Here is a 198,456-nt window from a genome sequence, read left to right on the forward strand (position 1 = left end):
CCTAACGATCCATTACTACCGCAACGGCAGGGATGTCCGGGCCGATTTCGATATCGCCCCCGAAGCTTTATCGTTTCCGGTCATGAAACTGAGTATTCAGCCTTATGTTGAAAATGCCATCAAATACGGTTGGAGCCCCGCCATGGGCGCGGAGGAGTTCCTGCTTAGGATCAGCGTGGAGCCGTTCGAGGAATATTTGCGGGTTAGGGTTTACAATACGGGGATGGGCATCCCGGAGGAAGTGCTAGAGAAGCTGCACCGGATGATCGAAAGCGGCGGCGAGACGGAGGACCCTTTCTTCAAAAAGCATACCGGCATCTACAACGCCTACCGCCGGTTCGTTATCGTCTATGGCGAACAGGCGTACTTTCGGATCGACAGCTCGCCAGAAGAAGGCACGTGCGTGGAATTCCACTTGCCCGCGCGGCGGGAAGCGGAATGAATCTAGGAATTTTTACCGGTTGAAAAATACCGTTGCCGCATCGCCTCATACAGCAGCACGGACGCGGCCATCGCCACGTTCAGCGATTCGGCCTTGCCGCGCATCGGGATCAGCAGCCCGTCGTCCATGAACTCGCGGACCGCCGGGCTAAGGCCGCCGCCCTCGCTGCCGAAGAGCAGCCACACGGGCTGCGTGAAATCGTAGGCGAAGCAGTTCGCCGCCGCCTGCAGGCTGGTGCCGGCCAGCCGGATGCCCAGCTGCTTCGCCTGCGGCAGCACCTCTGCCAGGTCGGCATGCACGACCGGCAGGTGGAACAGCGAGCCCATGGTGGCGCGCAGCACCTTGGGCCCGTAGATGTCGGCGCAGCCAGCGCCGACGATGACCCCGTCCGCCGCGACCGCATCGGCGCTGCGGATGATCGTGCCGACGTTGCCGGGGTCCTGCACACCGTCGAGCACGACCACCAAGCTCCGCTCCTTCGCAAGGAGCGGAGCGACCGTCCCGCGGTCCTTGCGCACGACCGCGAACACCGGCTGCGGCGACTTCGTATCGCTGCACTTGGCGATCACGGCGCTGGACACGCCGATCCAGTCGACGTCCAGCCCGGCGGACGCCGCCGCCTGCAGTTCGACCGGAATGCCGTGCTCGAGGTCATAGCAGACGCATTCCACGTCCGCCCGCGACTGCAACGCCTCCTGCACGAGGTGAATGCCCTCAATCAGATATTTCCCTTGCTTGTCCCGATTTTTCTTCTCAAGCAGCCCCGCCCATTCCTTGACGCGGGGGTTCTGTGCAGACAAAATTTCCATATCTTTTCCATCCTTAACATGGTTTAAAAAATGATCCGTCGCTCACGAAGCGAGGCTCGTCTTACTCCTCCGCGTAAGCCAACTCGAGCTTCGTCAAGTCGCCCTTCTCGCCGACGATGACGAGTACGTCCTCCTCCGTCAGCGAGACCGTGGCCGCCGGGGAGATGTTCATTTTGCTGCCCCGTTTGATCGCCATCACGTTACAGCCAAACCGGGCGCGAATATCCAGTTCCTTCAGATTCTTGCCGATCATCTGTGAGCTGACGCGCATCTCCACGATGCTGTACTCGTCGGACAATTCGATGTAATCCAAGACGTTCGGTGAAGTCAGATGATGTGCCACCCGAAGCCCCATATCCCGTTCCGGGAAAATGACCTTATCGGCCCCTATTTTCTGCAATACTTTGCCATGCAATTCGTTTTGCGCCTTCACCACAATGAGCGGCCCGCCCATGTCTTTGAGGATCAGCGTGGTTAAAATGCTGGCCTGGATGTCTTCACCGATCGCCACGACAACGACGTCAAAATTCCGAATCCCCAGTGCGCGCAGCGCATCTTCATCGGTGGAATCTGCGGTTACCGCGTGCGTGACCAGATTCGCCACGGCTTGCGTATGATGTTCATCCGCATCGATCGCCAGTACGTCAAAGCCCATGCTGCTGAGTGCCGTTGCCACACTTAAACCGAATCGGCCCATACCGATCACGGCAAACTGTTTTTTGGCTGCATTTGCCATGCTCTCACCACCCATCCATTTTCCATCCGATTTAGTATACCACAATCCCCCGAAGAGATTTGGTTAAACCCTGCAAAACGGGTCGTTTTTCAACACCCCTGCGCATTATCCCAGTTCCAATCGGGCAAATTAACACCGGGCAAGTCACATATTTCAAGGAGGGAAACTACGTGCCATCCATTACACTCGACCTGCGTCAAGCGATTATGCACAAAATTCACGGCAAAGACGAGCAAGGGCTGCGGGAGATGATCGAAGGTTCGATCGACGCTCAGGAAGCCGCACTGCCGGGTCTTGGCGTCGTCTTCGAAACGATCTGGAAGCATATCGATACGTCCAAACAAAATGAACTGGTATCCGTGCTCAAGCAGCAAGTGGATCAGGCTAGCCTCAAACCATTGAAATAGAACTGCCCGCTACAACAAAGACCGCCCTGTCCAAGGGCGGTCTTTCCTTTGTCCGGGAGGCTGCGGACCTTCACTTCTTAAGGTGCGGTCTCCAGGAACTTGGCGTCTGGATTTTTCTCCATCGCCGTCCGCATCGCGTATTCATTTTCGAACAACGCGACATAATTGCCTTTCTTATCCTTCACCAGCGTGGAATTGATCCGGAACTTGGACGGGTCGATTTTGTCGCCTACGATCCAGCGCGCGAACTGGTACGGCATCCGTTGAAGCTGGACATCCACGCCATATTCGCTCTTCATCCGGTATTCAAACACCTCGAACTGCAGTTGCCCAACCACGCCCAGCAGCGTATCTTCAAATCCGACCGTCGTGAACACCTGAATCGTGCCTTCCTCGGTCAGTTGGTCGATCCCCTTCTGGTATTGCTTATGCTTCAGCGCGTTCTTCACCGTCACCTTGGCGAAAATCTCCGGCGAGAACGTCGGCAGCTCGTCAAATACGATTTCACTGCCTTGGCTTAGCGAGTCGCCGATCCGGAAAATCCCCGGGTCAAATAACCCGACGATGTCCCCGGGATACGCTTCGCTGACGATATCCCGATCCTGGGCCAGGAATTGCTGCGGCTGGGACAGCTTGATCTCCTTGCCCGCCCGCACATGCTTCACCGTCATGCCGCGTTCGAACTTGCCCGAGACAATGCGCAGGAAGGCGATCCGGTCGCGGTGGGCCGGGTTCATGTTCGCCTGGATTTTGAACACGTACCCCGAGAACTTCTCGTTCGTAGGTTCAATCAAGCCTTGGGTACTGCGGCGCGGCGTCGGCTTTGGAGCCAACTGCAGGAAGTTCTCCAGGAACGTCTGCACGCCAAAATTGTTCACCGCGCTGCCGAAAAACACCGGCGTTAATTCGCCGCGGCGAACCTTCTCAAAATCAAACGGGTCCCCCGCCACATCCAACAGTTCCAGATCCTGACACAGCTGATCATGGAGATATTCGCCAGCCATTTCGCGAATCACCGGATCGGTATACCCATCCACCTTCTTCACCTGGATCGTGGAGTGGTCGTCTCCCTGGAACAGCTCAACCTGGTTTTTCATCCGGTCATACACACCCGACAGCTCGCGGCCCATCCCAATCGGCCAGTTCATCGGCACGGAGCGGATGCCCAGCACCTGCTCGATTTCCTCCATCAGTTCAAACGGGTTCCGGCCTTCCCGGTCCAGCTTGTTTATGAAGGTGAAAATCGGAATGCCCCGCTTCGCGCAGACCTGGAACAGCTTGATCGTCTGGGCCTCAACGCCCTTCGCCACGTCGATCAACATGACGGCGCTGTCTGCTGCGGTCAGCGTCCGGTACGTATCCTCCGAGAAGTCTTGGTGGCCCGGCGTATCCAAGATGTTCACCCGATGGCCGTTATAATCAAACTGCATGACGGAAGAAGTAACGGAAATCCCCCGCTGCTTCTCGATTTCCATCCAGTCACTTGTCGCGTGTTTGCTCGCTTTGCGCGCCTTGACCGATCCGGCGAGGCGAATCGCGCCGCCGAACAGCAGCAGTTTTTCGGTCAGCGTCGTTTTCCCGGCGTCCGGGTGGGAAATGATTGCAAACGTACGCCGTTTGTCCACTTCCTGCTGCAGCACTTGGTCCAATGCTTTGCTCATGCTCACTTTCCTCTCGTTCCACAAATTCACGTTCTCTATTGTAACATATTTTGTCCTTCCGTTAAGCAAAAACACCTTACGCCCAGACGGGACATGAAGGTGTTTCCAGCTAAACCTATTCTATTCGCCCATAGGCCGGATCGTTCACGGTCAACGCAGCATTAATTCGGGTTGATCCAAACGACGTTGTCTTCCTCCTGGCCGTTCACCGGCCACCAGTGGAAGCCGTCCTTCGCCAGCAGCTCGTCCGCTTCCTTCGGCCCCCAAGAACCGGCAGGATACGTACTGATGTCGGACGGATTTTGCGCCCAAGCGGCGGCGATTCGATCAACGAAGGCCCAAGCCGCCGCCACTTCGTCCCAACGAGTGAAATACGTCGAATCCCCTTGAGCCGCATCGTAGATCAAGCGTTCATAAGCCTCCGGCGAGTTGATCCCCACCAGGCAGCTTTGGCAAAAGTCCATCGCCAGCGGCTGGATTTGCGATTCCGAACCCGGCTTCTTGGCATTAATCTTGATGTAAATGCCCTCCATCGGATTCACGCGGATCACGAGGAGGTTCGGCTCCAGCTTGTGCTTCTGACCGAGATAGACATTCGTTGGCATCGCCTTGAATTCCACAACGACCTCCGTCGTTTTGACGGGGAGCCGCTTCCCGGTGCGAATATAGAACGGCACGCCGGCCCAGCGGAAATTGTCAACGAACACTTTGGCCGCAAAATACGTTTCGGTATTGGAGTTCGGGTCAACCTTGTCCTCCTCACGATAACCCGGAAGCTTCTTGCCTTTCACTTCCCCTGCGATATATTGCCCGCGAACCACGTTCTCCTTCACTTCTTGCACCGATTCATACGGACGCAGTGAGCGCAGCACCTTCACCTTCTCGTCGCGGATGTCCTCCGCGTACAAGCGGCTTGGCGGCTCCATGGCGATCATTGTGAGCATTTGCAGCATATGGTTCTGCCCCATGTCACGCAACGCACCGGCATGATCGTAATATCCGCCGCGTTCTTCCACGCCAACCGTCTCGCTGAGCGTAATTTGCACATTGGCGATATGCTTGTTGTTCCAGAGCGGCTCGAAGAAAGCATTCGCAAAGCGAATCACTTCAATGTTCTGCACCATCTCCTTGCCGAGATAGTGGTCGATCCGGTAAATTTCCTCTTCTTTAAATACCTGACTCAGCTCTTCGTTCAGCTTCTGAGCAGACTGCAGATCATACCCAAACGGCTTCTCAATCACCAACCGGTGCCAGCCGCTCGTATTCAACATGCCGCCCTTCTGCAGGTTAAAGGATACGCTGCCGAACAGCTCCGGCGCCAAAGCCAAGTAGAACAGACGGTTTCCGGGAATCCCAAACCGCGCTTCCATGGACTCGGTCAGTTCTCTGAGTTCGTGATAACCGTCAACGTTATTGATGTCCAGCGATTTGTAGGAAAAATGCTCCGCAAAGCGCCCCCATTGCTCCTGGTCGTCGATCTTATATCGGCAAAATTCCTCAATCGAACGATACAGGTCATCCTTGAATTCCTCGTCCGAACGCGGACGCCGGGCTACACCGATGACGGCGAAATCCTCGGCCAATTTCCCTTCGCGATACAAGGAATAGATGGCCGGGAAGAGCTTGCGGCGCGCTAAGTCTCCGGTAGCCCCGAAAATAAAAAATACCGCCCCTGGGGGCTGAACTGTTGGTTGTGAGAAATTGTCAGCCATGGCTCCTCATTCTTTCTATGTAAGATTGGTGAATTTAAAACTTCATTCCCGATCAATGACATCTCTTTACAAGGCATCACGGGATGTGATGCCATTTTAGCACATTCGCCTGACGGATTCCATCATCTATCTATAGATATGGGGTCATAAATGATATACCCCGCTGGAGGCTCGACCTCAACAAACCCGGCCATGCCGTGGGCTTGATACTGAATCGGTTTGCGGCTGCCCGCGATCAGCATATTCCGCGGTTCATGAGGCTGACCTGCCGGCGGCGAAAACACCCGGACATACTCCATCACTTCCCGCAACGTGGCAGTGAGCGCGGCAATCCATGCGTCTTCTGCCCCTCGGCCAAATAGATTCAGAAGCAGGATCCCTTCCCGATCCAGTCTTTCTGCCGCCAACTGAAAAAAACCAAGCGACGTTAAATGGCCCGGCGTACCCTGTTCGGAGAACGCATCCACGATAATTCCGTCGAAGGAATTCGGCTTCTCTTCTTCAAGCAAAGAACGCCCGTCACCGATGCGCACCGAATCACCCGTATAGCCGAAAAAGTTGCGGCTAATTTCCGCCACCACCGGATCAATCTCCGCCACAATAACGTCGCTCCCGCTCAAATGGCTGGCGATCGTTCCCGTTCCCTGGCCGATGATGAACACCCGTCCGGGATCGGGAACATGGCGCTGAAGCAAATACAACATCGCCCGTGGATATTCCAGTATGATCCGTTCGGGCCGGTTCATATCCATTGCGCCTTGCACCGCCTTGCTGGCGAATTGCAGGACGCGAAACGCCCCGCGCTCGCCGTATAATTCGTCCGTTTCATAGACGAAGATTTCCGAGCAGCTTTGCTGATGCAGCAGCAGATGTTGCACGAGTCCCCGTTGCCTCCTTCACGATCTCTAATATTCTACGGTTAGCAGCGGCGTACCGATCGTAATCTCATCCATCCCGGTGCCGCTGTTGCGATGGACAGCCATCTGCAATGCCACGTGATGATCGCCGCTGAGCACGGTGATCGGCAAGGGATCCACCCGATACGTGCGGCTGGCCGTCCCTTCGTCCCCAAACGCTTCGACTTGCTTCAACTTCAGTTTGGCGGATCGCTCAATTTGCGATTCCAAGCGGTCAAGCGTCGCGGCGAGCACGGGTTCGCCGGAGTCCGTCCCCTCATCTGTAGCGGATGCGGGCCAGGCCATCCCCTGTATTGCTGCATTCCATCGCGTATCGACGCCTTCATCTGCCAGCGATTCCCCAGCCATCCGTTGGGCTTCCTGAAGTTGCTCCCATATCGCCGGATCCCCGCCGGCGGCCTCCAAGCGAAGCATCGCATAATGCTTGCCCTCTTCCAGTGTGATCAGCTCCAGCTCGGCGCGAATCCCCTCGATCTGACCTTGGGACTCATAAACCGTCCGCCCTTGAACAGTCCCCGCCTCCGGATTCGACAGCCCCAACCGGCTGGCTAACACCCCGGCCGCTTCCTCTGCGGAAAGCAGCGAGTTCCATTCACCTTGCCATTTCAGTGTCATCCGAAACGGATCCGACGTTACAGCCCTGCCTATCGCAACCAGCGCGTCCAACTGCTGCTCCGCGTCTTTCAGTGAATCTGGAACGGCCGCTTCTTGCTCAGTCGCTTGGATCCGTTGCAGGCCGACCAGCAGCATCGCGCAAACGAGGATCAACAACCCAATACTCCATAACTTGCGGTTTTGCATGTCACGCGCCTCCTCTGCGAATAATAACTCAATGTATAGAGCCAAAACCTATCAGGATGGGGAAGCTTATGATCCGCTCGCCGAAAGCTACGAATTTTCAGGCTATCATGACGTTGATGTTGGCCCTCGGACTCACAAACCATGTCTTCATCATCCCGGCCTTGCTGCAAATCGCCAAACGGGATGCCTGGTTTTCCGTGCTACTGTCCGCCGTGCCATTTGCACTTGTGGTCTGCCTCATTCGTTACACTTCGTCCCGGATTGGAACCCAACCTCTTCCCGAATGGATTCGCCATCGGCTGGGCCGAATTCCTGCTTTTGGGTTTCAATGGGCGATGACAGCGTTCTTCTTCGCTACGGCGTGGTTCAGTTTATATGATACCGTAATGTGGATGAAGGTGACGTTTCTGCCTTACACTCCGGTTTTGGCCAGCTCGTTGATCTTGATGCTGCTTTGTTTCGTTGGGGCGCTGAAGGGCATGAAAACAATCGCCGTCACCTCCGGTATCTTGCTGCCGCTTGTTGTACTGCTTGGCTTCTATGTCGCCATCATCAACGTCGAATTCAAAGATTACAGTCTGCTGTTCCCTCTCTTGGAACAGGGATGGATTCCGGTTTTCAAAGGAGTATTGTACGCCTGTGCCGGGTTGTTCGAGATCTTTTTTGTCTTCTTCCTTCACCCATACCTGAAGGCCCCATTAACCAGAATCCAATTCATCGTGTTCAGTCTGATTCTGCTTGGTCTAATGCTGGGTCCACTGACCGGCGCCATCACCGAGTTCAACCCGTTTGAGGCGGCCGTTCAGCGTTACCCGGCTTATGAGGAATGGAGAATCGCCGGTTTTGGCAAATACGTATCGCAAACCGATTTTTTCTCGATCTGTCAATGGTTGTCGGGCAGCTTTATCCGTATTTCCTTTGCGATGATCGTCATCGCGGATATGTGGAAGAAGCAAAATCCCCGTTGGAGACCCACATTGCTCGCGGTCCTCGCGTTCATCCTGATTTTACTTAGCTGTTATACCTTTACCGACATCGTGTTTCAGCATTTAATGATTCTTTACATATATCCGATAAACGCCTGCTTCCTGCTGTTCATGACGCTCATCATTGCCGCTGCCGCTTTATTAAGAAAACGCAAGAAAGGAGGATCCGCATGAGTTCCAGCGACCGGCCGTCCGGCCAACAAGTAGACCGGATCGACATTCCGTTCCTGACCCAATATTTCCAGACTTCCTCCGACGTCAAGCTTCGCCCGTTTGCTGCCGGGATGGAGCCGGGGCGTTCGATCACCTTAATCTATTGTGAGCCGATGACGGATTTGAAACAGTTGAGCGAGGTGGTCTATCCGCGGCTTGCTGAACTGTGTCGGGAACAGGCCAATATCGGAATCGAGGCGTTCGGAGCCAATCCCTATTTGCCGTTAAACCGGATCGAAGGGCCGGACTTGCTGCATCGTCTTACTCTTCAAGTCTACTCCGGCAAGCTGGTCCTTTATTTTGAATACAACCAGACCTTCTTCAGCTGCGATATTTCGAACCCGCCAGGCCGTTCCCCCGAAGAAGCCAGTACGGAATCGGCCGTCAAGGGAGCCCGTGACGGCTTTACTGAAAACCTGACGACCAACATCGGGTTGATTCGAAAACGGCTGCGGACCGCTTCCCTGGGGGTGGAAGAGATCATCAAAGGGACGCGGGGGGAAACGCGCATTGCGCTTTTTTATATTCAAGATGTTATTAACCCGGACATTCTCGCAGAGGCTCGAAAGCGATTGTACGAGATTGACACCGATGCAATTATCGGCACCTCGTATATCGAATCCGTCGTGAAGGGAGCGCATAAACGAGCCTTATTCCCGCTGACCGATTACTCGGGGAGACCGGACTACGTTGTCGATGCCCTGCTGGCGGGCCGATTTGCCGTGTTGGCCGATGGGAATCCGATCGCCATCGTTGCTCCTGTGACCTTGATGAATCTGCTGATTTCTCCAGAGGATGCCAACACCCCTTATTACATCGTGTCCGTGCAAAAAGTGCTCAGACTCATCGGACTGACCGTCGGGCTGTTTCTCCCGGGCTTCTATGTCGCGTTAACCAGTTTTAATCTGGAGCAAATCCCCGTCCCGCTGCTGGCAACCATCAGCAAATCGAGGCATGGCTTGCCGTTTCCGGTCCCGTTTGAAACCTTCGTCATGCTGTTTCTGTTCGAGATCTTTAACGAGGCAGGCAAAAGATTACCCCATGCCATGGGACAAACGATAACGGTCGTAGGCGGCCTGATTATCGGAGATGCCGCCATCCGCGCCGGGATCACCTCGCCGACCATCATCGTCGCCGTGGCGATCGCCATCGTCGCCAGTTCGACCTTAGAGAATCAGACGTTAAGCGGTACGACAGCCCAACTTCGCATCGTGATTTTGCTGTTGTCCTCCATCTTTGGGATGTTCGGGTTCCTGATCGGTTTTATCGGTCTAATCCTTTACCTTGCCTCATTAGAGTCCTATGGCGTGCCTTATCTATCGCCATTTTCCCCGTTCGTCAAAAGCGACTTTGCCGAAGCGGTCCTGAAGAAGCCGTCGAAATCCGTGAAGAGGCGGCCCCGCATTCTGCATCCGCTGGATCAAACGGCAAGGAGGGACAAGCCTTGAGAGCGATCCGGGCTTTCCTTGCGCTGATCCTGCTGCTGACGGGCTGTTGGGATATGAAAGAGGCGCAAAATATCAATTTTATCACCGCATTGGGTGTCGATTATGCGGATGGCCGTTTCATCATTTATGCCCAGTTGCTGGATTTTGCAGAGATTGCTAAACAAGAGGGGGCGGTTGAAACCGGAAACGGGAAGGTTTGGATCGGAAAAGGCGAGGGGAAGACGATCGACGAGGCTTTGATTTCGCTCTACCCCGCCTCGCAGCAACGGACGTCCTGGACGCATGTCCGAACGATCATCTTCTCCAAAGCGCTGCTGGACAAGCATTTGCCGGAAGCCGTCAACGGCTTGATCCAAACCCGTGATCTTCGGTACACGCCTTGGGTGTTTGGCACCGACAAGCAAATTCCCGATGTGTTTGCGAGCATCTCCCTTCTGAATGAGTCGGTGCTGAATTCGGGGCTGCTTGAACCCGAAGAATTATTTAAACTCTATTCTTTCGTCGAGCCCATTCGGCTCATCAAGCTGATGGACGGGGTGAAGGAGCCTGCGGTGACGAGGCTGTTACCTCTGATCAGCTGGACTGACGAGGTTTGGAAGGGGGAGGGCAAACCTATTCCTCAAATCAAGCTCGTCGGCGCATATGCCATCGCACAAGGCCGCAACCGTGGACAAGTTGACCCGGCAATGCTTCAGGGGGCGAGATACGTGGCATTCCACAGAATGATCAGCTTTCCGTTGCCTTTATCCTTAGAGGATGGATCCCCGGTGACGATCAATATCGCGCATCGCGATCCGGACGTACAAATCGGCGCGGGTAGTGACCCCATTCGGATCAATTTGAACGTGCGCGCCAAAGCCTATATCACGGAGGTAGGGGCGGGAGGCGGGATTGCCGCCGCCCGGCTCCGTGCCTTGGCCGAAGAGACCATCGAACGCGAAATCAGGCGTTCCTTCGACATTGCGAAGGCTCGCCATATCGACCTATACAATCTGGAAGAGAAGCTCTACCGCTATGACCAGGCGCGGTGGAAGCAGCTCCGTTCCCAAGGAAAGTCCCTGATTTCCATCATGGAATTGGATCAGGTCCAGGCCGAGGTGACCCTCGTTCACTCCTCAGCCTATAACTTGTTGAACTAATAAGAAAAACGTCTATCGACGTACATTCAAAGTAGACAGACCGCGTTTAGCGGAAGTTTTTTCTTGCGATATCAGGATGCCAATGCCCCGAAGTTTATACTTTCTGATATCTTAAGAAAACGGTTTGGCAGAAATTCACTCCGCCAACCCGTTTTTGTATGCGTAAATAGCCGCCTGCGTGCGGTCCTCTACGCCAAGCTTCGCTAAAATATTGGTGACATGGAATTTCACCGTTTTGATCCCGATGATCAGCTCGTCGGCGATATCCTGATTCGATTTCCCTTGAGCCAGCAAACGCAGAACGTCCATTTCGCGCTCGGTCAGCTCTTCGTGAGCCGGAGCCTCCACCTTTGGTTGGCGGAACCGGTTCATCATCTTGGAAGCGACCTGCGACTCCAATACCGATTGGCCGCGGGCTGCTGCGCGAATCGCCTCAGCGATCTCGGAAGCGCGCGACGTTTTCAGCAAATAGCTGAACGCCCCGGCTTCGATCACGGGATACATCTTCTCGTCATCAAGATAGCTGGTGAGCACGATGACTTTACAGTCCGGATGCAAGGCAAGCAGCTGCCGAGTCGCTTCGATGCCGTCCATGCCTTCCATCACCAGGTCCATCAGCACGACGTCAGGCCGGTACTCCTGCGCCAGGCGAATTCCTTCCTCCCCGCTGCTGGCCTCTCCGACAACCTCAATCCCTTCTTCGGTGCCCAGCACCGCCGCCAGACCGATTCTGACCATCTCATGATCATCCACAAGCAGTACTTTAATCTCCTTGTCTTCCATCTCCATGACTGCCCTCATCCCCGCTTTCTTCATGAATTAGTGGAACGGATATTTCAATGCGCATCCCTTTGCCGGGCGCAGTGATAAACTGAATCGATCCGCCGATCTCGTGAATGCGTTCCTGCATCGTTGACAAGCCGTAGGATGCTTGCTTCTTGTCGTCCAGCTCGAAGCCGATCCCGTTGTCGCGCAGCGTCACCTTGACGGCCTCGCCGCGGCGGTGAATCCGAATTTCCATCTTGTCCGCCTTGGCGTGGCGCAGCGTATTGGACATCGCTTCCTGGATGATGCGGAACAGATGGTTTTCAATCCCTTTACCTAAATTCAAATCCTCGTCGATCTCCAGAGTTAAATCCATCGGCACCTTCGTCTTCAGCTCTTTCACCAAATCGCTTAAGCCTTGAGACAACTCCTTGCCTTCGAGATAGACCGGACGCAGATGCAGCAGCAGCGCGCGCATCTCCGACTGCGCCACCGACGCCATCTCCTCAATGAGTTCGACCTGGCGCTGCGCTTTGTCGAAATCCTTCTCCAGCGTACGCCCCACGGCCGTAGCTGTCATCGAGATGGCGAACAGCTGCTGGGATACGGCGTCATGCAATTCGCGAGCCAGCCGCTGCCGCTCCTCCACGATCGCCGATACCCGGGCTTGCTCAGCCAACTGGGCGTTGTGCGTGGACAACCGCTGGAGCGAGGACACCTGCTCTTCCCAGCGCTTGCCGATCCGCTCCAGCTGTTCTGCCAGCCGGCCCAGTTCATCTTCGCCCAGCTTGGGCACGCTCCCGGTTTGATTGCCCTTCTCCCATTGCAGCAACGCTTCGCGTAAACCGTCGATCTGCCGTTTGGGACGATACCCTAGAAAGAACCCGTGAGCTGCGCCGATGATGAGAAGCAGTGAGAGCAGCATCGTGCCGGCTTGGATGGCCGTCTTCCAGGACGGTTGGGGTTGAAAATACCCGTATGTATACATCACATAAATGGTGGCTGCCATCGTAATAACAGACAGGAGAATCCCTCCGCGCATGCTGCGGGAGACCATGTTGCTCGGCTTTTTCGATTTCATGCGGGACGTTCCTCCTGTCTAAAGTAATCGTATATCGACATCTCCTACAAGATAGGAAATGATGATTTTCACTTTTTGGTCACGGACCTCGTAGTTCGGCGACTTCCAATATAACCGATTGAGCATGCCCGTCTCTTTGTCGTGGCTGAAATCGATTTGTCCGAACAGGACAAACGCTTCGATCTCCACGCCGTAATCCTCCGGAATCACTAAATCCACGTCCCCGACAATCCCTTGAAACATGAGGACGTTATGCCCACCTTCCATCATCGCCAGCGATAAATCGATGTCAAGCTCGCCAAGCACATGCCACATGCTTGTGTTCCGCAAGTTCCACGGATCGCGGTCCCAGCGGATGCTGGAGGTGATGTTTTGCTTCTGCACGTAATTGCCTTGCGGTTGGGTTTTGCGAACTTTCGCGTAGTAGTACCCCAGCGAGATCATCAGAATCGCCAAGATCAGCATAAAATGGTCCAGCAGGATGAGTCCGCCGCCGACCGCCATCAAGATATAGCCGGTCTTGACCTGTTCCCCTTGCCGGATTTTATATATGCCGAACCCAAGCAAAAAGAGGGCGACAATGGTAAAGAAACTCAGCCACTTCCCGAAAATCAACAGTAAGCCAAATGCGATTAAGCCGATGGCTAAGAACCTTTTCCGTGTATCCATGTGCCGCACCTCCCTGCAGGTTCATAGAGTCGTAAAAAGCCATAACGGCATGGCCTCCCATACCGTATGGCTTCACCAGTATTTAGAATATCACAATGTCCAGCGGACGTGTAGTTATTCCTTGTCTTCTTCGCGGGCTGCGGACGGGTTCAATTTTGCTTTCAGCGCTTCAAGCTGCGCATCCACTTTCAGCTGCTTCTCGGCATCTGCCGGGCTGATGTAAGTGGAAGGCGATGTTCCGCGATAAACCATGCCGGCGACTTCGGCTTCCGCTTCCAGTTGCATAATCTTCTCTTCCATCCGGTGGAATCCGAGCGAAGCGTTGCCGCTTTCGATCGTATGCAGCGTGCTGATTTGCGACATTTGCTTTCTAGCTTTCGCCATTTGCGCGCGGCTCACCAGCTCGTTCCGTTTGTTGCGCAGTTTATAGAACTCGTCTTTCATATCGTGCAGCTGCTGTTTGAGTTCGGCAGCATGAGCTTCAGCTTGCGCGTGCAGCTCGGCGAATTCCGTTTGCTTTTGGTCGTAATGGATTTTCTCCTCCAGCATTTTGCGGGCAACTTCCTCCTGCCCATTGCGGAGTGCAAGCTCAGCTTGAGCCTCCCGCTGTGCAGAGATGCGGATCGCTTCGTCCAGACGTTGCTTCATCCGGCGCTCGTTGGCCATTTGCTTCGCCACCGTTACTTCGGCGTCGCGAATTTCAGCCTCCATATCGCGCAGGTATTGGTTCAGCATCACAATCGGGTCTTCCACCTTATCCAACAAATCGTTTACAGACGCTTTCGTAATATCTTTAATTCTTTTGAATACTCCCATCGTCTACACTTCTCCCTTCTCGTATTCGGAGAGCTTCTTGCGCAGCTCTTCCAATTCTTTTTTTAATGCTTTCTTCTCAATATCTTCCATCATGGAATCCAGACTGGAAGCACCCGGGGCGGACTGAAAGCCGGCTCCCGAAGCACCTGGGCCGTATTGCGGCGGCTGGGTTCCGTAAGTATTGCCGGTTGGATTACCGTACGGTGGACGGGGACCAAAGCGTTGATCCTCGTAGAAGTCCCGGCGTTTACCGCCGTAACCCGGATGCGGGCCGCTGCCCGGCCATCCGCCATGATAGTACGGATCGTGGGGCTGATATGGCTCCTTGGAGATCACCAAGGTAGCGATGAAGTAGATAAAGATCGTTGTCCCGCCGGTAAAAAATATGCTAAGAAAAGCGATCAACCGGAGCACGCCGACGTGAATTCCGAAATATTCTCCGAGCCCTCCGATCAAACCGCTGATCCAGCGATCCCGTCTGGATCGGTACAAGGGTCTTCCCATCGATTCTTACTCCTCTCGCTGGTTATTTAGCTTCTGCTTCAAGCGGGAGAGCTCCTGTTCCAGAGTCGATTGGATGGCGGAGCCGGCTTGGTTCAAGAAATCCGAACCCGCTCTCCGCAATTCGCGCAGGCTGCGGGCTTCCCATTCCATATCGGACACCCGGTCCTCCAAGCGATGGAACATCTTCGGCACATCCTGCACGCCGTAACCGTTCATCCGCTGGTTCATCCGCTGCTGTAAACGAAGCGTCTCCATTCTTGCATAGTAGTACTGCCGTTTGTTGTATACGACCTGATATTCGGTCTTCAATTCGTTTAGCTGGGCTTCTAATTCCTGCAGCGATTCTATGCTTTGCGTGTACAACTCGGTGTATTGTTCCACCTTTTCCTCGTACAGCATCTTCTCCTGCAGGGCCAGCTTCGCCAAGTGCTCCTCGCCCGCTTTCAATGCGAGCAGCGCTTGTTCCTCACGTTTGTCGCGCATGACCTTGGCTTGATCCACCTGCTGCTTCAATTGCTTCGCGTGTCCACTGTATTGATAATGAAGCTTCTCGGCTTCGGCAATTTCCTGCCGCGTTTCAATCAGAAATTGGTCGATCAAGCGAACCGGATCCTGCGATTGCTCCAACTTCTCATTTAGAGTAGCTACCGTAATATCTCGTACTCGACGAAATACACTCATGACATCCTTCCCTCCTAACCTTTCGGTTCACAATTCAAGTTCATCTGCATGTATTTAATCAATCAGTAACTCCGTTTGCCTCTTAAGGAAGAGATACCGTAAACGATTAATCCAATACCTAAGAGCGGAACGATCAGCCAGGCCAGCTTGGAGATCAAGGAAATCACCCCGAAAATCAACACCAGCCATCCGAAGAAGGCGTTCCCCCGTCGAATCCCGTAATAGCCGAGACCGATCATTACAATCGCAATCACCAGTCCGAACAGGCTGCCTAGGAAAGGAGTTAACTTGCCCAGCAGAATCAGTGCGCCAAGGGCAATCAGTACAATAGCGAATACATTCAGTCGATTTGTTCTCATTGAAAATTTCACCGCCTCTCATTTGATCAACCTTATGTCTCTATTCTAGGGTGATTACAGGTTATCCAAAACGGACTGGGGACGGTTTTTCAACCTAGACCTAAGTCGAGGATGCGCTCAGCCTGGGGGTTTATGGGTGGAGGGAGGGTTTCTCCGCAAGTGCTTTACATTCCGGACAAGTCAGTCTATAATGAAGTCAGAATGACTAAACAATAGAAAACGAGAGTTATCGGAGGAGCCTGTCAAATTGCGGGCTCTTTTTGCCTTTTTTTGACCGATAATGGCATAATTCTGCCCCTGCGCGCCAAGCTATCATGCCCTCAGGGACATCTAACTTGGAGAGGAGAATTCATATGGAGCAACAAGCAATCTGGGCCATCATCATCTTTCTATTAACGTACGCATTCATCATTTCGGAGAAAATCCACCGGACACTGCTGGCCATGGTCGGTGCCGTTCTGATGATCGTCCTTGGCATCGTCGATCAGGAGTCTGCGATTCATCACATCGATTTTAATACGCTAGGTCTCTTGATCGGCATGATGATCATCGTGAACACCACGGCGGAAACGGGGTTATTCAAATATATCGGGATTTGGACGGCCCGGATCGGCAAAGGGAACCCCGTGACCATCCTGTGGCTCCTGGCGCTAATTACGGCAGTTGCCTCCGCATTTTTGGACAATGTGACGACAATCATTCTGATGGTACCGGTCGCCTTTAGCATTACCCGGCAGTTGAAGGTCAAGGCATTCCCTTACATCTTCTCGATGGTCGTGGCCTCAAATATCGGCGGAACGGCAACGTTAATCGGGGATCCGCCAAATATTATGATCGGCAGCGCTGTCAAGGAATTGACTTTTAACGCTTTCCTGCAGCACTTGGCGCCGATCGTGATTGTGATCCTGGCAGCCACCCTACCGCTTCTCGTGTTGGTATTTCGGAAGCAAATTCAGTCAACGCCGGAGAACCAGAAGAATATCATGAACATCAGCCTAGATGGCTTGATTACGGATCAGAAGCTCCTTATAAAATGCTTGGTCGTCCTCGGCTTAACGCTGCTTGGCTTCTTCCTGCACCAGACATTCCATCTGGAATCGGCTACCGTGGCGTTGGCCGGAGCTTTTCTATTGTTGCTGCTCACAGGTGAGCATGTAATGGAAAGAGCGTTCCGTTCCGTCGAATGGCCAACCATCTTCTTCTTTATTGGATTGTTTGTCCTGGTCGGCGGTTTGATTGACACCGGTACGATCAAGCGGTTAGCGGAGTGGTCCATCGACTTAACCGGAGGAGACCCGTTGACGACTTCTATGCTGATTCTCTGGCTAAGCGCGATCGCCTCTTCCTTCCTGGATAATATTCCGTTCGTCGCTACGATGATTCCAATGATTCAGGACATGGGCGCGATGGGAATCAGCAACTTGCAGCCGCTGTGGTGGAGTCTGGCCCTGGGTGCATGTCTTGGCGGCAACGGAACCCTGATCGGGGCCAGCGCCAATTTGATTGCTGCAGGCATGTCTGCCAAGGAAGGGGAGCCAATTACATTTGTCCGCTACATGAAATATGGCTTCCTGCTGATGATTCTGTCGATCATCTTCGCAAGCGCGTATATTCTGATTCGGTATTTCCTAATCTAATAGAGGTCCATCCAAGTCCACTCTTTCTTTGGAAAGAATGACGTCGATATGCTATCCTTAATAGTAAGTAAATAGATGTCGAGGGGAGGGATGACGCATGACAACGCAACAACTAAGGCTTCGTTGGTTAGCTGTGGTGGTATTGACGTTGGTCCTGGCGTTGTCCCTCCCTTCCTTTATTTCATCCCCCGTTCATGCAGAGTCTCGTGGGGAAGAGACGCTTGAGACCGATTATGGCCATGTGCAGCACAAGGTATCACTTCGCCTCAATAGTACACCGTCTTACGGCAAGCTGTTTATCGACAGAACCCCGCATCAACTGGATACCGTCCCGGCCCTGATCAGTTTTATGCTGCTGGCGCCATGGGCGCGTTTCCGACCGTTATTCTGCCTGCTGTTAAAGCGGCGTCTGCTTATGCCCATCAAATTTACGAGCATGTTCGTGGCTTAACCGAAGTTGTATCGTTTTTTGATCCAGTCTCCTGCATGACCTACACGTTTTTTTTAAAACGAAATCGCATGAGGCTTATTTTGTAATACCCAAAATGGAAAATGACTCTAAAAACTGGAGGCTTGACTCAAATGAATCTCAAAGAAACAGATCTGCCAGGAATCGGAAAACAATTCGTGATCCAGGCCCGCAGCGGCGACAAACTCTCAATCGTTATTCACAATGACGGCCGGCGCGAGTTATCTCATTTCCAAGAGGACGATCCGGACAACAGCGTTTCCATGGTCACTTTGGATGACGATGAGGCGAGATATATCTCTGCCATTATTAGCGGTGCGACATATAAGCCAACAGCAATGGAGAACATTGAAGTGGCTTTAGGCGATCTGATCATTGAGTGGTATAAATTAGATTCGAACTATAAAGCGATTGGCAAAACCATCGGCGAGTTGAAAATTCGTCAGCGTTCTGGAACGACGATCATCGCCGTAATCGAGAAGAACCACAAGAAACACATCAATCCCGGACCTGATCTGATGCTGACCTCCGAGGCGACGGTCGTCGTGCTTGGCGAACGGCTCCATCAACAGCAAATCAGACAGATCCTATTAAGCGGAAAATAATTCATTGGATCATCTCGTGCTGAAGGCGGTTTGTCCTTCGCCCTGATCGCGGCGATCCGATGATCTACCGTCCGCGATCTATCCGTAACTCGGTATAAGAACCGCCTACCCTTGATGATGGGTTTATCCAGTAAGGAGGGGTCGGTTTGAAACACCAGTTGAGAGTTCATTCCTCCAGGAAGGCCCGCGGCGGCTTCAAGCCTCTTATTCCGACGTTTGGTCGTGCTGCCGGCGTCATAGCTGGCGCATCGCTTGCTTCCGTCGGCTTAGAGCTGTTCCTGATGCCCCACAGCATCGTCGTTGGAGGAATGACCGGTTTATCCGCATTGCTGGCGTTAACGACGGAAATGCGGCTTGGATTGTTCTTGTTCTTGTTGAATCTGCCCTTACTCTTTCTCTATCGTAAAAATATCCATGGGTCCTACGGGATCTTCACTGTGATTGGCGTATTGGTATTTTCACTGGGGACGCTTGTGCTCCATCCTTATCCTTCCCTGATTGACGAGCCGCTGCTGGCAGCGCTGATCGGGGGATTATCACTGGGACTTGGGCTTGGTTTAGCTCTGCGTTTTGGAGGGGCGCTGGACGTTGCGGAGAAAGCCGTGAAGCAGCTCCAATATGGCAGATTGTCCCCGGAGCGGATCTTGCTGATGCTGAACTGTCTGATCCTGATCGGTGCGGGCTTTCATTTTGGCTTTCTGCAGGCCCTCTATTCGGTTATCGCCTACCTGTCCGCCTTCGAAGCCGTCAAACTTCCGGTCCAAGGTGGGATCTTCACCCTAACGGTGCGGATTAAGAGCCGGCATTGCGCCGCCATCCAGGGGGAGCTGCTTCGATATCTGAACCGTTCGGCCGTTTATCGGCTGGATCCCGAAGCACCCGGGGACGAGGAAGGGATGGGCATTTTGGAATTCCAATGCCATCGGCTGGAGCGGTCCCGCTTGATTTCCATCGTCCATCAATGCGACCGCGAGAGTGAAATTACGTTTCTTCCAAGGAAATAACGAAATGAGCCGCAGGAATTTACTCCTGCGGCTCGTTCGTTTTCGGGGGTACGCGTAATATTAAAATTCTTCGTAAACGGCAGGATCCTGGTTTCTAATCCGCCCGTCCGGACGGGATAAGCCATTGATCTGCTTCATCTCTTCCTCGTCCAATGTAAAGTCAAAGATCGTGAGGTTCTCGATCTGCCGAGCTGCAGAGGCCGATTTCGGGATGGATACAGCGCCCAGCTGATAATGCCAACGCAAAATAATTTGGGACACCGACTTGCCATGCCGTTCGGCGATTTGCCGGAGCGTCTCATGCTGCAACACCTCATTGCCATGGGCCAGCGGGCTCCAGGATTCCGTGACGATTCCGTGCGCTTCATGATATTTGCGCTGCTCGGCCTGATTAAAGAACGGATGCAGCTCAATCTGGTTTACGCTTGGCGTCACGCTCGTTTGCTCGATCAGGCGGTCCAGGTGGTCCGGCAAGAAATTGCTGACGCCGATGGAGCGGATCAGCCCCCATTTTTGGGCGTCGATTAGAGCTTGCCACGCTTCCACGTAATGCCCTTGAATCGGATTGGGCCAATGAATCAAATACAGATCGTAGTAATCCAGCTGCGCCCGGTACAACGATTCCTGGATCGCCTTGACCGCTTTATCGTACGTGTGGTAACGCCCGGGCAGCTTGGACGTGATGATCAGCTCTTCCCTCGGTACCGCAGAACGCCTTACCGCCTCACCAACCGTTCCCTCGTTCTCGTAGTTATACGCGGAATCCAGCAAACGATAGCCGGAGCGGATCGCGTGAACGATTGACTGCACACCTTCGCTGCCACGGAGCGTGTAGGTTCCCAGCCCGACCACCGGCAGCTTCAAACCGTCATTTAACGTCATTTCCGGAATGATATGACCCAAGATGAACACTCCTTTCGGATAAGTACTCTCTCAGACTATCATAATCGAATCTATATGAAAAAACGAACAGAAATCGCCGAAAGCGGCGATTTCTGCGGAATGTATATAAAATTTCGAATAGATTTGCGTCGAAGTCGGCCCAAAACCAAGATTCTATCTGAAATATCGAATAGAATCGCTTTTTTCGGTGTGAACTGGCAAATTTTATTCGAAATATCGAATAGATTCAGATCCTACGCCCGATCCCATCCGCGATCCTTCAGCAGCTTGATGAATAAGCCGCCAACCACGGTCCGATGCTGGAAGCCGATCTGCCGTGCCGTCTTCGTGTCGTACCAATCCGTAAACGGTACGCGGTCCCGCGTCTCGTTCAGGAAAACCCAGAGCGGATCAACGATGCGCTGGAAGTCCTCGCGCGTCTCCGCGAGCGCCCCCGCCCAGACGAGCCAATCGGCCTTCGTATAGGCGGCCCGATTATCCAGCGGCGTACCATACCGTTCCTGTTTCTTCTGATACCATGCCACTTCACGGCGGATGATTTCCTGATTGAACAAGCCGGTTCCAAAGATGCCGTCCCAGACAAGGTTATATTTGAGACTCCAGGTCCCCGGCTGACCAAAGGCCAGCAGTGTATGGTTCTCGTCACTCGGATCGGCGGCGAGGATTTCCCATTGGCGAGCCATTTCCGAAGAGGCTTGACGGTAGCGCTCGGCTTGTTCCTTGTCACCCAGCATTTTGCATAGCAATCCGTAGCTGGCAACGCCCATCACGGCTTTCGCCGACAGGTTCGCGTTGCGCGCCAGATGTCCGGCGAAATCATCGGTACATAATTGATGCTCCGGATCAAGCCCATGCTTCACCAGATAGTTGGCCCATTGGGCGAGCAACTCACGATGCTCCTGAACGAAGCTTGTATTCCCGTCAGCCAGCGTAACTGCGGCCGCCATGACCAGCATATTGCCGCACTCCTCCACCGGCATTTGCCCCTCCAGCTTGTTCTCGCCGTAAACCTGACCGTTGGCCAGCGGATATTGACCCACGTCATGCGGAGCAAATTCAAACGTCCAGGCGTCGCTGGCGGCGTATTTGAAGATCGGACGCATCATGCCTCGGACCAGCTCCGGCTGGTACAGCAAGAACAGCGGAATTGAAGGGTAGCTCACGTCCACCGTGGCAATACAGCCGTTACTGAAGCATTCCTTCGACATGAACAGCACCTGTCCCTCAGGATCAAGGACCAGTTTATGCGCTGCAATCGCCTGCCGGTAGGATAAGGACAGGATATCGGCATATTTCTCCCCGCCGGCGCGGATTGCGTCCTCGCGCAGCTTGGCATCAAAGGAATCGCAGCGTGCAAGAACGTCCGGATAATCCCGAAACGCTTCGCTGAGCAGGGTCGAGAAGGTTTTCCCGTCTTTTCTCCAATACGCCTCCAAAGGCTGACCAAAATACTCAATCGCATATACGTCGTCATAGGCAAGAACGATTAAGTGCGTCTTCTCGTCCGTTCCGGTCACTTCACCGACATTCCACACCGAAGCCATAACGAGCTCGGCCTCGCGAACGGGCTGTGGTTGAGAAAGCGGAGTCGAACCTTCCTTCAGCCGAATTTCACCTTCCCGAACGAATTGCTTGCGAATCTGTGCCTGATCCAGATAGGTCTCTACATCCGGCGTCTGCTTGACGGCCAGCATGAAAGTGCCCCAATCAATCCGCTGGTCATCGCCGGAGCTATGGAGCGGGTTCTGCTCGACATGTCGGACCTGCAGTACGGTGAGGTCTCCCTGCACCTCTTGTTGCCAAGTAATCGCCTGATCGGTTTCATTAACGCACCATTCCCCGGTTACGTCGACATAGACCCGCACTTGGTGGGGCTTCCCGTCGAGGGAACGCACGCGGAAAGCGACATAGGAAGCCGGCCGCGACAGCAGCTCCAGATCGTCCGGCAGCAGCGGACTTGTAAAGGTCACGTCCAGCGCAACTCCTCCCGCCTCGAACTGATAGCGGGTGGAGAGCGGCGTGACTTCAAGTCCGGTTTGGTTCATCGCCTCCGGCTCTGTATAATACCGTTCCGGGTTAGACTCGACGCGTCCGGCAAACCGCCAGGCTACGCCGTCGATATACACCAGGCCGGTGAACGCCTGCCGACGCCCGGTCCAATGGCGAGTGAAATCGTCGGTCAGACGATCAGCCATCGACCAGACGCTGAAAAAGGGATCAACGGTGACCAAAGGTACTGCCGGTGGACGCAATTTTGTGTTCATTTGTAATCTGCCTCCTATCTGGATCTCGCGATTTGTTAAATCACTTTTTATCTGTTAAACTTCGTTTCCTATTTCGTCACGGTGATGCGGGTTCCTCCATCTCCATGCTCGTAATGAAGGAGCAACGTGTGTGACTTCGCGTCCCATTCGAACTGCAGGGAGATGATTGGCGCCGAAGCAGAGCCGTCTTCCTGCTGCGGTCCCAACACTTCTGCCGTCACCGCCGTTGGTCTCGCTTCACAGCGAATCCGCGCCACGGCCTGCAGCGGTCGAGGCCCCTTGGCCGTAAACGTAATGGCGGTTTCATCCTCGCGATAATCCTCAATCCGGGAGGATGCAGCAATCACTTTGGAGCCGGGTTCGGAGTCGGTGCTGTGGCTGCCCGGTCCGGTGTATGCTAAATCATAAAGTAAGGCCTGGCGTCCGGGTTGCACCGCAACTTGCTCTTTGACCGGCAAACCGGGATCAAGCAAGTCAACGAAAAGTCCTTCGAGCTCCAGCGGCGCATCGCTGACTGACTCGGTCATGACGGAAGCGATCACATACGGACCGCGGCGGAGATGAAAATAGTTGACTGGTTCCCAACGGAGCGCGTCTGCTGGAGCCGGCTTTCCTTCTGCGGAGCCTTCAGCAGCTGTCTGCGCTGCGGGTGAATCCCCCGCCGCCGCAGGTGCTTCCCCGCTACCCAGCAACTCCATCGCTTCCCGTACTGCGGCGCGATAGCGTTCCGCCGCCTCTGCACTCTCCGCGATCCGATTCGGCCGCAACGGCAAGTAGCTGACTAACCCAGCGCCAACTCGGGTGATGCCTTCTGCTGCTGCCCCGGCCGCGCTTGGCAAGCCGAGACATTCGAATAGATGAGCCCGAGGAGAATCGTAGCGTCGCCGTCCCTGATTCCACCATTCCCGTACCCGGTGATACGGATCGCTGTCGTCTCCAACGTAAATCAGCGCTCCGCCTTCCCGCACCCATTGGGCCAAAGCGTTATGCAAATCCGGGAATTCCGGCTTCATAAATTCATAGCTTAAAACCAGCACGCGGTAGTCATCCAAATATCCCGGGAACCGCCGAACGTTATCAAGCTGGACCGGCCGTACCGGCAGCCCATGCTTGACAAGCGGCAGCGTCAGCCCATAAAAAGGCGAGAAGTTCAGCAACTCCACCGCCGAATCATCGGTCAACTCCACCTCGTTCGTCCCGTCGTATTTTTGCATAAAACCGGACGTTTGCGTCCCAATCCGTTTCCGCTGGAACATGGCTGAATCGGCCAGAAGCACGCCGGTGACGGCGGTATTGCCGTACACCTGGACCTCCTCCTGGTCCATATTCCCGAGCGTATGCATTACGTTCAGCAGCACGGTCGCGTAATCGGACGGAATCCCCTCTTTGCCGTTGCCGTCCGCGGAAGGATATTGGCCCTGAAAGATCCGCCGCGGCCAAGGGGCAACCTCATAGCGCGAAACCGCCGGATGCAGCAGCGAAGCGATCAGCGTCTTCGTGTAGTTCTCGCGGTAATCGATCCACGTCCGTGTCGGATCGTCCTCGATCGGATCGTGCAGGAACCACATGCGGCGGTGCGTCCCGCGCACCAGTTCCTGCATGATGCCATATTCCAGGAACGCCGTCTCGAATGTCCGCTCCGCACGTTTCCCTTCGTATACGTTCGCGGTGCGCGATGTCCCCGTCCAAATTTGGGCGATATAACCGTCAATCGCCGGCAAGTCGAGCAGCCGGGATTCCGGACTGACGATCCGCCATTGGGTGTAGTTAATCAAGCTGTGGGTGGGTACAAAAAAACGCAGCGGTCGATTATACCGGACCAGCGAATATTCCTTCAACGCCGAGCAGATACGGTCCAAACAACGCGTGTACAGATAAGCCTTCAGCTTGGAGGCGCGGAATTGCGCGTCCTCCGAAGTATGGGGCGGTTGCCAAGGCTCGTTATAGTAATTGCGCCATTCACGCTGGAATGCCTCAGAGTATCCGCCTTCCACCCAGAATTCCGGTTCCTCCAGGTGAATGGCCTCCACACCGGCATCCACAGCCGGCCGAATCCGCTCGATGAGAAAATTCGCATAGCTGATGGTTGGCACCATGTAGGGAATATCCACCGAGGTTCCGTGAATGATCGTCTCGCCGTCTTGATATTTCTGGGCTTCGTCCCAATGGGAGCGGCCGTCAACACGGCCGTTCAGATAGTCCTGGTAACCGCCCCAGGACACCCCGGTCATGAGATGCACATGGTAGCCCCGCTCCGCCCATTCGCGAATGCGCTGAGGCATCGACTCCCCAATGCCGTACACCATCACAAAATCCGTCTGCAGATCATAGGCCGCATGATAAGCGCCGCTTTCCTGAAATCCGGTCCGTTCTTCCGCCCGTGCTCTTCCCGTCACGCCTAAGCCCTCCCTTGTAACTTAGAGTTCGTTCACAGCCAACCTCATTCACAGCTAACTTATAACCTCTACACTCTATCCATCATTCAGCCAACTGAACGCGAATCGATTTGATCTCAAACGGTGTAAATTGCAAGCGAATCCGATCCGTATTTTCTGCTAGCAGCCCGATCGGCTCCTCCAGCAGATTCACCTCTTCAATGGTTCGGCAAGCCGGCCCAAAGCTCAGCTCTCCATCCGCCCCAGCTCCTGCCGTTTCGTACAGACGAACGATCAGATGATCGCTGTCCTCGGCTTTCTTCACCGCTTCCACCATCACGTTAGGATGCTCAATCGTAAGGAAAGCTTTCCCGTGCAAGGAACTGCTGTCAGACTTCCCGCCGCCTTGAGGCGTCACCGGGATGGCCGCTGCGGATGCAATCGGAATGTTCAGCTCATAGCCTTTGCGGTATACGCCGGCTTGGATAAAGTCGCCCGCATGCGGGTACAAAGCATAAGTGAAGCGATGCTCCGCCCGATCGGCCTGCGGATCCGGATATCCCGGGCTGCGCAGCAGGTTCAAATCCAGCACGTTGCCTTCCACGCTGTGCCCGTATTTGCTGTCGTTGAGCAGCGCCACGCCATAATCCGGCTGCGACAGATCGAGATAATGGTGAGCGCAGATTTCGTCGCGGGCAAATTCGATCGCATTATTCCGCGTCGTCGGCCGCTTTAACACCCCAAACTGAATTTCGCAGTTCACCTGATCGCTCACAACGGCCACCGGGAAAGCAACCCGGAGCATTTTACCCGTTTCTCGCCAATCAGCTTCCGTATCAAAGCGCAGCAGACCATCGCCTTGCAGCAAGCGGATCGTTTGCTTTAACGTCGATTCCCCAAAGCGGTAAACCTGCTCAACAACCGCCTGCGGCCCCGAAACGTAAGCGCGTCGGCTTTCCAGCGTCATCGTTCCAGCAATCGTATCGCGATAGTCGCGCGGGAAATCCCAGGCATCGCCGTCATCATGGTAGACGGTAAATACGTTGGCCTCAGCGCCCGGCTGAATCGCTTCCCGTCCGGCGGCCTTATCGTACAGCGACACGATGCTGCCGTTCTCGGCAAACCGAACCGCAAGCCGTTCATTCTCCAACCGGAAGTCCTCGGCAATCAATGCTTGTTCCGAAGCCGATGGTTCTGCCGCAGCCTCCGTGAGCTTGCGCCAGCTCATCGCCGGCACTTGCACATACTTCCAGCTTCCGCCGATCTCTACCCATTCCTGCCGGTCCCAAGGCAAGGAATTGAACAGAACAATTTCACCGGCGGCAGCTCCGGACCGCCCAGCGATTCGTCCATAAGCTTCCGCAATCATCGTTTGGACTTCCTCCAGCAGCTGAGCGTAGCGCTCCAGCGACTCGTCGTACACCCGGGTGATCGAAGATCCTGGCAAAATATCATGGAATTGGTATAAGAGCACTTCCTTCCAGATCTTCTCCAACCGGGCGGCAGGGTACTCTGCAGGGCTTTCGCCCAGGGCAATCTGCAGCGAAGCCGCGAATTCGAGCTCACGCAGTGCTTTTTCCAGCTTGCGGTTATACCACTTGTTGCGCGCCTGCGTGGTTAATGTCCCTTGGTGCTTCTCCAGATACAACTCACCGCGGTACGTTTGGAACCGCGAAGCCTCTTGTTCCAGCCGCTTGAAGAAGGTGATCGCAGGCTCCTGAACGACCGGCGGGAGTCCCAGCAGGTTCACCTCCCGCTCAAGCCGCTCCAGGTGCTCTTCTCCTGGTCCACCGCCGCCGTCGCCGATCCCAAACAGCATCAGCGCATGCTCCGAGACGTTCCGATCGAGATAGTCCCGCTCGATCTTGGTCAGCGACCGCGGGGCCGCTGGGCTGTTATAGGTATCCTCCGGCGGCAGGTGCGTCAGCACCTTCGTCCCGTCAATGCCTTCCCACAGGAAGCTGTGGTGCGGATGCGTATTGTAGGTGCTCCAGGAGAGTTTCTGCGTCATCATATAGTCGACGCCGGACTTCTTCAGCAGCTGCGGCAGACTGCCCGTATACCCAAAGACGTCAGGCAGCCACAGCACCTTCATGTCCTTGCCGAACTCCTCACGGAAGAATCGCTTGCCATACAGGATTTGCCGCACTAATGCTTCGCCGCCGGAGATGTTCGTATCCGGTTCGACCCACATCGCGCCTTGCGCTTCCCAGCGTCCTTCGCGGACCCGCTCCTTCACTTCGGCGTACAGCTGCGGATAGTGCTCCTTCATCCACTGGTACAGCTGCGGCTGGCTTGCGCCAAAGACGTAACTCGGATACTTCTCCATGTTCCGCAGCGCCGTAGAGAAAGTCCGGGCTCCTTTGCGGATCGTTTCGCGGATCGGCCACAGCCAGGCCAGGTCGATATGCGCATGGCCGATGGCGCTGATCGTCAGGACAGAATCCCCGCCTTTCTTCGCCAATTCGCGGGCCACATACGCTTTCGCCAAGCGTACCGATTCCTCATTGATCTCCGACAGCTGAAGAGCTGCCTCGTAGACGGATTGCAGGACCTGGGCTTTTCTGGCGCTGGAATCCGGCAGCTGCTCAACCAGCTCGATTAACACTTCCAGATCGTAGGCCAGTTGCCGGGCTTCCTCATGGCAAATGGCGATGTCCGCTTCCTTCAGCGTTCCGCTGCGATAATGTCCAAATAGGTCATTGCAGCCGCCGTCTCCCCACAGATTGATCGTTTCCCCGCCTCGGGCGGCAGCGCTGACGTCCACCACCCGCTTACCAGGCCGACCTAGGCTGTAGTCGAATTCGGAGCTAACGTTCGTTAAGCCTTGTCGCGGGGTTCCCGCTTCATCCACGAGACATAATTCTCCATTAATATCGATCAACAGAACGACTTTTTGGCCAGCGGCCGTTTCCGGTACGGTCCCTTGAAAATGAAACCAGGCGCAATCCCACAGCTCTCCCCATTTATCCCCGGGCTGAAGCCGTATGTGCCGGCCGCTCATTCGCTCGGCGTAAGGGACCGGCTCTTTCGTTACCCAAGCTTCAACCTCAAGCCCGGCAATCGGGCGGTAAATGTAATCCTGCAGTTTGGCAAGCCTTTGCTTTGCCTTTTGGATCATAATGTGGTTCGTTTCATACGGCATGCTGCATCACTCTTTCAATATAATTTACTTGGTATAGGCCTCCGCTTTCTTCTGAGCGTCATCCAGAATAGACTTGATATCCTCCTTGGTCATTAACGCTTTCGTCACGGCTTCACCAAAGATTTGCCATACCTTGGAGTCTGAATTCTTAAACGTTGGCAACCCTTGCACATTGCCGGCCATCGCCAGATAGTGCTGATACATTTCCGGATGCGCCTCTTTATATGCATCGGTCTCAGCCACCGATTTCAGTACAGGAGACCGGACGCCTGTATCGGCGATCAGTTGTTGGATCTCCTCGCTGTACATCGCGCGGATGTACTCAAATGCAGCTTCCTTGTTCTTTGCATCCTTCGGTACGGCATGGAACGCGGCGCCGATGGTGATATTGCCGGCTTTGCCATTCGGGGACAGCGGAATTTGCGACATTCCGTAATCGATTCCGATTTGCGAGCTCTCGATCGCACGCCACGGTCCATCGATCAGATATGCGATTTGTCCTTTTTTAAACGCGTCAAAATACGTTCCTTCAGTAGTGTTCACCATCAATCCAGCCGGATGGTTGGCGTTAAGCTCTTTCAAGAACTGTACCGTTTCTACGTTGGCATCGGAGTTAAAGACAGGTTGGCCTTGATCATCCGCAAATCCTCCGCCATTGATAACAAGCAAGGTACCATACCGCAAATACCCGCCGGCATTCGGCCCGGCATAGACCCCGCCGCCGTAGAACTTCCCTTTGCCTGCTTCCGTTACCTTCTTCACGTTAGCCAACAGCTCATCCCAGGTTGCTGGCGCTTTGTCCGGATCCAGGCCTGCCTCCTGCACCAGCTTCTTGTTCCAGAACAAGCTGCTAACGCCAGGTTGCGAGGCAAAACCGTAAATTTTGCCGTCATACTCCATCGGCTTCCAGGCTGCCGGGGCTACTTTTTCGCGAATTTCTTGGGCCATGTCGTCCGGGAACGGCTCAAGCAATCCCTGTTGGGCAAACCCAGGCATTTGTGTTTCCCCAACGATGATGTCGGGCATGTTTTTCGCCAGGAATCCCGCTGTTTGCTTCTGGATCAGCGGTTCGCCCCAACCCCAGTCCTCGGTTTTGACCGTAATGTTTTTGCTTTTCATTTTCTCGTTGATAATCGATTGATAATAGTACGGGAAGACGCCGGCTTTTTTCAGCGGCTGACCAGGCGTATAGTTGTAATCCTCCTCTGTAATCCGGGGATTCAGCGTCTCGTCGGCGATCGTTTTTTCCTTGCTTTTCTCCAGCAGCTCGCTCAGCACCCCGACGCCAATCGCTACGGCTCCTTCATTTAATACGGTAATGGTAGCGCCTTCAGTTGACGACGAACCTTCATTTCCCGAAGCCCCATTCTGGCTGGTTCCCGGGGTGTTCGCGGCTTGATTGCCACCTGTGTTGCCGCCCCCAGATCCGCAACCTGCTAACAAGGCGATGAGCAACAGCGATAGAAACATGACATGCATCTTTTTCAACAACATGCTTGAACCCCTCCAAAATTCATTTTATTCAGCGTGAGTGTCCATTAAGTCAAGTTTTCAACACTGGTGTTTGATCTGTTTCATCGGTTCGATCCATAACGGACCGCAGTGCACCTTCTACATTGAAATGAGTTCCCGGCCCTCCTAACCTTTGATACCTGTATTCGCCAGGCCCTGCACAATATACTTCTGGAAGAAGGCAAAGATCAGCAGCGCAGGAATCGTGATGCCAAGGCTCAGGGTAATAATCATCGGATAGTTGATCACGGCACCCGGGCTTGCCCCAACGGAGGAAATCCGCGTGATCGCCGCAGGAAGCGTTTGCAAACTGTCGTCCGTTGTATAGAAGAACGGTGTAATAAAATCGTTCCACGTTCCCAGCGCTGTCGTGATCGCGATAAACGCCATAATCGGCAGCTGCAGCGGGAATAGAATCTGGAAGATCAACCGGATCGTCCCGGCCCCATCCACAATAGCGGCTTCGTCGATTTCCAGCGGCACCTTTTCCAGCGACTGCTTCACCAGAAACGTCCCCATAATATTGATGCTAGGCCCACCGATCAAGTAAACCCACCAGGAGTTCAGAATACCGGTTCCGCCGGTAAAGATATCGTTTCCCCCGGCAAACGGGAAGCGGGCAAATTCAAGGTAAGTCGGAATGATCGCCAGCGTCCCGGGAATCATCTGGGTGGCAAGCATGATCAGGAAGATCGTATCCCGCCCTTTAAACCGCAGCCGCGCGAACACGTATCCAGCCAAAAATGAAGTCAAAATTGCCCAAAACGTGTTGTAAGCTGTACGAATCAGCGAGTTCTTCATATAAGTGGCTACTGCAGCATCCGTGGACCCAACGATCAGCGCCTTGAAGTTCTCCAGCGTTGGCGCTTTAGGAAGCGGGAAGATGCCTAACACCGTTGAGGAGAATTCCGTCTTGGTGAAAAAACCGGCAAGCACCATAAAGATCAACGGATACAGCAAAATGAGCCCAACGCCAAGAAGAATGAGATGTCCCAGTAAATGAACGGGCTTAAACTGTTTGCTAACTTTAGCGTTCAGTGGACTGGGCATGCGGGAGCGCCTCCTTTTTCGCGGGTTTGACGGGCTTGATCGGAATGCTTGTCCGACGATCGGATTTCGTTGACCAGTTGTAGTACAGCACAGTCACAACAATAACGATCAAGGCCATGATCAGTGAGGAAGCGCCAGCCATCCCCAAATTGAAGTCCCAGAAGCCGTCCCGGTAAATACGGAACACCAGTACTTCGGTTTGCCCGTAAGGCCCGCCGTTCGTGATGAATAATACCTGCTCGTAAATCTGGATCGCTGCGATCAAGTTCGTAATGACGATATACGTCGCGATGGGTTTTAACCCTGGCAACGTGACATACCGCAGCTTATGCCACCGTCCCGCACCATCGATTTCCGCCGCCTCGTACAAGGACAAATCCACGGATTGCAGACCGGCCAACCAGATTAAGGCTGCACCGCCTACCCCTTTCCAGACTGAATAGACCACAATCCAGAAAATGCCCCATCCGACGGAGTACTGCCATACAATCGGTTCCTTGCCCATCGCTTTCAGCAGGTTGTTGATGACCCCATTGTTCGAATCCAGAAAAATGTTGAATACTTGCGTGGTCGCAACCGTTGCCGTGATGGCGGGGATGTACCAAATGGAACGATAAAACCCTTTGCCGAACAGCGGCAGGTTCATCAGCAGTGCAGCAAAAAAGCCTGCTCCCAGCGTAATGACCGTGACCAGTCCGCCCAGCCAGATCGACCTCCACAATGCATCCGTGTACACCGGGTTTTGAAAGAAGCTGATGAAGTTATCGAACCAGATGAAATTAGGTGTATCTGCCAACCCCACCCATTCGAAGAACCCTAACACGAACCCGAACAAAGTGGGAAAACCCGAAACCACCAACCATGCCAAAAACATCGGCACGAGGATAACGGCGGCGATCAAAGCATCTTTGTGCTTCCCTAACCTGCGCTGCGTTGCTTTTCGCTTCTGTAATCCCGCGGTTTCCATCGTCCAAGCAACCCTCCTTACTGTGAAGTGCACTGATAAAGCTTTTGTTCTAAGTTGTATTATCTATTTGTAATATTAACTATATTTCACTATGTCATTTATGTCAAGAATTAGATATATCATTTATTGCTAATTAAACATAAAAAAAGACACCTAGCTTGCAAGGGCAAGCAGGTGCCCTGTCAATCTACTTACTTTACTCGTTTTGCAAGGGGTCCCGTAGATTGACTTTCAATTAATTTTGGCTCCAGGATGACTTTAGTATACCCCGCATCCTTAAGCTCAGGCTTCTCGAGAATGTCCCGCAAAATCCGGGCTGCGGCTTCTCCCATCTCGATTTCCGATTGCGAAATATGCGAGAAGAATCCCCATTCATGCAGCCCCGGCGAAGGATCATCAAACGTCAGGATCGAGATGTCCTCCGGCACCCGAAGCCCTAATTCTTTACATATTGAGTAGATGTGCAGGCCAAGCCGTCCGTTCAGTGTGATATAAGCGGTAGCAATCTGGTTCTTGATAAACCGGTACAAGGGGTGCTTCTTGTCGATCTCGCTGTAATCCACATTGAAATCGGTGAGGATCAGTGCCGGATTAATCATCGCTCCCTTCTGTTTGAGCGCCTCCATATATCCGTTAATCCGTTCCTCCACTGTAATTGTAGGCAACGGCGAATCGGAGCAAATGGCGATGTCGCGATGCCCCAGGCCCCACAAATAGTCAACGGCAAGCTGTCCGCCGATTAAGCCGTCGCTGCGCGACAAGTTCGTAGCTACTCCCGGCAAATACCGATCGAGGAGCACAAACGGGTAACCTCGCATCTTCAGGGCTAAAATTTCCTCATTGTACGTTTCCGCATCACTTGGGAAAATAATCAGCCCGGCGGCCCCTTTGCGAATCAGATCGTTGATCGCTTCCTTCTCCCGGTCAATGGAATTGTACGTCAAGACGATCTGCAGGCTGTATGGACTGTCTTCAAGGATGTTATTAATTCCTTGAAGCAGCCGAATGGCAAAATAGTCTACCAGCATCGGCATAATTAGCCCGATCGTGGTGCGCCCCGGAATATGGGATGCGGCTTCGATCCCTCCCAGCGAAGGGTCAGCTCCCCCTCCGTTTAACGCTCCGAGATGATGGACCGGCGCCCCCGCATTTCCGTCCAGCACGGGCCATGATCCCCCCTCCGCCAGAGAGCCTTGATGGCGTTGCAGCAGCTCACCGATGCCTTCGCTGACGAAGCTTCCCCGCCCGGGGATCCGGTAGATCCAGCCGTCCTTCGCCAGCTGCATCAAGGCATTGGCTACCGTAATTCGGCTGACGTCGAACTGTTCCATTAACTCTTTTTCCGAGGGGATCTTATCGTTCTCCCGCAGTTTGCCCTGCAGGATCATTTCTTTGAAGTGCTGTTGAATCTGCATATATAACGGTTTACGTTCGTTTTGCATAAGGCTTCTCCTATCTTATTTCTCCCCATATATTCACATTATATCATTTATAGCATTTCGTCAATCTATTTCAAATCATTCACTCGCTTGACATTGACTATTGGATATATTAAACATATTATACACGTTCTATCGTTTTCTTTACACTTTCGTAAAAAAAGGAGGGGATTTGTGATTCAGCGCTTCAAGGAACCTGTCTACGAGCGATAACCCTAATATGAGGATACGAGGTGAACGCATTTGTTTTGCAAAATAACGATGACTTGTCTCATTTTATTCTGCACCATGTCCTTATCCTTTGGTACCACCTCTGCATCGGCACAATCCTCAGTGGAAACCGCGTCCAAGAATACGATCAGCTGGCCTAAATTGCAAGCGCTTCCAAACTTCGGGAAAGTAAAACGGCTGGATGTGGCCGACGTTACAAAGTCTCCACCGGGAACGCTTATCTCGGATGGTTCAGCAGCGACGTTGCGGGTGAATTCAGCTCCGTAGAAGTGACCTACACCTTCAGCGAAGGCGACAATTTCCGATACAATCAACATCGCAGGGCCAAAGAATCGGTTGGGGATTCAATCGATCCTTTGGCCCTGCTTTGGGCTGTCGAGGATGCCGTTCATTTCTTGGATGCACCGTAATCCGTAATCGTAAAGTCGATGTCAAAGGTCACCGGCGTAAGGCTAAAAACGTCGTCCCAATGGCTTTCGACTTCCTTCCAGTATTTAGGGTGCGTGATCCTCAACCGGTTGCCGAACCCAGCCACATCGGTTTTATATTCTGACTGCATTTTATGCATCGTCGTCTCGAGCATTTGGTTTAGCCTTTTTTCGAAGATCTTCTTTGCTTTCTCCAAAAATTCGGTTTTGGAGGGGTCTTCCTCAAGATCCCAGTTTTCGATTAACCGCCCTTCCGATTCAATCTTGACATGAAACGAAAGCCGCCCTTCCTCGATCCGGGGGGTGATTTGCGTCTTCTCGTCTTCAACCTCGTAAGTGATCGTTTCATTTCGCCAATCATAGCTTTTGATCACCCCACCTTCAACATCGCCTTGAATCCAAGCAATGCTCTCCACGTCCGTTTGATCCAATGTGCCGATCCATTTGCCGGTCGACCCTTTGATTATCCCCGCTCCCGTAAATTTCGTTTCCCCACCGTACTTAGACACCTCCTGCAGGAGAAAGCTCTGCTTGGTGCCCAACCTCTCATTCAACTCGGTCAGATTCACCTCATTCATAATTTTGCCGGTCCTAAAACGTTCTTGCAGCATGTCCCTCAGCTTGAAAGCGGGGGGATCTCCGGAATGCGCCATTTCCAGCGTTTTTCTCGCCTTCCCTTTGCTCAATAATACGATGCAGCTAGGGCGTGTATCGTTATCGCGAAGCACGAAATCCATCAGTTTGTCGATGCTCTGCTGACGAACCAGCTCAGTAGATACGACGATCACCTTCAAATGCTGGCCGATGACCGCCCGCTTCAGGCGAAGCGAATACTGCCGCATGATTTCAAACAGAGAATCCCCGGTTTCCGAAATATTCAAAAATTCGTTTTTTCTCCCTTGACCCCCTGATTGTTTATCGCTGCTGAAGTTTCCCATCGGAACGATCTGGATCGTAGCCGTAATCAGATTTCGCTTAGGATAATTTCCTCCTTGTTTCTCCAGCTCCCGTTCAACGGTCGTCGGTTCTCCCGCATCCAAGGCCAATCCGATATACAAGCTTAAATCTTCAATTTCTCTACTGCTCCAACAACCTGTTTGCAACGCAAGCAGGCCAGCGGCAAGAAACAGCGACAAAATACGGCGCTTACGCATTCGGTTTGAGTCCCTTCTTCCGAATTAGGTATATGGTGGATAACGGAACCGTAACTAAAGCGAAAATTATCATGCCGGTGTTTCCGACGGCGCTGCCAAGCGTAAATAAGTCATTCATGTTTTTGGGGACAAGAGCGACGATAAAAACCACCGGCATCAGTGTAAAGAGCGCGGTTGGGAATTTTATGCGCATTATTTTCGATACGCCCAAGACCGTCGTAAAGAAAAAGATAGTGAAATTGCAAAACATCTGCATTAACCAGATGACCAAAAACGGAAATTCAAGTCGTTCAAAAAACAAACCGGTGACTTCAAAGCTTCGCAAAAGATCAAGCGTCGGCCAGGTGCTTCTTAGAACGGCGTCAACCGACATGCTTCCCACGACGATCACGGTGGAGCAAAAATAAAGAACGAACGGAATACTCAAGCCAGCCAATATCGCCTTAACCGCTTTCTCGGGGTGCTCCATATGGCCAACTAAATACAAAACGACTTCACCGCCCGCAAAAATAAGCATTGTCGATTTCAAGCCATTGAACACCGGAGGCAATCCTTCACCGAGAAAAGGCCGCAAGTGATTGATATCAAACATCCTCATGCTGAAAAATAAGCTAAGCAGCAAAATCAGGATACTCACAGGAAAAATAATTTGACACAACCGGGCAATGCTGTTGATTCCTCCAGAAATCAAATAGGCCGCCGTCCAGATGAACGGAATAATGACAGCCCATATGGGGGTACCTTCCAGCAATAAAAAGATATCCACCTCTGCCAGAGCGCGAATCTCAAATCCGGCCAACACCAGAAAATAAACGGTTAACAGGAGGGACATTATACTGCCCATCACTTTCCCGACAATTTTTTGAGAAAACTCGAAAATCGTGCTTCCCGGAAACTGCTGGCTTAATTTGACCATGAGCAGCACCGCGAGCATCACAACGACGCCTCCCAGCAATACAGACAGCCAGGAATCCGGGGTACGCATTTTTTCGGTCACATCCCGGGGCAACGTTAGAATGCCAGCTCCCAGAACACTGTTGGTCATAAAGATGACCGCTTGCGATGAGGTGATTTTGTCGTTGGTGCGAATAAACAAGTGATCCCCTCCTGGCTTTTCGGTTTAAGATCTGCGTTGTTTGCGGACCGTCTTCAACAACTCGGGTCTGCGTTTCATTAATGTCAAGGGCGCACGGACGAACAAGTCCTTCCAGTCGCCGATACGGATCGGCGAAAAGGGCGTGACATATGGCACACCGAAGCTTTCCAGCTTGGTCAGATGGCTGCAAATCAGCAAAAAAAACAATATCGTACCGAATATCCCCAGTGCTGCTGCAAAAAACATGCCTACGAATCGCAACATACGCAATGTGATTCCTGCACTGTACATCGGAATCGAAAAGGAAGCGATGGCGGTTACCGAAACGACGATGACCAGAAACGGACTAACGATCCCCGCCTGAACGGCGGCCTCTCCGATAATCAGACCGCCGACGATGCCCATCGCGGAGCCGATGGGCCTGGGCAGCCGAACCCCAGCTTCCCGCAAAATTTCGATCGAAACTTCCATGATTAATACTTCGATCAACGACGGAAATGGAACCCGTTGGCGTGCCTCGATAATCGTAATGGCTAATTCTGTCGGAATCAGTCCGGGATGAAAAGAAATAAATGAAATATACATCGATGGAATTATGAGAGACATAAATGCCGCAACAAAACGCAGCATCCGTAAAAGTGACCCTGCCATCCATCGTTCGTAATAATCTTCCGGGGACTGCAGCAGCATGCTGAAGGTCACCGGAACAATGAGCGCAAAGGGGGTTCCATCCAGGAGTAAGGCGATTCTCCCCTCCACCAAGGCGCTCATGACCCGGTCCGGACGTTCCGTATTTTGCGCCTGTTGAAAAGGACTTAGGATGTCGTCTTCGATCAGTTGCTCGACATAGCCGGATTCGGCAATGTAATCCAGATCGATCTTGGCGATGCGTTGCTCCACTTCCTGCAGCAACTCCGGATTCACAATGTTTTTCATGTAGACGATCGCAAGATCTCGCTTGATTACGTTGCCGACAACGTATTTCTTGATTTCCATTTGTTCCGTCCGTCCTTGGAGCCGGAGCATCGCTGTATTATCGCTCAGGATTTCGGTAAAGCCCAATCTTGGCCCCCGCAGCAGCGCTTCCGAAGTTGGCTCCGTTATCGCCCTGGATTTCCCGCGGGGGGTGCCCACAAGCAGCGCGCACGCCATTCCTTCAACCATTAAAGCCGTATACCCTGCGAGAATCGATTCTCTGAGTTCCCGTTTGCCAACGACTTCCGTTAGTTCGGTAACCGGCAGTAGGTTTTGTTTGAAGTAGGAAACTAACCCCTCCTCCGGGGGAAACTTCATCCCTTGCTGCGCACTGTTATCCGACTTCAGCATAAGCACTTGCATAATGTGGCTATTAATCAACTGTTCATCTTGCATACCGTCAACAAAGATCAGTACCGCTCGCGCACCAAACCCGGCGAGTTCGTATTCTCGAAAATGAACGTCGTCATTTTGGCCGATCGTCTCTTTAAGATGCATAAGATCGGTTTCATATTCGCCGGACAGCTGCGAATCCGTACTATTATGAGTTTCCAGAAAAACACGGTCTGTCGTTAATCCTTCCCTTGAGCGCCCGTGCTTATCCGTGACAATCGAGCGAAACCAGCGATGCAACGCAAAAATGAGGAGAGGAATGAGCAGAGTAACCCCGGCCAGCATGAAAGTCGGCCAGTCGGGGATATATTCTGTGATTGTCGACCACACGATAGATCACCTTAATCATTTATTTGGATTAATTTCCCCAAAAACGGTTTATATATTCATTTCCTTTCCGCGCTGTGCAACGTGAGTCTGGTTTGCCGGGGAGCCTTACATCAACTATTCCTTCCCTAAGCTTTCCTCGGCTCCAAAGGATAATTTACACACGAACGCTTATTCATATATGATCATATGGGGATATATAGATCACGCCCTATGGTGTATGTCAATGATATTTAATTCGCATCTTCATTATTCGCGAAAGAATCTGAACTTATAACACATGATCGGAGCGATATTTTTATGAGAAAAGTATTTTCTTTATTACGATGTTTACCTTTGTCTCTCCAACGATTACCTCGGCGCATACCAAGCTGACCTCTTCTTCCCCAATGCAGGATGAAGTGGTAAACACTGCAATCGGCCAAATTCGGCTGGAATTCAACACCACCTTACCGCCTGGTACGGCAATATAGGGCTCATTACGTACACGCTTCATTTTCTTGCGGTTGCAATCTGGTCCGGCACATTGCTGGTGGCAGGTTGGTTTAAACCTGTACACTCCTGGCGCCGCTTCCTGTCATGGTTCCACCCCGTAGCAACGCTCGCGATGCTGGTCATTGTACTGTCCGGACTTTACTTGACAAATGCGGTTGCGCCCGAATACCTAAATGCTTTGGCCCTTCCTTATGGACAAGCAATCCCTATGATTCATCAGGGTTATGAAAATGCGGAGCTTCAGCTCCGCCTAAATGCGATGATCTTTATTTATATTGTTATTGCATTGGGATATATCGCCGCCATATTTTACTTGTTCCAAAAAAACAAAAATGCGTATCTCGCCGTTTCGCTCAGCGTTTTGCTCGTTATAGCCTTATATGTTATTGTGATGACAACAGTCGCTTAATTGTAATAATTTCGTTTAACCAATCTTTTTTTGATAAAATGATGCAAACGCCTTACAGAAGGGGATAGTCCATGACACAGTCCATAAATACAGCGAAAGAATGTGATACGAACTGCTCGGGCACACTCGTTGATTTAAAAGCTATCAAGGCGGAGCTTATCGATAACCAGGCAGCGGTTCAATTTGCCGACTGGTTTAAGGCTTTCAGCGATCCGACGCGCGTCAAAATCATCAGCGCCTTGCTAAAAAGGGAGCTTTGCGTGCACGACCTGACAGTGCTCCTCGAAATGGGTCAATCGGCCGTTTCTCATCAACTGCGATATTTGCGCAACCTCAGAATTGTTAAGCGGCGCAAGGTTGGAAAAACGGTCTATTATTCACTTGACGACACGCATATCGAGCAAATTTTTTTGCAGACCCTTCAGCATACCAACCATGGATGATGCGGCCGGTGCCGCAAATGACAAGGACTCCCCCTCGCCATCTTCAATGGCTTGCGGGACAATCCTTGTTTGGGCTGCAGTCGCCTCTTCATAAAGTACAACCATGGCTAAAAAACGCTACTTTCTGCTGCTAGACTGAATAGTAGACACAGATTACACCACCGAGCATAATTTCCTAAACAATAAAAAAGCCCTTAGGATTCCTGATCCCAAGAGCTTAATTTCACAGTTGGTACCGGTGAGAGGACTCGAACCTCCACGGGTCTCCCCACTCGATTTTGAGTCGAGCGCGTCTGCCATTCCGCCACACCGGCACATATAAAGTTTTAATCAAAAGTGCGGAAGACCAGACTTGAACTGGTACGGTAGTCACCTACCGCAGGATTTTAAGTCCTGTGCGTCTGCCGATTCCGCCACTCCCGCGAAGTATCAATGGAGGCGCCACCCAGATTCGAACTGGGGATAAAGCTTTTGCAGAGCTGTGCCTTACCACTTGGCTATGGCGCCATAATATAGAATGGAGCGGACGACGGGAATCGAACCCGCGACCCTCGCCTTGGCAAGGCGATGCTCTACCGCTGAGCCACGTCCGCTTAAACTGGGGATATAGGATTCGAACCTATGCATGACGGAGTCAAAGTCCGTTGCCTTACCGCTTGGCTAATCCCCACTATATTTGATTGAGAAAGAAATGGGGCGATCGATGGGACTTGAACCCACGAATGCCGGAGCCACAATCCGGTGCGTTAACCCCTTCGCCACGACCGCCATAATATAAAGTTATCAAGTGAAAAAATGTGGCAGGGGCAGCAGGAATTGAACCCACACCAAAGGTTTTGGAGACCTTTGTTCTACCTTTAAACTATGCCCCTAGGAAACTGGTGGAGGCTGATGGATTCGAACCACCGAACTCGTAAGAGAACAGATTTACAGTCTGCTGCGTTTGGCCACTTCGCTAAGCCTCCTCGTGGTGCCGGCGAGAGGACTTGAACCCCCAACCTACTGATTACAAGTCAGTTGCTCTACCAATTGAGCTACACCGGCTCTTCAACAACATTGTTGAATGGTGGCTCGGGACGGAATCGAACCGCCGACACGAGGATTTTCAGTCCTCTGCTCTACCAACTGAGCTACCGAGCCTTATATGAAGTTAAATGGCGGAGCCGACGGGATTCGAACCCGCGGTCTCCTGCGTGACAGGCAGGCATGTTAGGCCTCTACACCACGGCTCCACACTAGAATGATTGCATCCTCTTAAAGAGGATAATTGCGGGGGCAGGATTTGAACCTGCGGCCTTCGGGTTATGAGCCCGACGAGCTACCGGGCTGCTCCACCCCGCGTCAGTATTAAAGATGTTATGGTGGAGGCTGAGGGGATCGAACCCCCGACCCTCTGCTTGTAAGGCAGATGCTCTCCCAGCTGAGCTAAGCCTCCATGGGAAAAGACAAGTTATATTGTAACAGATCCCCCATTCAGAAATCAAGTCAGTCAGCAAAATCAACTTGAAATCATGAAGGGAAGAAATGACCCGTAGGGGATTCGAACCCCTGTTACCTCCGTGAAAGGGAGGTGTCTTAACCCCTTGACCAACGGGCCATGTAGAAAGAATAATAATGGCGGAGAGAGAGGGATTCGAACCCTCGAGACGCTTGTGACGCCTACACGATTTCCAATCGTGCTCCTTCGGCCAACTCGGACACCTCTCCAGATATAGGATCCCAGGAAGTTATGAAGTGTATCTCAGAAGTATAACCTACTTCCTGGGACTTTGACTCCCCGAACAGGACTCGAACCTGTGACAACTCGATTAACAGTCGAGTGCTCTACCGACTGAGCTATCAGGGAACATTATGAAGTTTTCAAGGTTGAATCCTTGAAAACTGGATACGAAACTAGATTTGCATTTTATTTTTTGGATAAGCCCTCGACCGATTAGTACCTGTCAGCTCCATGCCTTACGGCACTTCCACCTCAGGCCTATCAACCTTGTCGTCTTCAAGGGGTCTTACATACGGGGAAATCTCATCTTGAGGGGGGCTTCACGCTTAGATGCTTTCAGCGCTTATCCCGTCCGCACTTAGCTACCCAGCTGTGCTCCTGGCGGAACAACTGGTACACCAGCGGTGCGTCCATCCCGGTCCTCTCGTACTAAGGACAGCTCCTCTCAAATTTCCTACGCCCACGACAGATAGGGACCGAACTGTCTCACGACGTTCTGAACCCAGCTCGCGTACCGCTTTAATGGGCGAACAGCCCAACCCTTGGGACCTACTTCAGCCCCAGGATGCGATGAGCCGACATCGAGGTGCCAAACCTCCCCGTCGATGTGGACTCTTGGGGGAGATAAGCCTGTTATCCCCAGGGTAGCTTTTATCCGTTGAGCGATGGCCCTTCCATGCGGTACCACCGGATCACTAAGCCCGACTTTCGTCCCTGCTCGACTTGTCAGTCTCGCAGTCAAGCTCCCTTCTGCCTTTGCACTCTTCGAATGATTTCCAACCATTCTGAGGGAACCTTGGGGCGCCTCCGTTACTCTTTAGGAGGCGACCGCCCCAGTCAAACTGCCCACCTGACACTGTCCCCGTACCGGATCACGGCACCAGGTTAGAACCTAGATACGATCAGGGTGGTATCCCAACGGCGCCTCCACCGAAGCTGGCGCTCCGGCTTCCTAGGCTCCCACCTATCCTGTACAAATCGTATCCAAGTCCAATATCAAGCTGCAGTAAAGCTCCATGGGGTCTTTCCGTCTTGTCGCGGGTAACCTGCATCTTCACAGGTATTAAAATTTCACCGGATCTCTCGTTGAGACAGCGCCCAAGTCGTTACGCCATTCGTGCGGGTCAGAATTTACCTGACAAGGAATTTCGCTACCTTAGGACCGTTATAGTTACGGCCGCCGTTTACTGGGGCTTCGGTTCACAGCTTCGGGCTAAACCCTAACCGCTCCCCTTAACCTTCCAGCACCGGGCAGGCGTCAGCCCGTATACTTCGCCTTGCGGCTTCGCACAGACCTGTGTTTTTGCTAAACAGTCGCTTGGGCCTTTTCACTGCGGCCCCCTCGGGCTATTCACCCTACCGAGGCACCCCTTCTCCCGAAGTTACGGGGTCATTTTGCCGAGTTCCTTAACGAGAGTTCTTCCGCGCGCCTTAGAATTCTCTTCTCGCCTACCTGTGTCGGTTTGCGGTACGGGCACCTTCTCCTGGCTAGAGGCTTTTCTTGGCAGTGTGAGATCATGACCTTCGGTACTGTCAATTTTCCCTCCCCATCACAGCCTAGCCTTATCGGTGTGCGGATTTGCCTACACACCAGCCTCACTGCTTGGACGAGCATCCATCAGCTCGCGTCACTACCCTACTGCGTCACCCCATCGCTCATAGCGGATTACGGTGGTACAGGAATTTCTACCTGTTGTCCTTCGACTACGCCTTTCGGCCTCGCCTTAGGTCCCGACTTACCCTGAGCGGACGAACCTTCCTCAGGAACCCTTAGGCTTTCGGCGGATCAGATTCTCACTGATCTTTTCGTTACTCATACCGGCATTCTCACTTGTATGAAGTCCAGCTGTCCTTCCGGTCAACCTTCAACCCGCATACAACGCTCCCCTACCCCTGAATCGACTTCACTCCAGCTTCGAAGTCTGGTGTTTCGCCCCGAGAACCATTTGGCCGAAACCTTTGAATTTCTTCATCGGTAGCTTTCGGCAAAAATGTCTCCGGTCTCACACCGCCTCAAAGAAGCAGTGAAGTCGATTCAAGCCATAGCTTCGGTGGTGTGTTTAGCCCCGTTACATTTTCGGCGCAGAGTCACTCGACCAGTGAGCTATTACGCACTCTTTAAATGGTGGCTGCTTCTAAGCCAACATCCTGGTTGTCTGTGCAACTCCACATCCTTTCCCACTTAACACACACTTGGGGACCTTAGCTGATGGTCTGGGCTGTTTCCCTTTTGACAATGGATCTTAGCACTCACTGTCTGACTCCCGGTTATTCAGTCTATGGCATTCGGAGTTTGACTGAGCTTGGTAACCCTTGGCGGGCCCCGCACCCAATCAGTGCTCTACCTCCACGACTGTCCCACCGAGGCTAGCCCTAAAGCTATTTCGGGGAGAACCAGCTATCTCCGAGTTCGATTGGAATTTCTCCGCTACCCCCACCTCATCCCCGCACTTTTCAACGTACGTGGGTTCGGGCCTCCAGTGCGTGTTACCGCACCTTCACCCTGGACAGGGGTAGATCACACGGTTTCGGGTCTACGCCTACAAACTCATTCGCCCTATTCAGACTCGCTTTCGCTGCGGCTCCGGCTTTTCACCTTAACCTCGCTTGCAAACGTAACTCGCCGGTTCATTCTACAAAAGGCACGCCATCACCCATATAGAGGGCTCTGACTTCTTGTAAGCACACGGTTTCAGGTTCTCTTTCACTCCCCTTCCGGGGTGCTTTTCACCTTTCCCTCACGGTACTGCTTCACTATCGGTCGCTAGGGAGTATTTAGCCTTACCAGATGGTCCTGGCAGATTCATACGGGGTTTCACGTGCCCCGCACTACTCGGGATCCGTCTCGGAGGGAACACATTTTCGATTACAGGGCTTTTACCTTCTTTGGCCGGCCTTTCCAGACCTGTTCGTCTAATATGTTCCTTTGTAACTCCATGTGAGACGTCCCACAACCCCAAGGAGCAAGCTCCTTGGTTTAGGCTAATCCGCGTTCGCTCGCCGCTACTGACGGAATCACTTTTGTTTTCTCTTCCTCAGGGTACTTAGATGTTTCAGTTCCCCTGGTATGCCTCTTCACTGCCTATGGATTCAGCAGTGAGTGACTGGATATTACTCCAGCCGGGTTTCCCCATTCGGACATCCCCGGATCGATGCTTGCTTACAGCTCCCCGAGGCAGTATCGTTGTTCGCCACGTCCTTCGTCGGCTCCTAGCGCCTAGGCATCCTCCGTGTGCTCTTAGTAGCTTAACCATTATGCTCAGTATTGTGTTGTCCGTCGCTTGCTGACTTGCTCTCGCAAGCAGCCGCGCACTCCCAAAGGATCGGCCATCACAAAACTTCGCACCAGCAATCACTACAATCTTCACTTGTTGACACAAGTTCAGCTATGATGAATTTCAATTTGGCTTTGCAGCAAATTTAAATTCATCAGAAAAGGATTGTTCTAAAACGCAAATTTCGTTTCGTATATCCAGTTTTCAAGGATCAAGATAAAACATATGGTGGAGCCAAGGAGGATCGAACTCCTGACCTCCTGCTTGCAAGGCAGGCGCTCTCCCAGCTGAGCTATGGCCCCAAATTTTACCCAAAAGTGAAGTGATGCTCCGAAGCCAATTCCGAATACTTTTCAGGGACCCCGGTAAAAAACATCTTCATGTTATGGGATATATGGTGGGCCCTAGTGGACTCGAACCACCGACCTCACCCTTATCAGGGGTGCGCTCTAACCAGCTGAGCTAAGGGCCCATAACAGATATTCACTTGTGCACCCGAAAGTGGGTTGCGCTTGGCAGCGTCCTACTCTCCCAGGACCCTTCGGTCCAAGTACCATCGGCGCTGGAGGGCTTAACGGTCGTGTTCGGGATGGGAACGAGTGGAACCCCTCCGCCATCGCCACCAAACGCTTGAGAGCTTGAACTCTCAAAACTGACCAACGAGTGAGTTAAAAGCTTTGCGAAGCAAAGCTGCTTCGAAAGCATATGCTCGCTAACCTGAGTTAGCTGTATTTGTACCGTTCCCTACAGGAACGAGGTACTCCATAGAAAGGAGGTGATCCAGCCGCACCTTCCGATACGGCTACCTTGTTACGACTTCACCCCAATCATCTACCCCACCTTCGGCGGCTGGCTCCTTGCGGTTACCTCACCGACTTCGGGTGTTGTAAACTCTCGTGGTGTGACGGGCGGTGTGTACAAGACCCGGGAACGTATTCACCGCGGCATGCTGATCCGCGATTACTAGCAATTCCGACTTCATGCAGGCGAGTTGCAGCCTGCAATCCGAACTGAGACCGGCTTTCAAGGATTCGCTCCAGATCGCTCCTTCGCTTCCCGTTGTACCGGCCATTGTAGTACGTGTGTAGCCCAGGTCATAAGGGGCATGATGATTTGACGTCATCCCCACCTTCCTCCGGTTTGTCACCGGCAGTCACTCTAGAGTGCCCAGCCTGACCTGCTGGCAACTAAAGTCAAGGGTTGCGCTCGTTGCGGGACTTAACCCAACATCTCACGACACGAGCTGACGACAACCATGCACCACCTGTCTCCCCTGTCCCGAAGGAAAGGATCATCTCTGATCCGGTCAGGGGGATGTCAAGACCTGGTAAGGTTCTTCGCGTTGCTTCGAATTAAACCACATACTCCACTGCTTGTGCGGGTCCCCGTCAATTCCTTTGAGTTTCAGCCTTGCGGCCGTACTCCCCAGGCGGAATGCTTAATGTGTTAACTTCGGCACCAAGGGTATCGAAACCCCTAACACCTAGCATTCATCGTTTACGGCGTGGACTACCAGGGTATCTAATCCTGTTTGCTCCCCACGCTTTCGCGCCTCAGCGTCAGTTACAGCCCAGAGAGTCGCCTTCGCCACTGGTGTTCCTCCACATCTCTACGCATTTCACCGCTACACGTGGAATTCCACTCTCCTCTTCTGCACTCAAGCCGTCCAGTTTCCAGTGCGACCCGGGGTTGAGCCCCAGGATTAAACACCAGACTTAAACAGCCGCCTGCGCGCGCTTTACGCCCAATAATTCCGGACAACGCTCGCCCCCTACGTATTACCGCGGCTGCTGGCACGTAGTTAGCCGGGGCTTTCTTCTCAGGTACCGTCACTCTTAGAGCAGTTACTCTCTAAGACGTTCTTCCCTGGCAACAGAGCTTTACGATCCGAAAACCTTCATCACTCACGCGGCGTTGCTCCGTCAGACTTTCGTCCATTGCGGAAGATTCCCTACTGCTGCCTCCCGTAGGAGTCTGGGCCGTGTCTCAGTCCCAGTGTGGCCGTTCACCCTCTCAGGTCGGCTACGCATCGTCGCCTAGGTAGGCCGTTACCCTACCTACTAGCTAATGCGCCGCAGGCCCATCCGTAAGTGACAGATTGCTCCGCCTTTCCCAAGCCCCTCATGCGAGAAACTTGCGTATCCGGTATTAGCTACCGTTTCCGGTAGTTATCCCAGTCTTACGGGCAGGTTGCCTACGTGTTACTCACCCGTCCGCCGCTAAGTTCATCCGAAGCAAGCTCCCGATGAACTCCGCTCGACTTGCATGTATTAGGCACGCCGCCAGCGTTCGTCCTGAGCCAGGATCAAACTCTCCAATAAAATAAAGTGTTTGACTTGCTCATTTAGATAAACTGACGAGAATTAAATCTCGGTTTAATACTCACTCGTTGTTCAGTTTTCAAAGATCAAACTTTCATTTCGTCGCCATGCTTTATTTCAGCGGCGACCTTTATAATATATCATGTTCGCCTCGTTCAAGTCAAGAAGTTTTTTTAAAAAAATCTTTCGGCCAGCGCCGATATCAGCTTCAAAACTTCATTGCCTTTTTTAGGGGCGAGATATAATTTATCATATCACCGCTGGGTGCGTCAATACGTTTGTCCAAGGTATATTTTGGAAGTCTCCAGAGCGCCGCAATTAGACCCTGTATCGCAATTCCCGGCGCTCGCCTACGCCTTCCTTATGGGCTTTGGTGATCTCCTGTGCCAAGGAGCGGGCCACCAACTTGCGCAGTAATAACGGAAGCTCGTCTCTCACATGCTCGAGCTCAGGGGCCTGAACCAATTCCTGAATGCTCCACGCTTCCTTGCGGCTGCCCAGAATCCTTAAGAGCAGTTCACAGCAATCCGCCATCTTGCTGGCGAGTGTAAATTCACATGCCAATAGTACGAGCTGGATGCGCTGCTCCAATGTTTCTGAATTTTCCGTCAACTCATCAAACAGTTTATAGACGACCGAATTCAAAGGGCGGACCTGTTCCCACACACTGCTTTCCGGCAAAATCCCTTGCTCGATCAATTCAAGGCGGGCATAATGCTTTAACGCCTGCAGCACGCAATAATAAGCATCCAGCAGATCCTGCTCCGCTGTATACCGTTTGGCTTCCCCATAGACTTTGAGGAACTTGGCAAATTCCTTCAGCTTCCTCCGTTCCTTCATGGATTCACCAAATTCGTTAATATAGGAGCGGAAATTTGTCAACTTCCCCTCGATGTCCCAAATGATCTCGCCGTGCAAAAAGTATTTCACCGAATCCCGCTGATCACCGGTCAATATTCCCCGTTCGATTTCGCGGGTGCCCACATGCAGTAGCTGATAAGACGAGTCTCCGCTCATGCCGTGCTCGATACGCTGTTCCTTCTCCTCCAAGCCATGGTGCACAACCATAATGAGATATTCGAAATCATGCAACAGCGAGTCGTGGAAGCCGGCTTGGTCCAGGTGATACCCAACCGCTCCAATGGCTCCATGCCCGGCTTTCTCCTCGTCTAAGATCGAAAAAATGGTTGTTTCCACGGATACCCTCCCAGCTTGGCGTATTCCTGCCAATTCGTTATAATATAGTTCTACGCCTAATCTAAGTTTCCTTCTTTGATTTTGGAGCACTTGGAAAAGTGGGGAGATGCTCCCCTTGAAGAGTTATAGAATCGAGGTGGCCCAATGTTCTTTAAATCAAGCAAAATCAATGAATTTCGTTTATGGGGCTTGTTGCTGACCATGCTTGGGATGGGCTTGATGGTACTGGGAACCGCCGGGATCGTATTCTGGGGACCCGCGGGCAGAGCGATCGCTGCCATCGGACTAGCCATCGGCTTGATCTCAATGCTCGCGAGCTTGGCCATCTATTTTTGGGCGGGCATGTTGTCCACATCTGCGGTGCAGCTGGAATGCCCGGAATGCCACAAGCTGACCAAAATGCTGGGCAAAACGGATCGCTGCATGTTCTGCAAAACCATCCTCACTCTCGACCCGTCGCAGGCGACAATCACGGCCGAGGAATTGGAGCAACAGCAATCAACCGGCGCTTCAACCTCAAGTTAATTGTCATTCTGTCCTCCTCGGATAAGAAAAACGTCTATCGACGTACATTCAAAGTAGACAGACCGCGTTTAGCGGAAGTTTTTCTTGCGATATCAGGATGCCAATGCCCCGAAGTTTATACTTTCTGATATCTTAAAATGAAACCAAGCGGACCGCTGCATATAAAGCAGCGGTCCGCTTGGTTTTTGTAGCCTATTTTTCAATTTCCCGAAGGGTCTCCCAGGCTTCATCGGAAGCAAATGCACGCGTCCAGGTGGCGATGCCGGCCAGTTTCATCGATTTGGCCACTTCCACACGGCGCTTTAACGATTCCGCGTCCTCCAGCCAAATGCGTTGCAATCCTTCTTTGTCTTTATATTCCACGTAATTCTGTTCCGTTTCTTCAGAGAAGCGCGGCTTTAATTTCTTCTCGGCGATGATTTGCTGAGCCTTGTCCATTCCAATTGCTTTGGACTTGATCTCCGTTATGCCGTCCTTCACCGTCTCCGTCCACACCCGGGTATACAACGGGATACCCAAGATCAGCTTACTCGGCGGCACATCATCCTCTTCCAAAATCCGCGTCACCGACGAGCGTACCCAAGGCAATGAGGCGACGGAACCGGCCACCGGACTGGCCGCCCAATGCTCATCGTAAGCCATCAATACGAGGTAATCGACCGCTTGGGCCAAGGCCCGACGATCCAAAAAGGCCGACCACATCTCACTGTTTGATTTGGGGGTCACGTCGATCGAAACGATCAAGCCCTGCTCCTCGGCCAATGGGCGCAGCTCGCGCATGAATTGGGTGAGATTCTCCCCGTCTTTGGTGTAGACATTTTCGTAATCGATGTTAATGCCGTCTAAATCGTACAACTTCGCGTAATGAAGCATTTGCAGGATGGTCGTCAGCCGGTTCTCGAAGCTGGACAACGCCTTGGAGGTTAAATCCGGATCAAAGCTGTTGTTGAACAAGCCCCAAACCTGCATTCCCTGACCATGAGCCCATTTGACATAGGCACTGTCCGCTTTGCTCTGCACGTTGCCTTTCCCGTCCACCAGGGAAAACCAGGTGGGGCTTACAACGTTAACACCCGGCAGCTTGCCGATGGATGAAGGCTTTGGCGCCACCTGGTATACTGCCTCCCAGGTCATATTCACCGTTTTGGACTGCCATTTCTGCTTGGCGGCGGATAACTCCAACTTGAGTTCAGGGATGGAACGTTCCTCACCTAGCACCACGTCCTTTTTCTGAACATAGCCGGTATACCCGTTATTAAGCTGTACATAATACCATTGATCATCGGGAGTCTCCAGGATCCGCAGCGCAGTCTCCTCCGGCATATCGGCCAGAATCGGCTGATGAATGCTAGGGCCCGTTCGCAGGGGAACGGTGCTGTCCTTTTTACTGGAACCGGAGTCTACCGCAGCCGGCAGAATCTTCTCTCCCGCCCGATACAGCAGCACAGCGCCGGAGTCCGTATCTTCCTGCACCTCAGCTCCGTACAATTCCTGGAGCAGATGTGCCGGGAGATAGAGAACGCCGTCTTTCTCCTCAGGGGCAAATCGCAGCTCCGTCGGCTTATTATTGATTTTGGCGATCTTCTCGTCGGCCTTGAGCAAAACCAATTTCTGCGGCGTCGTTAAGATCACCGACTTGGTGTCTTCCTCATACCGAATCGTCGGGTCGATGATCTGTTGGATCACCGGAAGCGGGAGCTTCAAGCTATCCCCCGATCCGATCCCGGTGCCATTTAGCAATTGCCCATCTGCAAAAATAGGCTTATCCACCCGGCCGAGCCATTCGGGATCAACGTGCTCGCGGTTTGGCAGCCATTCCGATTGAGCCCAATAAAGTCCTGCTATAATAAGAATCAGGCCGAAAAACCATTTGGTTCTTCTCCTGCCGCGCTTTTTCCTTTGAACCATGTCTCTTCTGCTCTTCAATGAAAACCCTCCGTATCGATATCTCCGCCTATTAAATAATAAACTTATGAGGTGCGCCGAAAGTTACCTAAAAAAACAAAAACGTGAAGAATCCGCGAAGGTATTCCACACGTTTGATCTACTTCTCACAGGATAATACTGCCTTAGTGCTTCATACGGCACTCCTTACATACCCCATGCAGTTCCAGCCGATGGCCGTGAATCTCAAAACCGGTGGCTTCTTCCGCTTGGCGCTCGACTTCTTCCAAAGTGGGGTACATGAAATCCTCAATTTTTCCGCATTTCTCGCATATCACATGATAATGATTGGACACGTCCGCATCAAAACGGCTCGAATTGTCCCCATATGTTAACTCCCGAACCATGCCGGCTTCAATCAACATTTTCAGATTATTGTATACCGTAGCTACGCTCATGTTCGGGAAGCGGGGCTCCAAGGACCGGTAAATCTCGTCCGCGGTCGGATGGCTCATCGATTCCATCAGATACGTAAGTATGGCGTGACGCTGCGGCGTAATGCGGACTCCATTGTTCTTCAGTTGGTCCAGGGCATGCTGTACGCGCGTTGTCATCTCGTCCACCGCCTTCTAAATGCTCATTCCTTATAGTTCATTATGCAAAAAAGCCCGTAAGATTATTGTACGGTTAGGTCAAAACTTTTGTCAACGCAGGATCAACGCCTGCAACTAGGCGTATCGCTGGGATTCAGCTTTTATTCACATATAGATCACTGTTGCCATCGATCTTGAGCTTGAACTCGCCGGTTCCAAGCGTACCATGAATTTCCTTGTGATCCACCACAAAGGGCAGCTCGGTAAAAATATCTCCGTATCCGCTCGAACCCGTAAGCTCGTAGTTCCCTTCCTCCGGAAGCTCGACCCGCAGCTCGCCAACCGCGCTGTATACGTCCCAATCGCCGCCAACCAGCCGGGAGGTAATCTCGATTTTGCCGTTAAGCGATTCGGCCTTCAGGTCTAGCGGAACGCCGTCTACCCGGATATTGCCGTTCTTCGTATGCACTTGAATTCCATCCTGTGCCTCGGTTAACGTAATATCGCCTACCAGAGTGGACAAGGAAGCCTTGCCCGTAATCCCCCGGCCTTTGATATTCCCGCCTTGCGTATCAATCTGGGCATCGCCAAAGATCCGATACAGCTCGACGTCCCCGTTTAACGTTTTGGCCGAAACATCTCCTATCACATCCCATAACCGTAAGTTCCCATTCCCCGTTTGCAGCTTCACCTGCTTCATGGCCTGAACACCGGTTAATGTGATTTTCCCGTTCGAGGTGGAAATGTCCAAATCTAAAAACCGGTTTTGCGGGACAATCAGGGTCACGTTCACCTTCGGGTGACGGCGGCCAGTCTCCCCGTATGCCTTATCCTTAACGGATAAATTCAGCGTCTTCCCTATATCGGCCTCGATGGACGTGACTGCCGCAATTCTACGGGCTGGTTCATTCTCCAGTTGATCGATCCAAACCGTATAGCGGACAATAATATGGTCGATCTCCGCCTTACGCACCTCGATATCCCCATTCATTCCATCAAAAACGATCCGTTCGGTATCCAGGTCGATGGGGAGATCCAATTGGGGTTTCTCCACGCGGTAGCCTTCCTGTGCGCTATACTCTGCCCCCGCGGCCGTCAAATCCAGACTGACCCGGTTCCATAAATGCAGGTATTGGTCCTGCTGCGTTATCGCGAACACCGAGAAGGCCATAAACATGGACAGGAGCAACCCCTTCACGTCGACACGCGGCCGGAATCTGGCTTGCATGGCTCTCATTCGTTTCCAGACCAATATTATAATATGCTCAATTCCCCACAAAACGAACACCAACGGCCACCATCGGATCAACAGCCGCAACGCGTCCCCATCCTTCATCGCATCATGCAGCAAAAATCCCGCTGTCGTCAGCAGAACCACAGCTGTAGTAAAACGTCCCGAGCGCAGGAAGAGACGTTTCGATTCGCGCAGGATCAGCAGCAACGCAGCCATCGCCAGCGCCGCAGAGACCAGATAAGCTCCGGCGTATTGCACCAGCAGCTGAAGCCAATACGGCTTCAGCTGAAGCACAATCAAAACGGCGCCGCCCCCGATCAGCAGCACTCCCGCTCCGAGGCCCTGCTTGAAGCTTCGGCCGGACGGGGTATCCGCGAAAGGGGGTTGGCTCGTTTCGAGTTCTTTTTTCAGACGGGCATTGTGGGCATCCGTGGATTGAAGGACATCATAAATGCTAAAGAAATAAGCCGCGGGAATTAACAAGCCAAGCCATATGAGCAGCGGCACATTAATCGCCATGCGGACAGAAGAGAAATAAATCAATGCCGAAGCATCGATCAAGACAAAATACATGAAGCAAAGGCCGCGTAAATAACTGCGCAAATACAAATGCCCCAACCCTGGAAACAGGGCGGACAGCAGACCGGCAATCAGCTTGCGCTTGCGTCGCCGGGGCTGGTATCCTTTCGAGCGCCCTTGCATCGGCGGCTGTCCGATCGGCAGCATATCCGGCGTCATTTCCCCCACCTCTTTCTATCTCTGTTGGGCTTCATCCAACGCGAATCTCTCTTTTCCTTAATCATAACCGATACGAACTTATTCTGTAACGTGGAAGGAACTGGTCCCTCCATAACCTGCGGTATCCGTGCTTGATTAATCAAAAAGCACGCCCTCAAACCTTAGCCATCCGGTTTGAAAGCGTGCTTGAATCTCTTTACTGATTCAGTCGGTATATCATCAATTCTACGCCAGATGCAGATTGGACGGACCGCACCGGACGAAAGCCAAACTTGCGGTACAGCGCAACGGCAGGGGCGTTCTGCGGACTGGCCGTTACGGTAAACTCCTGCTTGTCCAGATGGTTGGTCAGGACATACTGCAACAGCTTGGCTCCAATTCCTTGACGCAAATGGTTTGGGTGAACCATTAATCGGGTGATCTCCATACTTCCGGGCATTTCATCGCGGACCGCGATTGCCCCTAGCAGCTCCCCGTCCTCCGACAGCTCACCGATAAACACATCCCTGCTCGTGCGGATGGAGTCAAACGTATCCGGCAGCGGCGGCATCTCCGTCAGACCAATAGCCTGAGCCTCCAGCCGGTAAGCCGAATGCTGCAAGCTCCAGAGCTGTTCCACAATATCGGTGTCACTTAGCGTGAGTCGCTTGATCACCAGCTGCCCCTAGCCCTTCAGTACTTCCACCAGAAGCTTGTTGACCAGCCCCGGGTTTGCTTTCCCTTTACTTTGCTTCATGACTTGGCCGACAAGGAAGCCAATGGCCTTCTCCTTGCCTGCTTTGTAGTCCTCCACGGAGGCCGGGTTGTTCGCAACGACCTCTTGAACGATCGCCATGATCGCTCCTTCGTCGCTGATTTGCACAAGCCCTTGCTCCTCAACGATCTGCTGCGGCAGCTTGCCGCTTTGCAGCATTTCCTTAAATACCGTTTTGGCGATCTTGGAGCTGATGGTGCCTTTCTCCAGCAGGCCGATCATCTCGCCGAGACCTTGTCCGGTCAGCTTCACGTCGGACAATTCCAGCGAGTTGCTGTTCAGGTAGCCGAGCAGATCGCCCATGATCCAGTTCGACACCGCTTTGGCGTCCTTCGTATACTCAAGGCTGCTTTCGAATAAGTCGGCCAGCGCTTTGGAGGACGTAATGACGCCGGCATCGTACTCCGGCAAGCCGTATTCCGAAGTGTAACGAGCCTTCCGGGCATCCGGCAATTCCGGAATCGACGCGCGGATCCGGTCCTTCCACTCCTGATCAATGTGAAGAGTAACCAGGTCAGGATCCGGGAAATAGCGATAGTCGTGGGCTTCTTCCTTGCCGCGCATCGAGAACGTTTTGCCTTGGGCCTCGTCCCAGCGGCGTGTCTCCTGCACAACCTCTCCGCCTTCGTCCAGAATCTCAGCCTGGCGAAGCTGTTCATACTCCAAACCGCGAACCACGCCGCGGAACGAGTTCATGTTCTTGAGCTCGGCGCGTGTGCCAAACTCCTTCTGACCCCACGGCCGCAAGCTGATGTTGGCGTCGCAGCGCATCGAGCCTTCCTCCATTTTCACGTCGGAAACCTCGCAGTACAGCATGATCGCCCGCAGCTTCTCCAGATACGCCCGCGCTTCCTCCGGCGAGGAAATGTCCGGCTCGGACACGATTTCCACGAGCGGCGTGCCCACGCGGTTGAAGTCCACCAGCGAAGCGTACCCGCCGTCCACGTGCGTCAGCTTGCCGGCGTCCTCCTCCAGATGCAGACGGGTAATGCCAATCCGTTTCGTCTTCCCGTCCACTTCGATATCGATGTATCCGTTCTTGCCAATTGGTTGATCGTATTGGGAAATCTGATACGCTTTAGGCGAATCAGGGTAGAAATAGTTTTTCCGGTCAAACTTGCAGACATCGCCGATTTCGCAATTCAGCGCCATCGCGGCTTTCATCGCGTAGTCGACGGCCTGGCGGTTCAGCACCGGCAATACGCCGGGATGCCCCAGGCACACCGGGCAGGTATGCGTATTAGGCGGGGCGCCGAACTCCGTGGAGCAGCCGCAGAAAATTTTCGATTTCGTATGCAGCTCCACGTGCACCTCCAACCCAATCACCGTTTCATATTTGGATGTTGACATGGCCTATCCTCCTGCAAAACTTTGTTATGGAACCTACAAGGCGGGACGTTGTTGGTGATGATCCGTATTCGCTTCAAAGGCGTGAGCCACGCGCAATACCGTACTTTCGTCGAACGGCTTGCCGATAATTTGCAGTCCAACCGGCAGACCTTCGGCAAATCCACACGGCACGCTGATGGCGGGAACCCCGGCCAAGCTCACCGGAATCGTCAAAATATCGTTTAAATACATCGTGAGCGGATCGTCAACCTGCGAGCCCAGCGGGAACGCAGTAGTTGGAGCCGTTGGTCCAAGGATCACGTCATATTTGTCAAAGGTCTGATCGAAATCTTGTTTGATCAGCGTTCTGACCTTTTGAGCCTTCAAATAGTAGGCGTCATAATACCCCGAGCTCAGCGCATAAGTCCCCAGCATAATCCGGCGCTTCACTTCCGGTCCGAAGCCTTGGCTGCGCGAATCGTAGTACAAGTCCAGCAGGTTACCGGCATTGTCGGCACGGACGCCGTAACGAACGCCGTCGAAACGCGACAGGTTAGACGAGGCCTCCGAGGACGCCAGCAAATAGTAAGCGGCCACCGCGTATTCCGTATGCGGCAGCGATACTTCTTCCCATACAGCGCCAAGGCCTTCAAGCACGCGCAACGCATCCATAATCGCAGTCTTAACCTGCGGGTCAACGCCATCCAAATATTCCTTTGGCACGGCGATGCGCAGCCCGGTAATGTCACCGGTGAGGGCGCTCAAATAATCCGGTACCTCCACATCCGCCGAGGTGGAATCCTTCGGATCGTGACCGGCGATCGCCTGCAGAACGTAGGCGGCGTCTTCGACGTTTTTGGTAATCGGCCCGATCTGGTCGAGCGAAGAGGCAAACGCCACGAGGCCGTAGCGCGATACCCGGCCGTAGGTCGGCTTCAGTCCAACGACACCGCAATACGATGCGGGTTGGCGAATGGAACCGCCGGTATCGGAACCCAGCGTAAAGAAAGCCTCACCTGCAGCGACCGCTGCAGCCGAACCCCCACTGGAACCGCCCGGTACACGGCTTAAATCCCACGGGTTGCGCACGGGATGGAAGCTGGAATTCTCGTTGGAGCCGCCCATCGCGAACTCGTCCATATTCAGCTTGCCGATCGTGACCGCTTCCGCTTCCTTCAGCTTCGTGACCACGGTAGCGTCGTAAATCGGATCGTAATTTTTCAAAAATTGGCTGCCGCACGTCGTCAGCAACCCCTCGGTCACCATGTTATCCTTGATGCCCACAGGGAGTCCAAACAGCAAACCGCAGGCTTCCCCCTGTGCCAACTTGGCATCCAGACGGGCTGCCTCCGCACGGGCTCCCTCCTCGTTCAACGTCAAGTAGGCGCCGATCTTCCCGTCGTATTCGCGGATTCTGGCGAAGGCTTCGCTAACCAATTCGGCAACAGACAACTCCTTGTTGTGAAGCCGATTATGTATCTCCTGTAAACGCAAATCAAAAAGCGCCAATCTAAGCTTCCTCCTTTTATTTACTCAAGTTCGTTCTAGTCGATTGGTTCATTTAGGCGGATAACCTATTCCAGTACGGCCGGAACCTTAAACTGACCGTCTTCCTCCTCCGGTGCGTTGCGGAATACCTTCTCCGGCGGCAGGCTTTCCTTCACTTCGTCCTCCCGCATGACGTTGCTGAGATGCAGCACATGCGTGGTCGGCGCGATATCGTCTGTATTCAGTTCGTTTAACTTCTCCGCGTATTGTAAAATCGCATTTAATTGTTCCGTAAACATGTCCCGCTCTTCGTCGGTCAAGTGCAAACGGGCCAGTCTCGCCACGTGTTCAACGTCCTTCGTCTGGATACTCATGCTTAGATGCCTCCCTTTAGTCATGCGTTCCCGCACTATTCGTACATTCTACCATGCTTGTACAATTGAATAAAATTATATTGTAGATTCCGGTTCAATTCAATCCGTTAAAGCGGAAAGGAGCTATAAGGAGGCGGATCCCTCCCCGGCAAAAAGAAAAAGAGCCGGCCTGTAGCCGACTCCCTTCTTATATCCATGCCCGCAGGTTCACTTGTTTAATGAACTCTGCTTGGGACATTACTTCCTTTGTTGGTTCCTGCTGCCCGTCTGCATCGCTGTCTTCGCCGTTCATGATTTGCCGAAACAGCTTCTCATTATGCGTAGCCAGCGCGTAATCGATCAAAGCTTCCTGTGTCGCGCGTTCCGCTGCTTGCTCGATCAGCCGACTTTCGGATTCTATATCGCTCTTAGGAACGAAATAATTCCGCCCCGTCTTCGGAGACCGGATGACGTAGTCAAAAGCATTGTCCGGATTGCGGTCGTAAGCAATAACGTAGCCATATTCCCCAACAGGAAGATTCTGCTCAAAAGCATCACCGACGATAACAATTTTCTCTCCCAAATGAAGCATCGTCTACCTCCCTGATTTATTTGGATGCTAATCATCAACTTGTATTGCTTTATATAATCCTACTAAAAGAGACGGAGATTGGTCAAGTTCTACCCCGGAATCCCGGATATGAATAGCTTATGCAGATTCGCTTCATGAAGTACATCTCGTTCCCGCCGACATTGGTTCAAGCCCAAAAAAGCATAAAAAAGAACGCAAACCGGGATCATTTCCGCAGCTTGCGTGCTTCGCAAAAGTTACAATGTTTTAATAAGTATATCCTATCAAAGGGTTGCACTTTTGTCCACTATTTTTGTACTATTTCGTCGATTTTTTTTGCACAAACGCCATGATTAGGGTTTCATCGACTCTCTAAGAGACGTACGGATTGTTCTGCCGTTCGTAGCCGATGGTCGTTTGGGGACCATGCCCGGGATAAACTCTAACCTCATCCTTCAGCTGGAACAGCTTCCCGCGAATCGAGTTAAACAGGTCCGCTTCACGGCCTCCCGGTAAATCCGTGCGCCCTACGCCAAGACGGAACAGCACATCCCCTGAAAAAAGATCATCCCCGCACAGGAAGCTCACGCTGCCTGGGGAATGCCCCGGCGTATGAAATACGGTGAACTCATGCCCGATCAGGTGAAGCTTCTGCCCTTCAGCCAGATCGAATTCCGCCGGATCTGTGGAGATGGGCGGTCCGACCTCCGGCCACATCAGGGAACCGTTCAGCTTTGGCGTCGTCAGCCAATCGCTTTCCAGCGGGTGCACATAGACCGGACAATTCTTAGCCTTCCGAATCTGGTCCAAACCGCCGATATGGTCAAAATGAGCATGAGTGAGCAAAATCGCCTCAATCTCCAACCCTTCGATTCTGCGCAACAGCGGCCCCGGGTTCGAGCCAGGATCGATAATGATCGCCCGGTTCTCGTCTTCTCCCCGTAACAAATACGCGTTCGTTTGCAGGGGGCCTAAAGTAAAACTTTCGATTTTCAGCATGGTGTATCTCTCGGAATAAGCGTTGCCGCCAAGCTCGCGGGCCGCTTCGCTTACTCCGCCTCCTCTCTTTATGTTCATCGCCAGGTCACTAAGCCCGTCCGTTTGGTTTAATGGCTACTTACAGCTCCTATCGGCTTAGGCACCGCCTTTTCTCCGGTTGCTGAACGATTTGACAACCAAGTACACGATTAACAGCGCCAAAGCAGCCAGCAAAATCGGCATGACGTATGGACCCGCTTTCTCGTCTACATGCTGCCACTGTTCACCCAGCAGCATACCCAAATAAACGAACAGCACCGACCACGGTATTACCGCCAACGTCGTCAGCAGCAGGAACTTGCCCACCGGCATTTTCGCGATCCCTGCAGGAACGGAAATGGCATGCCGGGCCACCGGGATAAACCGCGCCGTAAAGATGACCCCGGGACCGTATTTCTGAAACCAGGCTTCGGAGGCGTCGATATGCTTCTTCTGAATCAGAATATACTTCCCATACTTCTCCAAAATCGGCCTGCCGCCGTATCGCCCAATCCAGTAAATAAACAACTGGGCAATGACACCGCCTACTGTACCAAAGAAGACGGCACCGATGAAATTAATATGTCCGAGATACACGAGATAACCGCCGTAGGCCAGCACGATTTCGCTGGGGATAATCTCGATCATGAGTCCCAGCATAATCCCCATATACCCCAATTGTTGCACCCAATCCAATAATACGCCCACTAAATTCGATATCCAATCCACAGCTTCGTCCTCTTTCCCGTTAGCTTCTGTCCTGAAGACAGCAAAAATCTGCCTCTAATCTCAGTCTATTCTATCATAGCCATGGACATGCGTTCTACTTCAGTTAGCAGCACCGGTGACTTCGGGAAATCCGCCCGCATATGCTGGAGCAAAAGGAGGCGACTTCAGCCATGGCAAACTTCCCGGCGAAACATCAAACTTCCCTCCCGAATCCCCGCAAAATCCGCCGCAGCTGCAGCAAAGAACTGTACCGGACGATTAAGCGGCTTGGCGTTTATATTCCGGAGGACCGAGTCAAGGAAGGCGAAGCATTATATTACAAAAAGGTGATTGGCAATCTGCTGTGGATCGGCGAAAACATCAACAACCGCAAGCTGCTGGCGGATTGGTGGGATGAAGCCGTCAGCGCCGAGCTGGCTGAGCTGTGGGAGGTTGATCGCGAAGCGTTGTCCTCTGCTTTTCGCGCGGCGTTTGGGGGATAGAGGTGGCATCGCCTGTATAAAGGTGAGCCTGCTGCTGCAGCTCCCGCCCCAGCGTTATGGCTTCTTCCGTCAACCGAAAGTCCCGGTCGTTACGCAACGCCGGGTTGGCGGCGACGCTCCCTGCCAAACGCAGGAAGCGCGCGTATAAGTCGGCCCCGGCCGACGCCACCGCTTCGGCCTGTTGCAGTTGGCCGCTCGCCCGCAAGCGCTGCGCCAGCTCCCATAGCTCGCGCAGCGCCGCCGTCTGCTTAACCCGGTCGTACCGGTTCAGCTCGATGCCCTGCCGCAGCGCCTGGGCAGCGGCGGGATGTTCGGCTTGGGCCAGCGCCCGACCCAATGCCAGCCATAGCTCGGCGCGCTCCGGCTCGTAACGGAGGCCCGCCCGCAGGAGCGAGGCGGCCTCCTGCGGCGCGGAGCGTTCCGCGAGCGCTAACCGTACCGCCGTGCGGTACGGGGCAAGGGCCAGCGAGCGCCGAAGCAGCTCCGCCGCCTCCCGGTTCGCCTCAGGCGGCCGGGCTAGGGCTTGGCGGTGCAGCCGCTGGCTCTCCGCTTCGCGGAGCCCGGACACGCTAAGCAAGAGCAGTGCAGCGGCGATGAGGCCGCTGCACACCATGCGCAGCGGGCGTGGCGAGAGCAAGCGGCGGGCGCGGCGGTACGCGCCGCGGACAAGCCCGGGGTGGAGCAACGCTGGGAGACGAAGGCGGCGGGCTGGGCCCGCTTCAGCGATTCCAATGGCCGCCGCCCACAGCAGCAACATCCAGACGAGACCGTAGCTGAAGTCAAAGTCGATGGCGCTATGCAGCAGCAGCGCCAGGTAAGGCGGCAACAGCGCGCTGCGCGCCCGCAGCAGGGGGATGGCCATCACCCCAAGCCACAGCAAAGCGCAGGCGAGGCCAAGCAAGCCCAGGTCCAGCGCCAGGTCCAGGTAGCCGCTGTGCACCTCGCTGCCGACGTACGGCAGGTTCTGCACACGGCGGAACGCATGGCGCCAGACATCTCCGCCTTGGCCGAGCCATGGCGACCGCCGAAGCAGCTCGGCGGCGTCGGCGTACATCGCCGCGCGGGCGGACGCCGTTTCCGGACGGAGTCCCCGTCCGAGGAAGCCGGCGGACGCCGGCAGCGCGGCCAGCGGCGCCGCGAGCAGCAGCGCCAACGCCGCTGCGCCGCAGGCGCAGGCGCGGCGCGGGGGGCGCAGCGCGGCGCGGGGGCGCGGGGCGCCGGCAGCGCCCAGGCGCGGCAATGCGCCGGCGACGCGCCCGGACGCGAGCAGCGCCGCGGCCAGCCCCGCGGCGAGCGCGAGCGCGCCGGGCCCCCGCGCCGGCGCAAGCTGCGCGGACGCGAGCCCGCGCGCCAGCACGGCGGCCGCGCCCGCGAAGACGGCGCTGTGCCAGGCGTAGCGCCGGCGCCGGGTCCCGCGCAGCAGCGCGAGGCCCGCGGCCCAGCCGGCCAGCGCGGCGGCAAGCGCGCCGCGCGACTCGCTCAGCAGCAGGCCGAGGGCAAACAGCAGGGCGAGTGCCCCCGCCCGCTGCCCGCGCCAGCTGCTTGCGCGCGTGAAAGCGGCCCGCTCCATCCTCGCGAGCCGCATCAGCCGCTCCAGGAGGAACGCCGCCATCACCGCACCGAAGGCGTTGGGGTACTGGAGCAGCCCGCCCAGCCGGGCACCGGTCGCCGAAACGGCCGGATCCGCGGTGCGCAGGATCGCGCCTGGCAGCGGCAGCAGGCCGTATACCACGGCCAGCGCCGTCACGGCAAGTAGCCCGCCGAGCAGCATCCATCCGGCCTCCAGCGAGCGGCGGGCGCTCAGGGGCTTAGCCGTGGCTAACACTGCCAGCGCCGCAGCAAATACGCCCAAGAACGCCCACAGCCGCAGGGCCTCCACCGTCGATTGAACCGACAACGGCCCCGCGGCCAGCCGCCAACCGTATCCCGCTGCTATGACAAAGGGACCTGCGGCCAGCAGCAAGGCACACCGAACGCTTGGCTCTGCCCATAACCCCGCCCGAGGCGCAGCGCCTCCAAGCTCATACGGTCCAAGCTCATGTGACCCAAAACCTGTCTTCACGCTCCGCCCGAAACCAGACAAGATGGCCCATCCTCCTGCAGCCACCGCACCAGCAATGAGCCAGACGGACACCAGCAGCAGCGCACCCGGCCGCCCCGTCCAATACAGACCTTGATTCAAACAAACCCATACGCCGCTCAGCCAAACCGCCGCAGTAACTCCCCAAACATGCCAATGCCGCACACCCTCCACCTCCTCATCCTTATCCTTGTTCGTTCAGCCTAACTTCTACCTCTCGTTGCATTCTCCACGTTCTACCTCTTTTTAAGTAATCTTCTACTTCTTCGCCTCTTCGCTTCTTTATTTCTTCACTTCTCCACTTCCTCAATTACTCAATTTCTCATTTCCTCAATATCTAACTCTCTCAATTTCTAACTTTCTCAATTTCTAACTTTCTCTACTTCTTCTACCTCTCCAATCTCCCAACCTCTCCCGCCTCTCCCCCCTTCTGCCGTCCCTTTACCTCATCCGTTGCCATTTCAGCCCTGCTAAGTCGACCTCGAACTTTCGACCAATTCGCTTTACTCCATTCATTGGCAAGTTCATTGCAGGGTATTCTCCTGGGGGCGGAGTCGCCTGTATAAATAAATGTAAAAGTGCAGTTATTTTCCGGCTTTAGCGGGGATTTTTTTAAAATAACTGCAAAAGAAGTCAATTTCATAATTCAATTTATTAGCTACTGCAGGTAACCAATTTCGAGGTGTACATTTTCAAAAAAAGTTACGCGGCTTGTTTGGTCAAACGGATGTTCATGTTCAAATAATCCAGCGCATATTTAGACACATTGTACGCTAGGTAACTTAGTTCGAGATCGACGAACGCACGTTTTTTGAGCCTTCGTGTAGTGCCCATGCCAAAGTATAACTTCAGATATGCAAAGACGCGTTCAATAGCGGTCCGCTGCTTAAACAATTCGGCAAACTTCTCGCTTCCCCGGCCAGGTGCTGTGTATTTGCGGACGTCGGTTTCTATCCGGATTTTATACACCTTCTGGCAACCTGTAGCTTGCAGCGGACATTCCTTGCATTCTTTCGGACGGGTAAATTTCACGTTGCCCCCCTTGGGGTCGTAGCTGTCATAACGGTACGGATGGCCTTGTTCACACAGCGGACGATAATATTTGTCTTCCTTCAAAGGCAGTTTGGTGCGGTGAATTAACGGGATAATCGGAAAAGCACCTAACTTGCGGATTTGTCGGTATACCGCTTCGCCGTCATAGCCCTTATCAGCCAAAACGTGCTTAACCTGCAGATCCGGAAATCGCTCCTGAAGTCGCTTCAGCAGCATAATGGCCGGTCTCTGGTCACTGACATGAGCGGAGCAGGTCTCGCCGGCAACAATATATTGGCTTGCCGTGTCGACGAGCAGATTCGCCTTGTACCCGTACCAGAATTTCACGCGGTGGGTGCCTCGCGGATCGCCTTTTGCGCCAGTGCTTGGGTATTGCGGCATATCGCGGGCGAGTTCTTCGTAACTGGCTGGCAACATGTCGGCTACTCCCCGTTCGAAGAAACCAAGCGACGCTTCGTAAGCATCCATTTGCTTCCGCCACTCGTCCCATTCCGCTTTCGGGATTCTCCCGCGTTTGGAACGTTTGGGCTTCTCCGGCTTGGCTTCCTGGGACGGCGTGCATGTGTCCGCGGAGAACAAGGCAGGGTCTTCGTCAACGAGAGGGCTGGAAGAAGTCGTCGTCTTCCCTTCATCCAGCTTCGAATTTCGGTCGAAGGCCTCAATGTGGGACGAATCTATTGCCAGAACCTCACCCGAAAGAAACCCTGCGGCAATTGCCTGGTCTACCACTGTATCCAGAACGTGTCTCAGTACGCCGCTTTGAGCCAGCCTGGCTACAAGGCGGGAATAGGCGGCTTCACTCGGTACCCGGTCCGAATCGGTAAAGCGGCATAACCTTCTGAATTCGGAGCTGGTTCGCAGACGCTTGATCAGATCTTTCGTATAGCGGATATGTTCCAGTTTTCCAATAATGAGGGAATACATCATCGCTCTGGTATTTAAACTTTCGGAGCGGCCGCGGGTACTTTTTTTGCTAACGGCATGCAGGATGATCCCCATGGGGACGTGTTCCAGAATGGCACTGTATTTTGCCTCATCCGCCATTCCCATTAATTCCTCGAAGGAAAATAGCTCTGCTTGTTGAATACCATACATGGGAGTACTCCTTTCTCGTGGTTGGTGTGGTAACCTTTACTTCGAGATTTTGGGGAGGTACTCCTTTTTTACATGCTGAAAAACCTTATCCCACAAGGGGTTACAAATTATGAAATTGACTTAAAGTACAGTTCAATTCCGGCAAAAACGGCGATTTCCCCAAAATCGCAGAAAAACAACTGTACTTTTGCAGTTATCGGGCATCTCACTCCCCTCCCCCGAGCATACCAGCGGCGCTCCGCAACCCCAGCTTAAACCACAAAAAAACCGGTCGGGACACCTCCCAACCGGTTCAATTTCAGTTGCTCTTTGCCGCCTCCGGCAGCAAATCGCGGCAAGCGCGCTCCAGGTACGGATCGGCGCTTAAGAAATCGCGGAACGCCGTATACTCCCGCCAGAGCTGCGAAACGTTCCCTCCGCCCGATTTCACGGCGCGGATCAAAATGTTTTTCGGCGTATGCTCCATATCGATGAACTCCAGCAGCTGCGTTTTGTAGCCCATCACGTCCAGCAGCTTGGCCCGAATCGCATCGGTCGCCAATGCGGAGAAGCGCTCCTTTAGGATGCCATGTCCCAGCAGCGGCTGCAGCACCTCGCTTTGCACCTGGTTAAACAGCTCATGCTGACAGCAAGGCACGGACAGGATGACCGACGCACCCCAGCGCACCGCTTTCTCTAGCGCCGCATCCGTCGCCGTGTCGCAGGCGTGGAGCGTTACAACCATATCCACCGCGCTCAGCTCGTCATAGTCGGCGATGTCGCCAACAAGAAACCGCAGGTCGTCATACTGCAGTTTGCGCGCTAACCCGCTGCAGTGCTCGATGACGTCGGCTTTGAGATCCAGCCCGATCACGTTCAGCTTTCTTTGCTGCTGTACGGCCAAATAGTGATACAGCGCAAACGTCAAATAGGATTTGCCGCAACCGAAATCGACGATCGTCAGCGGCCGGCCCGTCGGCAAATGAGGAAGGACGTCCTCAACCATTTCGAGGAAACGGTTGATTTGCTTGAACTTATCGTACTTTTTGGCAAGCACCTTGCCTTCCCCGTTCATGATCCCCAGCTCCACCAAAAACGGAACCGGCGTTCCTTCCTCCAGCACATATTGCTTCTTCCGATTATGGGTCAGCGTCCCCAGCGGTTTGCGTGACGGTGCTTTTTTCAGAATCGTGACCTTGAACTTCTTGCTGATCAAGACCTGATAATCGGCCTCCGCCGTGCATAGCAATCCTTGCCGGAACGTCTCCTCAAACAGCTTTGTCAGCTCGTCCGCAAATGCCGCGGCCGGGATATTTTGATGCAACACCTTGTTTGGGTAGTGGTAGGCAAATTGATAGTGTAAGCTCTTTTTGATTTCGACCGGCTTGATTTGGACTTTGGTGTATTCCGTCTCCCCCGGTCTGCGGCGGCCGCTGATCGTTGCCGTGATCAGACTGCCCTTCTCCGCCAGTTCGTTTGCGAGTTTGCGCAGTGATTCCATGTTTGATTAACAGCTGCCTTTCTGCATATTAGTCATTCCGTTTGTTCAAAACCGGGCCTCCACGTCGGCAAGCCCCTCCTCAACTTCCTCAGCCGGCAAGCCCCCAGCTGCAAGCGTATCCCGCGGAAGCGCGAGCAATCGCTGGTAAAACTCCACCGCGTCTTCTTTGGTGGCATGGCCTTCCTCCAGCAAGCGGTAGAGTGCATTTTCCGCCTGGTCGTAGCGGCCTTCACCTTCTTCCCATTGCAACACCAGCCATTCGGTGTCCGGCGGAAGACGGTAGGGCTTTAACAGCGATTGCAGCTCAGCAATAGCCGCGGGCAGATCCCAAAGGGAGCGGTCCGCACCATGCAGCGCAGCGGTCAAGTAAAGATGAAGCGACTTGATCCAACGCTTTGCCGCTTCGTCCGGCTCTCCAGAGCTCTCGTACACGTCGCCCTCTTCTTTGAGCAGACGGGACAGACTTTGGAGCTTGTCCGCCTCGATTTCCCCGCCGCTTTGAAACAGGCGTACGATGTCTTTAGCGGGCAAGTTCTCCAGCAGCTGGGAGCTCAAGCGAAACTGCCCTTTAAACAGCTCGTCGAGCGTCCATAACGCTTCGATCTTCTTTTTCTGCTGTTTAAGCATAAACACTTTTCCCAGTACCTCGGTCATTTCCTCGATCATCTTCATAAGGTAATCTCTTCGCAGCACGGTTCCTCCCCCTCTCGTCCCTGATTCAAGCTGGCTTCCCGCCAATTCAAAAAAAGCCGGAAACCGGAGTTCCCCATGAAATCTCCGGTTCCTAGGCCTCGGTTCGACTAGCTGATCATTGCGAAACATTGTTCAAAAGTGCTAGGTTTTACACTTCCACGGTCTTTTCCGTTACGCTGCGCATAAAATCGGCGATGACCGCTGTCAGCTGCTCCGGCGCTTCATACATGCTCATGTGACCCGCGCCTTTGATGACCGCCTTTGTGACGTTGGGTCCTTCGGTCGTAAACAGCCGCGCCATCGGTACGACGGTATCGCTTTCACCTGCGACCAGCAGCAACGGAAGCGATGTCGCCTCCATCACGTCACGGCGGTCGGGCCGCTCACGCATAGCCAGCGCGGCTCCCGTCGCCCCTTGAGGCGGCGTCTTGTAGCCAATCTCCTTTACGCGATCCACTTCGGCTCCAAGTTTGCTGACATTGTCCGGTGCAAATAACCCCGGCACGAGTCCGTCCACAAAGTGGGTGATGCCTTCGGACCGAATGCGGGAAACCGCCTGAAGCCGTTTCTCCTTGGCTTCCTCACTGTCCGGATAGCCGGTTGAATGGATCAGACCAAAGGCATTTAACCGATCTGCATACCGCTGAGCCAACGATAGGGCAGTGTAGCCTCCCATCGAATGACCAAGCAGCGTGTACTTGGTGATGCCCAATGCCTCCATCAGACCTGCGACATCGTCCGCCATTTGATCGATCGTATACGCGCCGACTGGCGCAGTTGTGGCCCCGTGGCCCCGAAGATCGGGGGCGATGACCTGATATTGTTCGGCAAGCAGCGGCTGAACCTTCTCCCAGTAAGCGGAGCTGCCGCAAAAACCGTGCAGCAAAACTACTGTTTCGCCCTGTCCTTGTTGTTCATAGGCGATCGTTGTTCCGTTAACTGTTACTTTGTCCATTACGCTACCCACTTTCATCTCAATTTTTAGAGGTTGTTCAAAAAGTTATCTTTGGATCACGATGTAAACCATGAAGCGCATTCGACATCGAATCTTGAATTCAGCCGGTCGCTCCGTTGCTCACTTAGATCCTATCTACGCTCCGCTACTCACTCCCTAGCTTCATCCAACCTTCTCGGTACTCCAAACCTAACTTTTTGAACTCTTATTTGAACTGGTTGTTCAAAAAGTCATCTTCGGATCCAACCCTTCACCGAAATGCCGATGCCGCAGCGCCCGCGATTTCATCGGCCATTTGCATGACCTTGTATAGCGAGGTCATCTGCAGCGTCCAATAGGGCTTGGGGCCGTTGACGTTAACGACTGCGGCAATGCTGTAATGCCCGACCTCCGGCAAGCTGGCCCCGACGGATTGGGCCGGTTGCAACGGCTGGCTGGACACGAGGTACGTCCCCACCGAATCGGCCATCCCCAGGCAGGCATCGATGGCGATGATCACGCGCCCTTCGGGGATTTCGGCCATGCGCCTCTCCAGATTGGTTGCGTCACACGGCTCGCGGAGCGTTCCAATGACGTGCTCAAATCCCTGCTCTGTCAGCTTCGTCCCCACCAACGGCCCCAGCGCGTCTCCCGTCGACCGATCCGTACCGATGCATAGAAAGGTAACGTCCTCACGAAGATGCCGGGCACGAATGTCTGCAAAAAAAGCCGCCAGCTCCCCGCCGCTCAGCTTCCTCCGGTTTACTCCCGCCGCCGGCCATTCCTTCTGTTCCTGCATGACCTAGACACGCTCCCTCCCGGTATTTCGTAACCTGATTGTAACGCATTCGGACGCCGGACCGCAAAATTTCATGAACCGCTTCCCTCGTGGTACAATAGCTAATAACCCATAAATCGGAAGGATGAAAACTTATGGATCTATCCATCAAGAGCAAGGAAAATATCGAGTTCATGATCGAAGCGATCAAAAGCAAGTTGAAAATGGCCTCCGCAGCGGCGATGTCGGCGTCCGCATTCCACGTTAACCAATATGATGATATCCGCGATGTTTATGACATCGTCATGAGCAAAGAGCGGCTTAGCATCTCCGAAGTTGAAGCGCTCGCCCAAGAGCTGGGGAGACTGCGGAATAAAGCCTAACCGGCAAGCTGCTCTAAGTCAGAGTTAGCGTTCCAGCTGAAACGCGATTTCGGCTTGCCCTACTTCCCAGCCCTCATCGTTCTTGATCGAAGACGGGAATGCTTCGCGGAGCTTCTGCAGCGTTCCCTCGTTTTCGTATCCGAGCTGCTCCAGCACGGATAAAGCGATCATTCCCCACTCCTCCTCGGAGCCGTCCTGAATTTTAAACGTGATCCCTAGGCGCTCGCGGCGCAGAGCAAACGCATAAACCCCTTTAAAACCGCCTTTGGCCACGATATTCGGATCGCCCAGCAGGATCGAATCGATCCGCCCGGTGCCGGCAACCAGCAAGGGTTGGCGGTTCATAGCGCCGGTAATGACTCTGACCGCCTCAGCGGTAGCCGAATCCTCGATCAAATCCGGACATGCCAGCTTCAAATAGGCGGAAGCCAAAGCGGATAACGGGAGGGCGAAAACAGGAAAACCGCAGCCATCCGTCCCCAGCGAAATCTGCGCTTCCGGAATCCCCGCCAAGCCGGCCAGCGTCACCAAGATTTCCTTCTGAACCGGATGCTCCGGATGATTATAGCTTTCCAGCGGGTATCCTTTCATTTTGCAATAGGCGAGAACGCCTAAATGTTTGCCCGAGCAATTATGGTAGATTCGACGGTACGTTCCGCCTTGTCGAAGCAGCTGTTCCTTGGCGACCCGATCCAGTGGCAGGCTGGGGGCGCATACGAGCCGTTCTTCCGTAAGCCCCGTCTTCTCCAGCAGTCGATTGAGCGTCTCGACGTGGATCTCCTCGGCCCGATGCGAAGCGGCCATGATGGCAATCTCCTCGTCCGTTAGACCATAAGCCTCCTTCATCCCGGCGCGAATCCCCGGAATCGCCTGAATCGGCTTGGCCGCAGAGCGGGTAAATACGGTGGCTCGGGGATTCCCTGCCTGCCCCACAATGTTCCCTTGTTCATCAACGACGCAAATATGACCATAGTGGGCGCATTCCAGCAGCCCCCCGCGATATTCATTAACCAGCAAAGCTTCGTTATAGTTCATCTCATGTTCTCTCCTTAACCTGATCCATTCCCTGCTCATTTTGCTCCATTCCTACACAGTATAGTACTTTGGAAGCCCGCTGGCTATAGAACGTCCTGCAAGAATCGAGAGAGCGCCAGGTATATGATATATGGCCGTTTGTGCAAACTATTTACGGTTTCATACGAGAACAAAGGAGGAATCGTCCATGACCCAACCCGAGGACCTGCAGGAGCAGTATGTCGCGGGGCAAATCCGTGCTGCCCAAGCCGGCGCATATCCCGAGCATAAAGATATCGAAGAAGCGGAGAACGGATCCATGGTGAATGACATGGAGGATTTGATTCAGTTGGGAGAAGACATGGAGGCGATGCAACCGAACCGGGAAGACAAGAAGGACGGCTTGCTGCCCGATCCCGGGCAATAGACATAACCAAAAAAAGCGCTGCCCCCAATCCCCAGGCAACGCATTTAAGTGGTGTTCATATGATTCATGATTTGCTTCAGCCGTTCGGTCGCTCGCTTCTGAATGCGGGATACACTCATCTGAGAGATGCCCAGCTTCCGGGCAATGGCCCTTTGGGATTGCCCCTCCTGATAGGCCATCAGCAAAACCTGCTGCTCTTGCGCCTTCAATTGTCCCAGCGCTTGTTGCAAATCCATCCGGTTCTCAAGCGCATCGTAATCATCTGCATCCGCGCTGATCACTTCGCCCAGCGTTACGGCGCTTTCATCCGGTGATAAGGGCGAATCCAGGGACACGTAATGATAACAATCCCGGCCGGCCAGCACCTCAACCGTTTCTTCAACCGAGAGCTCCAGATACTCCGCGATCTCCTGCACATTGGGAGATCGCTCCAGCTTCAGCGTCAGCTCATCGATCGCCTGCTGAACCAGCGCTCCCTTTTCCTTAATTCGCCGCGGCACTTGAATATACCAAGACTTGTCACGCAAATAATTTTTCATATGCCCGATCATACTCTTCATCGCATACGGTTCAAACGGAATACCCAGCTCGCTGTCATACTGCTGCAGCAAACGAACCAATGCCATTTCGCCCACCTGGTACAGGTCTTCGTACAAATCCGGTCGATTTCGAGCAATTTTCGCGGCGGCCATTTTGACCATCGAATCGTATTTCCGGATTAACTGCGTGGCGATCTCATTGTCTCTGGTTTGCTGGTACAGCTGAATGAGGCGGGTAGATTCGTGCAAAGAAGCTTGGGGAGCCGCACGATCGGTCATACCTTCTCTTCACTCCTCTGGAGTCGGCGGACCATCGTCACCCTTGTGCCTTTTCCGGATTGCGTTTCTACGCGGACGTCGTCCATGAGCGCCTGCATCAGATAGAAACCTAATCCGCCAATCGGGGCCTCGCTCAACTCTTTTTCATGTAGAGTCACGCCTCCAGCCTGTCGCCACGGCTCAAAGCTCTCCCCTTCATCTTTGACCGTAATAGACAAAGCATCCGTTAAGATCTCAAACGTGATTTCCATTTTGCCGGCATCCTGCTTGTACGCATACAACACGGTATTGTTGCATGCTTCGGATACCGCCACCTTCATGTCTTCGATTTCCTCATACGAAAATCCCATTTTCGATGCGATACCGTAAAGATTCAGCCTTACAATATCCACATATTCGGCTGTCGCCGGAAGGCTGATGACAATTCTCTCTGTTTCCTCTACCATTAAGACTCGATCCTTTCCTTATTGGGAGTTCTTCTGCTCCGCGAAAAACTTAGCGATCCCAGTCATTTCAAACAGCTTCCGGATATGGTCCGGTACTTCCTGCACGTAAAAACTCGAGTTCATCCCTTGCCTAGCCTTTAAGATGGACAGAAAAATTCCGATTCCGGTGCTGTCGATGTATTTCAATTCCTTCAGATTCAGGACTAAATCCGCGTCATCGATGCCAACCAGCGGGTCCATCACCTTACGGAAGTCTGGCGCTGCAGACAAGTCCAACTCACCGCGCAGCGATACGGTACAAACTCCGTTTTCCCGTTGTGTTGTGGTGGAAAATTTCAAACTTTTTCTTGTATTCATGAAATACTCTCCCTGGAATAGGTTTTCTTAATACAACATAACCCAGCTTGTCCACTGCTGAATCAAGGGGATCATTTGAACGAGATCCATACCAGACATTTATCGTCTTCTCTGTTCAGCGGGACGGCATCTTCGAAGAACAACCGGCTCATCATCTCGCGGTCGAAGTGATGGCTGCAGGTATTTAACTGCTCCTCCAGCCACGCCTGACGTGCCTCTAAGGAATCCTCCTGTCCATCCATCAACCCGTCGGTGTAGAGGACGAGATGGCCTGGTCCTTCGTAATGTAGAATCTGCGGATGCGTTTCGATTCCATCAAACAAGCCTACGGGCGGCCCCACTTGATCCAAACGAACGGGTTGCTTATTGTTCGTGTACAGGAGGGCAGGCGGATGTCCGGCATTCACGTATTCGATCACTTTGCGCCGGGTATCCACCACAAGATAGATGGCGGTGAAATAATATTGAATCAATTTGCTTTCGATATGCAGCTGGATAAAGCGACGGTTTAACTCTTCAATAACCAGCTTCGGTTCCACATAGGTAAACACGGTATCTTTGAGAACAGAGGAGATGAACATACAGAAGAGGGAAGAAGAAATGCCGTGACCCATCATATCCAGCAGGATCACCGCATACTTCCCCTCACCAAGCGAGTACCAGGAGTACAAATCTCCTGCCAATTCATAGGAAGGCTTGTACAGGGCATCGATTTCGACCTCCGAATCATGGATCGGGGGGCTAAGGACAGCGTTTTGAACAAGCGACGCCAGCTTCAATTCCTCCTGGATGCGCTGATCCCGGTTACGGTGCCAGTCCTTCTCCAGCTTCAGCCGCAGAGCCAGGCGAATCCGCGCCATCAGCTCCACCTTGTTGATCGGTTTCGTCACATAATCCACAGCTCCGGCATCCAACGCTTCCGCCAGCTTGTGGGAATCCCCAACGGCCGTGACTACGATAATGGGAATCTCCTTCAGATGCTCGGAGCGCTGCAAAATCCGACAAGCCTGAATCCCGTCCATCTCCGGCATCATCATATCCAGCAGGATCAAATCCACATCGGATGGCCCGCTTTCTTCAACCGCATCCAAATTTTTGACGCCGAGCCGCTCGAACATGTCCCGGGCCGAAGTTACGGTGACTGTGTTGCGGTAGTTTTCCTTCTTTAAAATCTCACGAATGATCATGGTATTTGTCGGATTGTCGTCAACGATCAAGATTCGCATGATAATCTCCTTAAAATGAGCTTGAGTAAGCATAGAAGTGATATACAGATCACGGTGATAAAAAAAGGAACGGGGCGCTTTCCCGTTCCTTCTCGACTCACAATGCGGGCAAGGCTTGAGTAACATAGTACATTACCCAGTCTAACTCCAGTTGAAACGGCAGATTGAATTGCCGTTAACGTCCGCTTAACTCCGATATTTCTGCCAGACATCGGCGGCGACATCCACCCATTTGACCCAATTCGCCGATTTGCGGTTCGCTTCCTGCACCGGCTGCTCTCCTTCAGCTTGCAGCGGCTGGGCCGAAGGTACAGAGGTTGCCGGAGCCGGAGATGCCGGAGCCTTTCGCTTGACCGACAGAGGACGGCTGGCGATACGGCTGGCAAGGGCTGCCGAAACCTGCTTTGTCGCCAGCGTAACTTCACTTAACACTTCACCCGCATGTTTAACCGATTCCATCAGCGGGTCGATCTGCTTCATTTTGTGCTGGATGTCGCTGGTCAGTTCATTCGCTTGCCGGACGACCTGCCGGACGTCGCTGCCCAACTCATCGATCGTTTTTTGTACGTCCTTCAATGTTTCGGTGGTTGTCTTCAGCGAATGTTCCGCCGCTTTCAGCGTTTTGACCAAATAAACGACAAGCACCACAAAAGCCGCCGCAGCCACCGCCACGCTGATCTCCCAAATCATACCTTGTTCCTCGCTTTCCGTCCTTGGGCGTTCACCCGTCTTTCCTTAACTATACACGAAAATGGGCGGAAGTGTGCGAAGAACCGTAATTCTATCGACCTTAAATCGAAAAAGCCGCTTGGCCTCCTCCATCCCAAGAACGGGGCCAAACGGCATGATTAGATTTATTTCAGGACGCTGCCGCCAAACATAAAGCGGTAAACCCAGGAGCCGTCGAGCTTGTCGACGATAACCCCGCCGGATTCATTGGAATACGTGTGCAGGAGCTGGCCGTTGCCAAGATAGATCGCGACGTGGGTAATCCGCTGGCTTTGCTTGTCGATTCCCTGGTAGGACTTGGCCGAAGAGCCTTTATAGCTCATGAAGAAGACCAGATCGCCGCGCTTCAATTGATCGATGCGATATACGGCCGTTCCATTGCTCTTTATGTAATCCCCTTGCTTGCGGGAATCCGCAGGAAGCGTAATGCCCAAGGCATCCTTATAGGCTTGTCTTACGAAATCAGAGCAATCAAACGTATTCGTATTGCTGCGGCTGGAGCCGTACTCGTACGGAGTGCCGAGGTATTTCATACCGGCCTGAATCACCTGCTCGATTTGCTGGCTAATCCCACTGGAAGGAGCGGGAGTTGGTGTTGGCTGCGGCGTGCTGGATTGTCCGCCAATTTCCAAATATTTATCTATCGTACTAACGTAACCAATCGTCCCGTCGTTCGTCTGTACTTTATAGAAATGCTCATTGCTTTGCTCGAGAATCGTTAATGTGGTACCTTTGCGAAGCATCGTGATGACGTTGCCCGAGGTGGACGGTTGATCGCGCAGGTTGACGCCGTACGTCACCGTTGCCGGCAAATTAAGCAAAGGTTGGGAAGGAGCGGTGTTCACGGTTTCCAGTTGAATGTACTTTTCGTTCGAACTGACGTAACCGATGCTCCCATCTTCGGTTTTCACTAGATAGAAATATTTATTGCTTTGATCCAATACGGTGACTTCGGAGCCCTTTTTGAGAAAACCAATCACTTTACCCGAAAGGGAAGGTTGGTCACGGAAATTGACTCCGCCGACAATATGGCCTTTGGTGATCGATTGTGAGGTTGCGGTTGTGGTTGCGGCTGATGCCTGATGAGGAACAGCTGTATAAGTAGAGAGAAGAATGGCACTCAATAATGTGATCGCTACGCTTCGTTTCATGGGTGTTATCCTGCCTCCTAATGTAATAAATCTAGTTGTTAGCCTGCGTTCCAATCCTCCTTTCTTTGGTCTTGCACCCATTATAGCGATTGTCGAAATTAGTCTAAATCGGTCGAAGATCACTTTATAGGAAAGCGCATTCAAAGACAATGGCCCTAGTTTTTACATGTTGAAATTAGAGACACGCGACCTATAAAATCCGGTCGAATGTAACCTATGTAAACACCTCCCGGGCAATAGCACTGGATTTCTGCAACAAAAGTACCCGATTTCGCATGCAACCGCATCAATTTCATAATAATTCCAATTTATCCAATTTACCTATTTTTTTAGGGACAATCGCCTATTTTTTAGCCAAAAAAACCCGAACAGCAGGCTTGGTAAATGTTGCCTTAGGCCTGTCCATTCGGGCATGATTTGCCTTGATCCTGATTCTTCGATCATCCTTATGACTTCCCGTCCAAATCGAGTCCTATCTTTCTTTCGGCTCAACATGGACGTGAACATGCATGACGTTTTGCTTCCTTCTCATCCGTTCCTCAACCCGGTCGCTGATCTCATGGCTTTCGATAACCGTCAACTGCGGATCCACTTCAATCACGACATCGACCAGCACATGGTTGCCGTGAACCCGGGCCTTTAAGTCCTTGATCCCTTCCACGCCTTGGGTCCGGGCAATGGTGCTGCGCAGGTCGCCCAGCTCCCTTTCATCAAATCCATCGGTCAGATTATGCGTCGACTGGCGGAAAATATCCCAGGCGGTTTTGCAAATAAGCAAGCCTACCGCAATCGCGGCAACCACGTCCAGCCACGGCAGCCCGAATTGAGCCCCGATAATCCCAACCGCTGCGCCTGCACTCACCAGCGCATCCGACAAATTATCCTTGGCCGCCGCCATAAGCGCCTGATTGTTAATTTGTTTGGCCAGTCTCCGATTATAGACATAAACCCCGCCCATCGCCAGAGCACAAACGATAGCAACCGCAGCCGACAGGATGTCAGGCTCGTTATGCACACCTTCAATCAACGACCAAACCGCGCCAAAGATGACTTGAATACCGACCATCGCCATAATAAATGAAGCTACTAATGCAGCAATCGTTTCCGCACGGAAATGGCCGTAAGCATGGTCGGAGTCCGGCGGCTTCTGTGAGATTTTAAGTCCAATCAGCACCGCCACCGAGGCCACGATATCCGTAAGGTTGTTAAACCCGTCGGCAAGCAGCGCGCTTGAATCAAACACAAACCCGCTGATCAATTTAAAAGCGGACAGCAGTAAATAAGCGGCAATGCTTACCCAAGCCCCGCGTTCCCCTTTGCGTATATCGTCGTAAATATCCAAGCCCCGCACCTCCAGACTTCTCCCCGAAGCCAATAACCTACTTCTTCAAACTCTCATTTCTAAAACATCAGAAGCGTTTAATCATCGTAGCAAATCAACCCCGTGTAAGTCTAGAGAAACAGTGTTGCCCCCGGGAAAAGCAGCCTTCATCATTATTCCCGTTGTCCCCGCTTTTAAAAACGTATAAAATAAGGACAGCCTTTTCACTGATGAGGAGATGATAATGGTGTCGGAAGCGAATGAACCGCGCAAAATCGATTTAGCCGAAGCGATCCGCCAGAAGCTGCAGCAAAAAAAACAACAGCAGCACGCCGCAAACAAGCCGGGGTTAAAGGACAATCTGCAAACCAAAGCACTCAAGAGCCAAAATAATAAAAAGCCAAACAATCAACGTCGCCGGACGGGCGGTTCGTAGAGACCGCAAACGGTTCAGCAAGAGGCCCATGCAGCAATCGCATGGGCCTCTTCTAATTTCCGATTGAGTCCGATAAAGTTAGTTCCTCCGTCCGACTTCCCATTGAATCCAAGCCTCGTCGCTTTCCCTGCGCTCACCGTTTAGCTCCAACGCTACGGTCCATCTTTGTTCGTTCCGCACAGTAACGAGACAGCCCTCACCGCCATTCGCTGGGCTGATGCACACATCAAAGCTTGCGTCCGCAATGCGCAGGCCGTCCAGTTTGCATTCCTTATCACGCCATGCGCCAGGAAGCTGCGGTTTTAATTGCAGCAAGCGCCGGTGCGCCTGCGGACGGACGCCAAAGAAGTGGCGGATCAGCGGAACCGCCAGCGCGTAAAGTGTCCAGGCCTGCACAACACAGCCGTAGTCTGGGGACATTTCCGAGAAAGAGCCGGGCAAAGCCACGGAGAAGGTACGCAGCAGACGGCGCAGCAGCTCCAGCGCTTCGTCCGGATGGCCGTTTGCTGCTTCAGCCACAGCATGGACACCGGTTGAAATCGTCATCGTCCCTTGCTTGTAAATCCCTGATAGATACGTTCCGTACGGACCGACAAACTCCTCCGACCGCATCGTCGCAAGCGCTCTGGCCGCCTTGTCCGGATCGGCGATTCCCGCCTCCATGGGGGTGACGATGACCCAGTTCTTGTTTAGCAGCCATGCCTGGTCACCTTCGCGCCCGGTCGTCCGCTGCAGCAAACGTCCGATATATTCCTCATACCCGGCGATCCCCTGCTTGCGGGCGAGGGAGATCATCACGTCTGCCTTGACCTCAACCGCTTCACGGGGGGCGATCGCATCCCCGTACAGCCCTTCTTCTTCGCACCAGAACGCCTGATTGACGGCCGCAGCCGCCCGTTTTGCCAACTCCCCGTATTTGGCGGCGTTCGCAGCTTCGCCAAGCTGCTCGCTCATCGCGGTCATGGCCTGTAGTGCTTTCGCCGTATAGACAGCGCTGTCGATCAGTTCCATGTTGAGCCCGGCGATCTCAATGATGCCGTAACCGGAAGGGAACAAGTCTCCGTCGCCGTCCATTTCTTCCAGCAGCCAATCGATGCCTTTCACACAGTATTCGTAATGGCGACGCAACAGTTCTTCATCACCGGTCCATTCAAACAAATCCCATACAAAAACGATGTAATGCGCCGTCTCCTGGGTGTTTCCCGGATTCGCGACCGCCCCCATCGTCGTGATCTCGTGTACGATTCTGCCGTTGCCGTTTGTTTCTTCCGATTTGCTCCGCAGTAGCTCCAGCGTGTCAATCGCCAGCTGGGTATCGCCGATCGCAAGCACGCCTTGCAGCGCATACGTGCTGTCGCAGCCGAACCACCACGGGTAAGTTGGCCCCCCGGCCGTCAGACCACGGCCTAGTCCATCGACGGTCTGCACCAGCCATTGGTTATTCCATTTGGCCCAAGCAAACGCTTCGTTCAGCAGCGTCTCTCCGGCAATTTCCAAGCGCGCCCGCGCCTCGATCTCTCGATAAGCGGCCTGCTTTTCCGCCAGCAGTGCTTCATGCTGCAAGGTCAACCGCTCATAAGTTTGGAGGCATTCCTCCTTAGAGACAGACGATCCAGCAGCAAACAGCCGAAATTCAAACGACTCCTGACCAGCCAGCTCGATCTGCGTCCGAAACGCGACGCCGCAGCCAGCCCCGGCAGTGAACTCAGGCCCATATAACAACGCGCCCGTTTCCACGCGGGGCTCCGGCAGGTCCGTACCGACCTGTACGAACCACGGATGCGCCGAATCCTTCACCAGCACCTTGCGGTCCAACACTTCCAGCGGCTCGTCCCGTTCGCCATCGACGATCCCAATATGTTCCGAGAACCAAACGGGGCGAAGGTCCGTACGGGCGAGCAGTTCTATACCAAGCCGCACCGTTTCCCCGGCATAGGCTTGCACCCGATACTTGGCGATAAAGCCTTTTTCCCGCTCCGGCGCAAGTTGAATCCGCTCGATCGACACCGGAATATGGCTGAGTCCATGGTCATACTCAAATCGGCTGCCCCAAGGCTCGTTCGTAAACGTATCCGCCCGAGTCCAAACGGAAATGCCCCGGTCCAAATCGGTCACCTTCAGCCAGAAGCCGTCGAGCAGCTTGATTGGATGCAGCCACACGCCTCCCATTTCATTGGCGACATGATGCCCGAAGTCTGGAAAGGTTCCGTCCTGCGCCCCGCAAATTTTGATATATTCCCCGGCATTGTAATATAAGTTAAACGGATGTTTGCTGCTTAGTCCGGTCATGAACATTCTCCTCATTGTTAGTAGATTCGCTTAGCCCTTAACAGCCGAAGAGATGGATATCCCCTCGATGAAATACTTCTGGACGGCAAAGAACACGACCAGAGCCGGCAGCATCACAAGAATCGTGGCCGCCATCAGCATATTCCATTCCACGTTGTACAAGCCTTTGAACATGGAAAGCCCCAGCGCCAGGGTGTACTTCTCATTGGAATTCAAATAAATCAGCGGACCTTGGAAATCGTTCCAAACCCCCATAAAGGTAAAAATGGACACCGCAATCAACGGAGGCATCGATAACGGAAGAATGATTCGAACAAAGATCTGCAGCCGGTTCGCTCCGTCCACAAACGCCGACTCGTCCAGATCGCGCGGGATGCCCCGAATAAACTGACGAATCAGGAAGATGTTAAATGCGCCCCCGCCGAAAAAGGCTGGCACAATCAAGGGCAGAAACGTATCCACCCAGCCCGCTTCCTTAAACATGATGAACATCGGAATCATCGTGACCTGGGAAGGCAGCATCATCGTCGCGAGCAGCACCAGGAACAGCGTCTTTTTTCCCTTAAAGCGGAATCTGGCAAAGCCATAGGCGCACAGCGCGGAGGAAAAAACAGTTCCGATCAGAACCGGCACCAGAATCGTCAGCGTATTTCGCAAAAAAGTGAAGAACGGGATCGCCTGAACGGCATCGGAGTAGTTGCTCCACAGCCACTTCTCCGGGAAGAAGTTATCTTTAAACACTTCCGCCGGCGTCTTTAGGGATGTAAAAAAAGTCCACAACAGCGGCACGAGTACGACCGCAGCTCCGGCTATAAGGATCAGCAGGCTCAGGATCTGGGCCGGGCTGAATCTCTTGGTCGCAAGGTTCATCGTTGACGCCTCCTCGTATAGTATCTTTAAAAAGCTCTTTTAGGTTCATTTCCATCCCCCCGGGGGATGGAAAACAGCCTCCAAATTTCCAGCTTGTTCTTTGAAAATTCCATCAGGGACTGGACTTTCCGGTATGCCTCTGGACAATGGAACGTAGGGTCCATTCGGGGAAATCCTTCTGCCTCCAGTAGCATCGTCTACTCCTTAAGTCTGTTTCTCCGGTACGCGTCTGAGCTTCTTACCCGCTGGCTGTTCCCTTCGGCATCCCATGCCCGGTTTTAGCAGATCCGGGGCAGCTCATGGCCCGAAGTGTGTCCTCATACGCGAGGGTGATAGATCTGCGCGTGCGCCGGAGGCATCCCGGAGCGTCCATTCCCTGAATCCCTAGCGAAAGGAGGAATTTCACTTGAAGCTTTTTGTCGGTATTGACGTGAGCTCGCAAGAGCTCGAAGCGTGTTTCATGAACGCTGACGGTGACAAGCTTGAGACACTCACCGTCAAAAACAATTTGAATGGCGCCTCGCACTTGCGTGACCAAATCGTCGCTGCAGCGGACAAGTTGGCCGTCACCGAGATTCACATCGGCTTGGAAGCCACTTCCGTCTACAGCTGGCACCCTGCCATGTACCTGCATCAGGATCCAGCGCTTCGAGAGCGCAAGGCCAAGGTGTTCACCTTGAACCCCAAGCTCATCAGCAAGTTCAGAGAAGCCTATGCGGATATGGACAAGACCGACCGGCTCGACGCCTGGGTCATTGCGGATCGCCTGCGCTTCGGCCGCCTGACGACCACCATCGTCATGCAGGAGCAGTATGTCGCCCTTCAACGCCTCACGCGCATGCGTTTCCACTTGGTCCATAACTTGGCTCGCGAGAAGCAGTACTTCTTGCAGAACCTGTTCTACAAGTGCAATGCGTTTACAACCGAGGTCGACAGCTCCGTGTTTGGCCATGCGCTCATGGAGATGCTCTCCGAGAAGTTCAGCCTCGATGACATCGCCGAGATGGACGTGGCCGATCTGGCCGACTATCTGCGGGACAAGGGACGCAATCGTTTCCCCGATCCCGAGCGGGTCGCCCGCTGCATTCAGCAAGCTGCCCGCGCCTCCTATCGGCTGTCCAAGGTCGTGGAGGATTCGATTGACCTGGTGCTCGGCACCTCCATCGAATCCATCCGCAGCATCCAGAAGCAGCTCAAGGATCTCGACAAAGCGATCGAGCGGGTCCTCGACGGCATTCAAGGCGCTCAGTGCTTGCTGTCAGTGCCCGGCATCGGCAAAGTCTATGCAGCCGGTCTGCTCGGCGAACTCGGCGATATTGAACGGTTCAAGGATCAAGCCGCCGTCGCCAAGTACGCGGGTCTGACGTGGCGCAGGCACCAGTCCGGCGTCTTCGAGGCGGAGGACACCGCCCGCATCAAATCCGGCAACCGATTCCTGCGCTACTACCTCGTTGAAGCTGCCAACTCGGTTAGGATGCGCGATGAAGAATTCGGTGAATATTACCGGAAGAAGTATCACGAAGTGCCCAAGAATCAACACAAACGCGCCCTCGTCTTAACGGCAAGAAAACTCGTGCGTCTGGTCGATGTGCTGCTACGCAGCGGCCAACTCTACACGCCTCGAAGGAAGGTGAATAGCGCCAAGGATTAACGCCTCCTTTGCCTTAGTCCTTCACGAATTCCCAGTAAAAATCTGGTATCTGACATGGTTTTTGGCTGGGTTTGGTTTGATGCGCCCTTTTTTCGTGACTCCGCGCTCAACAGGCACGGGAAATTTCCAATTCGATTAAATCAACAGCTTGACATCATACCGCTGGACTTATAAGTTCTACATCAAGATCGGTTCAATAGTCGGCTTCATTTACTTTTTTGAATGGTCTTTATTAATCCTTGTCGTCGTCGCCTTGGTAGTAGACCCACATAGAAGAGCTGCGGATCACGAGGAGCGTAAAGACGAGGATGATGACAAACAGAATCCAGGACAGAGCCGAAGCGTATCCCATTTCGTAATCCTGAAATGCTTTGTTATACAAATACAGGTTGTAGAACAAGGTCGAGTTAAGCGGCCCGCCGTTGGTCATCACAAAAGCTTGGGTAAAATATTGAAATCCGCCGATAATCCCCATAATCAAATTGAAAAAGATCGTCGGAGAAATCATAGGCAGCGTAATGCTAAAGAAACGACGAAAACGGCCCGCTCCGTCCAACTCGGCCGCTTCATACAGCTCTTCCGGAACTCCCTGCAGTCCGGACAAATAAATAATGATGGTGTTGCCGATGCCCCAGATGCCCATGACGATCAGCGCTCCCAGCGCGTAGGAAGGATCCTGCAGCCAAGCGGGCCCCTGGATCCCTACCAAAGCGAGCGCCCGATTCAAAACGCCGTATTCCGGATTAAAAATCATCACCCACATCATCGAAACCGCCACCGCCGGGATCACCGAGGGCATAAAATAGATGAGCCGGAACAGCTTCATGCCCCGGGTGCGCATGTTGAGCAGCATAGCGGCAAACAGCGAGAAGATTTGATACAGCGGAACAGAAATCAACGCAAAAATAAAAGTGACTTTCAAAGACTGGTAGAACAATTCGTCCTGAAAGATCGCCTTAAAATTATCGAGACCCACCCATTCAATCGATTTGACCCCGGTGATGATGTCCCATTTGCTGAAAGCCAGCAGCAAGGAGAACAGCATAGGGCCAACGGTAAACAGCACAAGTCCAAGCAGCCAGGGAAGAATAAACAAATACCCGGACCATTCAGAATTTGATTTTCGCATGGCGACCTCCTTGATGAGGCGGGTGAAGCGTTTGTCCTGCTTACGCTCCACCCGCCGGGTGCTTATTTCTTATTTGATTTTGCTGTCTACGTTTTTGGCGGCCTCATCCAGCGCGCCTTTCACGTCCTGTTTATCCAGCAGCATTTTCTCCATCGCCTTCGAAAATTCCTCAACAAAGATAGGGCCGTTCGCCGAACGCATCGTCACCGGCTTCTTCGCGTAATTCATCATTTCAATCACCGGTTTGTCAGCAACCTCCGTCGCTTTTACCTGCTCCAATTCCGCCACGGTTGCAGGAAGCACTTTGCTGTTCTCGGCGCGGAGCTTTTGAGCGTTCGTTCCCGACAGCCACTTCACCAACTCATAAGCTTCTTGCTTATGCTTGCTGGCCGCGTTGATCGCCCAGCCGGCGCTGGCGATAATGCTGGTTCTCGTTCCGTCTGCCCCTTTTGGAATCAGGGCCGAACCGTACTGAACGTCCGATTTATCCAAATCCGATTTAATCCAACGCCCAGTGACCATCATTGCCAGCTTGTCGGTCATGAACATGGAGGCATCTCCGCCCATCGTTTCCGTATCCTGCGGCGTTGGCGACACGCGGTTCTCCCCTTTGGACAAGGCCACGTATTTCTCCAGCGCGGCCACAGTTTTCTCGTTGTTCATGAAGCCTTCGGCTTTCGTTCCGTCTTCATTAGCAATATCCGTTCCGTGATCCCAAAGGTAGGTATAGATCGGATATTCCCATTTCCCGGCGTTAAAGCCGAACTGCGTATATTTGCCGCCTTCTTTCTTCGTCAGCTTCTGGGCGGTAGCGATCAGATCGTCCCAAGTCCAATCGTCCGTAGGATACGGAATTTGCGCTTCGTCGAACATCCGCTTGTTGTACCATAGGGCCAGCGGATTGAAGTCCTTCGGCAAATAATACTGCTTGCCGTTGATATTCATATTTTCGATTAAGTCCTTCTGGAAAATATCCAATGAAAAAGAGCTGTCGTTCTTCAAATACTCGTCGAGTGGTTCAACGACCCCTTTATCCACGTATTTGAAGTAGTCGCCTTCGCCAATCAGGAACACATCAGGAGCCTGACCGGCGGCCAGGGAAGTGGTCAGCTTCGTCCCGTAGCCGTCGCTGGGAATCGGTTCGAACTTCACTTGAATATCCGAATGAGTTGCGTTAAATTCATCTGCCAATTGCTGCTCGTTAGCACCTGAGTTGACATCCCCCCAGACGGTGAAGGTCAGATTGACTTTCCCCCCGGATGCGCCTGCATCCCCGCCTGCGGCATTGTCCTTCCTGCCTCCGCAAGCCGACAGCACCAGCGCGGCGATCATGACTAAAACCAGTGTCGTATACCCTTTCTTTCTCATCGTTTAGACCTCCCTTAATAGGTTTAATAGGTTTGATATCTATATTGTAATTCTTGGTTGAAGCGAATCCGTTGTCCATGCACGAGCAACTCCATCTCACCCGGCTCCTCTGTCCGGATATGCAAATTGCTGTGGTCAAGGACAATTTCGAGGCGCCGCCCCTGCCAATAGAGCGGGAAGGACAACTCCTCCCATTGCTGCGGCAGGCGGGGATTCAAATGAAGCTCACCGCCCAGCATGCGTACGCCGGCGAATCCCATCACCACGCATTCCCAAACGCCCCCAAGCGAAGCGGAATGAATGCCGGCATCGGAGGAATGCATATAAGGGCCGAGATCAATTTCGGCGGCGCGTCGGAACAGCTCATACGCCAGCGTGCGGTCGCCGAGATCGTTGGCCAGAATGCAGTGCGTTGACATCGACAACGAGGAATCATGCAGCGTTTTTTCTTCGTAATAGTCGTAATTGGCTTTTTTCACATCCGGCCGAAAACGGTCTTCGAGCAGGAAAAACAACATCAAAACATCCGCCTGCTTCGATATCTGCATTTCCCCTACTTGATCGAGATTGTAATCGTCGAAAATACTGCCCACTCGGGCCTGACGTTTATACGGGGTAAGATCTATCTGCTTCTTGAGCAAATAGGTGTCGTCCTGCGGGATGATCCCTTCGCGGTTCGGCTGAGGCAAGTAAATAAGTCCGCCTTTGGTCTCCCACTCGGAAATGGCCTGCTCTAGGTTCAGCTTCGCGTTCAAGCGCTGGAAGAGTTCCATGTCCTCTTCCTGCAACGCGTAATAATACTGCTTCGCCAATTCGATGTTGAAATGAGCCATATAATTGGTAAATGCGTTGTTGTCGATATGCTCCTTGTATTCATCCGGGCCAACAACATCGTTGATCTCATAGCGTTGTTCAGCCTCATCCCACTCCAATCGGCTCGCCCAGAACGTTGCGGTATCAAAAATCATCTCAAACCCGCACCGGTTCATAAAATCACGGTCACCGGTAGCCTGGTAATAATGCCATACCGCGTAAGCGATGTCGGAAGTAATATGCTGTTCGATAAAACCGGACCAGATCTTCGTCTGCTCGCCGGTAACAACATCTACTGCACCCCATACGGGGGTCACTTCGCCGTCGCTTGGCCAGGCCGCCTCCCACGGGTACATCGCTCCGGCGTATCCGTTGTCACGCGCTTTTGCTCTTGCCCCTTCAAGCCCCAAATAGCGGTACTCCAGCAGGGAGCGGGCGATCGCCGGGTTGGAATAAATATAGAACGGCAGGATAAAAATCTCGGTATCCCAGAAGGAATGGCCTTTATATCCTTCTCCGCTTAAGCCTTTGGCTCCGATGCCCATCCGATGATCATGCGCCGGTGTCATGGCGACCAGATGATAGATGGCAAAGCGCAGAGCCAGCAGATCGAAGCTGCTCGCCGATTTAATCGAAAAATTGTAGCGTTCCCATACCGCGCTCCAAGCAGCCCGATGCCGGCGGAACAGCTCGTCGTAACCGGCAAGGCGCATCTCCTTCAACGTCTTCAGGGCCGTCTGCCGGATCGTTTCCAGCGTGGTTCCTTCTGGAAACTCCTTGTCACGGCTCGTATATACAGTGGCCAGCTTCTCAAAAACAAGCGTATCCCCCTCCGCGAGGTCGAGCGTATAAGTGACGCCCACCCGGCGGCGGTCAATGTCCATTTTCGGCGCGATTTCGGCTTTGTGACCGTTCACCTTTAACTCATGAACTGCCCCGAGCACAAAATCAATCTTCGACTCTGTCGTCGTCTGAATCAGTTCAAGATACGTTTTGTCATAAATACGCTTCTCGCCTTCATGGAAATGTTGGCTGCCGCTGTTTGTCACCTGCCCGTCAATTCCCGAGCTGATGGAAAGATTCGCGCCTCCCGCCAGCAAGCGGATCTCAACTCGGAATCCGATTTGATGCAGATGATCGAGCGAGACGAATCGCCGGAACACAAAGCCGATTTTCTTGCCGGAGTGTTCCCACACAAAACAGCGAACCAGCTCGGCATCGCGAAGATTAAGTCTCCGCTCGTATACGGTCACGGTGCCAACCTCAAGGGACAACCGCCTGCCATCAATCCGGATGTCCAGCTTGGTCAGATCGGCTGCATTGGGCAATTCGCTGACCTCGAACTCGTCGAATTTATTAAACGTACCGTTCACAAACAAATTTCTTTTCTCTCCGATATAAGGCTCTTCCGTCGCCGAGCGAAGCCCCATATAACCGTTGCCAAGCGACATGATGGCTTCGCATTTTCCAAGGGCCAACGGATCAAAGCGAACCTCGGAGAACACCCAATTTTCCAGCTCCTCCGTCGTTTTGGGATTGTAGCTTAACATAAGTCAATTCCTCTCCAGCAATCAGAATTTGTCTTTCCCTCGCGCCATTTGAAAGCGCGATCGAAAACGTTTTCGAACAAAGGACAAAAAATTCGAAAACGATTTCGAACCGGATAAAATAAAAAAGCAATTGCTAACCGAAAACGTTTTCGAACCCATTATTGCACCTTCACGGACTCTCTGTCAATAATCTCGAACGAAAGAATTTTATGAAATCCTTCGGTTCGATTTTCGAGCATTTTCACAACTTCTTCAAAAGCCGAATATCCGATCTTCTCAAAATCCTGGCGGACTGTCGACAATTTAGGGGTCGTATAGCTGGACAGCACGATGTCGTCAAACCCCATAATCGATAGTCGCTCTGGAATCGAAACGCCCAATTCCCGGCAACGGGTCATAAAGCCGATCGCCATCAGATCGCTGGCAGCAAACACAGCCGTCACCTGAGGATGGTTCTGCAGATACGATTCAGCAGCGTGATAGGCTTCTTCCTCCTTAAAATCGGCGTCGATCACTCGGTCAGGATCATATGGCAAACCAGCCGCCTCCAAGGCTTCGCGATATCCTTGCAGCCGCTGTATACTAACCGCGGCAAAGCTGTGCCCGTTAACCATCCCGATATGCCGATGACCCTTGCTGATCAAAAATTCCACCGCTTGCTTGGCGGCATTGACGTTGTCCGTGGAAACGGAGCCCGTCTTCGGCCCAACGATATCCGCATCAACCACCATGCAGGGCAGTTCGCTGTTCACCAACTCGTCGAAATAGGGATCTGTTGTACGAAGGCCTGCAATGACAACCCCGGCGATTTTATTTTCCTGACAAAATTGCCAGTAGGACTTGTCCTGCTGCTCGGACAGACTGCGCGTATAGATGACCACTTCATAGCGATAGTGCTGGGCGGCAGCGTACACCCCGCTCATGATCTGAAACAGCACACCGTCTTTACCGTTGGCCTGCTCGAAGTTGGAAATGATTAGCGCGATTGTCTTCGTCACCTTATGCTTTAGGTTTTTCGCCAACCGATTGGGAAAATAGTTTAATTCCTGCGCGGCCTGCATCACCTTTTGTCGCGTCGTCTCGCTGACGTCGGGATAACCGTTTAACGTCTTCGACACAGCGGCAATAGATACGTTGGCCAGCTTGGCTACATCTTTTATCGATACCATCTGACTCACCACGACTTCATGTATTATTTCAGCCGCACGAAAGACCTGCAAAGGTCCTCGTGCGGCTTCATGATCTACCTATTTGAAACGTCCAGCAAATCCAACTTATCCTTCTTCCGGATACATCGATTTCCGCAGATTTTGAATCTCTTCGCTCTCCAGATATTCGTCGTATGTCATAACGCGATCAATGATGCCGTTTGGCGTAATTTCAATGATGCGGTTGGCGATCGTTTGGATGAACTGATGGTCATGCGACGTGAAGAGGATCGTGCCATCAAAGTCGATCAACCCGTTGTTGAGCGCCGTAATCGATTCAAGATCGAGGTGGTTGGTCGGCTCGTCAAACAACAGCACGTTTGCGCCGTTCAGCATCATTTTGGCCAGCATGCAGCGAACCTTCTCGCCCCCGGACAATACGCTCGCTTTCTTCAGCGCTTCTTCGCCGGAGAATAGCATCCGTCCAAGGAAGCCGCGCAGGAACGTTTCGTCCTGATCCTTCGGCGAATATTGGCGCAGCCATTCCACCAGATTCAGGTCCACCCCATCGAAATAACGGGAGTTGTCCTTCGGAAAATACGCCTGCGAAGTTGTAATCCCCCAGCTGTATTCCCCGCTGTCGGCTTCCAACTCGCCCATGACGATTTGGAACAACGTTGTTTTCGGCACGCTGTTGGGTCCGACGAAGGCGATTTTGTCGCCTTTGTTTACGACGAAGCTGACGTTATCCAAGACCTTTTCGCCTTCGATCGTTTTGGTCAGCCCGTCCACGGTCAGCAGCTGCTTGCCCGCTTCACGCTCTGCCTTGAAGTGCAGGAACGGATATTTCCGGTTGGACGGACGGATGTCCTCCAGCGTAATTTTCTCGAGCTGCTTCTTCCGCGAGGTCGCTTGCTTCGATTTCGAAGCGTTCGCCGAGAAACGTTGAATAAAGGCTTGCAGCTCCTTGATCTTCTCTTCCTTCTTCTTGTTGGCGTCCCGCTGCATTTGCAGCGCCAACTGGCTGGATTCGTACCAGAAGTCGTAGTTGCCGACGTACAACTGGATTTTACCGAAGTCGATATCCGCGATATGCGTACATACCTTATTCAGGAAGTGACGGTCATGGGATACGACGATAACGGTGCCTTCGTAGTCCATCAGGAAGTTCTCCAGCCACTGGATCGATTCGAGGTCCAAGTGGTTCGTTGGTTCGTCCAGGAGCAGGTTATTCGGGCGACCAAACAACGCTTGCGCCAACAGCACGCGCACCTTCTCGTTGCCGCTCAGCTCGGCCATCTTCTTATCGTGCAGCTCGCGTGGAATGCCAAGGCCAATCAGCAGCGCCGCTGCATCCGACTCGGCTTCCCAGCCGTTCAACTCAGCGAATTCGCCCTCCAGTTCGCCTGCACGCAGGCCGTCCTCTTCGGAGAAATCGGGTTTGGCGTACAGCGCATCCTTCTCTTTCATAATCGAATACAACCGGCCGTGACCCATGATCACCGTTTCCAGCACGGGGTACTCGTCGTATTCATAGTGGTTCTGCTTGAGGACCGCTAAACGTTCGCCCGGCGTCATAAACACTTCGCCTTGGTTGGGCTCGATCTCGCCGGAGAGAATTTTCAGGAACGTCGACTTGCCCGCCCCGTTGGCCCCGATCAAACCGTAGCAGTTGCCGGGGGTGAATTTTATATTTACATCTTCGAAAAGTGTCCGTTTTCCATACCGGAGCGTCACACCGTTAGTACTGATCATGTTAGGCATTACCATCCTTTTTTTCATTATCGAACTACTGGCTCAATATTATAGCATACATTAGCCCTTAAGTTGAGCATTGTCAGGATATTGCAGGCTTTGGGCAAAAAAATACCTCCAACCTTCCCAAAGGAAGGTCAGAGGTAGGAGAGCTTATTCAACCACGGTATAACCTGTGGTGTTCTCCAGAATCTCGACGGAGAAGGTGCTGCCGTCCGCGTTCCGCGTAACGCGAACCGACAAGTGCCCGCCGCCGATCGCGATATGCGTTGCCTCCAGCTGGTTCATGCCTTGCACAAGGAACGGCGACAATACGATTTCCCGGCGGAGCGCATCGGGGTACAGCCCCAGCATCGCCTGCAGGAAGACGATCGATGTGCCGGCCGCCCAAGCTTGCGGCGAGCAGGTCGTCGGATACGGAACCGGATGGCCCAGACCCGCGTCATGACCGCAGAACAGCTCCGGCAAGCGCTGGTACTCGAAATGCACCGAAGCGTTCAGCAATCCCGAGATAACTTGCTCCGCCTCCTGCTTGAAGCCGAGCTTGCCAAGGCCAAGCAAGATCATGGCGTTGTCATGCGGCCATACGCTGCCGTTATGATAACTCATCGGGTAATAGCCGGTAGATTCTGTACTCATGGTCCGAATGCCGTACCCGTTAAACATATCCGGCTTCATCATCCGCCCGGCCTGCGCCTTGGCGCGAGAAGCCTCGGGCATTCCGCTCATCAGCAGATGCCCCGGATTCGAACTGACGCTGCGGACTTGGCGCAAATCTTTGTCCAAGGCGATCGCGTAGCATTGCTCGTCCTCCATCCAGAAAGCCGACTCGAACCGCGCTTTCAGTTCTTCCGCTTCCGCCTCCAGCCGGCGGGCCGTCTCCGGCTCACCCATCAGCTCGAACAGCGGCGCCAGCGAATGCTTCGCCTGGTAGACGTACCCTTGCACCTCAGCCAGCGCAATTGGCGAATCCGCGTAAGCTCCGTGTTCGTGCATAATCGAATTGGCGGAATCCTTCCAGCCCTGGTTCGGGAAGCCTTTGTCCGCTTCCTGCTTATAAGCCATAAACCCTGAGCCCGACTGCATGGACGCATCGATATAAGCCAATGCGCGCATTATGTTCGGCCGCAACTCCTCCACCAAAGCGAGGTCGCCGGTCCAACGGTAGTATTCGCCGATCAAAACAAGGAACAACGGTGTTGAATCGATCGTGCCGTAGTACGGGGAGAACGGCGATTGTTTCGTGGTCACCAGCTCGCCGAAGCGGATCTCGTGCATGATTTTGCCCGGCTGTTCGTCTCGCCACGGGTCGACCTGCTCCCCCTGATAGGCCGCTAACGTTCTTAACGTTCCCACGGCGTGCCGAGGGTTAATCGGGAGCATGAAGAGCGAGGTGATCAAGCTGTCCCGGCCAAACGGAACAGCAAACCAAGGCAGTCCCGCAACCGTCGTCTCACCGTAGCCGATATCCGTCGTCAACATACGCAAGTCCTGTACCCCGCGCCGGTACAATTCGTTAAATACCGGGGAATCGGAAGCGATACGGGTGTTGTCCGCATACCAAGCTTCGTACGACTGCTCCAGCCGCTGCAGCCCTTCATCAAAACTAAGCGGCGTGTCCGCTGGAAGCAGCTTGTCCGCCATCGGGACAACTTGAAACGTAACTTGCCATGTCTCTTGGATCTTCAAGGACAATGGGAACGTAACCGTCCCGCCGTCATCCGCCCGTCCGCCTTTAGCGTCCCAGGCGATCCGCGTTTGTCTTGTTTCCTGATCTGCTCCAAGATACCGGAACGTCATATTCTGATCCCCGACGACAACTCCTTCCACCTTGCCAACTTCCCCCGTGCGGTATTTGCGAACCAGGAACATGTCTTGAAAGTCCGCATCGAACGAAACGGATACATCAAAGGCGATCTCCCGTGGAAAATAATTCGTCAAGGCAATGCGTTCATAAAGTCTGCCATTATAGATGAAGCGGTCGCGTGTAACTTCAATCGCTCCGTCATCCTTGGCTTCCTTGATAAGCCGGAAGCTGGCTACATAACTTTTGTCGCCTGCGGAAGACAGAAGCACGGGCTTCCCGCCGTCCACCTCCAGCTCAAAGCGGCTTAAGAAGCGCGTATCCTGCGCGTATAATCCAAATCCCTGCTCATTGTGCCGGCCAATGTCGCCGTTCAGCCCAGAGAGCATAAACAGCTCCCCTTCTTTGATTACGCGGTAATCCATCGTTAGCCTCCTTAAGTTGTGATATCAACCTTTAATGCCGGCGTTTGAGATGCCCTCGATGTACTGCCGCTGGAACAGGAAGAAGAAGAGGATAATCGGCAGCGTCGACAATACGACGCCGGCCATAATCAGCGACGTATTTTCGAAGAATTGGTCCTTCACACTGTTCAGACCTACGACAAGCACGTACATATCCGGCTTATTCGTCAAAGTACTCGGAATCAGATAACTGTTCCAGGTTCCGGCAAATGCCAAAATCGCCATCGTAATCAGCGACGAACGGGCCAGCGGATAAACAATCTTCCAGAAGGCGCCCATCTTCGTCAGACCGTCAATCCGGGCCGCCTCCAAAAATTCGTTCGGCACCGAAATAAAGAACTGACGGAGCATAAAAATATACAGTCCCTGATACAGGAACGGGATGGTCAAAGCCCAAAACGTGTTGAGCCAGCCCAACTGAGCCATGTTGACATAGACCGGGATCAAGATCATATGGTAAGGCACCATCATCGTCGCGACCACGATCCAATAAATGACCGATTTCCCCCGGAAATTCAGCTTAGCCAGTGCAAACCCTGCCATCGGATTAATCACCATATTCCCAAGCACCACCACACCGGTCATGATGATCGTGTTCAGAAACCAGCGCGGTACATTGTAAGCTTCATTCGTAAAAAACAGTTTGAAGTTATCCAGCGTCCAGTTTGCCGGCGAAGTGAGTGTATTCACGAAACGCATCGGCAATACGGAGGAATACAACGTATAAATAAAAGGGATGGCAAACAGAAGCCCCAGAACGATCATGCCGAGGTAAAGGAACGGCCGACCTATGCGCGTACGGCTTTTCATGTTCTCACTCCTTCACGTCCAGGAATTTTTTTTGCAGGTACGTAATCAGCATAATGATGATAAAGAACAGGACAACGGCCGCACTTCCGTACCCGATGTTCATGTAACGGATCCCGTGTTGGTAGAAGTAGGTGACGACTGTACTAGTTGCTCCAGCCGGAGTTCCCAGCGCCCCGTACCTAGAAATGGCGGCGATTTGGTCATAGATTTGAAATCCGGCGATCGTAGACACGGAGACGATAAAGAACGTGACCGCCTTCAATGAAGGCACCGTAATATAGCGGAATTTATTCCACTTCGAGGCGCCGTCGATCTCGCTTGCTTCGTACAAGTCTTTGGGAATTTCCTGCAGGCCGGACAAATAGACGATCATCGTAAACCCGGCTTGCTGGAAGATAAACAGAATGCATACAAACAGCAGCGCGTACTTCGTATCGGCGTACCAGGTAACATTGCCGAATCCCAGCGTGCCGAAGAAATTCGTCAGGAACGTCCCTTGCTTAAACAGCATCATAAAGACGGTGGTAATCGCAATTTGCGAAGTGATGTAGGGTAAGAAAAAGACCGTCCGGAAGATGCCCTTGCCCTTGAGCTTCTGGTTAACGAGCAATGCGAGAAACAAGCCCAGTATCGTTTGCAACGGGATCGAAACCACCACGATCTCCAGGGAATGGAGCAGGGCACGGAAGAACTCCCGGTCATGAAGAATTTCAATATAATTGCTTAACCCGATAAACTTGGCTTGATCCAGCGAGGCAAAGTTGGCATCCTGAAAGCTTCTGACAAAAGACTGAATGAAAGGATATAAAAACCACCAGGCCCATAAAAGCAAAAAAGGCAGGGTAAACAACCAGCCTAATGTCAGATCCGAATCGGCGATGGAACGAAACACGGATTGCCGATTTTTATTGTTTTTCACGGGTAACACCTCGTTTCTGCTTTCTTGCGGATAAAGTAAAAAAGGTACCGCTCTCTCTGAAACTTGCCTGATCAGGAGAGAGCGGCTGCTTATCAAGGAGCAAATGGAACTTAGTTAAACTGACTTTGGATATCGTCAAGAATTTGCTGCGCCGTCTTGCCGGATCCGCCGAGAATCAGGCCTTCCAGCTCTTGCACAAGCGCATCGGTAAAGCGTTTCGTATCCGTTGGATATTCGAAGTCCGTGCTGTATTCCAGCGCTGGCTTCAATGCGCTGAACTCCGGATTTTTCTCGAAGTATTGGCCGGACAGCGAAGTTAATGCCGGGTTAAAGCCCAGATCCATAAAGGCTTTTTGCGTTTCGTCGTTCGTCATGTAGTAAGCCGCTTTCAACGCTGCTTCTTTGTTTTTGGCGTCCTTCAGCACAATATAAGCGTCGGAGCTCATCGTGCTGCCGTTGGTCGTCCCTTTAGGAATCGGCAAAGCCACATATTTCAGATCCGGATTTGCGTCCTTCAGGTAACCTTTGTACCAGTAACCGCCGGTACTCATCGCACCTTTCTCGTTGCTGAATACTTCGCCGTCCCAACCAAAGCCTAACGATTTCGGTGTTACCGCAATGCCTTCTTTGTACATATCGACGATCAGTTCCAGCGCTTTGACGTTCTCTGGAGAATTGATCGTTTTGCCGTAGCCCCAGCCGCCGCCGAAGCTTTTCACATAGTTGGTGATATGGAAGGCGTCCAGGTTCACAATGATGCCTTTCACGTCGCCTTTATTCAGCACTTTGGCTGCTTGAATCACTTCATCCCAGGTCGTAGGATAGTCCCCAAGCCCGGCGCCTTTCCACATCTTCTCATTGATCAGGAACATCGCAGGCATGTCCGTATTCGGGATGCCGTACATTTTGCCGTCAACCTTCCAGATGTTCTTCGAAGATTCCGGGAAGCGGCTCATATCGATGCCCGTACTTTGGATCAGATCATCGATGGGCGTAAACAGATTTTTATTGATGTATTCATACGCGCCTTCGTTGGACATCTTGATAAAGTCCGGTGCGACGCCCGCGGCGATTTCCCCCGGCAACGTATTCCAAAACTGCTCACTGCTTGGGTACTGCTTGATCTTCAACTCAATATCCGGGTAAACCGTGTTGATCTTATCAGCTGCGGCTTGATAGATCGCCAAGTCTTGGGCGGTTCCCCAGAACCCGAAGTTGACGGTGACTTTTTGTCCCGGTTTCGTCTCGCTTCCCCCTGTATTGTCAGCGGTTTTGCTGCTTCCGCAAGCGGTCAAGCCTACGACAGCGGCAAGGCACAAAATCAGCAGAGCTGAAAGTGTTCTTTTTCTGGCTTTCATTGTTGTTGCCTCCCTTTTGATCACTTCTGTCTTTCTTGCTCCTTAAGCATAAACACCCCTAAACACAAAAAAAATTAATCAAATATTGATTAATTTTAGATTTTCGCCTCGATTTTTAGTTGATCGTTGCAGGCGGCGGTATAAGTTTTTAATACAATCACACTTTTTTATCTGATTTATGCTTCTTTTTTATCCTTCTTCATTGCGATATTGCTTCGGAGAGACTCCCGTATACTTGTTGAATACGATTGCAAAATGCGCCTGATTGCTAAACCCGACTTTCTCGGCGACCTCGTAAATTTTATAGCGGTAATCTTTTAACAGCTCTTTGGCTTTATTGATGCGCAGCTCATTAATATAATCAAACAAGCCTTGCCCTACTTCCTCTTTAAACAGGCGGCTGACATAATTTGGGCTGACTTGGAACAGGTCGGCAAACAGCTTCAGGGAGAGGCTGTCTTGATAATGATGCTCGATGTACTCCAAAATATTGCGGATCAACTGGCTGTACCCTTTGAAAGAAGCGTTGGTCCCTCCGCCAAGCCGCTGTTCAAAAACAGTCCGGTATGCGCTGGACATTTGCTCGAAATCTTCAAAAGCCCCGCGGGCGGTGAGTTCTTCCTCCGCCTCTGTTTTGGCCTTGCTCCCGTTTCGGTCCATCATAAATAACAAGCCTTCGTACACTTTTTGCACCTCTGCCTCGTCCAGACACTCCTCCGTCCGGATCAGATTCTCCCAGCGCGACAGCCCATCCATGAACTTCTCGTGCGCATGCTCGGCCAAGGCTGACTTCATTTGCTTCACATAAACCTCCGCTTGCTCCAAGGCCACCTCGCTTCGCTCCTTCTGGTGGCTGTAATAGAAAATCGAGGATTCCGGATGGTAAAAATGGTGCGACAACGCCTGCAGCGCTTGTTTGTACGCCGTGGGCACTTGCTCGAATCGGTCCACCCAATCGCTGATGCCCAGCACAATATCAATATTCACGAAACGCTTGAGCGTGGAACTGATCCGTTGCACGATGTCGTTGACGCGCGTCAGCGAAGCGAGCAGACTCTTCAGTTCGCTGTTGCTGATCAGGAGGGCGGACAGCCGCTCGTTTAATGGCACGAACTCGATCTCCCGCTCCGCCGAAACCATTTCGTTCACCATATTTTGCACGGTATTCCCGAGTACGGACTGCGACGATTCGCTGTATCTTTGCAGCACCTTGTCATAGTTTTTAATTTTGAACAACACAACGTAGATGTTGCCTTCTTTTAACCGTGATTCCGAGAGCTCATGCTGGATACCGGTGCCGTACAGCAGGCCGCTGAGCAGCTGCTCCTTGTGATTTGTCGCCCTTGGGGGTTGTGAAGGAATAGGGGCGGTCCCGAGTTGCTCGCGGATGTTCTGCAGCATGCCAATCAGCTCCCGGTCATTGATGTCCGGCTTATGAAAATAATCGAGCGCCCCCAGCTTCATCGCCTCCTTCACAAACCCGAAGTCGTCAAAGCTGCTCAGGACCACCACCTTGACGGGCAGCTCCTGCTCTTTGATCCGGCGCAGCACTTCAAGCCCGTCCATTTTCGGCATTTTGATGTCCAGCAGCACGACATCCGGCTGCTCGCTGGCGATCAACCGCAACGCCTCAGCTCCGTCTCCAGCCTCGCCGATGATCTCCACGCCTTCGGCTTGCCAATCGATCGCCGATTTAATGCCGATTCGCACCAGCGGCTCGTCGTCTACAATCAATATTTTCATTTGCTGTCCCCTCCCCCTGCCGTTTCATTCGAAATGACTGGAACCCGAATCAGCGCCACAGTTCCCCCCTGCCTTCCGGGGGCAAGCCATAAGCCGTATCCCGGTCCAAAATGCAGACGTATCCGGCTTCGAATATTCTGAATGCCAATCGAGTTGAATCCATCTCTGGAGATTTCCTTATACCCTGGCTTGGCATGTAACCCGCCATCTTCCGGGAACCCGCGGCCGTTGTCCGCCACTTCCACGTACAGGTCGCCTTGCCGTTCATAAATGGAAATGTCCAGCTTCCCTTTATAATCAATTCCCTCAAATCCATGGAAAATCGCATTTTCCACCAGCGGCTGGATCAGGAATTTCAACGTTTTGTATTCGGTGACGCCCGGGTCAATCGAATACGTCACCTCAAACTTGTTGAAGTACCGGAAATCCAGAATTTTGGCATAGCTCTGGACAAATACGACTTCCTCAGCGATGGGAACAAAGTTCTCATCCGTCTTCATGCTGAACTTCATTACAGAAGCGAAAGCTTGCAGCGCCTCTTCAATTCCGGAAGCGCCTTGCACTTTGGCCATCCACTTGATCACATTTAAGGTATTGTATATAAAATGCGGGCGGATTTGCGATTGCAGCGCGTCCATCTCCAGCTTGCGTTTCTCTTCCTCTTTCTCGTAAATCCGCGCAATCAGACTGCGAATTTCCTGCAGCATCTGATCGATCGTACTGCTGATCACCCCAACCTCATCGCTTTGCCGCGTATCGAACCTGACATCGAGCTGGCCCTGGGCGACCAGCTTCATTTTGCGGTTCAATACGGCCAAAGGCTTCATAATTCGCGTGGCAATGCGCAGGGAGATCAGGATCGACAAGACCAGCAGCAGGAGGAGCGTACCGGCCATGATGGCCACCAACTGGTACACAATGGAGTACAGGTCGTCCTTCGCAATCAGGGTCACCGCATGCCACTCGGCCACCTGAGACGGAGAAGAGATCATATACAGCTTTTGGTTGATCCACATTCGGGTCGTACCGGTCCGGCCGGACGGCTCCTCCTGAAAGCCGCTCCCAAACACGGCGGAGGCCGCCTTGCCGATCTCTCCGCTGTTTGAGCTTCGAATAATCATCCGATCTTCATCCAGCAAATAGAAGTTGGATTTTTCCGCGAACGCTGTATTACTCCACAACGTCTTCAGCTTGTCCGCCGAGATGTTGAAGACAATAAATCCGAGCCGTTCCTTGGTATACGGATCCATAATGGCCCGGCCCGCGGATACGACCGGAAGGCGGTGCGGCGATAACAGCTCGTCGTAATGAATACCCGTCGTGACAAACTGCCCGTTCCCTTCTCGTATTTTGCGGATAAACGCCTCCTGTAAATAAGTGGTTTTGAAATATTGATAGTTGATATACTCGCGGTTGCTGCGGCCGATAATCGACTGATCATGCTCATGAAAAATAACGACCGAATCCACCAAATCAGAATATAGCATGATCCCGCTTTGAATCAATCCGTTAACCTTATCGAAGTCCCGACCGCGTTCCAGCAGCGGATAAGGGACCTGGGTATAGTCCTTCTTCATGATTTGGTACACGCTTTGCTCCTGGATGGGAAACATGGACAACCTTTGTAACGGCTGCAGAGACGTATCAATATTGGTCACGATTTGCTTGTTGTTCTCCACCGCCGCATCCAGCATCACGTTTCGGTTCTTGTCGACATAAATCCATGACACGATCCCGCCGATCAAGATGAGCGGAATGAGAATAAAGACGGAAAAGGCAGCGATCAGCTTCTTCTCCAAGCTCAGTTGTGACAGTTTCTGCCGGGTGAATATCATCATCATTACCTCTCCAGAATAGATCGCCCCGCTCCGCTTGTCCGAAATTGCTTTGGCGTCATGCCGACAAATTCCTTAAACAACCGGGTGTAGTAACTCTGACTGCAAAATTTAAAATGAAATGCGATTTCGGAAATGGAACGGTTCGTATAGATAAGCATGTGTTTCGACTCTTCAATCTTGCGGCTGTTAATGTATTTCATCAGCGGCAATCCGGTTTCCCGGCGAAAACGATCGGACAAATAACTCGGATGAACGCCAAGGTGACCCGCAATGAGCGGCAAGGTCAAATCGTCAAAAATATGCTGCCGGATATAATGGATGGCCAGCTTCACCAGATGGGAGTACGGCAGCTCCTCCCTTTCCCGCTGAATCGTCATCACGAACTGCACCAGCATCTCGTATTCGAATTGGGCCAGCGCTTCGAGATCGTTAAGCCTTTCGATCTCCAATATTAGAGTATCACTTAAGTGAAAAGCAATCTCCGGATCGACCCCGCCCTGGATAATCGCCCTTGTAAACAAAGTGCAGGAGGCGATGAGGGCGTTTTTTTTGGAGCGCAGCGGATAGGTTGCCAACACCGCAGCTTCAAGCTCGTTGATTTTTCGCATCACCTGAAGTGCTGTTGCTTCGTCCCCCATCCGGACCGCTTCCAGCAGCTCCTGTTCGTAGTCTACCGGAGGATGGACAAAACGATCCTGGAGTGCCTGCATTTTCGATGACCGATAATACGTATGACCCTGTTGAAGATTCATCATATCCCACCTAAAAATTTTGACAATTATCTAAAGAATTTAGTATTACATTACCGCTTTAGGTTCTAAAATTCAATCATAACGACCAGGAGGGATCTAACAACCATGACTTGGAAATTAACGAATTCGGACGTTTCACAGCCAGAGCTGTTGAATATGGAAAGTATCTTTGCGCTCGGCAACGGGTATTTGGGCGTGCGGGGCAACTTTGAAGAAGGCTACGGTAAGCAAATGACCAGCATCCGCGGCACTTACTTGAACGCATTTCACGATGTGATCGAAATTCCTTATGGCGAGAAGCTGTTTGCTTTTCCCGAAACGCAACAGAAGCTGGTGAACAACATCGATGCTCAAACGGTGCTGATCTATTTCGGCGAGGAGGATGAGCCTTTCCGTCTGGATCAAGGCAAGATTACGGAATTTCAGCGGACGTTGCATATGGATCAGGGATTTTCGGAGCGAAGAGTGCATTGGACGTCTCCAACCGGCAAAGAAGTGCGTCTGACCTTCCGCCGTCTCGTCTCCTTTACGCACCGTGAATTGTTTGCCATTCATATCAAGCTGGAGCCGATCAACTTTAGCGGCCCGGTCAAAATCGTCTCTACGCTAAACGGTAATGTCAAAAACTACACCAATCCCAATGATCCGCGGGTTGGAGCAGGCCATGCGGAACGGATGACCGTGGTGGAAACTGGAACGCGAGGCGAATACGGCTACGTCGTGGACGAAACGATGGTTTCCAAAATGAAAGCCGCTTGCGTCACCCGCCATCAGTTAACTGCCGATGCAGAGATCGCGCTGGATACAAAGGACGGAGAAATAGTTTATACGGCAACCTTCGCTCTGAACGGCCCTGTTGAATTTACAAAATTCAACGTATATACGGACACTCTCCGCCATGGCGAAGGATTCCAGGAGCGGGCGTTTGATCTGCACGAGCGCTTGTCCGGCTTGTCCTTTGGCGATTTGCTCGCAGAGCAGACGGGGTATCTGAACGATTATTGGAAATCGGCCGACGTCATCATTCAGAACGATGAGAAGCTGCAGGAAGGCATCCGCTTCAACCTGTTCCAGCTGCTGCAATCCGCCGGCCGGGACAAGTACAGCAACATCGCCGCCAAAGGCTTAAGCGGAGAAGGTTATGAAGGCCATTATTTCTGGGACACGGAAATTTATATGTTCCCGGTCTTTTTGATGACCCAGCCGGAGCTGGCCCGTCAGCTGCTCTTATACCGTTACTCCATCCTGGACGATGCCAGAGCAAGAGCGCGGGAAATGGGACATAGCAAAGGCGCGTTGTTCCCTTGGCGCACCATTTCAGGGACCGAATGCTCCTCGTTCTTCCCGTCGGGCACAGCACAATATCATATCAGCGCGGACATCGCCTACAGCTATGTCCAATACTACCTTGCCGCGCAGGATCGGGATTTCCTGCTGAACTACGGCGCGGAAGTGCTGATCGAAACGGCGCGGTTATGGGCTGAAATCGGGCATTATTACAACGGTGCATTCCACATTGATGAAGTCACCGGGCCGGACGAATATACCTGCTGCGTGAACAACAACTACTATACCAACGCTATGGCCAAGCATAATTTGAAATGGGCGGCCAAAAGCTGCGCGATCCTGAAAGACTACGATGGAGCAGGCTACCAGGCGCTATGCGCGAAGCTTGGCGTTACGGACGACGAAATCGCCGCTTGGGAAGCGGCAGCTGCAGCGATGTTCCTGCCATATGATGAAGCTCTGGGCATCAACCCGCAGGATGATACGTTCCTGCGCAAGGCCGTTTGGGATTTTGCCAATACGCCAAAAGAAAACTATCCGCTGTTGCTGCACTACCATCCGCTGACCCTTTACCGGTACCAGGTGTGCAAACAGGCGGACACCGTGCTGGCCCATTTCCTGCTGGAGGACGAGCAGTCCCTGGAGACGATCCGCCGTTCCTACGATTATTACGAACGGATCACGACCCATGACTCCTCCTTGTCCTCTTGTATCTTCAGCATTATGGCGGCCAAGATCGGCAATCTGGACAAAGCGTACGAGTATTTCATCGAAACGGCGCGGCTGGATCTGGACAACACGCATGGCAATACGAAAGATGGTCTGCATTTGGCAAACATGGGCGGCACTTGGATGTCGATCGTGTACGGCTTCGCCGGCATGCGGCTGAAAGAAAGCGGCCTGTCTCTTGCCCCAGCGATCCCGCGGGATTGGGAGCAATACGCCTTCCGCCTGACGTTCCGCGGCCGTCTGATTTCCGTGCGTATCGAGAAAGGAGACGTCACCCTGGAGCTGACCGAAGGCGACGCCATCGACATTCAATTGTACGGAGAAACCGTGACATTGCAGCCGGATCGCGCTGTTTCGCGTCCTCTGGCAAACCTTGAACTACATTGAGAAGGAGCGGTTAGGATGGATAACAACCAAACGAAATCTTTACAAGCAGTGATCTTTGATTTGGACGGGGTCATTACGGACACCGCCGAATATCATTACCAAGCGTGGAAAGCCATTGCCGAAGAATTGAACATTCCCTTTACACGCGAGTTTAATGAAAATCTGAAGGGCGTATCCCGCCTCGATTCTTTAAAGCTGCTGCTCAGCCAAACGACCACCCCCGTTCATTACAGCGAAGCGGAGATGAATGAGCTGGCAGCGCGCAAGAACAACCTTTACGTCAAGTTGATCGAGAAAATTACGCCAGCCGACCTGTTGCCGGGAATCTCCGGGTTTCTAACGGAGCTGCGGGAAGCCGGGATCAAGACCGGGATCGCTTCCGCCAGCAAAAACGCCCAAACCGTCCTTGACGGTCTGGGCGTGACAAGCTGGTTTGATGTGATTGTGGACGTGACCCGCTTAAAGAACAATAAGCCGGATCCGGAGATTTTCCTGACCGCGGCGGCCCAACTCGGAGTAGAGCCGGCGGCCTGCATCGGCGTGGAAGACGCCGTTTCCGGAGTCGACGCGATCAAAGCCGCGGGCATGTTCGCCGTCGCCATCGGCGCAGCGGAGCAGTTCCCGAAAGCCGACATCGTGCTGCCCAGCACCGCCAAGCTCAGTTTGCGGGATCTGATGGAGCATTTTGCGGTAAAAGCGTAGAGCAGCTTCTACTCCCCCGGCCATCGCAAGGTTTCCCCGTGATGCAGCAGCCGGATCGTATCCTCAGAGAAGCCAAGGCGGATCCGTTCCTTCTCCAGACGGTCAAGCGCCTCCCGCGCGGTATCATCGGCCAGCCGGAAGGTGCCGTAATGCATCGGAATCATGAGCTTCGCCTTGACATCAACGAACGCTTGCAGCGCCTCCTCCGGCGTGGTATGCTGGCTCGTCATGAACCATTCCGGCTCATAAGCGCCGATCGGCAGGAGCGCCACATCGATCTGAAAGCGCCTGCCGATTTCGGCAAACCCGCGGAAATATCCGCTGTCTCCGGCAAAATAGATGACCGGCGGTTTCTTCTCCACCTTGCTTGGCACCGGCTCCAGGACGTAGCCGCCCCAATGCGACGTATTCGTATCAAATGGCGTGCGGCGCGTCCAGTGCTGGGTGGGGACAAAGGAGATGTCGACCTCCCCAATGCGTACGCGCTCCCACCAGCTCATCTCATGGACGTTATAGAACCCTTTCCGCCACATCTTCCGCCCAAGGCCGACAGGGACAATGATCGTGGTGTCCTTGCTATAAATCCGGCGGATCGAAGCAAAATGCATATGATCATAATGGGAATGAGAGATCAGGATCACGTCGATGGGCGGCAGTTGATGAATGGGGATCCCCGGCTCGGTAAGCCGACGTTGAAATCCCATCCGCATGGCCCAGACGGGATCGGTAACGATATTAAGACCTTGATATTGGATCAGGAACGTAGAATGGCCGATCCACGTAATCGTGCTCTCTTCACGGTTCGCCTGCAAATAATCGAGTTCCGGCGGCTTATTGGGAATCACGAAGGAATAATCCTTCTTTTTGCTGCGCCGTTCTTCCCGCAGCTGCTTAAATTGCTTTAACGTTTTGTCGGTGCTCACGTTATCGAGGTTATTGTAGCGCATTCTTCTTGGCATCGCTCCAGTGACTCCTCTCCGCATTTCTTTCGCTCTCTCTGGTATAAACCCAAATTTCCCGGGTCAATCGGCCCGATCCTTATACTTCCAGGCATAGAGAAATAAGAACAGGACCGCCCCGGCTACCACCAACTCCGGAGCTACCATCATCATAAACCACTCCATCCCCTTCACCCTTTCCCCGGCGAATTGCCTCTTACATATTTGGCGTCAAACAAAAACAACCGCATCAGCAAGAACAAGGAAGGAATGAGAATACACAATCCTGCAACGAAAGCGGTGATTAAGGCGACGGCCATCGTCTCGTTGGTGAAGCTCTCGTAGATACTCACCTGCTTATAGAGAATATAGGGAAGGTGGCTGCGGCCATATCCGTACCAAGCAAACGCGAACTGCAGCATGACCAGCAGGAACGACCAGCCTAGCCGCCGCTTTTTCCACATCAAGATGACGGCCCCCAGGTAACAAATCAAAGAGGCGATAAACATCCACGCTACCTCCAACATATGTGCGAAATGCTCCGGATTTTGCCGATGGATCTGAAAAAAGGCGAACACACAGGCGAGAATCGTCGGCCCGCTCCACAGCAGCGCATACCCGCGCAGGACTCCGAAAGCCCGCTGATCCCCCGCTTTATCCGCGTAATACGCCAGAAACATCGCCGAAATGTACAGCACAGACACCAGTGCCAGCAGGATCACCGACCAGGTATACGGATTGCCAAAGAAGGCTGCCCAATCCAAGACAACCTTCCCGTCGCGCTCGCCAATGATACCGCCCTCCGAAATAGCTAAGATCGTCGAAAGGGCCGCCGGAATCAGCAGACCCGTTGCCCCGTAGACCGCCATATACGTTTTATTGTTCGCTTTACTTGCGCCATAGGTATTGTAAGCGTAATAAGCGCCCCGCAAGGCGAGCAGCACGGTAACCAGACTGCCGGGAATCAGCAGCGCCGTGCCGTAATAATAAGCGGAATCCGGGAAGAACCCGACCAAACCAACGACGAAAAAGATTAAAAACACGTTGGTCACTTCCCACACCGGGGATAAGTACCGCTGAATAATGTCGTGGACTTTGTTTTCATGGCCGGTTATCACGCTGTAATAGCTGAAAAATCCGGCACCAAAGTCAACGGAAGCGACGATTAAATAGCCAAACAGGAACGTCCACAACACCGTAATGCCGACCAGCTCATAGCTCATTGTGCGTCTCCTCCCTCAAGCCCGGCTTGCCGCAGCTCGGTGAGCACATCCTTGTTGCGGAACATCCGGGATAATACGTAAACGCAGGAAAGGCACAGGACCAGATACAGCACGGCGAACATCAGCAGCATCGGGCCAACGCTTTCCGAGGTGGTAGCGGCTTCCCCCACCTTCATATAGCCCCGGATGATCCACGGTTGACGGCCAAACTCAGCGAACATCCAGCCCAGCTCGATGGCGACCATCGCCAGTGGCCCCAGCGCCAAAATGCCGATCAGCAGCCAGACCGGAACCTTCGTCTTGCCGCCGGGCAAGTAGCGCCGCAGCAAATACAGGAACGGAATCAGGACGAGCAGCGCCCCGATCGTCACCTTGAGATCAAACATATAATGAATCAGCAACGGCGGACGCTCATCTACAGGGAACTCCTCTAACCCGATGACCCGGGTATTGGGCGAATTACCGGCAAGGATGCTAAGCGCATACGGGATTTTCAGCGCGTATTTGACGTTCCCGGCCTCATCCAGTACGCCGCCGTATATCAACGGTGCCCGTTCCATCGTTTCAAAATGCCATTCCGCCGCCGCCAGCTTCTCCGGTTGATACTTGGCCAGAAACTTGCCGGAGAAATCCCCAATCACCGCCGTCGCCAGGGCAAACACGAAGGAGGAGATGACCGTCAGTTTCAGCGCCTTTTTGAAATAGACGTGATCCCGGCCGCGCAGCAGGCTGAAAGCCGCGATGCCCGCCAAAATTCCCGCACTGGCCGTATACGAGGAAGCCAGGACATGGGACACCTTGGTTGGCGTTGCCGGATTAAACATCGCCACCAGCGGACGGAAGTCTGCGATCACCCCGTTTTTGAGCGTGAATCCCTGCGGTGTGTTCATGAAGGCGTTCAGCGTGGTAATGAAGAAGGCGGAAGCGGAAGAGCCGATGGCGACCGGAATCAGCAGGAGCAGGTGCAGCCCCTTATTTTTGAATCGATCCCACGTATAAAGGTAAATCCCCAGAAAAATCGCCTCCACAAAAAAGGCGAAGGTCTCCATAAACAGCGGCAACGCAATCGCCTGTCCGGCGACGCGCATAAAGGTGGGCCAGAGCAGGCTGAGCTGCAAGCCGATGGACGTCCCGGTCACGACCCCAATTGCCACAGAAATGACGAAGCCGCGAGCCCAGCGGCGAGCCAGCATCGTATAATGCGGATCGTTCGCGCGAATGCCCCGCCACTCCGCCAGCGCGATCATCAGCGGCACGCCAACGCCAATCGACGCAAAGATGATATGTACGAACAAGGTCAGCCCGGTAAGCATCCGGCTTAAAGTGACCGAGTCAAGATTTGCCATAACTCAAGCTCCTTCAGGAGAAGTAATGGAGGAAACGAATCAAGCTTTTGATGAAGGCATACAGCATGATCACGGCTACGATGAGACATACGATCGCCAGGGTTCGCTCTTGTTTTCGGAACATGCCTTCGCCTCCTTGCCCATTTAGTGTGTCGCGGATGTTCCTTTTTATTCCTATGAGGGTTGGGCAATAGGCCGCATTGAGGTACAATAGACAAGAAAAGTTTAAAATTAAACCAATCTGGGATTAAAGGCCTCATCTATAGAAAGGAGCCGTGATGATCAATGAAGATCGTCTTTATCGAACCGACCCCCAGTCCAAATACGATGAAGCTGCATTTGGATGAAAGCTTGGAGCCGGGGATTCGGAAAACATATACGCTGAACAACGAACGCTCTGCCCCCGCTTGGATTCGCGGATTGCTGCAGATCCCCGGGGTCAAAAGCGTGTTCCACACCGCTGATTTTGTTGCCTTGGATCGGAAAGGGAACGCTGATTGGGCGGCAATTTTGTCCGAAGTGCAGAAGCAATTTGGACAGGAAGGCGTGGAGTCGGCCTGGACCCCGGAGAGCGGGGAAGCCTCAGGATACGGGGAGGCGCAGGTCTTTGTGCAGTTCTTCCGCGGCATCCCGATGCAAATTCGGGTGAAGGCGGGGAACCAAGAGGAACGGATTTCGTTGTCCGAGCGATTCGTGAACGCCGTCACCGAGGTGGCCAGCGCCACGCTGATCAAGGAGCGCAAGCTCGTCGATTACGGCGTGCGCTACGGCGAGCTGCCTGACATCGCCCGCGAGATCGAGCAGGAGCTGGAGGCGGCGTATCCGCCGGAGCGGCTGAAAGGCATCGTCGAGCAAGCGATCGCCCACGGCCGCAGCGAGACGGAGTTCGTCGAGCAGCGGCGCGCGCTTAGCCTGGACGAAATCCGCGAGCGGATGAAGGACCCGGATTGGCGCGTGCGCTACGCCGCGCTGGAGTCGCTGCAGCAGCCAAGCGCAGAGGCGCTGCCGCTGCTGGCGGAGGCGCTGCGCGACCCGCAAATGCAGCTCCGCCGGCTCGCCGTCGTTTACCTCGGCGACCTGCGGACGCCGGAGGCGATGGAGCTGCTGTACGAGGCGCTGCGCGATGCTTCCGCCGCCGTGCGGCGCACCGCCGGCGATACGCTGTCCGACATCGGCGATCCGGCGGCCACGGGGCCGATGATCGCGGCGCTATCGGACAGCAGCAAGCTGGTCCGTTGGCGCGCGGCCCGCTTCCTCTACGAGGTCGGCACGGATGATGCCTTAGAGGCGCTGCGCGCAGCGGTAGACGACCCTGAGTTTGAGGTGGGTCTGCAAGCGCGCATGGCCGTCGAGCGGATCGAGTCCGGCGAGCAAGCCGCCGGAACGGTCTGGCAGCAAATGGCCGGCCGCGAGCGTGGGGGCAACAAGTAAACAAAAACGAGCAAGGGTCACCTGACATGAGGTGTCGGTGATCCTTGCTCGTTTATTTTTTTCATCCTTATTCCCAATGAATCTCAACCCGCAAATCATCCGTTCCCTCCAAAGGCTGCATCAGGTAACGGATATTTCGGATGCCCAGGTTGTACAGCCCGGTCAAGTCCTCCAGCAACTGCTCATCCGAACCGGCGTAACGCACGGTCACCGTGGCTTTTCCGGCCTTCATGCCGGACTTGACCCGTTCTGCCAGTCCTTTGGCGGTGGACACTGCCGCGTCGGCGTCGTATAAGTCGTACCCCAGCGCAGTCTTCAGCGCAAGATAGGTTTGCTTCTTCTCCCCGCCTGCCTCAATTAGCGCCTGCAGGGTTTTGATATAAGGTACGGACGCCCGAGGATAATCGGCCGCTTTCCAGATATGATCCTGCCTCATCTGCTCATCGGTTCGCAAGTAATACGTATAATTGACCCGCTTGGGCACATCAGGGACCGGGTCGTCCCAGGTCGTGTCCAGATGGTACCAGCGGTTGTCGAGACGCACGAGGTTCCACGCATGCAGCTGGCCTCCCGCCGTCCCTTCCACTAAACGGTTCTCAATCCCGGCTTCCTTCAGCAACTCGTAAGTCAGCAAGGCGTAGCCTTGACATACCGCTTCGCCAGTTTTGAGCCCTTCATAAGCGGTATATTTTTGCAGATCGGTATCGTACTTCAGGTTCAACACGACATAATCGTGAATCGCTTTGATTTTCTGATGGTTGTTCATGCCCGGTTGGATCAGCTGCTTGAGGATGTTCTTCACGCTTTGGCGGACGTAAGCGGTCTGCTCAGCCGTTTCGCGGTAATGAACCTGCAGCGTGATCTTGGCCGATCCCGTTGTGCCTCGCCAGGAGTAGACGTAACGATCCACGATATATTTCGTATACGGATCGGCTTCCAGCGCATCGTGCACCGCTTGCTTCAGCTGATTCTCCAAATTTTTGGTCGACCCCTTATATTTCAAGGTAATCGTCGTGTTCCGCGCCTCCATCCCTTGCGCCAGCTTAGCCTGCAGTTGCTTGGCGGTCGTGACCGTCGCCGGCTCCGCCGCCGCTTGAACCGGGACGGCAATCCCTCCAAGTGGTTCGGTACTCAGCAGTAAACCGCCGATCACCCCGGTTATGAGCCAACCTGTTGAAAGTCTCCCGATTTTCTTTCCCATCTGGCTTCCCTCACCTTCCGGTCAAGCTGCATAAACGATTTCTTCTGCCAATCTTTCGATCAAGCCCATTGTAACACAGCCTCTCCTGCAAAAGCTTACTAGTTTTGTCGAACGCAAAACAGGATTTGGACAGCCCCCGTAAGGCGGTTCCTTCGAGATCTCACGAAAATCTGTTTCCTAAAATTCACAATCAGCTTCTACAAATGAAAGCAGGGCTTATGTATAATAAAAAATATAAAAAAATGTGATAAATGTCATTGCGTGAATTTTCAGACTTCCATAGGAATGGAGAATCGATTGGATGACTATCGTAAATATTTCGGATATTTCGGTGGAATTATTTTTAGCCGTCATGTTTTTTCTGCTGATTGTGGCTCCCATGGTGAGCCTCGGTGTACTGCGATTGTTCCAGGGCCGCAAGCGGGCGGGCTTTGCCTTAATCGGCGGCGGAGTGTTGGGATATTTCGTGTTCCAACTGATTGCCGGACTGTTTATCTAGGAAGCATAACGATAAATTGATAGCTCCATGCAAAAGAAAACGGCGATACAGGCCCTTCCTGTATCGCCGTTTTGCTGTTCCTTATTTTACAGCTGCTGCAGCTTGCTCATGCTCCATGCTTTCGATGAATTTCTCGCAATCGATCGCAGCCATGCAGCCGCTTCCTGCCGCCGTAATCGCTTGGCGGTAGCGGGTGTCCTGTACGTCGCCGCAAGCGAAGACGCCCGGAACATTGGTCTCGGAAGTGCCTGGCTTCACCACGATATACCCGTTGGCATCCAGATCGATTTGGCCGCCCAGGAACGAGGTGTTCGGTTGATGGCCAATCGCCACGAATACGCCGCTGGCCGGAATGATTTCTTCCTCGCCCGTCGCGTTGTTGCGCACTTTCAGGCCGGTAACCCCATACTCTCCGGCGATGACTTCAAGCGGCGTGCGGTTGAGGGCCAGCTCGATTTTCTCGTTGCTGCGCACGCGATCCTGCATGATCTTCGAGGCGCGCAGCTCTTCGCGGCGATGCACCACGGTGACTTTCGAAGCAAAGCGGGTTAAGAATCCGGCTTCCTCCATTGCGGAATCGCCGCCGCCGACCACAATAATCTCTTTGTTGCGGAAGAAGAAGCCGTCGCAGGTCGCGCAAGTGCTTACGCCGCGTCCAACGTTCACCTCTTCGCCCGGGATGCCCAGGTATTTAGCCGTAGCACCTGTCGACAAGATCAATGTCTCAGTCACGAGCTCACCAATTCCTTCTACCTGAAGTTTAAACGGACGTTGGCTCAGATCCACGCTGTTCACCCAGCCCGTGCGGAATTCAGCTCCGAAACGTTCGGCTTGCTTGCGCATGTTATCCATCAATTCCGGGCCCATGATCCCTTCCGGGAACCCCGGGAAATTTTCTACTTCCGTGGTTGTTGTTAATTGGCCGCCTGGCTGCGGACCTTCGATCACCAGCGGATTCATGTTCGCGCGGGCCAGATATATTGCAGCGGTTAACCCTGCCGGGCCGGTTCCGATAATAATTGATTTGTACATATCCTCAAATCCTTTCAAATGGATTCATCACAAATTATAGATATAAGATGGCTTGATTCTAATTATGTGAACGTTGCAGGAATCTGTCAATCTTTGTAATGGATAGGTTTGGTGAAGGTTAAATGAAGGAATGGTGAAGACCGCTATGCCAGGACCACAGCGCGAGCCACTACGCGCGACGCTACCGAAACCACTATCGAAACCACTACCGAAGCAGCCGCAGCCCGTTCAGAATCACCAATAGCGTGCTGCCCTCATGACCCACGACACCAAACGGCAGCGGAATACCTGCCGCAAAATTGCTTACGATCAGCATCAGAATAACGGCACCGGCAAAAACCAGGTTCTGCTTCACGATCCGCCGAGCCCGCCGGGCGAGCGAGATCGTCTCCGCAATCCGCTCGATGCTGTCGTTCATCAGCACGACATCGGCCACTTCCAGCGCGGCCCCGCTGCCGCCGCCGCCCATGGCGATGCCCACGCTTGCGGCTGCGAGCGCCGGCGCGTCGTTGACGCCGTCGCCGACCATCGCGACGCTGCCATAGCGCTCCCGCAGCGCCTTGACATGCGCGACCTTCTCTTGCGGGAGCAGATCGGCGTACACGAGGTCGACGCCGATCTCCTTGGCCAGCGCGTGTGCGGTCACGCTGCGGTCGCCGGTCAACATCGCGACGGCGACACCCAGCTCGTGCAGCCGGGCGATGGCTGCCTTGGCCTGCGGGCGAACCTCGTCGCGGAGCGCGATGAGGCCGACGTAGGCATCGTCCCGCTGAACGACGGAGACGGTGTGCCCCTCGGCGATCCATCGGCGAAGCTGCTCAGCCAGCGGCCCCGGTAGCATCCAGTCGCCATCGTCCGCCTTGCCGATGCGCCACGCCGCGCCGCTGACCTTCGCTTCGATGCCCCAGCCCGGTAGCGCCCGCAGCTCCTCGGCCCCGTCGATCGGCAGCCCTTCGGCTTGCGCCTTGCGTACGATCGCTTGAGCCAGCGGATGCTCCGACAGGCTCTCCGCCGCAGCGCAGGCAGCCAGCACCTCCCGCGGGTCAACGCCTTCGATGGTGTACAGCCCGGTCACCACCGGCGAGCCTTCCGTCAGCGTCCCGGTTTTATCAAACGCGACGACCCGAATGCTGCCCAGATGGTCCATATGGGCTCCGCCCTTGAACAGCACGCCTTTGCGGGCGCTCTTCGACATCGCCGAGAGCATGGCCGGCATCACCGACGATACAATCGCGCACGGTGAAGCTACTACAAGAAACACCATCGCCTTGTAAAAGGCGAACGACCAGCTCCAGCCAAGCAGCCACGGCGTGAGCAGGATGAGGGCTAGCGTTGCGGCTACAATTGTCTTGGCGTAAATGCCTTCAAGCCGCTTAATAAACCGCTGCGTCCCCGGCACCTCCTGCTGAGCCTGCTCCACAAGGGTGATGATCTTGGCGAACAAGGTGCCTTCCGCCGGGCTGGACACCTCCACATAAATCGCCCCTTCTCCATTGATCGTTCCGGCATACACCCCATCCCCCGGCTGTTTATCCACCGGGATCGATTCTCCGGTGATTGCCGATTGATTTACCGCAGAGCTTCCGGTGCGGATGATCCCGTCGGCCGGGATCACCTCCCCTGGCTTCACCAGCAGCAGGTCGCCCACGGCCAGCGCCTCCACCGGCACCAGCTCCATCCCATCTTCGCCAACGCGAAGCGCGGTTTCCGGCTTCATCGCGATCAGCGCCGAGATGTCCTTCCGGCTCCGTTCGCTGGCGAACGATTCCAAGGCGCCACTTAATGCAAAGATAAAGATCAGCATCGCCCCTTCGTTCCAATAGCCGATGGAGGCTGCCCCAAGCGCCGCCGCGATCATCAGCAAATTAACATCCAAATCCCGCTCTTTGATTAAAGTGATCAAGCCTTCCCGGGCTTTCACATATCCCCCGACCGTATAGGCCGCAATATACAGCACCATTGAGATCCAAGGCATCGTCCCTTGCATCCCCCAGGCCCATGCGGTAAGCATTAACCCGCCGCTGACCAAAGCGAGCAGCAACTCCCGGTGGCTGAAGAGCCGCTTCCAATCCAACCGCCGCTTCCCGCCCGGGTTAGGTTGATGGGCTGCTTGATTCACTTCTGGCAATGTTCTTCTATGGACGACTTCCATAATAAGCTCCTCCTTGTAAGGGGGGTAAGCTGAGAATGAATATTATTGTTAACCCCCTAAAAATGGCGCAAGCTGCCCCGGGATCTTCCCGGAGCAGCTCACAAATGAGAACGATAATCATTGTTGAATTAGGACAATAATTTTGGTTTAGTGAAACTTTTGGCTTTATTGTATGCTTATTTTTCCATTTTGTAAATACCTGCTGACCGCAGCTTCAGACCCACATCGGCATCAGCCCCTGTCCGCACACGAAAAAAACCGCTGACCGGACGGACAAACATGGTCCTCCGATTCAGCGGCTTCAGTATAAATTCGGTATAAATGCTATTAGGCCTGGCTGGCAGCGATCGCCTGCTCCAAATCATACAGGATGTCGTCGATCGACTCCGTCCCTACGGACAAGCGGATTAACCCCGGCGTGACGCCGGCGGCCAATTGTTCCGCTTCCGTTAACTGTTGGTGCGTGGTGCTGGCCGGATGAATGATCAACGACTTGGAATCGCCGACATTGGCCAAATGCGAGAACAGCTTCACGCTATTGATTAGCTTGCGACCGGCTTCCACGCCGCCGCGAATTTCAAACGTGAGGATGGCGCCTTGGCCTTTTGGCAAGTATTTTTGCGCCAGTTCATAGGATGGGTGGCTTGGCAATCCCGCGTAGCTGACCCATTCTACCAGCTCATGCGCTTCCAGATATTGCGCCACTTTCAGGGCGTTCTGGCTGTGGCGTTCCACGCGCAGATGCAACGTCTCCAGCCCTTGCAGCAGCAGCCACGCGTTAAACGGCGACAACGAAGCGCCAAGATCGCGCTGCAGCTGAACGCGGGCCTTGATGATGTAAGCGAGCGGACCGACTGCTTGCGTATATACAACGCCGTGGTAGCTTGGATCCGGCTCGGTCAGGCCCGGGAATTTCCCGCTGGCAGCCCAGTCGAATTTACCGCTGTCAACGATGATACCGCCGATCGAGGTACCGTGCCCGCCGATAAACTTCGTTGCCGAATGCACGACGATGTCCGCGCCAAAATCGATCGGACGCAGCAAATACGGGCTTGGGAACGTATTGTCGACGATCAACGGAATCCCATGCTCATGGGCAATCGCCGCGACCGCTTCGATGTCCAGCACGTCACCCTTCGGGTTGCCGATCGTCTCAGCGTAAAGCGCCTTCGTCTTGTCCGTGATCGCTGCGCGGAAGTTTTCCGGATTCGAGGAATCCACGAACTTCACGTGCACACCAAGCTTAGGCAACGTTGTGGAAAACAGATTATAGGTACCGCCGTACAACGAGGTGGAGGAGACGATTTCGTCACCCGCCCCGGCAATATTTAAGATGGAGAAAGTGACCGCCGCCTGACCCGATGCCGTCGCCAATGCCCCGACGCCGCCTTCCAACGCAGCTACACGCTTCTCGAACACGTCATTGGTTGGGTTCATGATCCGGGAATAAATATTGCCGAATTCCTTCAAGCCAAACAGATTCGCCGCATGCTCGGTGTCGCGAAAACCATACGACGTCGTTTGGTACAGCGGGACCGCCCGGGAGTATGTAGTGGGATCGATCTCCTGGCCGGCGTGAATCGCCAGCGTTTCTGGGGCATATTGACGCTCTTCAGACATGGATAATTCCTCCTTCAAATCATCGAAATAATGATAAACCAAGAATGTTTTTTCATATTCTCTCACATCTCGTGTGATTTGAAAATAGGAAATCCGATAATTTTTATATGAATTATTTAGATTGAGATAAACCCGTTGATATTTCCGGATAAAATAAGCATCCTCGAACGTTGGCTCACCTTCGCGGAGCCCCGGAAAGAGGGGGCTTCGCCAACCAGCTTGGCATAGATTCCTTCCGGCGTTTCCCGAAACTCGATCAACCCGGCCTCCGGACACTGATCAAATTGCTCGCGCGTCAGCGTCCCCTGCCACACCCGGTAGGGGTCTGCCATCCAGGATGTTTTCCCTCCGTAAAAGCGAACCTTCCCCCGATCCAGCCACAGCACATGATCGGCCGCTTCCTCCCATTCGCTCAGCTCATGGACCGCCGTGATGACCGTTCGCCCTTCGGCATACCGGTTCAAATAAGCGCAAAGTGATCCCCGGCTTCAACCGCAATTGGTCGATCGCCCGAAGTGGGCGGCATCAGCGTGGCCAAAATGCGCATCAGCGAAGATTTCCCTGCACCGTTGGGACCCAGGAGGCCCACCATCCCTTCGTTTAGCGTTAAGGTGACATCGTTCAGCGCGAAGCCGCCGCGCGTGTATTTTGGGGATAAATGATCAATTGGTATCATACGGTTCCTCTTTTCCGAACATTTTATCAAGTTATGCCTTCCGCGGGAGACATCTGTAGCTGTAACGGAAAGGGGACATAAAAAGTCTGGATGAAATGAAAAAAAGGGTACTATTTCCACAACCGCTCTGGAATAGCACCCTGTTTCTCCCTCATGTCACTTGATTTTAGTAGTCGTTTTGGCCGCTTTGACCTTGGGCGATGGCCACGCCGGCACTGGTGCCAAGGCGCGTTGCCCCTGCCTTGATCATCGCTTCGGCATCAGCCAGCGTGCGCACGCCGCCGGACGCCTTCACGCCAACGTTTGGACCTACCGTTTTGCGCATCAGCTCCACCGCTTCGACGGTAGCCCCGCCGGTGGAGAACCCGGTCGACGTTTTGACGAAATCCGCTCCGGCTTCCACGGACAGCTTGCAGGCCCGCACGATTTCCTCGTCGGTGAGCAGGCAGGTCTCGATAATGACCTTCACCAGCGCTTTGCCTGCCGCGGCCTGAACAACCCCGGCGATATCGCGGAGGACCAGCCCGTCGTCGCCGTCCTTGAGCGCGCCGATGTTGATGACCATATCGACTTCGCCCGCGCCTTCGGCAATCGCATGAGACGCTTCAAACGCCTTCACTTCCGGCGCCGAGGCACCCAGCGGGAAGCCGATGACGGTGCACACCTTCACCGGGGAGTCTTTCAGAACCTCCGCTGCGGTCTTGACCCAGGTCGGGTTAACGCATACGGAAGCGAAGCCGTATTGCTTGGCTTCCTCCGCTAATTTAATAATGGCGGCGCGTCCGGCGTCCGCCTTGAGCAGCGTATGATCGATCATAGCAGTAATGGATTGGGATTGAGTTGACAAAGGAATTCCTCCGTTCGTGATTTTAAGATAATGAACTGCATGCGTGAATGCCTGCAAAAGTGCAGGTATTTTTTCTAAAAACTTGGCTTAATCAGGGAAAGCCTGCAAAAATACAGGTTTAATTTGAGAAACTGCTCGATTTCCAGATATCGCAGAAAAATACCTGTATTTTTGCATCTTTTTTCGGCGAAATGCGGGAATCCGGTGATAATTCCTGCACTTTTGCAGGCTTTCTTCAAGCTGGGATGAGGCATTAATATAAACTGGAAATCGGCACACCGCTCGGCAGCTTAAACGGATGCTCCGGATTGATATGATCATAAAACATGATACCGTTTAGATGATCGATCTCATGTTGCATCACGATTGCGTCAAAGCCTTTGAACCGAAGCTTGATCTCGTTGCCCTCATCATCGTATGCCTTCACTTGGACCTTCTCGTAGCGTGGAACGAAGCCCTGCACCGTCCGGTCGACCGACAGGCAGCCCTCGCTCTCCGGCAAATACGTCATCGCCTGAGAATGGCTGATGATCTTCGGATTGTACAAAGCGAGCGGCCGATCCTTGCCGTTCTCGTCCATCAGCAGAGCTGCGAACATCCGCTTGTTCAGTCCGATCTGATTCGCCGACAACCCCACGCCCGCCCGCAGCTTGTATTTCTTCGACATCTCGGGATCCTGGCTGTTCTTCAGAAATTGCAGCATCGCCGCCATTTCCTCGCGGTCTTCCTCGGTTGGGGGGATGCTGACCGGCTCCGTCACCACTCTGAGAATAGGATCCCCTTCTCTTACAATATCATCCATCGTAATGATGTAATTGCGGTTGAATTTACTCATAAATAAACAGTTCATCCACCTTCGTCTGCAAAATTTTCGCAAGCTTGAAAGCCAGCTCCAGCGTCGGGTCGTACCGGTTGTTCTCCACGCAATTGATCGTTTGGCGCGTGACGCCGCATTCCGCGGCCAGCTCATTCTGGGTTAAGCCCAGCCGCTTCCGGAATTGCTTGATCTTATTGTTCATCGGCACCACCAAAATGTCAAAAGTTTTGGACTCCCCCATGGTATCACGCCCCGATGGACCTGTCAAAATCAAGATTTGATTTTAATCCCCCAGACGGAATCCTTCTGGAACCCAGCCGCTTCACGCAGTTCCGGAAGCCGCTCGTCTTCCGGATAATGCTGCTCCAAATAGTGGACATACGCCTTGCGCAAGCCAATCTCCTGATCGAGCTTATTGTATTCGCTTGGGTACTTCTCCAGCCGCGCCAAAGCGGCATCCCACCGCGCCAGATCCGCCTTGGTCGTCCGTCCTTTGCGGGTCCGCTCCGCCAGCGAGGTCAGCTCTTCATAGGATTCCCGAACCTTGGCCGAATATTTGAACCTCCGGTTAAACAACCCCAGCGCCACGATCACCAAGAAAAAGACGACCCACGCCCCGATACTCTCCATCATCCGTCACCTCCTTAACTCTATGCACAAAAATAAAAGCTCCCGCTTTCAGGAGCCGCATTGCCGTTGCTGTCTTATGGCCAATCTTATGCCGAACTTATGGCTATCTCTTTGCTGGCATATGGCTGTCATCTGGCCGTTAATTATCGTCTATCCATCGCCACTTCATCCGTGACGCTTTATTTAAACTTGTGCCAATCCAGATTACTTGTATTCAGCAGATGCTCGAAATCGTTGTCGAGCCGTTTCTGCTCCGCCCGGCGCGCTTCCTCCTTGCGGATGCGGGCCTCCTCCTGGCGACGTTCCTCTTCCTTCTTCAGTTCTTCAGCTTGCGCCTTCAGCTTCGCCAGCGTATCCTGGCCAAGAAGATCCTTCAGCGTGGCCGGTTTGTCTGCCGCCGCATTAGCTGGCGCGCTTGGTACGGAACGTCCTTTCTTCTTCCCCACGGATGCTTCACCTCGGTTTCCTGCGTTCCTCTTCGTTCAAGCCTAAAGTATCATAGTCGAAAAATCATTGTCAATCGGAATCGCCGGCCCCGCTTCACAGCGCCTCTTACGCTGGGCAGAAGAACCATCTCACCGCCAGGTGACTACGTAACCTGCTACAATCCGCGAAGGAACAAGCCGAGATTAAACGCCAGGCTGTCCTTTAGCTCCAGCGGAAGACCAAATGCTCCGCGCAATTCCAGCGAGGCAAAGCCGTGAATCAAACTCCGCAACCCGCGAACCGCATGCAAAGCTTGCTCCTCCGTGAGCGGGTAACTGCCGAGGTATCGCAGGATCAAATCCACCAAGCGCCCGCCGGCTTCCTGCAGCGCAGGATGTTCAGGCCCCGGCGCCGCTTGCGCCGCATCGTACAATCCGGGATAGGCATGAGCAAATTCGAGATAAGCGTTAGCGAACTCGCGGATCGCAGCCTCTCCTGCCCGATCACCGACAGCGGCGGAAATATGCTCATATAACTGGTCCAGCGCGTATTTGGCCAATTCCACCCGAATTTGCTCCAGACCGCTGACATGGTTATAGAGGGAAGGCGGCCGGATGCCCAGCTTCTTGGCAATGGAAGTAATCGTCACCGCCTCCAGCCCCTCCGCATTAGCAACGTCCACAGCGGCCATCAGCACCGCTGTGCTGTCAATTCCCATTCTCGGCGACATGGGAATCCTCCTTCCGGTGAGTCACGGCCGCCGCGTTTGCAGCCGGCGCCTTGCCTAATGCCAGCTCGGCCGCCGCAATCGCTTTGGCGATGGCTGCCGCCGGCTGCTTCAGCACCGGCCCGTGCCCTACCGCCAGCAGCGAAGGGTTCAGGCCGGCCAGCTTGCGTGCGCTGGCGAGCGCGGTTTCCTTATGCCAGGTGGCAAGGGCCGGGAACGGAAACAGCGGGCGCACGGTGCCGCTCACGGCAATGCCTGCGCGGGTTTGGAAGGCATCGCCGGCGATCAGTGCGCCGCTGCGCGTATCAAGCAGCGCAAAGGAACCCGGCGTATGGCCCGGCGCCGCCACGGCCAGCAGCGAACCGATGCGCTCCCCATCGGTAAACGTAACGTCGGCGCGGGTCACCAGCTTCTTCGGCACCCCGCCGCGGATGGGCGAAGTCGGCTCCCCCGGGTCAAGCGACACGTCGCCCTCCATCAAGCGCGCATCGCGGGCGGATACGTAGACCGGAACTTCAGGAAGCTGCGCTTTTAAGGCATCCAGCGCGCCAACGTGGTCGTCATGGACATGAGTCAGCACGATCCGCGTCAGCGGCTTACCGATCTCTTCCACAGCTTTCAAGATTCCTTTGGCGCTATACGGCAAAGCTGCATCGATTAATGTGACGCCATCCTCTTCCTCGACCAGATAACAATTGACCGGAAAAAACCGGGGTAAAAAAGACAGTTGGATTAACTTCCCGTATTCCGTAATTCTCATCGCTAAATCGCCTCTCTCTCCCAAAAAACTAAAACCTTTAGTTTTAATTTAAGCTAAACCCTTTAGTTTTGCAAGAGGTTTCTTCCTATTTTTTGAAGTCGTACAAGCGTGCCTCCCTGAATATGCTGTACAAGCAAAGTTATCATTTCTGACTTTTGGAGGTTTAAGCAATGAACAGCTTTTTTAGCTATGTGCTACTTGGCTTATCTTTATCCGCCCCCATCGGCCCGGTGAACGCCGCCCAATTGGATAAAGGCATCCGCGGCGGCTTCCTGCACGCCTGGTTTGTTGGCCTTGGCGCCCTATCCGCCGACCTGCTGTACATGCTGCTCGTTTATTTTGGGGTGGTGCACTTCTTGAACACTCCGTTTATGAAAAGCTTCCTCTGGTTATTTGGGTTCTTCGTACTCACCTATATCGGCATCGACAGTCTAAAGCAAGCCGGCAAAATCCCCGACGGGGGGATGAGAGGCAGCGAGCCGCTTCGGAAGTCGCTCCTGTCCGGATTTCTCATGTCCATCAGCAACCCGCTGTCCATCTTATTCTGGCTGGGGATATACGGTTCGGTATTAGCTCAAGCCGCAGCTCATATGCGGACTCAGGACTTGATCATCAACAGCAGCGCTATTATTGTCGGACTGTTGGTATGGGATTTCACGATGGCCGGATTTGCCAGCGTGTTCCGCAAGCTGCTAACGAACCGGGTCCTGATGCTGATATCGATATTGTCCGGCCTGTCCCTCATTGGGTTTGGGCTTTATTTTGGATATCAAGCCTTTTTACTGCTCGCGCAACGATGGTAAGTCAAGCTCCCTTCGATCACGTCGTCCGTTTTGGACGCAGTACCATCGATTTGGCTGGGCGGCCCCGCCGCTTGGCCTGTTTCTTCGGCTTCCAGACGACCAGCTGCATAATGAAGGTCACGATCCCGATGACGCCAACAAACGCCAGGCTTCCCCAGAATCCCGGCCGGCTCGTGTCATGGAACAAAGTCCCCGACACCGCGATCGCGATTAGCACCATGCCGCCCCACCGTTTGACTTGCCCAAACCCGCTAAGCTTGAGCAGCTTACCCGATGTCACCAGAATAAAAAACCAGTTATAAAGCAGCAGCAATCCGGCCGATGTCGTAATGTACTCGTATATGCGCCCCGGCATGACAAAGGACATCACCACGGAAGCTGCAAGTCCGGCGGTAGTGAGGCCAATGGCAAACAACGGCCGCTCCCGCCAGCCTTTCCGTGCGAATAACGGCGGCGCATCCTTGTCCTTCGCGAGCGTAACCAGCATCGTCGTCACCGCATACAAGGAAGCGACCATCGTAGAGAAGCCGGCTACGATCAGCACGCCGTTAAACACATGGGAGATAAACGGCAGCGGATATTGGGCGAGGGCCGTTACGAATGGACTGCGTTTCGGGTCGAAGGTGTTCCAGGCCACCAAAGTGACGGCAAGCCCAATCGACAGCAAGTACACCACCGAGAGCAACAGCAGCATGATCGTACCGGATTTCGGAGCTTCCTTCGGATCACGCAGCCGAATCGCCATTATGCCCATTACCTCGATCCCGCCAAAGGCGTAAAACGCAAAAATAAATCCCGACCACAAGCCCATCCCTCCCGTTGGAAAGAAGGACTTGACCGTTTGCGGAAATTCCGGCGCTCTCCCGCCGCCTCCCTGAATCCAGCCCATCAGCGCGGCAGCGGCCACCCCCAGGAACATAAGGATGGCAGCGATTTTGATCACCGACAGCACATTTTCCATCGAATCAAACACCTTATTGCCAAGCAAAATCACGCCCAGCCCTAATACGGCATATCCAATCGCAAACATCCACATCGGCACGCCGGGGAACCAAAAACGCGAGAATAGCGATAATGCCGTCAGTTGGCTGCCCATGATCAGCAGCTCCGAGCTCCAATACACCCAGCCGCTGCCGAAGCCCGCCCAGCGCCCAAAGGCCCGCTTCGCATAGGAACGGAAGGAGCCCTGCTCCGGCTGGTCCGCGGTCATGCGGGCTAAGACCTCAAATACCGTATAAGTCCCGGCCGCAGCCAGCAGGAACGCGATCAGAATGGATGGCCCCGCCATGCGGATCCCGATCCCCGATCCAAGGAAATACCCGGTGCCGATGGTTGATGCCACCCCCAGCAAGGAGAGCTGCCACCAGCGTAGATCGCCTTTTTTCCCCTCTCCGTTTTGCGCCTTGGCCATGTTCTTGTCTCCCTCGTTTTATTTCAACAGTTCTGCATCCACGTATTCTGCGGCCGGCAAGCGGGAAATATGTAATCTGTTTCTTGCAAAAAAATAGCACCCGAAGCCCCGCTTGCCCCGGCGGAACTCCAAGTGCTTTAATTAGAGATATTTCGATTATTGGCCTGCGCCTTTCACCGGCTCTGGTTCAAGCTGCCCCTTCTTGGACGGCCAGAAGGCCGCTTTGCCAAGCAGCATGTCCATTGAAGTCTCCATCTCCCTTTTCTTGTTTGCTAACATGAGGTGATAAACATCACTCTGATCATTAATTATATATACCGGAAGGTTAATTATCAAACGGAAAATATGATATAATATGGGCTCAGTACAAGTTGCTCGAGGTGATCACGGTTGACCCTGCCACATAAAAAAGCCTTGGGACGGCCCGTCCAGCAGCTCGACGCCCTGGCGACGTCCGAGCAGATCCTGCGTTCTGCGTCGCTTCTATTTATGGATAAGGGCTATAAGTCCGTATCCATGAATCAGGTTGCCGAGCATTGCGGGATCACCAAAGCTACCGTTTATTACTATTATCCAACCAAACAGGATTTGTTCGTGGCCTCTGTCGCGACGACGCTCGCCCGGGTGAATGGACGCATCCGGCAGCTATTGGAGGAGCCCGGGACATTTCGGGAAAGATTGCTGAAAATTACCATTAACTATTTAAGGATTCCCCAGGTTCACATGGACGAGATGTTCCGCAGCATCCAGCATCATTTGTCCGGTGAGCAGCAGGAAACTTTGATCCGCCACGAAAACGATCTGTACGAAACGCTTCGCGAAGGGTTCGCCCAAGCTGCCAAGCAAGGAGAGATCGTCTGCAGCGACCCAAACCTGGCCGCCCATCTGTACGTTTCGATGCTGCGGGTGGGAGAACGTCAATACGCCGACAAAAATAAGCTGCTTCCGTCAGCGGAGCAGGCGGCCGAAGCGATCGTTAGCTTTTTGTGGAGAGGGATTCATAACTAAATTTGAAGGAGGTGGGAAGCTGTGGCTTTTGGCGTGTCGCGAGAGGAATTGGAGGCATGGAAGCGAAAGGTGGCTAGCGGAGAAATTGGTTTTCTGACCCACTATTGGCTGGACCCGCGGTTTCCGGATGCCAAGACCGTCACCAAAGTGGGTTGCTCCAACTTGGAGCGGCTCCGAGCTTGGTGCGAGGCCCATGGCCTTCCCGCCCGTTACATTCATCAACGCTCTCCGTTCCCTCATTTCGACCTAATCGGGCCGAAGCAGCGGGAAGTGTTGCAGGAAGAAGGGCTCTGGGATCAATTGGAGCGGTTTCACCTCCTATAAACGATATCAAGGCTGCTAGCCAGGATTTTGAACTGCACCCCGGCAAGCAGCCTTTTTTAAGATATCAGGACAGACAAGGCTCTCGAAATGCCGGAGAATTAACGTTTATTGAAGATTTCCGTCAATACCGGCACGATTTGCGATTTGCGGGATACAACGCCTTTCAGTACGGCTTTGTTGTCAACGAGCTTCACGTTGTAGGCTTGCTCGACGGCATCGGCTGCTTTACCCAGCGCCAAGCCCACGGAGTCGTTGTTCAGGATGTCGGTCACGACAAACAGGAACAGGTCCAGTCCTTTGTTGGCGATGATCCCGTTCAGGGCTGCCTCAATTTCACTTTGACGGGACAAGACGTCGTTGACGTCCACCGCGTTCACTTGGGCGATTTCAACTTTAGCTCCGCCCATGTCGAATTCTTTGGCGTCCAGGGAAATCAACTGCTCAATCGTCTTATCGCTGAGGTCGGCCCCTGCTTTCAGCATGTCCAATCCGTACTCTTCCGCGTTGACGCCGGCGATTTCAGCCAGCTCCCGTGCCGCAGCTACGTCTTGCTCAGTGCAGGTTGGCGATTTGAAGAGCAGCGAGTCGGAAATGATTGCGGACAGCATCAAGCCGGCGATGTTGGCTGGGACGGCGATGCCGTTTTCTTTATACATTTTATTCAGGATCGTTGCGGTGCAGCCAACCGGTTCAGCCCGGTAGTACAGCGGTCCGCTTGTCTCGAAGTTGGCGATCCGGTGATGGTCGATCACTTCCACAACACGCACTTGCTCAATATCGGAAGCGCTTTGTTGACGTTCGTTATGGTCGACCAGAATGACTTCTTTCGCTTCGTTCGCCACGGTCTCAACCAAACGCGGCGCTTCGAAGCCAAAGCGTTCCAATGCGAACGCCGTCTCCCCGTTGACATCGCCCAGGCGTACAGGCTCAACGTTCCAGCCCAGCTTGGACTTCAGGTCGGCGTAAGCGATTGCCGAACAAATCGTGTCCGTGTCGGGATTTTTATGACCGAAAATCAATACTTTTTCCATCTCATTACTCCCCTTTAGCATGACTTCATGTCAAAAGTATAGCTTATTAGCGGAGCGGCAAGCAAGACTCTCGTCCAAGCCTGGTCCGTTATCCGGACGTGATCCAGTGAGTTTACTTCTCCTGACAAACCGGGTACGATCAAGTTTAATGCTTCAGCTTATTCTTGCTTGGAATGGCGCTCAGTTGGGCCTTCAGTCCGCCTTCAGTCGGCATTCAGCAAATATTCAGCATCATCGCGCATAATAGAATCATCAGAATGGACACGCATGGATAGGTGCAAGGGGGATATTTTTCAATGAAACAAGTTAAAGGGGCAAAAATCTTGCTGGTGGATGATGAACCGCATATCGTGCAGTTTCTTGAGCTGGGTCTGCAAAATGAAGGATTTGAGGTGCGCACCGCCGGAGACGGTATGACCGCTGTCGCCATCGCCGCCGAATTTCAGCCGCATGTGATCGTGCTGGATGTGATGATGCCGGGAACGGACGGCTTTGAAGTGTGCCGGTTGCTGCGAAAGAACGGCGAGAACGTAGCCATCATCATGCTGACGGCCAAGGACGAAGTCGAAGATCGAGTGAAGGGGCTGACGATTGGCGCCGACGATTACGTCGTGAAGCCGTTCAGCTTCGAGGAGTTGCTCGCTCGGATCGGTGCGCGCCTGCGCAATCAGTTTCCGGCCCTGTTTGGTGAAGTGGTGATTGGCCCCTTCCGACTGGACGATCGCCGCAAGGAAATTGCCTATTTGGATCAGGTGTTGGAATTATCCCCCACCGAATATGAGCTGCTGAAATATTTGATCCTGAACCATGGCATCGTCTTAAGCAAAACGACGATTTTGGATAAAGTGTGGGGTTATGACTTTGGGGGCGAGGAAAATATCGTGGAGGTCTATATCCGGTCCCTGCGCGAAAAATTAAATGACCGGGAGCACCGGTTAATCCGAACGCTGCGCGGTGCGGGCTACCGCGTAGATCTGCCATGAAGCGCCTTGCCGGCAGAAGCCGGGCACGGACTGGCGGGATTACCGCCGCCGGGAAGCGATGGATCCGCGGACTTCGCAGCCTGATCTCCCCAAGCTCACTGCGCTTTCAGCTGCTCTCTAGATCCCTTTTTCTGTTAGCCGCTCTATTAATTCTGATTGGCGTATTTCAGTACGTCATCATGAAAGACTTCCTATACAAAAACCAAGCCGAAACCATGGTATCCCAAATGCGCGGCCCGCTTCGGGATGTCTTTATGAAGGCAGGCCAGCCGATCGAACACTGGGGACCCCCGAAGCCGGGGGGGGATGGCGCTGGAGTCGGGGCTGAGGCCGGGATGAACGGGAGCGCGCCTGGCGGCGGGGGCATCGGCGGAGAAGGAACTGATGGTCGTCCTCCGCAGTTGTTTATCCCCGGCGCCTCGCTCGCCATCATCAACAGCGATCATGATTTTATCGATCTGAACGCTGAATCCGGCGCCCCTGCCCCTCAGCTGTCCGATGCGGAATACGCCGCATTGTTCGAAGAGAGTCAGCCGGGATCGGAAGGCTACCGCGTCATCGAGGATCAGGACGGGAAGGAACAGCTGGTGGTCTTTCGTTTGGTTGGGTTGCCCGGAGAACAAGGCGAACGTGCCTGGCTCGTCCAAATGGGCACTTATACCGCACCGTTACGCGAAGTCGTGATGCGTCAGCTGCTGACGTTTGTCGGCCTCTCACTTCTGGCATTGGCCGGCGGACTGGCGCTGTATCTGCCGATTTTGCGCCAGGCGTTAACGCCGCTTAATCAAATGGTGCGCATCGTAGAGGATACCAATGCCGGGAATCTCAGCAACCGGTTCACGGCGGCATCCGGACAATCGGAAATTGATCGGCTGGGCGCTTCCTTTAATGGAATGCTGGAGCGGCTCGAGGAATCGTTTGAGGCCGAGCGTGAAGCGAAGGAGCAGATGCGCCGGTTCGTCGCGGACGCTTCCCACGAGCTGCGGACACCGCTGACCTCGATCCACGGCTTCCTGGAGGTGCTGCTGCGGGGAGCCGCCAACCGGCCGGAGCAGCTGCATACCGCGCTGAACAGCATGCTGGGCGAAGCGCAACGGATGAAGAAGCTGGTCGAGGATTTGCTGACGCTCGCCAAGCTCGACCGCACGCCAGTCGTCCAGCGCACCCAGGTACGCTTGGATAAAGTGATCGCGGAGATGGAGCCGCATCTGCGGATGCTGGCCGGGGAGCGCGAGGTCCTGTTCGACCTGCAGCCAGGGCTGACCGCGATGTGCGACCGGGACAAAATCAAGCAAGTGGTGTTGAACCTGTTCCACAACGCCGTTCAGCATACCGACCCGCAGCAAGGGACCATCGCGGTGCGCTTGTCGGCTCACCCCCGTCAGGCTGAACTGGATGTGCGGGATAACGGGCCCGGCATTGCCCCCGAGCATTTGCCGCATGTGTTCGAGCGGTTTTACCGCATCGACGCCTCCCGCACGCGCAAACAAGGCGGAGCCGGGCTGGGCCTGTCCATCTCGCAAGCGATCGTTGAAGCGCATGGCGGCACGATCGAGGTTCACAGTGAGCCAGGCCAAGGCGCAACCTTCAGGGTGACGCTGCCGGCGATATAAAGGGCCAGCGGTGCATATGCTGGCTGAGCATACGCTGGCTGAGCATACGCTGAGCCAAGTATAGACCGGCCAAGGCGTGCGCCAGCCAGGCATAGAGAGCAACCGGGCAACGCACGCTAAGCATGCACCGACGAAGCATATGCCCGGCTAAGCATACGATGGCACTCATATACCGGCCGCACATTCGCTAACCGGCCACCCAACGGTCGGCCAAGCATTCGCCCGCTAGCCATACATCAGTCGGCCACACATTCGCCCGCCAGCCTGCGGCTAACGGACCGTAATGACGTTATTTGCTTATTTCCCGGATATTTCCCTTTGTAACGGACTCAATAGCCGTTATTAAGCTCCCAATATGGGAATGACAGTGAAAAAGAGCAAAATAACGTCATCTGTGTCCGTTAGCCTAGAGTAAACGTGTTGTTGACACCAATAACGTCATTGGAGTCCGTTACATTATAAAAAAAGCCGTCCCTTAGCGGGACGACTCCATTTTCCGATCTTCCTTACTGTACATTTGCTCATGCTCCAGATGCACCAGCACTTTGCCAAATCGGCCGCCTTCTTCTGGAAATACGAGCCCGACCGGAGTCAACTTGCGGAGCCGCAGACAGCATCCACTTCGACGCTATCGATCGCGCTGTCGAAAGAGGACAAAAAGCAAGGCTGGAAATTCGTCGGCCCGACGACGATGTACGCTTTCATGCAAGCGATGGGGTTGTTCAACGATCATGTTGAAGACTGCGTCATTAGGGCAGAGGTTGAGCTCGCGCGCCAACAGTTCCAGCATCCCCGGGCAGTAACCGGCAAACGTTAAGCGGCAGCTGACGCCCTTACCTTTTGTTGGCGATCGACTAAGGGATTACGAACGAAGTCTGCTTTAGAAAGCAAAATAGATCGGGGGAATTAGTCCTGAGAATTGATCAGATCTATTTATTAATTTATAATCGAGCGAATTACATTTGTATAGTATGACCCTTCAATGTAGACTAAAGCTCCCTTATGCATGGGTTGGTCTAGGGACTTAGAATTTGAGTGTAATGTCAAAAATAAGCTTGCATCAGAAGTCGCTCCTAAGTTTAAAACTGAATAAAGTCCAGCGTTGATCCTCGACTTTGATAAGAAAAACGCCCATCACATATCGATGGGCGTCAACGTCGTTAAGTATTATAAATCTATTAGCTAACTAACCTACTACCTAAAGCCTTCCCCCAAAAAAACAAGTATGATTCCTCAATAAGATAAAAATCCAACTATTAGGTTACCGGAAAATTGAATACGAAATTCCAACTCGAATGTGTACCGCGTTGTAATGTTGCCGTAATATTGATACCACAAGCATAAGCGAGACCATATTTCAGAACTGCATCCCAACCCCAATTTCTTACAAGTATCGTATCAGAATCAAATGCATTTAAGGTGTCTTGTTGATTAGTTACAGCCTTGCCTCCATTTGTATAACCAGCACCACCATTTTGTGAAACTAAAATTCGTTTATTAGACACTGTTACAGAGCTGTCGAGTAGATCAAATCTATAATCAATTTTATCCATTCCAACATAAGTAAAGCCATCCTTTGAATAAGAAGTATAATAAATAGTTGCATAGACCTTAAGTGATATACTGTCGTCAGTCTTATTACCAGATTGCGTGTGGGTTGTTGCACTTATTACAGCTTCAGCTTTATATTGTGTGGCAGTTTCGTTGGTTTGGATTCGCATAAAGTCATCTAGCTTTTGTACTTTAATCTCTCCTACTTCAAGTTCGTAAACTTCTCCTGTTTCCAAGTTCTCTAGTTGTCCATTTGCATCAAGGATATTCTTTACCATAAATTCCTCATTATCATGATGGGACTGAACAAATTGATAATTTTCATTATTACCAATTTGTTCAGCATTTGCAATCGAACCATAAGAAGTAACTAATAAGACGGAACTAAGAAAAAGAATCATTTTTTTCTCAAAAACATGTAAACTTTAGGTTATAATTACAATTTTATTATATACCAATATTGAAAATATTGGTAGTGTTAAATTACAAAATTTGGGAGGTAACTATGAAAATCAAATTTGGTCTTGTTTTATTAATTTTTATTTTTGTATTCGTTGGGTGTAATAGTAATCCTAAGCAGGAAACTGACAATAAAATAAGCAAGGAGATCATTTCTTTACAAGGACAAAGTGACCATTGGACGGCTAATTATACTATAAGAGAGACTGAAAAAAGTTCCGAAGCATCGAAATATTTGCTCCAATGTACTATTGAACCACGCAACTCTAAAGAATTGATTTTTGATGTCGCTTATAATATAGCTAGTCCCAGTAACGTTTCTCAACTAAGTGGAACTATAACTTCTGAGACTGATAGTTACCTCAGTGATAAGGTCATTTCTCCTTCAATAGACACCAACTTCTTGCCAAGGAAAGGGGAGGATATCATCATTACAATTAAATGGAATAAGAAGTTTGAAGAGAAGATTGTTCTCACACCTTAAAAATTTTCGAGAAAACAAGTTGCTAAGGAGCTTGATAAGATGTTGGAGAAACTCGATTATAAAATCGAGCTATTTAATAACTTATAAGACTCTAAGAAGTTGCAATAGCACGTGTATTTTCAGTCTCTTGCTCACTTCGACAGAAAAACTTGCCGATTATTGGGGTAAGGTTCTCCGTATCAACTATAGAGCGAAATCGAAGGCACCCGATTGGGTGCCTCAGCTGGTTGAAACGGGTATTGGGAATGGTGAACTTACACTAGTGAAGGACATAACGCTCGGCTCACTAACGGAATCGACTTGTCCCTTTCTAGCATGTGCTTTTGCTTGTGTGGAGGTTAATGACATTTCAAACACTTCAAAGATTGTTTTTGGGATTCTCATTTCTTTAGACGAAAAACAATTGCATTATTCATCGGCCTAATTGTTCAATAAGCCCGAATCACAGAAACGGCTGGCGTCATTTTTATCGATTTTGCAATCCATTAGGATCACTGAATAAGAAAAACGCCTGGCGGCGTCCTTTTAAGTTCGTTCAACTGAGTTCATACGTGTAAAATGGCCGGGTGTGGGAGAAAAACTTATACCCGGCTATTTTCTTACATCGCTAATCCTGTACTCGTAACCATGAATTCCCTCGTAATATTCCGGGTACATGCCTCCTCCACATTCTTCGCAGCTGAATTGCGGAGGTACGGTTGGATCTCCATCATCCATCGCATCGAAATTTCGAACGACATTCAGCGGAATCTCTTCTGTTGTATGACATTGAAGACAGATGTAGGTTACTTTCGCTTTGCTATGCAGCCCGCTTTGCGGCTTTTTCTTTTTCTTCGCTACCTTTCGTTTCTTTGACACCGGCGACATCCCGAATCATCCTCTCCAGACATGCCTTTGAGGTGGAGCACACCGCGTACTTCACCTTCAACTTCCCATCCTCAAGGCAGGCTTCTCCCTTGTATTCGTAATAACTTTCGCATTTTGGGCAACATGGCGGCTTCCCCGTCTGCTCCTTGATCCGTTCACTCCACGTTCTGCGTTTTAATATCCGCTTTGCCTTGACAATCCATCTTCTCGCGGCTTTTTGCCACTCACTGACTAACTTCTTGCACAGGCTCTTGATCCGCCGCGAATAAACCCCGTAGTAACGGATCGTTTTGAAGTTTTCATCCGGAATATGCCGCACAAGTCTACCCATAAATTCTTCTACCGAAATCGTCTCGGTCTTCTCTTCCCCGTCATTCTTATCCCGGTAACGAAATGTCACCTTTTCTCCGTCATACGCTTCGATCCGGCTAACCGCTATCGCTGGTCTTCTCATGTATCGCCCGATATACCCGAGTTGCTGCTTGACGTTCCCTTTCTGTTTCGGAGCATGCACATAAAAGCCTTCTCCGTTCTCGCAGTAAGCTTTTTGCAAACGGGACTGCACTTGCTTTTTCTCTTGTTCACTTAACTTTCGACGAATCAGCTTCAAAACAACCGTCTGCCATTGCTTACGCAGCATCTCGAACGGAATAAAATCGTATGTTTTCCACTCGCCGGTCTTCTTCATTCCTCCCATCGTTACAAGCATATGTACATGAGGATTGAAGTTAAGCCGTGCCCCAAACGTATGCAACCCGGCTACGATTCCGGGAGTTACCTTATGTTTCTTCTCAAAATGTTCTTTGACTAAGCGTACCGCTTCATCCATAAATTCTTTGAGTAATTTTGCCCGATGGAGCAGAAAGATTTCCCGTAATCCTTCGTCGATCGTGAAGACGACATGGCGGTGGTTGACTTGGAATACATCTTGTTCCAGGAGACGTGCCCATTCCTCTGTTTCTCCGCATGAACAGGTCGTACAGAATCTTCCTTTACAACGATACGGAACGAGCCGTAGGTCATGACATCCTTCACATACCATCAGCTTAAAACCGTTTCTGGGATCCCCGCATCGACGGAACTTCTCTACTTCTTTCCGCACATTGGCACGCAGCTTGCCACCATGTTTTGCCACAAACCGATCCCAGTGCCCTCGCTCATCAAAGAAGATTCGTTTCAAAATGTTCGTCTCCATATCCTAACCTTACCAAAAACAGAAATCAGGCGGAAGACCTGCTCCCACCCCAAAATTTATAAATTCTATAATGTTCAAAAAGGGATGCTGCCCTATCGCAGCATCCCTTTGTATATTCCGGGCTCCGAGCCCTCAATCACGATCGCGCCGGTCGCCTTGGCGTAGAAATCTTTCGGGCCCGCGCCGCCGATTACCGCATATCCGTAACCGTCCATCCGCATCAGGTCGAGCGTATGCAGCAGCAGCTGTTTGCCGATCCCCCGGCCCCGCTCCTTCTCATCAACGCCGGTGGGTCCGAAGAACCCTTTCATCGTGGCATCATAGCAGGCGAAGCCTAGCAGCTTTCCGTTTTCAATGGCGATAATACAGGAAACTGGCGAACGGGCAAGAGCTACTTCACATTCGCTTACCCAGTGCTCATTGAAATGCTCGCCTACCCATTTCGCGACAACATGCTTCTCCGGGCCGATGGCACGGCGAATGGTGATCCCGGTCCGGGCTTCGTACTGCTGGGCCGATTCGAAGGGGGGAAGATCGTATAATTTCACTAACATATCGGACATGCTTATCGCTCTCCTTTGTTAGAAAGACGTGTTTTGAGGGCTATTATACGTCTTCCCTTCCCATCCGACAACCGATAAGCGAAAATATTTTCCTGTCACTCCGCACCTTCGAGCACATACTCCTTATATCTTCCGTAATCGCTTTGCTTACACTCCAGAACGAGCTTTGTTCCCTCTTCCTCATAACTCGTCTCGAGCACGTTGGCCTGCTCATTCAAGTAAGAAACGAGGGACCCTTTATCGTACGGAATCAACATCGTGCACTTCACGTAGTCCTTGAAAATCCGCCGGCGGATTTCATTCACCAGCTCGGCAATACCGATGCGCGGCTTAGCGGCCAAGTAAATGATATCTCCCTGCACACTTGGGAATGCTTGCTCCGTCCGATCGGACTTGTTGTAGGCATAGATCATCGGGATGTCGGTGATGCCAATTTCCTTCAACGTTTGGTGCGTGATCTCGATCATCCGCGCGAATTCCGGGTTGGAATAATCAACGACATGGATCAAAAGATCCGCCTCAGCAACCTCCTCCAATGTGGATCGAAACGCCTTGACCAGGTGATGCGGCAGCCGGCTCACGAAGCCCACCGTATCCGTCAGCAAAAACGACTTGTTATCCTCCAGCGGGATATTGCGGACGGACGTCTCCAGCGTGGCGAACAGCATATCCTTCTCCAGCACCTGCTTCTCCATTCCGGGGGTATATGTTTCGAGCAGCGCGTTCATGATCGTCGACTTCCCGGCATTGGTATAGCCAACGAGCGATACGACAGGCACATCGTTCTTCTTGCGCTGTTTGCGTTGGGTTTGGCGATGGGCCACCAGCGTCTCCAGCTCACGGCTGAGCGCGGTGATCTTCTCCTCAATCCGCCGGCGATCAAGCTCCAGTCTCGTCTCCCCCGCACCGCGGTTCTTCGTGCCGACCCCGCCGCTTTGGCGCCCCAGCGATTCCCGCAGCCCGATGAGCCGCGGCAGCATATACTTCAGCCGGGCCACCTCAACTTGGAGCTGGGCCTCGCGGGTTTTCGCCCGTTCCGCAAAAATATCCAGAATCAGCAGCGTCCGGTCAATCACTTTACACTCCAGATCGGACTCCAGATTTCGCAGCTGCGACGGGGATAACTCATCATTAAAAATCACGAGATTGCCGTCGTGCGCCTCCAAGAGCGCCCGCACCTCGGCAATTTTGCCTGTACCGATATAATGCGACGGAGTGACCTTAGGCAGGTTTTGCGTAAGCACGCCCACGACTTCAATGTCGCAGGCCTCCGCCAAATTCGCTAGTTCTTCCATCGAATAGTCGAAATCCGACTGATGATTTAAATTCACGCCAACCAAGATGGCTTTTTGCTCTAACTGTTGTTGTTCCGTCATGGTCATAACCGAGTTCCTCCTTTATAGGAAAAAAATAAACACAGGCACTACACCTGTGTTTACGCAAACGGTCCCTCAAACAGCCCGAAATCCACGAACAGAAGATCACCGTCCCCGTTCGCGTTCCCGGCCAAATCAGGCATATTCTATTCTAAAGTTCCAATTGGTCCCCTTTATCATAGTACACCTATCCCGTTCGCTCTGCACAGGTGCAGAGCCTTTGGCAGTATTCAATTATACGCACAAAGTGGTGAAACGGAATTTAATGTACAACACGGGGAACCCTCCGTTCTTTTTATAGTGATTCCAGTTTATCACAATTCGTATGCGTTCACAATCCACGCGTTATCGAGCAGCCAGATTTTTTAGGAGGACGAAACAATATTTGCATTTTCACGTATATAAAGGAAGAACATAGACAGCAACCAGTCAAACTTGCGTTGTAAGTCAGAACAAAGGAGGCGGAACCCATGGGAGGATTCGATCCCTCTCCGTTTGGCGGAGGCGGCTTTGGGGGAGGCGGCGATATCATGTTTACCATCATCCCCGTATTTATGGTCATCTTTTTTGTTATTTTCATCGTGTTGATGATATCCAGTGGGGTCCGTTACGCCAAGAACGCCCGCTCCCCGCGGGAAACGAGATATGCGCGAATCATCTCGAAACGGATGGACGTGCAGCACAGCTCCAGTCACATAGGCGAAAATAACACGATGCACAGCTCGTCTTCTCGGACGTACTATTACATTACGTTGGAGTTTGATAACGGCAGCCGTCAGGAATATTTGGATGTCAAAAATCTGTACGGCCTTGTCGCCGAGGGCGATGTCGGATATGCCGCTGTCCAGGGTGATTGGATTGTGGCGTTTGAGCGCGATGTGTCGCAGCGTCCAAACGGTGGTACATATTAATGGCCTCCAGGCCAAAAAAACAAGGTGTTCCAAGGATGATCTTGGGACACCTTCTTTGATTGCTGGACACTTTTTTCGGTTTAAAGGCCCGCTCGCGGTACGACTCCCGCAAATAAATACCCGACGACATCGTCGATTCTGGGATCCAGGGCGGCCGGTGAATGGAATACCCCGCGGTTTCCGTATAATGCCCCGCAATTAGAATGCCGTAGGGACGCTCCTCGTTGATAGCATAATCCGTCGTTTTTAGCCATATCCTCTCTTCCTTCAACCAGCAATAAACATCTAAAATGAATATAACCGATGTATACATCAACATCCAGATCCAACACGATCCATCGGATTTTAAATCCTTTAGGAGGCTGTTCTCTCTATGACCAATAACACAGCTGCAGTCCTAAGACTTGAAATCGGCCAAGCCAACAAAACGATCCGTCCCGGCAAACTAGCCCTGCACGCAGGAAGCAATCCGAAAGGAGAATCGTTTGGATTTACCAACTTCTATATGACCCGCAACGGCGAACCTGTGATTCCGGTCGTTGGCGAGTTTCATTTTTCCCGCTTCTCTTATTTGCATTGGGAGGAAGAGCTGCTGAAAATGAAAGCCGGCGGCGTTCATCTCGTTGCGACCTACGTGTTTTGGAATTTCCACGAAGAGGAGGAGGGCGTCTTCGATTGGAGCGGCAACCGCAATCTGCGGCATTTCATTGATCTCTGCGCCAAGCATGAGCTGCCGCTGATTTTACGGATCGGCCCGTTTTGCCACGGTGAGGTCCGCAACGGCGGCATCCCCGATTGGGTGTTCCGTTATCCGCTGGAGGTGCGCTCCAATGATGAGCGTTATTTGTCGCTGGCCCGACGTTTGTACCGGGAGATCGCCCGGCAAATTCAAGGTACCTATTATCAGGAAGGCGGCCCGGTGATCGCCGTGCAACTGGAGAACGAGTATATGCACGCTGGCGCACCGCTGGACGCCTGGGGATACAGCTCCGGTCAATACGTAACCGCCGGTACTGACGGCTCCGCGCATTTGGACGAATTGCACCGGATTGCCGAGGAGGTTGGCATTCGTCCGCTGTTTTTTACCGCTACTGCTTGGGGGGGAGCCGCAGTACCTGAGGAGGGCACGTTACCCATGCTGGCTGGATACGCTTATACGCCGTGGATCCCAAACCAACCGCCAAGCCGCGAGTTCCTGTTCCAGGATCTGCACGTTACGCCCGCCGAGCCGGTGAATTACGACAGCCTGGAGTATCCGGTAGCTTATTGCGAAATGGCCGGCGGCATGCAGGTCAGCTACAAGGCCCGGCCTTACGTGCCGGCGGAGAGCATCGAAGCGATGACGTTAGTGAAGATGGGCAGCGGCAGCAATCTCCTGGGTTATTACATGTACCACGGCGGTTCCAATCCCGTCGGCCGCAAGACGTTCTTAAACGAATCCGGTTTGCCGAAGATCACTTACGATTACCAATCGCCCCTAGGCGAGTTTGGACGGGTTGGTGATTCGTATGACCGCATCCGTACGATCTCGTTGTTTCTGCAAGCTTTTGGTCACCTTCTGGCTCCGATGGGGACCGTGCTGCCCGCAGGTCAGGAGCATATCGCACCTGAAGATACCCACAGCGTACGTTGGTGCGTCCGGCAAAAAGACGGCTCCGGATTTGTGTTCCTGAACAATTTCCAGGATCATGTCGACCTGCCGGATCGCCGGCTACGAATCGAGCTGGATACGCCACAGGGGAAGGCGTTCTTCCCTCAAACTGGCGAGTTCACGCTTCGGAGCAGGCTTGCCGCGATCCTGCCGTTCAACTTAGAGCTGGACGGATTGTTTATTGTGAGCGCCACCGTGCAGCTATTAACCCGGCTGGAAGCAGAGGACGAAACGTTGCTGGTGTTTTTTGCCCATGACGGAATGGAACCCGAGATCGTGATCCGCAAATCCTCGGTATCTGAAGTAGGAGGGGATGGGAGCCATGGTGCCGTTAAAGAAGACGAGGCGAACTGGATCGTTCGCCCAGCGACCGGCCGCCAACATCAGATCCGAGTGAAGACAGCCGAAGGCAGGGTCGTTCGTCTCGTCACCTTAACCCGAGATGAGGCGTTACTAACTTATCGTTTCGACGGGCTGTGGGGCCACGATAGGCTGGTCATCAGCACGAGCCATTTGGCGATAAAGGACGGGCAGCTTATCTGCACTTCGCCGGGACAAAACCAAGTGACCTTATCCCTCTATCCAGCACCTGTCCCATCGGCTGAATTGCGGAGCAGTGCGGGGGTGTTGCAAACTGCGGCAGAACCTGACGGAAGTGTGTTCCAAACGTATACCCTTGATTTTGCCGCTTATTTGCCCGAGCTGACTCTCAACTCTCCATCGGATCGCTCTGTACTGGTGGATGTCCCTGCTGACTGGCCGGAATCCGTATCGGACGTCTGGCTGCGTATCGAGTACGACGGCGATGTGGCCGCCGCTTACCTCGGTGACCGGATGTTGACGGATCATATCCATTACGGACAGCATTGGGAAATCGGGTTAAAACAAGTGCGGCACGAGCTGGAGAACCATCCGCTGCACCTCTCGATTACACCGCTTCGCCGAGGCACGGTGCATAGCTTCGTGAACCAGGCCTACGTGGAGCGATTTGAAGGGGTGGAGATCGCCAAAATCCACGACATTCAGGTCATCCCCCATTATTCCGCACGTTTATGGCCGCAAGGCAAGTAAAAGTCAAAAAGCGCGGGTGCAGGAGGAGTTTCTCATGCCCTCGCGCTTTTTTAGATAGGCGATAGGGAATCCGGACACGTCGTTCCTATGCTCAGTTCACCGGTAATCCCCGCTCGCGTGCAAAATTGCCCCAATGCGGCTTACGTCCGTCGATGTCGATGAACCCGTATTCGTCGGACAGGTCCCAGCTGGTCAGCGCTCGGCCGGTTTTGGCGTGGACGTTCGGGTCTGCGGCCAGAGCCGCCACTGCTTGCCCCACAAAATACGGCGTTTCGGATTCCGCGTATAACGGTTCCTTCTTGATGGCATCTCGCCAATTCGCTTCCTGAACGCCAAAGTAATCCAGCATCTGCTCGGAACGCAAAAATCCAGGAGTCACCGCCAATGCCGTCACATTGTGCGCCTTCAGTTCCTCGGCCATGGCTGCGGCCAGGTGGATCGGTGAGATTTTGGCCAGACTGTAGTACAGGTTCCCTCGATAGTTATAGGTCGATCCGTCGGTAATTTCGATGACCAGGCCTTCCTTCCGTTTGATCATCATCGGTACCCCGTAATAGCTCGTAATGAGATGGGTATGAACGGCCCGCTCCTGCATCAGTAACCCATCGGCCAACGGCTGCTCCCAGAACGGAGTGTTCCAATGGGTGAGGTTCTCGCCGCCCCAAATGTCATTCACCAAAATGTCCAGGCGTCCGTTCTGTTCCTTGTCCACACGTTCAAACAAAGCCTTGACCTGCTCCGGCACCGTATGATCCGTGCGGACGGCGATCCCGATTCCGCCGCGAGCGGTTACCATTTCAGCCGTCTCGTCAATCGTCTCCGTTCGGCCGATGTCCGATGCTTCTCCCCGGACGCTCCGTCCGGTGCAATACACCGTCGCCCCAGCAGCCCCCAACATAACAGCGATTCCCCGGCCTGCTCCACGTGTTGCTCCGGCAACGACGGCCACTTTTCCCGCTAAAGGTTTCTTATCCATGGTTTCGTTCGCTTCCTTTCCAGATTGAATTTCGCACGTACCTTTGTAGAATATCAAAGTATATATGACATCTATTGTCTTATATCCATGGTATAATCATTCCACGAATCTAAAGAGGCGGGAGGGGGAGTTATTGTGCGTGCGGATCGTTTGCTAAATCTGCTGCTCTTGCTGCAGAACCGGGGAAAAATGAGCTCGCGCCAGCTGGCAGAGCTGCTGGAGGTGTCGGAGCGGACGATCGTCCGGGACATCGAGGCGTTGAGCGCGGCGGGCATCCCCGTGTACGCGGAGCGCGGCTCCCGCGGCGGTTGGGTGCTGGCGGACAGCTATCGGACGAACCTGACCGGCATGCGGCCGGAGGAAATCGTCTCGCTGCTGCTGACGAACCATAACGAGCTTTTGAAGGATCTGGGGATACAGGGGGATTTTCAGGCTGCTTATCAGAAGCTACTAGCCGCTGCCCCCGCCCCAATTCGGCAGGACGCCGAGATGATCCGCGAGCGCCTCCATATCGACGGGGCCGGATGGCATGCCTCGGAGGAGGCTTTCCCTTGGCTGGCCGCCGTGCAGCAGGCGGTATGGACCCAGCGGAAGCTGCGCATCCGCTACCGCAAGGAAGACGATGTCACCGAGCGGATCATCCATCCCCTGGGGCTCATCGCCAAACGCAACGTATGGTACGTAGCGGCCGAGCAGGAGCCGAACGGGGAGCTTCGCACGTTCCGCATTTCCCGGCTGGAGGAAGCCTCCCTGTTAGAGGAGACATTCGTACGGCCAGATGGGTTTGACCTGGCGGCGTATTGGGAGCAATCGACCGCTCGCTTCAAATCGGAACTGCCCCGCTATCTCGCGCGGATACGGACGAACGAAACCGGGCTGAGCCAACTCCGCAGGGAGCGATTCATCAAAGTGCTTCATACGGAAGGACCGGACAACCAGGGCCAGATTCTGGCGGAGATCGACCTCCAGACACTGGACTGGGCATGCGGCGTGATCCTAAGGAACGGCCGGGATGTAGAAGTGCTGGAGCCGCAAGAGCTGCGAGAACGAGTGAAATCCGAAGCTCAGGCGATACTCACGTTGTATGAACACTAGGCTAGGTGACCCCCTCTTTGTCCGGACGCTTTTGCAGGATTATCCCCTTTGATCAGGTCGCGGGGAAACAGATCCTCTCGGGAAGGAAAGGGTGGGGAAGGGACAGATGTTCGACTAGCTCCCCTCTCTCTGCCCGGACGCTTTGCAGGATTATCCCCTTTGATCAGAGCGCATGGAAACAGATCCACTCAAGAGAACGAAAAGCAGGGGGAGGGCCGGATTTTCGTGTAGTTCAGGATGGGTTGAGAGTGGTTCGTGGTGGATTCGGAATTCGTGCAGAATTGATGCGAATTGATTCGGAAATGCTGGGAATTGATCCGAGAATGGTTGGGAACGATTGAGATTGAATCAGAGCAAATTCAGGATTGATTTGGGAATGATTAAAGGTGATTCGGGATTGACTCGGGGTTGGTTCAAATTGCTTTTTGGATGGTTCGGGAATAGTTCGGGATCCAGTCTCGGACTTGTCCCTGATTTCCCGTTCCCTTATTCGGACACGCCTTCCGCCCCACGCCACCTGCTTACCTTCTGAACGAAAGGGATAATGATGCAAAAGAACCTCACAGAGGCACCCTGAACGAAAGGGATAATGTGTGAAAGTCCCCCCAGAAAGACTCCCCTCCCTCAACCACCTGCTTATAAAAAATAGCCGGCCAGAACAATCAACTTCTGGCCGGCTATTTTTTCACGGTTAGTCCAGCAGGAATGCGCGCGGCGATACGTAGAGGAAGCGCTCGGCTCTGGCCATCACGTGGACTTTCTGCTCGGGAAAATGTTCATACACATAATCCACGAAGTGCCCCGGCTTCTCTGCATTTACCGCGAACAGGTCATAATGCAGCGGGATCACTGTATCCACGCCGATTTCCTGGGCGAAGTGTGCCGCTTCCCGGTAATCCATGTTCCCAACGATTCCGCGCCGCTGGCGGAAGTAATCCCGCCCGTTGATCGGCAGCAGGGCGATGTCCGGTTTCAGCTCACCAACTCGCTTGATCAATTCCGGAAAAACCAACGTATCCCCGGCATGATAAAGCGTCACGCCGTTAAGCTCCAAAACGTACCCGACGTACCGGGGGCAGCCGTCCGCATCCCGTTCCAACTGCTCATGGGCCGCCGCAATTGGCGTTACTCGCAGCTTGGAGAAGAATTCCAGCGGCTTACGGTCGTCTGCGGTGATGAGCAGGGAGTCCGGTAGGCCCATCTCCTGCAATGCCGGCTTGCAGCACGCCGGTGCGAGGATCGGCGCCTCCGGACTGCTGCGATGCAGCCACGGCAGCGTCCGCGCATCCATATGGTCATCGTGTTCATGCGTAATCAGGCATAGCTGAACGCCTTCAATCTCTTCCGGTGCAATGGGCGCAGGAAATGTGCGCCGCCAATCGCCGTCGTCCAGATCGCCCGAGAGATAGGGATCTACGTAAATCGTGATCCCATCCCCTTTAACGATGACGCTTTCCTGGCCAAGATACCAAATCGCCAAGGTTCCGTAGGGGGCTTTCGTCCGGGCGATCTCGCGGATCAATGCGGCGCCTGTTCGCTGATTTTGAGTCATTAGATAGGGGCACTCCTTGATTTTTTAGGTTCCCGCTACAATCGAACGAATGGTTTCCAGAGGCAGCTTCGGCTTACGATCATAGGTCAACAGGCCATTAATTTCCTGCTCCACGTCCGTAAACTGGGTATAGCAGAAGCCTTGAACCACCGGAGATTGCAGCATCGGTACGATAACATTCTTTAGCCGCAACGCAAAATCCTCCTCATTCTCCGCACCCGAGTACCCCCAGCCTTCCCATTCGTTCACCTTAAAGGATATCCCGCCAAACTCTGTGACCAGAATCGGCTGCCCCTCGTAAGGGAATCCGGGCACCAGAATCACCCGATTACCGGGAGCAGCAGTCAAAGCCGATTCGACCGTTGCATACCGTTCCTCCAGCTTTTCCCTACGCCACTCGTAGTCGTGAATCGTCACAAGGTCGGTGGTAACCAGTTCCCATCCGTCATTGGAAATGACCGGGCGCGTGGGGTCCAGCGATTTGGTCAGGTGGTACAGCGATACCGCGTGGTGCTGCTGCTGCTTGTCAATCATAATGTTGGTCACGCCCCAACTTTCGTTCAGCGGAACCCATGCCACGATGCAAGGATGGTTAAAATCCCGCTCCACCGCCTGCATCCATTCCCGCGTCATCCGGCTGACATACTGCTCAGTGAACTGGTAGGCGTTCGCCATCTCCCCCCACACCAGCAGACCCAGCTTGTCGGCCCAATACAAGTAGCGGGGATCTTCGATTTTCTGATGCTTCCGCACCCCGTTCAGCCCCATGGCCTTCACCAGCTCCACGTCCCGGCGCAAGTCCTCGTCGCTTGGCGCGGTCAGCAAGCCATCCGGGAAGTAACCTTGATCCAGCACCAGCTTCATATAATAGGAACGATTATTTAAGTGCAGTTTGCCGGATTCCACTGAAATTTTGCGCATCCCGAAATAGCTATAGACCGTGTCCACGGGCATACCATCGATCAGCAGCGTTAGCTCTAGATCGTACAAATTGGGGCGCTCCGGCGTCCACCAGCGTCCCAGACCATGATCGTTAAAGTCATCCAGGTGAATCACCCGGCGACCCGACTCATGACTTAAGGAGAAGCAATCCTCAGCGACAAATTCGCCGTTAAACGTGATGACGGCTTTCATGCTGGCTTTAACGGAGGCGCTGTGCCCTGCCAAAAACACCTCAAGACCGATATCATTCTTGTCGATGTCCGGGATCAACCGAATGCGATCAATTCGTGTCGTTGGTACCGGCTCAAGCCAGACGCTCTGCCAAATCCCGGTCGTGCGGGTGTAAAAGATGCTCTCCGACTGATCCTTCCAATACTGCTTGCCCCGCGGCAGGGAGACGTCGCGGCTGTAGTCCGTCGCCTTCACGACAACGATATTCTCGCCTTCATCAAGCACATCCGTAATATCCGCCTTAAACGGCGTATGTCCGCCTTCATGCATCGCCACCAGATGCCCGTTCACCCATACTTTGGCCTCGTAATCCACGGCGCCAAAATGCAGCAGCAGCCGGCCAGCCTTATAGTCTTCCGGTACGGTAAAGGTTCTCCGGTACCAGACCTGATCGTGTACGGTTGGATCGCCGATGCCGCTCAGCTTGCTCTGGTAGCAGAACGGCACGTTGATTTTCCGGCCAAAATCATGTTTCTCGTACCATCTTTCCCTTTCACCAATCCCTTGGTCGTCAAATTCAAACTCCCATTCTCCGTTTAAACTCATCCAAGCGTCGCGGACAAATTGGGGACGAGGGTACTCGTTACGTAAAGGTTGACTTGTCATTTTTCCGCTCCTTCGGGTCTCAATTTATTGTTTTTGTTTTAATACATAATTTTTGTATCTTTTAAGCTAAATATATCCCCGAACTCATATTTTGTCAACGCTTTCAGCTGATTTTTCTAATCATATTAGGCATTTTTATTTTACGAACTTTTTGGAATTAAGTATCTGCAATACAAAAAAAACCACCAACTCCCCAAGGAGCCGATGGTTAGATTAAAGCTTCATTGAATATAATCAAGCGTCTTCATCCAAAGTGTAGGCGACCTGCAGAACCAGGTCCTGGTCGTAATCGCCAAACTGCTTGCCGAATAGATTAACGCCGCCCTTATGGATCGCATCCGGCTTGACGCCGATCCGCACACGCAGACTCGGCCGTTGATCGAGGTTCAGATCGTTGATCGTGACGTCGGAGACTTTCTGCATATCGAGCGTCGTGCGTTCGCGGTCAACTCGCCATGTTTTCAACAAGCCGTATTGCGTCATCCAATCTTCCCACCAGGACGGATTTAATGCGCCGCGCCGATCCCCAAAATCCCCGGGACTCGTCCACATGCCGATCTCAACGCCATTAATCCATACGGAAATATCTGAAGGCCAGTCATTGTCATAGTTTGGTGCTTCCGAGCACATTTCCATTGACAACTCCAGCGATTGAATGCGCGCATTCTGCGGAACTTCCAGCGGGAACTGGTACTCCACATACCCTTTACGAAACCACAGAATCTGCGCCCCCACATGCTTAGGGTGGTAGAAGCTGGCCGGCTCATCCTCCCGAACCAGCATCCCTTCGCTGGATGCCATGCCGCACGTCGGATGAACCTCACAATCGCTGTAATGCCCGATCGGCATTTCAACCTCGTAAAACTTCATCCCGTCCTTGGACGTCCGGATGCTCGAGTTCAACGAGATGAGAATATCGTCGTAATTGCGGCTGCACACCTTCATCGCACCGCGGACGGCCGGAAGCAATTCCGTATTAATCAGCTTGGCTGCTTCCAATATCTTGACGTTGTTCGCCACCGTAGACACTGGCAGCTCCAGCGTCTCGGCAAGCTCAATGATATTCATGCTCCGCGTGTTGAGCAGGCGAAGAATGTCTACGCGAGACCGTGTAGAGAGCGCGTGCGCCACTTGAACCAGCTTATCCGGTTCGTGTATCCCGACTTCCAGCATAGGAACCTCCGTATCCGTATTCCCAAAAAATGATCTTACTTTCTTGACTTTACTACAATAAGCTGTAATAAATCAAGATTCATAAAGGTTATCACGATTCCGGGATCTTCAACGGCATCAGATCAAAGCAGTCCAGTTCAAACTCCCCGCGATTCTTGGTGAATCGCAGCTTGTTTGTCCCATCCTTCAGCTGAATTTTGGCAGTGGACAATCCCCAGTTGTTCCATCCCTTCGGGTGAACCGCCACGGTAACGGAAGATCCCATATCAACGCTTAAATCAAAATAGGCCATTTCTCCGGCAGCGCTCCCGTTTGCGGTTCTCGCCAGCAAGAGATACTCTCCCGCCGCAGCTTGGACGGAATACTCCGCGTAGCTGTCTTCCTGCTCAAACCGTCCTACGCTCTTTCCACCGGAACCCGCAGGATTCTCCAGCACAGTCACACCGTCTCCAAGCTGCCCCTTCTCCGCTTCATAGCGGATGCGGCTCGCCTCTCCGGACGGCAAGGATAGCGGGAGGTTCGGGTCTACTGGAACCCCTAGATTCGGGGTGTTATCCGCATTCCAGGTAAAGGGCTGCATCCGCACTTCCCGGTTCCAGCCGGCATCCTTGTATTTCGCCACGTGATATACAATCCAATCCTCTGTACCGTCAGGTGACGTGGTGAAGGAATGGTGTCCCGGGCCGTACAGCCCGTTGCCGGACACAAAAATTGGTTCCTCCCTCTTATGCCATGAAGCCGGATCGAGCAAATCGCTGGTCACATCTGCCGTGATCAAGCCCAGACAATAATCGTTCGTCCAGCTTCCGCTCGCCGAGTAGACCAGATTAATGGTTCCGTTTCGAACCGCCACCTGCGGACCTTCATTGACATGCGGCGAATGGTTCGTTTCCCAGGCATAGGTCGGCCGGGCGATCTCCACACGCTCCGAATCAATCGTCCAGGGGTTACTCATATGGGCGATGTATAGATTTTGACGAACATTCTTGTCCCCTTCCCAACCGGACCAAATAAAATACAACTCGCCATTCACCTGCAGAACGGTCCCATCAATGGCCCAACGATTGGCGGCGTCGGTGATTTGCCCTTTTTGCTTCCATACACCTTGTAATGGATCGGTCGAGGTATTCTCCATCACGTACATGCGATGGTTCACGTTGTCCCCGTCATCCATGGCGTAATAAATATACCAGGCTCCATGAATATAATGAAGCTCGGGAGCCCAAATGCCGTGGCCGCCTGTCGGAATCACCCTCCGGGGAGCGGCATCCACCCCCGTCATACTGGCGGATTTCCAAACCGTCACGTCACCGCCGGTGGTTTTCGTGAAGTAATAATACCCGTCGGTATGTTTATACATCCATGGATCTGCCCCGTCCTGCATCAGCACATTATAGAAATCATCCCGTTCTTCACCCGCGCTACCGGAGCCAGAACAACCTACCTGCGCCAATAGAAACAGACAAATGGCAGGCAACAGCGCTTTCCCGAATTTTCCCGTTTCCATCTTCATTTTCACCCTTTAATTGACCCGACGTAGACACCTTTAACAAAATACTTCTGCAAGAACGGATACACGCACAAAATCGGAACCGTGGATACAACGATCGCGCAATATTTCACCAGTTCCCGGAATGCGGTCGAGCTCTGAGCACTGTCGATGACGACGCCTCCTGCACTGCCGATCGTGGTTGCCGTGGAATCGTTGGCGACCAAAATTTCCTTCATTAATAGCTGCAGCGGGAACAGCTCCCGATCCTTCAGCAAGACCATCGCGTTAAACCAGGAGTTCCAGTTCCCCACCAGATAGTACAGAAAAATAACGGCCAACGTCGCCTTGGACAGCGGCAGAATCACCCGGATCAAGATGGCAGCCTGGCTTGCCCCATCGATCGTTGCCGCCTCTTCCAGCTCTGCCGGCAGCGACTGGAAGCTGGTTCTTAAGATAATGATATTCCACGTGTTCAGCGCGGTCGGCAAGATCAGCGCCCACAGGTTGTTATATAAATGGATATCTTTCATTAATAGAAACCAGGGAATCAACCCGCCGCCAAAGAACATCGTGATCGTAATCAGAATCATGATGAAATTTTTGAAATAGAGATCTTTTCTCGACAGGACAAAAGCGCCCATGATCGTCATGACCATATTCACCAACGTGCCTAACCCTACGTAGATGATCGTATTTTTATAACCAACCAGCAGGCTGTTGTCCTTAAAGACCAGCTTATATCCGTCCAGCGTAAATCCAAGCGGCTTCAACAAAAGTCCGCTGTGTGCCATCAGCGCCGTCGGGTTGCTGACCGAGGCCAGCAAAATATGCAGCAAGGGATAGAAGCAAATTAGCGTAATCGCGGTGAGCATCATGTAGTTCATGACGTCAAACACGCGATCCCCGGTCGTCATAGGCTTCCAGTGTCGTCGTTTCAGCTTTTTGCGACTGGACATGGTCATCCCCCTTTCTACCATAAGCTCACTTCCGAAGTACGCCGGGCGATTCGGTTCGTCGCCCACAGCAGCGCAAAGTTGATCACGGCGCTAAACAAGCCAACCGCGGTGGAGAAGCTGAGGCTGGCTTCCCGTAAGCCCCTTCGATAGACATAAGAAGCGATGACGTCTGCCGTATCGTAAATGAGAGGGTTGTAAAGCAAAATAATCTTCTCGTATCCGGACGCCATCAATCCGCCAATCGCAAAAATAAACAGAATCACGATAATCGGCGTAATTTGCGGCAGCGTAATGTACCACATCTTTTTGACTCGACCGATTCCGTCAATCTCGGCTGCCTCATACAAAGCAGGATCGATCGAACTCATCGCGGCCAGATAAATGATGCTGTCCCAGCCGATGTTCTGCCAAATCCCGGAAAACGTATAGATCGGCCTAAAAAAGCCGGAGTATCCGAGCAGCGAGGTGTAGTCCTTGCCCGTGATCCATTGCAACACTTGCGTAACAATGCCTTCATCCGCCGTGAAGATATGAATGATCCCGCACACGACCACCAAAGAGATAAAATGGGGCATATAGGTGATCGTTTGTACGGTTTTTTTGAACTTCCCGTCGCGAATTTCATTCAGCAGCAACGCCAAAATGATCGGTGCCGTAAATCCAAACACGATCCCCCACACATTAAGGAGAAGCGTATTCTTGGTCACCCTCCAGAAGTACGGCCCCTGAAAGAACTCTATGAAATGCTTCAAACCAACCCATTCGCTTTGAGCAAACCCAAGCAACGGCTTATAATCCTTAAACGCGATAAGCACTCCCCACATCGGACCGTAACAAAAAACCAGGAACCAAGCGACAACCGGAAGGGCCAGCAAATAAACAAACCAGTTTTTTCTCAGATCTTTTTTGATCCTGGTTCGCGTGCTGTTTGGCTTCGGAGCCTCTGAGGAAGGAGCGATTTTTCTTGATTTACGGACGATCTCCATGAACGTATCACCTACTCTTCTTATTCCGAATTCTCTGAAACAATAACGAGGGGCCCAAGCTTAACCAGCCCCGGTCACCCTCGTTATATTTCTTGCTCGATCTTTAGGCCAAACGGCGATTATCTGCTGTTGTAACGATCCAATGCTGCCTGATGAATGCTCAGGAATTCGTCCAACCCCATCTTCTTAGCTTCTTCTAAGAACTTGTCGTACGCGTCCACCGGCAACTCGCCTTTGATGATCTTGGCAAAATATTCACCCCGGAGCGTAGACAACTGGTTCCCCAGTTCCGCCTCCCGTGAAGCTTCCTCTTTCGTAAACGAAATCGGAGGCATAGCCGCGCTCGTATCCATGTTCTCGGTCCAATATTTCCGAATTTCGCCGGAGTAGCTGCCTTTCGCTACGATCAGCGGGTTGGAGTTATGCTCGTCGCGAATGTCCGGCCAAATATGTCTGCGATATTTATCGAGTGCCACTGCTACCGGCTGGCCATCCGGATCATTGTACATGTAGCTGTTCTCTGGATAATAAGGCTTGCCGTTCTCATCAATGAGGTGAACCGTGCCGTATTCTCCGTAGTTATAGATTTCCCAGCCCTTCTTGGTGTAGGCGAAATCCAACCAGGCCATGGCCGCTTCGACGTTATCACATTGGGTGGTGATGGCAGCCTCTGTACCTGTTCGCTTAAAGTTCTTGTACGTTGTTGCGGATTGATCCCCCTTGTTCAGCACAGGGTTCAGCGCGCCAACAAAATCGATATCATTTTGTTCCTTCCAATAGCTCCACATCGTGTCCGGCGAATCCATCATAACCGCGGTCTTGTCGGAAATGGCGCTGGCCATTCTTTGGTTGAAGTCAGCCGTTGCCCAGTCTTTGTTGAGCAGCCCTTCTTTGTTCCATTGCTGCATCATGGCCAGGTATTCCTTGGCCTTCGGTTGTGCTGGACCCCAGGCTACTTTGCCATTGCTGTCCACGAAGGTCCAATCCCACACGCCATAAGCGCCGTTTAAAATCCCGGTAAAGATCTGACCATAGTTTGATCCGTAGTTCAGCGGCTCGCTGTACCCCACTTCCTTCGCTTTGGTCAGGAAGGTGTGCCATTCATCAATCGTTTCAGGCACCGGAAGCCCTGTCTTATCCAGCGCTTCCTGCTTGATCAGCATCCCGAACCACATCCATTCCGAATAAGGAGCAATGCCGTAGAAACCAAGCAGTTTGCCGCTGTCGGTGACCGTCGTTTTTCTTCTCGTCTCGTCAGAATTGCGCCAAGCCGTATAGTTCGGAGCATACTTCTCCATCAAATCGGTCAGATCCAAATACGCTCCATCGTTAACGCCCGCCTCAAAGCCTCCAGGGTACCGGCCAGGCTCAATGATGATATCCGGCAAATCTCCGGAGGACATCATCAAGGTAAAGGCATCCGCTTCCTGCCCTACCGGCGGAGTGATGAAGTTGACTTTAATCCCCGTCAGCTTCTCCACTTGCTTCTGGATCGCGTGGTTGTTCATATCCGGGATGTTGCGATTCGCAGGCATCCAGACATCCAGCGTCACTTCTTCTTTGAAAGGGTAAGCAGAGTAGTCGTTTGGAATTTTCTCATCAAAAATATCACCCAGATACGTATCGTTGAGCGTCGTATTCACTTCGTTGATTTGCTCTGGAGTCGGAGATGTATTCCCGCGAATATCCTGACTGATGTCGGCAAACGTGGTTTCCTTCTTCTGTGGCTCCTCGGTAGCATTCTCGCTGGTGTTATTGCCTACGTCAGCCTTTTTCGAACCGCCCCCGCTGCAAGCCGTAATCATGGAGACCGCAAGAATAAAAACAAACAGAAAACTTAAGATACGCTTTGACTTGTTATTCATATGAACCTCCCGATTATTGATTTCAAACGCAACAACCCCCGATATTTCCGCTTGCACTCATCGCCCTTTTCGGATCGGTTCAACCCCCTCTGTCATCAAATGACTCACCGCGAAATTATATTATTGTTTTATTACAATAATTTTGTATCTTTTCGTTGATTATAATCCCCGTTCGACGTGATGTCAACGCTTTCATTTACGAAGATAACGATTTTTTTAATAAAATAACTTGTTGTTTCAAATCAAACTATTAGTTTCAAAAAAACTGTAATTAATTTCGCACCCTTTATTCTCCGGCAGGCCGCGGGATCGGCACCCCCGTGCCGACAGGAACCCCGAAATCCGGCATTCCGTTTGCTTTCCAACCAAATTTTTGGAGTCTTGTGCTGCGGGGAGAACCAGCGGAGCGGGGTTGCTCGGCTTCCGAGTAATCGTACGCATGGTAAACGATCCAATCCTCGGAGCCGTCGGGAGATACGGTAAAGCTGTTATGCCCCGGGGCATAGACCCCGGCGGAAGGATTTTTTGCAAAGACCGGGCCGTCTTCCTTGATCCAGGAGTTCGCATCAAGCAGATCTGCGGTCTCCGGGATTCGCGTTATGCCTAAACAGTAATCATCCGACCACGTTGCGCTCGCCGAGAAGACAAGGAAGATCCAACCGTTGCGCCGCAACAAGACAGGGCCTTCGTTAATCGCCATCCCGCCTTGCTTCTCCCACGGCTCCGTTGGGGCTGTAATCAGCACGTTTGGACCGGTTAACGTCCAAGGATTGGTCATTCGAGCAGCGTAAACCGCTGAGCCGTAATCCGGAAAATGGCCATAACCGGAATAAAAGAAATACAACTCCCCTTGATGTTGGATGACAGTTCCGTCTAACCCTGGGAACTCCGTGTTCACCACGCTTTTAAACTGCCACTCATCGTTCATCGGATCATCGCCCGCAAGTTCAAGCACGCAGATGCGTCGCGTTGCGTCCCCGCCGCCGTCATTAGCTGTATAGTAGATATACCAGCGTCCATCGATGAGATGCAGTTCCGGCGCCCACAGATTGAAGGAATAGGGGCCGTTTGGCTCAGGCGTCCACACGGTCTTCGGTTGAACATTCCCAAGTCCGCTCAAGGTTGGACTGTGCCAAAGAGCGATGCGGTCGCCCAAGGTCACCATCATGTAATAGCTTCCATCAGGATGCCGAATGACCCAAGGATCCGCACCATTTGACAGGATCGGATTAACAAACGTTTGATTCTCCATCGTTATCCCTCCTAAGTACGAGATATCGTCCTAAAGTGATAGTAAAGTATTGTTTTATTACAAACATTTTACTTCGTTTTCATCACAATAATCGGTTATTCGGCGAATGTCAACGTTTACATTTTGGGGAGCAGCACAAAAAAGCTTATGTCCGCGCATCCTTGGGTGACATAAAAACCATGGATTCTCAGCCATACGAAATCACTCCTAAACCAGTTAAGTTAAAAAACGCTAATCTGGATTAAACGTTTTTCTACTAAAATATTATTCTACAGAGATTAAATAGAATAATAGCGAATAACTATTAAAGTAATATTTTCGAGCCTAATTTGACAACACCAAGCAGAATGTTTATTATTAATTATGGAAATTTTATTTAATATGAGCAAAAAAAGGGGGGGAATTTAATGCAAAAACTCCCGTGGTTAATAAGTATACTGGCATGCTTCCTATTGCTCATCACTGGTTGTAATGAACCCCAGCCTAAAACTGATGATGCGATGAAAACAGCCGAAGCCTATAAAACGACCGAATATAAAGTTGACTTTACTGAGGATCTGTTGTCTGCCGAATCCATTCAGAAGCGAAACGAAGCGATCAAACCTTTTTTAACGGAATCGTTTTACGAAAAACAGGTTAACAATCGAATCACCATTTTACCTTTAAGAGTTGCTGCGGATACGCAGCTGTCCATCAAACCTGATGATTTGCAAACCCGCATTAAAGCGCAAGACGAGAACAATGTCACCATCGAATACACTGTAAATCTACTACTGACAAACTCGGAAGGCCGCGAAAGCAACCGAGTTCCGTTAGAAGGCGAGTTGATGATGACTTTCGTAAACGAGCGATGGCTGGTGCAATATGACGACTTTAATGTCCAAGTCTTCATGAAATTGATTTCCGAAAAATAGGCTCCAGCTGTCCTAGTGCATAAGCCATAAATAAAACCCTACTTTCCGCGTATATGGAAAATAGGGTTTTATTATTATAACGATGATTGAAGAACAGCCTCCCGCTTCAATATCGCGATTCCGTTGACCGGCAGCTCGATTGTGCCGCTTACGGTCAAGCCGGTTTCGGCGTCTGTATAGCTCCTGCGGTCGAGCTCGACGCGAACGGCGCGGCCGGAGAAATTTTGCACGAAGACGTAATCGTGCTGACCGTCCGTGCGCAGCTGGGCAGTCACTCCCGCCGGCAGGTCGGTATCCAGCGCCCGGCGCACGCCGGCATCTTGAACGAGCTTGCCGTAAAACGCCTCGTAGAAGGCGGGATCGCTGACGCGGGCGGCCAAATAGTAAGCTTTGCCTTGGCCCAGCTCGTTTAGCGTTAAGGCCGGCTTCCCTGCGTAAAAATCGTCGCGGTAGACGCCAAGGACCTTGGAGCCTTCCGCATGGATATGCTCGCACAGCTCATGAATCTCATAGGTCCCGCTGAAGCCTAGCGGATTCCCGTCTTCCAGAATCAACGCGTTACGGTCATGGTCATGCAGGCCGTCGATTTCCTCTGCCCATACTCCAACCGCCTTGCGCAGCGGTCCCGGGAAGCCGGTCAGATGGCACAGGTCGTTCTCGTCGACGATGCCTGACCAATATGTGACGAACAAGGTACCGCCGTCCTTGACGAACTGCTCCAGCTTGGCTCCGGTTTCTTCCCGGATTAAGTATGCCATCGGTACGACCAGCAGTTTGTAACCGCTGAAGTCGTCAAACGAGCCGATGATGTCCGTTGGCACGCCCAGCTCCCACAAGGCGCGATACTGCTGCATGACGGTCTCTTCATAATGGATGCCTTTATTGCGTGGCCCTTGGGCGTCGTTGATCGCCCAGCGGTTATCCCAATCAAACAGGATGGCTGCTTCCGCTGGAACGGTGGTACCGAGGATCTCCGTTAACTCGGACAGTGTTTTACCAAGCGCAGCAACATCGGCGAACACGCGCGTGTGCTCATGGCCGACGTGGTCGATGACCGCGCCGTGGAATTTCTCGCTGGAGCCGCGGCTTTTTCGCCACTGGAAATATTGGACTGTGTCGGACCCGTGGGCCACTGCTTGCAGCGAGGACAGCTTGTGCATACCCGGCCGCTTCAGCTTGCTGACCGGCTGCCAGTTCGTCAGTGACGGCGTGCTCTCCATCAGCATAAACGGCTTCTGCTTCAAGGAGCGGAACAAGTCGTGGTTAAATGCAAACCAGGAAGCAACCCCCGCATCGGATTCGGCCTCATGCCACATCGGATAAGCGTCCCAGGAAATGACGTCCACAGCTTTCGCAAACTCGCGATAATCCAACCCGTAGAACAGGTCCATCATATTTACTGTGCAGGGCAAATCCGGATTGATTTGTTTGAGCGGCTTGATCTCATGCTTGTAGAAGTCGATCGTCTGGTCGGATACGAACCGGCGCCAGTCAAGGTTCTGTCCATGCACCATCATTTCGCCGTGAGGTGCCGGGGATTCCACCTGCGACCAGGAGGTGTACGTATGGCTCCAAAAGTTCGTCCACCAAGCGTGGTTGAGCGCTTCGAGCGTGCCATACTTCCGTTTCAACCAGTCGCGGAAAGCGTCTTGGCAGTAGTCGCAGTGGCATTCCCCGCCGTATTCGTTGGATACGTGCCACCCCACCACGGCCGGATGACTGGAATAGCGCTCCGCCAGCCGGGTGTTCATCTGCGTCACTTTTTCCCGATAGACTGGGGACGTAAAACAGTGGTTATGACGCATGCCGTGGAGGTTGCGCACCCGGTTCTTCTCAACGCGCAGCACTTCCGGGTACTTCTCTGACATCCAGGCCGGCCGAGCGCCGCTTGGCGTCGCCAACCAGGCGTAGATACCGTTCTCAGCAAACGTGTCCAGCACGCGGTCCAGCCATTCAAACCGGTAGACGCCTTCCTCCGGCTCTAGCGAAGCCCAGGAAAAGATCCCCACCGACATCACATTGCAATGGGCCAGCTTCATCAGCCGGATATCCTCCGCCAGCACCTGCGGATCATGGAGCCATTGGTCAGGGTTATAGTCGGCACCGTGCATAAAGACCGGCAGTTTGTCGCTGATTGGCGGAAACTTCATCGGTTTTGAGCTTCTACTCATAGGAATAACTCCTCTCCGTTTCTGATCTGTAATGAAGTAGATTGGTTTCTCACGTGCTACGAAATGTAAAAGTGCAGTCCATTTTCGCCAAATCGCCCTTTTCGAAGCCTTTCAACTGCAAAAGTGCAGTTGATTTCAGGGCAAACCGCCCATTTTAGCCTCCATCGTCTCCAATCAAATGTACTTTTGCATTTCACACGCCGAATGAAGAGGGTTTTTCGCAAAATCAAATGTACTTTTACAGTTCGACACACTCTCAAACGCTCTCCTGCCCCTTCAAACGTCACGATGAATGAAAAAGAGGGGACGGGCGTCCCCTCCTTTCACCCCCGCCTGCTTATTGGCCTTGGGCGGCAAGGAATGCGTCGATTTGGCTCTGCAGCTCTTGTTGAATCTTATCCAGACCGGCCGCCTTCAACTGTTTGTTCAGGTCGGCTTGGCCTTTCTCCAAGTCCTTGATCAGGCCGTATTCCAGCGGGATTGCATAACGCAGCATGACGTTACCTACGTTCGCTACTTCGTTCTTCACCTTGGTGTCGTCAAAGACGAAGGTTTCCAGCGGGAAGTGATAAACTTTAGACTGCCAATCCGCCAACATTTGATTGCCTTCTTCCGGATAGGAAGCGTCGGTGCGGTTCAGCAGTGAGTTCCAGCCCCATACGGAGTAGCCCGACAGGTTATAGTTGTTGAAGCTTGGTCCCGGATTGTATTTGTCATCGCCAACCGGCTCGTAGTGCTTGCCGGCGATGCCGTACATCGTCAGATCATGGATTTCCTTATCGTTCTGCAGCAGGTCAATCAGCATCAGCGAACGTTCGACGTTTTTAGACGTGGCATGAATCGCCAATCCGTTTTGCGTGGAAATCGCGCCGATTTTTTTCTTATCCGGCGTCAAATCGGCAACGGTGACTTCCATCTCCGGCTTGTCGCGGCGGATTTCGCCAACGTTGCTGGAGATCGTCCCCAGGTTTTGTGCATACGAGGACGTTTTGCCCGCTTTGATGTCCTGGAACACGTCGTTTTTGTTGCTCACGATGTTCTTCGACCAGCCGTTGTTATCAGCCAAGTCCTTATAATATTTGATCAGTTCGGTAAACTCCGGCGTATCGTACACGTTGAACACTTTCCCCGTCGCATCGTCCAATTTGTAAGCCAGCGGGAAGTTGTAATCCACCAGGTTCCATTCATTTTGTTGCTCCAGCAAAATTTGATCCAGCTCATGCCATTTCCAGCCGTCTGCCGGTTTCGCACCAAACGGGCTGATGCCTTTCTCGCCCGCCCCAATCGTTTTCAAATAAGCGGCATAGGTTTCCGGGCTGTTCACCGGTTCGAGATTGTACTTCTTGCGCAGGTCTTCGCGAATCAGGACAACCTTGTCGGTCACTTCCTGGTTGTTGTTTGGCACCATGTACAGCTTGCCGTTCACTTTTGCTTGATCCCAGGAGGCTTGCGGCATCGCTTCCCAGGTCTTCGGTGCGTAAGTCCGGAGCATTTCCTCGGTCAGCTCAAGGAATCCACCCTTTAACACCTGGTCATTGTAGAAAGCCCAGTTCGCGGTGTAAGCGATGTCAAAATCCTCGTTAGCTGCAAATTTCAATGGGTATTTCTGGGTCCAGTCGGCCCAATCCAAAAATTCGGTCTCAACGGTTGCGTTAATTTTCTCTTTCAGCAGCTTGTTCAGCTCGCCGTATACCTCGTCATAATCCGCCGGTTTGCTGCCGATCATCAACAGCTTCAGCGTAACTTCTTGAGACGTATCCACTGCCCCAGGGGTTGCCGTATTGGCCGACGCATTGTTCGAAGCTGCTGCGTTATTTGAAGCTGCGTCGTCCGGGGTGTTGGCGCTGCCTGCGTTATTGTTCCCGCCGCCGCAAGCGGATAGCAAAGTCATTAACGCCAGCACCATAGCCACAAGAAACGTTGTTTTCTTCTTCAGTTTCATGACGATTATTCCCCCTACAATTTTGATAGAAATAGTGAAATGAAAGGTCAAAAGGATCAGGTTTTTAGCACCGAGAAGGTTGGATGAAGCTAGGGACTGAGCAGCGCAGCGTAGCTGGAGGCTACGTGAGCAGCTAAAATCTTTCCGCAGGAAACATGCTTCGGAAGCATCTGCTTAGGCCCGGCTGAATTCAAGATTCGATGCCGATTCCTCTTCACGACCTACTTCGTGATAAAAAGATGATACTTTTGTGCCTCCTATATGTGATAACCGGGTTGCCCCGAGGTCACCCTTTGACAGCGCCAATCGTTAAGCCTTGCACGAAGTAACGTTGGATGAACGGATAGGCGATCATAATCGGTCCGGTGGCTACGATGGTCATCGCCATCTTTAAGCTCTCCGTCGGGATGTCCGAGGAGACGACGGCTCCTGCCGCCATCATCGCCTTGCGCATGCCGTCCATGTTGCCGAGCAAGCGGTACAAGTAATACTGCAGCGGCATCAGGTCGGAATTGGAGATAAACAAGAGCGCGTTATACCAGTCATTCCAGTAACCCAAGGCGATAAACAGCCCGATGGTGGCCAGCGCCGGCTTCGACAGCGGGATCACAAATTGCAAATAAATTTGGAAATCGCCCGCCCCGTCGATTTTTGCCGATTCGATAATCGCCTCCGGGATGCTGCTCATAAACGATTTCATCACGATGATGTAGAAGACGTTCATCAGCATCGGCAGAATCAGCACAAGCAGCGTATCCTTCAGATCCAGGTAGTTCACGATCAGCAAGTACCACGGGACAAGCCCGCCGCTGAACAGCGTCGTAAAGAAGAAGAAGAAAGAGAAGTGGCTGCGCCATTTAAAATCTTTGCGTGCCAACACATAGGCCGTCATCGAGGTCAAAAACAATCCAAACAGTGTGCCCAGCAAAGTGACGGAAATCGTCACGCCGTACGCCTTCAGCATTTCCTGCGGATACTTGAACAGAATACCGTAGGCTTCCAGCGAAAAGGACGCCGGGATCAGCTGGAACCCGTCCTCGATGATCTTACTCTCGTCCGTCAGCGAAGAAGATAGAACCAAAATGAAAGGAAAAAGACAAAACACCGCCAGCAAAGTCAAAGCAACATATCCGATCATCTGCAGCAGCAGACGGTCGATCGGTTTGCGTTTGGGAGCTGCCGGCTTCATGGCCGGCTGCAGATTGGGTGCCATCGTACTCATCAGCGTTAACCTCCACTCGTTTCATTCGTGTTGCCCCATCGCGGTTGTTTTTTACGCACCGTTTAGAACAAAGCACGGTCCTTATCGTATTTCCGCACGGCATAGTTCGCCAGCATAATCGTCGCGAAGCCCAAAATCGATTGATAGAATCCCGCCGCAGCGGACATCCCAATCTCGTTCGAGGTCGTGAGCATCCGGAACACGAAGGTGTCGATGACATCCGTTGAAGAGAACAGTAAGCCGTTGTTGCCAACCATGTTATAGAACATGCCGAAGTCCCCGCGGAAAATATTCCCGATCGCCAGCAGCACCAAAATGATGAGCGTCGGATAGAGGTTTGGAATCGTGATTTTGCGTATCCGTTGAAAGACGTTCGCCCCATCGATCTCGGCGGCTTCATACATCTCCGTATCAATGCTCGTGATCGCAGCCAGGTACATGATCGTTCCGTAACCAAGCGTCTTCCACGCCGATACGACGACGAGAATCACCGGCCAATAGGCGGCCGTGTTGTAAATATCAATCGGTTCGAGCCCGATCGCATTCAGAAGCACGTTGATCGTACCATAATCGTAGTTGAACAGGTTATATGCAATTGCACCAACGACGACCCAGGAGATAAAATACGGCAGGAACATCACCGTTTGCGTGATTTTGCGGAACCATTTCCCGGCCACCTCGAACAGCAGGATCGCGGCAAAAATTTGGATCGCGTTGTTCACCACAATAAATGCGATGTTATACAAAGCCGTATTGCGGGTAACCCGCCAAGCGTCCCCGGAGTCGAAGAAAAACCGGAAGTTGTCCAGCCCGTTCCAGGGGCTTCCGAACACCCCGCCTGTGTAGTTGTATTGTTTGAAAGCCAGGACGATCCCCGCCATCGGCACGTAGGCGAACAGCAGGAAGAACAGGACGGCCGGCGTCAGCATGAGCAGCAGAACCTTATACTTCTTCACGTCGTTCCAGAATCCGCTTCGCTTCATGTCTCGAACTCCCCTCTTGGTTGTCTCTATATCTCTCAGTATAGGGATGAGCGCCTGCTTGCGGGATTCAGTGAAACAACAAAAACTAATACAAATTCCACGATGACCCAAAAATTCAGAAAAAAAGAACCCCGCCTTCCGTAAATACGGAGTGACGAGGTCGGGCACAAGGGAGAAGGCTCACCAGTATTACCCAAACTGTAACGGACCGTAATGACCTTATTTGCTCATTTCCCGTCGATTTCCCATTCTAACGGACCCCAGCGCCTCTATGCGGCCTCTAAGGCATCAATTTAATCAAAAAAGTCCGAAATAAGGTCTCCTCTGTCCGTTAAAAAGGAAGTACGACCAAACTCAGGTCCATAACGCCCCTCCTGTCCGTTAGCCGCCGAGAATGTAATAGCATCAACGCTCAGATCTTATGAGTTTTGCGATATTCTCCGGGCGTCATCCCGGTGGCCTGTTTGAATTGCCGGTTGAAATAAATGATATTTTTATAGCCCATCCGCTCGGCGATTTCATAAATCTTCAATGTGGGATCGGTCAGCAGCTCGCAGATACGCTTCGTCTTAAGCTCGTTCAAGTAGTCGCTGAAATGCCGGCCCGTTTCTTCCTTAAACAAAAAGCCGAGGTAGTTTGGCGTAAAATCGAAGCGGGCGGCGACGTCTTTCAGCGTCATTTTTTGCTCAAGATTGCTCTCGACATATGCCATAATATCTTGAATCAGCTTGCGTTTCTGCTTCTGCTTCTTGACGTACAACAGCTCGGACAACTCAAAGAACCGTTTTCGCAGCCAAGACGTGATATCGTGGATCGTTTCGAACTGGAACAGCAGCACCGGCTGGTGCGTATCCCACTTCAACAGCTCATACAGATTTTCGTTAATTTCGCGCAGATCGGCATGCAGCTGGGTGGTGATGCGGATGATGAGATCGTACACATCGTTTTTCTGAGCCAGCGGGGAACCTTGATAAAACAGCTCCAGCAAGCAGTCGTCAATCGTTACGAGATCATAGTTGAGAATAGCCTTCAACATCCGCTGGAGGATCTCGTCCGTCCGAGCGCCGGCAAACCGGCTTTCACCTGGATACACCCGGCTTTCATGGATCAGCCGGTCCTTGCCAACCAGCCACTTGGCGCTAAGCGCCGCCTGAGCTTGGCGATAGGACGACCGCAGCGTCTCTTCATCCCGCGCGAAGCTGCCAACCCCAACCGTCACGGAGAACGGGGAAATCCCCCGGACCGCCCGGATCAGCTCCTCCAGCAGCTCGAGGAACGTCGTTTCAGGTACGGACGCCAGCAATAGAAACCGTGTCGGTTGGCTGACGATAAACGTTCCCAGCTTCATCTCCGTGGTAAAATGCCGGATAAACGCCATCACCTTCTGAATTTGCTTGCGTCGCTCCTCCTCCGGCATATCGCCGGTCTTCCATTCCAGGTCGTCGATTTCGACGAGGGCTGCCGCCGTTCCCGTTTTAAACAGGGTGTGCAAATATCCGCGAATATGCCCCTCCACCTGCTCCGGGGAGATCTCGTTCAGCCAACGCAGCAGCAACTCCTCGTTGACAAGCGTCAGCGCCTCCGTAAACGTGCGGTCCTGATCCCGTTCTCGCTCGATCGCCGCGCACAGCTCACCCAGCATTTTATAAAGCTCCTGATCTTCCACGGGCTTCAGCAAGTAAGCCGACGCGCTGATCTTGATCGCTTCCTTGGCGTACTCAAAGTCTTCGTGCCCGCTGATAAATACGATTTTGACACTTGGCTGGATCGCCTTGGCCTTACGGGCGAATTCAATGCCCGACATGATGGGCATGCGGATATCGGACAGAATCAGATCGATCCGCTCCTGCTCCATCGCCTTAAGCGCATTAAAGCCGTTATTGGCTGTTGCCGCCACCTGCAGGTTCAGTCCGCTGCCCTGCACTCTGCGGCGCAGCCACTCGAGGTCTACCGCCTCGTCGTCGACAAGTAATACGTTAATCTCCATGGCCGTCATTCCTTCTCGTAGTTTTGCTTCTTATTTCGAGCATACTTACTGCTCGTTCCACTGAACATATCGGTTTACAATGAAAACCTATACAAATTCACCGATTTTGCAGACTTTCCTCTGATAAATCATCAAAAATTATTCCATAGCCGGAAGCTCCCCAGGGTTCACCGGAAGCACGATTTGAACCGTCGTTCCGCCGCCGTAGATGCTGGCGATACGAATACCGTATTTGTCTCCGTAGCGGAGCTTGATCCGCTCGTCGACGTTCTTCACCCCGTAACCGCCGGATTGGCTTGGACCGATCAGCAAGCGCTGCACCGTCTCCGGCCTCATCCCAATGCCGTTATCGATCACTTTCAGCTCCAAGTTATCGCCCTGCCGCTTCCCTTTAATGACGATCGCAATCGATTCGCCAAACCAGGCATGCTTAAACGTATTCTCCACAAACGGCTGCAGGATCAGCTTCATCACCTGTACCTGCAGCAGTTCGGGATCCACGTCGAAGTGGACAGAGAAAGCCCCGGCGTATTTAACCCGTTGAATATCCAGATACGTCTCCACCTGCATCAATTCATTTTCCAGCGGCGTAAATACGTTCCCTTGATTCAGCGTCAACCGGTAAAACCGTGACAAGCCCTGAACCATTTCGGTGACCTTGGCTGTCTCGCCGAGATTGGCTAAACTGCTGATCGTCGACAGGGTATTGTACAGAAAATGCGGGTTAATCTGCGCCTGCAGCGCCTCCAGCTCCGCTTGCTTCTTCTGGATGCCTTGCACATACACGCTGTTGATCAGCCCCTGAATATTGGCAGCCATAACGTTAAACGCATCGGCGATATGTACAAACTCATCGTTGCCCGAGAAGCGAATCCGCTTCTGAAAGTTCCCTTCCTGAAAGGAACGGACGAGCCACACGATTCGTTTCATTTTCCGTCCGGACAGCCGGGCCACGATATACCCAATGAAGGCCATACCGATAAAGCTGATGCCGCACACCGTAAAAATCACGCGCTGCAGCCTGCCCGCATCCTTGGTTAAGTAATCTTTCGGAACCAGCGCCTCAATTACAAAATCGGAGCCCGGGATCGATTCATGCAGGCTCAGATATTTACTCGGCTGAGCCCCCATTTCCGCGTTGCCCCGCTGGTAGAGCAAGGCACCATCCGACGCTGCGTCAATCAGGCGTACCGTAATCCCCTGCTCGACAGGGAATGTGGAGAAGTCGCCAAACAAATCGTCTAAGGAAGCGGTGATGCGGACGTATCCGATCACGGTCATGTTCCCGCTATAGGACACCAGGCGGCGGATATGGGAGATGTTCCCCAGCCGCTGATCGGTGTCAATCTGCAGCCAGATATTGTCCCGTTCGGAATCTTTAAACTCTTGATACCAGGCACTGTCCTGAATGTCCTCAAACGGCAGGATGTAATAGTCACTGCGGTGAATCGGCTCCTCCAAGTTATCGCCCGAGACGATATACAGATCGCTGTTCAGCGTATACAGCATCAGCCGAATATGGTTGCCAAACAGCTTGAGCGGCGCCGTAATTTGCGGAACGATCTCATCCAGCATGACCAGATAAATGTCGTACGGCTCCCCTTTGGTCTGCAGCGCCCGTTGAAAGGCGAGATTGCCAAACAAGGTATCCGACATCCGCTGGATCTCGTCCATCTGATAGCGAATGTTGTTCCGGGCCTGCTCCATTCCGGTGCGGATGTTCGTCTCGGCCATCTCCGTCCGGGATTCGGTCAGCATCGCGTACGACACGTAGCCGATGATCACGTCCGTTAACAGCACGAGCAGCAGGTAGGGAATCAGCATTTTGTAGGTGAAGGGAATATATTTTTTCATGGGATCGCCAAGCTTTCTCATCGATTTAATCGCTTACATTCAGCCTCATATTCATCATATCGGCCCTTGTCCAGAAAATAAATAACAAAAAAAACGACCCGGGTCGATGGCTTCACTTCGCCAACCCGAATCGGTTTGATAGGGTGTTTATTATAAGTTTTCTGCGTTCTTTACCGCATGCTCCCAGCTAGGAAAATAAAACAAAGCGTTGCGCATCAACTCTGGATCGTTCTGCTTCACTTGCTTCTTGCTCAGCGAAACGCCTTCACTCTGCAATCGTTTGATTCGGCGGACAACTTCATCCGCTTCAAGAGTGGCATCCATACAGCTTTGCTCCTTCCATCTCAGGTTGCTTATAGCATTTCTATTTCACATGCAAAATATACCTTGGCTGCTAGATTTAAGCAACACGCTGGCCCGATGCAGCTACAGTGTGACACCATCCCCGGAACGAGGCAGCTTGCCGCCCTTTCCGGTCAGAAAGCTCCGAATCGCCTGCCGATTGGCATACGTCAGCACGATCAGATTCACCAGCCAGACGCCCCAGAAAGGCAGTGAATAGCCGGAAACCAGCAGAAAAATGGACAGCATCGCCATGCCAACGACAACTTGGAAGCCGTCGGCTTCCCTAGACGCATATTTTCCCTTCTTATAGCAGGAAAATACCGCAAGCAGCACGGCGAGAATCACCGCATAGGCCAAAGCCGCCTCAAATCGGGTTAAGGCGCTCCACACGCCGAAGGTTACGGCAATCGCCTTGCCTCCCTTAAATTTAAGGAATGGCGAAAAGGCATGCCCAAGGATCGGGGCGATCGCGACCAGCGTCATCCCGAAATCGCGTCCCAGCATTCCCGATTCGACCAGAAAGACCAGCGGCATATATCCCTTCAAAAAATCGAGCAGAATGCCCGCCAACCCCCAACGGTAACCGGCAGACTGCCACAGGTTAAACGCTCCGGGATTGCCGTCCCCGACCTGTCGTAAATCTTTCCGGGCCGCCTTGCCCAGCCAATAGGAAAACATCAAGGCCCCGCACAGGAACTCAGCCACAGCCAGTAAGAGAATCATCGGTCTCCCCTGCTTCCTACCTGCACGTCCCGACCTTTCCAGGTGACCGATCCGCGAAACACCACTTGATAGGCCGAATAGATCAGGATCACGAGGAAAAAGAGGGTAGACAACACGTGAAGCAGAGGCATCCATATGCCAAACTTCCCAACATAACGTACCAACAAATAGAGCTGCACCGCATACAGTACATACCCGATCAGCAGCGGGTAAGCCCAGGCCGTGTTCCAAAGGAACAATGCGCCTTCGGAAGCGATAAGCCCCAGGAGCCACACCGCAACCAGCAGCGTCGTGGCCGGCCGTAGCTTGGCAGTGCTCAGCACCGCACCTTTACCGAACCCCTCCAGCTCGCTGCGAATCCCGTTCGGGTACATCCGGAAGGAGACGAGGCCGCCGCCGAGAAAATTGGTCACGCGAATACCTGCCTCACGGAACTTGGCGCCAAGGTTCAAATCGTCGAGCAGCTCCGAACGGATGCTGTCATGACCTTGAATCGCCTCATAATCCCGGCGCGTTGTCACGATGCAGGAGCCGTACAGCCCCTTGTGCCGGCTGCGCATTTCAAACGGCGAGGTGAATGCAAATACGCCCAAGACGTTCGTAATGAGCGCCAGGCGTTCATAAAACTTCTCCGTGACATGAAATGGAACCACGGAAATCACGCCGCCCGCTTCGGCCCGCGCCTGCAACAGCGACTCCAGCGCCCGGGGGGCCAAGCGAATGTCCGCATCCAGAAAGACAATCACGTCGCCGGTGGATTGCCGGTAGCCGTTCCAGACCGCCCAGGTTTTCCCCGTCCATCCGGGAGGCAATGCGTCGTTCCGAATCACGTTCACTCCATATTTAGCGGCAACCTCATAGGTGCCATCCTCCGAAAAATCATCCACTACGATAATCTCATCGGGAGCATAGGTTTGCTTCTTAAGCGAACCCAGCAGATGCGGCAAATTCCCGGCTTCGTTCCGCGCCGGAATGATGACCGACACCTTCTCTCCCCCGCGATAAGATCCTTCCCGTTCAGGAACAACAACTGCCCGAAACAGGATCCATCCCGCAATCCATCCGATGGCTAATACGATCCAAATCCCCATCGCTGCCCCACCTCTTTCGCTTGCCGGAAATAAAGTGAAATACGTATATGAGTATTCTATGTCCGTAATAGCGTAGATGTACAAAAAAAGTAGAAGAGACTACCGCTAGTGTAGTCGACAATTCCCAATTTTTCAACAAAAAAACAAAGCCCCTCTCGGCAGCCGAGAGAGGCTTAGATCAAATCTTATTGTTCCAATTCGACAAACGGATCGTCGATCACCAGGCTCTGCGCTTCTGCATCGCTGATTCCCGCATACAGCGTGGCTTTGCCTCCGCCTTGACGGACGAGTCCGCCGCTGAATACGACGTCGGCCAGATCCGGCCGCTTCGACGGACCCGGCAGGAAATCGGAGCGCTCGGCGATGATCTCTAGATCGGTATATTGGCCGGTCGCCGGGTCGTAACCGAAGGCCATCGGATAATAATGGCGGTCGCCTTGCTCATCGAAGCGGGCGATATGGCCCAGCACCCCCAGCTTGCCGTTGGCCAGCAGGTGGATTTCGTTGCAGCCGCCCCATTCCTCATCAAGGAATTGCTCAAGCAGCGGCGCTTCCTGCACCACCTCAAGCGAGAGGTCCTCAAGCCGGTCCACTTTCGCGAATCCGATTTTCCCCCTGCCGCCTTTCTCACCCTGCGGACGGGTAAATACGCCAATGGCTCCGTCGGACAGCTCCACCAGGCGTAAATCCTTCATTTGGTCCGGGCCTTGGAAGAACAGCTCTAACCGATTGAGACTAGGTCCTTTGTAAAATACCGTCCGCCAACTGAGTGCTCCTTCCAGCTCCGGATGAGGGAACGTCTGCACCCCGCCGAACACCAGCTCCCCGCCGATGCGGGTGAAGAACGGATCCTGCAGCGCAAACACCGGCGCCCCCTCCCGGGGAACCCAATGCTCATCATGGCGAACAAAAAACCAAATCTCCGACTCCTCGCTGTCCCGGCGCTCAACGCGTCCGGCAATGACCAGATCCCCTTCGTCCTCGAAGGGAGCCGAAATATTGTAAACATCCCGTTCGCCCACACCTTCAAACTTCAGTTTGACGGCTTCTCCGGGCTTGTTCGTTTTTGCCATACGGCGGTAGACCTCAACCAATTTCTCGCACGACAAAACACCGCTGTTCTGAAAATTTGCCATCGTCTGATTCCTTTCCGTTAGCTTAGTGGTTTCAAAGCTTCCAGCAGCTGCGGGAGGCGGAAGCTCGCGCAGGCCATCGAATCGTCCGATGCCCCATAATACATGATCACTTGTTCTCCCTTAACGATCGCTCCGCAAGCAAAAATAACGCTATGGAAAAATCCGCTCGTCTCATATTCCGCTTCCGGCACCATCAGCGGCTCCTCCATGCGGGCGATCACCCGGCCCGGGTCCTTGAGGTCCAGCAGGGCTGCGCCCATGCAGTAGCGATGCGATTGGTCCGCGCCATGATACAGGATCAGCCAGCCTGCCTCGGTTTGGATCGGTACGCATCCCGCGCCGATACGCGCTCCGTCCCATTTTCCTTCGCGCAACCCCATCAAGAAGCGATGGTTCCCCCAGTGCTCCAGGTCCGGCGACTCGGCCAGCCACATTTCGGGCTGTCCGATTCCTTCCGGCACCGGGCGGTGAAGCATATAATATTTCCCGTCGATCGCTGCGGGGAACAAGGTTACATCTTTATTGGTCGGGGCCAGGATTAATCCTTCCCGGCGGAACGAAACGAAGTCGCTGGTCGTCAGCCGGCCGACGGCTACACCTCTTTCAGAAACTGCGCTGTAGGTGATATGATATCGCTCCTCCAACCGGGTAATCCGCGGATCTTCGATGCCCCAGCGTTCCAGCGGGTCCTCCGGCCAGACACTAGGCGTCTCGTCGATGGTAAAGTTCAGGCCGTCCCGGCTACGTGCCACGCGAAAATGGGAGATAGACGTCAAGTACACCGTGGCCCCCTGCTTGTCGCGAATGACCCGAGGATCGGAGAAGTCGAAGCGCGGATCTTCCCGGTCTACTTTCACAATTTCCACCGCCGGTTCCGAACCCGAGGTCTGGCCGTTCACGTCAAGCACCGGAACAAGCACATAGCGCGGGTCGGTCTGCCGAGGGCATTCCGCCACCCGCAGCAGCAGGATTACTTCTCCTTCATATTCAGCAACGCCAGCGTTAAATACGCCGAGCACCTCCCAATCCGGGAAGGTGGGCTTGACATCCTTCGGCGTAATCAGCGGATTGTTCACGGAGCGATTGATCTCTATCTTTTGCAACATCGTCATCTAGTAGTTCCTCCTATCCGAAATTCAGACTGATTAGTCTTTCATGCCCGTAAACGTAATGCCCTCGATAAAATAACGCTGAGCCATAAAGAACAACAGAATGACCGGGAGCGCCACCAGCGTGGACATCGCCATCAGGTAATTCCATTGCGGGGCTTCGTTCACGCCGCCCATAAAGAAATACATGCCAACATTAAGCGTATACATCTTCATATCCGACAGGTAGATGAGCGGACCCAGAAAGTCGTTCCAATACCCCCGGAACGCAAAGATCGCTACAGCCAGCAACGCCGGCTTCACCTGCGGCAGCATGATATAAACGAAGGTCTGAAAGAAATTTGACCCGTCGATCTCAGCCGCATCGTCCAATTCCCGCGGCAAGGTCATGAAAAACTGACGCAGCAAGAAAATATAAAACGGTCCCCACGCCGTCCACGCCCGCAGAACAAGCGGGTCGAATTGGCCGACCAAGCCAAATTTCTGCCAGATCAGAAACGTTGGAATCAGCGTGACGTGAAACGGCAGCATCATCGTGGCCAGCAGCACGAGGAAGATCAGACTGCTTCCAGGAAAACGAAACCGCGCAAATCCATAAGCTACAATCGTCGCGCTGATCAGCTCCGCAACAATCCCCAGCACCACGATAAATATCGTGTTAAACAGGTAGCGGTTAAACGGCATCGCCGTCCACGCTTCCACGAAGTTATGCCATTGCGGCGGATCTGGAATCCATTGCGGCGGCCAGGCGAAGATATCCCCGTCCGCCTGCAAAGCGGTCGACACCATCCAGAAGAACGGCACCAGGATGACGGCGGCTAAGAACGTGACGATCACGTAAATCAACGTTTTGTTCACCCATTTCCACGTTCTGCCGGAGACGGCTTGGGTACGGGCTGTCGAAGCATTTTCCATGTGTTACACCTCCTATTAGCGCCGTTCCGATTCGTAGTGAACCCACGCCGGGCTGGAACGGAACACGAGCAGCGTCAACACCAGGATGATGATAAACAACACCCAGGCGATGGCCGACGCCTCGCCCATATGCAGCTGCGTGAATCCGCGTTCGTACACCAGCTGGTTCATAAATTTGCCGGCGGCCGAGGTTGGGCGGACGAACATCGCAATCGTGAAAATTTGCAGTGCTCCGATCATCCCCATGATGACCTGCAGCAGGATCACCGGCGAAATTTGCGGGATCGTGATGTGTATGAACTTGGCGAATCGTCCGGCTCCGTCGATTTCTGCCGCTTCGTATAAATTGCTTGGAACGCCCTGTAAGCCGGCCAGGAATACGACTGTATTGGTACCGAAGATCCCCCATAAGCTCATGATGACAAACGCGCCAATGACATAATGCGGATCGCCAAACCAATTGGGCTTATCGATGCCAAACAACGACAGCGCCGGCGATAGAACATAGTTGATAATGCCTGACTCACTGTTAAACATCCATCTCCACAGCAGCGCCACCGCTACCTCGGGCATCACCGCCGGAAGGAAATAGATCGTCCGGTACGTGCCGATCCCCTTGATTTTATTGTTCAGCAGCATGGCGACCAGCAGTGCTCCAATCACGCCGATCGGCAGCGATAAGGCGGCGTAAAGCAGCGTGATCCGGATGGACGGCCAGAACTCGATATCATTCGTAAACAGCTTGATGTAGTTGCCAAATCCTACCCATTCCGTCTTTCCGAAGATCGAAGACTCGGTAAAGCTCAGGTATAAGGAATCCAGCAAAGGATAAAGGGTAAAAATCAGGAAACCTACAATCCACGGGGAAACGAGCGCCAAACCGATCGCCTGCTTCTTTTTCCAGCCAAGCTTGGAAACAACGAAGTAGAGCACGCTCGCAATGACTAACAGGACGACAGGCACCAGCAACCATCGGATCAAGGTTGCAAGATGGTTTTCCATGCGGTTTCCTCCTTTCTGCACAGGTTGGCCCGTTCGCTTGATGAAGAAAAGGAAGGAGGCTCCCGCCTCCCCGTCCTTCTCTCTCGAACCTTCAATTATTTAATCGCGCTCTCCAGCAGCGGCTTGACTTCCGGAATCAGCTTCTCCGGATCGGTCCCCGCATTGATGATCGGGTCCATCAGCTGCGTCCAGTAAATGTTATCCCATTCCGGATATTTCTCGGAATAGCGGTACGGTCTCGCGTATTCCATCGAGTTGATGATCGCCTCTAGGGAATGCGATTTCTTCGGATGAAGCTCCTGCAACGTTGCCAAGTCCGCCAGGGATTTACGCGGCGGCATGATCTTCCAGTGGTGGATCGCATCGCTCAGATCCACCAAAGCTTCGAAAGCGGCATCGGGGTTTTTCGTATTGACGTTGATGCCCATGCCAAGGATGTCGCCAAAGGTGGCATGGATGCCGGTTGGTCCCGCTGGAACCATAAAAGCTTGCACGTTATCGACCGTGGAATCCAGATCATCGGCTGCCCCGCCCATGAACATAGCCACTTGGCCATCGCGGAACATTTTGTCGAAGCCGCGATCGCGAACGATTTGCTGCGAAGGTGTCAATGGACCCTTCACCAGGTCGGCGTAGAAGTTCAGAGCTTCCTTCGCTTCCGGCGAGTCGATTGGCGATTGACCGTCTTCGGTTAAGACGTCTCCACCGTTTTGCCATACGAACATTTGGGATGGCGGCCAGCCGTTTAACGTAAAGCCCCACTGTACCACCGACTTCTCATCAAACCCATCCTCGCCCGGATGCTTGCCATTCTTGTCCTTGGTCAGCTTCGTTGCCGCATCGGTAAATTGCTCCCAGGTCCAGGTTTCATCCGGATAAGCCACACCCGCTTCGTCGAACAATCCCTTATTCACGTACAGCATCACCGGCTGCTGCAGCCAAGGCAGGCCGTAAACCTTCCCTTCGTGCGTAAACGGCTGAAGCGAAGCCTCGTAATAATCATCCAGATTCGCTGCCGGTTTGTCAGAGGACTTCAATCGATCTGTAATGTCCAGCATCGCGCCTTCCGACGAGAACTGGGCCGCACGCTGTGCGCTGATCCAGAACAGATCTGGTCCCGAATTCCCGGTTAATTGCGTGATCAATCGGGTATCGTATTCCGCCGGATTGGAATCCTGCACGATCGTATACGTTGTTGATTTCTCGTTTAATTCGTCAAGAATTTGCTGCAGTTCTTTCGCTTCGTCCGCCCCGGCCCAGGTCGTCAGCTTCAGTTCCACCTTCTTGCCTGGTTCAGCGCTTTGCCCTCCCTTCTCATTCTGATCGCCTTGGCTGGCACCTCCGCCGTTATTGCCGGAGCAGGCCGACAACAGCAGGGAAACTGCAAGAACCAAGATGATGGCCATGGAAAATTTCTTCTTCACATGAATGACCCCCTACCAGATAGATGATAGAATTACTAACTTCATGACTAACCTTCTTTTGTAACGTTACTCAAGATTACATTTTTATTATGTATCCAAATGACAACGCTGTCAAGAGAGGATTTCAGCTTCACAAAATGCTGAAAACTAAGCTTTTTTCCTGCTAATCGTTTACATTACAACTTTTTTTGTGTATATTTAATTTTGTAACGTTACAAAATGATAAGCAGTACACATAGAGGGGATTCAAACATGCGTAAAAAAGTCGTCATGCAGGATATCGCTGATCGCTTGAATCTATCCAAGAACTCTGTCTCCCAGGCGTTATCCGGCAAGGACGGAGTAAGCGAAGAAACGCGGCGCAAAATTATCGAGACGGCGGAAGCCATGGGCTACCGTTACAACAAGAAGACGTCCGCCGGCAATCAAAATCAAGTGAAGACCATCGGGCTGATTGCTTCAGACTTTGCTTTTTCCATGCAGTTTTTCGGGGAAATCTATCTTGCGGTCGAACGGGAAGCCAAGAACCACGGCATCAATCTCCTTATTCAATCGATTACTCCCGAGATGCGCGACCGGCTGCAGCTGCCTTCTTTCATTGAAGAGAAGCAAGTGGACGGCCTCCTGATTCTGTCGCATATCAGTACGGCTTATATCCGCAACGTGCTTGAGCAAGGCATCCCCACCGTGCTGATCGACCACCATCACCCGCTGCTTTCAACCGATGCGGTTCTGACCAATAACCGTTTCAGCGCTTATATCGCCGTCAAGCATCTGCTGGATTATGGCCATCGGAATATCGGCATCCTGGGCAATGTCGCGGTTTCGCCGAGTTACCAGGAACGTTGGGAAGGCTATATGCTTGCCCTGCGGGAGCACGGCTTTGAGCCGCGTGAAGCACATATGCTTGTGCATACGCAAGAAGAAGAGGAAATCATCGCCGAAGCGATGAGCCGTGTGGCTGACCAGCCTAGCGCTTGGTTTTGCCTGAATGATGGATTTGCGTTTTACGTCAGCTCGGCGCTGCGCCAGCTGGGTTACCAAATCCCTGACGAGATCTCGATTTGCGGCTTCGACAACAGCCATTATTCCCAAATGGCCACGCCCAAAATCACGACGATGGAGGTTGACCTGTCTCTGTTCGCGCACAGAGCGTTTGAGCAGCTCATGTGGCGGATCAAGCATCCGAACGAAGCGTATCAAGAAATTTTGCTGCCCACCCATTTGATCGTGCGCGAATCAACGGCAGCTGTGAAAGTTTAAATCAAAAAAAAGTCGATCAGGATGGTAACCCTGACTGACTTTTTTGCATCAGTGGACGACGGAATCGTTAGCACTCCCCGTAGGAGAATACAAACTAACTGGAATTTCTACCGTTAATATTGGCAGAAACGTAAGTTATGGGCGATTTAACGGTAAATTGTATAGTTAATTTGGGTGCTTTTCCGCTAAAGTGGCGATATTGATGAAATTAACGGTAGGTTTTACTGTTAGTTGCACGTACAGCTGGTCTACATCGAAATTAACGGTACATTTTCCAGTTAATTTGTATTGAGTATCCCGACTTGAGTCCTCAATAACCGAACCAGCCTTTAAGCAAAAACCAGATCACCGGCACCAATAAGGATGGCAGCATATTCAACGTCTTCGCATCGATGATCTTCAAAATCGATAACCCCGAGCTTGCAATCAGCACGCCGCCGACAATCGAAATTTCCGTCAGCAATGGAGTCGTCAGAAAAGTCGCCAAATAATCGGCGCTCATATAAATGGCTCCCTGCCATAGAAAGAGCACGACAGCAGTAAGTGCAATGCCGATGCCGTAGCTGGATGCCAGCACCATGGAAGTCACCAAATCCAGCGTGGCATTCATGTACAGATAGGTGTGATTCCCGTGAAGCGCGCTTTCAATCGGCCCAAGGATCGACAACGTGCCGATGCAGAAGAGCAGGATGCCCGTCGATAGTCCTTGTCCCAAATTCGAGGTGGAGAACCGCCCCACCAGCCGTTGGAACTTCCCGTCGATGTCCAGCGCGGTTCCGGCCAAACTCCCCGCCGCCATGCTGATGATGAACAGTACAGGGAACGTGCTCTCCTTCATATGGGTCACCGCAGCGTTAATGCCAAGCATGGTGGCGGCCAGACCGATTGCGGTAAATAGGGCGGACTGATACGTTTCCTTCAGCCCTTTCTTAAAGATGCTGCCAAGCACACTCCCCGCCAATATGGCGACCGTGTTCACAATCGTTCCGATCATCTTTCTGCTCCTATCCGTTCATTTGTTCTGTCCTCATTCATGATAACGTTTTGCCGAAAAACCGTCTAGCGCATCTCCTTGATGCCCATCAGAATCTCCACATCGATGGTGATTTCTACGGCATCCCGCTGCGTAAACGCTGCGATTCGCGCTTGTTCCGCAGACCAGGCGAGCGGGCAGCCAGCCGGATGGCTTCTTTGGACAAATCGATGCCAACGCCTAACCCATCCGGCCTTTCCAACTGCCGTAATATCCCCTGCAAATGCGAACCTTCCCCGCAACCCATGTCGGCCACGAGAGGGGCAGAAGCGGTGTCGCCTGCGTATGGATTAATGATCCGGGCGATCGTTTCATGCATTGGGGCATAGAGTTTGCTCCCCGCAATGATGCTCCGTCTAGCAGCAAACAGCTCTTTGTCATAATGGCTATGGACCGGACGGGACAAACGGGCATAAAAAAAGAAAGGCAGCACTTCCCGCCTTCCTTCATTTAACTATTCGATCATGGACTTTGAAGAGCTATGAAAAATGGGCAGACGACATGAATTCAAACCATCACGAGCGCTGCAGCATCTTCACTCTTTATGGGGCGGCGAAAATTTTGATATACTGGGAACAAACGAACTAAGAACGGGGATCAAACGATGAAAGACCAAGACATGCTGGCCGTGCTAAAGGCCCTCTCAAATGAAACTCGGCTCAACATTCTCTGTTGGCTGCGGGAGCCGGAGAAATTGGAGTCCGATCTGCCGGATGTCATCAAGCAAGAGTTTCCGGGCAGTGTATGTGTCGGCTCGATTCAGGAAAAATCCGGATTAGCGCAATCCGTCATTTCTTCGTATTTAGCCAGTTTGCAAAAGAGCGGCCTGTTAGAATCACGCCGTTATGGACAATATACGTATTACAGGTTAAATGAAGAAGGGATCGATACCTTCTTGGAGCAATTTGCCGCCAAGCTGAAAGCCAAAAAATAATCAAGCAGAATCATTTTTTGCTTGCATATCGATTTATTAATCTATATATTTAGATATACGTATAAAATGATTATGGAGGGGAGAGATCCACATGTCCATTTCCCAAGCGGCTGCTGCTCTATTCAAACCTTTTGAAGGCGGCGGACTGAAGCTTGCGAATCGAATTGTCATGGCGCCGATGACCCGTTCCTTTTCGCCCGGCGGCATCCCGGGTCCTGATGTCGCCGGTTATTACCGCAGAAGAGCCGAGAACGGCGTTGGATTGATCATTACGGAAGGCACGGTCATCAATCATCCGGCAGCCCCTGCGGATCGGGACGTGCCGCATTTCTATGGAGAGGAAGCGTTGGCCGGGTGGCAAAGGGTCGTCAATGAAGTGCATGAAGCCGGCGGTAAAATCGCTCCCCAAATTTGGCATACCGGCACGGCCCGCCAGCGAGAGACGTTCCCTGAATCGGATGCCGATCCTATCGGACCATCTGGCCTCAGCTTGACCGGCAAGCCGGTCTCTGAACCGCTGACGAAGGAGGAAATCCGCGAGCTGGTTCAGGCTTATGCCCAATCTGCCGCGGATGCGAAGCGCCTTGGATTTGATGCCGTGGAAATCCACGGAGCGCATGGTTATCTGATCGACCAGTTTTTCTGGGAGGTCACCAATAAGCGGACCGATGAATACGGCGGCGACCTTGTCGGGCGTACTCGTTTTGCTGTTGAGGTGATTGAAGCGGTCCGTGCTGCGGTTGGGCCGGATTTCCCGATTATTTTCCGCTTCTCGCAATGGAAGCCCGTCGACTATAGTGCCAAGCTGGCCGCGACCCCTGAGGAGCTGGAGCGCTTCTTGGCTCCGCTGAGTGCTGCCGGGGTTGATATTTTCCACGCCTCCACTCGCCGTTTCTGGGAACCGGAGTTCGCGGGTTCGGAACTGAACCTGGCCGGTTGGACGCGCAAGCTGACCGGCAAACCAACGATCACCGTAGGTTCCGTCGGCTTGAATTCCGAGTTCACCAGCTTGTTCGAGTCAGGCAAAGGCGCAGAAACAACCGGCATTGATCAACTGATCGAGCGCCTCGAACGCGGCGAATTCGACCTCGTTGCCGTTGGCCGTGCGCTGCTGACCGACCCGGCTTGGGCCGCTAAAATCCGCGATGGCCGCGTGGATGAGCTGAAGCCATTTACGAAGGAAGCCCTCTCCACGTTGAGCTGATCTCTTGCTTTCGGGATTGTAGAAAGACCTCTTCGAAATGCTCGAAGAGGTCTTTTTTTAGGCTGTCACCTGCCCCGGACTTATGCCTTTCCCCGCAATATCGCATTGATTTCGCTCATTTGCGCCGGAGTCAACGGGCCGAAGGAGATGGCCTTTGCGGCCGTAAACTTGCCGCTCAGCAGCCCCATGGCCGGAACGTGGTGATTGACGCGTATGAGCAGCTCCTTTCGAGATCGGTACGCCGGATTTACACCATTTTCCCCGGAAGCTATGGGCCAAATATTTGAAAGAAGCGGCGGGGGTGTACCGCCCGCCTCCCTCGATTACGGCGATATTCGCGGCGAGGAAGCGCTGCGAAAGGAATTTGCCGCCTACCTTTACCGAACACGAGGCATGCGCTGCCAGCCGGTCCAAATCATGATCGTATCCGGCTCCTCCGAAGGCTTTGCCCTCATTGCCCAGACGCTGCGGGATCGTTTTGACGTCGTGTACCTGGAGGATCCGACGATTGAGTTCACGCTGCATATTTTTCGCAGAGCCGGCTATCGGATCTCGCCGGTGGCTATAGACGGCGCCGGGATGAAGCTGCATGAGCTTCCCGCATGGGAGCCCGGACATCTCATGCTGCTGACGCCCTCGCATCAGTTCCCGGGCGGCGGCATCCTGCCAATTCAGCCGCGGCAGCTATTAATCGGGACCATACACCGCCATTTCGGCGAACGTGCGGCCATTCAAGGGGATGAAGCCGGAATGCACCTGATGATTGAGCTTCATGGGGTTCCCACCGGTATCGATTGGTGGTCCAAAGCCCAGGCATACGGCGTTCGCGTTTACGGGGTCGAGGACTATTGCCTGATCCAAGGAAACTATACGCGGCATATCTTGCTTGGCTATGGCAACCTCCCCGAAGAGGTGAGGATGTCTCTGGTTGCCTTGCTCTCAGGATTATCCCTTTTGTTCAGTTCTTTTACCGTTCATTCTCGTATGATAAGATAAAGTTGAAAGGGGACTGGTTAATGGCACGAAGTAAAGAGTTCGACGAAAAGGAAGTCCTTCTTAAGGCCATGCGTTTATTCTGGGAGCAAGGGTATGAGAAGACCTCACTTCAAGATTTGGTGGAGCATATGGGAGTACATCGCCGCAGCTTGTACGACACGTTTGGCGATAAGCACACGCTGTACATCAAAACGATGGAGCAGTATGCGAGGATTACGAATGCTGCCATTAAGGCGGAAGTCCAACGCGGCCGTACGGCTTTAGAATCCATCCGTCTGATTTTTGACTATCTGATTGAAACCAACGGCGAACAGCCCATCGGCTGCTTCTTTGTGAACTCGGCGACTGAGCTGGCCTACAGAGATCCCGAGGTCAGCAAATTAACGAGCGAGCTGTTCGGCAATGAAGAGCAGTTGTTGACTGAGCTCATCCAACAGGGGCAACAAGCGGGAGACATCTCACCAGAATTAGCCCCCCGCCTGCTTGCGTCCAGTTTACATGCGACTTTGCTCGGAATCCGCGTCATGCGTCGCACCTCCACCGATAAACAGAAGCTCCATCAAATTGCCGAAGTTTCGATGGAGATGCTGAAGCCGTAATCTACAAATTTAAAAAGGTCCATAAAAACGCGCAATTGCGTGGAACTCCTTATTGGGTTCCCACGGCAGCGGCAACCGCATCAATTATGAAGCTGACGGCGATTCCTGGCCTGCGTGTTCCGATTTCCGTTGCAATACGCCGCCAAACAGGAAGATCCCCAGCGAGAGCGCCAAGCTGACGGCCGAGAACATCCCGATCGCGTCAAACCCGCCGAATTGGGTATACAAAATACCGGCTGCCCAAGCCCCTAGGGTATTGGCAACATTCATCGTTGAGTTGGCGAGGCTGGAGATCGTTCCCCGAATCGAGGCGTTTAACGAAGTGAGCGCCTCCATGACAAGCGGGAAGATGATGCCCAGGGTCGTGAAGATGATCAAATAGAGAGCGGTAACGACGGGGAGATTCGCCATATGCGGTGAACCCGTATAGAACAGCACGAGAAGTGCCGTTCCCACCGCGACTGCACTGGCTTGGCCCAGCTTTTTCACCACAGCAGAACTGATGAAACTGCCCAGCAGCGACCCGAACCCGAGAAACAGCATCACGGTGCCGATGGACTCAACAGGAAGCTCGAAGCGGTCCGCCAGCCATTTGCCGACAAAAGCCATCGTAGTCCCGCTGCCCAGATGAAGGAGCAGGTAGGCCAGATACCCGGATCTTGCTTTTCCGCTCGTGATCAGAGGCATATAGCGGCGGAAAATCGATACCGTGTTCCGTTGCGGTTCATGCGGATGGATGTTCGGCAGCATGCCATACGCGGCTGCTGCGAGCAGCAATGCCACCCCGCCAATGATCCAAAACGGCACGGACCAGGAGGAAGCCGCAAGCCAGCTCCCGATCGGCACGCCCAGCGCTTGCGCGGCCGCCAGCCCGGAGAAGGCGACGCCCATCGCTTTCGATATTTTTGACGCCGGCATCACTGCGGGAATGGACGCCCACACTTGGGGAGCCGTAAAAGCCGCGCTAATGCCGGCAAGAAAACGGAACAGACACATGGACCAAAAGCTGAACGCAAAGCCGCACAAGATGGTGGAGACGGCGAACCCAAGCAGTCCACTGACGAGCACAAATCGGCGGTTCCAGCCGTCGGACAGCGGTCCAGCGATCAAGGCAAAGATGGCAGAGCCCAGCGTGTAGGCACCAATCATCCAGCCGGCAATGCCCGTATCCACACCAAATTGATCCTGCAGCGTCGGCAGCAGCGGCGAGACGAGAAAGGTATCGGTCCCGATCATAAACATGATGCAGAAGAACAGTATTGTAAATCTTAACATGACTTTCGATCACTCCTTGTAACGTCTGGTGAGATTTCTTTGTTTATGATAAGGGATAATAGTGACAGATCTTGTCATAAACAAATGAAATCAGCGCGCCAGTTTCAGGAAGCGTGATCGGGATATCATCATTTGTTCTTATAATCAATAATCTGGATCAAATTACCACAGGTATCGTCGAAGATCGCGATGGTGTTCTCGCCCATTTGAGTCGGCTCCATCGTGAACTTCACCCCGTGTTCCAATAAGCGTTGGTACTCTTTGTGAGTATCTGCAACACCAAACATCGTGGCCGGAATGCCATCGGCGAACAACTTCTGTTGATACTCCTTGGCGGCAGGATGGTCATTTGGTTCGAGTAAAAGCTCAGTCCCATCCAGCTCATCGGGAGAAACCAATGCAATCCATCTAAATTTTCCGGCAGGAATGTCATGCTTTTTTACAAAACCCAGGGTTTGGGTATAAAACTCTAACGCCTTGTCCTGATCTTGAACGAACAGGCTTGTCACTACGATTTTCATCTAATTCTGCCTCCTTTATATGTGCCACTAGAAAGTTAACGAACTGTCTGTCTCAATCAATGTCTTCATCCCGGAAAGAACGATTGGTAATCCCTCTTCCAATATACGAGATGTAACGGGGGCTTCCTCGAACTCGTTGGTCTGGAGGTGATTCCGCAACTGAAACTTGCTTATTTCGTTGCCATCCTGAATGCGGCAGTGATTGGCGTAACTTATGTTCCTGCGTTGTTTGGATTCGTCAAACTGGGCTTCCGTGGGAAACCATTATTCTCCTTGGTGCTACTCGCTTCATTATACCCGATCGCTTACTTTGTTTTGCAAACGTTTGGGCTTCAGCATGCAGATTCCGCGGAAGGGGCATCATCAGCGCCATGACGCCTGTGGTCACGATGCTATTCGCTTCCCTCTTTTTGAAAGAAAAAACCACCTGGACGGAGAAGCTGTCTCTTCTTCTGTCTGCAAGCGGCATTGTGTTCATATATATCATGAATGGCAGCAGCGGCTGGTCGCAAACGACCGGAACTATCTTGCTCGTTCTGGCTTGCATTACATTAGGTTGTTGGAATGAATATGTCGTGGAAATTTTCTAGATCTTCCTCGGAGCAACTTAAGCAAACGAATTAAGTGAGGTCATAATGATGCATATTACCCTGATCGCCGGAAGCAACCGGCACAACGCTGCAAGCACAAGTATTCTTCGTTATATCGAAGACGTTCTGAAATCGAGAAACATTCAGGTCTCAATTATCGATCTGGCGGCTGTGCAATTACCGCTCTATTCTCCTGACTCAGAGGTCGTCCCCCCGGAAGCCGACGTTCTGATCCATTCAGTGAAGCAAGCTGACGGCCTCATCTTAGCCACTCCCGAGTACCATGGTTCCATCTCCGGTTCCTTAAAAAATGCGCTGGATTACCTGGACAACAGCCACGTGACTGGCAAGCCATTTTTGACTGTGAGCTCGGCAGGCGGTCCTCTGGGAGTCAGTTCACTTCTCCATTTCCAAAGCATCATCCGGAATCTTCATGGCATCCTGTGTCCGGAATGGATATCCGTTGGGGAGGGCCAATCGGTCTTTGATGCGGATGGGGTTCCTCAAGATATGGAGGTCATCCAGCGCATCGACCAAGCCGTCGAACAATTTATCGTACTGGTGAAGAAGCTGGGGCATAACAGCAAGCAACCTGCGAAAGTGATGATGGAAACATGATGATGACCCCCGCCGAAATCAAAGCCTACTTAAAAAGAATTGGCATTGAGGACATACAACCGCCAACCCTTGAATATCTCACTCAGCTTCACAGGGCCCATGTGTCGACCATTTCTTGGCAGACCATTGATATCGTTGCCGGCAGACCAACTCCGATCGATTTACGCGAGTGCGTCCGTCTGATGTTGAGCAACCGAAGCGGGTATTGTTTTCACTTGAACGGTGCGTTCAGCGTTCTGCTTCGTTCACTGGGCTACCGTGTTTTTTGGCATCGAGCGGGTGTCCAACCTCCGGGTCAGGAACCTCGCATTAACTCCTTTCACCTCGGGCTCACTGTCAGCTTGACCAATGAACAGCAGCAAGAACAACGATACATCATCGACGTGGGGTTGGGTGATATGCCCTATGAACCGATTCCGCTGCAGATGGGCACTTACGAGCAAGGTCCGTTGGTGTATCAAGTCGAGAAGTCCGGCGTGGTGGAAGGCGGTTGGCGGCTTGTTCACGCCCCAAACACATCGTTTGCGGGTGTTGATTATGCCCCGGATGAATTAGAGAACCTGGAAGAGTTTAAACCCAAGCATGAATTTTACAGCCGATCGCCGGAGTCGCCCTGGATTCAGCTATTTCTTGTTCGGCATAGACACGCCACCGGCAGTAATGAACTGAGAGGATGTATATGGACCAAGCGAGACAGCAAGGGCATCGAAAAAACAGAACTTCGCACCAAATCCCAATGGCTGGAAATGCTGGGAGACGTGTTTCAGGAGCATCTGGTCAGCTATAGCCAGCTAGAGCGCGATGAACTATGGAAGCAAGTGTGGAAATATCATGAGGAGTGGAAGAAGGTAAATATGAAATAAAGAGGGGCAACCCCCAAAAATGAAACAGCGGTGGACTAGGACTTGCAAAATAAAGTCTTAGCCTGCCGCTGTTCCTTTTGTGTCTAACCTGTCCAAAAGTTATGTTCGGTTAGATAGCTTTTTATGAAACATTTCATCTAATAACATGATTTCTGCTTTTTGGCTGACGGCATGGTTCCCAAGCTTTACATCAATGATAAAGTCATTGGTCAGCATCTGGCGGTAACGGGAGATCATCACGTCGTCGGGCATTTCACCCATTGCCTTCGTTTCGGCTGGGATTACCGGAATTCCGGCTTGCTCTACCAGGCGAAGATTTTGCTTCATCTCTGCAGCGATCTTGCTTAGCGTACTCACACTTCTTGCCGACTCTACATCCATCATGCCGTCATTGGTATAGAAATGCTTGTTGACGATTGCTAATGCAGCATGGGAAATATGGAAGGCTTGAATGTCTGGTTGGATTTCATAGTGTAAATTTACCGATTCAAGGATTTGGGCAAGCTCTTTCACTCTTTCGGTAATCTGTCCATTGATTTCGCCAAAAATGGTGCCTTGATGTTTTTCAGAACCAAATTGGGCGTATAGAACATCTTCTTTAATGTCTCCGCCTGCACCCGGGAATCCGGGGAGCAACCGATCTCCCACGATATCAAGCCAGCGGTCATATCCAACGGTGTTCGTCAAGGTGACAATGGTTTTGCTCTGATTATGCTTGAGCGCAGTAAGGGCAGATTCGGCCTGATCATATCGTACGGGAACCAAAATAAAATCATAAATGTCATCGTCTTCCAGCTTTTCGATCGTCTTGATCGGTATTTGCTTAACGATCCCCTCTTCATTGTAAAGCAATCCGTTCTGTTTCAGTACATCCAGTCTCTTTCCTCGCGCTAACACGGTTACGTCTAATCCGTACTGTGCAAATCGGAGGGCGTATACACTACCAATCACACCAGCACCAAATATCAAAAGTCGAGGTTGTTTTGAGTTCATTGCGTTCCTTCCTTTCTGGAAACTCGACATCAATTGCTTAAGCAACACATGTCTGATAAAATCGTAGTACTGCATGATCATGATTTCAACAAACAGATTCAGAGGAAAGTTGCCAAAACAACACATTTTGATATTTGATGTTTTAGAGGGGGACAGGGATATGGTCAATCAGGAAGATCCAAGGGTCATGCGCACACGACAGTTCATCCGAGAAGCATTTAGAGAGTTGTTGCGGAGTAAAGACTTTAATGCAATATCCATCAAGGAGATTACACAGAAAGCTACCATTAACCGCGCCACCTTTTACGCCCATTACGAAGATAAATATGCTTTGCTTGAAGAATACACCGAACAGTTTTTCCGTGACATGGTTCCCGAGCAAGTGATGAACGCGCAGGAGTTTACAGCTGAAATCTGTGACCAGCTGATCTTGCTGACATACCGCTACATTGTGGATTTTTATCAGATCTGCAGAATGGATTCTAAATCGATTGCGAAGCTTGTGGATGAAATGATAAAGAAAATGTTGCAGCAAACGATCGAAAGCATTCTTTCCAAAGGGCACTCTACAGACCACCGCCATACCAAGATCGTTTCGGCTATGACAGCCTCAGCAATCTATGGCGCAGCCCACCATTGGTTAACGGTTGGGGAAAAGAATCGAACCGATTTATTAGTAGACATGGTTCGACCTTATATCATGGAAGGCTTGGGAGTTCTCACCGACGGCAGGCAAAAATAAAGCGGGGTTGCTATGGCAACCCCGCTTTGTTCGTTGACATTAGAGTTGGTAACTAACCCCCCTTGCTTGTCATCCAAAAAATTTCACAATCCGCAATGCTATATTAAGTTTCTACCTAGGCCGCCGCGGCAGCCCCATGGTTCACAGTTCTTTATAACCTTGATTTAGTTTTCTTCTCCTTTTTCTTCATAAAGCTTGTGTAGTTGAACTCGACCATAAATATTTTTGCGTGCATTCGCGAATTCTATCTTATCTAGACTATCAAAGCCCTTCCTTGTTGCAATTGATAAGCTGTTTACCAAACTTTTTTCGAGATCTTCTTGAATTGTATAAAGGTCAAGTTCCTCAACCATTCTAGAGACAACCATCATAATAAAAGATAGCCCCCTTGGAATAAAAGTCGATATTAACTCACGTGCACGCAGGCACATTTTTGCTGTATCTGTCGTTCCTTCTGGATTGCCACCTAACAAACTCTCCAACTCATTAAGAGGCCTACCGTTGATCCATCCTTTTATCCCAGGAAGAAGGGAAGATAAAACAGCACCATCTAGTGGTGATGTTGAAGTCCGACCGGTAGCTACAAGTGCAGACCTATGTACATCTTGAAGCAGATGAGCCCGAGATTCGGCATCTTCGACAAGCCAATTTAGGGTCCAGTCCACCCACCCGCTTATGGTAGTTGGTAAATCGCCTGCATTTTGGTTTAATCGCAATCTTAGTCGTTCCAATATGTCTAATGGTATCCCACTTTGAGACGCGATCTTGATCTCGATCGGATCTGGTTTACGCTCTAATGCCTCTTTTGCTTCTAACCATAATCTTTCAATTTTTTTTATATAATCCCCTTCAATCCCCCCGTTTTTCGCTATAAATACACCGAAGGAGCGTGAAAGAATATCATCTGACATTGACACATCCGCTTCCGCTTTTAGAACGGCAAGACGGTTTACCGTATAACGGACATCGCGGTCTAGATAGGGCTTGCTGAACGGGTCACGTTTCCGGAGAGACGGGAAGTCGGGACGGAAGCCATTGCAGAATAGGCAAAAAGAGAACCCGGAGTCTCTTTTCGAGATTCGTCACCAGCAGTAATGATGGGGAAAAATTGCCTGGCATGATCATTTGGCACTCGGTTAACTATCTACAATATTGTCGCCTCCAAGTGCACGGTTTTTCGTGGGTGGCCCCTGTTTTCCTTACATTTGATTTCGACAAATGAGGTCTTAAACCCTTGTAATTACTCACTCTTTCGTTTGTTCAGCAAGCCCTAATGTCATAAGAAAATAAAGTGTTAGACTGAATCTCCTTATTCTACTCGGCAATTCGAATCGTCAAATTGTCAGACTCCATAAAATAAGGATTAGACTGGCCCTAGAAATGAATACAGCGACAGCCAAGGACAAGAAAATATTGTCCTAGACTGTCGCTGTTTCATTTAACTAACGTTCTTCGATAGCTTAATTCCGAAAGGATCATGGCTACGGCATGGAAGAAACTATCGAACATCCGTACAATGGTGCTGAGCAGCGCCAAATCGTATAGAGCGGCCAAGCCGGGGTCTTCACCAAGAAAATTCACGGCCCCTAGGCCCTTCATCTAGGGAACATCCATGAATTCTAATTGTAACCATATTATCTTATGTGTGGAAGTAGCTTTTTCCACATTCGTAATTTCTCATACTGATGTTTACGATGCGTTAGTGGGCAAAATGTGGTCAAGTCTTCGGCTTCTTTAAAATGGTTTAACAACCATAAGCACCAATATGGCAATCATCAGCAACTGTGCGGCCGTCTCGATGGGTACGATCCTTTTCATCAACAGTCCGAACTCGGCGGGTATTTCATTACCCTGGTCTTGACTTTTAGATACGATCTTTATAATCTTTTTGATCCGCGGCTCGATCAATCCGTCGATCATGGCGACCATGAGCAGCGATAAAAGGATCGATACATTCAGCCACATTTGGGAGAAGCCCGTCTTGGTTATGATCATAAGCCAAACCCCGGTTATAATAAGTACGACTCCGCCAATTTTAGGCATTATGGCAAGCTTGGTCGATATACCAAAAGCAAAACGCAGCTGGCCGACGGTTCTAGCGGATCTTCGAATGATGGGCATCACTAAAGCGGGACCAATGATGGCGATTGAAGCCAATAGATGCAAAACGAGCAGTAATCTAAACACTTATCCCCTTCTCCTCAGTACACCGGAATATCGCTTTGATAGGCTAGACCGACCCTTTTTCTTTTAAACGCACCTCCAAGCTCTAAATGGTCCAGCATACATTTCGCTACATCGTCATAAGCAACAGCCAATTCTTGAAGTCGGCTGAACAAGTGACCGGCTATATCTGCTTCGGAATATTCCTTGATCGTCTCCGAAATCGGAATCGGCAAGGTTTCGGTTGTTACATGCAGATGAACCGGATTTGGATGCTTTATCGAATCAATCATTGTTCCCGGACACATAATGGACCAATCGAGTTGAGTCTGCTGTAGCCGCTCGAAATTCCGGTTGTGATTTTTATACTCAGGCGGGAAGCCGGGTAAATTGTTGCCGATAAGATCGGTATATGGAATATCCAGCAGTCCGGCACCTCCCATTATCCATACCCGCCCAGAGAAACTAGTTTGGAATTCGCATTGGCTTATAATGTTATCGACGATACGAACGAACTCTTCTCCCTGACCCGCATGACCGGCTGCAATAATAGCGGCGTCTTGATGCGTGAGCGCCTCGCCGACGTTGGCCGGGTCCAGAATATCGTCTACGATCACCTTCACATGCTGTGCTGAATGCTCACCTAATTGATTGTAAAGCCTTTCAGCATTTCGCACAAATGCGGTCATTTCATACCCCATTTTTATCCCTTGCGCCAGCACTCTTTTTCCTGTATTCCCCGTCGCTCCAAAAACAACAATTTTCATTGTTCTTTCCTCCATTTACATGACTCCTAAAATCGAGTTAACTCAAGCTTAGCATCGCTTCGAAATTATGGTAAGAACCCACTTTAAAGTAGGGTACTTACTTAAAAGTAAGCATGACAAAAAGGGATGCCGTAACTGTTCTCGCGGAGGTCGGGAGAACAGGAAATTTCTAAAGATGGTTGGCGATACTACAGCTTTATTATCCCAAGTCCTGAAATTATTTCTAACAAGAGTGCCGACTGTCGGTAAACAAAAGCTGCCCGGTGTCCCGTGGCAGCTTTTGTTATGAGTTGATTGAATTAATTTATAAGTCCATTGAACCAGCTTTAAGACGTTGATTCTTCATATTTCCGCTTATTATGATTTTCTCCCCAAGCACACATGACTTCTGCTACTGGGATCAATGTTTTGCCGTATTCACTAAGGGAATATTCTACTTTCGGAGGGATGGTAGGGTAGACCGTTCTTTCGACTATGCCTTCGCATTCCAAATCTCGAAGATGTTGTGAAAGCATTTTTTGTGAAACATTAGGTATAAGCTTTTCCAGATCGTTGAATCGCTTATTGGATTCAATCAAATTCCATAAAATCATTGGCTTCCATTTGCCGCCTAAAACATGAATGAGTGTCTCAACTGGACATTCACGCTGATGAATCATGGTTAAATCATCTCCTTTCTTTTACGTAAATGCATTATCCAAAGTAAACACTTTACAAAAGTCTACATGAGCTGTGCAAACAAATCAATGCCGACGGATTGATTTCTATCCCCACAAGAAAAATAAAGTTGCCAGATTCCCGCCGGCAGCTTTCAACTAACGTACCCGTTAGCCATCCATGTCCCTCTCGGGGCACCACAGCGTAATGAAAATTTTGATGCGGCGTTTTATACTGTTCTTACGGCTGGTGAGGAAGGTCGTTAAGCTATGGTGTCGCGAACCCATCCGTTAGTCTGACTACAACGGCCACGGTGCACCACGGTATGTCGCTCCTTTTTGGAAGCACGCGGGGTAGAGTAATCCTTTTCTGGTTGTTGCCCAGTCCTCAACTTTAATTGCCGTAGAAAGGTGAATGTTATGGATATCCTGATCGAGCGTGCTTGCGGTTTGGATGTTCACAAGAAGTCCATCACCGCTTGCGTTATGACTCCCGAAGGAAAGGAGATTACGACGTTTCGCACACACACGGTGTTCCTGCTCAATCTCATCGACTGGATCAAGCAGCATCGCTGTACGCATGTGGCCATGGAGAGTACCGGCGTTTTCTGGAAACCTATCGTCAACCTGCTTGAAGCCGAAGAGATTCAGTTCCTGGTCGTTAATGCCCAGCACATCAAAGCAGTTCCCGGCAGGAAGACAGACGTGAAGGATGCGGAGTGGATTTGCAATCTGCTGCGGCATGGGCTGCTGAAGCCCAGCTATATTCCTGATCGTAACCAACGCGAACTTCGTGAATTGGTCCGCTACCGCAGAAGCCTGATTCAGGAACGGTCCCGTGAACATAACCGGGTCCAAAAGGTCCTGGAAGGCGCCAATATTAAACTCGCTGCTGTAGTCTCCGACATTATGGGCGTAAGCAGCCGCGATATGATGAGTGCCATGATCGAGGGCGAAGAAGATCCGGAAAAGCTGGCTGCCTTCGCTAGGCGGACGCTTAAGAAAAAGAAAGAAGAGCTGGAATTAGCCTTGCGTGGAAACATGAGTGCCCACCAGCGGATCATGCTGAAAACCATGCTCACGCATGTCGATTTTCTGAATGAGCAGATTCTCGAACTGGATACGGAGGTAGCCAAACGGCTCGACCCTTTTCCGTATATCAGTCACTCCATCAAGCCATTCACAGTAATATAAGTACTTTCTTTCATGCTCAGACAAGGTGTGGTGAATCCTTTTAGTTTTCCACCCTTTATGTCGTGCCAGCCATCCTTCTGAGGCAATTTTATTGTCATGTGCCTGAATAAAGGGTTGATAATTTTCTCCAACTCCCTGACCCCTGCCTTTTTTAATGTAGTTGGTTTGCAGCTTTTCTTTTCTTGTGCCTCGTTTAGACAAAATAACACCTCCATTTTGGTTTCCATAAAACGGCCTATAGCGAGCTGTCCGTTATAATCCCTAAAAACGACTAATGGCTTCGCCCCCTAAAACAAAGGGCGAAGCCATTAGATTTAAATTGTTTTGCTGTAATACTAGATGGTCTTAATTCCATTTTAACCAAGAACGGCTGTTAAATAAACATTCAGATACCAACTCTATTGTAAAGGCACTAACTTTGTTGTAAAGGTACCAACTATAATGTCTAGGCACTAACTTTAATGTCACCAGACATTATTGAGTCCAGATTATGATATCTTACTCCACCGTCACACTCTTCGCCAAGTTCCGTGGCTTGTCGACGTCGTTGCCGCGAGCCAGGGAAGCGTAGTAAGCGAGCAATTGGAGCGGTACGACCGACAGGGCTGGTGTCAGCAGCGGCAGCGTCTTCGGAATGGACAGCGCTTGGTCAACCGACTTCAGCAGGTCAGGCACATGCTCCTCGTGCGTGATCGCCATGACTTCTGCGCCACGCGCTTTTACTTCCTTGATGTTGCTGACGGTTTTCTCCAGCACAGATTCCTGGGTTGCCAGCGCAATCACCGGAACGCCTTCTTCGATTAAGGCCAGGGTGCCGTGCTTCAACTCACCGGCAGCGTACGCTTCAGAGTGAATGTAGGAAATTTCCTTCAGCTTCAGCGAACCTTCCTGCACGACGGAATAGTCGAGACCGCGACCGATAAAGAACAGATGCTCATTGCTAGCAATTTGCTCCGCATAAGCCTTCACCACATCGGCCTGAGCCAGCATGCTTTCCACCTGCTCCGGCAGCGACTGCATGGCCGCAATCACATGAGCCACTTGATCTTCGCTTTGCGTACCGCGAACCTGAGCCATGTACAGAGCAAGCAGGTAAAAGGCAATCAACTGGGACGTATACGCCTTCGTCGAAGCGACGGCGATTTCCGGACCAGCGAGCGTAGCGATCACATCGTCTGCATCGCGGGCAATCGAGCTGCCAACCACGTTGGTGATCGCCAGCACATGGGCACCGTTTGCTTGCGCTTCACGCAGTGCTGCCAGCGTATCGGCCGTTTCGCCCGATTGGCTGACAACGATCACGAGCGTATCCGGCGTAATCAACGGCGAGCGGTAACGGTATTCCGAAGCGACGTCCGTCATCACCGGAATGCGTACGAGTTGCTCGATCGCCGTCCCGCCGACCAGACCGGCGTTATAAGCCGTACCGCAAGCAACGATATGAATCGCTCTCAGGCTGCGGATCTTCTCGTCCGTCAGTTTCAAGCCAGGCAACACGACTTTGCGTCCGCTTTCGTCGATGCGGCCCAGCATCGTGTCCCGGTAGGCCTTCGGCTGCTCGTGGATCTCTTTCAGCATGAAATGATCGAACCCGCCTTTTTCCGCGGTGACAGCGTCCCAATCGACACGAATCATTTCCCGAGAAATAAAATTCCCTTCGATGGTCATCAGTTCGACAGAATCCTTCGTCAGCACCGCCATCTCGCCATCGTTCAAAATATAGACGTTCCGCGTGTAATTCAACAACGCAGGAATGTCGGAGCCGATAAAGTTCTCGCCTTCGCCAAGACCAATGATCAACGGGCTAGCTTGACGGACAGCCACCAGTTTGTCAGGTTCATACTCCGTCAGCACCCCAAGTGCAAAAGCGCCGCGCATATAGCTGATCGCCTTCTGAACCGCCTTCACGATATCGCCTTGATACTCGCGAGCGACCAGATGGGAAATGACCTCCGTATCCGTTTCAGAAACAAAGACATACCCTTGACTGATCAGCTCTTCCTTCAATTCCAGATAGTTTTCGACGATCCCATTATGCACGACCGAAAATTTCTGGGTATGATCGGTATGCGGATGAGAATTCACGTCAGACGGTTTGCCGTGCGTAGCCCAACGGGTGTGACCAATCCCGGCCGAACCCTTGAGCGGTGCATCCTCCAGCTTGGATTCCAGGTTCGCCAGACGGCCGAGCGATTTTGCAATCTTCAGACCCTCCGACGTAAACACAGCAATCCCTGCGGAGTCGTACCCGCGATACTCCAGTTTCTTTAATCCCTCAAGCAACACCGACTGCGTATCCCGATTCCCAATGTATCCAACAATACCACACATAATCATTTATCCTCCGTTTCATTCTTACAAGATGGTTTTTTGGCCGTAAGAAATGAAACACGGAAGAAGCCTTACGCGGTACACCGAGACAGAACTATTCAATTGTAAAAAAATATATCCAACCAATCATCAACAGATTGATCATCACTCAAACGTTACGCAACTTTCATTCATTTTTTCACGAATGTCCAGATTGCTCCGTCTACCGCGGCTCTTTCCGCGTCACTTGCTTACGTACATTCATGAACGATCTATGAATGTGATTATCCATCTGCCCGCACGGTTTGTGGGAAAGGTCGCCCCATCCTTTTGCCGATACGGTTACGGTGCGATGCAGCACCGGGAGGCCCCCGCCGAACATTCCGAACACCTCCACCTCGTCAACTTCGCTTTGCCGTACGCTTGAACCGATAATAACGCCTCAAGGATTCACCGTTGTCGCTGCAAGCCAGCCTTCCGCCCCTGCTTCTCAACAACGTTCCCTTGATCGCGCCGATTTCCTAAATCGGTCCAAACGAAACGCGCACAATGAAGTTCTGGCGCTTAAAATCCGGTAAACCTAACTACCCTCACTTTCTCTGCTCGAATATGCTTAATTATATGCACCTTCACACGATTTGGCAATGATCATCTTGTCCTGATTCGTCGAACCGTGTTTTTTACCCTATTGGCCTAGAAAAAAACGGGAATTCCTTCTCCCGTCGAGCTTGTCCCCCTGTACCCTAATGGAACTTAAGGCTTTAATGTCCCTTATTGGCCCTTCATTTCCCTTTTCGCCCGACACTTTGCACCATGATCCCTTTCGTTCAGATCTGGGTGAATACACACCCGAATGAGGCATTTAATGCCCTTAAGTTGCACCTGCTTTTCACCTCTCCTCAACCTGATGCAACGGGATAATCGTCAAAAAGAGAGCCAAACAGACGCCCTCTCCCTAGCAAAAACCGCCCGACAGGCATCCTCACCCGTCCGGCGGTTCTCAAAGTCCTATATCATGAACCAAACAATCAGGTCGTTACACCAACTGCTTCTCTACAACCTCTACAATTTGCGCGACCAGCTTCTCCAGCTCCGCTTTCTCCGGCCCTTCGGCCATAACGCGGATGAGGGATTCCGTTCCCGACGGCCGAACCAGCACGCGCCCGTTATCGCCCAATTCTTGCTCTACTTCCGCAATCGCTTCAGCAATCACAGCGTTACCCGCGAACTTGCTCTTGTCCTGTACGCGAACGTTCACCAGCACCTGCGGATACTGCTTCATGACCTTCTTCAGCTCGCTAAGCGGCTTGCCGGAAGCCAGCATCGTATCGACCAGCTGAATCGCCGTCAAAATGCCATCCCCGGTTGTATTGTAGTCCAGGAAAATCACGTGACCGGACTGCTCCCCGCCCAGATTGTAGCCGCCTCGCAGCATTTCCGCCATAACATAGCGGTCGCCTACTGCAGTTTGCTGGGTAGCCAGCCCCAATTTCTTGGCCGCTTTATAGAAGCCAAAATTACTCATCACTGTCGAGACAACCGTGCTGTCTTTCAGCTTACCGGCTTTGTTCATTGCATCGCCGCAGATGCACAGGATATAGTCGCCGTCCACTTCTTGACCTAGCTCGTCAATCGCAATCAACCGGTCCGCGTCGCCGTCGAACGCAAGCCCTACATGAGCGCCAAGTCGAACGACTTCTTCCTTCAGCCGCTCCGGATGCGTGGATCCGCAATGATCGTTAATGTTGAGCCCGTTAGGCTCAGCTGCCAGCGTATGCACTTCGGCTCCCAGCTCGCGGAACAATCTTGGTGCCAGCTCATAGGCCGCCCCGTTCGCGCAATCCAACACCACCTTCAGCCCTTTAAACGAGGAGTTGATCGTCGTTTTCAAGTGCTCAAGGTACTTCAGCTTCGATTCATTGTCCACCGTCACGGTCCCCAAGTCGCCGCCGATCGGCCGCGGTAACTCGTCGACAGCCTTGTCGAGCAGTTCTTCGATTTGCAGCTCCGTTTCATCCGACAGCTTAAAGCCGTCACTGCCGAAGAACTTAATCCCGTTATCCTCCACCGGATTGTGGGATGCGGAAATCATGACGCCCGCGTCCGCTTTAAGCAAGCGAGTGAGATAAGCAACCGCAGGTGTCGTCACGACGCCAAGTCGAATTACTTCGGCGCCAATCGACAACAGCCCCGCCACCAACGCAGACTCCAGCATTACGCCGGAAATACGCGTATCCATACCAATGACAACCTTGGGCTTAGGTACCTGCCCTGCAAGCACATAACCGCCGCAGCGGCCGATCTGGTAAGCCAGTTCTGCTGTTAATTCTTTATTCGCAATTCCTCTTACGCCATCCGTTCCAAAATACTTCCCCATGATTTCACTCCTTCAACTGTTTGCCAGTACCGCACCGTTCTCCTCATCTCCCAGGAGGCGTCTGACCGGTCTATGTTCGTCGTTGTCTGCTTATGTTCATGTTACGTGCCATTACCGTTCCCTGAGGTATCGTCGTCTGTCGCATTGCTTCCATCCTCTTGATGAGATGGCGATCCATGCGATGATCCATTACCGGCTGGGCTTTGTGTACCGTCTGACGGATTTGGATGCTCCACAGGAACACCGGAGGTTGGATTTCCTTTCTCCGTCAGCTCCACGTCCACGGACAATGAAGTGTTCGGGTCGGCCAGAGCCACACCCTCCGGCAATTTAATCTCAATCGGGATCGTATGCGTCCCCGCCCCCAGATGTGCAAGATCAGCGGTCAACTGAATGTTCTCCGGCTGGAGCGCGTCCAACACCACGCTGGCCCCAATCACTGTCAGACTCAAGCTCGGCTCAGTTGGCCGGATCCACTTGACATCGTACATGGATCCGACATTTTTCAACGTGATCGGGATGTCGTCCAGCTGCTTCTGTCCTCCGGGCATTACATGCAATGTGATCGTGGCAGAGCTCGGCTCGATTTTCTCAAAACCTTTTGGAGGAGTCAAGTCCACCGAGTATTTAGTCTCATTCGAACCGTTATAACGGCTTAGATCCACCGTCAACGGATAGGAGGATATACCCTCCAACGCTTCCTTTGTACCGTATAGAACGACTCCCTCTACGTCAATATCCACATCGGTTAAGACGTATCCGGAAGGTAATTGCCCGGTTTTGCGTATTTCGATCGGCACATTTTTGTATAGCTTATTGATTGGGATGTCTACAACCACGGAACTAGGTGAAATCTTCGCATTCTCCATGGGCATCCCTTGCTTATCATATGCTGTCAGTTTGACACTTTTGCCTTTAACGGATTCCTTCAGTCCCGTCACATCCACCGTACCTTCGACTTTGCTCAGCTCCTGCGCCTCACTCGCCGGCAGGGTCACATCAACGGTGCCGCTCCCGGCAACAATTGGCGTCCCAAGCACTAAACCGTCGGCCGGCTCCCCTTTCGTGACAATGGTCACGGGAATCGTCCGGGTTTCCTTCGCTTCAATCGTTACCTTTACGATGGAGGGTTCCATGGAGACCAGTTGGACCCCAGGAGGAAGCTCATGGGTTAAAGGAAGGGTAAATGTCCCAGGTCCCAGATTTTCCAGATTTAGCCTCGCCTTATAATCCGAGAAATTCGTCGTCAAATCGATCCGTTTCCCCTTCACTTCCATACGCACGGTGCTGGGATCCAGATCGTACAAAACGTATTTGTCCTCGTCAAATCCGGTCACTTCGATTTTGACGTTGTCGATGTAACGCGACTGCGCCAAGGTAGTGGAGTCTACGGGAGTCCCGCTGTCCAAATGAACCATCGCCCACAACATGATACTAAACACCAGCGCAAGGACCTTGGCAAAATTGTTGTGAGTTAGCCATTTATCCATTTTTGTCGGCCTCCTTCCGTCTACGGAACGGGCTGCGCTTGTCTTGGGTGCGCGAGTTCGGACCTAATTCCGCATACAGCTTGGAAATCAACGACTCCTCGTTAATGTCCCTGACGACCTGACCGTCAATCGCAAGCGAAATTTGTCCCGTCTCCTCCGATACGACGATCGAGACAGCATCTCCGACCTCACTAATTCCGATCGCTGCCCGGTGCCTTGTACCCAACTCCTTACTGATGAACGGATTCTCCGACAGCGGCAAATAACAGGCGGCCGCAGAGATCCGGTGGCCTTGAATAATCACGGCTCCATCATGAAGCGGCGTATTTGGGATAAAGATGTTGATCAGCAGCTGCGAAGAAATAATCGACTGCATCGGAATTCCCGATTCGGTATATTCATTTAACCCCGTATCGCGTTCAAACACGATCAGAGCCCCAATCTTCCGGCGCGATAAATAATTCACGGCTTTTATAATTTCACCGATCTCTTTGCCAAACTCTTCCTCGTCCGCGCTGTTTCGCCCGAACAGCTTGCCCCGGCCAAGCTGCTCCAGCGCACGTCTAAGCTCCGGTTGGAAAATAATGAAGATCGCCAGCACGCCAAACGTAAACATTTGATTCATCAGCCATTTCAGCGTATACAAGTCGAACCAGGTACTTACGGCCCAAATAAAGACCAGAACTAAAATTCCCTTGAGCAACTGAACGGCCCGTGTTCCGCGGACAAGCAAAATCAAGTGATATATTATATAGGTAACAATTAGGATATCGATGACATCCTTAATGGTATCCTGCCAAGTCAAATTCGCAAAATAGTTCATGCTGCGACCCCCGGAAAGTTCCTTGCGGACGTTTGGCCCGCCAACAAGGAAACAATATGTACAGCTTCATTCACGCCTGTCTCTATAAGTTTCCCCTAAATACTAGGTTATAACGTTCACATGTCAGATGCAAGCGTCCAGCAAAAATAGGTTCATTTCGTAACGATTGCAAATTTTTACCTGGTCCCAAAAAATAAAAAAAGCGCCAATTCCCGATGGAAGGGCGCCCAAAAACTCATTATCGCCTTACGATCACCTAGAGGCGACTTCCGTAAACGTATTGATGATCCGGTACCAGATCCAGTCCAGCGCTTGATCGATCTGTTTAACTTCGCCCGAAATATGCGCCGTGGAGGCTTGGTAATAGGAGCCATCAATTACGGTTAGGTTGCCTTGAACTTCACCATAGATTTCGGCTTTCCCGTTCTCAATGGTCAAGTTCCCGGCAATCACGGCGTCACTTGGTACCGTGACCGTATCGCCCTGAATGATGACCTGATCCAGACCCGCTCCTTTTACGACCAGCTGATCGTCGCTATCCCAAAGCGATACCGCGCTGAATAACATCACCAGCAAGAACATTGCTGCCGCTGTCAACGCCGGATGGCGTCTGATCCACTGGATCCATGCCTGCTGTTTGGGTTGACTTGGAATCTGACTGATGATCCGGTTCACCAGTTCATCGGGAGCCGAGATGTTGCTATGCTGCTTGATGGTGGCAAACAACATCATTTCGGTTCGTTCCAATTCCCTGAATTCCTTGAGGCAATCCGGACACTCGTCTAGATGCTGCTTCAGCTGTTCGGCTTGGTCGCGGCTTAATTCGCCGTCCAGATAATCATGCATCAAAGATGAGGCATGTTTGCATTCCATATCAGCCAATCCTTTCAGTAGTATCAATCTATGCGAAATGCGGAAGGCACGGCTAAGATCATAGTCGTCCTACATCCTACCTTACAATACGTAATGCTGCAGAATTCGTTTCAAAAAATAATTCCCCGGGCGGAGCCCAAATTTCAGAGCATTTTATGCTCCAGTTTTTTACGTAAAAATTCGCGTCCGCGGTGAACCCGCGTCTTCACCGTGGTCACCGGCATATCCAAAACTTCGCTGATCTCCTGCAGCGACAGTTCCTGCAAATAACGGAGCACGATCACCGACTTATATTTGGCAGGCAAGCCTTCGATCGCTTGATGAATCGTTAGCTGCGTTTCCGACAGCAAGTATTCCGTTTCCGGTGTCCGTTCATCCCCAGGAATCAGAGTGTATCCGTCCAAGCCATCCTGATCGTTCATCTCCGCGTCCAAGTAATAACTTGGCTTCCGCTTACGCAGTCGGTCAATACACAAGTTCGTCGCGATCCGGTAAATCCAGGTTGAGAACTTCTGTTTTTCGTCGTAGCGGTTCCAGTTTTTATGTACCCTTAAGAACGTCTCCTGCACGACATCTTCCGCTTCGTGCCGGTTGGACAGCATCCGGTATCCGAGATGATAAAGCTTATCCTTATATAGATCAACAAGTTCGGCGAAGGCTTCCTGATCCCCTTTACGGGCCAGCTTCACCAGTCTTGCATCGAAATGTTCCACCACCATATTTTCCCCCAAATCGGTTGGAAGGGCTCAGGTACTTGTACCCTGCCTGTCCGGCTATTCGTCCCTTGGTCTAAGGCAATGTAATAGGTCGTCCTTGATCCGAATCCTGACCATTAAATCCTTGAAAGGGTACTTCCAGTCGTCGGCACTTCATTCAAATGTTAAAGCAACTTATCCCAAAATGCAATACATCCAGCCAAGCCAACAGCAAAAAAGCCGGACCTTCTTATGAAGAAGGTCTGGCTTGGCATCCCTATCCTGAGCCAATAATGGATCAGCCCGTATTCCGGAGTCCGGCAGCAATTCCGTTAATCGTAAGCAGCACTTCACGTAACAGTTCGGCATCATCCTGCCCTTTTTCACGCGCAGACCGCAATTCCGTTAACAGCTGCACCTGTAAATAGCTCAGCGGATCAACATAAGGATTACGCAATCGGATTGATTCTTGCAGGCCAGGAAGGTTGTCGAAAATTTCTGAAATCCCGCAAATCTTCAGCACCATTTCCCGCGTCAAATGGAATTCCTCTTCAATTTGACCCAGGATCCGCTCCCTCACTTCATCATCCTTGCACATCTTGGCGTATTCCTTCGCGATGACCAAGTCCGCTTTACTCAACGCAAATTGCAAGGTATCGATCACCGTGCGGAAGAACGAGAAGTTCTGATACATATCCTGAAGAACCTTGAGGTTCTCTTCATTATTTTGATAGAAATTATACAGGCCGGTTCCAGCCGCATACCATGCCGGGAACAAATACCGGCTTTGCGTCCAGGCAAACACCCAAGGGATCGCCCGCAAATCCTCAAACCGATCACTGTTCTTCCGCTTGGATGGACGGGAGCCGATATTCAGCTCACCCACTTCGACCAATGGCGTTGACTCACGGAAGAACTTCAAGAAATCCGGCTCTCGGAAAACCAGGTCCTGATATTTTTGAAGCGATGTCTCGGAAATGCCGCTCATGATCTCTTCCCAGCGTTGTTCTTCTGCGCTTGGCCCTTGATCTTGATGCAGCTTCGCTTGAATCGCTGCGGTGATCAGCGCCGAAGTCGCCTGCTCCAAGCTGCGGTACGCGATACCACGCAAGGAATAACGTGACGAGATCACTTCGCCTTGCTCCGTGATCTTGATACCGCCGCCGATCGTCTCCGGCGGTTGCACGAGGATGCTGCGGTTGAGCGGCATGCCGCCGCGGCCAAGCGCGCCACCGCGCCCGTGGAAGAATTTCAGCTTAATGCCAAATTCATTGGCCGTCGCTGTGATTTGTTTCAAGGCTACGCGCAGCTCCCAGTTTGCTGTAACTACGCCGCCGTCTTTGTTACTGTCGGAGTAGCCGAGCATAATTTCCTGGAGATCGTTCATCGCCGCCACCGACTCCCGGTAAATCGGCATGCTGAACAACTGACGCATAATGCCTGGTGCGGCGTGCAGATCGTCGATCGTTTCGAACAGCGGAACCGATTGAAGCGTGCAAACGACGGTACCGTCCGCTTCTTTACGGAACAAGCCTACTTCTTTCGAGAAGACCATGACCTCAAGGATATCGCTGGCCGCCTCTGTCATACTAATCAGGTAACTGGTGATACACTGTGTGCCGTATTCTTTTTGCGCCTGATACACCGTACGATATACGTCCAGACATTCTCTTGTGCTCTCCGAGTAATCCTGATAAGGAGAAGTTAATGGACGCGGGTCGTTTAACAACCGTTCCAACAGTTGAATCTTCTCTTGCTCCTCCAGCTCGGCATAGTTCTCCACAATATTCATTTTCGCCAAAATTTCCGTCATGGCGTTCTCATGCTCTTTACTGTGCTGACGGATATCCAGCGTGGCAGTATGGAAGCCAAACAGCTCCGCCTGACGGATCAGCTTCTTGATATGCGTATCCGCCACATAGTCTGCGTAGTGATGACGCAAGCTGCGGTCGATGATTTTCAAATCCTGGATAAATGCCTCTACGTTTGGATAACGCTCTGGCGTATCCTTTGTGCTATCATCCAGAACATTGTGCAGCTTCTCCGTCATATACGTCAGCTTAATACGGTAAGGTTCCTTCTCGTTGTTCCATTGCTGCGTTTTGCGCAGGGTCACTTGCAGGCGATCCCGCTGAATGGAAGCCATCAGCTCGTCCGTAACGTCCACGATGGTGGTGCTGAAGCTAAGGTGCTTGAACAAATCGGACAAAATCCGCTGATATTCGCGCACCGCCAGTTTACGTTGCATCCGCAACGTCTCCCAGGTCACGTCGGAGGTTACCGAAGGATTTCCGTCCCGGTCGCCGCCGATCCACGAGCCGAAGCGCAAGTACGTTGGGACGTGCCAGTAGTGCTCTGGATAGTATTTGGTCAGGCAGCGTTCCAGTTCTTGATAAACCTCAGGCAGCACATGGAATAAGGTTTCGTGAAAATAGTACATCCCATTTCGGACCTCATCCAGTACGGTAGGCTTGCGATCCCGCAATTCATCGGTCTGCCAAAGGGTAATGACCTCGTTAAGCAGCTTCTCCCGCAATTGCTCCCGTTCGCGGAAGGTCAGCGTGGGGTTATCCAACTGCATGACATCGTCAGCGATCCGTTTGTGGATGTCCAGAATCGCACGGCGCATCGCTTCCGTTGGGTGGGCGGTCATGACCAGCTCCAGAGACATGCCGCTCAGGAGCTCCTGAGCTTCGCTATAACTAAAACCCTGTTCCTTCAAATCGCGGACAGCGGCCTCGATCGTACCGCTCTGAACCTCTTCCCCTGCAGAACGCTCATAATCGCGTTTACGGCGAATGCGGTGGTTCTGCTCCGCAATATTCACTAATTGGAAATAGATCGCAAATGCACGAATCACCTGATGACGGATGCCGGGTTCTAAAGAATTGATCATTCCCTTAAACTCTTCATGTAACTCCGGTAAAAATACAGCCCGCAGGGATTTACTGGCTTCACGTATCTTCTCGACAATATCCAAGAGCTCATTGCCGCCCTGATGCACCAGGACCTCTCCTAGAATATTGCCCAAAAAACGAATGTCGCGCCGAAGCAGGTTATTCGAGTTGCCTTTACCTGCGGTAACCGTTAACTCTGTCATGTTTCTCCCCCTTTTCATCCCAATGCAGCATGCTAAATTCAGCATGGTCATGATCTTTGTCGGTTAGACCTAATGACGTGCGCCAAGCGTTTCCTAACATCATACAACAAACTGACCTGAAAATCTTCACTTAATTTGTAAGAAATTCTTGGACGCTATGACTGCGGATTCGATTCCGTCGCAACTTTACTTACCTTAACACGGTAAAGCAGTAAAACGCAAGGGTATAAGGCGTCGATAGAAAACTTTTATACCCGGGAGGAAGGCCGCAATGGTAATAAGGTTAAAATTATAACAAAAAACATCATCTTATCCGATGATGTTGCTGTTATGTATGGAGCGGGTGATGGGAATCGAACCCACGCTACCAGCTTGGAAGGCTGGAGTTCTACCATTGAACTACACCCGCACCTTAAAGAGATGGTCGGGATGACACGATTCGAACATGCGACCCCCTGGTCCCAAACCAGGTGCTCTACCAAGCTGAGCTACATCCCGTCAATAAGGTGAAATATGAAATTGAAAAAGTGGCGCGCCCTAAGAGATTCGAACTCCTGACCTTTTGATTCGTAGTCAAACGCTCTATCCAGCTGAGCTAAGGGCGCGTATTAAGATGGAGCGGACGACGGGAATCGAACCCGCGACCCTCGCCTTGGCAAGGCGATGCTCTACCGCTGAGCCACGTCCGCGCATAGATGGTGCGCGTGGAGGGACTTGAACCCCCACGTCAAAGACGCTAGATCCTAAGTCTAGTGCGTCTGCCAATTCCGCCACACGCGCAAGGAAAACTGGTGAGCCATGAAGGACTCGAACCTTCGACACCCTGATTAAAAGTCAGGTGCTCTACCAACTGAGCTAATGGCTCTTACTTAGAAAAATGGCTGGGGATATAGGATTCGAACCTATGCATGACGGAGTCAAAGTCCGTTGCCTTACCGCTTGGCTAATCCCCAATATTTATGGTGGAGGCTGAGGGGATCGAACCCCCGACCCTCTGCTTGTAAGGCAGATGCTCTCCCAGCTGAGCTAAGCCTCCAGATATCTGGGAATACATATGAAAGAAGATGGTGACCCGTAGGGGATTCGAACCCCTGTTACCTCCGTGAAAGGGAGGTGTCTTAACCCCTTGACCAACGGGCCATATGTAGGGAAGCTCTCAACCGGGATCGAACCGGCGACCTCATCCTTACCATGGATGCACTCTACCTACTGAGCTATGAGAGCAAATTTTTGGGGTCCCCAGAAAGTAATCGGAATATGCTTCGAAGCAAATCGTCACTTTCTGGGGATTTGACTCCCCGAACAGGACTCGAACCTGTGACAACTCGATTAACAGTCGAGTGCTCTACCGACTGAGCTATCGGGGAACATTGCTTGGCAGCGTCCTACTCTCCCAGGACCCTTCGGTCCAAGTACCATCGGCGCTGGAGGGCTTAACGGTCGTGTTCGGGATGGGAACGAGTGGAACCCCTCCGCCATTGCCACCAAACATGATTTTTGCGCTGCTTTTACTTCCGCGCTTTCCGCTTCAGCAAAAGATCAAACCTTATAAAAGGCGTGCAGCTAAAAATCGGTTCAAGGTTGAATCCTTGAAAACTGGATACGAAACTAGATTTGCATTTTAGCCCCTATTCAGTTCCCGGGGTCCCCGAAAAGTACTCGGTGTACTCTCCGAAGCCTCCGCTTCACTTTTTGGGGTGAATTTTGGATAAGCCCTCGACCGATTAGTACCTGTCAGCTCCATGCCTTACGGCACTTCCACCTCAGGCCTATCAACCTTGTCGTCTTCAAGGGGTCTTACATACGGGGAAATCTCATCTTGAGGGGGGCTTCACGCTTAGATGCTTTCAGCGCTTATCCCGTCCGCACTTAGCTACCCAGCTGTGCTCCTGGCGGAACAACTGGTACACCAGCGGTGCGTCCATCCCGGTCCTCTCGTACTAAGGACAGCTCCTCTCAAATTTCCTACGCCCACGACAGATAGGGACCGAACTGTCTCACGACGTTCTGAACCCAGCTCGCGTACCGCTTTAATGGGCGAACAGCCCAACCCTTGGGACCTACTTCAGCCCCAGGATGCGATGAGCCGACATCGAGGTGCCAAACCTCCCCGTCGATGTGGACTCTTGGGGGAGATAAGCCTGTTATCCCCAGGGTAGCTTTTATCCGTTGAGCGATGGCCCTTCCATGCGGTACCACCGGATCACTAAGCCCGACTTTCGTCCCTGCTCGACTTGTCAGTCTCGCAGTCAAGCTCCCTTCTGCCTTTGCACTCTTCGAATGATTTCCAACCATTCTGAGGGAACCTTGGGGCGCCTCCGTTACTCTTTAGGAGGCGACCGCCCCAGTCAAACTGCCCACCTGACACTGTCCCCGTACCGGATCACGGCACCAGGTTAGAACCTAGATACGATCAGGGTGGTATCCCAACGGCGCCTCCACCGAAGCTGGCGCTCCGGCTTCCTAGGCTCCCACCTATCCTGTACAAATCGTATCCAAGTCCAATATCAAGCTGCAGTAAAGCTCCATGGGGTCTTTCCGTCTTGTCGCGGGTAACCTGCATCTTCACAGGTATTAAAATTTCACCGGATCTCTCGTTGAGACAGCGCCCAAGTCGTTACGCCATTCGTGCGGGTCAGAATTTACCTGACAAGGAATTTCGCTACCTTAGGACCGTTATAGTTACGGCCGCCGTTTACTGGGGCTTCGGTTCACAGCTTCGGGCTAAACCCTAACCGCTCCCCTTAACCTTCCAGCACCGGGCAGGCGTCAGCCCGTATACTTCGCCTTGCGGCTTCGCACAGACCTGTGTTTTTGCTAAACAGTCGCTTGGGCCTTTTCACTGCGGCCCCCTCGGGCTATTCACCCTACCGAGGCACCCCTTCTCCCGAAGTTACGGGGTCATTTTGCCGAGTTCCTTAACGAGAGTTCTTCCGCGCGCCTTAGAATTCTCTTCTCGCCTACCTGTGTCGGTTTGCGGTACGGGCACCTTCTCCTGGCTAGAGGCTTTTCTTGGCAGTGTGAGATCATGACCTTCGGTACTGTCAATTTTCCCTCCCCATCACAGCCTAGCCTTATCGGTGTGCGGATTTGCCTACACACCAGCCTCACTGCTTGGACGAGCATCCATCAGCTCGCGTCACTACCCTACTGCGTCACCCCATCGCTCATAGCGGATTACGGTGGTACAGGAATTTCTACCTGTTGTCCTTCGACTACGCCTTTCGGCCTCGCCTTAGGTCCCGACTTACCCTGAGCGGACGAACCTTCCTCAGGAACCCTTAGGCTTTCGGCGGATCAGATTCTCACTGATCTTTTCGTTACTCATACCGGCATTCTCACT

General features: G+C 52.6%; 166 protein-coding genes, 29 tRNA genes, 5 rRNA genes and 2 pseudogenes (2 of these 202 running past the window's edge). 42 read left to right on the forward strand and 160 right to left on the reverse strand.

Annotation, left to right across the window (positions count from 1 at the left end):
- Positions 1–442, forward strand: the 3' end of a protein-coding gene (locus U9M73_RS13615; RefSeq protein WP_323077714.1) for a sensor histidine kinase. Its footprint begins 1,370 nt before the window's first position; the window shows 442 of its 1,812 coding nt (coding positions 1,371–1,812); its start codon lies beyond the left edge, outside the window; the stop codon is at positions 440–442.
- A gap of 2 nt (positions 443–444) precedes the next feature.
- Here U9M73_RS13615 and U9M73_RS13620 read toward each other — a convergent pair whose 3' ends face one another.
- Together U9M73_RS13620 and U9M73_RS13625 are read right to left on the reverse strand one after the other, a co-directional pair.
- Positions 445–1,251, reverse strand: coding sequence for a TrmH family RNA methyltransferase (locus U9M73_RS13620; protein ID WP_323077716.1), 807 nt, complete (start codon positions 1,249–1,251; stop codon positions 445–447).
- A 61-nt stretch (positions 1,252–1,312) separates the two neighbouring features.
- The gene (locus U9M73_RS13625) at positions 1,313–2,002 is read right to left on the reverse strand and encodes a potassium channel family protein (RefSeq protein ID WP_157273396.1); all 690 of its coding nucleotides are present in this window, start codon (positions 2,000–2,002) and stop codon (positions 1,313–1,315) included.
- Between the two features lie 155 nt (positions 2,003–2,157).
- Between U9M73_RS13625 and sspI the strand changes: the two genes are divergently transcribed.
- Positions 2,158–2,394: a small acid-soluble spore protein SspI gene (gene sspI / locus U9M73_RS13630; protein WP_009224726.1), complete on the forward strand. Its 237-nt coding sequence runs from the start codon at positions 2,158–2,160 to the stop codon at positions 2,392–2,394.
- Positions 2,395–2,471: 77 nt separating this feature from the next.
- Here the strand turns inward: sspI and U9M73_RS13635 are convergent, their stop codons facing one another.
- From U9M73_RS13635 to U9M73_RS13650, 4 genes are all read right to left on the reverse strand, one after another.
- On the reverse strand, positions 2,472–4,055 hold the full coding sequence (locus tag U9M73_RS13635; RefSeq protein ID WP_009224725.1) for a peptide chain release factor 3: 1,584 nt from the start codon (positions 4,053–4,055) through the stop codon (positions 2,472–2,474).
- Positions 4,056–4,216: 161 nt separating this feature from the next.
- On the reverse strand, positions 4,217–5,767 hold the full coding sequence (zwf, locus tag U9M73_RS13640; RefSeq protein ID WP_323077719.1) for a glucose-6-phosphate dehydrogenase: 1,551 nt from the start codon (positions 5,765–5,767) through the stop codon (positions 4,217–4,219).
- A 122-nt stretch (positions 5,768–5,889) separates the two neighbouring features.
- Entirely contained in the window at positions 5,890–6,645 is a 756-nt protein-coding gene (locus U9M73_RS13645; protein WP_323077720.1) for a spermidine synthase, read from the reverse strand.
- Positions 6,646–6,672: 27 nt separating this feature from the next.
- A complete protein-coding gene (locus U9M73_RS13650) occupies positions 6,673–7,485 on the reverse strand; it encodes a hypothetical protein (protein ID WP_260071777.1) in 813 nt (270 codons plus the stop codon).
- Positions 7,486–7,553: 68 nt separating this feature from the next.
- Here U9M73_RS13650 and U9M73_RS13655 point away from each other — a divergent pair, with 68 nt between their 5' ends.
- The 3 genes from U9M73_RS13655 to U9M73_RS13665 are packed head-to-tail and all read left to right on the forward strand — an operon-like array spanning position 7,554 to position 11,271.
- Positions 7,554–8,645, forward strand: coding sequence for a GerAB/ArcD/ProY family transporter (locus U9M73_RS13655; RefSeq protein ID WP_323077723.1), 1,092 nt, complete (start codon positions 7,554–7,556; stop codon positions 8,643–8,645).
- On the forward strand, positions 8,642–10,132 hold the full coding sequence (locus U9M73_RS13660; protein WP_323077725.1) for a spore germination protein: 1,491 nt from the start codon (positions 8,642–8,644) through the stop codon (positions 10,130–10,132). Before U9M73_RS13655 ends, U9M73_RS13660 begins: the two co-directional genes overlap by 4 nt.
- Positions 10,129–11,271: a Ger(x)C family spore germination protein gene (locus U9M73_RS13665; protein WP_009224720.1), complete on the forward strand. Its 1,143-nt coding sequence runs from the start codon at positions 10,129–10,131 to the stop codon at positions 11,269–11,271. Before U9M73_RS13660 ends, U9M73_RS13665 begins: the two co-directional genes overlap by 4 nt.
- Positions 11,272–11,406: 135 nt before the next feature.
- On the opposite strand, the gene U9M73_RS13670 is transcribed toward U9M73_RS13665, so the two are convergent.
- The 7 genes from U9M73_RS13670 to U9M73_RS13700 form a co-directional block, all read right to left on the reverse strand.
- Positions 11,407–12,060 carry a response regulator transcription factor gene (locus U9M73_RS13670; RefSeq protein WP_028538810.1) on the reverse strand — a complete coding sequence of 218 codons (654 nt, stop codon included), beginning with the start codon at positions 12,058–12,060 and terminating at the stop codon, positions 11,407–11,409.
- Positions 12,035–13,117: a sensor histidine kinase gene (locus U9M73_RS13675; protein WP_323077728.1), complete on the reverse strand. Its 1,083-nt coding sequence runs from the start codon at positions 13,115–13,117 to the stop codon at positions 12,035–12,037. The genes U9M73_RS13670 and U9M73_RS13675 overlap by 26 nt, the downstream gene beginning before the upstream one ends.
- Positions 13,118–13,135: 18 nt before the next feature.
- Positions 13,136–13,786: a cell wall-active antibiotics response protein LiaF gene (gene liaF, locus U9M73_RS13680; RefSeq protein ID WP_260071782.1), complete on the reverse strand. Its 651-nt coding sequence runs from the start codon at positions 13,784–13,786 to the stop codon at positions 13,136–13,138.
- Between the two features lie 114 nt (positions 13,787–13,900).
- Complete coding sequence (locus U9M73_RS13685; RefSeq protein ID WP_009224716.1) at positions 13,901–14,602, reverse strand: PspA/IM30 family protein; 702 nt, start codon at positions 14,600–14,602, stop codon at positions 13,901–13,903.
- A 3-nt stretch (positions 14,603–14,605) separates the two neighbouring features.
- Positions 14,606–15,106 carry a PspC domain-containing protein gene (locus U9M73_RS13690; protein WP_323077730.1) on the reverse strand — a complete coding sequence of 167 codons (501 nt, stop codon included), beginning with the start codon at positions 15,104–15,106 and terminating at the stop codon, positions 14,606–14,608.
- Positions 15,107–15,112: 6 nt separating this feature from the next.
- Entirely contained in the window at positions 15,113–15,787 is a 675-nt protein-coding gene (locus U9M73_RS13695; RefSeq protein ID WP_323077731.1) for a PspA/IM30 family protein, read from the reverse strand.
- Positions 15,788–15,849: 62 nt separating this feature from the next.
- On the reverse strand, positions 15,850–16,146 hold the full coding sequence (locus U9M73_RS13700; RefSeq protein WP_323077732.1) for a hypothetical protein: 297 nt from the start codon (positions 16,144–16,146) through the stop codon (positions 15,850–15,852).
- Positions 16,147–16,499: 353 nt separating this feature from the next.
- Here U9M73_RS13700 and U9M73_RS13705 point away from each other — a divergent pair, with 353 nt between their 5' ends.
- From U9M73_RS13705 to U9M73_RS13720, 4 genes are all read left to right on the forward strand, one after another.
- The gene (locus tag U9M73_RS13705; protein WP_323077733.1) at positions 16,500–17,783 is read left to right on the forward strand and encodes an ArsB/NhaD family transporter; all 1,284 of its coding nucleotides are present in this window, start codon (positions 16,500–16,502) and stop codon (positions 17,781–17,783) included.
- Positions 17,784–17,880: 97 nt separating this feature from the next.
- Positions 17,881–18,234, forward strand: coding sequence for a hypothetical protein (locus U9M73_RS13710; RefSeq protein WP_323077734.1), 354 nt, complete (start codon positions 17,881–17,883; stop codon positions 18,232–18,234).
- Between the two features lie 131 nt (positions 18,235–18,365).
- Positions 18,366–18,857, forward strand: a complete 492-nt coding sequence (locus U9M73_RS13715; RefSeq protein WP_323077735.1) for a cation:proton antiporter regulatory subunit — start codon at positions 18,366–18,368, stop codon at positions 18,855–18,857.
- A 146-nt stretch (positions 18,858–19,003) separates the two neighbouring features.
- Positions 19,004–19,861, forward strand: a complete 858-nt coding sequence (locus U9M73_RS13720) for a YitT family protein (RefSeq protein WP_323077736.1) — start codon at positions 19,004–19,006, stop codon at positions 19,859–19,861.
- A 60-nt stretch (positions 19,862–19,921) separates the two neighbouring features.
- Here U9M73_RS13720 and U9M73_RS13725 read toward each other — a convergent pair whose 3' ends face one another.
- From U9M73_RS13725 to U9M73_RS13775, 11 genes are all read right to left on the reverse strand, one after another.
- The gene (locus U9M73_RS13725; protein WP_323077737.1) at positions 19,922–20,764 is read right to left on the reverse strand and encodes an aldo/keto reductase; all 843 of its coding nucleotides are present in this window, start codon (positions 20,762–20,764) and stop codon (positions 19,922–19,924) included.
- Positions 20,765–20,997: 233 nt separating this feature from the next.
- On the reverse strand, positions 20,998–23,028 hold the full coding sequence (locus U9M73_RS13730; RefSeq protein WP_323077738.1) for a glutaminase family protein: 2,031 nt from the start codon (positions 23,026–23,028) through the stop codon (positions 20,998–21,000).
- Positions 23,029–23,096: 68 nt separating this feature from the next.
- Positions 23,097–25,424: a hypothetical protein gene (locus U9M73_RS13735; RefSeq protein WP_323077739.1), complete on the reverse strand. Its 2,328-nt coding sequence runs from the start codon at positions 25,422–25,424 to the stop codon at positions 23,097–23,099.
- 82 nt (positions 25,425–25,506) lie between these two features.
- Positions 25,507–28,548 (reverse strand): alpha-mannosidase, encoded by a 3,042-nt coding sequence (locus U9M73_RS13740; protein ID WP_260071642.1) that lies wholly within the window; start codon positions 28,546–28,548, stop codon positions 25,507–25,509.
- A gap of 24 nt (positions 28,549–28,572) precedes the next feature.
- A complete protein-coding gene (locus U9M73_RS13745; protein WP_323077740.1) occupies positions 28,573–30,042 on the reverse strand; it encodes an extracellular solute-binding protein in 1,470 nt (489 codons plus the stop codon).
- A 144-nt stretch (positions 30,043–30,186) separates the two neighbouring features.
- On the reverse strand, positions 30,187–31,110 hold the full coding sequence (locus U9M73_RS13750; protein ID WP_260071644.1) for a carbohydrate ABC transporter permease: 924 nt from the start codon (positions 31,108–31,110) through the stop codon (positions 30,187–30,189).
- Complete coding sequence (locus tag U9M73_RS13755) at positions 31,088–32,077, reverse strand: carbohydrate ABC transporter permease (protein ID WP_260071645.1); 990 nt, start codon at positions 32,075–32,077, stop codon at positions 31,088–31,090. The genes U9M73_RS13750 and U9M73_RS13755 overlap by 23 nt, the downstream gene beginning before the upstream one ends.
- 191 nt (positions 32,078–32,268) lie before the next feature.
- Complete coding sequence (locus U9M73_RS13760) at positions 32,269–33,519, reverse strand: GntR family transcriptional regulator (RefSeq protein WP_323077741.1); 1,251 nt, start codon at positions 33,517–33,519, stop codon at positions 32,269–32,271.
- A gap of 616 nt (positions 33,520–34,135) precedes the next feature.
- Entirely contained in the window at positions 34,136–35,329 is a 1,194-nt protein-coding gene (locus U9M73_RS13765; RefSeq protein ID WP_323077742.1) for a Ger(x)C family spore germination protein, read from the reverse strand.
- Complete coding sequence (locus tag U9M73_RS13770) at positions 35,322–36,425, reverse strand: GerAB/ArcD/ProY family transporter (RefSeq protein WP_323077743.1); 1,104 nt, start codon at positions 36,423–36,425, stop codon at positions 35,322–35,324. The genes U9M73_RS13765 and U9M73_RS13770 overlap by 8 nt, the downstream gene beginning before the upstream one ends.
- Positions 36,426–36,449: 24 nt before the next feature.
- The gene (locus U9M73_RS13775) at positions 36,450–38,123 is read right to left on the reverse strand and encodes a spore germination protein (protein WP_323077744.1); all 1,674 of its coding nucleotides are present in this window, start codon (positions 38,121–38,123) and stop codon (positions 36,450–36,452) included.
- A gap of 529 nt (positions 38,124–38,652) precedes the next feature.
- Between U9M73_RS13775 and U9M73_RS13780 the strand changes: the two genes are divergently transcribed.
- Together U9M73_RS13780 and U9M73_RS13785 are read left to right on the forward strand one after the other, a co-directional pair.
- Complete coding sequence (locus U9M73_RS13780) at positions 38,653–39,024, forward strand: hypothetical protein (protein ID WP_323077745.1); 372 nt, start codon at positions 38,653–38,655, stop codon at positions 39,022–39,024.
- Positions 39,025–39,095: 71 nt separating this feature from the next.
- Positions 39,096–39,467, forward strand: coding sequence for an ArsR/SmtB family transcription factor (locus tag U9M73_RS13785; RefSeq protein WP_323077746.1), 372 nt, complete (start codon positions 39,096–39,098; stop codon positions 39,465–39,467).
- A 230-nt stretch (positions 39,468–39,697) separates the two neighbouring features.
- On the opposite strand, the gene U9M73_RS13790 is transcribed toward U9M73_RS13785, so the two are convergent.
- The 22 genes from U9M73_RS13790 to U9M73_RS13895 all read right to left on the reverse strand — a co-directional run bounded on the left by U9M73_RS13790 (position 39,698) and on the right by U9M73_RS13895 (position 47,980).
- Positions 39,698–39,781, reverse strand: a tRNA-Leu gene (locus tag U9M73_RS13790).
- 23 nt (positions 39,782–39,804) lie between these two features.
- Positions 39,805–39,890: transfer RNA gene (locus tag U9M73_RS13795), tRNA-Leu, on the reverse strand.
- A gap of 10 nt (positions 39,891–39,900) precedes the next feature.
- A tRNA-Cys gene (locus U9M73_RS13800) sits at positions 39,901–39,974 on the reverse strand.
- An 11-nt stretch (positions 39,975–39,985) separates the two neighbouring features.
- Positions 39,986–40,060 (reverse strand) — tRNA-Gly (locus U9M73_RS13805).
- Positions 40,061–40,065: 5 nt separating this feature from the next.
- Positions 40,066–40,137, reverse strand: a tRNA-Gln gene (locus U9M73_RS13810).
- A 22-nt stretch (positions 40,138–40,159) separates the two neighbouring features.
- Positions 40,160–40,235 (reverse strand) — tRNA-His (locus U9M73_RS13815).
- A gap of 30 nt (positions 40,236–40,265) precedes the next feature.
- Positions 40,266–40,339, reverse strand: a tRNA-Trp gene (locus U9M73_RS13820).
- 7 nt (positions 40,340–40,346) lie between these two features.
- Positions 40,347–40,432 (reverse strand) — tRNA-Tyr (locus U9M73_RS13825).
- A gap of 3 nt (positions 40,433–40,435) precedes the next feature.
- Positions 40,436–40,511, reverse strand: a tRNA-Thr gene (locus tag U9M73_RS13830).
- 20 nt (positions 40,512–40,531) lie between these two features.
- Positions 40,532–40,607 (reverse strand) — tRNA-Phe (locus U9M73_RS13835).
- A gap of 15 nt (positions 40,608–40,622) precedes the next feature.
- A tRNA-Asp gene (locus U9M73_RS13840) sits at positions 40,623–40,699 on the reverse strand.
- 35 nt (positions 40,700–40,734) lie between these two features.
- Positions 40,735–40,808, reverse strand: a tRNA-Met gene (locus U9M73_RS13845).
- Positions 40,809–40,826: 18 nt separating this feature from the next.
- A tRNA-Val gene (locus U9M73_RS13850) sits at positions 40,827–40,902 on the reverse strand.
- A 90-nt stretch (positions 40,903–40,992) separates the two neighbouring features.
- Positions 40,993–41,064 (reverse strand) — tRNA-Glu (locus U9M73_RS13855).
- An 18-nt stretch (positions 41,065–41,082) separates the two neighbouring features.
- Positions 41,083–41,174: transfer RNA gene (locus U9M73_RS13860), tRNA-Ser, on the reverse strand.
- 66 nt (positions 41,175–41,240) lie between these two features.
- Positions 41,241–41,313 (reverse strand) — tRNA-Asn (locus tag U9M73_RS13865).
- A 67-nt stretch (positions 41,314–41,380) separates the two neighbouring features.
- Positions 41,381–44,439: ribosomal RNA gene (locus U9M73_RS13870) — 23S ribosomal RNA — on the reverse strand.
- Positions 44,440–44,688: 249 nt separating this feature from the next.
- A tRNA-Ala gene (locus U9M73_RS13875) sits at positions 44,689–44,764 on the reverse strand.
- Positions 44,765–44,857: 93 nt separating this feature from the next.
- Positions 44,858–44,934: transfer RNA gene (locus U9M73_RS13880), tRNA-Ile, on the reverse strand.
- 38 nt (positions 44,935–44,972) lie between these two features.
- Positions 44,973–45,089, reverse strand: a 5S ribosomal RNA gene (gene rrf, locus U9M73_RS13885).
- A 141-nt stretch (positions 45,090–45,230) separates the two neighbouring features.
- Positions 45,231–46,783, reverse strand: a 16S ribosomal RNA gene (locus U9M73_RS13890).
- Together the 16S, 23S and 5S rRNA genes with 18 tRNA genes alongside form the textbook arrangement of a ribosomal RNA operon.
- 318 nt (positions 46,784–47,101) lie before the next feature.
- Positions 47,102–47,980, reverse strand: a complete 879-nt coding sequence (locus tag U9M73_RS13895; RefSeq protein ID WP_323077747.1) for a nucleotidyltransferase-like protein — start codon at positions 47,978–47,980, stop codon at positions 47,102–47,104.
- 144 nt (positions 47,981–48,124) lie between these two features.
- Here U9M73_RS13895 and U9M73_RS13900 point away from each other — a divergent pair, with 144 nt between their 5' ends.
- The gene (locus tag U9M73_RS13900; protein WP_260071993.1) at positions 48,125–48,505 is read left to right on the forward strand and encodes a DUF2614 family zinc ribbon-containing protein; all 381 of its coding nucleotides are present in this window, start codon (positions 48,125–48,127) and stop codon (positions 48,503–48,505) included.
- Positions 48,506–48,697: 192 nt separating this feature from the next.
- Here the strand turns inward: U9M73_RS13900 and U9M73_RS13905 are convergent, their stop codons facing one another.
- The 10 genes from U9M73_RS13905 to uptA form a co-directional block, all read right to left on the reverse strand.
- Positions 48,698–50,413, reverse strand: a complete 1,716-nt coding sequence (locus U9M73_RS13905) for a glycosyl hydrolase family 18 protein (protein WP_323077749.1) — start codon at positions 50,411–50,413, stop codon at positions 48,698–48,700.
- Positions 50,414–50,574: 161 nt separating this feature from the next.
- Entirely contained in the window at positions 50,575–51,003 is a 429-nt protein-coding gene (locus tag U9M73_RS13910) for a Fur family transcriptional regulator (RefSeq protein ID WP_009227107.1), read from the reverse strand.
- A 133-nt stretch (positions 51,004–51,136) separates the two neighbouring features.
- On the reverse strand, positions 51,137–52,954 hold the full coding sequence (locus U9M73_RS13915) for a DUF4097 family beta strand repeat-containing protein (RefSeq protein WP_009227106.1): 1,818 nt from the start codon (positions 52,952–52,954) through the stop codon (positions 51,137–51,139).
- Between the two features lie 196 nt (positions 52,955–53,150).
- On the reverse strand, positions 53,151–53,609 hold the full coding sequence (locus tag U9M73_RS13920) for a GNAT family N-acetyltransferase (protein WP_009227105.1): 459 nt from the start codon (positions 53,607–53,609) through the stop codon (positions 53,151–53,153).
- 9 nt (positions 53,610–53,618) lie between these two features.
- Complete coding sequence (gatB, locus tag U9M73_RS13925; protein ID WP_009227104.1) at positions 53,619–55,058, reverse strand: Asp-tRNA(Asn)/Glu-tRNA(Gln) amidotransferase subunit GatB; 1,440 nt, start codon at positions 55,056–55,058, stop codon at positions 53,619–53,621.
- Positions 55,059–55,091: 33 nt separating this feature from the next.
- Positions 55,092–56,546: an Asp-tRNA(Asn)/Glu-tRNA(Gln) amidotransferase subunit GatA gene (gatA, locus tag U9M73_RS13930; protein WP_009227103.1), complete on the reverse strand. Its 1,455-nt coding sequence runs from the start codon at positions 56,544–56,546 to the stop codon at positions 55,092–55,094.
- A 65-nt stretch (positions 56,547–56,611) separates the two neighbouring features.
- On the reverse strand, positions 56,612–56,899 hold the full coding sequence (gene gatC, locus U9M73_RS13935) for an Asp-tRNA(Asn)/Glu-tRNA(Gln) amidotransferase subunit GatC (protein WP_009227102.1): 288 nt from the start codon (positions 56,897–56,899) through the stop codon (positions 56,612–56,614).
- A gap of 187 nt (positions 56,900–57,086) precedes the next feature.
- Complete coding sequence (locus tag U9M73_RS13940) at positions 57,087–57,470, reverse strand: hypothetical protein (RefSeq protein WP_009227101.1); 384 nt, start codon at positions 57,468–57,470, stop codon at positions 57,087–57,089.
- 351 nt (positions 57,471–57,821) lie between these two features.
- Positions 57,822–58,448 (reverse strand): MBL fold metallo-hydrolase, encoded by a 627-nt coding sequence (locus tag U9M73_RS13945; protein ID WP_260071940.1) that lies wholly within the window; start codon positions 58,446–58,448, stop codon positions 57,822–57,824.
- Positions 58,449–58,583: 135 nt separating this feature from the next.
- Entirely contained in the window at positions 58,584–59,195 is a 612-nt protein-coding gene (gene uptA / locus U9M73_RS13950; protein WP_260071937.1) for an undecaprenyl phosphate transporter UptA, read from the reverse strand.
- 170 nt (positions 59,196–59,365) lie between these two features.
- Between uptA and U9M73_RS13955 the strand changes: the two genes are divergently transcribed.
- On the forward strand, positions 59,366–59,677 hold the full coding sequence (locus tag U9M73_RS13955) for a dehydrogenase (protein ID WP_260071938.1): 312 nt from the start codon (positions 59,366–59,368) through the stop codon (positions 59,675–59,677).
- Here the strand turns inward: U9M73_RS13955 and U9M73_RS13960 are convergent.
- From U9M73_RS13960 to yyaC, 6 genes are all read right to left on the reverse strand, one after another.
- On the reverse strand, positions 59,598–61,448 hold the full coding sequence (locus U9M73_RS13960) for an O-antigen ligase family protein (protein ID WP_323077750.1): 1,851 nt from the start codon (positions 61,446–61,448) through the stop codon (positions 59,598–59,600). The genes U9M73_RS13955 and U9M73_RS13960 overlap by 80 nt on opposite strands.
- Positions 61,449–62,459: 1,011 nt before the next feature.
- On the reverse strand, positions 62,460–63,905 hold the full coding sequence (locus U9M73_RS13965) for a transposase (RefSeq protein WP_009222856.1): 1,446 nt from the start codon (positions 63,903–63,905) through the stop codon (positions 62,460–62,462).
- Between the two features lie 298 nt (positions 63,906–64,203).
- Entirely contained in the window at positions 64,204–65,385 is a 1,182-nt protein-coding gene (locus U9M73_RS13970) for a class I SAM-dependent methyltransferase (protein ID WP_260071452.1), read from the reverse strand.
- Between the two features lie 45 nt (positions 65,386–65,430).
- Complete coding sequence (locus tag U9M73_RS13975) at positions 65,431–66,078, reverse strand: DUF6483 family protein (protein WP_260071451.1); 648 nt, start codon at positions 66,076–66,078, stop codon at positions 65,431–65,433.
- A gap of 148 nt (positions 66,079–66,226) precedes the next feature.
- Positions 66,227–67,033 carry an alpha/beta fold hydrolase gene (locus U9M73_RS13980; protein WP_260071450.1) on the reverse strand — a complete coding sequence of 269 codons (807 nt, stop codon included), beginning with the start codon at positions 67,031–67,033 and terminating at the stop codon, positions 66,227–66,229.
- A gap of 250 nt (positions 67,034–67,283) precedes the next feature.
- Entirely contained in the window at positions 67,284–67,811 is a 528-nt protein-coding gene (gene yyaC / locus U9M73_RS13985) for a spore protease YyaC (RefSeq protein WP_323077751.1), read from the reverse strand.
- A gap of 134 nt (positions 67,812–67,945) precedes the next feature.
- On the opposite strand from yyaC, the gene U9M73_RS13990 reads away from it, so the two are divergent.
- Positions 67,946–68,173: a DUF1128 family protein gene (locus U9M73_RS13990; RefSeq protein ID WP_009226836.1), complete on the forward strand. Its 228-nt coding sequence runs from the start codon at positions 67,946–67,948 to the stop codon at positions 68,171–68,173.
- A 24-nt stretch (positions 68,174–68,197) separates the two neighbouring features.
- Here the strand turns inward: U9M73_RS13990 and U9M73_RS13995 are convergent, their stop codons facing one another.
- The gene (locus tag U9M73_RS13995; protein ID WP_009226837.1) at positions 68,198–69,208 is read right to left on the reverse strand and encodes an asparaginase; all 1,011 of its coding nucleotides are present in this window, start codon (positions 69,206–69,208) and stop codon (positions 68,198–68,200) included.
- Positions 69,209–69,395: 187 nt separating this feature from the next.
- Here U9M73_RS13995 and U9M73_RS14000 point away from each other — a divergent pair, with 187 nt between their 5' ends.
- On the forward strand, positions 69,396–69,614 hold the full coding sequence (locus U9M73_RS14000) for a hypothetical protein (RefSeq protein ID WP_260071447.1): 219 nt from the start codon (positions 69,396–69,398) through the stop codon (positions 69,612–69,614).
- 44 nt (positions 69,615–69,658) lie between these two features.
- On the opposite strand, the gene U9M73_RS14005 is transcribed toward U9M73_RS14000, so the two are convergent.
- The 7 genes from U9M73_RS14005 to U9M73_RS14035 form a co-directional block, all read right to left on the reverse strand.
- Positions 69,659–70,432 (reverse strand): sigma-70 family RNA polymerase sigma factor, encoded by a 774-nt coding sequence (locus tag U9M73_RS14005; protein ID WP_323077752.1) that lies wholly within the window; start codon positions 70,430–70,432, stop codon positions 69,659–69,661.
- Complete coding sequence (gene rsbW, locus U9M73_RS14010; protein ID WP_323077753.1) at positions 70,429–70,878, reverse strand: anti-sigma B factor RsbW; 450 nt, start codon at positions 70,876–70,878, stop codon at positions 70,429–70,431. The genes U9M73_RS14005 and rsbW overlap by 4 nt, the downstream gene beginning before the upstream one ends.
- A gap of 18 nt (positions 70,879–70,896) precedes the next feature.
- The gene (locus tag U9M73_RS14015) at positions 70,897–71,235 is read right to left on the reverse strand and encodes an STAS domain-containing protein (protein ID WP_009226841.1); all 339 of its coding nucleotides are present in this window, start codon (positions 71,233–71,235) and stop codon (positions 70,897–70,899) included.
- 71 nt (positions 71,236–71,306) lie between these two features.
- Positions 71,307–72,461, reverse strand: a complete 1,155-nt coding sequence (locus U9M73_RS14020; protein ID WP_260071444.1) for a PP2C family protein-serine/threonine phosphatase — start codon at positions 72,459–72,461, stop codon at positions 71,307–71,309.
- Positions 72,462–72,647: 186 nt separating this feature from the next.
- Entirely contained in the window at positions 72,648–73,151 is a 504-nt protein-coding gene (locus tag U9M73_RS14025) for a DUF948 domain-containing protein (protein ID WP_323077754.1), read from the reverse strand.
- Positions 73,152–73,315: 164 nt separating this feature from the next.
- Positions 73,316–74,341, reverse strand: a complete 1,026-nt coding sequence (locus U9M73_RS14030; protein WP_260071442.1) for a C40 family peptidase — start codon at positions 74,339–74,341, stop codon at positions 73,316–73,318.
- Positions 74,342–74,813: 472 nt separating this feature from the next.
- Complete coding sequence (locus U9M73_RS14035; protein ID WP_323077755.1) at positions 74,814–75,683, reverse strand: cation diffusion facilitator family transporter; 870 nt, start codon at positions 75,681–75,683, stop codon at positions 74,814–74,816.
- Between the two features lie 226 nt (positions 75,684–75,909).
- On the opposite strand from U9M73_RS14035, the gene U9M73_RS14040 reads away from it, so the two are divergent.
- Positions 75,910–76,098 (forward strand): hypothetical protein, encoded by a 189-nt coding sequence (locus U9M73_RS14040; protein WP_323077756.1) that lies wholly within the window; start codon positions 75,910–75,912, stop codon positions 76,096–76,098.
- A 78-nt stretch (positions 76,099–76,176) separates the two neighbouring features.
- Here the strand turns inward: U9M73_RS14040 and U9M73_RS14045 are convergent, their stop codons facing one another.
- Positions 76,177–78,387: an alpha-L-rhamnosidase-related protein gene (locus U9M73_RS14045; RefSeq protein ID WP_323077757.1), complete on the reverse strand. Its 2,211-nt coding sequence runs from the start codon at positions 78,385–78,387 to the stop codon at positions 76,177–76,179.
- A 30-nt stretch (positions 78,388–78,417) separates the two neighbouring features.
- A complete protein-coding gene (locus U9M73_RS14050; protein ID WP_323077758.1) occupies positions 78,418–79,257 on the reverse strand; it encodes a carbohydrate ABC transporter permease in 840 nt (279 codons plus the stop codon).
- Positions 79,258–79,663: 406 nt separating this feature from the next.
- Here U9M73_RS14050 and U9M73_RS14055 point away from each other — a divergent pair, with 406 nt between their 5' ends.
- The gene (locus tag U9M73_RS14055) at positions 79,664–80,908 is read left to right on the forward strand and encodes an IS110 family RNA-guided transposase (RefSeq protein ID WP_016310842.1); all 1,245 of its coding nucleotides are present in this window, start codon (positions 79,664–79,666) and stop codon (positions 80,906–80,908) included.
- A gap of 232 nt (positions 80,909–81,140) precedes the next feature.
- Here the strand turns inward: U9M73_RS14055 and U9M73_RS14060 are convergent, their stop codons facing one another.
- From U9M73_RS14060 to U9M73_RS14115, 12 genes are all read right to left on the reverse strand, one after another.
- A complete protein-coding gene (locus U9M73_RS14060) occupies positions 81,141–82,037 on the reverse strand; it encodes a carbohydrate ABC transporter permease (RefSeq protein WP_323077759.1) in 897 nt (298 codons plus the stop codon).
- A 69-nt stretch (positions 82,038–82,106) separates the two neighbouring features.
- Complete coding sequence (locus tag U9M73_RS14065; protein WP_323077760.1) at positions 82,107–83,405, reverse strand: ABC transporter substrate-binding protein; 1,299 nt, start codon at positions 83,403–83,405, stop codon at positions 82,107–82,109.
- A gap of 23 nt (positions 83,406–83,428) precedes the next feature.
- Positions 83,429–85,768 (reverse strand): glycoside hydrolase family 65 protein, encoded by a 2,340-nt coding sequence (locus tag U9M73_RS14070; protein ID WP_323077761.1) that lies wholly within the window; start codon positions 85,766–85,768, stop codon positions 83,429–83,431.
- A gap of 158 nt (positions 85,769–85,926) precedes the next feature.
- Complete coding sequence (locus U9M73_RS14075) at positions 85,927–86,937, reverse strand: LacI family DNA-binding transcriptional regulator (RefSeq protein ID WP_323077762.1); 1,011 nt, start codon at positions 86,935–86,937, stop codon at positions 85,927–85,929.
- 105 nt (positions 86,938–87,042) lie between these two features.
- Positions 87,043–88,671, reverse strand: coding sequence for an ABC-F family ATP-binding cassette domain-containing protein (locus tag U9M73_RS14080; protein ID WP_323077763.1), 1,629 nt, complete (start codon positions 88,669–88,671; stop codon positions 87,043–87,045).
- A gap of 153 nt (positions 88,672–88,824) precedes the next feature.
- Complete coding sequence (locus U9M73_RS14085) at positions 88,825–90,900, reverse strand: amylo-alpha-1,6-glucosidase (RefSeq protein ID WP_323077764.1); 2,076 nt, start codon at positions 90,898–90,900, stop codon at positions 88,825–88,827.
- Positions 90,901–90,924: 24 nt separating this feature from the next.
- Entirely contained in the window at positions 90,925–91,749 is an 825-nt protein-coding gene (locus U9M73_RS14090) for a carbohydrate ABC transporter permease (protein ID WP_009226849.1), read from the reverse strand.
- A gap of 4 nt (positions 91,750–91,753) precedes the next feature.
- Complete coding sequence (locus tag U9M73_RS14095) at positions 91,754–92,677, reverse strand: carbohydrate ABC transporter permease (RefSeq protein ID WP_009226850.1); 924 nt, start codon at positions 92,675–92,677, stop codon at positions 91,754–91,756.
- A 101-nt stretch (positions 92,678–92,778) separates the two neighbouring features.
- Positions 92,779–94,026 carry an ABC transporter substrate-binding protein gene (locus U9M73_RS14100; RefSeq protein WP_036646545.1) on the reverse strand — a complete coding sequence of 416 codons (1,248 nt, stop codon included), beginning with the start codon at positions 94,024–94,026 and terminating at the stop codon, positions 92,779–92,781.
- Between the two features lie 189 nt (positions 94,027–94,215).
- Complete coding sequence (locus tag U9M73_RS14105) at positions 94,216–95,769, reverse strand: response regulator transcription factor (protein ID WP_323077765.1); 1,554 nt, start codon at positions 95,767–95,769, stop codon at positions 94,216–94,218.
- Positions 95,766–97,610 (reverse strand): sensor histidine kinase, encoded by a 1,845-nt coding sequence (locus U9M73_RS14110; protein WP_407673929.1) that lies wholly within the window; start codon positions 97,608–97,610, stop codon positions 95,766–95,768. The genes U9M73_RS14105 and U9M73_RS14110 overlap by 4 nt, the downstream gene beginning before the upstream one ends.
- A complete protein-coding gene (locus U9M73_RS14115; RefSeq protein WP_009226854.1) occupies positions 97,610–98,362 on the reverse strand; it encodes a helix-turn-helix domain-containing protein in 753 nt (250 codons plus the stop codon). The genes U9M73_RS14110 and U9M73_RS14115 overlap by 1 nt, the downstream gene beginning before the upstream one ends.
- A gap of 102 nt (positions 98,363–98,464) precedes the next feature.
- Here U9M73_RS14115 and U9M73_RS14120 point away from each other — a divergent pair, with 102 nt between their 5' ends.
- Both U9M73_RS14120 and pgmB read left to right on the forward strand, forming a co-directional pair.
- Positions 98,465–100,762 carry a glycoside hydrolase family 65 protein gene (locus tag U9M73_RS14120; RefSeq protein WP_323077766.1) on the forward strand — a complete coding sequence of 766 codons (2,298 nt, stop codon included), beginning with the start codon at positions 98,465–98,467 and terminating at the stop codon, positions 100,760–100,762.
- 15 nt (positions 100,763–100,777) lie between these two features.
- A complete protein-coding gene (gene pgmB, locus U9M73_RS14125) occupies positions 100,778–101,464 on the forward strand; it encodes a beta-phosphoglucomutase (protein ID WP_009226856.1) in 687 nt (228 codons plus the stop codon).
- An 8-nt stretch (positions 101,465–101,472) separates the two neighbouring features.
- Here the strand turns inward: pgmB and U9M73_RS14130 are convergent, their stop codons facing one another.
- The 4 genes from U9M73_RS14130 to U9M73_RS14140 form a co-directional block, all read right to left on the reverse strand.
- On the reverse strand, positions 101,473–102,423 hold the full coding sequence (locus U9M73_RS14130) for an MBL fold metallo-hydrolase (protein ID WP_036646547.1): 951 nt from the start codon (positions 102,421–102,423) through the stop codon (positions 101,473–101,475).
- Positions 102,424–102,486: 63 nt separating this feature from the next.
- Positions 102,487–102,588, reverse strand: a complete 102-nt coding sequence (gene cydS, locus U9M73_RS22215) for a cytochrome bd oxidase small subunit CydS family protein (RefSeq protein ID WP_397376634.1) — start codon at positions 102,586–102,588, stop codon at positions 102,487–102,489.
- A gap of 5 nt (positions 102,589–102,593) precedes the next feature.
- Positions 102,594–103,625: a cytochrome d ubiquinol oxidase subunit II gene (locus U9M73_RS14135; protein WP_323077768.1), complete on the reverse strand. Its 1,032-nt coding sequence runs from the start codon at positions 103,623–103,625 to the stop codon at positions 102,594–102,596.
- Complete coding sequence (locus U9M73_RS14140) at positions 103,622–104,971, reverse strand: cytochrome ubiquinol oxidase subunit I (protein WP_323077769.1); 1,350 nt, start codon at positions 104,969–104,971, stop codon at positions 103,622–103,624. Before U9M73_RS14140 ends, U9M73_RS14135 begins: the two co-directional genes overlap by 4 nt.
- A gap of 285 nt (positions 104,972–105,256) precedes the next feature.
- Between U9M73_RS14140 and U9M73_RS14145 the strand changes: the two genes are divergently transcribed.
- On the forward strand, positions 105,257–106,402 hold the full coding sequence (locus U9M73_RS14145) for a virulence factor (protein WP_260071435.1): 1,146 nt from the start codon (positions 105,257–105,259) through the stop codon (positions 106,400–106,402).
- A gap of 67 nt (positions 106,403–106,469) precedes the next feature.
- Here the strand turns inward: U9M73_RS14145 and U9M73_RS14150 are convergent, their stop codons facing one another.
- The gene (locus U9M73_RS14150; protein WP_260071434.1) at positions 106,470–107,603 is read right to left on the reverse strand and encodes a transglutaminase domain-containing protein; all 1,134 of its coding nucleotides are present in this window, start codon (positions 107,601–107,603) and stop codon (positions 106,470–106,472) included.
- 301 nt (positions 107,604–107,904) lie between these two features.
- On the opposite strand from U9M73_RS14150, the gene U9M73_RS14155 reads away from it, so the two are divergent.
- Positions 107,905–108,102, forward strand: a complete 198-nt coding sequence (locus tag U9M73_RS14155; RefSeq protein WP_009226864.1) for a hypothetical protein — start codon at positions 107,905–107,907, stop codon at positions 108,100–108,102.
- 81 nt (positions 108,103–108,183) lie between these two features.
- Here U9M73_RS14155 and trxB read toward each other — a convergent pair whose 3' ends face one another.
- From trxB to U9M73_RS14215, 12 genes and pseudogenes are all read right to left on the reverse strand, one after another.
- The gene (gene trxB, locus U9M73_RS14160) at positions 108,184–109,134 is read right to left on the reverse strand and encodes a thioredoxin-disulfide reductase (RefSeq protein WP_323077770.1); all 951 of its coding nucleotides are present in this window, start codon (positions 109,132–109,134) and stop codon (positions 108,184–108,186) included.
- 205 nt (positions 109,135–109,339) lie between these two features.
- Complete coding sequence (locus tag U9M73_RS14165; protein ID WP_323077771.1) at positions 109,340–111,286, reverse strand: heavy metal translocating P-type ATPase; 1,947 nt, start codon at positions 111,284–111,286, stop codon at positions 109,340–109,342.
- A gap of 327 nt (positions 111,287–111,613) precedes the next feature.
- Complete coding sequence (locus U9M73_RS14170) at positions 111,614–112,906, reverse strand: homocysteine synthase (RefSeq protein WP_009226868.1); 1,293 nt, start codon at positions 112,904–112,906, stop codon at positions 111,614–111,616.
- 116 nt (positions 112,907–113,022) lie between these two features.
- A complete protein-coding gene (locus U9M73_RS14175; protein ID WP_323077772.1) occupies positions 113,023–113,370 on the reverse strand; it encodes a hypothetical protein in 348 nt (115 codons plus the stop codon).
- 44 nt (positions 113,371–113,414) lie between these two features.
- Positions 113,415–113,582, reverse strand: a pseudogene (locus tag U9M73_RS14180) (ATP-binding cassette domain-containing protein); the annotation flags it as partial.
- Between the two features lie 166 nt (positions 113,583–113,748).
- Positions 113,749–114,399: a deoxyribose-phosphate aldolase gene (gene deoC, locus U9M73_RS14185; RefSeq protein WP_036646551.1), complete on the reverse strand. Its 651-nt coding sequence runs from the start codon at positions 114,397–114,399 to the stop codon at positions 113,749–113,751.
- Between the two features lie 283 nt (positions 114,400–114,682).
- Positions 114,683–115,264 (reverse strand): peptide deformylase, encoded by a 582-nt coding sequence (gene def / locus U9M73_RS14190; protein ID WP_009226871.1) that lies wholly within the window; start codon positions 115,262–115,264, stop codon positions 114,683–114,685.
- On the reverse strand, positions 115,257–115,448 hold the full coding sequence (locus U9M73_RS14195; protein ID WP_036646556.1) for a helix-turn-helix transcriptional regulator: 192 nt from the start codon (positions 115,446–115,448) through the stop codon (positions 115,257–115,259). The genes def and U9M73_RS14195 overlap by 8 nt, the downstream gene beginning before the upstream one ends.
- A 68-nt stretch (positions 115,449–115,516) precedes the next feature.
- A complete protein-coding gene (locus tag U9M73_RS14200; protein ID WP_260071925.1) occupies positions 115,517–115,879 on the reverse strand; it encodes a hypothetical protein in 363 nt (120 codons plus the stop codon).
- A 176-nt stretch (positions 115,880–116,055) separates the two neighbouring features.
- Positions 116,056–116,322 (reverse strand): YqkE family protein, encoded by a 267-nt coding sequence (locus U9M73_RS14205; protein WP_009226874.1) that lies wholly within the window; start codon positions 116,320–116,322, stop codon positions 116,056–116,058.
- Positions 116,323–116,477: 155 nt separating this feature from the next.
- Positions 116,478–117,032 (reverse strand): TetR/AcrR family transcriptional regulator, encoded by a 555-nt coding sequence (locus U9M73_RS14210; RefSeq protein ID WP_323077774.1) that lies wholly within the window; start codon positions 117,030–117,032, stop codon positions 116,478–116,480.
- Positions 117,010–117,789, reverse strand: coding sequence for an MBL fold metallo-hydrolase (locus U9M73_RS14215; protein ID WP_323077775.1), 780 nt, complete (start codon positions 117,787–117,789; stop codon positions 117,010–117,012). Before U9M73_RS14215 ends, U9M73_RS14210 begins: the two co-directional genes overlap by 23 nt.
- A gap of 170 nt (positions 117,790–117,959) precedes the next feature.
- Between U9M73_RS14215 and U9M73_RS14220 the strand changes: the two genes are divergently transcribed.
- Complete coding sequence (locus U9M73_RS14220) at positions 117,960–118,592, forward strand: LysE family transporter (RefSeq protein WP_323077776.1); 633 nt, start codon at positions 117,960–117,962, stop codon at positions 118,590–118,592.
- Positions 118,593–118,608: 16 nt separating this feature from the next.
- Here the strand turns inward: U9M73_RS14220 and U9M73_RS14225 are convergent, their stop codons facing one another.
- Positions 118,609–120,003, reverse strand: coding sequence for an amino acid permease (locus U9M73_RS14225; RefSeq protein WP_323077777.1), 1,395 nt, complete (start codon positions 120,001–120,003; stop codon positions 118,609–118,611).
- Between the two features lie 390 nt (positions 120,004–120,393).
- Between U9M73_RS14225 and U9M73_RS14230 the strand changes: the two genes are divergently transcribed.
- Complete coding sequence (locus U9M73_RS14230; RefSeq protein WP_323077778.1) at positions 120,394–121,011, forward strand: TetR/AcrR family transcriptional regulator; 618 nt, start codon at positions 120,394–120,396, stop codon at positions 121,009–121,011.
- Positions 121,012–121,032: 21 nt separating this feature from the next.
- Positions 121,033–121,335, forward strand: coding sequence for a hypothetical protein (locus tag U9M73_RS14235; RefSeq protein WP_009226880.1), 303 nt, complete (start codon positions 121,033–121,035; stop codon positions 121,333–121,335).
- 98 nt (positions 121,336–121,433) lie between these two features.
- Here U9M73_RS14235 and U9M73_RS14240 read toward each other — a convergent pair whose 3' ends face one another.
- The gene (locus U9M73_RS14240; RefSeq protein ID WP_260071929.1) at positions 121,434–122,366 is read right to left on the reverse strand and encodes a manganese-dependent inorganic pyrophosphatase; all 933 of its coding nucleotides are present in this window, start codon (positions 122,364–122,366) and stop codon (positions 121,434–121,436) included.
- Positions 122,367–122,662: 296 nt separating this feature from the next.
- On the opposite strand from U9M73_RS14240, the gene U9M73_RS14245 reads away from it, so the two are divergent.
- The 3 genes from U9M73_RS14245 to U9M73_RS14255 all read left to right on the forward strand — a co-directional run bounded on the left by U9M73_RS14245 (position 122,663) and on the right by U9M73_RS14255 (position 125,779).
- Positions 122,663–123,349 (forward strand): response regulator transcription factor, encoded by a 687-nt coding sequence (locus U9M73_RS14245; protein ID WP_260071930.1) that lies wholly within the window; start codon positions 122,663–122,665, stop codon positions 123,347–123,349.
- Positions 123,346–124,962: a sensor histidine kinase gene (locus U9M73_RS14250; protein WP_260071931.1), complete on the forward strand. Its 1,617-nt coding sequence runs from the start codon at positions 123,346–123,348 to the stop codon at positions 124,960–124,962. The genes U9M73_RS14245 and U9M73_RS14250 overlap by 4 nt, the downstream gene beginning before the upstream one ends.
- A 523-nt stretch (positions 124,963–125,485) precedes the next feature.
- The gene (locus tag U9M73_RS14255; protein WP_009226494.1) at positions 125,486–125,779 is read left to right on the forward strand and encodes a DNA-3-methyladenine glycosylase I; all 294 of its coding nucleotides are present in this window, start codon (positions 125,486–125,488) and stop codon (positions 125,777–125,779) included.
- A gap of 439 nt (positions 125,780–126,218) precedes the next feature.
- Here the strand turns inward: U9M73_RS14255 and U9M73_RS14260 are convergent, their stop codons facing one another.
- Positions 126,219–126,914 (reverse strand): hypothetical protein, encoded by a 696-nt coding sequence (locus tag U9M73_RS14260; RefSeq protein ID WP_009226495.1) that lies wholly within the window; start codon positions 126,912–126,914, stop codon positions 126,219–126,221.
- 104 nt (positions 126,915–127,018) lie between these two features.
- On the opposite strand from U9M73_RS14260, the gene U9M73_RS14265 reads away from it, so the two are divergent.
- On the forward strand, positions 127,019–127,456 hold the full coding sequence (locus U9M73_RS14265) for a hypothetical protein (RefSeq protein ID WP_036646317.1): 438 nt from the start codon (positions 127,019–127,021) through the stop codon (positions 127,454–127,456).
- Positions 127,457–128,255: 799 nt separating this feature from the next.
- Here the strand turns inward: U9M73_RS14265 and U9M73_RS14270 are convergent.
- The 3 genes from U9M73_RS14270 to hflX form a co-directional block, all read right to left on the reverse strand.
- A complete protein-coding gene (locus U9M73_RS14270; protein ID WP_110945313.1) occupies positions 128,256–129,518 on the reverse strand; it encodes an IS91 family transposase in 1,263 nt (420 codons plus the stop codon).
- Between the two features lie 92 nt (positions 129,519–129,610).
- The gene (locus U9M73_RS14275; protein ID WP_009226496.1) at positions 129,611–130,081 is read right to left on the reverse strand and encodes a GNAT family N-acetyltransferase; all 471 of its coding nucleotides are present in this window, start codon (positions 130,079–130,081) and stop codon (positions 129,611–129,613) included.
- Positions 130,082–130,176: 95 nt separating this feature from the next.
- Positions 130,177–131,463 carry a GTPase HflX gene (gene hflX, locus U9M73_RS14280; protein WP_009226497.1) on the reverse strand — a complete coding sequence of 429 codons (1,287 nt, stop codon included), beginning with the start codon at positions 131,461–131,463 and terminating at the stop codon, positions 130,177–130,179.
- A 464-nt stretch (positions 131,464–131,927) separates the two neighbouring features.
- Here hflX and U9M73_RS14285 point away from each other — a divergent pair, with 464 nt between their 5' ends.
- Together U9M73_RS14285 and U9M73_RS14290 are read left to right on the forward strand one after the other, a co-directional pair.
- On the forward strand, positions 131,928–132,368 hold the full coding sequence (locus tag U9M73_RS14285; RefSeq protein ID WP_036646319.1) for a DUF2500 domain-containing protein: 441 nt from the start codon (positions 131,928–131,930) through the stop codon (positions 132,366–132,368).
- 373 nt (positions 132,369–132,741) lie between these two features.
- Positions 132,742–135,090, forward strand: coding sequence for a beta-galactosidase (locus U9M73_RS14290; protein WP_323077779.1), 2,349 nt, complete (start codon positions 132,742–132,744; stop codon positions 135,088–135,090).
- A 91-nt stretch (positions 135,091–135,181) separates the two neighbouring features.
- Here U9M73_RS14290 and U9M73_RS14295 read toward each other — a convergent pair whose 3' ends face one another.
- Entirely contained in the window at positions 135,182–136,066 is an 885-nt protein-coding gene (locus U9M73_RS14295; RefSeq protein WP_323077780.1) for an SDR family oxidoreductase, read from the reverse strand.
- Between the two features lie 135 nt (positions 136,067–136,201).
- Between U9M73_RS14295 and U9M73_RS14300 the strand changes: the two genes are divergently transcribed.
- On the forward strand, positions 136,202–137,161 hold the full coding sequence (locus tag U9M73_RS14300; RefSeq protein WP_323077781.1) for a helix-turn-helix transcriptional regulator: 960 nt from the start codon (positions 136,202–136,204) through the stop codon (positions 137,159–137,161).
- Positions 137,162–137,852: 691 nt separating this feature from the next.
- Here U9M73_RS14300 and U9M73_RS14305 read toward each other — a convergent pair.
- The 8 genes from U9M73_RS14305 to U9M73_RS14340 all read right to left on the reverse strand — a co-directional run bounded on the left by U9M73_RS14305 (position 137,853) and on the right by U9M73_RS14340 (position 148,216).
- Entirely contained in the window at positions 137,853–138,713 is an 861-nt protein-coding gene (locus tag U9M73_RS14305) for an MBL fold metallo-hydrolase (protein WP_260071617.1), read from the reverse strand.
- A 24-nt stretch (positions 138,714–138,737) separates the two neighbouring features.
- Positions 138,738–140,492: a glycoside hydrolase family 2 protein gene (locus tag U9M73_RS14310; protein WP_009226503.1), complete on the reverse strand. Its 1,755-nt coding sequence runs from the start codon at positions 140,490–140,492 to the stop codon at positions 138,738–138,740.
- 234 nt (positions 140,493–140,726) lie between these two features.
- The gene (locus U9M73_RS14315; RefSeq protein WP_009226504.1) at positions 140,727–141,665 is read right to left on the reverse strand and encodes an ArsR/SmtB family transcription factor; all 939 of its coding nucleotides are present in this window, start codon (positions 141,663–141,665) and stop codon (positions 140,727–140,729) included.
- Positions 141,666–141,756: 91 nt separating this feature from the next.
- Complete coding sequence (locus U9M73_RS14320; protein WP_323077782.1) at positions 141,757–143,178, reverse strand: family 43 glycosylhydrolase; 1,422 nt, start codon at positions 143,176–143,178, stop codon at positions 141,757–141,759.
- Between the two features lie 2 nt (positions 143,179–143,180).
- Positions 143,181–144,113, reverse strand: a complete 933-nt coding sequence (locus U9M73_RS14325; RefSeq protein ID WP_323077783.1) for a carbohydrate ABC transporter permease — start codon at positions 144,111–144,113, stop codon at positions 143,181–143,183.
- 14 nt (positions 144,114–144,127) lie between these two features.
- A complete protein-coding gene (locus U9M73_RS14330; protein ID WP_009226507.1) occupies positions 144,128–145,099 on the reverse strand; it encodes an ABC transporter permease in 972 nt (323 codons plus the stop codon).
- 119 nt (positions 145,100–145,218) lie between these two features.
- Complete coding sequence (locus tag U9M73_RS14335) at positions 145,219–146,964, reverse strand: extracellular solute-binding protein (protein ID WP_323077784.1); 1,746 nt, start codon at positions 146,962–146,964, stop codon at positions 145,219–145,221.
- Between the two features lie 286 nt (positions 146,965–147,250).
- The gene (locus U9M73_RS14340) at positions 147,251–148,216 is read right to left on the reverse strand and encodes a glycoside hydrolase family 43 protein (protein ID WP_323077785.1); all 966 of its coding nucleotides are present in this window, start codon (positions 148,214–148,216) and stop codon (positions 147,251–147,253) included.
- A 407-nt stretch (positions 148,217–148,623) separates the two neighbouring features.
- Between U9M73_RS14340 and U9M73_RS14345 the strand changes: the two genes are divergently transcribed.
- The gene (locus U9M73_RS14345) at positions 148,624–149,130 is read left to right on the forward strand and encodes a hypothetical protein (RefSeq protein ID WP_016310776.1); all 507 of its coding nucleotides are present in this window, start codon (positions 148,624–148,626) and stop codon (positions 149,128–149,130) included.
- Positions 149,131–149,204: 74 nt separating this feature from the next.
- On the opposite strand, the gene U9M73_RS14350 is transcribed toward U9M73_RS14345, so the two are convergent.
- The 14 genes from U9M73_RS14350 to U9M73_RS14415 all read right to left on the reverse strand — a co-directional run bounded on the left by U9M73_RS14350 (position 149,205) and on the right by U9M73_RS14415 (position 167,034).
- Positions 149,205–151,301, reverse strand: a complete 2,097-nt coding sequence (locus tag U9M73_RS14350) for a beta-galactosidase (RefSeq protein ID WP_016310775.1) — start codon at positions 151,299–151,301, stop codon at positions 149,205–149,207.
- A 337-nt stretch (positions 151,302–151,638) separates the two neighbouring features.
- Positions 151,639–153,243, reverse strand: coding sequence for an ABC transporter substrate-binding protein (locus tag U9M73_RS14355; protein WP_009226512.1), 1,605 nt, complete (start codon positions 153,241–153,243; stop codon positions 151,639–151,641).
- A 286-nt stretch (positions 153,244–153,529) separates the two neighbouring features.
- Entirely contained in the window at positions 153,530–154,432 is a 903-nt protein-coding gene (locus U9M73_RS14360) for a carbohydrate ABC transporter permease (protein WP_036624457.1), read from the reverse strand.
- A 95-nt stretch (positions 154,433–154,527) separates the two neighbouring features.
- On the reverse strand, positions 154,528–155,448 hold the full coding sequence (locus U9M73_RS14365) for an ABC transporter permease (RefSeq protein WP_009226514.1): 921 nt from the start codon (positions 155,446–155,448) through the stop codon (positions 154,528–154,530).
- A gap of 412 nt (positions 155,449–155,860) precedes the next feature.
- Complete coding sequence (locus U9M73_RS14370; RefSeq protein WP_323077786.1) at positions 155,861–157,435, reverse strand: response regulator; 1,575 nt, start codon at positions 157,433–157,435, stop codon at positions 155,861–155,863.
- Between the two features lie 138 nt (positions 157,436–157,573).
- Complete coding sequence (locus U9M73_RS14375) at positions 157,574–159,289, reverse strand: sensor histidine kinase (RefSeq protein ID WP_323077787.1); 1,716 nt, start codon at positions 159,287–159,289, stop codon at positions 157,574–157,576.
- Positions 159,290–159,439: 150 nt separating this feature from the next.
- Positions 159,440–159,613 (reverse strand): hypothetical protein, encoded by a 174-nt coding sequence (locus tag U9M73_RS14380; protein ID WP_009226517.1) that lies wholly within the window; start codon positions 159,611–159,613, stop codon positions 159,440–159,442.
- Positions 159,614–159,715: 102 nt separating this feature from the next.
- Entirely contained in the window at positions 159,716–160,357 is a 642-nt protein-coding gene (locus U9M73_RS14385; RefSeq protein WP_009226518.1) for a glycerol-3-phosphate acyltransferase, read from the reverse strand.
- Positions 160,354–161,448: a glycosyltransferase gene (locus tag U9M73_RS14390; RefSeq protein ID WP_009226519.1), complete on the reverse strand. Its 1,095-nt coding sequence runs from the start codon at positions 161,446–161,448 to the stop codon at positions 160,354–160,356. The genes U9M73_RS14385 and U9M73_RS14390 overlap by 4 nt, the downstream gene beginning before the upstream one ends.
- A gap of 185 nt (positions 161,449–161,633) precedes the next feature.
- A complete protein-coding gene (locus U9M73_RS14395) occupies positions 161,634–162,584 on the reverse strand; it encodes an MTP-1 family protein (protein ID WP_009226520.1) in 951 nt (316 codons plus the stop codon).
- Positions 162,585–162,601: 17 nt separating this feature from the next.
- Positions 162,602–163,696: a glycoside hydrolase family 130 protein gene (locus tag U9M73_RS14400; RefSeq protein WP_009226521.1), complete on the reverse strand. Its 1,095-nt coding sequence runs from the start codon at positions 163,694–163,696 to the stop codon at positions 162,602–162,604.
- A gap of 33 nt (positions 163,697–163,729) precedes the next feature.
- Positions 163,730–164,608, reverse strand: coding sequence for a carbohydrate ABC transporter permease (locus U9M73_RS14405; protein ID WP_009226522.1), 879 nt, complete (start codon positions 164,606–164,608; stop codon positions 163,730–163,732).
- A gap of 15 nt (positions 164,609–164,623) precedes the next feature.
- Positions 164,624–165,610: a carbohydrate ABC transporter permease gene (locus U9M73_RS14410; RefSeq protein ID WP_009226523.1), complete on the reverse strand. Its 987-nt coding sequence runs from the start codon at positions 165,608–165,610 to the stop codon at positions 164,624–164,626.
- Between the two features lie 95 nt (positions 165,611–165,705).
- Positions 165,706–167,034, reverse strand: coding sequence for an ABC transporter substrate-binding protein (locus U9M73_RS14415; RefSeq protein WP_009226524.1), 1,329 nt, complete (start codon positions 167,032–167,034; stop codon positions 165,706–165,708).
- Between the two features lie 252 nt (positions 167,035–167,286).
- Between U9M73_RS14415 and U9M73_RS14420 the strand changes: the two genes are divergently transcribed.
- Complete coding sequence (locus U9M73_RS14420) at positions 167,287–168,297, forward strand: LacI family DNA-binding transcriptional regulator (RefSeq protein ID WP_323077788.1); 1,011 nt, start codon at positions 167,287–167,289, stop codon at positions 168,295–168,297.
- A 310-nt stretch (positions 168,298–168,607) separates the two neighbouring features.
- On the opposite strand, the gene U9M73_RS14425 is transcribed toward U9M73_RS14420, so the two are convergent.
- Both U9M73_RS14425 and U9M73_RS14430 read right to left on the reverse strand, forming a co-directional pair.
- Positions 168,608–169,291: a DUF554 domain-containing protein gene (locus U9M73_RS14425; RefSeq protein ID WP_323077789.1), complete on the reverse strand. Its 684-nt coding sequence runs from the start codon at positions 169,289–169,291 to the stop codon at positions 168,608–168,610.
- A gap of 115 nt (positions 169,292–169,406) precedes the next feature.
- Positions 169,407–169,763 carry a class I SAM-dependent methyltransferase gene (locus tag U9M73_RS14430; RefSeq protein WP_323077790.1) on the reverse strand — a complete coding sequence of 119 codons (357 nt, stop codon included), beginning with the start codon at positions 169,761–169,763 and terminating at the stop codon, positions 169,407–169,409.
- 171 nt (positions 169,764–169,934) lie between these two features.
- Between U9M73_RS14430 and U9M73_RS14435 the strand changes: the two genes are divergently transcribed.
- From U9M73_RS14435 to U9M73_RS14450, 4 genes are all read left to right on the forward strand, one after another.
- Positions 169,935–170,264 (forward strand): ArsR/SmtB family transcription factor, encoded by a 330-nt coding sequence (locus U9M73_RS14435; protein ID WP_260071122.1) that lies wholly within the window; start codon positions 169,935–169,937, stop codon positions 170,262–170,264.
- Between the two features lie 91 nt (positions 170,265–170,355).
- Positions 170,356–171,468 (forward strand): NADH:flavin oxidoreductase, encoded by a 1,113-nt coding sequence (locus U9M73_RS14440; protein ID WP_323077791.1) that lies wholly within the window; start codon positions 170,356–170,358, stop codon positions 171,466–171,468.
- 213 nt (positions 171,469–171,681) lie between these two features.
- Positions 171,682–172,464 (forward strand): aminotransferase class I/II-fold pyridoxal phosphate-dependent enzyme, encoded by a 783-nt coding sequence (locus U9M73_RS14445; protein WP_323077792.1) that lies wholly within the window; start codon positions 171,682–171,684, stop codon positions 172,462–172,464.
- 20 nt (positions 172,465–172,484) lie between these two features.
- On the forward strand, positions 172,485–173,063 hold the full coding sequence (locus tag U9M73_RS14450) for a TetR/AcrR family transcriptional regulator (RefSeq protein ID WP_323077793.1): 579 nt from the start codon (positions 172,485–172,487) through the stop codon (positions 173,061–173,063).
- An 84-nt stretch (positions 173,064–173,147) separates the two neighbouring features.
- Here the strand turns inward: U9M73_RS14450 and U9M73_RS14455 are convergent, their stop codons facing one another.
- Together U9M73_RS14455 and U9M73_RS14460 are read right to left on the reverse strand one after the other, a co-directional pair.
- Positions 173,148–174,338 (reverse strand): MFS transporter, encoded by a 1,191-nt coding sequence (locus U9M73_RS14455; protein ID WP_323077794.1) that lies wholly within the window; start codon positions 174,336–174,338, stop codon positions 173,148–173,150.
- Between the two features lie 128 nt (positions 174,339–174,466).
- Positions 174,467–174,859, reverse strand: a complete 393-nt coding sequence (locus U9M73_RS14460) for a VOC family protein (RefSeq protein ID WP_323077795.1) — start codon at positions 174,857–174,859, stop codon at positions 174,467–174,469.
- Between the two features lie 293 nt (positions 174,860–175,152).
- On the opposite strand from U9M73_RS14460, the gene U9M73_RS14465 reads away from it, so the two are divergent.
- From U9M73_RS14465 to U9M73_RS14475, 3 genes are read left to right on the forward strand one after another with little or no spacing between them, the layout of a single operon-like run.
- A complete protein-coding gene (locus tag U9M73_RS14465) occupies positions 175,153–175,449 on the forward strand; it encodes an EamA family transporter (RefSeq protein ID WP_456094086.1) in 297 nt (98 codons plus the stop codon).
- 45 nt (positions 175,450–175,494) lie between these two features.
- On the forward strand, positions 175,495–176,067 hold the full coding sequence (locus tag U9M73_RS14470; protein WP_323077797.1) for an NADPH-dependent FMN reductase: 573 nt from the start codon (positions 175,495–175,497) through the stop codon (positions 176,065–176,067).
- Positions 176,067–176,930 carry an arylamine N-acetyltransferase family protein gene (locus U9M73_RS14475; protein ID WP_323079138.1) on the forward strand — a complete coding sequence of 288 codons (864 nt, stop codon included), beginning with the start codon at positions 176,067–176,069 and terminating at the stop codon, positions 176,928–176,930. The genes U9M73_RS14470 and U9M73_RS14475 overlap by 1 nt, the downstream gene beginning before the upstream one ends.
- Positions 176,931–177,029: 99 nt before the next feature.
- Here the strand turns inward: U9M73_RS14475 and U9M73_RS14480 are convergent, their stop codons facing one another.
- Entirely contained in the window at positions 177,030–177,923 is an 894-nt protein-coding gene (locus U9M73_RS14480) for a ketopantoate reductase family protein (RefSeq protein ID WP_323077798.1), read from the reverse strand.
- A gap of 160 nt (positions 177,924–178,083) precedes the next feature.
- Here U9M73_RS14480 and U9M73_RS14485 point away from each other — a divergent pair, with 160 nt between their 5' ends.
- Entirely contained in the window at positions 178,084–178,665 is a 582-nt protein-coding gene (locus tag U9M73_RS14485; protein ID WP_323077799.1) for a TetR family transcriptional regulator, read from the forward strand.
- A gap of 164 nt (positions 178,666–178,829) precedes the next feature.
- Here U9M73_RS14485 and U9M73_RS14490 read toward each other — a convergent pair whose 3' ends face one another.
- From U9M73_RS14490 to U9M73_RS14510, 5 genes are all read right to left on the reverse strand, one after another.
- On the reverse strand, positions 178,830–179,576 hold the full coding sequence (locus U9M73_RS14490; RefSeq protein WP_323077800.1) for a hypothetical protein: 747 nt from the start codon (positions 179,574–179,576) through the stop codon (positions 178,830–178,832).
- Positions 179,577–180,099: 523 nt separating this feature from the next.
- On the reverse strand, positions 180,100–180,264 hold the full coding sequence (locus U9M73_RS14495; RefSeq protein ID WP_323077801.1) for a hypothetical protein: 165 nt from the start codon (positions 180,262–180,264) through the stop codon (positions 180,100–180,102).
- 135 nt (positions 180,265–180,399) lie between these two features.
- Positions 180,400–180,852, reverse strand: a complete 453-nt coding sequence (locus tag U9M73_RS14500; RefSeq protein WP_323077802.1) for a DUF2269 family protein — start codon at positions 180,850–180,852, stop codon at positions 180,400–180,402.
- Positions 180,853–180,866: 14 nt separating this feature from the next.
- A complete protein-coding gene (locus tag U9M73_RS14505) occupies positions 180,867–181,595 on the reverse strand; it encodes an NAD(P)-dependent oxidoreductase (RefSeq protein ID WP_323079140.1) in 729 nt (242 codons plus the stop codon).
- A 326-nt stretch (positions 181,596–181,921) separates the two neighbouring features.
- Positions 181,922–182,254, reverse strand: coding sequence for a winged helix-turn-helix transcriptional regulator (locus U9M73_RS14510; protein WP_323077803.1), 333 nt, complete (start codon positions 182,252–182,254; stop codon positions 181,922–181,924).
- 417 nt (positions 182,255–182,671) lie between these two features.
- On the opposite strand from U9M73_RS14510, the pseudogene U9M73_RS14515 reads away from it, so the two are divergent.
- Positions 182,672–183,403: pseudogene (locus U9M73_RS14515) on the forward strand (IS110 family RNA-guided transposase); the annotation flags it as partial.
- A 540-nt stretch (positions 183,404–183,943) separates the two neighbouring features.
- Here U9M73_RS14515 and glmS read toward each other — a convergent pair.
- The 20 genes from glmS to U9M73_RS14615 form a co-directional block, all read right to left on the reverse strand.
- Positions 183,944–185,776: a glutamine--fructose-6-phosphate transaminase (isomerizing) gene (gene glmS, locus U9M73_RS14520; RefSeq protein WP_036646334.1), complete on the reverse strand. Its 1,833-nt coding sequence runs from the start codon at positions 185,774–185,776 to the stop codon at positions 183,944–183,946.
- 1,015 nt (positions 185,777–186,791) lie between these two features.
- Positions 186,792–188,132 (reverse strand): phosphoglucosamine mutase, encoded by a 1,341-nt coding sequence (glmM, locus tag U9M73_RS14525; RefSeq protein ID WP_260071136.1) that lies wholly within the window; start codon positions 188,130–188,132, stop codon positions 186,792–186,794.
- Positions 188,133–188,233: 101 nt separating this feature from the next.
- A complete protein-coding gene (locus U9M73_RS14530; protein WP_260071137.1) occupies positions 188,234–189,622 on the reverse strand; it encodes a CdaR family protein in 1,389 nt (462 codons plus the stop codon).
- Positions 189,615–190,445 (reverse strand): diadenylate cyclase CdaA, encoded by an 831-nt coding sequence (cdaA, locus tag U9M73_RS14535; RefSeq protein ID WP_009226540.1) that lies wholly within the window; start codon positions 190,443–190,445, stop codon positions 189,615–189,617. The genes U9M73_RS14530 and cdaA overlap by 8 nt, the downstream gene beginning before the upstream one ends.
- Positions 190,446–190,697: 252 nt before the next feature.
- Positions 190,698–191,318 (reverse strand): zf-HC2 domain-containing protein, encoded by a 621-nt coding sequence (locus tag U9M73_RS14540; protein WP_260071138.1) that lies wholly within the window; start codon positions 191,316–191,318, stop codon positions 190,698–190,700.
- A gap of 143 nt (positions 191,319–191,461) precedes the next feature.
- Positions 191,462–192,037, reverse strand: coding sequence for an RNA polymerase sigma factor SigW (sigW, locus tag U9M73_RS14545; protein WP_323077804.1), 576 nt, complete (start codon positions 192,035–192,037; stop codon positions 191,462–191,464).
- A gap of 274 nt (positions 192,038–192,311) precedes the next feature.
- Positions 192,312–195,113 (reverse strand): phosphoenolpyruvate carboxylase, encoded by a 2,802-nt coding sequence (gene ppc, locus U9M73_RS14550; protein ID WP_009226543.1) that lies wholly within the window; start codon positions 195,111–195,113, stop codon positions 192,312–192,314.
- A 335-nt stretch (positions 195,114–195,448) separates the two neighbouring features.
- Positions 195,449–195,522, reverse strand: a tRNA-Gly gene (locus U9M73_RS14555).
- Between the two features lie 12 nt (positions 195,523–195,534).
- A tRNA-Pro gene (locus U9M73_RS14560) sits at positions 195,535–195,611 on the reverse strand.
- A gap of 30 nt (positions 195,612–195,641) precedes the next feature.
- Positions 195,642–195,718 (reverse strand) — tRNA-Arg (locus tag U9M73_RS14565).
- Between the two features lie 9 nt (positions 195,719–195,727).
- Positions 195,728–195,802, reverse strand: a tRNA-Gly gene (locus U9M73_RS14570).
- A 7-nt stretch (positions 195,803–195,809) separates the two neighbouring features.
- Positions 195,810–195,893, reverse strand: a tRNA-Leu gene (locus tag U9M73_RS14575).
- Positions 195,894–195,902: 9 nt separating this feature from the next.
- Positions 195,903–195,978 (reverse strand) — tRNA-Lys (locus tag U9M73_RS14580).
- 13 nt (positions 195,979–195,991) lie between these two features.
- Positions 195,992–196,066, reverse strand: a tRNA-Gln gene (locus tag U9M73_RS14585).
- 7 nt (positions 196,067–196,073) lie between these two features.
- Positions 196,074–196,149: transfer RNA gene (locus U9M73_RS14590), tRNA-Val, on the reverse strand.
- Positions 196,150–196,178: 29 nt separating this feature from the next.
- Positions 196,179–196,253: transfer RNA gene (locus U9M73_RS14595), tRNA-Glu, on the reverse strand.
- 11 nt (positions 196,254–196,264) lie between these two features.
- Positions 196,265–196,337: transfer RNA gene (locus U9M73_RS14600), tRNA-Thr, on the reverse strand.
- A 70-nt stretch (positions 196,338–196,407) separates the two neighbouring features.
- Positions 196,408–196,480, reverse strand: a tRNA-Asn gene (locus tag U9M73_RS14605).
- 5 nt (positions 196,481–196,485) lie between these two features.
- Positions 196,486–196,602, reverse strand: a 5S ribosomal RNA gene (gene rrf, locus U9M73_RS14610).
- Between the two features lie 215 nt (positions 196,603–196,817).
- Positions 196,818–198,456: ribosomal RNA gene (locus tag U9M73_RS14615) — 23S ribosomal RNA — on the reverse strand (it continues 1,291 nt past the right edge of the window).

The organism is Paenibacillus phoenicis, assembly GCF_034718895.1.
Taxonomy (GTDB): domain Bacteria; phylum Bacillota; class Bacilli; order Paenibacillales; family Paenibacillaceae; genus Fontibacillus; species Fontibacillus phoenicis.

Bases quoted from the DNA above. Each gene is read 5' to 3' on its own strand.
- U9M73_RS13620 (WP_323077716.1), bottom strand. From the start codon at position 1,251: ATGGAAATTTTGTCTGCACAGAACCCCCGCGTCAAGGAATGGGCGGGG.
- U9M73_RS13625 (WP_157273396.1), bottom strand. From the start codon at position 2,002: ATGGGTGGTGAGAGCATGGCAAATGCAGCCAAAAAACAGTTTGCCGTG.
- U9M73_RS13635 (WP_009224725.1), bottom strand. From the start codon at position 4,055: ATGAGCAAAGCATTGGACCAAGTGCTGCAGCAGGAAGTGGACAAACGG.
- zwf (WP_323077719.1), bottom strand. From the start codon at position 5,767: ATGGCTGACAATTTCTCACAACCAACAGTTCAGCCCCCAGGGGCGGTA.
- U9M73_RS13650 (WP_260071777.1), bottom strand. From the start codon at position 7,485: ATGCAAAACCGCAAGTTATGGAGTATTGGGTTGTTGATCCTCGTTTGC.
- U9M73_RS13655 (WP_323077723.1), top strand. From the start codon at position 7,554: ATGATCCGCTCGCCGAAAGCTACGAATTTTCAGGCTATCATGACGTTG.
- U9M73_RS13660 (WP_323077725.1), top strand. From the start codon at position 8,642: ATGAGTTCCAGCGACCGGCCGTCCGGCCAACAAGTAGACCGGATCGAC.
- U9M73_RS13670 (WP_028538810.1), bottom strand. From the start codon at position 12,060: ATGGAGATGGAAGACAAGGAGATTAAAGTACTGCTTGTGGATGATCAT.
- U9M73_RS13675 (WP_323077728.1), bottom strand. From the start codon at position 13,117: ATGAAATCGAAAAAGCCGAGCAACATGGTCTCCCGCAGCATGCGCGGA.
- liaF (WP_260071782.1), bottom strand. From the start codon at position 13,786: ATGGATACACGGAAAAGGTTCTTAGCCATCGGCTTAATCGCATTTGGC.
- U9M73_RS13685 (WP_009224716.1), bottom strand. From the start codon at position 14,602: ATGGGAGTATTCAAAAGAATTAAAGATATTACGAAAGCGTCTGTAAAC.
- U9M73_RS13690 (WP_323077730.1), bottom strand. From the start codon at position 15,106: ATGGGAAGACCCTTGTACCGATCCAGACGGGATCGCTGGATCAGCGGT.
- U9M73_RS13695 (WP_323077731.1), bottom strand. From the start codon at position 15,787: ATGAGTGTATTTCGTCGAGTACGAGATATTACGGTAGCTACTCTAAAT.
- U9M73_RS13700 (WP_323077732.1), bottom strand. From the start codon at position 16,146: ATGAGAACAAATCGACTGAATGTATTCGCTATTGTACTGATTGCCCTT.
- U9M73_RS13705 (WP_323077733.1), top strand. From the start codon at position 16,500: ATGGAGCAACAAGCAATCTGGGCCATCATCATCTTTCTATTAACGTAC.
- U9M73_RS13710 (WP_323077734.1), top strand. From the start codon at position 17,881: ATGACAACGCAACAACTAAGGCTTCGTTGGTTAGCTGTGGTGGTATTG.
- U9M73_RS13715 (WP_323077735.1), top strand. From the start codon at position 18,366: ATGAATCTCAAAGAAACAGATCTGCCAGGAATCGGAAAACAATTCGTG.
- U9M73_RS13730 (WP_323077738.1), bottom strand. From the start codon at position 23,028: ATGAACACAAAATTGCGTCCACCGGCAGTACCTTTGGTCACCGTTGAT.
- U9M73_RS13740 (WP_260071642.1), bottom strand. From the start codon at position 28,548: ATGCCGTATGAAACGAACCACATTATGATCCAAAAGGCAAAGCAAAGG.
- U9M73_RS13745 (WP_323077740.1), bottom strand. From the start codon at position 30,042: ATGTTGTTGAAAAAGATGCATGTCATGTTTCTATCGCTGTTGCTCATC.
- U9M73_RS13750 (WP_260071644.1), bottom strand. From the start codon at position 31,110: ATGCCCAGTCCACTGAACGCTAAAGTTAGCAAACAGTTTAAGCCCGTT.
- U9M73_RS13755 (WP_260071645.1), bottom strand. From the start codon at position 32,077: ATGGAAACCGCGGGATTACAGAAGCGAAAAGCAACGCAGCGCAGGTTA.
- U9M73_RS13760 (WP_323077741.1), bottom strand. From the start codon at position 33,519: ATGCAAAACGAACGTAAACCGTTATATATGCAGATTCAACAGCACTTC.
- U9M73_RS13765 (WP_323077742.1), bottom strand. From the start codon at position 35,329: ATGCGTAAGCGCCGTATTTTGTCGCTGTTTCTTGCCGCTGGCCTGCTT.
- U9M73_RS13785 (WP_323077746.1), top strand. From the start codon at position 39,096: ATGACACAGTCCATAAATACAGCGAAAGAATGTGATACGAACTGCTCG.
- U9M73_RS13900 (WP_260071993.1), top strand. From the start codon at position 48,125: ATGTTCTTTAAATCAAGCAAAATCAATGAATTTCGTTTATGGGGCTTG.
- U9M73_RS13905 (WP_323077749.1), bottom strand. From the start codon at position 50,413: ATGGTTCAAAGGAAAAAGCGCGGCAGGAGAAGAACCAAATGGTTTTTC.
- U9M73_RS13910 (WP_009227107.1), bottom strand. From the start codon at position 51,003: ATGACAACGCGCGTACAGCATGCCCTGGACCAACTGAAGAACAATGGA.
- U9M73_RS13915 (WP_009227106.1), bottom strand. From the start codon at position 52,954: ATGACGCCGGATATGCTGCCGATCGGACAGCCGCCGATGCAAGGGCGC.
- gatB (WP_009227104.1), bottom strand. From the start codon at position 55,058: ATGTCAACATCCAAATATGAAACGGTGATTGGGTTGGAGGTGCACGTG.
- gatC (WP_009227102.1), bottom strand. From the start codon at position 56,899: ATGAGTATCCAGACGAAGGACGTTGAACACGTGGCGAGACTGGCCCGT.
- U9M73_RS13940 (WP_009227101.1), bottom strand. From the start codon at position 57,470: ATGCTTCATTTGGGAGAGAAAATTGTTATCGTCGGTGATGCTTTTGAG.
- U9M73_RS13945 (WP_260071940.1), bottom strand. From the start codon at position 58,448: ATGCTGAAAATCGAAAGTTTTACTTTAGGCCCCCTGCAAACGAACGCG.
- U9M73_RS13955 (WP_260071938.1), top strand. From the start codon at position 59,366: ATGGCAAACTTCCCGGCGAAACATCAAACTTCCCTCCCGAATCCCCGC.
- U9M73_RS13960 (WP_323077750.1), bottom strand. From the start codon at position 61,448: ATGCTGCTCGGCGGGCTACTTGCCGTGACGGCGCTGGCCGTGGTATAC.
- U9M73_RS13965 (WP_009222856.1), bottom strand. From the start codon at position 63,905: ATGTATGGTATTCAACAAGCAGAGCTATTTTCCTTCGAGGAATTAATG.
- U9M73_RS13970 (WP_260071452.1), bottom strand. From the start codon at position 65,385: ATGGAATCACTGCGCAAACTCGCAAACGAACTGGCGGAGAAGGGCAGT.
- U9M73_RS13980 (WP_260071450.1), bottom strand. From the start codon at position 67,033: ATGGACAAAGTAACAGTTAACGGAACAACGATCGCCTATGAACAACAA.
- yyaC (WP_323077751.1), bottom strand. From the start codon at position 67,811: ATGCAGGAACAGAAGGAATGGCCGGCGGCGGGAGTAAACCGGAGGAAG.
- U9M73_RS13990 (WP_009226836.1), top strand. From the start codon at position 67,946: ATGGATCTATCCATCAAGAGCAAGGAAAATATCGAGTTCATGATCGAA.
- U9M73_RS13995 (WP_009226837.1), bottom strand. From the start codon at position 69,208: ATGAACTATAACGAAGCTTTGCTGGTTAATGAATATCGCGGGGGGCTG.
- U9M73_RS14000 (WP_260071447.1), top strand. From the start codon at position 69,396: ATGACCCAACCCGAGGACCTGCAGGAGCAGTATGTCGCGGGGCAAATC.
- U9M73_RS14005 (WP_323077752.1), bottom strand. From the start codon at position 70,432: ATGACCGATCGTGCGGCTCCCCAAGCTTCTTTGCACGAATCTACCCGC.
- rsbW (WP_323077753.1), bottom strand. From the start codon at position 70,878: ATGGTAGAGGAAACAGAGAGAATTGTCATCAGCCTTCCGGCGACAGCC.
- U9M73_RS14015 (WP_009226841.1), bottom strand. From the start codon at position 71,235: ATGAATACAAGAAAAAGTTTGAAATTTTCCACCACAACACAACGGGAA.
- U9M73_RS14020 (WP_260071444.1), bottom strand. From the start codon at position 72,461: ATGCGAATCTTGATCGTTGACGACAATCCGACAAATACCATGATCATT.
- U9M73_RS14025 (WP_323077754.1), bottom strand. From the start codon at position 73,151: ATGATTTGGGAGATCAGCGTGGCGGTGGCTGCGGCGGCTTTTGTGGTG.
- U9M73_RS14030 (WP_260071442.1), bottom strand. From the start codon at position 74,341: ATGAAACGAAGCGTAGCGATCACATTATTGAGTGCCATTCTTCTCTCT.
- U9M73_RS14045 (WP_323077757.1), bottom strand. From the start codon at position 78,387: ATGACCGGACTAAGCAGCAAACATCCGTTTAACTTATATTACAATGCC.
- U9M73_RS14050 (WP_323077758.1), bottom strand. From the start codon at position 79,257: ATGAACCTTGCGACCAAGAGATTCAGCCCGGCCCAGATCCTGAGCCTG.
- U9M73_RS14060 (WP_323077759.1), bottom strand. From the start codon at position 82,037: ATGCGAAAATCAAATTCTGAATGGTCCGGGTATTTGTTTATTCTTCCC.
- U9M73_RS14065 (WP_323077760.1), bottom strand. From the start codon at position 83,405: ATGAGAAAGAAAGGGTATACGACACTGGTTTTAGTCATGATCGCCGCG.
- U9M73_RS14070 (WP_323077761.1), bottom strand. From the start codon at position 85,768: ATGTTAAGCTACAATCCCAAAACGACGGAGGAGCTGGAAAATTGGGTG.
- U9M73_RS14075 (WP_323077762.1), bottom strand. From the start codon at position 86,937: ATGGTATCGATAAAAGATGTAGCCAAGCTGGCCAACGTATCTATTGCC.
- U9M73_RS14080 (WP_323077763.1), bottom strand. From the start codon at position 88,671: ATGATCAGTACTAACGGTGTGACGCTCCGGTATGGAAAACGGACACTT.
- U9M73_RS14085 (WP_323077764.1), bottom strand. From the start codon at position 90,900: ATGGATTACCGCGTAATCAAAGAAGGGGAGCTGTTTATGCTCTCTGGG.
- U9M73_RS14090 (WP_009226849.1), bottom strand. From the start codon at position 91,749: ATGAAAAGCCGTACGCGCATAGGTCGGCCGTTCCTTTACCTCGGCATG.
- U9M73_RS14100 (WP_036646545.1), bottom strand. From the start codon at position 94,026: ATGAAAGCCAGAAAAAGAACACTTTCAGCTCTGCTGATTTTGTGCCTT.
- U9M73_RS14105 (WP_323077765.1), bottom strand. From the start codon at position 95,769: ATGAAAATATTGATTGTAGACGACGAGCCGCTGGTGCGAATCGGCATT.
- U9M73_RS14110 (WP_407673929.1), bottom strand. From the start codon at position 97,610: ATGATGATGATATTCACCCGGCAGAAACTGTCACAACTGAGCTTGGAG.
- U9M73_RS14115 (WP_009226854.1), bottom strand. From the start codon at position 98,362: ATGATGAATCTTCAACAGGGTCATACGTATTATCGGTCATCGAAAATG.
- U9M73_RS14120 (WP_323077766.1), top strand. From the start codon at position 98,465: ATGACTTGGAAATTAACGAATTCGGACGTTTCACAGCCAGAGCTGTTG.
- pgmB (WP_009226856.1), top strand. From the start codon at position 100,778: ATGGATAACAACCAAACGAAATCTTTACAAGCAGTGATCTTTGATTTG.
- U9M73_RS14130 (WP_036646547.1), bottom strand. From the start codon at position 102,423: ATGCCAAGAAGAATGCGCTACAATAACCTCGATAACGTGAGCACCGAC.
- cydS (WP_397376634.1), bottom strand. From the start codon at position 102,588: ATGGAGTGGTTTATGATGATGGTAGCTCCGGAGTTGGTGGTAGCCGGG.
- U9M73_RS14135 (WP_323077768.1), bottom strand. From the start codon at position 103,625: ATGAGCTATGAGCTGGTCGGCATTACGGTGTTGTGGACGTTCCTGTTT.
- U9M73_RS14140 (WP_323077769.1), bottom strand. From the start codon at position 104,971: ATGGCAAATCTTGACTCGGTCACTTTAAGCCGGATGCTTACCGGGCTG.
- U9M73_RS14145 (WP_260071435.1), top strand. From the start codon at position 105,257: ATGAAGATCGTCTTTATCGAACCGACCCCCAGTCCAAATACGATGAAG.
- U9M73_RS14150 (WP_260071434.1), bottom strand. From the start codon at position 107,603: ATGGGAAAGAAAATCGGGAGACTTTCAACAGGTTGGCTCATAACCGGG.
- U9M73_RS14155 (WP_009226864.1), top strand. From the start codon at position 107,905: ATGACTATCGTAAATATTTCGGATATTTCGGTGGAATTATTTTTAGCC.
- trxB (WP_323077770.1), bottom strand. From the start codon at position 109,134: ATGTACAAATCAATTATTATCGGAACCGGCCCGGCAGGGTTAACCGCT.
- U9M73_RS14165 (WP_323077771.1), bottom strand. From the start codon at position 111,286: ATGGAAGTCGTCCATAGAAGAACATTGCCAGAAGTGAATCAAGCAGCC.
- U9M73_RS14170 (WP_009226868.1), bottom strand. From the start codon at position 112,906: ATGTCTGAAGAGCGTCAATATGCCCCAGAAACGCTGGCGATTCACGCC.
- deoC (WP_036646551.1), bottom strand. From the start codon at position 114,399: ATGATCGATCATACGCTGCTCAAGGCGGACGCCGGACGCGCCGCCATT.
- def (WP_009226871.1), bottom strand. From the start codon at position 115,264: ATGAGTAAATTCAACCGCAATTACATCATTACGATGGATGATATTGTA.
- U9M73_RS14195 (WP_036646556.1), bottom strand. From the start codon at position 115,448: ATGAACAATAAGATCAAGCAATTCCGGAAGCGGCTGGGCTTAACCCAG.
- U9M73_RS14200 (WP_260071925.1), bottom strand. From the start codon at position 115,879: ATGATGGAGAGTATCGGGGCGTGGGTCGTCTTTTTCTTGGTGATCGTG.
- U9M73_RS14210 (WP_323077774.1), bottom strand. From the start codon at position 117,032: ATGTCGCCGAGAATGGGAATTGACAGCACAGCGGTGCTGATGGCCGCT.
- U9M73_RS14215 (WP_323077775.1), bottom strand. From the start codon at position 117,789: ATGAGAATTACGGAATACGGGAAGTTAATCCAACTGTCTTTTTTACCC.
- U9M73_RS14220 (WP_323077776.1), top strand. From the start codon at position 117,960: ATGAACAGCTTTTTTAGCTATGTGCTACTTGGCTTATCTTTATCCGCC.
- U9M73_RS14225 (WP_323077777.1), bottom strand. From the start codon at position 120,003: ATGGCCAAGGCGCAAAACGGAGAGGGGAAAAAAGGCGATCTACGCTGG.
- U9M73_RS14240 (WP_260071929.1), bottom strand. From the start codon at position 122,366: ATGGAAAAAGTATTGATTTTCGGTCATAAAAATCCCGACACGGACACG.
- U9M73_RS14245 (WP_260071930.1), top strand. From the start codon at position 122,663: ATGAAACAAGTTAAAGGGGCAAAAATCTTGCTGGTGGATGATGAACCG.
- U9M73_RS14250 (WP_260071931.1), top strand. From the start codon at position 123,346: ATGAAGCGCCTTGCCGGCAGAAGCCGGGCACGGACTGGCGGGATTACC.
- U9M73_RS14255 (WP_009226494.1), top strand. From the start codon at position 125,486: ATGCTCCAGATGCACCAGCACTTTGCCAAATCGGCCGCCTTCTTCTGG.
- U9M73_RS14260 (WP_009226495.1), bottom strand. From the start codon at position 126,914: ATGATTCTTTTTCTTAGTTCCGTCTTATTAGTTACTTCTTATGGTTCG.
- U9M73_RS14265 (WP_036646317.1), top strand. From the start codon at position 127,019: ATGAAAATCAAATTTGGTCTTGTTTTATTAATTTTTATTTTTGTATTC.
- U9M73_RS14270 (WP_110945313.1), bottom strand. From the start codon at position 129,518: ATGGAGACGAACATTTTGAAACGAATCTTCTTTGATGAGCGAGGGCAC.
- U9M73_RS14275 (WP_009226496.1), bottom strand. From the start codon at position 130,081: ATGTCCGATATGTTAGTGAAATTATACGATCTTCCCCCCTTCGAATCG.
- hflX (WP_009226497.1), bottom strand. From the start codon at position 131,463: ATGACCATGACGGAACAACAACAGTTAGAGCAAAAAGCCATCTTGGTT.
- U9M73_RS14285 (WP_036646319.1), top strand. From the start codon at position 131,928: ATGGGAGGATTCGATCCCTCTCCGTTTGGCGGAGGCGGCTTTGGGGGA.
- U9M73_RS14290 (WP_323077779.1), top strand. From the start codon at position 132,742: ATGACCAATAACACAGCTGCAGTCCTAAGACTTGAAATCGGCCAAGCC.
- U9M73_RS14295 (WP_323077780.1), bottom strand. From the start codon at position 136,066: ATGGATAAGAAACCTTTAGCGGGAAAAGTGGCCGTCGTTGCCGGAGCA.
- U9M73_RS14305 (WP_260071617.1), bottom strand. From the start codon at position 138,713: ATGACTCAAAATCAGCGAACAGGCGCCGCATTGATCCGCGAGATCGCC.
- U9M73_RS14310 (WP_009226503.1), bottom strand. From the start codon at position 140,492: ATGACAAGTCAACCTTTACGTAACGAGTACCCTCGTCCCCAATTTGTC.
- U9M73_RS14315 (WP_009226504.1), bottom strand. From the start codon at position 141,665: ATGCTGGAAGTCGGGATACACGAACCGGATAAGCTGGTTCAAGTGGCG.
- U9M73_RS14320 (WP_323077782.1), bottom strand. From the start codon at position 143,178: ATGAAGATGGAAACGGGAAAATTCGGGAAAGCGCTGTTGCCTGCCATT.
- U9M73_RS14325 (WP_323077783.1), bottom strand. From the start codon at position 144,113: ATGTCCAGTCGCAAAAAGCTGAAACGACGACACTGGAAGCCTATGACG.
- U9M73_RS14330 (WP_009226507.1), bottom strand. From the start codon at position 145,099: ATGGAGATCGTCCGTAAATCAAGAAAAATCGCTCCTTCCTCAGAGGCT.
- U9M73_RS14335 (WP_323077784.1), bottom strand. From the start codon at position 146,964: ATGAATAACAAGTCAAAGCGTATCTTAAGTTTTCTGTTTGTTTTTATT.
- U9M73_RS14340 (WP_323077785.1), bottom strand. From the start codon at position 148,216: ATGGAGAATCAAACGTTTGTTAATCCGATCCTGTCAAATGGTGCGGAT.
- U9M73_RS14345 (WP_016310776.1), top strand. From the start codon at position 148,624: ATGCAAAAACTCCCGTGGTTAATAAGTATACTGGCATGCTTCCTATTG.
- U9M73_RS14350 (WP_016310775.1), bottom strand. From the start codon at position 151,301: ATGAGTAGAAGCTCAAAACCGATGAAGTTTCCGCCAATCAGCGACAAA.
- U9M73_RS14355 (WP_009226512.1), bottom strand. From the start codon at position 153,243: ATGAAACTGAAGAAGAAAACAACGTTTCTTGTGGCTATGGTGCTGGCG.
- U9M73_RS14360 (WP_036624457.1), bottom strand. From the start codon at position 154,432: ATGAAGCCGGCAGCTCCCAAACGCAAACCGATCGACCGTCTGCTGCTG.
- U9M73_RS14365 (WP_009226514.1), bottom strand. From the start codon at position 155,448: ATGAAGCGAAGCGGATTCTGGAACGACGTGAAGAAGTATAAGGTTCTG.
- U9M73_RS14370 (WP_323077786.1), bottom strand. From the start codon at position 157,435: ATGGAGATTAACGTATTACTTGTCGACGACGAGGCGGTAGACCTCGAG.
- U9M73_RS14375 (WP_323077787.1), bottom strand. From the start codon at position 159,289: ATGAAAAAATATATTCCCTTCACCTACAAAATGCTGATTCCCTACCTG.
- U9M73_RS14380 (WP_009226517.1), bottom strand. From the start codon at position 159,613: ATGGATGCCACTCTTGAAGCGGATGAAGTTGTCCGCCGAATCAAACGA.
- U9M73_RS14385 (WP_009226518.1), bottom strand. From the start codon at position 160,357: ATGATTCTCTTACTGGCTGTGGCTGAGTTCCTGTGCGGGGCCTTGATG.
- U9M73_RS14390 (WP_009226519.1), bottom strand. From the start codon at position 161,448: ATGGGGATTTGGATCGTATTAGCCATCGGATGGATTGCGGGATGGATC.
- U9M73_RS14395 (WP_009226520.1), bottom strand. From the start codon at position 162,584: ATGGCAAATTTTCAGAACAGCGGTGTTTTGTCGTGCGAGAAATTGGTT.
- U9M73_RS14400 (WP_009226521.1), bottom strand. From the start codon at position 163,696: ATGACGATGTTGCAAAAGATAGAGATCAATCGCTCCGTGAACAATCCG.
- U9M73_RS14405 (WP_009226522.1), bottom strand. From the start codon at position 164,608: ATGGAAAATGCTTCGACAGCCCGTACCCAAGCCGTCTCCGGCAGAACG.
- U9M73_RS14410 (WP_009226523.1), bottom strand. From the start codon at position 165,610: ATGGAAAACCATCTTGCAACCTTGATCCGATGGTTGCTGGTGCCTGTC.
- U9M73_RS14420 (WP_323077788.1), top strand. From the start codon at position 167,287: ATGCGTAAAAAAGTCGTCATGCAGGATATCGCTGATCGCTTGAATCTA.
- U9M73_RS14425 (WP_323077789.1), bottom strand. From the start codon at position 169,291: ATGATCGGAACGATTGTGAACACGGTCGCCATATTGGCGGGGAGTGTG.
- U9M73_RS14435 (WP_260071122.1), top strand. From the start codon at position 169,935: ATGAAAGACCAAGACATGCTGGCCGTGCTAAAGGCCCTCTCAAATGAA.
- U9M73_RS14440 (WP_323077791.1), top strand. From the start codon at position 170,356: ATGTCCATTTCCCAAGCGGCTGCTGCTCTATTCAAACCTTTTGAAGGC.
- U9M73_RS14445 (WP_323077792.1), top strand. From the start codon at position 171,682: ATGAGCAGCTCCTTTCGAGATCGGTACGCCGGATTTACACCATTTTCC.
- U9M73_RS14450 (WP_323077793.1), top strand. From the start codon at position 172,485: ATGGCACGAAGTAAAGAGTTCGACGAAAAGGAAGTCCTTCTTAAGGCC.
- U9M73_RS14455 (WP_323077794.1), bottom strand. From the start codon at position 174,338: ATGTTAAGATTTACAATACTGTTCTTCTGCATCATGTTTATGATCGGG.
- U9M73_RS14460 (WP_323077795.1), bottom strand. From the start codon at position 174,859: ATGAAAATCGTAGTGACAAGCCTGTTCGTTCAAGATCAGGACAAGGCG.
- U9M73_RS14470 (WP_323077797.1), top strand. From the start codon at position 175,495: ATGATGCATATTACCCTGATCGCCGGAAGCAACCGGCACAACGCTGCA.
- U9M73_RS14475 (WP_323079138.1), top strand. From the start codon at position 176,067: ATGATGACCCCCGCCGAAATCAAAGCCTACTTAAAAAGAATTGGCATT.
- U9M73_RS14480 (WP_323077798.1), bottom strand. From the start codon at position 177,923: ATGAACTCAAAACAACCTCGACTTTTGATATTTGGTGCTGGTGTGATT.
- U9M73_RS14485 (WP_323077799.1), top strand. From the start codon at position 178,084: ATGGTCAATCAGGAAGATCCAAGGGTCATGCGCACACGACAGTTCATC.
- U9M73_RS14490 (WP_323077800.1), bottom strand. From the start codon at position 179,576: ATGTCAGATGATATTCTTTCACGCTCCTTCGGTGTATTTATAGCGAAA.
- U9M73_RS14495 (WP_323077801.1), bottom strand. From the start codon at position 180,264: ATGAAGGGCCTAGGGGCCGTGAATTTTCTTGGTGAAGACCCCGGCTTG.
- U9M73_RS14505 (WP_323079140.1), bottom strand. From the start codon at position 181,595: ATGAAAATTGTTGTTTTTGGAGCGACGGGGAATACAGGAAAAAGAGTG.
- U9M73_RS14510 (WP_323077803.1), bottom strand. From the start codon at position 182,254: ATGATTCATCAGCGTGAATGTCCAGTTGAGACACTCATTCATGTTTTA.
- glmS (WP_036646334.1), bottom strand. From the start codon at position 185,776: ATGTGTGGTATTGTTGGATACATTGGGAATCGGGATACGCAGTCGGTG.
- glmM (WP_260071136.1), bottom strand. From the start codon at position 188,132: ATGGGGAAGTATTTTGGAACGGATGGCGTAAGAGGAATTGCGAATAAA.
- U9M73_RS14530 (WP_260071137.1), bottom strand. From the start codon at position 189,622: ATGGATAAATGGCTAACTCACAACAATTTTGCCAAGGTCCTTGCGCTG.
- cdaA (WP_009226540.1), bottom strand. From the start codon at position 190,445: ATGAACTATTTTGCGAATTTGACTTGGCAGGATACCATTAAGGATGTC.
- U9M73_RS14540 (WP_260071138.1), bottom strand. From the start codon at position 191,318: ATGGAATGCAAACATGCCTCATCTTTGATGCATGATTATCTGGACGGC.
- sigW (WP_323077804.1), bottom strand. From the start codon at position 192,037: ATGGTGGTGGAACATTTCGATGCAAGACTGGTGAAGCTGGCCCGTAAA.
- ppc (WP_009226543.1), bottom strand. From the start codon at position 195,113: ATGACAGAGTTAACGGTTACCGCAGGTAAAGGCAACTCGAATAACCTG.